The sequence below is a fragment of the Kitasatospora sp. NPDC051853 genome (genome assembly GCF_044452665.1).
Taxonomy (GTDB): domain Bacteria; phylum Actinomycetota; class Actinomycetes; order Streptomycetales; family Streptomycetaceae; genus Kitasatospora.
The window spans coordinates 1-227067 of record NZ_JBITBY010000005.1 but is presented as its reverse complement, the minus strand read 5'-3'; the positions used below and the strand labels follow the sequence as shown (position 1 = coordinate 227067).

General features: G+C 74.0%; 204 protein-coding genes (1 of these 204 only partly in view). 116 read left to right on the top strand and 88 right to left on the bottom strand.

Going from position 1 to position 227067, the window contains the following annotated elements; translation table 11 throughout:
- A protein-coding gene (locus ACIA8O_RS16350; RefSeq protein ID WP_396294486.1) for a hypothetical protein crosses the window boundary here: on the bottom strand, positions 1-759 show its 5' portion. It extends 171 nt beyond the left edge of the window; the window shows 759 of its 930 coding nt (coding positions 1-759); it begins with the start codon at positions 757-759; the stop codon falls past the left edge of the window.
- 188 nt (positions 760-947) lie between these two features.
- Between ACIA8O_RS16350 and ACIA8O_RS16345 the strand changes: the two genes are divergently transcribed.
- On the top strand, positions 948-8276 hold the full coding sequence (locus ACIA8O_RS16345; RefSeq protein WP_396294485.1) for a LamG-like jellyroll fold domain-containing protein: 7329 nt from the start codon (positions 948-950) through the stop codon (positions 8274-8276).
- A gap of 66 nt (positions 8277-8342) precedes the next feature.
- On the opposite strand, the gene ACIA8O_RS16340 is transcribed toward ACIA8O_RS16345, so the two are convergent.
- Positions 8343-8948, bottom strand: a complete 606-nt coding sequence (locus ACIA8O_RS16340) for a TetR/AcrR family transcriptional regulator (RefSeq protein WP_396294484.1) — start codon at positions 8946-8948, stop codon at positions 8343-8345.
- A 72-nt stretch (positions 8949-9020) separates the two neighbouring features.
- Between ACIA8O_RS16340 and ACIA8O_RS16335 the strand changes: the two genes are divergently transcribed.
- Positions 9021-9932, top strand: a complete 912-nt coding sequence (locus ACIA8O_RS16335; RefSeq protein ID WP_396294483.1) for an oxidoreductase — start codon at positions 9021-9023, stop codon at positions 9930-9932.
- A gap of 7 nt (positions 9933-9939) precedes the next feature.
- Here ACIA8O_RS16335 and ACIA8O_RS16330 read toward each other — a convergent pair whose 3' ends face one another.
- Complete coding sequence (locus tag ACIA8O_RS16330; RefSeq protein WP_396294481.1) at positions 9940-12534, bottom strand: alpha-N-acetylglucosaminidase TIM-barrel domain-containing protein; 2595 nt, start codon at positions 12532-12534, stop codon at positions 9940-9942.
- Between the two features lie 192 nt (positions 12535-12726).
- Between ACIA8O_RS16330 and ACIA8O_RS16325 the strand changes: the two genes are divergently transcribed.
- Positions 12727-13971 (top strand): ROK family protein, encoded by a 1245-nt coding sequence (locus tag ACIA8O_RS16325; RefSeq protein WP_396294480.1) that lies wholly within the window; start codon positions 12727-12729, stop codon positions 13969-13971.
- Positions 13972-14251: 280 nt separating this feature from the next.
- On the opposite strand, the gene ACIA8O_RS16320 is transcribed toward ACIA8O_RS16325, so the two are convergent.
- The gene (locus ACIA8O_RS16320; protein ID WP_396294479.1) at positions 14252-15349 is read right to left on the bottom strand and encodes a polyprenyl synthetase family protein; all 1098 of its coding nucleotides are present in this window, start codon (positions 15347-15349) and stop codon (positions 14252-14254) included.
- A gap of 395 nt (positions 15350-15744) precedes the next feature.
- Between ACIA8O_RS16320 and ACIA8O_RS16315 the strand changes: the two genes are divergently transcribed.
- Positions 15745-16455, top strand: a complete 711-nt coding sequence (locus ACIA8O_RS16315) for a hypothetical protein (protein WP_396294478.1) — start codon at positions 15745-15747, stop codon at positions 16453-16455.
- Positions 16456-17541: a ricin-type beta-trefoil lectin domain protein gene (locus tag ACIA8O_RS16310; RefSeq protein ID WP_396294477.1), complete on the top strand. Its 1086-nt coding sequence runs from the start codon at positions 16456-16458 to the stop codon at positions 17539-17541.
- Between the two features lie 107 nt (positions 17542-17648).
- Here ACIA8O_RS16310 and ACIA8O_RS16305 read toward each other — a convergent pair whose 3' ends face one another.
- Positions 17649-20123, bottom strand: a complete 2475-nt coding sequence (locus tag ACIA8O_RS16305) for an RICIN domain-containing protein (RefSeq protein WP_396294476.1) — start codon at positions 20121-20123, stop codon at positions 17649-17651.
- A 52-nt stretch (positions 20124-20175) separates the two neighbouring features.
- Complete coding sequence (locus ACIA8O_RS16300) at positions 20176-22095, bottom strand: DUF5107 domain-containing protein (RefSeq protein ID WP_396294475.1); 1920 nt, start codon at positions 22093-22095, stop codon at positions 20176-20178.
- Positions 22096-22311: 216 nt separating this feature from the next.
- On the opposite strand from ACIA8O_RS16300, the gene ACIA8O_RS16295 reads away from it, so the two are divergent.
- Positions 22312-23310: a LacI family DNA-binding transcriptional regulator gene (locus ACIA8O_RS16295; RefSeq protein WP_396294823.1), complete on the top strand. Its 999-nt coding sequence runs from the start codon at positions 22312-22314 to the stop codon at positions 23308-23310.
- 52 nt (positions 23311-23362) lie between these two features.
- Here ACIA8O_RS16295 and ACIA8O_RS16290 read toward each other — a convergent pair whose 3' ends face one another.
- Positions 23363-24334 (bottom strand): hypothetical protein, encoded by a 972-nt coding sequence (locus ACIA8O_RS16290; RefSeq protein WP_396294474.1) that lies wholly within the window; start codon positions 24332-24334, stop codon positions 23363-23365.
- A 95-nt stretch (positions 24335-24429) separates the two neighbouring features.
- Positions 24430-24849 (bottom strand): hypothetical protein, encoded by a 420-nt coding sequence (locus ACIA8O_RS16285; RefSeq protein ID WP_396294473.1) that lies wholly within the window; start codon positions 24847-24849, stop codon positions 24430-24432.
- A 279-nt stretch (positions 24850-25128) separates the two neighbouring features.
- On the opposite strand from ACIA8O_RS16285, the gene ACIA8O_RS16280 reads away from it, so the two are divergent.
- A complete protein-coding gene (locus ACIA8O_RS16280; RefSeq protein ID WP_396294472.1) occupies positions 25129-25659 on the top strand; it encodes a hypothetical protein in 531 nt (176 codons plus the stop codon).
- A gap of 63 nt (positions 25660-25722) precedes the next feature.
- On the opposite strand, the gene ACIA8O_RS16275 is transcribed toward ACIA8O_RS16280, so the two are convergent.
- Positions 25723-25971: a hypothetical protein gene (locus ACIA8O_RS16275; protein ID WP_396294471.1), complete on the bottom strand. Its 249-nt coding sequence runs from the start codon at positions 25969-25971 to the stop codon at positions 25723-25725.
- Positions 25972-26451: 480 nt separating this feature from the next.
- On the opposite strand from ACIA8O_RS16275, the gene ACIA8O_RS16270 reads away from it, so the two are divergent.
- Positions 26452-26937: a hypothetical protein gene (locus ACIA8O_RS16270; protein ID WP_396294470.1), complete on the top strand. Its 486-nt coding sequence runs from the start codon at positions 26452-26454 to the stop codon at positions 26935-26937.
- A 95-nt stretch (positions 26938-27032) separates the two neighbouring features.
- Here the strand turns inward: ACIA8O_RS16270 and ACIA8O_RS16265 are convergent, their stop codons facing one another.
- Positions 27033-27452, bottom strand: coding sequence for a hypothetical protein (locus ACIA8O_RS16265; RefSeq protein WP_396294469.1), 420 nt, complete (start codon positions 27450-27452; stop codon positions 27033-27035).
- 15 nt (positions 27453-27467) lie between these two features.
- The gene (locus tag ACIA8O_RS16260) at positions 27468-28196 is read right to left on the bottom strand and encodes a hypothetical protein (RefSeq protein ID WP_396294468.1); all 729 of its coding nucleotides are present in this window, start codon (positions 28194-28196) and stop codon (positions 27468-27470) included.
- Between the two features lie 227 nt (positions 28197-28423).
- Between ACIA8O_RS16260 and ACIA8O_RS16255 the strand changes: the two genes are divergently transcribed.
- From ACIA8O_RS16255 to ACIA8O_RS16245, 3 genes are all read left to right on the top strand, one after another.
- Positions 28424-29146: a Crp/Fnr family transcriptional regulator gene (locus tag ACIA8O_RS16255; protein ID WP_396294467.1), complete on the top strand. Its 723-nt coding sequence runs from the start codon at positions 28424-28426 to the stop codon at positions 29144-29146.
- A 273-nt stretch (positions 29147-29419) separates the two neighbouring features.
- Positions 29420-32542, top strand: coding sequence for a hypothetical protein (locus ACIA8O_RS16250; protein ID WP_396294466.1), 3123 nt, complete (start codon positions 29420-29422; stop codon positions 32540-32542).
- Between the two features lie 35 nt (positions 32543-32577).
- On the top strand, positions 32578-32805 hold the full coding sequence (locus ACIA8O_RS16245; protein ID WP_396294465.1) for a hypothetical protein: 228 nt from the start codon (positions 32578-32580) through the stop codon (positions 32803-32805).
- Between the two features lie 15 nt (positions 32806-32820).
- Here ACIA8O_RS16245 and ACIA8O_RS16240 read toward each other — a convergent pair whose 3' ends face one another.
- The 3 genes from ACIA8O_RS16240 to ACIA8O_RS16230 form a co-directional block, all read right to left on the bottom strand.
- The gene (locus ACIA8O_RS16240; protein WP_396294464.1) at positions 32821-33411 is read right to left on the bottom strand and encodes a hypothetical protein; all 591 of its coding nucleotides are present in this window, start codon (positions 33409-33411) and stop codon (positions 32821-32823) included.
- Positions 33412-33516: 105 nt separating this feature from the next.
- Positions 33517-35712, bottom strand: coding sequence for an RICIN domain-containing protein (locus ACIA8O_RS16235; RefSeq protein WP_396294463.1), 2196 nt, complete (start codon positions 35710-35712; stop codon positions 33517-33519).
- A gap of 188 nt (positions 35713-35900) precedes the next feature.
- Positions 35901-36224: a putative quinol monooxygenase gene (locus tag ACIA8O_RS16230; RefSeq protein WP_396294462.1), complete on the bottom strand. Its 324-nt coding sequence runs from the start codon at positions 36222-36224 to the stop codon at positions 35901-35903.
- A 251-nt stretch (positions 36225-36475) separates the two neighbouring features.
- Between ACIA8O_RS16230 and ACIA8O_RS16225 the strand changes: the two genes are divergently transcribed.
- Positions 36476-38218 (top strand): hypothetical protein, encoded by a 1743-nt coding sequence (locus ACIA8O_RS16225; protein ID WP_396294461.1) that lies wholly within the window; start codon positions 36476-36478, stop codon positions 38216-38218.
- A 72-nt stretch (positions 38219-38290) separates the two neighbouring features.
- Here ACIA8O_RS16225 and ACIA8O_RS16220 read toward each other — a convergent pair whose 3' ends face one another.
- Both ACIA8O_RS16220 and ACIA8O_RS16215 read right to left on the bottom strand, forming a co-directional pair.
- A complete protein-coding gene (locus tag ACIA8O_RS16220) occupies positions 38291-38764 on the bottom strand; it encodes a hypothetical protein (protein ID WP_396294460.1) in 474 nt (157 codons plus the stop codon).
- A 165-nt stretch (positions 38765-38929) separates the two neighbouring features.
- A complete protein-coding gene (locus ACIA8O_RS16215; protein ID WP_396294459.1) occupies positions 38930-39610 on the bottom strand; it encodes a hypothetical protein in 681 nt (226 codons plus the stop codon).
- Between the two features lie 138 nt (positions 39611-39748).
- On the opposite strand from ACIA8O_RS16215, the gene ACIA8O_RS16210 reads away from it, so the two are divergent.
- The 4 genes from ACIA8O_RS16210 to ACIA8O_RS16195 all read left to right on the top strand — a co-directional run bounded on the left by ACIA8O_RS16210 (position 39749) and on the right by ACIA8O_RS16195 (position 42188).
- Positions 39749-41005 (top strand): MFS transporter, encoded by a 1257-nt coding sequence (locus ACIA8O_RS16210; protein ID WP_396294458.1) that lies wholly within the window; start codon positions 39749-39751, stop codon positions 41003-41005.
- Between the two features lie 161 nt (positions 41006-41166).
- Positions 41167-41406 (top strand): hypothetical protein, encoded by a 240-nt coding sequence (locus tag ACIA8O_RS16205; protein WP_396294457.1) that lies wholly within the window; start codon positions 41167-41169, stop codon positions 41404-41406.
- Entirely contained in the window at positions 41403-41861 is a 459-nt protein-coding gene (locus tag ACIA8O_RS16200) for a type II toxin-antitoxin system VapC family toxin (RefSeq protein ID WP_396294456.1), read from the top strand. The genes ACIA8O_RS16205 and ACIA8O_RS16200 overlap by 4 nt, the downstream gene beginning before the upstream one ends.
- A gap of 96 nt (positions 41862-41957) precedes the next feature.
- Positions 41958-42188: a hypothetical protein gene (locus tag ACIA8O_RS16195; RefSeq protein ID WP_396294455.1), complete on the top strand. Its 231-nt coding sequence runs from the start codon at positions 41958-41960 to the stop codon at positions 42186-42188.
- 69 nt (positions 42189-42257) lie between these two features.
- On the opposite strand, the gene ACIA8O_RS16190 is transcribed toward ACIA8O_RS16195, so the two are convergent.
- Positions 42258-42521: a hypothetical protein gene (locus ACIA8O_RS16190; RefSeq protein WP_396294454.1), complete on the bottom strand. Its 264-nt coding sequence runs from the start codon at positions 42519-42521 to the stop codon at positions 42258-42260.
- Positions 42522-42681: 160 nt separating this feature from the next.
- On the opposite strand from ACIA8O_RS16190, the gene ACIA8O_RS16185 reads away from it, so the two are divergent.
- The 3 genes from ACIA8O_RS16185 to ACIA8O_RS16175 all read left to right on the top strand — a co-directional run bounded on the left by ACIA8O_RS16185 (position 42682) and on the right by ACIA8O_RS16175 (position 46127).
- Entirely contained in the window at positions 42682-43422 is a 741-nt protein-coding gene (locus ACIA8O_RS16185) for an ABC transporter ATP-binding protein (protein WP_396294453.1), read from the top strand.
- Between the two features lies 1 nt (position 43423).
- Positions 43424-44818: an FtsX-like permease family protein gene (locus tag ACIA8O_RS16180; RefSeq protein ID WP_396294452.1), complete on the top strand. Its 1395-nt coding sequence runs from the start codon at positions 43424-43426 to the stop codon at positions 44816-44818.
- A gap of 70 nt (positions 44819-44888) precedes the next feature.
- Positions 44889-46127 (top strand): sensor histidine kinase, encoded by a 1239-nt coding sequence (locus ACIA8O_RS16175; RefSeq protein ID WP_396294451.1) that lies wholly within the window; start codon positions 44889-44891, stop codon positions 46125-46127.
- 7 nt (positions 46128-46134) lie between these two features.
- Here ACIA8O_RS16175 and ACIA8O_RS16170 read toward each other — a convergent pair whose 3' ends face one another.
- The 3 genes from ACIA8O_RS16170 to ACIA8O_RS16160 form a co-directional block, all read right to left on the bottom strand.
- Positions 46135-46800 carry a LuxR C-terminal-related transcriptional regulator gene (locus ACIA8O_RS16170; RefSeq protein ID WP_396294450.1) on the bottom strand — a complete coding sequence of 222 codons (666 nt, stop codon included), beginning with the start codon at positions 46798-46800 and terminating at the stop codon, positions 46135-46137.
- Positions 46801-46871: 71 nt separating this feature from the next.
- Entirely contained in the window at positions 46872-47750 is an 879-nt protein-coding gene (locus ACIA8O_RS16165; RefSeq protein WP_396294449.1) for a hypothetical protein, read from the bottom strand.
- A 71-nt stretch (positions 47751-47821) separates the two neighbouring features.
- A complete protein-coding gene (locus ACIA8O_RS16160) occupies positions 47822-48508 on the bottom strand; it encodes a substrate-binding domain-containing protein (protein ID WP_396294448.1) in 687 nt (228 codons plus the stop codon).
- Between the two features lie 65 nt (positions 48509-48573).
- Between ACIA8O_RS16160 and ACIA8O_RS16155 the strand changes: the two genes are divergently transcribed.
- The 9 genes from ACIA8O_RS16155 (at position 48574) to ACIA8O_RS16115 (ending at position 57476) form a co-directional block, all read left to right on the top strand.
- Positions 48574-49341 carry an IclR family transcriptional regulator gene (locus tag ACIA8O_RS16155; protein ID WP_396294447.1) on the top strand — a complete coding sequence of 256 codons (768 nt, stop codon included), beginning with the start codon at positions 48574-48576 and terminating at the stop codon, positions 49339-49341.
- Positions 49342-49536: 195 nt separating this feature from the next.
- Positions 49537-50679 carry a 4-hydroxybenzoate 3-monooxygenase gene (locus ACIA8O_RS16150; RefSeq protein ID WP_396294446.1) on the top strand — a complete coding sequence of 381 codons (1143 nt, stop codon included), beginning with the start codon at positions 49537-49539 and terminating at the stop codon, positions 50677-50679.
- Between the two features lie 65 nt (positions 50680-50744).
- Positions 50745-51785, top strand: coding sequence for an amidohydrolase family protein (locus ACIA8O_RS16145; RefSeq protein WP_396294445.1), 1041 nt, complete (start codon positions 50745-50747; stop codon positions 51783-51785).
- A gap of 21 nt (positions 51786-51806) precedes the next feature.
- Positions 51807-52496 carry a 4-carboxy-4-hydroxy-2-oxoadipate aldolase/oxaloacetate decarboxylase gene (gene ligK / locus ACIA8O_RS16140; RefSeq protein ID WP_396294444.1) on the top strand — a complete coding sequence of 230 codons (690 nt, stop codon included), beginning with the start codon at positions 51807-51809 and terminating at the stop codon, positions 52494-52496.
- A 2-nt stretch (positions 52497-52498) separates the two neighbouring features.
- Positions 52499-53419 carry an amidohydrolase family protein gene (locus tag ACIA8O_RS16135; protein ID WP_396294443.1) on the top strand — a complete coding sequence of 307 codons (921 nt, stop codon included), beginning with the start codon at positions 52499-52501 and terminating at the stop codon, positions 53417-53419.
- Positions 53416-54732 (top strand): protocatechuate 4,5-dioxygenase subunit alpha, encoded by a 1317-nt coding sequence (gene ligA, locus ACIA8O_RS16130; protein ID WP_396294442.1) that lies wholly within the window; start codon positions 53416-53418, stop codon positions 54730-54732. The genes ACIA8O_RS16135 and ligA (ACIA8O_RS16130) overlap by 4 nt, the downstream gene beginning before the upstream one ends.
- A 1-nt stretch (position 54733) precedes the next feature.
- Positions 54734-55699 carry a Gfo/Idh/MocA family oxidoreductase gene (locus ACIA8O_RS16125; protein WP_396294441.1) on the top strand — a complete coding sequence of 322 codons (966 nt, stop codon included), beginning with the start codon at positions 54734-54736 and terminating at the stop codon, positions 55697-55699.
- A gap of 57 nt (positions 55700-55756) precedes the next feature.
- Positions 55757-56587, top strand: a complete 831-nt coding sequence (locus ACIA8O_RS16120; protein WP_396294440.1) for an SOS response-associated peptidase — start codon at positions 55757-55759, stop codon at positions 56585-56587.
- A gap of 190 nt (positions 56588-56777) precedes the next feature.
- Positions 56778-57476 (top strand): DUF1062 domain-containing protein, encoded by a 699-nt coding sequence (locus ACIA8O_RS16115; protein ID WP_396294439.1) that lies wholly within the window; start codon positions 56778-56780, stop codon positions 57474-57476.
- 260 nt (positions 57477-57736) lie between these two features.
- Here ACIA8O_RS16115 and ACIA8O_RS16110 read toward each other — a convergent pair whose 3' ends face one another.
- Positions 57737-70027 (bottom strand): amino acid adenylation domain-containing protein, encoded by a 12291-nt coding sequence (locus ACIA8O_RS16110; RefSeq protein ID WP_396294438.1) that lies wholly within the window; start codon positions 70025-70027, stop codon positions 57737-57739.
- A gap of 446 nt (positions 70028-70473) precedes the next feature.
- On the opposite strand from ACIA8O_RS16110, the gene ACIA8O_RS16105 reads away from it, so the two are divergent.
- The 7 genes from ACIA8O_RS16105 to ACIA8O_RS16075 all read left to right on the top strand — a co-directional run bounded on the left by ACIA8O_RS16105 (position 70474) and on the right by ACIA8O_RS16075 (position 77734).
- Positions 70474-70692 carry an MbtH family protein gene (locus tag ACIA8O_RS16105; RefSeq protein WP_396294821.1) on the top strand — a complete coding sequence of 73 codons (219 nt, stop codon included), beginning with the start codon at positions 70474-70476 and terminating at the stop codon, positions 70690-70692.
- A gap of 105 nt (positions 70693-70797) precedes the next feature.
- The gene (locus ACIA8O_RS16100; protein WP_396294437.1) at positions 70798-71835 is read left to right on the top strand and encodes a TauD/TfdA family dioxygenase; all 1038 of its coding nucleotides are present in this window, start codon (positions 70798-70800) and stop codon (positions 71833-71835) included.
- Position 71836: 1 nt separating this feature from the next.
- On the top strand, positions 71837-73567 hold the full coding sequence (locus ACIA8O_RS16095; RefSeq protein ID WP_396294436.1) for a non-ribosomal peptide synthetase: 1731 nt from the start codon (positions 71837-71839) through the stop codon (positions 73565-73567).
- A gap of 10 nt (positions 73568-73577) precedes the next feature.
- Positions 73578-74348: a thioesterase II family protein gene (locus ACIA8O_RS16090; RefSeq protein ID WP_396294435.1), complete on the top strand. Its 771-nt coding sequence runs from the start codon at positions 73578-73580 to the stop codon at positions 74346-74348.
- A gap of 35 nt (positions 74349-74383) precedes the next feature.
- Positions 74384-75619: an MFS transporter gene (locus tag ACIA8O_RS16085; protein ID WP_396294434.1), complete on the top strand. Its 1236-nt coding sequence runs from the start codon at positions 74384-74386 to the stop codon at positions 75617-75619.
- Positions 75620-75680: 61 nt separating this feature from the next.
- Positions 75681-76850: an alanine racemase gene (gene alr, locus ACIA8O_RS16080; RefSeq protein ID WP_396294433.1), complete on the top strand. Its 1170-nt coding sequence runs from the start codon at positions 75681-75683 to the stop codon at positions 76848-76850.
- A 287-nt stretch (positions 76851-77137) separates the two neighbouring features.
- On the top strand, positions 77138-77734 hold the full coding sequence (locus ACIA8O_RS16075; RefSeq protein WP_396294432.1) for a DUF309 domain-containing protein: 597 nt from the start codon (positions 77138-77140) through the stop codon (positions 77732-77734).
- 23 nt (positions 77735-77757) lie between these two features.
- Here the strand turns inward: ACIA8O_RS16075 and ACIA8O_RS16070 are convergent, their stop codons facing one another.
- From ACIA8O_RS16070 to ACIA8O_RS16050, 5 genes are all read right to left on the bottom strand, one after another.
- On the bottom strand, positions 77758-77979 hold the full coding sequence (locus ACIA8O_RS16070; protein WP_396294431.1) for a DUF6458 family protein: 222 nt from the start codon (positions 77977-77979) through the stop codon (positions 77758-77760).
- Positions 77980-78084: 105 nt separating this feature from the next.
- Positions 78085-78747, bottom strand: coding sequence for a class F sortase (locus ACIA8O_RS16065; protein ID WP_396294430.1), 663 nt, complete (start codon positions 78745-78747; stop codon positions 78085-78087).
- Positions 78734-79378 carry a hypothetical protein gene (locus tag ACIA8O_RS16060; RefSeq protein WP_396294428.1) on the bottom strand — a complete coding sequence of 215 codons (645 nt, stop codon included), beginning with the start codon at positions 79376-79378 and terminating at the stop codon, positions 78734-78736. The genes ACIA8O_RS16065 and ACIA8O_RS16060 overlap by 14 nt, the downstream gene beginning before the upstream one ends.
- Before the next feature lie 156 nt (positions 79379-79534).
- On the bottom strand, positions 79535-80827 hold the full coding sequence (locus ACIA8O_RS16055) for a pyroglutamyl peptidase (RefSeq protein ID WP_396294426.1): 1293 nt from the start codon (positions 80825-80827) through the stop codon (positions 79535-79537).
- Positions 80828-80890: 63 nt separating this feature from the next.
- On the bottom strand, positions 80891-81652 hold the full coding sequence (locus ACIA8O_RS16050; RefSeq protein ID WP_396294425.1) for a group II truncated hemoglobin: 762 nt from the start codon (positions 81650-81652) through the stop codon (positions 80891-80893).
- A gap of 193 nt (positions 81653-81845) precedes the next feature.
- Between ACIA8O_RS16050 and ACIA8O_RS16045 the strand changes: the two genes are divergently transcribed.
- Positions 81846-82823 carry a phosphatase PAP2 family protein gene (locus ACIA8O_RS16045; RefSeq protein WP_396294424.1) on the top strand — a complete coding sequence of 326 codons (978 nt, stop codon included), beginning with the start codon at positions 81846-81848 and terminating at the stop codon, positions 82821-82823.
- On the opposite strand, the gene ACIA8O_RS16040 is transcribed toward ACIA8O_RS16045, so the two are convergent.
- The 4 genes from ACIA8O_RS16040 to ACIA8O_RS16025 all read right to left on the bottom strand — a co-directional run bounded on the left by ACIA8O_RS16040 (position 82792) and on the right by ACIA8O_RS16025 (position 86835).
- Positions 82792-83994 carry an alpha/beta hydrolase family protein gene (locus ACIA8O_RS16040; protein WP_396294423.1) on the bottom strand — a complete coding sequence of 401 codons (1203 nt, stop codon included), beginning with the start codon at positions 83992-83994 and terminating at the stop codon, positions 82792-82794. The two genes, ACIA8O_RS16045 and ACIA8O_RS16040, sit on opposite strands and share 32 nt — an antisense overlap.
- 125 nt (positions 83995-84119) lie before the next feature.
- Positions 84120-84791: a response regulator gene (locus ACIA8O_RS16035; protein WP_396294422.1), complete on the bottom strand. Its 672-nt coding sequence runs from the start codon at positions 84789-84791 to the stop codon at positions 84120-84122.
- Complete coding sequence (locus ACIA8O_RS16030; protein WP_396294420.1) at positions 84788-86065, bottom strand: sensor histidine kinase; 1278 nt, start codon at positions 86063-86065, stop codon at positions 84788-84790. The genes ACIA8O_RS16035 and ACIA8O_RS16030 overlap by 4 nt, the downstream gene beginning before the upstream one ends.
- Before the next feature lie 17 nt (positions 86066-86082).
- Positions 86083-86835 (bottom strand): SDR family NAD(P)-dependent oxidoreductase, encoded by a 753-nt coding sequence (locus tag ACIA8O_RS16025; protein ID WP_396294419.1) that lies wholly within the window; start codon positions 86833-86835, stop codon positions 86083-86085.
- A gap of 180 nt (positions 86836-87015) precedes the next feature.
- Between ACIA8O_RS16025 and ACIA8O_RS16020 the strand changes: the two genes are divergently transcribed.
- Together ACIA8O_RS16020 and ACIA8O_RS16015 are read left to right on the top strand one after the other, a co-directional pair.
- Positions 87016-87261 (top strand): hypothetical protein, encoded by a 246-nt coding sequence (locus tag ACIA8O_RS16020; protein ID WP_396294417.1) that lies wholly within the window; start codon positions 87016-87018, stop codon positions 87259-87261.
- A 98-nt stretch (positions 87262-87359) separates the two neighbouring features.
- Entirely contained in the window at positions 87360-87902 is a 543-nt protein-coding gene (locus ACIA8O_RS16015) for a hypothetical protein (RefSeq protein ID WP_396294416.1), read from the top strand.
- Positions 87903-88056: 154 nt separating this feature from the next.
- On the opposite strand, the gene ACIA8O_RS16010 is transcribed toward ACIA8O_RS16015, so the two are convergent.
- Positions 88057-88905: an alpha/beta fold hydrolase gene (locus tag ACIA8O_RS16010; RefSeq protein WP_396294415.1), complete on the bottom strand. Its 849-nt coding sequence runs from the start codon at positions 88903-88905 to the stop codon at positions 88057-88059.
- A gap of 97 nt (positions 88906-89002) precedes the next feature.
- On the opposite strand from ACIA8O_RS16010, the gene ACIA8O_RS16005 reads away from it, so the two are divergent.
- Both ACIA8O_RS16005 and ACIA8O_RS16000 read left to right on the top strand, forming a co-directional pair.
- Positions 89003-90595, top strand: coding sequence for a phytoene desaturase family protein (locus ACIA8O_RS16005; protein WP_396294414.1), 1593 nt, complete (start codon positions 89003-89005; stop codon positions 90593-90595).
- 63 nt (positions 90596-90658) lie between these two features.
- Positions 90659-91168: a hypothetical protein gene (locus tag ACIA8O_RS16000; protein ID WP_396294413.1), complete on the top strand. Its 510-nt coding sequence runs from the start codon at positions 90659-90661 to the stop codon at positions 91166-91168.
- Here the strand turns inward: ACIA8O_RS16000 and ACIA8O_RS15995 are convergent.
- A complete protein-coding gene (locus tag ACIA8O_RS15995) occupies positions 91122-94907 on the bottom strand; it encodes a hypothetical protein (protein WP_396294412.1) in 3786 nt (1261 codons plus the stop codon). The two genes, ACIA8O_RS16000 and ACIA8O_RS15995, sit on opposite strands and share 47 nt — an antisense overlap.
- Positions 94904-95323, bottom strand: a complete 420-nt coding sequence (locus tag ACIA8O_RS15990) for a hypothetical protein (protein ID WP_396294411.1) — start codon at positions 95321-95323, stop codon at positions 94904-94906. Before ACIA8O_RS15990 ends, ACIA8O_RS15995 begins: the two co-directional genes overlap by 4 nt.
- Positions 95324-95472: 149 nt before the next feature.
- On the opposite strand from ACIA8O_RS15990, the gene ACIA8O_RS15985 reads away from it, so the two are divergent.
- The 9 genes from ACIA8O_RS15985 (at position 95473) to ACIA8O_RS15945 (ending at position 102015) form a co-directional block, all read left to right on the top strand.
- The gene (locus ACIA8O_RS15985; protein ID WP_396294410.1) at positions 95473-96285 is read left to right on the top strand and encodes a phospholipid scramblase-related protein; all 813 of its coding nucleotides are present in this window, start codon (positions 95473-95475) and stop codon (positions 96283-96285) included.
- Between the two features lie 173 nt (positions 96286-96458).
- Positions 96459-96893: a DUF6892 domain-containing protein gene (locus tag ACIA8O_RS15980; RefSeq protein WP_396294409.1), complete on the top strand. Its 435-nt coding sequence runs from the start codon at positions 96459-96461 to the stop codon at positions 96891-96893.
- A gap of 324 nt (positions 96894-97217) precedes the next feature.
- Positions 97218-97397 (top strand): hypothetical protein, encoded by a 180-nt coding sequence (locus ACIA8O_RS15975; protein WP_396294408.1) that lies wholly within the window; start codon positions 97218-97220, stop codon positions 97395-97397.
- A gap of 365 nt (positions 97398-97762) precedes the next feature.
- A complete protein-coding gene (locus ACIA8O_RS15970; protein ID WP_396294406.1) occupies positions 97763-98248 on the top strand; it encodes an SMI1/KNR4 family protein in 486 nt (161 codons plus the stop codon).
- A complete protein-coding gene (locus ACIA8O_RS15965; RefSeq protein WP_396294405.1) occupies positions 98233-98793 on the top strand; it encodes a hypothetical protein in 561 nt (186 codons plus the stop codon). The genes ACIA8O_RS15970 and ACIA8O_RS15965 overlap by 16 nt, the downstream gene beginning before the upstream one ends.
- A 286-nt stretch (positions 98794-99079) precedes the next feature.
- Positions 99080-99841, top strand: coding sequence for a hypothetical protein (locus ACIA8O_RS15960; protein WP_396294404.1), 762 nt, complete (start codon positions 99080-99082; stop codon positions 99839-99841).
- Between the two features lie 181 nt (positions 99842-100022).
- Entirely contained in the window at positions 100023-100514 is a 492-nt protein-coding gene (locus tag ACIA8O_RS15955) for a hypothetical protein (protein ID WP_396294403.1), read from the top strand.
- A 188-nt stretch (positions 100515-100702) separates the two neighbouring features.
- Positions 100703-101455 (top strand): glycosyltransferase family 2 protein, encoded by a 753-nt coding sequence (locus ACIA8O_RS15950; protein WP_396294820.1) that lies wholly within the window; start codon positions 100703-100705, stop codon positions 101453-101455.
- Between the two features lie 86 nt (positions 101456-101541).
- Positions 101542-102015 (top strand): hypothetical protein, encoded by a 474-nt coding sequence (locus tag ACIA8O_RS15945; protein ID WP_396294402.1) that lies wholly within the window; start codon positions 101542-101544, stop codon positions 102013-102015.
- A 24-nt stretch (positions 102016-102039) separates the two neighbouring features.
- Here ACIA8O_RS15945 and ACIA8O_RS15940 read toward each other — a convergent pair whose 3' ends face one another.
- The 3 genes from ACIA8O_RS15940 to ACIA8O_RS15930 all read right to left on the bottom strand — a co-directional run bounded on the left by ACIA8O_RS15940 (position 102040) and on the right by ACIA8O_RS15930 (position 105454).
- Entirely contained in the window at positions 102040-102645 is a 606-nt protein-coding gene (locus ACIA8O_RS15940; protein ID WP_396294401.1) for an SMI1/KNR4 family protein, read from the bottom strand.
- 4 nt (positions 102646-102649) lie between these two features.
- A complete protein-coding gene (gene ligA / locus ACIA8O_RS15935; RefSeq protein WP_396294400.1) occupies positions 102650-104698 on the bottom strand; it encodes an NAD-dependent DNA ligase LigA in 2049 nt (682 codons plus the stop codon).
- 114 nt (positions 104699-104812) lie between these two features.
- Positions 104813-105454 carry a TetR/AcrR family transcriptional regulator gene (locus ACIA8O_RS15930; RefSeq protein WP_396294399.1) on the bottom strand — a complete coding sequence of 214 codons (642 nt, stop codon included), beginning with the start codon at positions 105452-105454 and terminating at the stop codon, positions 104813-104815.
- A 131-nt stretch (positions 105455-105585) separates the two neighbouring features.
- Between ACIA8O_RS15930 and ACIA8O_RS15925 the strand changes: the two genes are divergently transcribed.
- Complete coding sequence (locus ACIA8O_RS15925) at positions 105586-106617, top strand: medium chain dehydrogenase/reductase family protein (protein WP_396294398.1); 1032 nt, start codon at positions 105586-105588, stop codon at positions 106615-106617.
- Positions 106618-106738: 121 nt separating this feature from the next.
- A complete protein-coding gene (locus ACIA8O_RS15920) occupies positions 106739-109045 on the top strand; it encodes a cellulose binding domain-containing protein (RefSeq protein WP_396294397.1) in 2307 nt (768 codons plus the stop codon).
- A 16-nt stretch (positions 109046-109061) separates the two neighbouring features.
- Here the strand turns inward: ACIA8O_RS15920 and ACIA8O_RS15915 are convergent, their stop codons facing one another.
- Positions 109062-109841, bottom strand: a complete 780-nt coding sequence (locus ACIA8O_RS15915) for an IclR family transcriptional regulator (protein ID WP_396294396.1) — start codon at positions 109839-109841, stop codon at positions 109062-109064.
- Positions 109842-109961: 120 nt separating this feature from the next.
- Here ACIA8O_RS15915 and ACIA8O_RS15910 point away from each other — a divergent pair, with 120 nt between their 5' ends.
- From ACIA8O_RS15910 to ACIA8O_RS15870, 9 genes are all read left to right on the top strand, one after another.
- Positions 109962-111302, top strand: a complete 1341-nt coding sequence (locus ACIA8O_RS15910; protein ID WP_396294395.1) for an extracellular solute-binding protein — start codon at positions 109962-109964, stop codon at positions 111300-111302.
- Positions 111302-112279 (top strand): carbohydrate ABC transporter permease, encoded by a 978-nt coding sequence (locus ACIA8O_RS15905; RefSeq protein WP_396294394.1) that lies wholly within the window; start codon positions 111302-111304, stop codon positions 112277-112279. The genes ACIA8O_RS15910 and ACIA8O_RS15905 overlap by 1 nt, the downstream gene beginning before the upstream one ends.
- Positions 112276-113151 carry a carbohydrate ABC transporter permease gene (locus ACIA8O_RS15900; RefSeq protein WP_396294393.1) on the top strand — a complete coding sequence of 292 codons (876 nt, stop codon included), beginning with the start codon at positions 112276-112278 and terminating at the stop codon, positions 113149-113151. Before ACIA8O_RS15905 ends, ACIA8O_RS15900 begins: the two co-directional genes overlap by 4 nt.
- 46 nt (positions 113152-113197) lie before the next feature.
- On the top strand, positions 113198-114121 hold the full coding sequence (locus ACIA8O_RS15895; protein WP_396294392.1) for a 5-dehydro-4-deoxyglucarate dehydratase: 924 nt from the start codon (positions 113198-113200) through the stop codon (positions 114119-114121).
- Positions 114121-115377 carry a glucarate dehydratase family protein gene (locus tag ACIA8O_RS15890; protein WP_396294391.1) on the top strand — a complete coding sequence of 419 codons (1257 nt, stop codon included), beginning with the start codon at positions 114121-114123 and terminating at the stop codon, positions 115375-115377. The genes ACIA8O_RS15895 and ACIA8O_RS15890 overlap by 1 nt, the downstream gene beginning before the upstream one ends.
- 5 nt (positions 115378-115382) lie before the next feature.
- Positions 115383-116549, top strand: a complete 1167-nt coding sequence (locus tag ACIA8O_RS15885; RefSeq protein ID WP_396294390.1) for a hypothetical protein — start codon at positions 115383-115385, stop codon at positions 116547-116549.
- Positions 116546-117367: an NAD-dependent epimerase/dehydratase family protein gene (locus ACIA8O_RS15880; RefSeq protein ID WP_396294388.1), complete on the top strand. Its 822-nt coding sequence runs from the start codon at positions 116546-116548 to the stop codon at positions 117365-117367. The genes ACIA8O_RS15885 and ACIA8O_RS15880 overlap by 4 nt, the downstream gene beginning before the upstream one ends.
- Before the next feature lie 40 nt (positions 117368-117407).
- Positions 117408-118937, top strand: a complete 1530-nt coding sequence (locus tag ACIA8O_RS15875; RefSeq protein WP_396294387.1) for an aldehyde dehydrogenase family protein — start codon at positions 117408-117410, stop codon at positions 118935-118937.
- A gap of 154 nt (positions 118938-119091) precedes the next feature.
- The gene (locus tag ACIA8O_RS15870; RefSeq protein WP_396294386.1) at positions 119092-120684 is read left to right on the top strand and encodes a M4 family metallopeptidase; all 1593 of its coding nucleotides are present in this window, start codon (positions 119092-119094) and stop codon (positions 120682-120684) included.
- A gap of 107 nt (positions 120685-120791) precedes the next feature.
- Here ACIA8O_RS15870 and ACIA8O_RS15865 read toward each other — a convergent pair whose 3' ends face one another.
- Complete coding sequence (locus tag ACIA8O_RS15865) at positions 120792-121427, bottom strand: AAA family ATPase (protein WP_396294385.1); 636 nt, start codon at positions 121425-121427, stop codon at positions 120792-120794.
- 166 nt (positions 121428-121593) lie between these two features.
- On the opposite strand from ACIA8O_RS15865, the gene ACIA8O_RS15860 reads away from it, so the two are divergent.
- A complete protein-coding gene (locus ACIA8O_RS15860) occupies positions 121594-122172 on the top strand; it encodes a TerD family protein (RefSeq protein WP_396294384.1) in 579 nt (192 codons plus the stop codon).
- 114 nt (positions 122173-122286) lie between these two features.
- Positions 122287-122529, top strand: a complete 243-nt coding sequence (locus tag ACIA8O_RS15855) for a hypothetical protein (RefSeq protein ID WP_396294383.1) — start codon at positions 122287-122289, stop codon at positions 122527-122529.
- A 49-nt stretch (positions 122530-122578) separates the two neighbouring features.
- Here the strand turns inward: ACIA8O_RS15855 and ACIA8O_RS15850 are convergent, their stop codons facing one another.
- Entirely contained in the window at positions 122579-123373 is a 795-nt protein-coding gene (locus tag ACIA8O_RS15850; protein WP_396294381.1) for a metal-dependent hydrolase, read from the bottom strand.
- A 305-nt stretch (positions 123374-123678) separates the two neighbouring features.
- Between ACIA8O_RS15850 and ACIA8O_RS15845 the strand changes: the two genes are divergently transcribed.
- Complete coding sequence (locus ACIA8O_RS15845; protein WP_396294380.1) at positions 123679-125514, top strand: potassium transporter TrkA; 1836 nt, start codon at positions 123679-123681, stop codon at positions 125512-125514.
- A gap of 18 nt (positions 125515-125532) precedes the next feature.
- Here the strand turns inward: ACIA8O_RS15845 and ACIA8O_RS15840 are convergent, their stop codons facing one another.
- The gene (locus tag ACIA8O_RS15840; protein WP_396294379.1) at positions 125533-126285 is read right to left on the bottom strand and encodes an SDR family NAD(P)-dependent oxidoreductase; all 753 of its coding nucleotides are present in this window, start codon (positions 126283-126285) and stop codon (positions 125533-125535) included.
- A 108-nt stretch (positions 126286-126393) separates the two neighbouring features.
- A complete protein-coding gene (locus ACIA8O_RS15835; RefSeq protein ID WP_396294378.1) occupies positions 126394-126903 on the bottom strand; it encodes an ArsR/SmtB family transcription factor in 510 nt (169 codons plus the stop codon).
- A 122-nt stretch (positions 126904-127025) separates the two neighbouring features.
- Here ACIA8O_RS15835 and ACIA8O_RS15830 point away from each other — a divergent pair, with 122 nt between their 5' ends.
- Positions 127026-128231, top strand: a complete 1206-nt coding sequence (locus tag ACIA8O_RS15830) for an MFS transporter (RefSeq protein WP_396294377.1) — start codon at positions 127026-127028, stop codon at positions 128229-128231.
- A 38-nt stretch (positions 128232-128269) separates the two neighbouring features.
- On the opposite strand, the gene ACIA8O_RS15825 is transcribed toward ACIA8O_RS15830, so the two are convergent.
- Positions 128270-129091, bottom strand: a complete 822-nt coding sequence (locus tag ACIA8O_RS15825) for a DUF1206 domain-containing protein (RefSeq protein WP_396294376.1) — start codon at positions 129089-129091, stop codon at positions 128270-128272.
- A gap of 238 nt (positions 129092-129329) precedes the next feature.
- On the opposite strand from ACIA8O_RS15825, the gene ACIA8O_RS15820 reads away from it, so the two are divergent.
- Complete coding sequence (locus tag ACIA8O_RS15820; RefSeq protein ID WP_396294375.1) at positions 129330-129782, top strand: hypothetical protein; 453 nt, start codon at positions 129330-129332, stop codon at positions 129780-129782.
- Between the two features lie 295 nt (positions 129783-130077).
- On the opposite strand, the gene ACIA8O_RS15815 is transcribed toward ACIA8O_RS15820, so the two are convergent.
- The 3 genes from ACIA8O_RS15815 to ACIA8O_RS15805 form a co-directional block, all read right to left on the bottom strand.
- A complete protein-coding gene (locus tag ACIA8O_RS15815) occupies positions 130078-130635 on the bottom strand; it encodes a hypothetical protein (RefSeq protein ID WP_396294374.1) in 558 nt (185 codons plus the stop codon).
- 269 nt (positions 130636-130904) lie between these two features.
- Positions 130905-131513, bottom strand: coding sequence for an NAD(P)H-dependent oxidoreductase (locus tag ACIA8O_RS15810; RefSeq protein WP_396294372.1), 609 nt, complete (start codon positions 131511-131513; stop codon positions 130905-130907).
- A 54-nt stretch (positions 131514-131567) separates the two neighbouring features.
- A complete protein-coding gene (locus ACIA8O_RS15805) occupies positions 131568-132668 on the bottom strand; it encodes a Gfo/Idh/MocA family protein (protein WP_396294371.1) in 1101 nt (366 codons plus the stop codon).
- A 92-nt stretch (positions 132669-132760) separates the two neighbouring features.
- On the opposite strand from ACIA8O_RS15805, the gene ACIA8O_RS15800 reads away from it, so the two are divergent.
- The 3 genes from ACIA8O_RS15800 to ACIA8O_RS15790 all read left to right on the top strand — a co-directional run bounded on the left by ACIA8O_RS15800 (position 132761) and on the right by ACIA8O_RS15790 (position 135991).
- The gene (locus ACIA8O_RS15800; protein ID WP_396294370.1) at positions 132761-133192 is read left to right on the top strand and encodes a winged helix-turn-helix transcriptional regulator; all 432 of its coding nucleotides are present in this window, start codon (positions 132761-132763) and stop codon (positions 133190-133192) included.
- Positions 133193-133558: 366 nt separating this feature from the next.
- Positions 133559-133999 (top strand): NUDIX domain-containing protein, encoded by a 441-nt coding sequence (locus ACIA8O_RS15795; protein WP_396294369.1) that lies wholly within the window; start codon positions 133559-133561, stop codon positions 133997-133999.
- 51 nt (positions 134000-134050) lie between these two features.
- Positions 134051-135991 carry an ATP-binding cassette domain-containing protein gene (locus tag ACIA8O_RS15790; RefSeq protein ID WP_396294368.1) on the top strand — a complete coding sequence of 647 codons (1941 nt, stop codon included), beginning with the start codon at positions 134051-134053 and terminating at the stop codon, positions 135989-135991.
- 20 nt (positions 135992-136011) lie between these two features.
- On the opposite strand, the gene ACIA8O_RS15785 is transcribed toward ACIA8O_RS15790, so the two are convergent.
- The 4 genes from ACIA8O_RS15785 to ACIA8O_RS15770 all read right to left on the bottom strand — a co-directional run bounded on the left by ACIA8O_RS15785 (position 136012) and on the right by ACIA8O_RS15770 (position 143469).
- Positions 136012-136536: a GNAT family N-acetyltransferase gene (locus ACIA8O_RS15785; RefSeq protein WP_396294367.1), complete on the bottom strand. Its 525-nt coding sequence runs from the start codon at positions 136534-136536 to the stop codon at positions 136012-136014.
- 18 nt (positions 136537-136554) lie between these two features.
- The gene (locus tag ACIA8O_RS15780; protein ID WP_396294366.1) at positions 136555-136887 is read right to left on the bottom strand and encodes a MazG-like family protein; all 333 of its coding nucleotides are present in this window, start codon (positions 136885-136887) and stop codon (positions 136555-136557) included.
- Positions 136888-136991: 104 nt separating this feature from the next.
- Positions 136992-142007, bottom strand: a complete 5016-nt coding sequence (locus ACIA8O_RS15775) for a DUF5979 domain-containing protein (RefSeq protein ID WP_396294365.1) — start codon at positions 142005-142007, stop codon at positions 136992-136994.
- 178 nt (positions 142008-142185) lie between these two features.
- Positions 142186-143469 carry an MFS transporter gene (locus ACIA8O_RS15770; RefSeq protein ID WP_396294364.1) on the bottom strand — a complete coding sequence of 428 codons (1284 nt, stop codon included), beginning with the start codon at positions 143467-143469 and terminating at the stop codon, positions 142186-142188.
- Positions 143470-143565: 96 nt separating this feature from the next.
- On the opposite strand from ACIA8O_RS15770, the gene ACIA8O_RS15765 reads away from it, so the two are divergent.
- The 5 genes from ACIA8O_RS15765 (at position 143566) to ACIA8O_RS15745 (ending at position 148122) form a co-directional block, all read left to right on the top strand.
- Complete coding sequence (locus ACIA8O_RS15765; RefSeq protein WP_396294362.1) at positions 143566-144567, top strand: DUF5937 family protein; 1002 nt, start codon at positions 143566-143568, stop codon at positions 144565-144567.
- Positions 144568-144724: 157 nt separating this feature from the next.
- A complete protein-coding gene (locus ACIA8O_RS15760) occupies positions 144725-144871 on the top strand; it encodes a hypothetical protein (RefSeq protein ID WP_396294361.1) in 147 nt (48 codons plus the stop codon).
- Between the two features lie 94 nt (positions 144872-144965).
- Positions 144966-146225, top strand: a complete 1260-nt coding sequence (locus ACIA8O_RS15755; protein WP_396294819.1) for a hypothetical protein — start codon at positions 144966-144968, stop codon at positions 146223-146225.
- Positions 146222-146776 carry a hypothetical protein gene (locus ACIA8O_RS15750; RefSeq protein ID WP_396294359.1) on the top strand — a complete coding sequence of 185 codons (555 nt, stop codon included), beginning with the start codon at positions 146222-146224 and terminating at the stop codon, positions 146774-146776. Before ACIA8O_RS15755 ends, ACIA8O_RS15750 begins: the two co-directional genes overlap by 4 nt.
- Positions 146773-148122 carry an MFS transporter gene (locus ACIA8O_RS15745; RefSeq protein ID WP_396294358.1) on the top strand — a complete coding sequence of 450 codons (1350 nt, stop codon included), beginning with the start codon at positions 146773-146775 and terminating at the stop codon, positions 148120-148122. Before ACIA8O_RS15750 ends, ACIA8O_RS15745 begins: the two co-directional genes overlap by 4 nt.
- On the opposite strand, the gene ACIA8O_RS15740 is transcribed toward ACIA8O_RS15745, so the two are convergent.
- The 6 genes from ACIA8O_RS15740 to rpmB all read right to left on the bottom strand — a co-directional run bounded on the left by ACIA8O_RS15740 (position 148109) and on the right by rpmB (position 150839).
- Entirely contained in the window at positions 148109-148540 is a 432-nt protein-coding gene (locus tag ACIA8O_RS15740) for an SRPBCC family protein (RefSeq protein ID WP_396294357.1), read from the bottom strand. The two genes, ACIA8O_RS15745 and ACIA8O_RS15740, sit on opposite strands and share 14 nt — an antisense overlap.
- 140 nt (positions 148541-148680) lie before the next feature.
- Positions 148681-148854 (bottom strand): 50S ribosomal protein L32, encoded by a 174-nt coding sequence (gene rpmF / locus ACIA8O_RS15735; protein ID WP_396294356.1) that lies wholly within the window; start codon positions 148852-148854, stop codon positions 148681-148683.
- Between the two features lie 9 nt (positions 148855-148863).
- Entirely contained in the window at positions 148864-149106 is a 243-nt protein-coding gene (gene rpsR / locus ACIA8O_RS15730) for a 30S ribosomal protein S18 (RefSeq protein WP_396294354.1), read from the bottom strand.
- 22 nt (positions 149107-149128) lie between these two features.
- Positions 149129-150292 (bottom strand): CobW family GTP-binding protein, encoded by a 1164-nt coding sequence (locus ACIA8O_RS15725; protein WP_396294352.1) that lies wholly within the window; start codon positions 150290-150292, stop codon positions 149129-149131.
- 5 nt (positions 150293-150297) lie between these two features.
- Positions 150298-150603, bottom strand: a complete 306-nt coding sequence (rpsN, locus tag ACIA8O_RS15720) for a 30S ribosomal protein S14 (protein WP_396294351.1) — start codon at positions 150601-150603, stop codon at positions 150298-150300.
- Entirely contained in the window at positions 150603-150839 is a 237-nt protein-coding gene (gene rpmB, locus ACIA8O_RS15715) for a 50S ribosomal protein L28 (protein WP_396294350.1), read from the bottom strand. The genes rpsN and rpmB overlap by 1 nt, the downstream gene beginning before the upstream one ends.
- Before the next feature lie 165 nt (positions 150840-151004).
- On the opposite strand from rpmB, the gene rpmG reads away from it, so the two are divergent.
- Positions 151005-151169: a 50S ribosomal protein L33 gene (gene rpmG / locus ACIA8O_RS15710; RefSeq protein ID WP_360501696.1), complete on the top strand. Its 165-nt coding sequence runs from the start codon at positions 151005-151007 to the stop codon at positions 151167-151169.
- Between the two features lie 44 nt (positions 151170-151213).
- Positions 151214-151465, top strand: a complete 252-nt coding sequence (locus tag ACIA8O_RS15705) for a type B 50S ribosomal protein L31 (RefSeq protein WP_396294348.1) — start codon at positions 151214-151216, stop codon at positions 151463-151465.
- A 72-nt stretch (positions 151466-151537) separates the two neighbouring features.
- Here ACIA8O_RS15705 and ACIA8O_RS15700 read toward each other — a convergent pair whose 3' ends face one another.
- The 13 genes from ACIA8O_RS15700 to ACIA8O_RS15640 all read right to left on the bottom strand — a co-directional run bounded on the left by ACIA8O_RS15700 (position 151538) and on the right by ACIA8O_RS15640 (position 164239).
- The gene (locus ACIA8O_RS15700) at positions 151538-152548 is read right to left on the bottom strand and encodes an MASE1 domain-containing protein (protein ID WP_396294347.1); all 1011 of its coding nucleotides are present in this window, start codon (positions 152546-152548) and stop codon (positions 151538-151540) included.
- A gap of 86 nt (positions 152549-152634) precedes the next feature.
- Positions 152635-153447, bottom strand: a complete 813-nt coding sequence (locus tag ACIA8O_RS15695; RefSeq protein WP_396294345.1) for a PP2C family protein-serine/threonine phosphatase — start codon at positions 153445-153447, stop codon at positions 152635-152637.
- A gap of 140 nt (positions 153448-153587) precedes the next feature.
- Entirely contained in the window at positions 153588-154550 is a 963-nt protein-coding gene (locus ACIA8O_RS15690; protein ID WP_396294344.1) for an alpha-ketoacid dehydrogenase subunit beta, read from the bottom strand.
- Positions 154547-155533 (bottom strand): thiamine pyrophosphate-dependent dehydrogenase E1 component subunit alpha, encoded by a 987-nt coding sequence (locus ACIA8O_RS15685; protein ID WP_396294343.1) that lies wholly within the window; start codon positions 155531-155533, stop codon positions 154547-154549. The genes ACIA8O_RS15690 and ACIA8O_RS15685 overlap by 4 nt, the downstream gene beginning before the upstream one ends.
- On the bottom strand, positions 155530-156444 hold the full coding sequence (locus ACIA8O_RS15680; RefSeq protein WP_396294341.1) for a phytanoyl-CoA dioxygenase family protein: 915 nt from the start codon (positions 156442-156444) through the stop codon (positions 155530-155532). Before ACIA8O_RS15680 ends, ACIA8O_RS15685 begins: the two co-directional genes overlap by 4 nt.
- 28 nt (positions 156445-156472) lie before the next feature.
- Positions 156473-157462, bottom strand: a complete 990-nt coding sequence (gene hppD, locus ACIA8O_RS15675) for a 4-hydroxyphenylpyruvate dioxygenase (protein ID WP_396294340.1) — start codon at positions 157460-157462, stop codon at positions 156473-156475.
- A gap of 41 nt (positions 157463-157503) precedes the next feature.
- Positions 157504-158769 (bottom strand): beta-ketoacyl-[acyl-carrier-protein] synthase family protein, encoded by a 1266-nt coding sequence (locus ACIA8O_RS15670; protein WP_396294338.1) that lies wholly within the window; start codon positions 158767-158769, stop codon positions 157504-157506.
- Complete coding sequence (locus ACIA8O_RS15665; protein WP_396294336.1) at positions 158766-160421, bottom strand: class I adenylate-forming enzyme family protein; 1656 nt, start codon at positions 160419-160421, stop codon at positions 158766-158768. Before ACIA8O_RS15665 ends, ACIA8O_RS15670 begins: the two co-directional genes overlap by 4 nt.
- Before the next feature lie 87 nt (positions 160422-160508).
- A complete protein-coding gene (locus ACIA8O_RS15660; RefSeq protein ID WP_396294335.1) occupies positions 160509-161063 on the bottom strand; it encodes a beta-ketoacyl synthase N-terminal-like domain-containing protein in 555 nt (184 codons plus the stop codon).
- A complete protein-coding gene (locus ACIA8O_RS15655) occupies positions 161060-162181 on the bottom strand; it encodes a beta-ketoacyl synthase N-terminal-like domain-containing protein (RefSeq protein WP_396294333.1) in 1122 nt (373 codons plus the stop codon). The genes ACIA8O_RS15660 and ACIA8O_RS15655 overlap by 4 nt, the downstream gene beginning before the upstream one ends.
- Complete coding sequence (locus ACIA8O_RS15650; RefSeq protein WP_396294332.1) at positions 162178-162438, bottom strand: acyl carrier protein; 261 nt, start codon at positions 162436-162438, stop codon at positions 162178-162180. Before ACIA8O_RS15650 ends, ACIA8O_RS15655 begins: the two co-directional genes overlap by 4 nt.
- The gene (locus ACIA8O_RS15645; protein WP_396294331.1) at positions 162435-162710 is read right to left on the bottom strand and encodes a phosphopantetheine-binding protein; all 276 of its coding nucleotides are present in this window, start codon (positions 162708-162710) and stop codon (positions 162435-162437) included. Before ACIA8O_RS15645 ends, ACIA8O_RS15650 begins: the two co-directional genes overlap by 4 nt.
- A 41-nt stretch (positions 162711-162751) precedes the next feature.
- Positions 162752-164239, bottom strand: a complete 1488-nt coding sequence (locus ACIA8O_RS15640; protein WP_396294330.1) for a class I adenylate-forming enzyme family protein — start codon at positions 164237-164239, stop codon at positions 162752-162754.
- A gap of 162 nt (positions 164240-164401) precedes the next feature.
- Between ACIA8O_RS15640 and ACIA8O_RS15635 the strand changes: the two genes are divergently transcribed.
- The 3 genes from ACIA8O_RS15635 to ACIA8O_RS15625 are packed head-to-tail and all read left to right on the top strand — an operon-like array spanning position 164402 to position 167759.
- Positions 164402-165490 carry an alpha-hydroxy acid oxidase gene (locus tag ACIA8O_RS15635; RefSeq protein WP_396294329.1) on the top strand — a complete coding sequence of 363 codons (1089 nt, stop codon included), beginning with the start codon at positions 164402-164404 and terminating at the stop codon, positions 165488-165490.
- A 56-nt stretch (positions 165491-165546) separates the two neighbouring features.
- Positions 165547-166479, top strand: coding sequence for an alpha/beta hydrolase (locus ACIA8O_RS15630; protein WP_396294328.1), 933 nt, complete (start codon positions 165547-165549; stop codon positions 166477-166479).
- On the top strand, positions 166476-167759 hold the full coding sequence (locus tag ACIA8O_RS15625) for a PLP-dependent aminotransferase family protein (RefSeq protein WP_396294327.1): 1284 nt from the start codon (positions 166476-166478) through the stop codon (positions 167757-167759). The genes ACIA8O_RS15630 and ACIA8O_RS15625 overlap by 4 nt, the downstream gene beginning before the upstream one ends.
- Positions 167760-167818: 59 nt before the next feature.
- On the opposite strand, the gene ACIA8O_RS15620 is transcribed toward ACIA8O_RS15625, so the two are convergent.
- The 5 genes from ACIA8O_RS15620 to ACIA8O_RS15600 all read right to left on the bottom strand — a co-directional run bounded on the left by ACIA8O_RS15620 (position 167819) and on the right by ACIA8O_RS15600 (position 171852).
- Positions 167819-168574, bottom strand: a complete 756-nt coding sequence (locus ACIA8O_RS15620) for an LGFP repeat-containing protein (RefSeq protein WP_396294326.1) — start codon at positions 168572-168574, stop codon at positions 167819-167821.
- Positions 168575-168635: 61 nt separating this feature from the next.
- A complete protein-coding gene (locus ACIA8O_RS15615) occupies positions 168636-169400 on the bottom strand; it encodes an ABC transporter permease (RefSeq protein WP_396294325.1) in 765 nt (254 codons plus the stop codon).
- A 19-nt stretch (positions 169401-169419) separates the two neighbouring features.
- The gene (locus ACIA8O_RS15610; RefSeq protein WP_396294324.1) at positions 169420-170364 is read right to left on the bottom strand and encodes an ATP-binding cassette domain-containing protein; all 945 of its coding nucleotides are present in this window, start codon (positions 170362-170364) and stop codon (positions 169420-169422) included.
- A gap of 28 nt (positions 170365-170392) precedes the next feature.
- Positions 170393-171574 (bottom strand): glycosyltransferase, encoded by a 1182-nt coding sequence (locus ACIA8O_RS15605; RefSeq protein ID WP_396294323.1) that lies wholly within the window; start codon positions 171572-171574, stop codon positions 170393-170395.
- Entirely contained in the window at positions 171571-171852 is a 282-nt protein-coding gene (locus ACIA8O_RS15600) for a hypothetical protein (RefSeq protein ID WP_396294322.1), read from the bottom strand. Before ACIA8O_RS15600 ends, ACIA8O_RS15605 begins: the two co-directional genes overlap by 4 nt.
- 98 nt (positions 171853-171950) lie before the next feature.
- On the opposite strand from ACIA8O_RS15600, the gene ACIA8O_RS15595 reads away from it, so the two are divergent.
- From ACIA8O_RS15595 to ACIA8O_RS15580, 4 genes are all read left to right on the top strand, one after another.
- Entirely contained in the window at positions 171951-172883 is a 933-nt protein-coding gene (locus ACIA8O_RS15595; protein WP_396294321.1) for a 3-oxoacyl-[acyl-carrier-protein] synthase III C-terminal domain-containing protein, read from the top strand.
- A 75-nt stretch (positions 172884-172958) separates the two neighbouring features.
- Complete coding sequence (locus ACIA8O_RS15590; RefSeq protein WP_396294320.1) at positions 172959-173258, top strand: acyl carrier protein; 300 nt, start codon at positions 172959-172961, stop codon at positions 173256-173258.
- A 4-nt stretch (positions 173259-173262) separates the two neighbouring features.
- On the top strand, positions 173263-174084 hold the full coding sequence (locus ACIA8O_RS15585) for a hypothetical protein (RefSeq protein WP_396294318.1): 822 nt from the start codon (positions 173263-173265) through the stop codon (positions 174082-174084).
- Entirely contained in the window at positions 174081-174788 is a 708-nt protein-coding gene (locus ACIA8O_RS15580; RefSeq protein ID WP_396294317.1) for a 4'-phosphopantetheinyl transferase family protein, read from the top strand. Before ACIA8O_RS15585 ends, ACIA8O_RS15580 begins: the two co-directional genes overlap by 4 nt.
- A gap of 67 nt (positions 174789-174855) precedes the next feature.
- Here the strand turns inward: ACIA8O_RS15580 and ACIA8O_RS15575 are convergent, their stop codons facing one another.
- The 3 genes from ACIA8O_RS15575 to ACIA8O_RS15565 form a co-directional block, all read right to left on the bottom strand.
- Positions 174856-175359, bottom strand: a complete 504-nt coding sequence (locus tag ACIA8O_RS15575; protein ID WP_396294316.1) for a GNAT family N-acetyltransferase — start codon at positions 175357-175359, stop codon at positions 174856-174858.
- On the bottom strand, positions 175356-176687 hold the full coding sequence (locus ACIA8O_RS15570) for a DUF6271 family protein (protein WP_396294314.1): 1332 nt from the start codon (positions 176685-176687) through the stop codon (positions 175356-175358). Before ACIA8O_RS15570 ends, ACIA8O_RS15575 begins: the two co-directional genes overlap by 4 nt.
- A 235-nt stretch (positions 176688-176922) precedes the next feature.
- Positions 176923-177888: a hypothetical protein gene (locus ACIA8O_RS15565; RefSeq protein WP_396294312.1), complete on the bottom strand. Its 966-nt coding sequence runs from the start codon at positions 177886-177888 to the stop codon at positions 176923-176925.
- Between the two features lie 100 nt (positions 177889-177988).
- Here ACIA8O_RS15565 and ACIA8O_RS15560 point away from each other — a divergent pair, with 100 nt between their 5' ends.
- Entirely contained in the window at positions 177989-178411 is a 423-nt protein-coding gene (locus ACIA8O_RS15560) for a hypothetical protein (protein ID WP_396294311.1), read from the top strand.
- A gap of 114 nt (positions 178412-178525) precedes the next feature.
- On the opposite strand, the gene ACIA8O_RS15555 is transcribed toward ACIA8O_RS15560, so the two are convergent.
- Positions 178526-179302, bottom strand: a complete 777-nt coding sequence (locus ACIA8O_RS15555; protein ID WP_396294310.1) for an SDR family NAD(P)-dependent oxidoreductase — start codon at positions 179300-179302, stop codon at positions 178526-178528.
- Between the two features lie 202 nt (positions 179303-179504).
- On the opposite strand from ACIA8O_RS15555, the gene lanL reads away from it, so the two are divergent.
- The 4 genes from lanL to ACIA8O_RS15535 all read left to right on the top strand — a co-directional run bounded on the left by lanL (position 179505) and on the right by ACIA8O_RS15535 (position 184629).
- A complete protein-coding gene (gene lanL, locus ACIA8O_RS15550) occupies positions 179505-182282 on the top strand; it encodes a class IV lanthionine synthetase LanL (protein WP_396294309.1) in 2778 nt (925 codons plus the stop codon).
- Complete coding sequence (locus ACIA8O_RS15545) at positions 182279-184201, top strand: alpha/beta fold hydrolase (protein WP_396294308.1); 1923 nt, start codon at positions 182279-182281, stop codon at positions 184199-184201. Before lanL ends, ACIA8O_RS15545 begins: the two co-directional genes overlap by 4 nt.
- 79 nt (positions 184202-184280) lie before the next feature.
- Positions 184281-184427: a hypothetical protein gene (locus ACIA8O_RS15540; protein ID WP_396294307.1), complete on the top strand. Its 147-nt coding sequence runs from the start codon at positions 184281-184283 to the stop codon at positions 184425-184427.
- Between the two features lie 55 nt (positions 184428-184482).
- Positions 184483-184629: a hypothetical protein gene (locus ACIA8O_RS15535; RefSeq protein WP_396294306.1), complete on the top strand. Its 147-nt coding sequence runs from the start codon at positions 184483-184485 to the stop codon at positions 184627-184629.
- 50 nt (positions 184630-184679) lie between these two features.
- Here ACIA8O_RS15535 and ACIA8O_RS15530 read toward each other — a convergent pair whose 3' ends face one another.
- The 3 genes from ACIA8O_RS15530 to ACIA8O_RS15520 all read right to left on the bottom strand — a co-directional run bounded on the left by ACIA8O_RS15530 (position 184680) and on the right by ACIA8O_RS15520 (position 187948).
- The gene (locus ACIA8O_RS15530) at positions 184680-185987 is read right to left on the bottom strand and encodes a hypothetical protein (protein WP_396294305.1); all 1308 of its coding nucleotides are present in this window, start codon (positions 185985-185987) and stop codon (positions 184680-184682) included.
- A gap of 118 nt (positions 185988-186105) precedes the next feature.
- The gene (locus ACIA8O_RS15525; RefSeq protein WP_396294304.1) at positions 186106-186918 is read right to left on the bottom strand and encodes a hypothetical protein; all 813 of its coding nucleotides are present in this window, start codon (positions 186916-186918) and stop codon (positions 186106-186108) included.
- 85 nt (positions 186919-187003) lie between these two features.
- Positions 187004-187948, bottom strand: coding sequence for a LysR family transcriptional regulator (locus tag ACIA8O_RS15520; protein WP_396294303.1), 945 nt, complete (start codon positions 187946-187948; stop codon positions 187004-187006).
- 148 nt (positions 187949-188096) lie between these two features.
- On the opposite strand from ACIA8O_RS15520, the gene ACIA8O_RS15515 reads away from it, so the two are divergent.
- The 6 genes from ACIA8O_RS15515 to ACIA8O_RS15490 all read left to right on the top strand — a co-directional run bounded on the left by ACIA8O_RS15515 (position 188097) and on the right by ACIA8O_RS15490 (position 193046).
- Positions 188097-188696: a dihydrofolate reductase family protein gene (locus ACIA8O_RS15515; RefSeq protein ID WP_396294302.1), complete on the top strand. Its 600-nt coding sequence runs from the start codon at positions 188097-188099 to the stop codon at positions 188694-188696.
- A gap of 17 nt (positions 188697-188713) precedes the next feature.
- A complete protein-coding gene (locus ACIA8O_RS15510; protein ID WP_396294301.1) occupies positions 188714-189559 on the top strand; it encodes an alpha/beta fold hydrolase in 846 nt (281 codons plus the stop codon).
- Complete coding sequence (locus ACIA8O_RS15505) at positions 189556-190341, top strand: alpha/beta fold hydrolase (RefSeq protein ID WP_396294300.1); 786 nt, start codon at positions 189556-189558, stop codon at positions 190339-190341. The genes ACIA8O_RS15510 and ACIA8O_RS15505 overlap by 4 nt, the downstream gene beginning before the upstream one ends.
- A gap of 85 nt (positions 190342-190426) precedes the next feature.
- On the top strand, positions 190427-191095 hold the full coding sequence (locus ACIA8O_RS15500) for a DUF998 domain-containing protein (protein WP_396294299.1): 669 nt from the start codon (positions 190427-190429) through the stop codon (positions 191093-191095).
- Positions 191096-191152: 57 nt separating this feature from the next.
- On the top strand, positions 191153-192067 hold the full coding sequence (locus ACIA8O_RS15495) for a LysR substrate-binding domain-containing protein (RefSeq protein ID WP_396294298.1): 915 nt from the start codon (positions 191153-191155) through the stop codon (positions 192065-192067).
- A gap of 88 nt (positions 192068-192155) precedes the next feature.
- Complete coding sequence (locus ACIA8O_RS15490; protein ID WP_396294297.1) at positions 192156-193046, top strand: aminoglycoside phosphotransferase family protein; 891 nt, start codon at positions 192156-192158, stop codon at positions 193044-193046.
- A 71-nt stretch (positions 193047-193117) separates the two neighbouring features.
- Here the strand turns inward: ACIA8O_RS15490 and ACIA8O_RS15485 are convergent, their stop codons facing one another.
- Together ACIA8O_RS15485 and ACIA8O_RS15480 are read right to left on the bottom strand one after the other, a co-directional pair.
- Positions 193118-194533 carry a serine/threonine-protein kinase gene (locus ACIA8O_RS15485; protein ID WP_396294296.1) on the bottom strand — a complete coding sequence of 472 codons (1416 nt, stop codon included), beginning with the start codon at positions 194531-194533 and terminating at the stop codon, positions 193118-193120.
- Positions 194530-195387, bottom strand: a complete 858-nt coding sequence (locus ACIA8O_RS15480; protein ID WP_396294295.1) for a serine/threonine protein kinase — start codon at positions 195385-195387, stop codon at positions 194530-194532. Before ACIA8O_RS15480 ends, ACIA8O_RS15485 begins: the two co-directional genes overlap by 4 nt.
- Positions 195388-196101: 714 nt before the next feature.
- On the opposite strand from ACIA8O_RS15480, the gene ACIA8O_RS15475 reads away from it, so the two are divergent.
- Together ACIA8O_RS15475 and ACIA8O_RS15470 are read left to right on the top strand one after the other, a co-directional pair.
- Complete coding sequence (locus ACIA8O_RS15475; protein ID WP_396294294.1) at positions 196102-196842, top strand: hypothetical protein; 741 nt, start codon at positions 196102-196104, stop codon at positions 196840-196842.
- A gap of 34 nt (positions 196843-196876) precedes the next feature.
- Positions 196877-197692, top strand: a complete 816-nt coding sequence (locus ACIA8O_RS15470) for a peptidoglycan-binding protein (protein WP_396294293.1) — start codon at positions 196877-196879, stop codon at positions 197690-197692.
- Between the two features lie 47 nt (positions 197693-197739).
- Here the strand turns inward: ACIA8O_RS15470 and ACIA8O_RS15465 are convergent, their stop codons facing one another.
- Positions 197740-198141, bottom strand: coding sequence for a hypothetical protein (locus ACIA8O_RS15465; protein ID WP_396294292.1), 402 nt, complete (start codon positions 198139-198141; stop codon positions 197740-197742).
- 335 nt (positions 198142-198476) lie between these two features.
- Here ACIA8O_RS15465 and ACIA8O_RS15460 point away from each other — a divergent pair, with 335 nt between their 5' ends.
- Complete coding sequence (locus tag ACIA8O_RS15460; protein WP_396294291.1) at positions 198477-199475, top strand: ArsR/SmtB family transcription factor; 999 nt, start codon at positions 198477-198479, stop codon at positions 199473-199475.
- 46 nt (positions 199476-199521) lie between these two features.
- Here the strand turns inward: ACIA8O_RS15460 and ACIA8O_RS15455 are convergent, their stop codons facing one another.
- Positions 199522-199872: a zinc ribbon domain-containing protein YjdM gene (locus ACIA8O_RS15455; RefSeq protein WP_396294290.1), complete on the bottom strand. Its 351-nt coding sequence runs from the start codon at positions 199870-199872 to the stop codon at positions 199522-199524.
- A 454-nt stretch (positions 199873-200326) separates the two neighbouring features.
- Here ACIA8O_RS15455 and ACIA8O_RS15450 point away from each other — a divergent pair, with 454 nt between their 5' ends.
- The 17 genes from ACIA8O_RS15450 (at position 200327) to ACIA8O_RS15370 (ending at position 221057) form a co-directional block, all read left to right on the top strand.
- Positions 200327-201154, top strand: a complete 828-nt coding sequence (locus ACIA8O_RS15450) for a hypothetical protein (RefSeq protein WP_396294289.1) — start codon at positions 200327-200329, stop codon at positions 201152-201154.
- 96 nt (positions 201155-201250) lie between these two features.
- The gene (locus ACIA8O_RS15445) at positions 201251-201421 is read left to right on the top strand and encodes a hypothetical protein (protein WP_396294288.1); all 171 of its coding nucleotides are present in this window, start codon (positions 201251-201253) and stop codon (positions 201419-201421) included.
- Positions 201422-201462: 41 nt separating this feature from the next.
- Complete coding sequence (locus ACIA8O_RS15440; RefSeq protein WP_396294287.1) at positions 201463-202623, top strand: hypothetical protein; 1161 nt, start codon at positions 201463-201465, stop codon at positions 202621-202623.
- Between the two features lie 8 nt (positions 202624-202631).
- Positions 202632-203024: a hypothetical protein gene (locus tag ACIA8O_RS15435; protein WP_396294286.1), complete on the top strand. Its 393-nt coding sequence runs from the start codon at positions 202632-202634 to the stop codon at positions 203022-203024.
- Positions 203021-203338 (top strand): hypothetical protein, encoded by a 318-nt coding sequence (locus ACIA8O_RS15430; RefSeq protein ID WP_396294285.1) that lies wholly within the window; start codon positions 203021-203023, stop codon positions 203336-203338. Before ACIA8O_RS15435 ends, ACIA8O_RS15430 begins: the two co-directional genes overlap by 4 nt.
- A gap of 7 nt (positions 203339-203345) precedes the next feature.
- A complete protein-coding gene (locus tag ACIA8O_RS15425; RefSeq protein ID WP_396294284.1) occupies positions 203346-206204 on the top strand; it encodes a pre-toxin TG domain-containing protein in 2859 nt (952 codons plus the stop codon).
- Positions 206201-209422, top strand: coding sequence for a hypothetical protein (locus ACIA8O_RS15420; RefSeq protein ID WP_396294283.1), 3222 nt, complete (start codon positions 206201-206203; stop codon positions 209420-209422). Before ACIA8O_RS15425 ends, ACIA8O_RS15420 begins: the two co-directional genes overlap by 4 nt.
- 57 nt (positions 209423-209479) lie before the next feature.
- A complete protein-coding gene (locus tag ACIA8O_RS15415) occupies positions 209480-209992 on the top strand; it encodes a hypothetical protein (RefSeq protein ID WP_396294282.1) in 513 nt (170 codons plus the stop codon).
- Positions 209993-209997: 5 nt separating this feature from the next.
- Positions 209998-210426, top strand: a complete 429-nt coding sequence (locus ACIA8O_RS15410) for a hypothetical protein (protein ID WP_396294281.1) — start codon at positions 209998-210000, stop codon at positions 210424-210426.
- Complete coding sequence (locus tag ACIA8O_RS15405; RefSeq protein ID WP_396294280.1) at positions 210414-212186, top strand: hypothetical protein; 1773 nt, start codon at positions 210414-210416, stop codon at positions 212184-212186. Before ACIA8O_RS15410 ends, ACIA8O_RS15405 begins: the two co-directional genes overlap by 13 nt.
- The gene (locus tag ACIA8O_RS15400; protein ID WP_396294279.1) at positions 212186-212521 is read left to right on the top strand and encodes a hypothetical protein; all 336 of its coding nucleotides are present in this window, start codon (positions 212186-212188) and stop codon (positions 212519-212521) included. The genes ACIA8O_RS15405 and ACIA8O_RS15400 overlap by 1 nt, the downstream gene beginning before the upstream one ends.
- Before the next feature lie 37 nt (positions 212522-212558).
- Positions 212559-212954, top strand: coding sequence for a hypothetical protein (locus ACIA8O_RS15395; protein ID WP_396294278.1), 396 nt, complete (start codon positions 212559-212561; stop codon positions 212952-212954).
- On the top strand, positions 212954-214261 hold the full coding sequence (locus ACIA8O_RS15390) for a baseplate J/gp47 family protein (protein ID WP_396294277.1): 1308 nt from the start codon (positions 212954-212956) through the stop codon (positions 214259-214261). The genes ACIA8O_RS15395 and ACIA8O_RS15390 overlap by 1 nt, the downstream gene beginning before the upstream one ends.
- Entirely contained in the window at positions 214258-218301 is a 4044-nt protein-coding gene (locus ACIA8O_RS15385; RefSeq protein ID WP_396294276.1) for a LamG-like jellyroll fold domain-containing protein, read from the top strand. Before ACIA8O_RS15390 ends, ACIA8O_RS15385 begins: the two co-directional genes overlap by 4 nt.
- A gap of 43 nt (positions 218302-218344) precedes the next feature.
- Positions 218345-218938, top strand: coding sequence for a hypothetical protein (locus ACIA8O_RS15380; RefSeq protein ID WP_396294275.1), 594 nt, complete (start codon positions 218345-218347; stop codon positions 218936-218938).
- A gap of 66 nt (positions 218939-219004) precedes the next feature.
- Positions 219005-220174 (top strand): hypothetical protein, encoded by a 1170-nt coding sequence (locus ACIA8O_RS15375; protein ID WP_396294274.1) that lies wholly within the window; start codon positions 219005-219007, stop codon positions 220172-220174.
- Between the two features lie 127 nt (positions 220175-220301).
- A complete protein-coding gene (locus ACIA8O_RS15370; protein WP_396294273.1) occupies positions 220302-221057 on the top strand; it encodes a BTAD domain-containing putative transcriptional regulator in 756 nt (251 codons plus the stop codon).
- Between the two features lie 64 nt (positions 221058-221121).
- Here the strand turns inward: ACIA8O_RS15370 and ACIA8O_RS15365 are convergent, their stop codons facing one another.
- The 3 genes from ACIA8O_RS15365 to ACIA8O_RS15355 form a co-directional block, all read right to left on the bottom strand.
- The gene (locus tag ACIA8O_RS15365) at positions 221122-221616 is read right to left on the bottom strand and encodes a MarR family winged helix-turn-helix transcriptional regulator (protein ID WP_396294272.1); all 495 of its coding nucleotides are present in this window, start codon (positions 221614-221616) and stop codon (positions 221122-221124) included.
- 95 nt (positions 221617-221711) lie between these two features.
- Positions 221712-222518 (bottom strand): hypothetical protein, encoded by an 807-nt coding sequence (locus ACIA8O_RS15360; RefSeq protein ID WP_396294271.1) that lies wholly within the window; start codon positions 222516-222518, stop codon positions 221712-221714.
- A 50-nt stretch (positions 222519-222568) separates the two neighbouring features.
- Positions 222569-223030, bottom strand: a complete 462-nt coding sequence (locus tag ACIA8O_RS15355) for a MarR family winged helix-turn-helix transcriptional regulator (RefSeq protein WP_396294270.1) — start codon at positions 223028-223030, stop codon at positions 222569-222571.
- A gap of 102 nt (positions 223031-223132) precedes the next feature.
- Here ACIA8O_RS15355 and ACIA8O_RS15350 point away from each other — a divergent pair, with 102 nt between their 5' ends.
- The 3 genes from ACIA8O_RS15350 (at position 223133) to ACIA8O_RS15340 (ending at position 225210) form a co-directional block, all read left to right on the top strand.
- Positions 223133-224083, top strand: a complete 951-nt coding sequence (locus ACIA8O_RS15350) for a zinc-binding alcohol dehydrogenase family protein (protein WP_396294269.1) — start codon at positions 223133-223135, stop codon at positions 224081-224083.
- A gap of 84 nt (positions 224084-224167) precedes the next feature.
- The gene (locus ACIA8O_RS15345) at positions 224168-224557 is read left to right on the top strand and encodes a hypothetical protein (protein ID WP_396294268.1); all 390 of its coding nucleotides are present in this window, start codon (positions 224168-224170) and stop codon (positions 224555-224557) included.
- 230 nt (positions 224558-224787) lie between these two features.
- Positions 224788-225210: a hypothetical protein gene (locus ACIA8O_RS15340; RefSeq protein WP_396294267.1), complete on the top strand. Its 423-nt coding sequence runs from the start codon at positions 224788-224790 to the stop codon at positions 225208-225210.
- 102 nt (positions 225211-225312) lie between these two features.
- Here the strand turns inward: ACIA8O_RS15340 and ACIA8O_RS15335 are convergent, their stop codons facing one another.
- Positions 225313-226554: an IS110 family transposase gene (locus ACIA8O_RS15335; RefSeq protein ID WP_396294266.1), complete on the bottom strand. Its 1242-nt coding sequence runs from the start codon at positions 226552-226554 to the stop codon at positions 225313-225315.
- Positions 226555-227067: the final 513 nt, after the last annotated feature.

The following is a 227067-nucleotide window of genomic DNA, read 5'->3' as shown; positions in this document are numbered from 1 at the left end:
CGCCGCGAGCCAGCCGAGTCCGGGGCGGGCGTGGTCGCCCAGGGCGAGGACGCCCACCGCACCGGGGCCGACGGTCTCCGACACCCCGGAGGCGGCGGTGGCCGCGGTCACCGAGCCGCGTTGCAGCGCCAGCGCGTAGGCGAGGTAGCCGCCGAGGCCGCCGAGGGCGAGGGCGTAGGCGGCCGGGTCGGTGAGGACGGAGAGCGGCCCGGAGACCTCCAGGACCCGGACGGCGAGGCTGGTCACGCCGAAGCCGACCCCCGCCAGCAGGCCGAGGCCCACCGCCACCCCGTCGCCCTCCCAGCGGGCCAGCACCGCGGTGAGCAGCAGCATCGCCAGGGTGGCCATCAGCAGGGCGAGGTGGAATCCCGGCCCGGCCCGGTCGCGGCCGGTGGCGCCGGAGGCGGCGGCGAGCAGGACCAGGCCGGCCACCACGGCGCCGATGGCCGCCAGGTCGCGCGGCCGCAGCCGGACGCCGAGGTAGCGGACGGCGGCCGCGGCCGTGACGGCGAGGCTGGCGTTGGTCAGGGCCTGGACCAGGAAGAGCGGCAGGGTGCGGAGCGCGACGATGCTGAGGGCGAAGCCCCCGACGTCCAGTGAGGTGCCGAGCAGGAAGGGCCCGTTGCGGGCCAGCCGGGCGGCGAGGCCGGCCCGCAGCGCGGACTCGCGGGGGACGGCCCGGGCGCCGCGCGCCTGGAGGACGGACGCGAAGCCGAAGCAGACGGTCGCGGCCAGTGCGGTGGTGAGCCCGAGGATCATCGCCACCAGTCTCCGTCCGCTCCCCGCCGGACGCAGGCGGAACGGCGAAGTCCGGCCGTCAAGAGTGGAGTTCACGTCGTGTGCGGACCGTGAAATCCGCCATGCAACCCGTCACCGGAAGCGCACGTGCCAGACTGCCGAGGCCCTGTCAGGGGGCTCCGCACGACCAGGTTCGTGGAAGGGGAACAGTGGCACCTCAGGAATCCCTGCTCAAGGTCTACGGGGACCGTTCGTACCGGCACGTGACCATGGCCCGGCACCAGGGCACGACGATCGCCTTCGCGATGGACGCCTCCCGCCGGATCGTCTACTCGGTGCTGGACCTGGCCGGGCCGCCGGTCAAGGGGGACGTGGACAAGGCGTACTGGAGCGACAACCCGGCCGAGCTGGTCTTCCCCCGGGAGCTGGCCGAGGTGGGGTACGCGGTGGTCGGCGCGACGGCGATGCCGACGGTGAAGCGGGGCGGGGCCGAGGCGGCGGCGGGGGAGCGGCCGAGAGCCGGGGAGATCGACCCGCACCTGTCGGGCACCGGGCGGCTGACGGCGGAGGCCCCGTTCCACGTGGTCTCGGACGGCACCTACGTGGTGGTGCTGCGTCAGTCGGTCGGCGAGGCCCATCCGGACGCGGTGTACAAGCTGACCGGCGGCGGCTGTTCCGGGGACGCGTCCCGTACGGACTACGTGCTCAGCGGGGCGAAGAGGGTGCCGCTGGTGCGCGACACCCTGCTGTGCGACCGGTTCCTGCTGGTGGACGGCAAGCTGAAGCCCGTGCCGGAGGTGCGCTACAAGCGCTCCCGGCACGCCACCCGCCCCGAGTCGGCCAAGGACAGCCTGGGCACCGAGGACATGGAGGGCAGGCCGTTCCACGAGCCGACCCAGGAGCTGTCCTTCGTCCGGAACCTGACGCAGGGCCGGTTCGCCGTGGTGCTGGTGCCGACGGCGGTCGCCAACGTGCAGCGCTGGCAGCTGTTCGCCCACAACGACGCCACCGGGCGGATCGACTGCTTCAACGTCGAGCAGGGTGCCCACGGGCTCTTCAACACCCAGGGCACCCGCTTCTACACCAGCCCCGACCCGTCCTACCGGGACGCGGTGTTCGAGCGCTCCCCCGGCAACTGCCCTTTCACCGGGCGGGAGTTGGTGCCGGTCACGGGCAGTGAGGGGCACGCGGAGACCGCGCTGCGCCTGGACGGCACCGGCGCCCACGTCGACCTCGGCGACCCGGCGGCGCTGCGCTTCGGCGGCAAGGCGTACTCGGTCGAGGTCTGGGTCAAGCCGGCCGCCCTGGACGGCCCGGTGATCGGCCGTGGCGGGGAGTACCAACTCGCCGTGGACGCCTCCGGCGCGGTGCGCCTCACCCACGAGGGCGCCCCGTCGCCGCTGGTCTCCACCGAGACCGTCGCGACGGACGTCTACAGCCACGTGGCCGTCACCTTCGACGGCACCACGGCGAAGCTGTACGTCAACGGGAGGCAGTCCGCGAGCGGACCGCTGCCGTTCACCCCGGGCGCCCGGGTGTCCACCCTGGCCGGCAAGCGGGACTCCGGCGGCACGGTGAGCCACTTCGAGGGCGACCTCGACGAGCTCCGGGTGTGGAACCGGGTACGCTCCGCGGCCGAGCTCACCCAGTCCATGAACCACCGTCTGATCGGCAACGAGCCGGGCCTGGTGGCCTACTACCGCTTCGACGAGGGCGCGGGCACCACCACCCACGACCAGACGGACCACGCCCTGCACGGCAAGGTCGAGGGCGGGGCGCAGTGGACCGGCTCGGACGCCCCGGTCGGCGACCACCCCGGGGTGCGGCGCGACAGCTTCGCCCTCAAGGGCCGCTCGGTGGTCTCCGGCATGTCGGCCGTGCTCTACCACCAGCAGGAGAACGTGGTGGCGGGCTACCGCACCGACCCCAAGCCGGCCAAGCGGCAGGCCCGGGTGATGCTGGCCTTCGCCGCCAGGTACGGGCAGGAGCCGTGCCTGGCCACCCTGGACTTCGCGGTGGGCCGCGACGGCCGGCTGGCCCAGGTGCCGGACGTGCTGGACCCGGAAGTGCTCAAGCGGCCGACGAAGGGCCAGGACTCGGAGCGGATCAGTGCCCTGCAGCAGCTGGTCAGGCAGCTGGAGCCGGAAGTCGCCGCACTGCCGCAGGAGATCACCCGGCTGGGCGGCACGGCCGCCCTGCTGGCGGAGCGTCAGGCCGAGCACGACCGGCTGAAGCCCGGCTTCGACGACCTGGAGCGGCGGTACCTCGCCGACAAGGACCTGCCGGGCGCCTACTACCACAGCCTGGAGCTCAAGACCCTCCGGGCGGTCGGCGACTACCGGATGCAGCGGGTCCACGCCATCAAGACCGCCTCCACGGACCGGGGTACGGTGGTCTTCGTCGCCGACAACGGCCCCCGGACGACCTGGCGGCTGGAGCCCGTCGGCGAGAACCACGAGGGCAGGCCGTGCTACTGGCTGGTCGCCGACGACACCGGCCGTGAACTGCGCGCGGTGGCCAACTCCGCGGCGGAGCAGGCCCAGTTCACCACCGCCCCGCGTGAACTGAGGAACCCCTACTCACAGTTCGTGCTGGTCCCCGAGGGCGAGTACGTCCGGGTGGTGAACCGGGGCAGCCGCCTGGCCCTCGGCACGCCCTCGACCAGCCAGCAGGCCCTGGTGCTCCAGTCGAAGGAGTGCCTGACGGCCGATTCGGGCCTGTTCCGGCTGACCCGCCTCGCCATGATGTCGGGGGCGGACGTCCGGTACTTCGCGGCCAAGGAGACGATGGACGCCGCGCGGGCCCTGCTCCAGGAGTCCCGCACCGCCGTCAAGCGGGTCGACGAGCTCCAGCTCGCCCTGGCCGCCAAGAAGGCCGAACTCGCCGACGCCCAGGACCAGTTGGCACGCCTGTCGAACGCCGTCCAAGGGGACGACGACCTCACCCTGCCGATGCCGCTGCTCGCGGTGGACGCCAGTGGCCTGAGCCTGACCGGCGGCCTGCTGGAGTTCGCCCGGGGCACCGACCGGCCCGCCCTGCTGGACAGCGGCACCGGCAACGTCGTGCTCTACTTCCGCGGCGCCAACGAGCAGTTCCTCGCCGTGTACTACGACACCGCCGTGGTCCGCGGTGCCCGGACGCTGGCCGCGGACGGCGGCGTGCTGAGCTTCGTCGCCCGCGACCCCGGCGTCAGCCTGGAGAGCGCCACCATCACGGTCGCCGACGGTGACGCGCCCGGCCGCTGCGACCTGACCGTCACCGTCGGGGCCGACACCGAGACCTGGCGCTCGCTGCCGCGCCGGGCCGACCAGATGACGGCGGCGCTGGCCGGGCACCCCGGCCGTCCGGTGACGGTCGGCGCGGTCGCCCGGGTGACGGGCACCGGTGTGGAGCTCACCGGCGCGACCACCGTCGCCGTCCCGGCCAAGGCCCACCTGCAGATCGGCGGCAGCGGCTACGCCGTGGCCGCCGACGCCCCGGTCGGCTCCAAGACCCTCACGCTCGTGACGGCCGGCACCTCGGTCAGGCCGGGCGACAAGGTCAGCCTGGTCGGCTACGACTGGGGCCGGGCGGAGTCCAGCCGGCCCGGTGTGCTGCTGTCCGCCGGGTCCCGGCTGATCGGGCTGGGCGCGGGCGGCGCCGAGTCGGTGCCCAACGGCACCGCCAAGCCGTCCGTCAGCGGGCGCGGCTGCCGCTGGCGGGCCGAAATGCCGGGCCGGGCCTTCCAGTTCGACGGCAAGGAGCAGTACCTCACGCTGCCCACCGGCAAGCACCAGGGGATCGCCCCGAGCGGCGACCTGACCCTGGAGGCCTGGGTCCACCCCGAGGCCGGGCAGGGCCGGATCGTCCACGCCGCGACGGGCGGGTCCGAGGGCTACTCGCTCTCGCTCGCCCCGGTCGGGCTCCCGGTGCGGCAGTTCACCGGGAGGGACCGGACCGAGCTGACCCCCTCGCTCGACCTCGCCGACCGCGACTTCACCATCGAGCTGTGGGCCAAGCGCAACCAGTCCCGCGCCCGCCGCGAGCCGCTGCTCACCCACGGTGCGCCGGAGGGCCGGCCGGACCGGACCCTGCACCTGCACTTCGAGCCCGACGAGACCTTCGGCTTCGCGCTGTTCGGCGACGACCTGACGACCGCTCAGTCCTACCCGGACCTGGAGTGGCACCACTGGGCCGCAGTCTACAAGCACGCCACCCGCGAGCAGTTGCTCTACCGGGACGGCACCGAAGTCGCCCGGCGCACCTCCCACGCGCCCTACCAGGGCAACGGGCCGCTGGTCCTCGGTCACCAGGCCTTCACCGGCGCCTACCTGGACGGCCAGATCGACGAGGTCCGGGTCTTCGGCCGGGCCCGCACCCAGCGGGAGATATCCGCCGAGCGCCACCACCGGCTCTCCGGCCGCGAGCCCGGCCTGCTGGGCCACTGGACCTCCGAGGGGACGGGCAGCCCGGCCTCGCCGATCAAGGGCTACCAGGTGGTGGCGCGGGTCGGCGACCGGGTGGTGCGCTCCGCGGAGCGCTTCCCCTGCCACGAGTGGGCGCACCTGGCCGCCACCTTCACCCAGTCCTGGGCGCTGCGCCTGGACGGCGCCGAGGGCCTCTCGGTGGCCCCGCAGTCCGCGCTGGACGTGCTGGAGGACCTCACCGTCGAGGCCTTCGTCCGGATCGACAAGCCGGGCACCGCGATGGGCCTGCTGGCCAAGGGCCGGGTGGTCGAGGGCGGCCGCGACGGCGTCCCGTACGAGTTCGGCGTACTGGCCGACGGCAGGCTGGAGTTCGCCTTCGCCGAGGCCGATGGGAAGGCCGTCCGGTTCACCTCCGACCGGGCCGTCACGCCCGGGGTCTTCCAGCGCGTCACGGTGGTCCGCGAGCGCCGCAAGCCCGAGGTGTCCGCGTCCGCCGCCCAGACGGACCCGGGGGCCCAGCCCGGGCAGTCGATCCGCTTCTACCTCGACGGCGGGGCGGCCGGCAGCCACGTGTACACCGGCCCCGGCGCGCAGTCCAACGGCAGCGAGCTGGAGATCGGCCGGGGCTTGCGCGGCGTCCTGGGCGAGGTGCGGCTGTGGAACTCCGCGCGGCCCGCCGTCCGGCTCGGACTGCCGGTCGCCCCGCGCGAGAAGGGGCTGCTGGCCCGCTGGCCGTTCAACGAGAACGCCGGCAACGTCACGCTCGACGTCTCCGGCTCCTTCCCGGCGAAGCTGCGCGGCGCCACCTGGACCCGCGACCCCGACCCCGGCGCCAGCCCCCTGCGGCTGTACCGCAACGGTGAGCTGCTCGCCGAGGGCAAGGCCACCGCGCAGGACGCCGGCGCCTGGGGCGATCCCCAACTCACCCTGGGCGCACGCCTGTCGGGAGGCAGGCCGGACGATTTGCTGGCCGGGACGCTGGAGGAGGTGCGGATCTGGCGCACCGTCAGGACCGGGGAGCAGATCCAGGACAACCTGTTCGCCCGCCTGCGCGGGGACAAGCAGGACCTGCTCGGCTACTGGCCGTTCGACCGGGACTCCACCGCGCCCGGCACCACCTCGGTCCGCGACGAGGGCCTGCGCGGCAACGACCTGGGCTTCTCCGCCAAGCGGCCCCGCATCCTGCTCTCCACCGCACCCGTCTCCACCGACACCGCCCAGGTGCGCTCGGCCCTGGCCGACGTCCGCACGCCCTTCCACGACACCGTCGCCGGCGCCCCCGGGGTCACCGAGTACGCCGACCTCCAGTACGACGCCAAGGGCGAGGCGCTCGGCGTGCTCAAGCGCTGCTACGGCTTCGTCCGGGGCGGCCGCTGGCACCTCGTCACCGGCTACAAGGTCGGCGACCTGACCACCGAGTGGGTCGGCCAGGCCCAGTTCGACCCGCAGCTCATGGGCTACATCGAGGGCGCCCCGCCGGTGCCCTCGGAGAACCTCACCGACAAGGCCGACGGCTACGCCGCCGCCTCCTCGGTGGAGTTCACCGAGGCCGAGCAGGTGGTGCGGAGCCTGTCCTCCAGCAAGACCCGCAGCGTCAACGCCGCCTTCGGCTTCGCGGCGGGCTTCGAGACCGACGCCAGCGTCCTGTCGATCACCGCTCCGCTCGGCGTGGGCATCGCGACCCCGCTCGCCGACGCCCAGTTGAAGGTCGGCCTGACGGGCAAGCTGGAGTTCTCCAACACCTGGAGCGAGGACACCAAGGTCAGCCAGGGCACCAACACCGCCCGCAAGGCCAAGCTGGCCCTGACCGGCCACACCGAGGACGCCGCCAAGGTGCTCAACCCCGCCGTCGGCCGCCGGTACGTGCCCGCCAACACCGGCACGGCGCTGGTGCAGTCCCAGACCGCCGACGTCTTCGCGCTGCGCCTGGCGCACACCGGTGCCCTGGTCGCCTACCGGATGCTGCCCAACCCGGACATCCCGCCGGACTGGAACCTCATCCACTTCCCGATCAACCCCCGCTACACCAAGCAGGGCACCCTGGACGGCACGGTCGGCTTCGACGACCGCGGCAAGGTCACCGACCCCGACTACCCCACCGCCACCGGCTACGGCGAGTACAGCTACTTCAAGCCGCGGGACGCCTACGCGCTCAAGCGCCGGATCACCCGCGACCAGCAACGGCTGCGCGCCTTCTACGATTCGGTCTCGACCGAGACCCACCGCGCGGACCCGACCCAGAAGCAGGCCGAGGCGGTCCTGCGCTCGATGGGCATGTCCGTCGAGCAGCAGGAGACCCGGCGCGGCACCGGCTCCAGCGCCGCCGCCACCGGCTTCTCGCACCGGGACCTGGTCAACACCTACGTCTGGACGGCCCAGGGCGGCTTCTTCGCCGAGACCACCGAGGCCACCGACGCCGTCAGCGAGACGACCTCCGGCTCGTACGAGTTCGGCGGCAGCCTCGGCGGCACCTACGGGGGCAACTTCGGCTTCAAGGGCGTGAACTTCTACGGCCAGCTGGAGGCCTCCGTGGGCGGCGGGTTCAGCGTCACCCGGGCCAAGGGCAAGGACGCCTCCCGCTCCTTCGGCCTCGACGTGCAGTGCGCGCCCTCGGGCGACCTGCAACGCCGGGACGCGGGCGGCAAGCTGGTCTACGACGCGGCGGGCCGGCCGGTGCTGGTGCCGGGCAAGGTGGACGCCTACCGCTTCCTCACCTTCTACCTCGGCGAGACCAGCGCCAACTTCGACGACTTCTACCACAAGGTCGTCGACCCGGCCTGGCTGCAGGGCAGCGACGCCCCCGACGCGGCCGCCCTGCGACAGGCCCGGCAGAGCTCCGCCAAGCCCCCGTGCTGGCGGATCCTGCACCGCGTCACCTACGTCAGCCGGGTGCTGGCGCCCGTCCCGCCGCCCGGCGCGCCGCCGCTGGAGAAGGCGATGCGGGCCGAGAACATCGACAGCAACTACGAGTTGATCCGCCGTCTGGAGCCGTACGTCCGTCCGGCGGCGACCAGCACCGGCGCGCTGGCCGTCGCCACCCGGCAGGTGCTCGCCGCCCAGCTGCCCGAACTCCTGCCGCACGCCGTCGAGATCATCGACTACCTCGGCCGGTACTTCGGCATCGAGAACTGACGCCCCGTCCGGCCCTCCAGCCGTCCGGCCCTCCGGTACCGCCGGAGGGCCGGACGGCCGTCGTGGTCAGGTACCGGTGGTGCGGTCCGGCGCGCAGCCGCGCAGGACGAAGGCGACCACGTCGTCCAGCCCGGCCGCCGCCTCCTCCGGCGGGAGCAGCCCGCCGGCCGCGAGACCGGCGAAGCCGTGCACGGCGGCCAGGGCCGGCAGGCAGAGCCGCTCGGCCGGGCCGGGGCGGACCTCGCCGGTGCGCTGACCCTCCGTCACCAGCTCGGCCGCCCGGAGCAGGCCCCGCTGGGCGGCGGCGGTCAGTGCCTCGGTGGCCTGCGGGTCGTGCTTCACGGCGTACATCAGGTCGAGCAGCTGCGGGTTCGCGGTGGCGAAGCCGACGTAGCCGCGGACCAGGGCGCCGAGCCGGTCGGCGAACGAGGACCCGGGGGCGGCGCCGGTGGTGAGGGCGGTGTCGAGGCGTTCGAAACCCGCCAGGGCGAGGGCGTCGAGCAGGGCCTGCTTGTCCTTGAAGTGGCGGCTCGGGGCGGCGTGGCTGACCTCGAGGTCGCGGGCCAGCTCGCGCAGCGAGAGGGCGGCCGGGCCCTTCTCCCGCAGGACCTGTTCGGCGCGCTCCAGCAGGGCGGCGCGCAGGTCTCCGTGGTGGTAGCGGCGGGGGTGCATGAGCGCACTCTACCCAGCGCCGCCTGCGATGTTGCCATTGACAGCATTGTTGTCGGTGCCTACATTCGAGCCATGGCGAACACAGCGAAGTGGAACACCGGCGACATCCCCGACCAGACCGGCCGCCGGGTGGTGGTGACCGGGGCCAACAGCGGCCTCGGCATCGCCACCGTCGACGCCCTCGCCCGGGCCGGGGCGCACGTCGTCCTCGCGGTGCGGGACGTCCGGCGCGGCGAGGCCGCTGCCGCGGGCGTCAGGGGTGCCCGCGGCGGCGTCGAGGTCCGGCGGCTGGACCTGGCCGACCTCGCCTCGGTGCGGGAGTTCGCCGAGGGCTGGGAGGGCGGGCTGGACGTCCTGGTCAACAACGCCGGGGTGATGAACGTCCCCGAGGGCGCCACCAGGGACGGCTTCGAGACCCAGTTCGGCACCAACCACCTCGGCCACTTCGCCCTGACCAACCTGCTGCTGCCGCACCTCACCGACCGCGTGGTCACGGTGGCCTCCGGGATGCACAAGTACCCCGGCAACCGCATCCGCTTCGAGAACCTGAACCTCAAGGGCGAGTACCACCCGATCCGGGCCTACGCCCAGTCCAAGCTGGCCAACCTGCTCTTCACGCTGGAGCTCCAGCGCCGCCTGACGGCCGCCGGCTCGCCGGTCCGCGCCCTCGCGGCCCACCCCGGGTACGCGGCCACCAACCTGCAGAGCCACGACGGCAGCGCGGTGCGCCGCGCCCTGATGGCGGTCGGCAACCGGTTCGTCGCCCAGGACAGCCGGGCCGGCGCCCTGCCCTCGCTGTTCGCCGCCACCATGGACCTGCCCGGCGCCGCGTACGTCGGCCCGGACGGCTTCGCCGAGAACCGCGGCCACCCCACCCTGGTCGGCCGCACCGCCGCCGCCAGCGACCCGGTGAGCGCGGCCCGGCTCTGGACGGAGTCCGAGAGGCTCACCGGGACGGCCTTCGCGGGGCCCGGGCGGTTGTGACGGTCCGTCAGGACGGCACGGTCCACCGCTGGTTGGCGCCGGCGGTGCAGGTCCAGACGATCAGTGCGGTGCCGTTGGCGGTGCCGCCGCCGGAGGCGTCCAGGCAGAGGCCGGACTTGAGGTTGCGCAGGGTGCGGTCGGTGCCGTGGTACGTCCAGGACTGGGCGGGGGTGCCGTTGCAGGTGTAGAGCTGGACGACGGTGCCGGGGGTCACGGCGCCGTTGCGGACGTCCATGCACTTGCCCTGGGCGCGCAGGGTGCCGTCGCCCGGGACGGACCAGGTCTGGGCGGCGGTGCCGTTGCAGCTGTAGAGCTGCAGGGCGGTGCCGTCCGCGGTGCTGCCGCCCGTGACGTCCGCGCACCTGCCGCTGCTGCCGGTGACCGGCCCGGCCGGGGTGACCGGGGGCAGGGCGGCGGCGATGGCCGAGGCGACGGCGTGGACGTCACCGGTGGCGGTGGTCGGGTAGGCGGTGGTGCCGCGCGCCCAGGCGTCGTCCATCGCGAAGAAGTCGACGGCGGCCGGGGCGGTGCCGGTGGCCAAGGCCGTGTCCAGGGACCGGAAGTAGGCGGCCCAGCGCTTGGCGTAGAGGTCCGTGATCAGCCCGGAGTACTCGCGGGCGGCGTAGTCGCGCAGGCCGTTGCCGTCGGCCTGGGAGCGGTTGCCCCAGGTGGTGACGAGCGAGCGGGCGTCGTACTGGAGCCGACCGTCCTCGGCGGCGGTGGCGCCCCAACCGTCGATGCCGGCCAGCCAGTTGCCGACGAGGAAGCGGCTGTCGGTGGCCATCAGCCCGTCGAGGCTCGCGAGGTCGGCGTTCCACTCGGCGACCAGGGCGCGGAAGGCGGTCAGGTCCTTGGCGGTGTAGGCGGTGGCGATCCGCGGGAGGAGCGCGCGGCCGCGGTTGTCCAGGGCCTGCCGGGCGGTGTGCAGCAGGTCGAAGCGGTAGGCGTCGCTGTCGCGCAGGGCCGGGGCGACCCGGAGCAGGCTGGTCAGCGCGCTCTGCACGGTCGCCGGGTCGTACCGCATGCCGCCGGGGGACCAGCTGGCCGAGCTGCTCGCGGTCAGCGAGGGCCGGGCGGTGAAGAGGCTGTCCTGCGGTTCGGCCCAGCTGCCGGACGGCATCGAGTACGGGCCGGTGCGCAGCTTCTCCCAGGCGGCGGCCGCCTCGGCGTCGGCGCCGCCGTAGCGGGCGGTGGCGTACGTCCGGAACCAGGCGGCCTGGTCGACCGGGCCGGCCGACCAGGCGAGGTCGGCGAACAGGGCGAAGGCGGCCGGGTCGGTGCCGGTGCCCTCCGGCATGTAGGCGATGCCCTTCACCGCGCTGCCGGGCTTGGTCAGCCACTGCCGGAAACGGTCGATCCAGACTGCGGAGTTGGCGCCGAAGGTGGTCTTGCCGCCCATGTTCGCGATGCTGCCGAAGGCGTACGGGGTGCCGTGCCAGGAGGCCTCCCGGTCGAGGTTCTGGTAGCGGTCGGAGAGGCCGTCGACGATCAGCATCCTCGACTTGTCGACACCGGCGAGCACCGCGTCGGAGGGGTTGTCCTGCCAGCCGAGGACGGCCCAGGTGGCGTCCGGGTGCGCGGCGAGCATGGCGCGCTGGATCGCCCCCGCCGCCGCGGTGACGTCGATGTCCCCGGCGCTGCCGCCCTCCTGGAGCGGGTCCATCTTGAACATGCCGGCCGCGCCGAAGGCGGCGCTCTGGTGGGCGTAGTAGGCGGCGGCGACGGCCGGGTAGCGCGGGTCGTTCGGATCGAGCCAGGACGGGCGGGTGAAGCCCACCCAGCCGCCGGGGGCGACCACGTGGGTGCCGGGGTTGCGGGCGGCGAAGTCGGCCGGGACGGTGCCGAAGTAGCCGGGCAGCACCGGGGTCATGCCCAGGGCGCGCAGCTGGTCGCAGATCTGCCGCCCGACGGCGGCCCGGGCCGCGATCAGCTGGGCGGAGACCGCGGAGGAGGCGGAGCCGGACATGTTCTGCATCAGCCACCAGGGCTGGTGTGCGGGGCCCGGCACCCAGGACTGCAACTCGGCCTCGGTGTAACCGAATTGCTGCAGGGTCCGGTAGTAGGGCTGCTCGGCCCCGGCGGTGACCAGCACCTCGTTGATGCCGTGCAGGGCGAGCACGTCGATCTCGCGCTGGTAGTCGGCGAAGGTCCGGTAGGCGCCGGTGTAGCCGTTGTCGACGTCGTTGAGCGCGTAACGGTGCGGCACCACCGAGGAGTCGGTGTGGGCGGACGGGACCCCGGGGAGGGTCGCGGGCAGCGCGGAGGTGCTGGTGCCGGGCAGGCCGATGTCCACGTGCGCGACGTTGCGCAGGTACCAGCCGACGCCGGTCAGCAGGGTGGCGGGGCTGGTTCCCGACACCTGGATCGCGCCCGGGTCGCCGGAGACGGAGAAGGAGTCGACGCCCGGGGCGGTCCGGTCGACGGCCCGCAGGACGAACTGCGAGGCCTGGGCCGGGAGCAGGCGCTGGAGGCTCGCGGCGGCGGGGGAGGTGTCGAAGGTGGCCGCCTGGGCGGCGGGTGCGGACACGGTCGAGAGCCCGGCGCTCGCCGCGGCCAGTGAGATCACGACGCCGAGCAGGCGTCGGTGGAGTCCCGGCTTCATGGGTCGTCTCCTGGGGAATGCGCTGTGGGGGACGGCATTATTAACGGAGCGTCCGTAAATATCTCGGCGCCGTGGTGGGGTGTCAAGCACCCGGGCGCGGAAACCCGTTCGGACGACCGGCCCGGACGCGCAGTACAGTGCGAGACCGGCCCGCATCCAGGCGGCCGACCAGGAGTGCAAGGAGGGAACCGGGTGCCCACCCGCCGAGCGGCCACCGGGCCGCACGTGCTGCGCGCGATGAACGCCGACGCCGTCCTGGCCGCGCTGCGCGCGGCCGAGACGCCCGCGGTGAGCGTCACCGCCCTCGCCACGGCCACCGGGCTCTCCCGCCCCGCCGTCACCCGGGCCCTGGCCGCGCTGGCCGAGGGCGGCCTGGTCGAGTCCGTCACGGCGGCTCCCGAGGCGGCCGCCGCCCCCGGGCGGCCGGCCCAGCACGTGCGCTTCCGGGCCGAGGCCGGCCACGTCGCGGGCATCGACATCGGGCCGCACAAGGTGCTGGTGGTGATCGCGGACCTGGCGGGCGGGCCCCGGGCCGAGCGGCGGGTGACGGTGGGTCAGGACATCGACGGCCCCGGGCTGTTCGAGACCGTCCGCACCGCCCTGACCGCCGCCGTCGCCGAGGCGGGGATCGCCCCGGCCGACCTGCGGGCGGTCAGCGTCGGCACCCCCGGCATCGTGGACCGCGAGCGCGGGGAGATCCTGCTCGCCCCGAGCATCCCGGGCTGGGCCGGCCTGCCCGTCGTCCCGCGGCTGCGGGAGTGGCTGCACTGCCCGGTCCTGATCGACAACGACGTGGACCTCGCCGTGCTCGGCGAGCGCTGGCGCGGCGGCTCCGGAGACGCGGACAGCCTGGTCTTCGTCCAGTGGGGCGAGCGGATCGGCGCGGGCATGCTGCTCGACGGCAGGCCCTTCCGCGGCGCCGGCGGGGCGGCGGGCGAGCTGGGCTTCATCGACGTGCGGTGCGGGGAGGCGCCGGGTGGGGAGGTGCCGGGCGGAGCCGTCGGTGACGACGTGTCAGCCGCCCCGCTGACCAGCACGCTCGGCCCCTTCGAGCGCCTCGCGGGCGCCGCCGCGATCCGGCGGCTGGCGCAGGAGGCGGGCGTCGCGCTCGGCCCGGAGGGCGAGATCGGCCCGCTCTTCACCGCCGCCGCCGCGGGCGATCCGGCCGCCGCTGCCGTGGTGGACCGGGCGGCCGCCCGCTTCGCCCGGGGCCTGGCCACCCTCGTCCTGCTCCTCGACCCCGGCCGCGTCGTGATCGGCGGCGGCCTGTCCCGGGCCGGCGAGACCCTGCTCGGCCCGGTCCGCCGCCACCTGCGCGACCGCACCCTCACCACCGCCGAGGTGACGGCCTCGGTCCTCGGCGAACGCGCCGTCGCCGTCGGCGCCCTGCGCCGCGCCCTGGACGCGGTCGAGCCCACCCTGACCGCCTCCGCCTGACCGGTGCCCCGGCCGGACCGCGGCGGGCGGCTCCGCCGAGTGGGTGGGCGTGGTCGGGGGCACCTCCGGCCCGTTGTCGCGGCGGTGGCCCGGTCCCGTCGAGGGGACGGCCCTCAAGAGGTGGTGGGACCGGGGGTTCAGCAGTTGCGGGTCACGGTCCGGGCCGGCCGGCATCGGAGCCGCTCCGCCGGGTGGGGGTGGGCGTGGTCGGAGGCCGTCTCCGGTGTCCCGGTGGCGGCCGCCCGGTCCCGTCGAGGCGGCGGACCTCGAGGGCGGGGGTTCAGTGGTCGCGGGTCACGGTCCAGGCCGGTAGGTGGTGGAAGAAGGCGACGGCGTCCGGCTGCCAGCGGTCGTACCAGGAGCCCGCGACGGCGGACGCCTCGGCGGCGTGCTGTTCGGCGTCGGCCTGGAGCGAGCGGTCGACACCGTGCTCGCGCGCGAGCGCGCGGACCCGGTCGAGGGTCTCCTCGTCGGCGTGCGGGTCGCCGAGGGCGGCCGTCAGCAGTGCGCGCCCGGCGGCGTCGAGGTCGGCGGTCAGCAGGGCCCGGACGGCGTAGCTGCGGCGGCCGGAGCGCAGGTCGGAGCCGACCGACTTGCCGACCGCGGCCGGGTCGCCGAACAGGTCGAGCCAGTCGTCCCGGAGCATGTTGGCGATCCCCAACGCGGTGGCGTAGCGGCGCAGTTCGTCGTCGTACGGGGCGGGGTCGGCCCCGGCGGCCAGCAGGCCGAGGCGGAGCGGGGCCAGGATGGAGTAGCGGGTGGTCTTGTACTCGGTGACCGCGTGCAGGAAGTCGAGGTCGGGGACGGGGCCGAAGTCCCGTTCCAGGTCCAGGAACTGGCCCAGCACGGTGGTGGCCCCGACCCCGGCCAGCTCGGCGGTCATCGCGGCGGCCCGCTCGGGCGGCAGCCCGGAGCCGGACAGGACGCGCAGGGAGAGGAAGGCGGCCAGGTCGCCCGCGAGCACGGCCAGGCCGGTGGCGGTGCCGGTCCGGTCCGGGTACTCGTCGCGGTAGCGCTGCGGCACCGACGGCGCACCGCGCCGGACGGCCGAGCCGTCGATGATGTCGTCGTGGACCAGACCGTGGGTCTGGAGCAGCTCGATGCCGATCGCGGCCTCGGTCAGGCCCGGCGAAGGCTGATCGGTGACCAGGGCGGCCGCCTCGTACAGCACCGCCACCCGGAGCCGTTTGCCACCGCGCAGCGACATGTCCCGCAGCAGCTCCAGGGCGCGGGCGGGGAAGGTGCCGTGCCCGAGGCCCTCCAGGGCGCCGCCGCCCGCGGGGTCGGTCAGCGAGTCGAAGTACGCCGCGAAGCGGGCGTCGAAGCGGTGCCGGTGCTCGGCCGCGCGCCGCAGGGCGGCGATGATCGTCTGGTCCACGGCTCCAGACTTCCATCCGCCCCGCGGCCCGCGCCAACTCCGGTCGTCCTCGGAGCGTCCGGACGCCCCCCGTCGGGTGGGGTCGATCACCACGGCCGGGATCTCGCGCCCGGTCCCGGCCCGGTGGTCGTCGTGGGTGGGCCGGTGACCGGCCGTCAGGGGCCGGCGGGCGGCGCGCTCCTCGGGGGTGGCGGTGCGGGCCGTGCCCCGGAGGACCTCGGGGCACGGCCCCTCCGACGTGCGCCGACGCCGTCGGGCGCGGCCGGGGTTCCTTCGATCCGGCGGTGCGCGGGTCTTGACGTGAACCGCGTTCACTCTCCAGTCTTTGCTCGAACATGCGCACTTCGCGCAAGTATCGCTCAACTTTGCTCACGATCTGCCACAGGAGAGCAATCATGGGATGGCACCACCGCGTGCTCGGTCTCTGCACCGCAGCCGTCGTCACGGCCGGCCTGGCCGTGTCCGTCGGCACCCCGGCCGCCGCCGACAGCACGGCGGCCAACACCTCCGCCCCGATCGGGGTGAAGCCGATGATGGGCTTCAACAACTGGGCCAGGTTCACCTGCGCCGCGCAGGCCCGCCTCGACGGCACCCGGGACGGCTACTCGTTCCAGCAGTTCATGCAGGACCAGGCCAAGGCCATGAAGGACACCGGCCTGGTCGCGGCCGGCTACACCAACCTCACGGTGGACGACTGCTGGATGCAGCGCACCAGCGCCGGCTGCCTGCACGGCGCCGCCAAGTGGGGCAGCAGTGAACAGCCCGGCTACGACTGGGAGTTGACGGACTACGCGAACTACGTGCACTCCCAGGGCATGGAGGCCGGCCTCTACAGCACCTCCGGGGTGAACACCTGCCAGGGCGTGCCCGGCGGGGTGAAGGGCCACGAGCAGGTCGACGCGAACTCGCTGGCCTACTGGGGCATCGACTCGATCAAGGTCGACAACTGCGGCACCGACATCACCAACCGCCGGCAGATCTTCACCACCTTCGCCAATGCGCTCAAGACCGCCACCGCGAACACCAGCCGCAAGATCCTCTTCAACGAGTCGGCCCCCGCCGGGTACGGCCCGACCAGCGCGGAGAAGTACAACGCCCAGGAGTGAGTGCGCGGCCTCGGCCAGATGTGGCGGGTCAGCCCCGACATCGCGGTGTGGCACACCAACACCACCTCCGCCTGGGACTGGCAGCACGGCGCCGACTACTACGAGGGCGGCGTCCTGCAGAACTTCGAGGACACCGTGGCCCTGGCCCGCTACAACGGCCCCGGCAACCACAACGACGCCGACATGCTGCTGATCGGCGACAACAACCAGCTCACCCCGGCCGAGCAGCGCAGCCAGTTCGCGCTCTGGTCCGCGATGGGCTCGCCGCTGATGATCTCCGCCGACGTCCGCAAGATGGCCGCCGACCCGGTCACCTACGCACCGCAGCTGGAGATCCTGAAGAACGCCGACATCATCGCCGTGGACCAGGACACCACGGCCGGCGGCTACCTCGCCGCCCGCGACGGCGCCTCCACCACCGCCGGCACCGAGACCGTGGTCAAGCCGCTCGCCGACGGCTCCCGCGCCGTCGTGGTGGTCAACAAGAACAACGCCGCCACCACGGTCACCATCGACCCGGCCCGGATCGGCTTCGGCAACACCGGGTGCGCCCGCACCGTCAAGGACCTCTGGAGCCACACCAGTTCGCAGGTCGCGGGAGCCTTCACCGCCACTGTCGGCGCCCACGACAACGTGATGTACACCATCGCGCCCGGCAGTTGCGGCGCCGCCCTGCCGACCGGCCAGATCCAGGCCGCCCAGCCCGGCTTCCAGGCCTACGCCTACTGCCTGGACGCCTACAACGGCGCCGTCAACGGCACCACCGTCGGCCTCTGGGACTGCCACTCGGGCGGCAACCAGCAGTGGCAGCGCCAGACCGACGGCCGGATCACCTCGCTCGCCTCGCCCGGGCTCTGTCTCTCCGGCGAGACCACCGGCCTCAAGCTGCGCACCTGCAACGGCGCCGACGCCCAGCAGACCTGGTCCTACGGTCTGGCCGGACAGCTCAGGGCGAACGGCCTGTGCGCCGACATCGCCGGCGGCTCGGTGAACGACAAGAGCAAGGCCGTCGCCACCTACACCTGCGGCACCCACCAGGCCAACCAGACCTGGAGCGCGCCCTTCGCCACCGCGCCCACCGCCTGACGGGCCCCGCACGGGAAGCGGGACAGGAAGCAGGACGTAAAGCAGGACGGTCAGGCCGGCACCCACATGCCGGCCTGACCGTCCGTCAGGGGTGGATCAGGGGTGGATCAGGAGATGGTCCACTGCTGGAGGGCGGAGTTGGTGTTCGGCTGTTGGGTGACCAGGGCGCCGTTGGAGGTGGAGGCGGTGGTCAGCAGCAGGCCGCTGTGGACCGAGGCGACGGTGTAGGTGCCGTTGGCCAGGCGGTTGACGTTCCAGCGCTGGTTGGCCGAGCCGGTGGTGCAGGGCCACTGGATGATCTTGCCGCCGGCGGTGGTCGAGGAGTCGCTGACGTCCAGGCACATGCCCGACTCGCCGTTGGTGAGGGTGTAGGAGCCGTCCGACTGGGCGGCGAAGGTCCACTTCTGGTTGAGGCCGGTGCCGAGCGTCCAGGTGATCATCTGGGTGCCGGCGGTGGTGCTGTGGTTGGGGTCGTCGAGCGCCTTGCCGCCGGTGGAGAGGGTGTGGACGCCGGCCAGGGCCGGGTTGACCGTCCAGCTGAAGGTGGTCTGCGAGCTCGCGGTGCCGGAGGAGGCGGTGACCGTGACGGTGGAGACCGCGGAGGTGGTCGGGGTGCCGGTGATCAGGCCGGAGGCGCTGATGGACAGTCCGGCCGGCAGGCCGGTGGCCGAGAAGGTGAGCGGCTTCTGCAGGCTGTCGGTGGCCGAGAGCTGGAGCGAGACCGCCGTGTTGACGGACGTGGTCTGGTTCCCGGGGGAGTTGAGCAGCACCGACTCCGGCGCGGTGCCGGCCGCGGTGAGGGTCAGGGTCTGCTCGGCGGCGGTGCGGCCGCTGCCCACGCCGCTGCCGCTGCTGTCGGTCCAGGTGCGGCCGGGGGTGGTCTCGGCCAGGCGGCCGGTGGTGGAGGAGAGGCCGACGGCCAGGCCGCTGTAGCGGTTGACGATCCGGAAGGTGCCGGGGGCGGAGGTGTTGGAGAGCACCCACCACTGCTGGCCGACGGCGGCGTTGCCGCCCGCGGCGGCGGTCACGGTCGGGGCGCTGCCCCAGGCGCGGCCGGAGTTGGCGGTGGCGTCCACGCCGAGCAGCTGGCCGGTGGCGGAGTTGGCGATCCGGTAGGAGCCGTCGCCGACCGCCTGGAAGGTCCAGGCCTCCAGCGCGGCGCCGGTGCCGGCAGCCACCGAGGTGGTGGCGGAGCTCCCGGAGACCTGGGCCAGCACGCGGCCGTTGCCGTTGGCGATCTTGTACGACTTGCTCAGGTCCACCGGCGCGGCGGCCGGGGCCGAGGAGCCGACGCTCAGGTTGACGTACTCGCCGGACTTCTTGTCCGAGCACCCGAAGGAGCAGTAGGTGCGGAAGTTCTTGCCGACGATCGCCGAGCTGGTGCGGTTGGCGCTGTCCAGGAACCAGCGGTACCAGGAGGCGGTGTGGTAGCTGCCGGTGTCACCGAGCTTGAACCACTTCTGGGTGGCCAGGTCGGCGGTGGCGTAGATCTCCTGCGGGGCGTTGCCGCTCTGGTCGACCGCCTGCGGCTGGCCGATGTAGAGGCCGAGGTAGGCATTCCAGGTGACGTCCATGACGAAGAGCGGGGAGGTGGCGGGCATCTTGCCGGCCGCGATCTGCTGGGCGGAGGTGCCGGTGTTCGCCGGGTCGTACTCGCCCGCGACCGGGGTGTACCCGGTGGTGCTGGAGGCACCGACGGGCACCATGTTGCTCTCCTTGCCGCCCTTGCCGGGCTGCGACCAGGAGCCGTCGTACCACTTCTGCCAGGAGCTCGGCGCCATCTTGGCGGAGATCGGGGCGCGCGCCACGTGCTCGTAGAACGCCTTCCAGCCGCCGGACTTGTCGACGATCCGGGAGCCGTAGAAGACGTAGAAGTAGCCGGAGACGGTGTCCACCAGCAGGCGCTGGTCGCCGTCGCCGTAGGAGTAGGTCTGGTTGGGGAAGCCGGTGGTGTCGCCGCGGGTGGTGCTGAACGGCGAGGTGATGACGTGGTCCTTGATCTTCCAGGTCCGGCCCTGGTCGGTGGAGACCGCGTAGTCGATGGCGTCGTAGTGCAGGCCGTCGCCGAAGGGCTGCGGGGTGAACTCGTTGTGCACCAGGCCGTACCAGTCACCGGTGTCCGGGTCGACCCAGACCCCGGCCAGGTCGCAGTAGTTGCGGTGCGCGTAACTGGCGCTGCCGGTGGCCGCGGTGGCCTCCAGGCCGGTGGGGCTGTTGTTGCAGCGCCAGGTGGTGTCGTTGTTCTTGTCGCTGGAGTTGGCCGGGTTGACGTAGTTGCTGACGGCCGCATTCCGGGTGGCGGTGTCCAGGTCCGTGCCGGTGAAGAAGTCCCAGTAGCGCGGGTCGTTGGCGCCGTAGAGCGCGGCGGACTGCTGGTACCAGAAGGAGCCGTCCTTGTCGATGTACGGCGCCGCGGGGGTGTCGGTGGGGTGGGTCCACGAGCCGGTGGCGCCGACGGTGACGCTGTAGGTGGGGGCGAGCTCCTCGGCCGAGGCGGGGCTCGGGCTCGCCAGCACGGGGGCGGCGATGGCCAGGACGGTGGCGAGCAGGGCGCCGCCGGTCCTTCTGGCGGGAGTAGGCATGGGGGTACTCCTCAATGGGGGGAGGGTGAAGTGAACTGCGGGGGAAGGAGGTTCAGTCTTCCGACATGCGGAAGTCGTAGTCCGGCGGGACGGGCCGGTCCGGGTGGACGGCGCGCCAGAGGGCGTCCAGGGACACCTCTCCCTCGCGCATGTTGTCCACCCGGATGCCCTCGGCCAGCAGCCGCCGGACCAGCTCGTGGTCGCCGAGGGTGAACGCGGCGGTGGCCTCGGCCAGCCGGATGCGGCCGTGGTCGCGGACGGGGTGGGGAAGCGCCCCGATCAGGGTCAGGGCGGCGGCCGGCCGGTCGGCACGGAGCAGGGCGTCCAGCGTCTCGATGCCCAACTCCATTAGGTCCGGCCGGAGTTCGTGGGCCTCGGCGAGGAGGTCGGCGGCGGTCTGCGGGTCCTCGGCCAGGTGGGCCAGGGCTCGCAGCACCCACGGGGTGCGGCGGTCGGCGAGGGAGCGCAGCCAGGCCTCGCGGGCCGGCCCCGGTTCGCCGTCGGCCAGCCGGACCAGGCCGAGGTGGTAGAGGGAGTGCCAGTCCGCGGCGCCCCGGCCGGTGCTCTCCTCCAGCAGTGCGCGCCACCGCTCGCCGGTGACCGGGGTGGCGGGCGGGTCGCTGACGGGCAGCGCGCCGGTGGCCAACAGCCCCTGCCAGGGCCGCTGTTCGGGCCCGGGGTGGCCGAAGGGCAGCAGGGCGGAGGCGGGCAGGCGGCCGGCCTCGATCTCCAGGGCGGCCCAGCCCTGACCCTCCGTCAGCATCTCCTCCGGCTCGCCGAAGGCGGTGGCGGCGGCCTGGGCGCGGTCCAGCTCGGCGGGCGGCAGGAGGAGGTCGAGCGCCTCGGCGGCGGCCTTCCGGGCCTGCTGCCAACTGCCGTGCACCGCTCGGGGATCGACCTGGAGCAGGCCGTAGGCCTCGGTCCAGGACCAGGTCGCACCGGCGGGCATCGGCAGGTGCTCCAGCTGGGTGCGGGCCAGGCCGGCCTGGATCTCCAGGTAGGGGCGGTCGGGGCCGGAGAGCCACTCCTGCCAGTGCCGCCCGCCGGGGGAGGTGCCCCAGCAGAACACCTTGCGGCCGCGCAGCCGGGCGGTGGACGTCTGGACCAGGCCCGCGCCGTCGGCGTCCAGCGCGGCGATCCAGCGGCGCTCGTCCGGCGGCAGGTCGAGGAAGTGGTCGGCGGCGTGGGCGGCCCGGCCCGGGTAGCTGTGGTCGGCGCCCTCGCGGTGCGGGAAGGCGAGGCGGCGCAGGTCGCTGCGGTAGTCGAAGTGGAAGGCGTGGTCGGCCGGGGCCACCACCCGGGTGTCCGGGGTCTGCGGTACGGCGGTGTTGGACCACCAGTAGACCGGCGCCTCCCGGCCGGAGGGGTTGTGGACCTCCACGTGGACGTACAGCGCGGGGGAGGAGGCGGGCAGCCAGGCGTCGATCCGCAGCACCAGGCGGCGCAGCCGCTCGAAGGCGAACATCCGCAGCACCGGTGTGCCGTCCGGCGCGGTGACCCGGGCGGCGTGCAGCGGCTCGCAGGTCAGCGGCCAGTGGCCGGTGGTGCCGAGGTTCCACTCCACGCCGCCGGCCAGCCAGGCGTCGCGCAGCGCCAGGTTGGCGGGCTGGAGCACCGGGTTGCGGTGCAGCAGTTCGCGGCCGGTGGGGCGGTGGACCAGGGACCAGAGGCGGCCGCCGTACCCGGGGAGGAAGGTGGCGGTCAGCAGCTCGTTCTCCAGGACCACGGAGGGCAGTTCGCGCGGGGAGCGGCGGCGGTCGTAGCGGTCCTGGCGGGTGTAGGGGAGCAGCGTGGCCGGCCTGCCGTAGCGCAGGCCCCGGCGCAGCTCCTCGTCCAGCCCGTCGCCGTGCGCGGTGACGGCGGCGGCGGTGACGGCGGCGGTGGGGACGCCGTGCAGGATCGGCAGGGAGGCGGTCGGATCGGCCGCCCCCTCGATCGGCAGGGGAGCGGTGCGCAGGGAGCTGGTGGGCACGGTGGGGGTCCGTCCTCTCGGGGCACGACGAGGAGATTGCGAGGACCGTAAGACCATTTTGACCGGTAAAACAAGAGCTCCTGCAGAAATTGCCGAAACCGGGCAGAGGGGGCAACTCCGGGGAGGGCGTGCGCGGTCTTGACCCGGGGTTGCGGTGGCCGTAACGTCGACGCCACACGCTTGACCGGTAAAATTCAGGGAGCCCACGTGGCGACGATGCAGGACGTGGCCGACCGCGCGGGCGTCACCAAGCAGACGGTGTCGAACGTCATCAGCGGACGCGTCCCGGTCCGCCCCGAGACCGCCGCCCGGGTACGCGCCGCGATCGACGCGCTCGGCTACACCCCCAATCTGGTGGCCCGGTCACTCGCCACCGGCAGCACCAGGACCGTCGGCCTGCTCGTCCCCACCGTGGCCGGCGCCTTCTACGCCGAGATGGTCGAGGCCGTGGAGGACGTGGTCGAGGAGCACGGCTACCACCTGCTGCTCGCCACCACCCGCCTGGACGGCGAGCGCGCCCGCCGCCACCTGGCCAGCCTCACCAGCCGCTCGGTGGACGCCCTGCTGATCGCCGGGGACCGCGACCTGATGGCCCATCTGCCGCTGCTCGCCGAGGCCCGCTTCCCGGTCGCGCTCTGCGCCTGGGAGACGGCGGTGCCCGACGACTTCCCGGTGGTCACCGTCGACTACGAGCACGCCGGCTACCTCGCCGGGCGCCACCTGCGCGAACTCGGCCACGAACGGGTCGCCGTCCTGGAGAGCCCCGACCACGGCTCCCGGCTGGCCGGCTTCCGCCGCGCCTTCGCCGCCGACGGCCTCACCGTCCCCGACCACCTCGTCCACCGGGCCGCCGAACCGACCGTGGCCGGCGGCGTCGAGGCGGCCCGCGCCGCCTTCGCGGCCGACCCCGGCCTGACCGCCGTCTTCGCCACCCACGACGTGCTCGCGCTCGGCGCCCTCGACGCGGCCAAGGCCTCCGGACGGCGGGTCCCCGAGGACCTCTCCGTGATCGGCCACGACGACAACCCCGAGGTGCGGCTCACCCGGCCGCCGCTCACCAGCGTGGCGCTGCCCATGCGGGAGATGGCCCGGCAGGCGGTCGACCTGCTGCTGCGCGCCGTCGCCAGGTCCGGGCCGGTGGTCAACTCGCTGCACCTGCTGCGGCCGGAGCTGATCGTGCGGGAGAGCACCTGCCCGCCACCGCAGCGGTCCTGACGGACCCTCAGCCCTTCCGGCCCTTCCGGCCCTTCCGGCCGTTCTGGTTCCTTCAGCCCTTGAGGGCCGCGGTCGCCGCGTCCACCTGGGCGTGCAGGGCGGTCCTGATCTGCGCCATGGCGGCCGCGTTCTCGGCGATCGCCCGCTCCTGGTAGGCGGAGTCGACGGAGTACCAGACGCCGACCAGGTTGGTCCGGTGCCGGCAGGCCGCATCGGCCGTCGCCACCCGGAGCTCGCGCGGCGAGGGCGTCGGGCCGTCCTGCCAGGCCTTGTCACCGAGCGCGGCCACCGGATCCGGGTAGTCGAAGCCGCTCTCCTTCATGCACTCCGACCACCGGGCGAACACCGCCGCTGTCCGGGCGTCCTTCTGGGAGTCCACCAGGGTACGGAACTTGAGGTCCTCGGCGAGCTGCGCGTCACCGATCCGGCCGTCCGCGGAGCCGGTCAGCGTCCGCACGGCCTCCCCGACGCAGCCGCGGTCCGGCACCGTCCGGCCGTTGACCGACTGCCCGCCCGGGCCGTACTTCTGCCTGGGGTCGGAGGCGCCCCGCAGCGCGGTCGTCATCTCCGGGCTCAGCTCCAGCCGGGGCGGCTGGGCACCCGCCCCGGGGTCGCCGCCCTCCGGGTGGTAGCCCCACTTCGCCATGGCGGCGGCGTTCTGCGGACCGTACCGGCCGTCCACCCGGGTGGTCGGGGCATCGGAGTCGCGCGGGGGCGGGCTCGGCTGCGGGGGAGCGAAGTCGAAGCCGAAGCGTGTCATGCAGGCCGTGGTGAGCCTGGCCTGCGCCTGCTGGACCGTCAACAGCTGTGCGGGGGCGAGCAGGTAGGCGTCCAGGGGCAGCGGCCGGTCGTTCGCCGAGTCGAGGACGGGAACGGCGGGCACCTGGGGCGGTACGGCCGTGCGGGTCGGTGCGGCGGCGTCGCGCGACGGGTCCGCGTCGGTGCCCGCGCAGCCGGCCGGCAGGAGCAGCAGGAGCGGCAGGGCGAGCAGGAGGGCGGCGGAGCGGCGCGGGCGGCTGGGCACAGGTTCGGTCTTCCGGGGTCGGGCGGTTCCGGGTGGGGCGGGGCGCGGTCCCCGGCCCGCCCGCGTGCCGGGTGGGCCGGGGACCGCGGGTGGGATCAGCCGAAGAAGCCGGCCGCGTTGTTGTTCTTCATCGTCGAGTTGAGGTCGCGGAAGCTGTAGTCCGGGATGGTCTGGCAGGCGTAGCTGCAGTTCCGGGTGCCGCTGTTGTAGTAGACGGTGAAGGCGCCGGGGTACCAGCTGTCCACCGAGGCGGCGTGGTTCTTCACCGAGATGCCGGCGCCGTTGGTGCCGTAGGCGCTCTCGCCGAAGCGGTAGTTCGCGTAGTCCGAGATGTTGCCGGTCTGGACGAAGACGGCGCCGTAGCCGTTGCCGCTCGAGTTGTAGTACAGGCAGACGTAGTGGCCCCCCTGGCAGTCGGCCAGGCTGGAGGCCGAGGCCGTGCCGGTGGTCGCCAGGCCGGAGGCCAGGACGGTGCCGGCCACGGTGGCGGCGGCGAGGAGCTTGCGGATGCGCATCGAGGGTCCCTTTCCGGACGCCGGTGAGTCCGGCGCCGGGGTGCCATGCTAGATCTTTTATGAAGAAATGATCAACATTCACCGAGTGGGGCCCGGGCCAACAGTGCTGGTGGGAGCCCTATGTGACGCACCGTGAGCTGCCGCTGATCAGCGGGGCCGTGACTGACCCGGCTCGTCGAAGGTCGACGACTTGGCGACGGAGCACGGGCACTTCGCTGCGGTGGTTGCGCCCCCGGATACCGGTGGCTACGTCGCTGCCCGGTGTGCAATCGTGGCCGGGTGACCGACCGCGACCCTCGCCCAGAGCCGAACGGCGCCGCTGTATCCGGGTTGTTGGGCGCTCTGGCGTCCTACCGGACAGCGCGGCAAGAGCTGCTGGAAATCATGGCGCTCGGCCGGTCGAACAGGGACCCGCTGGCCGAGGTCGCCGAGCATCTGGTCCTGGCCCTGTGGGGAGGGCGACTCGCCGAATCGCGTGTGCAGGCGAACTACGACCTGGTATCGGCCGACGGCGAGTTCGTCCAGGTCAAGTACCTCGCCAACCCTCTTGGCAGCTGGCCGAATGAGCACACCGTGCGGAGCATCCCCGGTGTCGACTGGTACGCACTCGTCGTCTACGAGGCCTTCGAGGTGACCGGCGTTCTGGCGTTCCCGCCCGACCTCGCGGAGATCTGCACAGCCCTGGGCAAGCGCCACCCCGGCCAGTCGACATCCCTGCAGTTCACCCACCGGAACTGGCGGACGATCCGGGAAGACGCCGAGACCCACCGGCAGTTGGGCATGCGCATTTGGCTGCCGCCCTTCCGGTAGGTCCGTTCGTCGTCGGTCACACACGTGGCAACCGGTCAGGACCGCCTGTCGGAGGACATCCGGTTACCGGTTCGGGGTGGCGTTGTCGATGGCGGCGATCAGGTGGGCGTGCACGGCTTCGGCGGCGTCGCGGGTGGCCGGGTCCGGGTCTTCCAGCTGCGGGGCGATGAGGGCGGCGGCCGCGGCGAGGACCGGCACCGGGACGGTCGCCGAACGCAGGTGGCGGAGCTGGGAGGCGGCCTGTTCGCCGGGGGTGGTCCGGGCGCGGACGGGGATGAGGGAGTGCAGGCCGCGCGGTTGGGTGTTGGTCACCTGCCTCATTCTTCCGCGTGCGGGCCGGGCTGGTCACACGGCCGGCCCTCCTGGTCGGCACGCTGCGCAGGCAGGGTTCCTGTACGACGCGGCGGCCTTCTGGCGGCAGGGCGTCGACCCCTGGGAGTGACGGTGGGCCGGGCAGAGCGGTCTGGCAATCGGTCGAGATCACTCGGCAGGGACGGTGATCCGTCCCATCGGAGGTTGATGTCGCAGGTCAGGTACGGTGCGGGGATGATCGAGGGTCTTCCTGCCGGTGGCGGTGTGCCGGGTGAGATGGTGCTGGCCGGCTACTTCGTCGCGGTGCCGACGTCGTTGAACGGCTCGGCTGTGCCCCGCAGGGCGGGGCTGACCACGGCGTCGGACTGTCTGGTCGACCGGTTTCCGGAGGATGGGTGCTGGTTCGCCGGCGCGTCGGAGACGTTGGCGGCCTGCCGCTCCCTCCCGGTGCCCGTGGGGGCTCGTCTCTACGCCGTGCTGGTGTCCTCCGAGCATGTGGACGGCTTCGCCGCCGACATCCTCGCGGCCGGAACGGACGAGCCGGTGCTGCTCGCGCTCCTCGACCGCCGGGCAGGCCTGCCGGTGGGCGAGGGCGCCAAGGGCGGGCGCGAGCTCGGCTGGGAGGTGCTCGGCTACGACGACGGTCTGCTGCACACGTGGTTGTGCAACGACCTGCGCGAGGACGGTGTGCGCGAGCTCGGGGTGGCCACCAGTGAGGACCGTGTCCTGCTGCCCACGCGGGAAGCCGCCGCACGGGTGGCCGCCTGGGCCAACGCCCGCAGCGACACCAAGCCCGTGACCTGGTTCCCCGCCGCGCTGATCGAATGGGACACCCCGATCGAGGGACGGACCGGCCCCGTTGTCCGCGGAGCCCCGGCTCGCCGGGCAGCACGGCCCTGGTGGCGCCGGATCTTCCGACGGACCAGGCCGGGCCGCGTGGTCGGGGCGTCGGTCGGACTTCGGTGAGACCGGTCGGCGACATCGGCGTCGGGGGGTGCCTCGGTCGGCCGAGACGGTGTGTCAGGCAGTGGCCGACCGGCTCACCCCGGTCAGTCGCGGGATCAACCGTCAGGGCCGAGGCCCCGGACCACGCGCTGGTCGCCGTGCTGGACGGCGTAGACGGTGCCGTGGTCGTGGGCGGTGTTGCGCTGGGTGTGGGCGAGGTGCTGCCGGCCGCCCTGGTGGTCGGCGATCAGGCGGGCGAGGTCCGGGGCGAGGGAGGGATCCTGGTTGAGCAGGGCCGCCAACTCCAGGGCCCAGAAGGCGAACAGGGCCTGGCGGGCGTCCTCGGGGTGCTCCGCGTCGCGGACCAGTTCGGCGTTGTGGTCGAGTTGCTCCGCGACGGTGCGACGGCGGTCGGGGCCCAGGCGGCGGAGGACCGCGAGCGTGCCGTCCTTGACGGACTGCCACAGGTCGGTGGCCATCGCGCCGACCACCACCGTGGCGCCGGACTCCGCGAGCGCGACGAGTTCTTGATCCATCGAGCGGGTTCTCCCTCAGGGGCTACGAGTGGTGGTGATGTGCTGGACGCCGTTCTGGACCGCGTAGATGACGCCGTGTCCGGTCGCCCGGTTGTTCATCCGCGTCGGCCCGGCCGGCGGCGTGACGGCCGGGGCCCCCGTGGTCCCGGTGGTGTCCGTGGCCGGGGCGCCGGCCGACCGGAGCCACGCCGAAGAGGTGAACTCCTTGTTGTGCACGGCCACGCGGCGGTAGTCCTCCGGAACGATCCCGGGCCGGCCGGCCTGCACCGTCTCCTCGTGGAAGTGCTCCGAGAGGGCCAGTACCGCGACGGTCCGCGGCGGGGCGTCGGCCAGTTCGGCGCGGACCGCGGGCGCGTCGAGCAGCCGGGCCAGGACCTCCAGCGGGCGGCCGGCCACCTCCCCGGCCGGGCCCAGCCTGACGTCGCCGGCGTGCAGGGCCATCCGGACCCGGATCGTGGTGAATGGCCCGGCCAGCTGGTTGTGTGCCCGCAGCCGGGCGGCGAGCTCGTCGAACAGGGGGTGGATCAGTGCCGCTTTCCGCACCCCGGGCGGGGCGGTGACCCGCAGGCCGTCGCCCAGGTCGTCGATCCGGCAGGCCGTCCAGTCGATCCGGCTCCGCTCGACGGACTCGCGCAGCATCGTGCGGAGCGCCGAACGGATCGTCAGCAACGCCGGGTCGCCGCGTCCGGCGGAGCGTTCGATGTCCACGGCGAGCACCGCCCGGTACGCCGACTCCCATTCCATGCTGATCCTCCTGACGGCTGGTCACACCTTGCCCGGGCGGTCGTTGCGCCTCACCCGTCCTGACCGCCCGGCCCCGCCCAGGTTCCCATGGTGGCGGCTCCTCGGGCTCAAAACCCCGTCGGAATACGGGTTTTCCGACTGGACCGGGACAGGGCGGGACGCATACTGGTCTCACCGGCGCGGCTCACGGGGAGGTCGCGCCCGGAGCAGCGCGGGCAGGGAGAGCAGTGGCATCGAGCGACCGCCACCGGGAGGAGGACGTCCCGTCCGGCCGTCCCCGGACGTGGCCGTCGGCCAGTCTGCTCGGCGGGCTGCCCCCGGCCGAGCGGGACCGGCTGCTGGCGCTCGGCACCGAGGTGCGGTACCCGGCCGACCGGGTGCTGCTGCGGGAGTCGGACCTGACGGACTTCCTGCTGGTGCTGCTGGCAGGCGTGGTCAAGGCGACCAGGCGCACCCACGACCACCGGGACGCACTGCTGGCCGTACGGATGGGCGGCGACCTGGTGGGCGAGTTCGCGGCCTTGGACGGCCGGCCGCGTTCGGCGACGGTCACCAGTTGCGGCCAGGTCACGGCCAGGGTGGTGAGCCGCGCGGAGTTCCTCGACTGCCTGCGGCGCGAACCGCGGATCGCGCAGGCCGTCAACGAGTCCATCGTCACCAAGCTGCGGGTCGCCAATGACCGCCGGGTCGACTTCACCGGCTGCGACACGGAGACCCGGCTGGCCCGGGTGATCCACCAGATCGCCGTCAGCTACGGAGAGCCGGTCGGTGCGGGCGCCGTCATCCACTGGCCGGTCACCCAGCCCGAGTTGGCGACGCTCTCCGGCGCGGCCGAGCCCACCGTGCACAAGGCGCTGCGCCGACTGCGCGAAGCCGGGGCCGTGAGCACCGGGTACCGCAGCATCAAGGTGGAGAGCATGGCGCTGCTCGACGCCATCGCCTTCCCCTGAGCGGCCGGTCACCCGACCTCCCGTCGGCAGGGCTTCCGCCTCGTCGGCTTCGCGGAGGCGCCGTGAACAGCCCTGGCGGAAACCGTCGTTCGACGGGGTCCCGCCGTACCGCCTGCACTAGCCTGGCCGACGACGGGGCGCCAGAGGGCAGTCCTGGAGCCTGTCGTGCGTCCACGCACGCCCGGTGGGCCGCCAACCTCCGCACCGGCCGGCCACCCCGCCGTGGTCCGCCCCAGAGAACGGCCGCATGCCACGGCCGGGAGAGACTTCGCGATGGAAGAACCGGTCGAGTCCGACGTGAGGACCGCGACGGACGCAACCAGCAGCGGCGCGGGCCCGACCGGGCCGGGCGGCGGCAACGACTACCGCCTCGGCATCGACGGCGATGCCCTCGGGCCGGTGGTGGTCGGCGACCACAACCTGGTGGTGGACGCCCAGCACGGCTCCTCGGTGACGCTCCTGGTGTCCGGCCGCCGCCCGACCCCGGTACGCCGGGAGCGGGTGGCGCTGCTCCCCCGCCGGCAGTCGGCGCCGATCGGACGCGCCACCGAACTCGCCGACCTGGAACGGGCGATCCGGGACGGCGGGCTGGTGCAGCTGTACGGCCCGTCCGGCACCGGCACCAGCATGCTGCTGCGCCACGCCGCGCACCGGCCGGCCGCCGACCCCGACGGGCGGGTGTACCTCAACGCGTTCGACCGCGAGGTCGCCGACCTGGCGCAGGAGATCTTCGAAGCCTGCTACGACGCCGTCGGATACGCCCCGTCCGAGCCCGAACTGCGGCGGCTGATGGCCGGGGTGCGGGTCACCGTGTACCTCGACAACGCGAACCTGACCCGCACTCAGGCCCTCGCCCTGGCGGACCTGGCACCGGATGCGACGTTCGTACTGGCCTCCCACCAGCGGTCGCTGCTCGGCGAGGACGGCGCGCTGGTCGAACTCGCCGGGCTGGACAGGGCGGCCGGGCTGGAGGTGCTCGTCCACGAACTGCGCCGCCCGCTCGCCCAGGACGAACTCGCCGCCGCGACCAGCCTGTGGCAGGCCGCCCAGGGGCGACCGCTGCACCTGCTGCAGGCCGGTGTCCTCGCCCGGTCCCGGGTCGGTACGGGCGGCGGGCTGCCCCTGGCCGGCGAGGTCGCGGAGCTCGTCCCGCTGCTGCTCGACGGACTCGACGCCCCGTCGGCGGAGGTGCTGCGCCTGCTGGCCACCCTGGACGGCGCGGAACTCGCACCGGCCCGGATCGGCGAGATCGTCGAGCTGCCCGACGCCGTGGGCGTGTGCGAGCGGCTGGCCGAGACCGGCCTGTTGCGGGCCGAACAGGACGGTTACCGCTGTCCGCCGGAAGCCGTCGCGGCGGCCCTCGGCCGGACCACCCCGTTCCCGTTCCAACGGATCTGCTCGCAGCTCACCGAATGGATGGCCCGACCGGACACCACTCCTGCCGAAGTGGCCGCCCACAGTCAGGCGTTGGACCGGGCCGCCGCGCTCGCCGAGGCGGCCGGCCGGTCCGAACTCGCGGTCGTCCTGGCCCGGGCCGCCTCGCCGGCGCTGGCCCGCGCGCTGCGCCCCGGGGCGTGGGGCCGGCTGCTCGGCCGTGGCTGGGGAGCCGCCGAGCGGGTCGGCGACCGGCAGGCGCAGACCTTCTTCGTCCACGAGGAGGGCATCCGCAGTCTGCTGACGGGCCGTCGGGTCATGGCGGGCGTCCTGCTCGGCGAGGCCGCGATGCTCTGGAAGGCGATCGGCGACCTGCACGGCGCGACGGCCGCCCTGCACGCCCAGAGCGTCGCACCCTCGCTGGCGGGCCCGCTGCCCGCCATCCCGACCGTCCCCACGCCGGGTGCCGGCCTGAGCGGGGCCGGGGCGCACGGCGGCGCGGCGCACGCCGCGGCCACACCCGGGGCCGCCGCGCACGGTGCGCAGGCCAACTCGGTCGCCTCGCACATGGCCAACCTCTCGCCCGCGCCGGCACAGCCCGCCGCGACCGTCCCGCACGCCACCGCGCCTGCGGCGCAGCACGGGGCCGCACAAGCGGGCCACGCGACGGCCGGCCACACCGGAACGGCCGCCTCCACTGCGCCGGTTGGCCATGCCGCTGCCGGTGCCCCGGCTGCTGTCGGCGCGGGCGCGGGCGCGGGGGTGGGTGCGGGGGTGACCGGGGTGCTCGGTGTGCTGAGCGCCAAGGCACTGCTGCTCTGCCTGGCTGTACTGCTCGCTGCGGCGATCGGGGTCACCTGGTCGGTCAGCCCCGGAGGCGACAGCGGTTCGGCCGCCGAGGAGAAGGTGCTGCGCGAGCCGTTCGACCAGGCGGTGCAGGCGCTGTCCACGGCGCCGGGAGTCCGCTACCAGGGCGACTGGAACGTCGAGCAGTACCTCAACGACGTCACGGTGACCGCGCACGGCGAGAAGTTCGGCACCAGCCACCTCGAGGGCAAGACCATGCAGTCCGACACGAACTCGCAGGATCTGCTGACCATCGGCGGCAAGGACTACTCGCGCTGGCACGCCTCCGACCTGATCCTGCGCCTGTGGACCTACAGCGGCCTCGGCGACCGGAGCACCCCCGACGGCAGCAGCCGCCTGACGCAGGAGATGTCGCTGTACGAGACGCCGGCCGACCTAGCCAAGCGGTTCTCGCAGGCGCTCGCCGACAAGCCCCGTCTGCCGGCCGCGACGAACCCGCAGACCACCGACGTCAACGGTGTCCCGGCCCTGCGCGCGGACACCACCGTCGGCTACCTCTACGTCTCCCGGGACGCGCCGTACCGCTTCCTGCGCTGGGAGCCGCCGAGCGCGATGAACTTCCACTTCCCCGAGGACGGTCAGTTGCCCCGCGCCATGGAAGCCCACTCCCCGTTGTGGGAGACATCGTCGGTCGACCTGATGACGGTCGCACCGACGGAGGTCGGCACGATGTACGACGGCCTGGAGAAGTACGCCAAGGACCTCACGACGGCGACCTACGGAACCCTCGACTTCACTGGTCACGGGGACGGCAGTTCGGTGAACTGCGATGCCTCCGGGTGCCACGTCAAGGAGGTCGTCAGCGCGGACATCCTCCAGGGCGACGCCGTCGTCCGCCGGCTCTCGCACGTCAACGTGCTGCTGACGGTCGGTTCGCTCACCATCGACGGCCGCGCGGCGGGCAGTTGCTCCAGCGGCCCGCAGCCGCTGCCGGTCGGTGGCAACACCATCACCGGTACCCTCACCTGCGACAACCCCTCCGCTGCCGCCGTGTACCAGCAGGTTGCCGCGGAGAGCCAGGCCCGGGCGAACGCCGTCGGCAGCAACTCCTACTGGGACCGGGCCGAGGACATCGAGATCAAGGCCCTGGTCCTCACCCAGGCCGAGGTCGACCAACTCCTCGCCACCATCCGGCAGGAACGGTCGGCAGCCTGATGACCACCCCCTCGGACTCCTCGGAAGGAGCGCCCATGGCCACCGGATCCGGTGACCGGTACGACGTCCGGATCGGCGGCGACGCGCACGGCCCCGTCGTCGTCGGCCGCGACAACCACGTCGAGACGACTTCCGCACCGGCCGCGGCCCCTGAGCCGGAGTCCACCGTCCAGAACAACACGGCCGACGGGCACGCCACTCTCTACACCGTCATGAAGGGCGACATCCACATCCACCAGGAACCGGGCGCCGACCGCCCCTGAACGGCACCGTGGGTGTCAGCGGGAGCGACGGCGGCGGACCAGCAGCACGGCGCCCACCGACACGGCGACGGCGAGGGCGACGGTGGTGACGAGGGTCCCGTGTCCGGTGGCGGGAGCCGGTTCGGCCGTCGTGGTGGTCGGTGAGGCCGACGGGCTCGGGGCCGGGCTCGGGCTGGACGGGGCGGAGGGGGTGGAGGGGACGGACGGCGTGGCGGTGGGGCTGGGGGCGGTGCCGGGGACGGCGGTGACGTCGAGTTCGGCCTCGCCGTGGCCGAGGGCGGGGAAGCCGGAGTCCACCGCCACCGTCCAGTAGCCGGGCGGGAGTTGGCGGGCGGTGGTGTAGACGCCGGGCGGGCCGGGGACGGCGACCAGTGGCCAGGGGCCGACGGCGCGGCCGTCGGTGCTGGTGGCGTTGACGGTGGCGGCGACCTTCTCGTCGACCGGGTCGTGGTCGTTCTGCCAGGTGGCCGTCACGGTGAGGTGGCCGTCCACCAGGGCGGTGACGGCGAAGGCGATGGTGTCGCCGTGGGCGGCGGCGGGGGTGGCCGTGCCGAGGGCGAGCGCGGTGGAGACGGCGAGGGAGGCGGCGAGGGTGCGCAGGCGCACGGGGACTCCTGGGTGAGGGAGGCGGAGAGCCGGTGGTGGCACGGGGCGGGACCCCGTGCCACCACCGGCCCGGGTGCCCTTACGGGCGGGGAACCGGACGGTGCGTCAGGCGGCGGCCTGGATGCTCCAGTTCTGGTAGGCCTGCCCGTTGGGCTGCTGGAGCTCCAGCAGCCAACCGCCGTAGTACCAGCGCTTGCTGGTGCCGAGGACCAGGGTGGAGCCCTTGGCGGTGAGGAGGTGGCTCTGGCCGGCCGCGCCGATCCGCCACTTCTGGGCGTCGGCGGCGGAGCACGGCTGCTGCGCCACGTACTGCCCGGCGACGGCGGTGCCGCCGAGCTGGAGGCACTTGTCGGACTTGGCGGAGCGGATCCGCAGGTAGCCGTCACCGGCGTCGTCGAAGAGCCACTGCTGGTTGCTGTAGCCGGTGCGCTGGTAGCCGATCAGCACGGCGCCGTCCCGGGTGGAGCCGCCCCACATGTCGGCCGCCTGGCCGGTGAGGTCGTTGGTCACCAGGTAGCGGGTGCCGGGCGTGGTCGGGGCGGGGCCGGCCGCCTTGAGGCTGCGGAACGCGGTGGCCTGGCCCGGGCGGCCGACCTTGCCGGAGGCGTCCTGGACGGCGACGGCGACCTTGTACTCGGTGTCCGGCCGCAGGCCGACCAGGCGGACCACGGTGGAGCCGACGATCGCCAGCGAGCGCCCGTCGACCTGGACGTCGTAGCCGCGTGCCCCGGCGACCGCCGGCCAGCTGAGCACGGCCGAGACGGCGGTGGTCTGGCCGACCGTCACCCGGGGGCCGGTGGTGGTGCCGGTCGGGGAGGGGGAGGCGGTCGGGGTCGGGCTCGCGGTGGTCGGGCTCGGGGTCGGGGTCGCGGAGGTGGTGGGGCTCGGGCTGGTGGTGCGGCTCGAACTCGGGCTGGGCGAGGCCGACTTGGTCGGGCTCGGAGTCGGGGTCGGGGTCGGACTCGCGGTGGTCGCGGTCGGGCTGGGCGTCGGGTTCGGCGTGGCGCCGCCGTCGCGCAGGAGGAAGCGGTTGTCGGCGACGTTCCAGTGCGTGGCCAGGTAACTGCCCGGCTGCGGCGCGGTGTTGTAGTAGTCGTCGTGGTTGCAGTCGAGGCGGTCGTCCGAGGCCCGGTTCGGGCAGACGGTCTGCATCTTGGGGTAGTACGGCGAGTCGGAGTAGCACATGATGTCCCACTCGTCGACGCAGTGCGCGCCCTTGCTGGTGTGCGGGGCGCTGTTGTTGACGGCGCCGAGGTTGTGGCCGAGCTCGTGCGCGGCGGTGGAGCCGCCCCAGCAGCCGTTGTCCGTACGGCCGTAGGAGGGGCCGAAGTTGGAGAGGTTGTCCTGGCCCGGGCGCTCGTCGCCGTTGAAGGTGCCTATGCCGCAGTACACGTTCGCGTCCGCGAAGATCATGTACTTGCGGTCCTTGCGGTTGAAGCCCTGTGCGGCGAGCGCCTTGTTGCTCGCGCCGAACTCCTGGAGCGCCGCGTCGGACAGTTCGACGTTCAGCACCGACGCCGAGCAGTCGGACTCGGTGACGTACCGGACGTGCCGGGTGCCGCCGGTCTCCTGGGCGCTCGCGTTGTAGATGACGTCGGTGTCGGCCGCCCACTTCTTGAAGGAGGGCAGGTACTGCCCGAAGCGGTCCTTGCCGGGCCCGTGGACGTAGAGCACCTGGACGCGGTTGCCGGTCGAGCCGTCGCCGTCGCAGACCACCTTGGAGCCCTCGGCCGCGGCGGCCACCGGAGTGCCCGAGGCATCGGCGGGCGCGGCCGCGGCGGCGGTCAGCTGACGGCCGCTCTGCAGGTCGATGACGGGCGGAGCGCCGGCCAACAGGTCGGCGGCGGAGGGGAGTTCACCGCCGGTGACGGTCAGGTCCGGGGCCTTCTGGGTGCCGGTGACGGCCGGCGGGGTGTCCTTCTGCACGTCCTTGCCGGGCGGCGGGGCGTCCGGGCCGTGGGTGCACTGGTGCTCGCCCTCGCCGGCCTTGTAGACGCCCGCGCAGCGGTCGCCGGCCACGGCCGGGACCAGACCGGTGTAGACGAGGCCCTTGGCCGGCTCGTTCTTGGGCACCGAGCTGACCGGGACGGGCTTCTCCTTCTGCAGCGGTGCGGCGGCGGCGGTCGGTTCGACCAACTCCTGGACCACCGGCGCGTCCGCCGAGACGTGCAGGTCGCGACCGTTCTCGCTACCGGTGGTGAGGGCGAAGGTGCCCGCGATCAGTCCCGCCGCGACGGCCGCGGCGGCGAACGTCAGTCCGCGACGGCTCCTACGGCGGTGTGACTGCCTCTTGCGTGACATGGGTCTCCTCGTCGGCAGACGGGGAAGTAATGCGTGCCGACACATGGGAGACCCGTGGCGGAGCGGGGATAACGGAAAATTCGCCCGTTTCTTCGAAGCGGGCCGGCGGCTCCGGGGGTGCCGGGCCGCCGGCCCGTACGGGGACCGGGTCGGACGTGTCCGTCCGACGGACGGAGTGTCAGGGAGTGTCAGTCGATCCGGAGCTCGCCCATCCGGCTCCAGCCGTTCGCGCCCTCGATGGTGGTGCTGACGATCTCGGGGGTGCGGGTCACCAGCGGGCGCATGGTCTCCAGCCCGGCGGCGAAGTGTGCGGAGGTCACGTGCGCCTCGGCCGCGCCGTCCGCGAAGGCCTCGACCAGGACGTAGGTGTCCGGCTCCTCGAGGCTGCGGGACCACTCGAACCAGAGGTTGCCCTCCTCGGCGCGGGTGGCGCGGGTGAACTCCGCGACCTTCTCCGGCCAGACGTCGACGTACTCGGGCTTGACGGGGAATTTCACCACAATGAAGATCATTCGCCGATTGTAGGCATCTCCGGCACGGGCCCCGGACGGGCGTGCGCGGAGCGGGGCCGACGGAGCGGGGCCGGCGGGGCGGGCGAACGCGGCAGGTCAGCGGCAGGTCAGAGGCGGTCACCGGATGGAGCCGTGCGGTTGTGGGGGGTGATCGGCATCACTAGCGTTCGATTCGTCCAGCCAGGTCCCGGCCCCGGCCGGTTGTCGTTCCTCGTGCCCGTCCCTCGTGCCCGTGCGCGATCGGAGATGCCGTGCTCAGTTCGTTCCCACGCGCCGTCAGGACCTGTGCGCTCCTTGCCGGTCTGCTCCTGCTGGCCGCCCCCGCCGCCGCGGCCGCTCCCTCGCCCCAGGTCACGCAGGACTCGCTGACCCCCGGCACGGCCCTGCCGGACACCCCGGTCACGGCCCGGCTGACGGTCAGGTCCTCCACCTGCTTCACGGTGGCGGTGCTGGGGGTGGGCATCCGGGACGCGGCGGGCAACAACCTGGACTTCCCCGGGGCCGTGACCAACCAGCGGATCTGCCCGCAGGCCGTGACGGTCGGGACCGGGGCCCGGTCGTTCCCGGCCGGCACCTACCGGATGTTCGGCTTCTACCAGGAGCAGGGCGGGGCCTGGAAGAACCTGCCGGAGCAGACCCTCACCGTGGCCCCGCCCCCACTGGCCGTGACGGTGGACAGGTTGAGCCCGAAGAGCGCGGAGCCGGACACCCCGGTGGCGGGACAGCTGACCCTGCACGCCACCAGGTGCTTCACCGCCGCGGTGGTGGGGATCGGAGTACGGGACGCGGCCGACCACAACCTGGACTTCCCCGGAGCCCTGACGAACCAGCAGATCTGCCCGCAGGGACTGACGGTGAAGACCGGCACGCGGTCCTTCCCGGCGGGCACGTACCGGATGTTCGGCTTCTACCAGGAGCAGGACGGCGGCTGGAAGAACCTGCCGGAGCAGACCTTCACGGTCGCGGAGGCCCCGCTGGTCGTGACGGCGGACCGGACGGCCCCGGACGGCGCGACCGCCGGCACCCCGGTGGCGGGCCTGTTGACCCTGCACGCCTCGAAGTGCTTCACGGCCGCGGTGGTGGGGATCGGGGTGCGGGACGCGGCCGACCACAACCTGGACTTCCCCGGAGCCCTGACGGACCGGCAGGTCTGCACCCAGGACGTCACGGTGCGGACCGGCACGCGGTCCTTCCCGGCGGGCACGTACCGGATGTTCGGCTACTACCAGGACCAGGCCGGCGCCTGGCACAACCTCCCCGAGCGGCCCTTCACCGTCACGGAGCCGTCGACCCCCACCCCGGAGCCGCCGGTCGCCGGCAAGGAGCTGGTCTGGCAGGACGAGTTCGACGCCCCGATCTCCGCCCTCAAGTGGAACCGGGCGACCAGCAGTGCCTACCGCTACGGCACCTACAACCCGGACGACGACAAGCTCGACCGGATCGACCCCGACAAGGTCACCGTGACGGACGGCGCGGCGGTCTTCTCCGCCCGCCCGAGCGGCTTCACCCTCCCCAACGGCCGCAAGGCCTGGGACACCGGGCTGATCACCACCGAACACACCGCCGAGCGGTTCATGGTGCGGACCGGCGACTACGCCGAGACCCGCATCCGGATGCCCGAGGAGATGGGTGCCTGGCCCGCGCTGTGGACCTGGCACCAGGGCGGCAACGAGATCGACTCCTTCGAGTACCACCCCGACAACCCTTCGCTGCTGGAGCTGACCAACCACGTCAACCCGGCGCAGAAGTTCTGGAACGGCCCCACCGCCGTGAAGCCCGGCGGGTGGACCACCATCGGCACCCACTACGGCGCCGACTCGGTCGACTGGTACGTCAACGACGTCAAGGTCTTCTCGGACAAGACCGGGGTCGGCGCCCGGTGGTCGGCCTACCTGATCCTCAACCTCTCCCTCTGCTCCGGCGACTACCACCCCTCCCCGAAGGGCACCGGCACGGTGAGCTTCGCCGCGGACTACGTCCGGGTGTACCGCTGAGCCGGGGACGGCCGAGGGGTGGTGACGCGGTGCTCCCGGTACCGCTGACACCGGGTCACCACCCCGTCCGCACTACTCGGTCAGCACCTCGTCGGAGACCGTGACGGCGAAGGAACCCGTGTCCAGCGCCCCGGGCGCGGTGTCCTCGCCGACCGTGACGGTGCCGCCCTCCAGGACGCCGGTGGCGTCGGCGGCCAGCCGGGCCGGGACGATGGCGGTGGCCGTGTTCCCGGCGGGGAGGCCCCGGCGGTAGTGGCAGGTGACCGTCTGCCGCTCGGCCGAGCAGTTCTCCGGGAAGAACGGCCCTTCCGGGGTGACACCCTCCGGGAGGGTGACCACCACGGTGAACGCCTCGCTGCGCGCCGACCCCTCGTTGACCACCAGCGCGCGGACGGTCGCGACCTCACCGGCCGGCGCCGGGTCCGGGTCCTGGGCGATCACCTTCAGGGGCCCGGCCCCCGCCGCCGCCGCACCGGGCACGGCCTGGACCACCACCCCCGTCAACGCGCAGCAGACGGCTGCCGCCGCCACCAACCTTCGAACCATCGGACCAGCTCCTCACCGGACGGGCCGTCACCGGAACGGTGCACGGACGTCCGTCCACGTAAGCAGCCGTCCGTGGGCGGCCCCCGCAGCGCGGAGGCCGCCACACGGGCCGCTCGCCCGATGGGCGCAGCCGCCGGACGCTCTTCCCGGCCCTCCGACGGGCCGTCAGGACGGCTCGCGGGGGACGGCGGCGAAGACCGGGGCACGGGGGGAACGGACCAGGCGGTACCAGGGGAGGTGGCGGTCGAAGCGGGCCCGGGCACCGGGCGCGGCGGAGCGGAGGTCGGCGAGCAGGGCGGAGTCCGGGACGCGGTGGGCCAGTTCGGCGAGCACCGGGTCGGCGGTGGGGACGCGCAGGGCCGGGGCGGGGAGCAGCGGGAGGTCGGGGCCCCCGGGGTGGAGGGCGTCCCAGAAGTCGTCGGCACAGGCCTGCGGGTCCTCGTCCGGGCCGTACTCGTCGGCGAGCTCCTCGGCGGTGGTGAGCAGCCGGTCCAGCCAGGCGGCGAGCGAGCCGGCCTGGAGGAAGAGGCCGCCCTCGCGGTACTGCATCAGCACCTGCCCCCAACCGCCGTCCGGCCCGAGGTCGACCCAGGTGAGGCCGCCGCCACCGTCGTCCGAGACCACCCAGTGCGGCTCGGGCAGGCCGTGGTCGGAGCCCTGGCGCGGGTGCCCGGTGAGGGTGAACTCCACCGGCGGAACGGTGAACCCGCCCACCCGGCCCACCAGTTCGGCCACGTCGGCGGGCGCGGGGACGGGCAGCCGGCCGCCCGGCAGGACGCGCGGGTCGTAGGGGACCCGGGCGGCGAGGGCGTGCAGGCGGGCGAGGACGGATTCTCCGGTGATCACCCCCGCGAGGCTACCGGCCGGAGGTCCGGGCACGTCCGGGCGGGAAACTCGGGAAGCTCGGGAAACTCGGGAGACAGGGAGGAGGTGCGCTCCCTAGCATCGGGCTGCTCGTGCCCGTTCCTGCCGATTGGTCCTGCCGTGAAACCCCTGCTGCCCCCGGTGCTCCGCGAGGAACCGCAGTTCGCCCGGCTGTTCGCCGGGCAGGCGCTCTCGGTCCTGGGGGACCGGATCACCATGGTGGCGCTGCCGTTCGCGGTGCTGGCCATCGGCGGGTCGATGGCCGACGTCGGGTTGGTGGCGGCGGCCGGGCTGGTGCCGATGCTGCTGTTCACCCTGGCCGGCGGGGTGTGGGCGGACCGCTTCCCACGGCACCGGATCATGCTGGTCTCGGACGTGGTGCGGTGCCTCACACAGGCGGCGGTGGCGCTGCTGCTGCTCACCGGTCAGGCCCAAGTCCCCTACCTGATCGGCCTGATGATGGTCTTCGGCACCGCCGACGCCTTCTTCATGCCGGCCGCCACCGGGCTGGTGCCGCTGGTGGTCTCGGCGGAGCGGCTGCGCGAGGCCAACGCACTGCGCGGGCTGGTGCAGTCGGCCGGTCTGGTGGTTGGCCCGGCGCTGGCGGGCGGGCTGGTGGCGCTGGCCGGGCCCGGGGGCGCGCTGGCCGTCGACGCGGCGAGCTTCGCCGTGAGCGCGGCGTTCCTCACCCGGCTGCGCCCACGGGCGGCAGCGGCCGCCGACGCCCCCGCCGGGGCGAGCTTCCTGGCGGAGCTGCGGGAGGGCTGGAGCCATGTGCGGTCCAGGAGTTGGGTCTGGTCCGGGATGGCGGCGATGGGTGTCTACCACGTGGTGGTGCTGCCCTCGATCTTCGTCCTCGGGCCGGTCCTCTCCGAACGCGAGTGGCACGGGGCCGAGGGCTGGTCGATCGTGACCGTCGCCTTCGGGGTGGGCGCGGTGGCCGGCGACCTGCTGGCCTACCGGCTGCGCCCGGCACGGCCGTTGGCCCTCGGCGCCGCCGCGCTGGCGGTGGCCTCCTGCCAGGCCGTCATCATCGGCGCAGGCCCGTCCGTGTGGGTGGTCGCCGCCCTGGAGGCCGTCACCGGGGTCGCGGTCTCGCTCTTCTTCGTCCTCTGGGAGACCAGCCTCCAGACCCACATCCCCGAGCACGCCCTCTCCCGGGTCAGCTCCTACGACTTCCTGCTCTCCTCCGGCCTGATGCCCCTCGGCCTGGTGGTGGCCGGCCCGGTCGCCGCCGCCGCCGGCCTGCGGCCCACCCTCTACGCCATGAGCGCCGTCGGCGTCGCCTCCGCCCTCCTCCTGCTCGCCGTCCCGACGGTCCGTCACCTCCCCGACCGCGCCGAACCGGCGGCCGACCCGGAGCCGCTCCCGGCGTGAGCCGTGTCCCGCCGGGCGCACCAGGACACACGACCGGGTGAAGCCGGACGGGGCGGGCTCCGGAAGCGCTTCGGACGCGCGACACTGCACCGAAGGGACCGACGGGCTGAGACGAGGGAGCCGGATTGGACGGGCAGGGGCAGCCGGCGGAGGAGCCGCAGGTGCGGCCGATCACCGCTCAGGTGACGGTCACCGGCCCGGAGGCGGCCGCGCTCCGGGAACTCGCCGCCGTTCTCGGACGGCCGGCGGAGGCGCTCGCGCTGGAGTACGTGGCCGGGGCCCTGAAGCTGCCGGCCACCAGCATCGGTGAGAGCGAGTTCGCGGACTGGGCCCTGTTCGACGGGCCTGAGGACTTGGCCGCCACAGCCGACCACCACCTGGCCGAGGGCTTCGGCCTGTGATCGCCACCCCACCGGCGGCGCCGGGGTTCGCAGTGGCTGACACGGGTGTGCTGCTGGCGGCCTTCAACGCACGCGACAGCCATCACCAGGCGGGGGTGGTCACGCTGAACCTGCCGAAGGCCTTGATCATTTCACCGTTGGTCCTTGCCGAGCTGGACCACCTTCTGCACGCCTGCTTGGGAGAGCAGGCCTCGGTCGACGCCATCACCCGCATCGGTGCACTCGCCGGCCAGGGGCGGGTCCAGATCGCCACGGTCGACCGCCCGGTACTGGCGGAGGCGGAGCAGCTGATGCGCCGTCATCTCGGCCAGGCCCTCGGCCTTGCCGACTGCGTCAACGCGGTACTGGCCTGGCGTCTCACCCGGCCCGCACTGCTGACCTTCGACAAGCACTACAGCGCTGTCCTCGCGCCGCGCCGTCCCGGTGAGAAGCCGATCGAGGTCCATCCTGGCTGAGCCGGGTGGCGCAGGCAACGCCGAGGCGGGAGGCCGCTGCACTGGGGCGGAAGAACGGCCGTGACCTGCGGCTTCGGATGTGGCAGGCTCGGCCGGATGAACAGTGCGGCGGATGGTGAACGGTCGGTGGTGGAGGAGACTGCCCGGTTCGCGGCCTGCGGGGTGAACGGCGTGCCCGGGGTCATGCACGCCCTCGGCGCGCGCGGCACGCTGTGCGGTACGGCGGCGCGGTACATCACCGTCTACCTGATGCTGTTCGAACCCGCCTACCTTGCGTCGTGCCGTCGGTGCCGACGTCTGGTCGAGGAGGCCGTGGGCGAGGGGTGACACCTCGTCGGCCGGGTGCTGTGCGGTGAGGGGTGCCGCCCCGGGGGCGGGGTACCTCTCGGGGTGGGGCTACTGGCTCCAGGTGCCGGTGGCCCAGAGGGCGCCGCCCTTGCCCGGGCCGCCCTTGTCGTTGATCAGGGAGAGCACCAGGTTGCCGTCGGGCTGCATGGCCAGGGTGGAGAGGTTGTCCTTGGCGACCAGGCGCCGGCCCGAACTCAGCTGCCCTCCCTGGCGGATGTCGACCGTCCCCGGCCACTGGTCGCGCGGCAGGTCGCACTTGGGCATCGGCGTCATCATGTCGGCCGCCGCGGCGCGGATCACACGTCGCCGCATGCTCTCCCCCTCGTGGTCGTTCCAGGTGTTGCGTCAACGAACAGAACCTGCGGGGCAGTGGGAGAACGCCATCCCCGGCCGGCGGGGTGTGGAAAACCGAACCCCGGGGACGGGGGCGGGCACGGTCGATCCGGGCGGGCGGGGTGCCGAGGATGGGGGCATGGAAAGCAACGAACCACTCGTCACCGCCTCCGTGCGGGACCTGCACCGCTCGTACGGGCGCGGCGGCCGGGCCGTCCACGCGCTGCGCGGGGTGAGCCTGACGCTGCGTCGGGGGACCTTCACCGCGATCATGGGGCCTTCGGGGTCGGGCAAGACCACGCTGCTGCACTGTCTGGCGGGGATGGACCGGCCGAGCAGGGGGGAGGTGTGGTGGGGCGGGACGGAGGTGTCGCGGCTGCCCGAGCGGCGGTTGGCGGAGCTGCGGCGCAGTCAGGTCGGGTTCGTGTTCCAGGCGTTCAACCTGATGCCGGCCATGACGGTTGCCCAGAACGTGGAGCTGCCGGGCCGGCTCGCCGGGCGGCGGGTGGAGCGGGCGGCCGTGCGGGAGGTGCTGGCCCGGGTCGGGCTGGCCGGGCGGGAGCGGCACCGGCCGGGGCAGCTGTCCGGCGGGCAGCAGCAGCGGGTGGCGATCGCCCGGGCGTTGCTGGCCCGTCCGTCGGTGCTGTTCGCCGACGAGCCGACCGGGGCGTTGGACCGGGCCACCGGCCACGAGGTGCTCGGGTTGCTGCGCGAGGGGGTCGACCGGGAGGGGCAGACGTGCGTGATGGTCACCCACGACCCCGTCGCGGCGGGGTACGCGGACCGGGTGGTGGTGCTGGCCGACGGCCTGCTCGTCGACGACCTCGACCGCCCCTCGGCCGGGGCGGTCGCCGACCGCCTGGCCCGGACGGGGGGCTGAGGTGGCCGACACCGTCGCCGTGCTGCGGCTGGCCCTCGGGCAGCTGCGCCTGCGCCCCGCCTCCTTCCTCGGTCTCGCGGCGGCCCTGCTGCTCGCGGAGGCGGCCGTCACCCTGTTCGGCTCCCTGATCGCGGCCCAGGCCTCGGCACCGTCCGGGGCGCGGGCGGCGGCCGGGCCGGGGCTGGTCCTGATCGCCGGCGCGTTCGGCGAGATCGCCGTGCTGGTCTCGCTCGTCACCGTGGTCAACGCGCTCGGGTTCACGGTCCGTCAGCAGTACCGGGAGCTGGCCCTGCTGCGCACCGTGGCCGCCACGCCCCGGCAGGCCAGGCGGCTGGTCCGGCGGCAGGTGGCGGCCGTGGTGCTCGCGGTCACCCCGGCGGGGTGGGTGCTCGGGCGGGTGGGGGCGCGCTGGTTCCTGGCGGAGTTGACGGTCCGCGGGATGGCTCCGGCGGGTCTGGCGGTGCCGGGGACTCCCCTGCCGCTGCTGGTGGCGCTCGCGGTGGCCCTGCTGGTCTCCCTGGCGGCCACGGAGGTCGCGGTACGGCGGATCTCCCGGATCGCCCCCGCCGCCGCCCTGGCGGAGAGCGGTGACGAGGGGCCCAGGACCGGCCCGCTGCGGATGGTGGCCGGACTGGCCGCACTGGCCGGCGGCGCGGCGCTGGTCCGGCTCGCGGCCACCGCGGCGCCGGACAAGTCGGGCCAGGCCGCGCTGCTGGCCGCGCTGGTGCTGCTGGTCGCGGTCGGGCTGCTGGGGCCCCTGGCGGCCGGGCCCGTGACGGCCCTCCCCGGGCTGCCGGTCCGGCTGCTGGCCCGCCGTGCGGGCTGGCTCGCCGAGGCCAACCTGCGCGGCTACGCGCACCGGCTGTCGGCGGCGGTGGTCCCGATCGCCCTGCTCACGGGCCTGGCGGGCACCATGGTCCTCATGACCACCACCGTGGAGCGGCTGACCGCCGCCGCCCTGCCACCGGGCAGCGGACTCGCGACCGTCACCTCGGAGACCGACAGCTGGCTCCGGCAGGCCGAGTTCACCATGCTGGCCGGCTTCGCGGCCGTGGCCACCGTCAACACCCTGGTGGCCCTCACCGCCGACCGCCGCCGCGAGTTCGCCCTGCTCGTCCTGGTCGGGGCGACCCGCCGTCAACTGGCCCGGATGCTCGGCGCCGAGGCGCTGCTGACGGCCGTGGCCGGAGTGCTGCTCGGCGCGGTGGTGGCCTTCACGGCGGCCGGTGCGTTCAGCCTCCCGCTCACCGGGTCGGTGGTGCCGGCGGTGCCCTGGGGGACCTTCGGGTGGATCGTGGCCGGGGCCGGTGTGCTGACTCTGCCGAGCGTCCTGGGGACCGGCCTGCTGGTGTCGGCCGGTCCGGCGGTGGCGGCGGTCGGCGGTCGGCGTGGCTGAGACATCGGCTGAGGCATCGGGAGTGGCATCGGGGGTGGCAGGAGTGTCCGGGGCGGAAGGAGCGTCGAGGGTGGAAGGAGCGTCGAGGGTGGTGGGGGCGCGGGCGGGCGGGTTCGTGTTCGCGGTCCTGGGGCTGCCGGTGGCGCTGCTCGGCGGGGTGTACGCGCTGGCGGTGCTGTACGCGGGCACCCTGCTCTCGCTCACCGTGCTCGGGCTGCCCCTGGTGGCGGCCGGGCTGTACGGTGCGCGTGCGCTCGGTGGGCCGCAACGGTGGCTGGTGGCACGGCTGTTGGGGGAGGTGGTGGAGCCGCCCGCGCCGCTGCCGGGTGGCGGGGGAGTGCTAGCCCGGGTACGGACCGGGCTCACCGATCCGGTCGGGTGGCGCGGTCTGCTCCATCTGGGCCTGCGGCTGCCGGTCGGGGTGCTGACCTTCGCCGTGGCGGTCCCGCTGCCGCTCGGCGGCGCGTGGCTGGTGGCCTTCCCGCTGGTGGCGCTCGCCCTGCCGGCGGGGGAGCGGCCGCAGTGGTGGCTCACCGGTGCCGGGCTGCTGCTGGGGCTCGGGGTACTGGCCGTGCTGCCCGCCGCGTTCCGGGTGACGCTCCGGCTGAACCGTTACCTGGCACGGCAGTTGCTCGGGCCGGCCGGGACGCAGCACCGGGTGCGGCAGCTGGAGCGGGCACGGTCGGCGCTGCTGGCCGGGGCCGCCGACGACCTCCGCCGCCTGGAGCGGGACCTGCACGACGGGACGCAGGCGGAGCTGGTCGCGATCGCCATCACCCTCTCCCTGGCGGAGGACGCCCTGGGCAGCGGCGCGGGAGCGGGGCGGGACGGAGTGGATCCGGAGCGGTTGCGGGCGCTGCTCGGACGGGCCAGGCGGCAGACCGACTCGGCCGTCACCGGCCTGCGCCGGCTGACCCGGGGCATCCACCCCGTCGCCCTGGACCAGGGCTTGGCGGCCGCACTGCCCGCACTGACCGCGGCCGCCCCCGTCCCGGTCACCACCACGGTGGAGCTGCCGGAGCGCCCGGACCCGGCGGTCGAACGGGCCGTCTACTTCTGCGCCGCCGAGCTCCTCACCAACCTCGCCAAGCACAGCGGGGCGGACCGGGCCGAGGTCCTGCTGCGGTCCCGGGCGGGGAAGGTGCGGCTGAGCGTCCGCGACAACGGCCGGGGCGGGGCGCAGGCCCTCGCGGGCGGCGGGCTGGCCGGTCTGGGCGAACGGCTGGCGGCGGTGGACGGCACCCTGCGCGTCGACAGCCCGCGGGGCGGGCCCACCACCGTCACCGCCGAGCTGCCGGCCACGCTCTGAGCCTCCGTCAGGGGAGCTCGGCGAGGTAGGTGAGGACGGCCTTGACCCGGCGGTTGTCCGAACCCGTGGCCGGCAGGCCGAACTTGGCGAAGACCGACGCGACGTGCTTCTCCACGGCCCGCTCGGAGACCACCAGCGCGTCGGCGATCGCCCGGTTGGACCGGCCCTGCGCCATCAGCTCCAGCACCTCCCGCTCGCGCGGGGTGAGGTCCGCCACCGGACTGCGCCGGCGCCCGTCACGCAGCACGGCGGTGAGGATCTCCGGGTCCAGCGCGGTGCCGCCCGCCGCCACCCGGTGCAGCGCGTCCACCAACTCCGCGGTGCGGGCCACCCGTTCCTTCAGCAGGTACCCGACACCGGCCGCCCCGCTCTCCAACAGCCGTGCGGCCCAGGCGGGTTCGAGGTGCTGCGAGAAGAGCAGCACCGGCCGCCCCGGCCTGGCCGCCCGCAGTTCCACGGCCGCCCGGATGCCCTCGTCGGTGTGGGTGGGCGGCATCCGGATGTCCAGCACGCAGACGTCCGGGTCGTGCGCGGCCACGGCGGCCGTCAACTCCGGTACCGTGCCGACCGCTTCGAGCACCTCGCACCCCCGGGCGCGGAGCAGCTCCACCATCCCCTCCCGCAGGATGACGGAGTCCTCGGCCAGTACCACCCGCAACGCACGTTCGTTCATGATCCCATTGAACGACGGAGGAGCGCCGCCCGTGGAACCGGGGCGGCGCTCCCTCGTCGGAGCGGGTGGGGTTACTGGCCCCAGGTGCCGGTGGCCCAGAGGGCGCCGCCCTTGTCGGGGCCGCCGTCGCTGCGGTAGACGACGAAGTTGCCGTCGTCCTGGAGCAGGGCGTAGGCGTTCTGGTTGCCGTAGGTGCCGGTGGACCAGAGCGGATTGACCCAGGTGCCCTGGCCCTTCTGCATCGGGTAGACGACCAGGTTGCCGTCGCCGTGCATGACCAGCATCGCGCCGGGGTTGCCGTAGGTGCCCGAGGCCCAGAGCAGCCTGTCGTCACGCTTGCTGTGGATCGTGACGTTGCCGTCCGGCTGGAGGAACAGCCAGACCGAGGCCGACTGCGTCCAGGCGCCGCCGTTCATCTTCCGGTCGGCGCACAGGGCCTGGGTGGCGTCGTAGGTGCCGGCGCTCCAGCCCGGGTCGCTGATGTTGCTGACCATGAAGCCGCCGCCGGGGGTGAGCCAGGCGGTGCTGCCGCGCTGGCCCCAGGTGCCGGTGGACCAGAGCGCCCCGCCGGTGTCCTCGCCGCCGTTGGCCTCGTAGACCACGAAGTTGCCGTCCCACTGCATCTTGGCGTAGGCGCCGGGGTGGCCCCAGGTGCCGCTGTGCCAGATCGGGTGGTTGGGGCCGCCCTTGTCGTTGATCAGGGAGAGCACCAGGTTGCCGTCGGGCTGCATGACCAGGGTGGAGAGGTTGTCCTTGGCGACCAGGCGCTGGCCCGAGGTGAGCCGCTGTCCCTGGTTGATGTCGACCGTGCCCGCCCACGGCTCCTTGCTGCGCTCGCACTTGGTCGTCGGGTACGGAAGTTCCTCGGCCTGTGCGGTCGGTATCAGGCCGATCGTCGCCGCGGCGGCCAGCAGGCCGGCTGCCGCGGTGCGGATCACGCGTCGCCGCATGATCTCCCCCTTTTGAATCGTTCTTGATCGTTCTCCGTCGAACAGTACACGCGCCCTCCGACAGCGATCGGTCAACGGGGCTGGTGGGAGCGCATGCCGTGGGTGAGATGTGACACGTCGTCAGCGGCGAGGAGGGCGAGCAGGCGGCGGGCGGCGGCGGGGTGGGGAGAGGTGGCGAGGACGGCGGCGGAGAAGGTGGAGGTGATGGCGGTGGGGCCGGGAAGGGGGCCGAGGAGGCGGATGCCGGGGTGGCCGGTGAGTTCGCTGCGCTGCTGGAAGGCGAGGTCTGCGGTGCCGTCGCGGAGCAGGGCGGCGACCGGGACGCCGGGCGGGGCCTGACGGAGGGTGAGGCGGCCGACGAGGCCGAGGCGGTGGAGCAGGGCGAGGAGGGCGGTGCCGCTGGGGCCGGTGGAGTGGGCGACGGCGGAGGCGGAGAGGAGGAGGGCGCGCAGGTCCCCGGGGGTGGCGAGCGGGCGTGCCGGGGCGGTGGCGGGGACGGCGGCGACGGTCTCGGAGTCCCAGAGGGGGAGGGGCGGGGTGACGAGGCGGCCCTCGTGGTGGAGGGCGGTGAGGGCGTCGGAGGCGAGGACGGCCACGTCGGCGCGGGCGGCCGCGCGGATGCGGCGGGCGGTCTCCACGCCGCCCGCGGCCTCGAAGCGGACCGCGAGGCCGTGGGCGGCGCCGAGGCGTTCGGAGAGCTCGGCGAGGAGGGGGCGGACGGCCATGGAGGAGAGGCCGAGGAGGGCGGGACCGTTCAAGGGAGGGCCTTCGCTGCTGGTCGGGGGAGGGGTGGAAGCGGGGGGAGGTCTGGAAGACTGGCGGGATGAGTACGTCCCGGGTCACGGCGGCCGGCAAGGTCCTCCAGGTGCTGGCGCTGTTCGACCGTGAGCACCCCGCGCTGACGCTGTCGGAGATCGCCCGCCGCACCGGCCTGCCGGTCAGCACGGCCCACCGGGTGGTGACGGAGCTGGCGGCCTGGGGAGCGCTGGAGCGGGCCGAGGACGGCTCCTGGCACGTGGGGCTGCGGCTGTGGGAGATCGCCTCGGGCTGTCCGAGGACGCAGATCCTGCGCGACGCTGCGCTGCCGTTCATGCAGGACCTGTACGAAGCCACGCACGAGAACGTCCAGTTGGCGGTCCGCGAGGGGACCGAGCTGGTCTTCGTGGAGCGGATCGCCGGGCACCGCTCGGTGGACCTGCTGACCATGGTGGGGACGCGCTTCCCGATCGGGTCGACCGGGATGGGGCGGGTGCTGCTGGCGTACGCGCCCGGGGAGCTGCAGGAGGAGGTGCTCGGGGCGCCGCTGCGGGCCTGGACGGAGCACACGGTGACGGACCCGAAGGCGCTGCGCGCGCAGTTGGACCTGATCCGGCGCGAGCAGGTCTTCGTGAGCGACCGTCAGCTCCAGGAGGCGACCGTGGGGGTGGCGGCCCCGGTGCGGACCGGCCGGACCGGGCCGGTCGGCGCGGTGCTGGGGATCGTGGTCGCGGCGCGGGGGACGGAGCGGGTGCGCGGGCTGCGCGAACCCTTGCTGCGGGCGGTGCACGGGATCTCCGAGGAGTTGGGGCGGCGGGCCCGGACGGCGCTCTGAGGGCGTCCTGAGGGCGCGTCCTGAGGGCGGCTGCCGAGGGTGCCGATCCTGCCCGGGAGGGGCGGGCCGCGGGCGGGGCTTTCCGTCTGACGGAAAGGGGGGCGACGCGGCGGGGCGCGGGGTGCCAACGTTCGGAACGTCCCCGGCGCCGCCCGCCCGGGGCATCCCCAGACCCCTACCCTCCCGGGAGCCGCCGTGCCCGAAACGACCGTCGACGGGACGATCGTCGACACCGTGACCGAGGTGCCCGTCGCCGTGGTCGGGGCCGGGCCGGCCGGGCTGATGCTGGCTCACCTGCTTGGCCGGGCGGGCGTGGAGAGCGCCGTGCTGGACCTGCGGACCCGCGCGGAGATCGAGACCACCCACCGGGCCGGGATCCTGGAGGCCGACGTGGCCAGGGACCTGGTGGAGACCGGGGTGGGCGACCGGATCCTGCGCGAGGGCCAGGAGCACACCGGCACCGAACTGCGGGTCGGCGGCCGCCCGTACCGGATCGACTTCCGGGAGCTGGTCGGCGCCTCGGTCTGGCTCTACCCGCAGACGGAGGTCTTCAAGGACCTGGCCGACGCCCGCGAACGCGACGGCGGGACGGCCCACTTCGGGGTGCGCGACACCGAGGTGCTGGACGTCGGCACGGACGCGCCCCGGGTGCGGTTCACCGCCGCCGACGGGACGCGGCACGAGCTGCGGGCCCGGTACCAGGTCGCCTGGTTCGGGGTGATGGCCCAAGCACCCTCCAGCGCGGAGGAGTTGGTCTACGCGCAGTCCGACCGCGGTTTCGCGCTGATCAGCCGGCGGACCGAGACCGTGCAGCGGATGTACTTCCAGTGCGCCCCGGACGAGCGGGTGGAGGACTGGCCGGAGGAACGGATCTGGGCCACCCTCCAGGAGCGGGTGGCGGGCGAGGACGGCTTCCGGCTGACCGAGGGCCCGGTGCTGGAGCGGACGGTGCTGCGCTTCCGCTCCTTCGTCCAGGAGCCGATGCGCTGGGGCTCGCTGCTGCTCGCCGGGGACGCCGCGCACACCGTGCCGCCGACCGGAGCGCGCGGGCTGAACCTGGCGCTGCACGACGTCAAGGTGCTGGCCGGCGTGCTGACGCGGGCCCTGGGGCGGGAGGGCGAACCGGCCCTGGACGCGTACCAGCCCGCCGCGCTGCGCCGGGTCTGGCGGGCCCAGCACTTCTCCTCCTGGATGACCCGGCTGCTGCACACCCCGCCCGGCGCCACCCCGTTCGAACTGCGCCGCCAACTCGGCGAGCTGGACTGCGTGGTGGGGACCCGGGCGGGCCGCGCCTACCTGGCCGAGCAGTACACCGGCTGGCCGTCCGCCGACCGCTGAGGCCGAGTGCCGAAGACGGCCGCCGAAGACGACCCGACACCCTCCAGGATCCAGGAGCACCACGCGTGATCATCGACAGCCACGGCCACTTCACCACCGCCCCGCCCCCGCTCGCCGCCTGGCGGGAGCGCCAGATCGCGGCGGCGGGCTCCCCGCAGGACGCCCCCGACCCGGACGAACCGGTCATCACCGACCAGGAGTTGCTCCGCGCGGTCGAGGAGAACCAGCTGCGCGTGATGGACGAGCGCGGCACCGACCTGATGGTCTTCTCCCCGCGCGCCAGCTTCATGGCCCACCACATCGGGGACTTCGCGGTCTCCTCCGCCTGGGCCCGGATCTGCAACGACCTGGTGCACCGGGTCGCCACCCTGCTGCCCGACCGCTTCGCCATGGGCGCGATGCTCCCGCAGTCGCCCGGCGTCGACCCGGCGAGCTGCCTGCCGGAGCTGCGGCGCGCCGTGGAGCAGCTCGGCGCGGTCTCGGTGAACCTCAACCCCGACCCCTCCGGCGGGAGGTGGACCGCGCCGCCGCTGACGGACCGGAGCTGGTACCCGCTGTACGAGGCGCTGGTGGAGTACGACGTCCCCGCCATGGTGCACGTCTCCACCTCCTGCAACCCGGCCTTCCACACCACCGGCGCGCACTACCTGAACGCCGACACCACCGCCTTCATGCAGCTGCTCCAGGGCGACCTGTTCGCCGACTTCCCGACCCTGCGGCTCGTCATCCCGCACGGCGGCGGCGCCGTCCCCTACCACTGGGGCCGCTTCCGCGGCCTGGCACAGGCGCTCGGACGGCCCGAACCGGAGGAACTCCTGGGCCGCAACGTGTACTTCGACACCTGCGTCTACCACCAGCCCGGCATCGACCTGCTCACCGAGGTCGTCCCCGCCGAGGCCCTGCTGTTCGCCAACGAGATGATCGGCGCCGTCCGCGGCACCGACCCGCGCACCGGCCACCCCTACGACGACACCCGGCGCTACCTCGACGCCACCCCGCACCTGACCGGGGCGCAGCGGGCCGCCGTCCTCGGCGGCAACGCCCTGCGCGTCCACCCCCGCCTGGCCGCCCGGCTGGCGGCCCGTCCCGCCCGCCCCGGCGGCTGACCACCCTTCAGGAGCACTCCCGTGGAACACACCGAACTCGGCCTGGTCCGGACCTCGGTCACCCGCGCCGACCCGGCCGCCGTGGCCGCGCTCTCCGCCTTCGGCGTCGCCACCGTCCACGAGGCGATGGGCCGCACCGGCCTGACCCGCCCCCACCTGCGCCCCGCCTACCCCGGCGCCCGCCTCTGCGGCACCGCCGTCACCGTCCTCCTGCAACCCGGCGACAACTGGATGCTGCACGTCGCGGCCGAGCAACTGCGGCCCGGCGACGTGGTGGTGGCCGCCTGCACCACCGAGAGCGAGGACGGCTTCTTCGGCGAACTGCTCGCCACCTCCTACCGCGCCCGGGGCTGCGCCGGACTGGTCATCGACGGCGGGGTGCGGGACGTGGCCGACCTGGCCGCGATGGACTTCCCGGTCTTCGCCCGCGCCGTCAACGCCCGCGGCACGGTCAAGGCCACCCTGGGCTCCGTCAACGTCCCGGTGGTGTGTGCCAACGCGCTGGTCCGGCCCGGTGACGTGGTGCTGGCGGACGCGGACGGCGTGGTGGTGGTGCCGCGCGAGCGGGCCGCCGAGGTGGCCGTGGCCGCGGCGGAGCGCGAGGCCGCCGAGGCCGGCCGGCGCGAGCGGCTGCGGGCGGGCGAGCTCGGCCTGGACCTGTACGGCATGCGCGGCCCGCTGGCCGCGCTCGGACTGCGCTACGAGGACTGACCATGGCCACCGAGAAGACCCCGGGCTGGCTGGACCGGCACCCGGCCCCGTCCCGGCCCGAACTCGCGCTGCCCGAAGGGGCGGTGGACGCGCACTGCCACGTCTTCGGGCCGGGCGACGCCTTCCCCTACGCCCCCGAGCGCAGGTACACCCCGTGCGACGCCTCCGCCGAGCAGCTCTTCGCCCTGCGCGACCACCTGGGCCTGGCCCGCAACGTGATCGTCCAGGCCACCTGCCACGGCGCCGACAACCGCGCCCTGCTGGACGCGCTGCGCCGCTCCGGCGGCCGGGCCCGGGGCGTGGCCACCGTCCGCCCCGGGGTCTCCGAGGCGGAGCTGCGGGAGCTGCACGAGGCGGGGGTGCGCGGCGTCCGGTTCAACTTCGTCCGGCGCCTGGTGGACGTCACCCCCGAGGCGGAGCTGCGGGAGGTGGTGGCGCGGATCGCGCCGCTGGGCTGGCACGTGGTGCTCTACTTCGAGGCCGCCGACCTGGCGGAGCTGGCCGGCTTCTTCCTCTCGATCCCGGTGCCGCTGGTGGTCGACCACCTCGGCCGCCCGGACGTCGCCGAGGGCGCGGACGGACCGGGGTTCGGCGCCTTCCTGGACTTCCTGCGGGCCCGGGAGGACATCTGGTGCAAGGTCAGCTGCCCCGAGCGGCTCTCGCTGACCGGCCCGCCGGCGCTGGACGGCGAGAGGAACGCCTACCGGGACGTGGTGCCGTTCGCCCGCCGGGTGGTCGAGGAGTTCCCCGACCGGGTGCTCTGGGGCACCGACTGGCCGCACCCCAACCTGACCGGCCACATGCCCGACGACGGGCTGCTGGTCGACCACCTGGCCCACGTCGCCCCCACCGGCGAGCTGCTGCGACGGCTGCTCGTCGACAACCCGATGCGCCTCTACTGGCCGTCCGACGAGAGGAGTTGAGCGACTTGGACCGCGCGTACCGGCAGGTGCCGGGGACCACGATCTTCGATGCCGAGCAGTCCGCCAAGGGCTACCACCTCAACCAGTTCTGCATGTCGCTGGCCACCGCCGAGAACCGGGCCGCCTACCTGGCCGACGAGCGCGCCTACCTGGACGCCTGGCCGCTGCGCGAGGGGCAGCGGCGGGCGCTGCTGGAGCGCGACCTCAACGCCGCGATCGCCGAGGGCGGGAACATCTACTTCCTCGCCAAGTGGGGTGCCACGCTGGGGCTCTCGTTCCAGCAGATGGCGGGCTCGATGACCGGCATGACCGAGGAGGAGTACCGCGCGATGATGGCCGGCGGCGGCCGCCCGGCGGGCCGGCGCCTCGACCACGCCGTGCTGGAGGCCGCCCACGCCGAGCCGGCCGGGCAGGCCCGGATCTCGGCCGCCGTCTTCACCTCGCACGTACCCGCCATCGGCGCCGCGATGGACCACGGGAAGACCCAGGAGCCTTACTGGGAACCGGTGTTCGCGGGGTACGAGCCCACCCGGCGGTGGGCGGAGGAGCACGTCCCCGACGTGGTGGTCCTGGTCTACAACGACCACGCCAACGCCTTCGACCTCTCCCTGGTCCCCACCTTCGTGCTCGGCACCGGCGCCGTCTTCCCCGTCGCCGACGAGGGCTACGGCCCCCGCCCGGTGCCGGAGGTCGAGGGGGACCCGGAGTTCGCCGCGCACCTGGCGCACTCCCTGATCCGGGAGGACTTCGACCTGACGCTGGCCCAGCAGATGCCGGTGGACCACGGGCTGACGGTGCCGCTCTCGCTGGTCTTCGGCGAGGTGGAGCGCTGGCCCTGCAAGGTGGTCCCGCTGCACGTCAACGTGGTCCAGTACCCCGTGCCCTCGGGCGCACGCTGCTTCGCCCTGGGGCGGGCGCTGCGCCGGGCCGTCGAGTCCTACCACCGGCCGCTGGACGTCCAGGTCTGGGGCACCGGCGGGATGAGCCACCAACTCCAGGGCCCGCGCGCCGGGTTGATCAACCGGGAGTGGGACAACGCCTTCCTGGACCGGCTGGTCGCCGACCCGGCGGGCCTGGCCGGGGTGCCGCACCTGGAGTACGTCGAGCAGGCCGGTTCGGAGGGCATCGAGCTGGTGATGTGGCTGATCGCGCGCGGCGCGCTGAGCGACGTCGACGGCGACGGCACCGTATCGGCCGAACACCGCTTCTACCACGTGCCGGCGTCCAACACGGCCGTCGGCCACCTCATCCTGACCGACCACAGCCCGACCGACCACCCGCAGCCGCACGCCGGTTCCGCGGAGGAGGAGTGACATGAACGAGCAGCAGCAGCCCCTGCGGATCGCCCTGGCGGGCGGCGGCGCCTTCGGCGCCAAGCACGCCGCCGCCCTGCGCCGGATCGAGGGCGTGGAGGTGGCCGCGGTGGTCAGCTCCGGCTCGGAGAGCGCGCGCAGGTTCGCCGCCGAGCACGGGATCGGGCGGGCCGCGGCCGGCCTGGACGAGGTGCTGGCGATGGACGACGTGGACGCCGTCGTCCTGGCCACCCCGACGCCGCTGCACGCCGCCCAGACCCTGGCCTGCCTGGAGGCCGGCAAGCACGTCCAGGTGGAGATCCCGGTCGCCGCCTCGCTGGCGGACGCCGAGGCCTGCGTCGCCGCGCAGGAGCGCACCGGCCTGGTCGCGATGGCCGGGCACACCCGGCGCTTCAACCCCAGCCACCAGTGGATCCACCGGCGGGTCGCGGCCGAGGAGTTCTCCCTCCAGCAGCTGGACGTGCAGACCTACTTCTTCCGCCGCAGCAACCTCAACGCCCTCGGGCAGGCACGGAGTTGGACCGACCACCTGCTCTGGCACCACGCGGCGCACACCGTCGACCTGTTCGCGTACCAGACCGGCTCGCCGATCGTCCGGGCCAACGCCCTCCAGGGCCCGGTCCATCCGGAGCTGGGCATCGCGATGGACATGTCGATCCAGCTCCAGGCCGCGAGCGGCGCGATCTGCACCCTCTCGCTCTCCTTCAACAACGACGGGCCGCTCGGCACCTCCTTCCGCTACATCGGCGACACCGGCACCTACCTGGCCCGCTACGACGACCTGCTGACCGGCCACGAGGAGGTGGTGGACGTCAGCGGGGTCGACGTCTCCCTGGACGGCATCGAGCTCCAGGACCGCGAGTTCGTCGCCGCCATCAGGGAGGGCCGGGAGCCGAACGCCTCGCTGGCGCAGGTGCTGCCCTGCTACCGCACCCTGGCGGAGCTGGAGCGACAGCTGACCGGATGACCCGGCCGTCGGCGGTTCTGCTGACGCACGGTGGGACGGGGGAGGAGGATGGGGACCATGTGCGGTCGCTTCGTCTCCACCTCCACCCCGTCCGACATCGCCCAGCTGCTGCGGGCGGTGGTCCAGCCCTCCGCCGAGACCCTGGCACCCTCCTGGAACGTCGCGCCGACCAACCTGGTGGCCACGGTGCTGGAGCGGGTGGACCGGGAGACGGGCGAACTGGTGCGGGGAGTGGAGGCGCTGCGGTGGGGGCTGGTGCCCTCCTGGTCCAAGGACCCCAAGGTCGGAGCCCGGATGATCAACGCCCGGGTGGAGACCGCGCACGAGAAGCCCTCCTTCCGCAAGGCCTTCACCACGCGGCGGTGCGTGGTGCCGGGCGACGGCTACTACGAGTGGAAGCCGGTCGAGGCGGCGGAGGGCCGCAAGGCCTACAAGCAGCCCTACTACCTCCACCGCCCGGACGGCGGGCCGCTGTTGATGGCCGGCCTCTACGAGTACTGGCGCGACCGCTCGGTGACCGCGGACGACGACCCGGCCGCCTGGCTGGTCACCTGCACCCTGCTCACCACCGAGGCGGTGGGGGGGGGGGGGGGCGGGCCCCCCCGGGGGCCCCGCCCCCCCCCCCCCCCCCCCCCGCGGGGGGCGCCCGCCCCCCCCCCCCCCCACGACCGGATGCCCGTCACCCTCCACCCCGACCGGCTGGACGCCTGGCTCGACCCGGAGCTCTCCGAGGTCGAGCAGGTGCGGGCCCTGCTCTCCGGCCCCGCCGCCGAGTTGGCGATCCGGCCGGTGGGCACCGCGGTCAACGGCGTCCGCTCGAACGGGCCGCAGCTGCTCGTCGAGGTGGCCGACCCGCTGGCGGGCGTCACCGGCGGGCACGACGCCTGAGCCCCGCCGGCGGCCGGCCGGAAAACCGTTTGCCGCGGCGGTCGGCGCCGAGGATGATCGCGCCCATGGACAAGTGACGGCTGCCACGTAGCAACCACCCCTCAGCGCGCGGGACCACCATGCCGCCCCCGGCGCACCGCCCAGGGGCGATGACGCGCGCTTCCGTCCTGTCCAGAGAGCGATCACCCACATGCACACCAACCGCAAGGCCCGCTGGGCCGTGCGCCGGTTCGGCCTGCCCACCGTCGTCCGCCCCTGCCCGGACTGCCCCTCCACCCGGCACCGCCCCTCCGGCAGGATCCGGGTCAACGCCAACGGCAAGCTGCTCGACGTCTGGCTGCTCCTCAGCTGCGCCGGCTGCGACCGCACCTCCAAGGTGCCGGTCCACGAGCGGGCCCACGTCTCCTCCCTCGACCCGGCCCGGCTGGTCGCCTACGAGAACAACGACCCGGCAGTGGTGGGGGAGTTGACGATGAACGCGTCACTCGCCGCGAAGCACGGCTACCGCCTGGACTGGGCCCGCACCTGGGAGCTGGACACCCGGATGCCGCTCTACGCCCTCGACGACCCCCACGCCTTCGAGATCCGGGTCCACTTCGACCTCCCGGCCCCGATCCGGGCGGAACGGCTCCTCTGCCTCGGGCTCGGCCTCAGCCGCGGCGAAGTCCGCCGCCTGGTGGACGGGGGCCGCATCCAGCTCCCCGTACCGCTGGAGGCCAAGGCCCACCGCGACTTCACCTTCACCCTCCACGGCCCGGGCGCGGTCGACGCGGCCCGGCACCCGGCGGTGGCCGCGGCCGAACCGCCGTTGCCACTGGCGCGCTCGGCCCGGTACCCCAGCGGTGCTTCTCCGTCTGTTGGCCGCGCCGCGCCGCGCCGCGTGCAGTGACGGTGCTCGGGGCAGTGCACCGATGTGAGTGACCACACCTCAGCAAGCCTGTGGGGGCGGGAACACGGGGTTCTCCGCTTGCGGATCGGAACCCGGTTCTCGCGAGTGGCCCCGATCGCCGGCCTTCGACCAGCACGAGTGGAGGAACACCACCGGAGTACCGGCTGTGACCGGCCGGAGCGCCGGAGCCCCCCGAACCGCCCGGGAACGCCGTCGGCCACCGTGATCGACGGTGGCCGACGGCGTTCCAAGGCCTGGGGTCAGGCCTGGTCGGTGAGCGTGGCATTCACCAGCGGACCGATGACCCCGAGGGCTTCGGACGTCATCAGGTGCAGGTGCTCGAAGTCGACCACCTGGTAGCGGGGTTGCCGGGCGAGGTACGGCGCCCAGTCCTCGGCGCCGACCGTGCCGACCGCCAGCGTGAGGCTGGACGCGACCAGGGTGGTGCGGCCGTGGAAGACCCCGACGCTGTGCCGGTCGGCCAGTGCCAGGTGGCCCGCCATGATCTCGGCGAGGTTGCCCACCTGCTCACGGGTCAGTTCGGCCAGCGGCGCGGCGTAGGAGCGCAGGGCGGCGATGAAGCCCTCGAACTCCAGCATCGAGTCGTCGATCTCGTCGCGGTCGAGGCCGAGCATGCCGAGGATGTCGAGGTACACGCTCTCCTCGCGGTGCCCGGCCGGGTTCGGGCTCGCGTCGATGATGGTCAGCGACGACACCTCCACGCCGAGCGACTCCAGCCGGACGGCCGTGGCATGGGCCAGTTTTCCGCCGAAGGACCAGCCGAGGAGGTGGACCGGGCCGCTGTGGGCGCGGACGATCCGCTCCGCGTAGACCTCGGCCATGTGCTCCAGGGTGGTGTACCTGGTCGGGGTGGTGGTGACCCCCTCCGCCTGGAGCGCGAACACCGGGGCCGCCCGGTCGAGGTGCGGCAGCAGACCGGCGTACGGCCAGCCGAGGCCGCCCAGCGGATGGACGCAGAACAGCGGGGCGGCATCCCCCTCCGAGCGCAGGGACAGCACCGGGGCGTAGGCGTCGTGGCCGGTGGCGCCGTCGAGGTGGGCGGTGATGCCCGCCACGGTGGGCGTCTCGAACAGCACCCGAACCGGCACGTCGATGCCGAGCGCCGACCGGATCCGGCCGGTCAGGCGGGTCGCCAGCAGCGAGTGGCCGCCGAGTTCGAAGAAGCTGTCGTCGACGGTCACCTCCTCGATCCCCAGCACCTCGGCGAACACCGCGCACAGTGCCCGCTCGCGCTCGTCGCCGGGCGCGCGGCCGCGGCCGGCCGGGCGGCCCGGAGCCGGCAGCGCGCGCCGGTCGAGCTTCCCGTTCCGGGTGACCGGGATCGCCGGGATCTCCACCAGCGCCGACGGCACCAGGTGGGCCGGCAGTCGCCGCTCCAGCGACCGCCGCAGCGCGACCGTGTCGATCGCCCCGCCCGGCGGCGGGACGACGTAGCCGACCAGTCGGCGGTTGCCCGGCTCGTCCTCGCGGACGGTCACCGCGGCCGCGGCCACCCCCGGCTCCTCGCGCAGCGCCGTCTCGACCTCGCCCGGCTCGATCCGGAACCCGCGGATCTTCACCTGGTCGTCCACCCGGCCCAGGAACTCCAGCTCGGTGGCGGCGTTCCACCGCACCAGGTCGCCGGTGCGGTACATCCGCGACCCGGGCGGCCCGTACGGATCGGCGACGAACCGCGACGCGCTCAGCCCGCGCTGCCCCAGGTAGCCGTTGGCCACCGTGTCGCCCGCCAGGTACAGCTCGCCGATCACGCCGTCGACCACCGGGCTCAGCCACTGGTCCAGCACGTACACGCGCACGTTCGCCATCGGCCGGCCGATCGGTACCTCGGGGGACGCGGGCGGCAGCTCCCGCCCGCGCCACGCGATGACGACGATGCCGGTCTCGGTCGGCCCGTACTCGTTGTGCACGGTCAGGGCACGGTTGCGGGCCAGCGCGCGGCGCAGCGACGCCGAGCACGCCATCGCCTCGCCGGCCTGGACGATGTGCGTCAGCGGGGCCAGATCGTCCTCGGTCCCGGGCAGTGCCTCGACCAGCGCCTGCAGCGCGATGTTCGGCAGGTGCAGCTCGGTGACGGACCGACGGCCGATCCAGGCGGCCAGCGCCTGCGGGTCGCGCCGCACGTCGTCGGGGCAGAGCACCACGGTCGCGCCGGATGCCAGCGCCGTGCACATCTCCTGGAGGGAGACGTCGAAACCGGCGGCGGCGAACTGGGCGACCCGCCGCTCACGCGGCATCATGGCGCGGTACTCCTGCGCGAGCTTGTGCAGGGCGCGGTGCGGCACCAGGACGCCCTTGGGGCGGCCGGTGGAGCCCGACGTGTAGATGACGTACGCGCTCTGCTCGGGGTGGCACGGCGCCGCGTCCAGGTCCTGGTCCGACTGTGAGGCCAGCGCCGCCTCCGTCCTGTCGTCCAGCACGATGCTCTGCACGTCGTCGAGCACCCGCGCGGGCCGGCCGGCGGTCAGGCAGAGCCGGGGCCGGGCGTCGTCGAGCAGGTACGCCAGCCGGTCGTCCGGGTACGCCGGGTCGAGCGGCAGGTAGGTGGCGCCGAGCTTCAGCAGCGCCGTCAGCGCCACGACCAGGTCCGGCGTGCGGGCCAGGTGGACGCCCACCCGGTCCTCCGGCCGGATCCCGCGCTCGGCCAGCAGGCGGGCCAACCGGTTCGCCCGGGCGTTGAGTTGACGGTACGTCAGGACGGTGGACTCGTCCTCGACCGCCGGGACGTCGGGCGTCGTCCGGGCGAACTCCTCGATCATCGAGGCGACGGTCTGCTCCGGGTACACCACCTCGGTGGCGTTGCGCTCGCCGAGCAGCTCGGCCCGCTCGTCCGGCGAGACGATGTCGATCTTCGACAGGGCGGCCTCGGGGTGCGCCAGGACGAAGTCGAGCACGGCCGTCCAGCGAGAGGTGATCCCCTCCACGGTTGCCGCGTCGAACAGCTCGGTGCGGTACTGGACCATCACGTCCAGGCCGCCCCGGTCCGGCCGCTCGGAGACGCTGAAGAACAGGTCGAACACCGAGTTCCCGGTGGGCGCCTCCTGCACCTCCAGTTCCATCCCGGGCAGCGTGAACCGCTCCACCGGGCTGTTCTGCAGGAAGAACGCCACCTGGAACAGCGGGTGCCCCGACGCCGAGCGCTCCGGGTTCAGGCGCTCCACCACTTGGTGGAACGGCAGGTCCTGGTGCTCGTACGCGGCGATGCCGGTCTCCCGCGCCTGCGCGACCAGGTCGACGAACCGCGGGTCGCCCGAGGTGTCGGTCCGCATCACCAGGGTGTTGACGAAGAACCCGACCAGCTCCTCCAGGGCCTCGTCCGTGCGGCCCGCGATGCCGGTGCCGATCGCGATGTCGGTGCCCGCGCCGTACCGGGTGAGCAGCGCCGCCATCGCCGCCTGCAGCACCATGAACGTCGTCGCGCCCTGACTGCGGGCCAGCTCCGCCAGCCCCCGGTGCACCCGGGCGGGCACCTCCAGCCAGGTGGTCGCGCCCAGCTGCGAGGTCGCCGCGTGCCGCGGCCGGTCGGTGGGGAAGCCCACCCCGTCCGGGAGCTCTGCGAGCTGCTCCGCCCAGTACTCCAGCTGCCGGGTGTACTCGCTGTGCGGGTCGGAAGGATCGCCCAGCAACTTCCGCTGCCACAGCGCGTAGTCGGCGTACTCGACCGGCAGCGTGTCCCAGGCCGGCGCGCCGCCGGAGCGCCGGGCCGTGTACGCCGTCACCAGGTCGCGGGCCAGCGGGCCCATCGACCAGCCGTCGGCGGCGATGTGGTGGATCAGGATCAGCAGGACGTGCTCGTCCGGACCGGTCCGGAAGAGCCACGTCCGGATCGGAATCTCGGCCGCCAGGTCGAAGGCGTGCCGGGCCGCCGCGGCGAGCCGGGCCGCGGACCGCGCGGCCGGCACCGTCTCCTCGGTGAACGGCGCCGCGGCCTCGGCGACCGGCAGCACACGCTGCTCGGGAACGCCGTCCAACACCGGGAAGACCGTGCGCAGCGGCTCGTGCCGCGCCACCAGGTCGTCCACCGCCGCGCGCAGCGCCGCCGTGTCCAGGTCGCCGGTCAGCCGGAACGCGAACGGCATGTTGTACGTCGGCGACGGGCCTTCCAGGCTGTGCTCGAACCAGATCCGCTGCTGCGCGTGCGACAGCGGCAGGGCCCCCTGCCGCACCGCCCGTTCCAGCGCCGGCCTGGCCCGCGTCCCGCCGGTCAGGCGCTGAGCCAGCTCGGCGACGCTCGGCGCCTCGAACAGCGTCCTGACCGGGAGCTCCACGCCCAGCGCGGTGCGGACCCGGCTGACCAGCCGGGTGGCGAGCAGCGAGTGGCCGCCCAGGTCGAAGAAGCTGTCGTCGATGGTGACCCGGTCGACGCCCAGCACCTCCGTGAACAGGTCGCACAGCAGCGCCTCGCGGTCGTCGCGCGGGCTGCGCCCCGAGCCGTCGCCGGTGTACGTGGGCGCGGGCAGTGCCTGGCGGTCGACCTTGCCGTTGGTGGTCATCGGGATGGTGTCGATCAGCATCAGCACCGAGGGCACCATGTACTCCGGCAGCCGCTCGGCGAGCCCGGCGCGCAGCACCTTGATCAGCCGGCCCGCCGCCATCGTCCGGGTCGGGGTGTTGACCAGCGTGCCCGGGTGGGACCCGCCCTGCCACAGCCCGTCGAGCGGGGTGGTGGCCAGTTCGGCCGGCAGCACCACCGCGTCGAACAGGTCGGCGCGGTCCCCGCAGTAGGTGGTGACCACCGCCCGGCCGTTGGCGTCGCCCCAGGCGTGCAGCGACTCGGGGTCGAGTGCGTGCCCGGTGTCGGCTGCCGGGAGGTCCGCCAGCCGGGCCCCGGGCGCGGCGTCCTCCAGCGCCCTCAGGACGTGCCACTCCGCCGCGGTCCGCTCGTTGAGCAGGCCGCGGATCCGGACGCCGCCGGCGTGTGCCGCGACGATCTCCTCGACGGCCGCCAGGCCACCGCCCGGCCACGCCACCTCGGGCAGCCGCGCCACCGCGTGCGCGGGTACGGGTGCCTTGTGCAGCGTCACGTCGTAGCGGTGCAGGGACATCTCGTTGCGGCCCAGGCCCCGCTTCAGCCGGACGTCGACCCCGCCGACGTCCGGGCGCCCGGTCAGTGCCGTGAAGAACCCGGGATCGACGACGAGTTCCCGCTCCAGCCGCGACGCCGCGTCGGCCGCCTCCAGCACCCGAGCCGCCTCGGCGTCCGCATCGAAGCGCCCGGCTTGGAGCGCGACGTGGAAAGCGCGCAGCGACATCCGGTTGCGCACGTCGCCGACGAAGATCCGCCCGCCGGGCCGCAGCAGCGCCAGCGCGCCCTCCAGCACCCGCGCCAGGTAGTCGCCGGACGGGAAGTACTGGATCACGGAGTTGATCACGACGGTGTCGAAGTGCCCGGTGGGCAGGCCCTCGAAGTCGTCCGCGCCGCGGGTGGACAGGTGGGTGCGCCCGGCCCACTCGGTGTCGCGCAGCTGACGGGTCAGCCGGTCGATCACCGAGGTGGAGAAGTCGGTGGCCCAGTAGGACTCCACGTGCGGCAGCAGCTCGCTGAGCAGCAGGCCGGTGCCGACGCCGATCTCCAGCACGTTGCCCGGCTCCAGCGCGAGGATCCGGCCGACCGTGGCGGCCTGCCATTCGCGCATTTCCCCGAGCGGGATCGGCCCGCCGGTGTAGGAGCTGTTCCAGCCGGAGAAGTCCGCGCCGAACCCGACCGCGTCCTCGTCCCCGTACAGGGTCTCGTAGGTCGCCTCCCAGTCGGCCACGAAGTCGCCCGGGTCGGTGTCCGCGTCCGGCATCGGCACCACGTAGCCGACCAGGCGGCGGTCGCCGGGGACGTCCTCGCGCACCACCACGGTGGCGGCCAGCACCGCCGGGTCCTCCCGGAGCACCGCCTCGACCTCGCCGGGCTCGATCCGGTGGCCGCGCAGCTTCACCTGGTCGTCGGCCCGGCCGACGAACTCCAGCTGCCCCCGAGCGGACCAGCGGACCACGTCCCCGGTCCGGTACATCCGCGACCCGGGCGGCCCGAACGGGTCCGCGACGAAGCGCTCGGCGGTCAGCGCGGCCCGCCCGAGGTAGCCGCGGGCCTGGCCCGCGCCCGCGACGTACAGTTCGCCCGCGACGCCGTCGGCCACCGGCTCCAGCGCCCCGTCCAGGACGTAGGCCCGGGTGTTGGCCAGCGGCCGGCCGACCGGGACGCCGGCGCCGAGGTCGGCGTCCGCGTCGACCGGGAAGTGCAGGACGAACGTGGTGGTCTCGGTCGGCCCGTAGCCGTCGACGATCCGGACCCCGGGCGCCGCCGCCCGGACCAGGGCCACCGCCGAGGCCGGCACCACGTCGCCGCCCGACCAGATCTCGGTCAGGGTGCGCAGCCGCTGCGGGTACTCCGCGGCGACCACCGTGAACAGCGCCGCCGTCATCCACGCCGCCGTCACGCCGTACTCCTCGATGCACCCCGTCAGCACGGCCGGGTCGGCCGCGCCCGGCGGAGCGAGCACCACCGTGCCGCCCGAGCACAGCGGCACCCACAGCTCGTACGTGGAGGCGTCGAACACGTGCGGGGAGTGCGCCAGCACCCGGCTGTGCGCGCTTCCCCACACCGGGTCCTGCACCAGCTCGGCGACGTTGCGGTGGGTCGTCGCGATGCCCTTGGGACGGCCGGTGGAACCGGAGGTGTACATCAGGTAGGCCAGCTGGTCCGGCCGCACGACGGGCAGCGCGGCGCCGTCGGCGGGACCGTCCAGCACCGAGTCCAGGTCGGCGACCTGCGCGCCGGGCGCCAGCGCGGCGAGCCGCTCGACCGCGTCGGCGGTGGTGACGACGCACACCGGGCGCGCGTCGGCCATCACGTAGTCGATGCGGGCGTCCGGATAGCCGAGGTCGACCGGGAGGTACGCGGCCCCCGCCTTGAGGACGCCGATGAGGACGGCGAGCAGCTCCGGGGAGCGGGGCAGGGCGACGGCAACCGGATCCTCCGGCCGGGTGCCCCGGGCGAGCAGCCAGTTCGCCACCCGGTCGGCCCGCTCGTCCAGCTGACGGTACGTCCACTCCCCGCCCCGGGAGACCAGCGCGACCGCGTCCGGGGCCCTGCGGACCTGGGCGGCGAACAGCTCGGTCAGCGGGGCGTCGAGCACCGGGTGGGCGGTGTCGTTGCGCCCGACCAGCAGCTCGGCGCGCTCGGCGGCGGCGAGCAGCGGCAGGCGGCTGAGCCGGGTCTCCGGCGCGGTCGCCGCCCCGGCCAGCATCCGCTGCCAGCGCTCGAACAGCCGGACCACGCTCGCCGCGTCGTACAGGTCGGTGGCGTAGTCGATGTTGCAGGTCACGCCGGCCGGCCGGCCGTCCTCGTCGAACCGCTCGAACAGGTCGACGTGCAGGTCGAACTGGGTGCGGCCGGTCGGCGGCGCGTCGTAGGCGACGTCCAGGTCCGCCAGGGCGAAGTCGGGGGCCTTGTTGTTCTGCACCGCCAGGATGATCTGGAACAGCGGGTGGTGGGCGGCCGAGCGGCGCGGGTTGACCCGCTCCACCAGGTGGTCGAACGGCACGTCCTGGTGCTCGTACGCCACCAGGCAGGTCTCCCTGACCCGCCGCAGCAGCTCCGCGAAGGTCGGGTCGCCGCCGGTGTCGGTCCTGATCACCAGGGTGTTGACGAAGAACCCGACCAGGTCGTCCAGGCCATTGTCGAGCCGGCCCGCGATCGGCGCGCCGACCGCGGTGTCCGTGCCCGCGCCCATCCTGGTCAGCAACGCTGCCATCGCGGCCTGCACCACCATGAACAGCGTCGCGCCCGAAGCCTGCGCCAGCGCGACCAGCTCCCGGTGCAGCTCGGCGGGCAGCTCGAAGGTCTCCATCGAGCCCCGGTACGAGGCCACCGCGGGCCGCGGCCGGTCGGTCGGGTACGACACCACTTCCGGCAGCCCCGCGAGGTGCTCCGTCCAGTAGTTGACCTGACGGGACACCATGCTCGCCGGGTCGTCACCGGCCCCCAGCGTCTCCAACTGCCACAGCGTGTAGTCCGCGTACTGCACGGGCAGCGGGGCCCAGTCCGGTGCGCCGCCCGAGTGCCGCGCCGCGTACGCCGTCATCAGGTCCTCGGCCAGCGGCACCAGCGACCAGCCGTCGCCGGCGATGTGGTGGACGATCACCAGCAGCACGTGCCGCTCGGGCGCCACCTCGAACAGCCAGGCGCGCAACGGGAGATCGCGGGCCAGGTCGAAGGTGTGGGTGGAGGCCGACAGCAGCTCGGCCTCCAGGTCCGCGGCGTCCACACGGCGGCGGTCGAGCTCGACGAACGCCTCCGCGGCCGGGACGATGCGCTGCTCCGGAGTGCCCTCGACGTCCGGGTAGACGGTCCGCAGCGACTCGTGACGGCGCACCAGGTCACCGAGCGCGCCCTCCAGCGCGGCGCTGTCGAGCCGCCCGTCCAGACGCAGCGCGAGCGGCATGTTGTACGTCGCCGACGGGCCCTGCAGGCGGTCCTGGAACCACAGGCGGCGCTGCGCGTACGACAGCGGGATGCGCTCCGGGCGGACCTGCGGGGTCAGCGGCTCGCGCGGCGGGGCGCTGTCGCGCAGCCGCTGGGCGAGTTCGGCGACGGTCGGCGCCTCGAACAGCTGGCGCACCCGCAGCCCGGCGCCGGTGGCGGCACGGATCCGGCTCAGCAGCCGGGTGGCGAGCAGCGAATGGCCGCCCAACGCGAAGAAGTTGTCGTCGATCGACACCCGGTCGACGCCCAGCACCTCACCGAACAGCCGGCACAGCAGCGCCTCCTGGCCGTCGCGCGGGGCCCGGCCGTCGGCCGAGGGGACGTCCTGCGGCTCCGGCACGAGAGCGCCGTCACCCGCGCCGGTGCGCGCCGGCAGCGCCGCCGGCTCCCGCACGCCGGGCGCGGGGAACTCGCCGACCCGGGTCGCCGGGTCGGCGGCGGCCCGGGCCAGGACCGCGACCCAGCCCTCCAGTAGGGAGCGGACCGACTCCGCCTCGAACAGGTCCAGGGCGTAGTGCGCCACCAGGCTGATCCCGCCCGGCCGGCCGTCGTCGGTCCACGACTCGGTGACGTCGAAGTGCACGTCGGTCAGCAGCTTCCCGGTGGACAGGATCTCCGCGGAGACCTCCGCGCCCGCCACCTCGATCCGCGCATCCGGCGTGTTCTGGAGCGTCAGACTGACCTGGTACAGCGGGTGGTGGGCGGTCGAGCGCACCGGGTTGAGCGCCTCCACCAGCCGGTCGAACGGCAGGTCCTGGTGCTCGTCGGCGCCGATGCAGGTCTCCCGCACCCGCGCCAGCAGGTCGGCGAAGCGCGGGTCGTCCGCGGTGCTGGTGCGGACGATCAGGGTGTTGACGAAGAAGCCGACCAGGTCGTCGAGTTCGTCCTCGGTGCGGCCGGCCGCCATCGTGCCCACCGCCAGGTCGGCGCCCGCGCCGGCGCGGGTGAGCAGCACCGCCAGGCTCGCGTGCAGCACCATGAACAGGGTGGTGCCGGTGCGGCGGCCCAGCTCCGTCAGCCGCTCGTGCAGCTCGGCGGGGACGGTCAGCGGCAGCGTCGCGCTGTTCTGCGAGGCGACGGCCGGACGCGGCCGGTCGGCGGGGAAGCCGATCCGCTCCGGGAGGCCGGCCAACTGCTCCTGCCAGTACTGCGCCTGGCGGTGCAGCGGGGTGTCCGGCACGTCCACCGCGCCGAGCCGGTCGCGCTGCCACAGCGTGTAGTCGGCGTACTGGACCGGCAGCGGCGCCCACTCGGGCGCCCGGCCCGCGCACCTGGCGGCGTAGGCGGCCGTCAGGTCATCGGCGAGCGGCCGCATCGACCAGCCGTCGCCCGCGATGTGGTGGACCACCACCAGCAGCCGGCGCAGCTCCGGCCCCGCCTCGAACAGCCAGGCCCGGAACGGGATCTGGGTGGCCAGGTCGAACTCCTGCCGGGCCGCGTACCGGACGGCCGCGTCCAACTCGGCGGCCGGCAGGCGCATCTGACGGACCAGGTCCTCGGCGGCCGGAGTGGCCACGATCCGCTGCTCCGGCACCCCGCTGTCGGCCACGAACACGGTGCGCAGGGCCTCGTGCCGCTCCACCACGTCGCGCAGCGCCTCGGTCAGCGCCCCGGTGTCGACCGGGCCGGTGATCCGGAAGCTGAAGGGGATGTTGTACAGCGCCGACGGCCCGTTGAGCTGCTCGACGAACCACAGCCGCTGCTGCGCCGGGGAGAGCGGCAGCGGGTCGGGGCGCTTCACCGGCGTCAGCGGCGCGCGCCGGCGCCCTGCCCGCCCGCCGACCCGGGCGGCCAGCTCCGCGACGGTGGGCGCGTCGAACAGGGTCCTGATCGACAGGTCCGCGTCGTACCGGGCCCGCAGCCGCCGCACCAGCCGGATGCCGTGCAGCGAGTTGCCGCCGAGGTCGAAGAAGCTGTCGTCGATGCTCACCCCCTCGACGCCGAGCAGCTCGGCGAAGAGCGCGCACAGCTCCCGCTCGTCGGCGTCCCTCGGTTCCCGGCCGCCCGCGGCCGTGTACGTGGGCGCCGGCAGCGCCTTGCGGTCGATCTTCCCGTTCGGGCTGATCGGCAGCTCGTCCAGGACCACGATCGCGGACGGCACCATCTGCTCGGGCAGCCAGGTGCGGATCCGCCGCCGCAGCGCCGCCGGGTCGATCTCGACGCCGGCCCGCGCGACCACGTAGCCCACCAGCCGCTGGTCGCCGGTGGCGTCCTTGCGGGCGAGGGCCACCGCGCCGGCCACCGACGGGTCCTCGCGCAGCACGGACTCGATCTCGCCGAGCTCGACCCGCACGCCGCGGATCTTGACCTGGTGGTCGATCCGTCCGACCAGCTCCACCAGCCCGTCGGGGTGGAACCTGGCCAGGTCGCCGGTGGCGTACAGACGCTCCGAGCGCACCGGTCCGTGCGACCACTCGAAGAACTTCGTCGCCGTCAGTTCCGGGTTGCCGTAGTACCCCTCGGCGACGCCGAGGCCCGCCATGTGGATCTCGCCCACCACACCGACCGGGACCGGCTGCTTCGCCGCGTCCAGCACGTACAGCCGCTGGCCGGCCATCGGCCGCCCGAACGGGATGCTCGACCACCCCGGCAGCGGCTCGCCCGCCAGGAACCAGGTGGAGGAGATGGACACCTCGGCGAACCCGCCGAAGACGTGCACCCGGATGCCGGGGGAGAGGGCCTCCAGGCGCTCGGGGAGGCTCGGCAGACTCCAGTCGCCGCCCAGGATCACGGTGCGGATGCCGGTCCGGTCGCCGAGCGCGCGCACGTGCTCGACGTAGAGCTCCAGCAGCGCGGGCGCGGAGTTCCACACCGTGACGCCGTGTTCCCGCACCAGGTCGTGCCAGTGCGCCGGGTCCTTGCTGCGGCCCGGGTCGGGGAAGACCACCGAGCCGCCGGCCACGGCGAGGCCCAGCAACTCGTAGACCGACATGTCGAAGCTGGGCGAGGACAGCGCGATCACCCGGTCCGCGGGGCCGACCCCGGCGGTGGCGCTGATGTCGGGCAGGTTGTTGACGACGCCCCGGTGCCGGATGGCGATGCCCTTGGGCCGGCCGGTGGAGCCGGAGGTGAAGATGATGTAGCAGAGGTCGTCCGGGCCGGCGACGTCCTCGGGGGAGTGGTCCGGCAGCAGCTCCAGCTCCGCGGCGTCCCGGTCCATCAGCACCACCGGGACGTCGGTGCGCGGCAGCCGCGGCACCAGCGGCTCCTCGGTGACCAGGGCGTGGCAGTCGGCGGCGCCCATCATGTACGCCAGGCGTTCGACGGGGTAGTCGGCGTCCATCGGGACGTACGCGGCGCCCGCCTTGAGGATGCCCAGGATCGCCACCATCAGGTCCGGTCCCCGGTCCAGGCACAGCGCGACCCGGCCGCCCCGGCCGACACCGAGCGCCCGCAGTCGGTGGGCGAGCCGGTTGGCGGCCCGGTCGACCCGGTCGGCGCTCCAGGCCGTGCCGCGGTGGATCAGCAGCACCCCGTCGGGATCGGCCGCGACCCGTTCGGCGACGCACGCGTGCAGGGTGCGGTCGTGGTCGAACCCGGTCGGGGTGTCGTTCCAGTCGACCAGCATCCGCTGCTGCTCCGCGGCCGTGAGCAGCGGGGCCTCGGTGCGCGGGCGCAGGCCCGGGTCGGCGACGCAGGCGGCGAGCAGGGTCGTCAGGTGTCCTAGCAGGCGCTCGACGGTCGCGTGGTCGAACGCGTCGGCGTCGAAGGCCACGTCGAGGTGGACCTGTTCGGCGGACTCCCGTACCTCGACCACCAGTTGGTGCTTCGACGGCTCGGCGCCGGCCGGCCGGAACACCGCGTCGGCGGCCAGGTAGCGCTCCTCGTCGACCTGTCGGCGCCCGGTCAGGCGGACGGTGTGGAGGAGGTCGGCGAAGGTGTCCTCGAGGCCGGGCGTGATCGCCAGCAGCTCGCCGGGTGCGCCACCGAGCTCGATCAGCTCGGGGCCGTCGTACCGGGCCAGCACCGCCGTGAAGGCGGCCGTCAGCACGGAGAACAGGTCGGTGTCGTGGTCGGCCGCCGACGAGCGGGCGGCGGCGAGCAGTTCGGGGGCCAACGCGCAGGTGACGGCTCCCTCCCCGGAGGGCGGGTTCGATCCGCCGGCCCCCCTGGTGTCCTGCGATGCGTGCGGAAGCCTCGGCAACCTGGGCATAGCCTCTTACGTCCTTCCCCCGAAGTAGCGGCACAGGCACGGCGCGCCGACTCGGGGCACGCGTGGCCGGTGTCACCGGGGCGTGGGGTCGGCGGCTGTCGGCCGTCAGAAGTGAGTGGTCCGGCCCCGAGCACCGGTGGGCACGCCACAGGTGGGCTCCGGGCGCCATGACCACTTCAACTTAGGTGCTAGCCTCAAGATCGTCAACACCTGATTCGCGCCCGACCGAATGCGTCCGGCCGACCTCGGGGTGGAGCTGTCGCCACCCCCCGGGTGGTGGTTGCCAGGCGCTCGAAGCTGTGGTTAGGGTGATGCTCGAAAAGCAGCATGCCGCTATGGGGGTGGGTAAGTTGACGAATCCTTTCGACAATGCAGAAGGCCGATACCTCGTGCTGACCAATGCCGAGGGGCAGCATTCGCTGTGGCCCGCATTCGTTGACGTTCCCGCTGGCTGGGCCCTTGTACACGGGCCGGAAGCGCGGGAGGAGTGCCTCGGGTACATCGAGCAGAACTGGACCGATCTGCGTCCGAAGTCACTGATCGAGGCAATGCGCGGCGACGGCCGTTAATTCGCGGCCATTTGAATCGATGATCGCCGCGCGCAACGCGTCCGGCGGCGATTTCATGCTCCCGTTTACGCGACTTTCACAATTCCGGAAGAGGTTCGGCGTCAGATGACGAATGCCACCGATCAAGGAGTCGCGAGCCAGTTCGACAGCAGGCTCGACATCCAGCTCGAAGCCGGGGCCCCGCCGCTGGTGGTCACCCCGGAGCTGTCCACACTCGCCGACGCGCTGGACTGGCTGGGTTCGGTCGACGACGACCTCCGCGCAGCCACCCGCACCCACGGGTCGCTGTACCTGCGCGGCCTGCCGGTGCGCGACGTGCAGGACTTCGGTGCCGTCCGCGACCTCCTCGTCCCGCAGCGCACCCCGTACCGGGAGAAGGCCACACCGCGGCACAGCTACGGCGACGACGTGTTCTCCTCCACCGACCTGCCGCCGGCCCAGCCCATCCGCATGCACAACGAGAACAGCTACACCCTGGACTTCCCGGGAACGCTGGTCTTCTGCTGCCTCACCGCCCCGGCGGAGGGCGGCGCGACCCCGGTCGCCGACTGCCGGGCGGTCCTGCGCGAGCTGCCCGACCACCTGGTGCGCCGGATGCGTGCCACCGGGTGGGCGCTGCGGCGCAACTACTCCGACCTGGTCTCGCTGGACTGGCGCACCGCCTTCGCCGCCGACCGCGCCGAACAGGTGGAGGCCTACTGCGCCGAGAACCTGATCGCCGCCCGCTGGAGCGGTGACGACCTGAGCACCAGTCAGATCCGGGCCGGCGTCATCACGCACCCGCACACCGGTGACGAAGTCTGGTTCAACCACATGGCGTTCTGGAACTCGTGGTCCCTGGACGAGGAGATCCGCGAATCGCTGGTCGACGAGTTCGGCCCCGCCGGACTGCCCTTCGAGACGTCCTTCGGCGACGGCGAACCGCTCACCAAGGACGACCTCGCCACCCTCAACGCGGCCTACGCCGCCGCCACGGTCCGGCGCTCCTGGCAGCCCGGCGACGTGATGGTGGTCGACAACATCCTCACCGCACACGGCCGGGAGCCGTTCCGCGGCGAGCGCCGGATCGTCGTCGCCATGGGCGACCCGGTCTCCGTCCGGGACTGCCTGCCCACCGTCGACGCCGAGGCGAGGTTCGTCTGAGATGACCGACCGTCAGCATGCCACCGGCCACGACCCGCTGGCCCGGTTCCTGCGGGCCGCGGCCGCCACGCCGGACCGCCCCGCCGTCCGCTCCCGCGGCGCCGGCCTCACCTTCGCCCAGCTCGCCGACCGCGTCGCCGCCCTGGCCGGCGCCCTGCGCGAGCGCGGCGTACGCCGCGGCGACCACGTCGGCGTCTGCCTGGAGCGCGGCGTCGACCTCGTCACCGCACTGCTCGCCGCATGGAGCGCGGGCGCGGCCTACGTGCCGCTCGACCCGCGCTACCCCGACGAGCGGATCGCCTTCACGATCCGCGACTGCGGCCCGCGGCTGGTCGTCGCGGCCGACGACCGCCCGACCCGGCTCGCCGGCGTCGAGGTGATCGCCCCCGACGCCGCCGGCCCCGCCACCGCGCCGGTCGCCGTGACCCCCGCCGACGCCGCCTACGTCATCTACACCTCCGGCTCCACCGGCGTGCCCAAGGGCGTCGTCGCGACCCGGGGTGGCGTGGCCTCCCTGCTGCACCGGCTCGAAGCCGTCGGCGCCTACCCCGACGAGCACCGCGTGGTCGGCTGGAACGCCAGCGCGTCCTTCGACGCCTCCGTCCAGCAGTGGGCACGGATCTGCCGCGGCGACACCGTCGTCGTCCTCGACGAGGAGGAGCGGCGGGACCCCGCCCGCTTCGGCGCCGCACTGGCCGAGTACGGGATCACCGACGTCGACGCCACCCCGTCCCACTGGGAGGCCATGGAGCCCGGGATCACCAGCCCGTCGCTGCGCCTGTTCCTCGGCGGCGAGCCGGTCTCCCCCGCGCTGTGGCGGCGACTGGCCGAGGCCGGGCGGCAGGGCCGCGTCGAGGCGTACAACCTGTACGGGCCGACCGAGTGCACCGTCGACTCCACCACCGCCCCGATCGAGGGCGACGAGCCGCACATCGGCCCGCCGCTGCCCGACGTCGAGGCCCACGTGCTCGACGACCGCCTGGCGAAGGTCCCGGTGGGCGTCACCGGCGAGCTCTACCTGGCCGGCCCCGCCGTCACCCGCGGCTACGTCAACCGCCCCGGCCTGACCGCCGAACGCTTCGTCGCCGACCCGTTCGCCGGCGACGGAGGCCGGATGTACCGCACCGGTGACGAAGTCCGGTGGCGGGCCGACGGCGTACTGGAGTACGTCGGCCGGGCCGACCGCCAGGTCAAGGTACGCGGCTTCCGGATCGAACCCGGCGAGATCGAGGCCGCCGCCGCCGCCTACCGCGAAGGCTGCGCCGCCGTCGTGGTCGCCCGCGCCGACGACCTGGTCGCGTACTGCGTCGGCGACGTCGACCTCGACGCGCTGCGCGCGCACCTGGCCGCACGGCTGCCGGCCCACCTGGTCCCCGCGCGCCTCGTCCCGATCACCGCGTTCCCGCTGACCGTCAACGGCAAGATCGACGTCGCCGGGCTCCCCGACCCCGACGCCGACCGGGCCGACGGGCGGCAGCCGGAGGGCAAGTACGAGGAGCTGGTCGCCGACGTGTGGGCGGACGTCCTCGGCCGGGACCGGGTGTTCGCCGACGACGACTTCTTCGCCCTCGGCGCCCACTCGCTGCTGGCGATCCGGGTCGTGGCCCGGGTCAAGAAGGAGCTCGGCACGGCCCTGTCCATCCGCGACGTCTACCGGCGGCCGCAGCTGCGGGACTTCGCGGAGTTCATCCGGGCCACCCACGCCGGCGCGGCCGCGACGGCCGAGCACTAGAGGAGAAGACATGACCGACCGCCTGGGGGCGGCCCGGCAGAACACCGCCGTGATCCGCCCGAAACAGCTCGACGACGCCACCACCACGCTGGTCTGCCTGGGCTTCTGCGGCGGCGGCACCGGGCCCTACCACCCGTGGGCCGAGGTCGTCGCACCGGACGTGGACCTCGCGCTGGTCTGCTACCCCGGCCGCGACGGCCGCTTCATGGAGGACTTCGCCACCACCTGGGACGAGCTCGCCGAGGACGCCACCCGCACCGTCGTCTCCGCCGTCGGCGACCGCCCCTACGTCCTGTTCGGCCACAGCATGGGCGGTTGGATGGCCTTCGACGTCGCCACCCGGCTGGAGGCCCGGGGCAGCTCCGTCCCCGACGCCCTGGTGGTGTCCTCGTGCAACGCCCCGGCCCGCGGCCTCACCCCGCGCGACATGTTCCCGGCCAGCCAGGACACCGACGAGGACCTGATGGCCTGGATGCGCACCCACGGGCTGGTCGCCGAACACGTCCTCGGTGACCCGGACCTGCTGGAGATGGCGATGGAGATCATGCGTGCCGACATCGCCGTGCGCGACACCTTCCACCACAACGGCGCCCTGGGCGTCACCATGCCGGTGCAGTTCCTCGCCGGCGTCGACGACGTGGTGATCGAGGCCGACGCGCCCGCCCAGTGGAAGGAGCTGGCCCTCGGCTCCTACCGGCACGACCAGCTGCCCGGCGGGCACTTCTACACCCCCGAGGTGTGGCGGACCCTGCCCACCCGGATCAGCGCCATCAACCCGTAGGAACACCCCAGGAAGGCTCCGGGAGCACCCAGCCCATGACCGATCAGTTCGCCGTGAAGGCCACCTACGGCCAGGTCTTCGCGGTCGCCCAGTTCCGTGCCGTCTTCGCCGGCCGGCTGCTCGGCGTCATGTCCGACACCCTGCGGGCCGTGGCACTCGCGGTGCTGGTGTACGACCGGACCGGCTCGCCGCTGCTCACCGCGGTGACGATGACCATCAACTTCCTGCCGCAGGCGGCCGGCGGACTGTTCCTCGCCGCAATGGCGGACCGGTTCACCCCGCGCACCCTCATCAGCACCGGCTACGCCCTCCAGTGCGCGGTCGGGCTGCTGCTCGCGTTCGGGCACCTCCCGGTCGCGGCCAGCCTGGTCCTGGTCGCCGGCGTGGCCTGCCTGACCCCGGTCACCACCGGGGCCACGGCCAGGGTCCTCGCGGAAGTCCTCACCGGCGACACCTACGTCCTCGGGCGCTCGCTGTCCTACATCGTCGCGGTCTCCGCGCAGATGGTGGGCATGGCCGCCGGCGGGACGCTGGTGGTCTGGCTGGGGGTGGAGCGCACGATGCTGGTCACCGCCGGGGCGCACCTGGTCGCCGCGGCGATCAGCCGGCTGTTCCTGTCGCCCGCCCGGGCGCCCCGCGCGAGCGCGCCGGCGACGGGCGGCGGGTCGATCGTGCGCCGGACCCTGCGGGGCAACGCGACGCTGGTCGCCAGCCCCGGCGTGCTCAAGCTGATCATGGTGCAGTGCCTGCCCGCCGCCTACCTGGCCGCGGCGGGCAGCCTGCTCATCCCGTACAGCGCGCACCGCGGGTTCAGCCCCCAGCAGACCGGCGTCCTGCTGGCCACCACCTCGGTCGGCATGCTGATCGGCGACGTCGTCATCGGCCGGGCGTTCGCGCCCGCCACCCGGGAACGGCTGGTCCTGCCGCTGCTGCTGGTGATGGGCACCCCCTCGCTCACGCTCGCCTTGGACCTGCCCTATCCGGCGGTCGCCGCCGCCTACGTCGTCACCGGCACCGGCTCCGCCTACCTGCTCGGCCTGCAGCGGCGCTTCCTGGAAGCCGTTCCCGCCGAACTCCAGGGCCAGGGCTTCGCGTTGCTGAACACCACCACCATGAGCATCCAGGGCGTCGGCCCCCTGGTGTTCGGCGTGTTCGCCGAGTTCGTGCCGGTCGGCGTCGCGATCGCGCTGACCGGAGTGTGCAGCGTGGCCACCACCCTCCTGCTGCGCGAAGCGGCCCGACCGGGGCCGGTTCCGGCCGAGGCCGCCTGAGCACCCGCGAGGCGGCGAAGGGAGAACAGCAGTCCGCCGACCGTCACGAATGGATTTGACTATGGAGGCTCGGTCGATCGTTCCGCGTCGCTACCTCAACGTGCTGGTGGACCTGTCGGCCGTCGCGCACAACACGCGGGTCGTCCGACAGGCCGTCAGCCGGCCCGCGACCGCCGTGATGGCCGTCGTCAAGGCCGACGCCTACGGGCACGGCGCGATCGACGTCGCCCGCGCGGCGCTGGACGCCGGGGCGACCTGGCTCGGCGTGTGCACCACGGCCGAAGCACTCGAACTGCGCCGGGCCGGCCTCGACGCCCCGATCCTCGCCTGGCTGCACAACTCGGCGGAGAGCATGCTCCTGGCCACGGCGGCCGGCGTGGACGTCTCGGTGCAGTCCGCCCGCACCCTGGCCTTCGCGGTCGACGCCGGACGAGGCACCGGACGCCCGGCCAGGGTCCACCTGGAGGTCGACACCGGGCTCGCCCGTGGCGGGGCGGCGCTCCAGCACTCGGCAGCCCTGCTGGACGCGGCCAAGGCCGCCCAGGGCCAGGGCCTGATCGAGGTGGTCTCGGTCTGGTCGCACCTCTCCCACGGCGAAGTCCCGGGCCACCACACGCTGGACGACCAGGCGAGGCTGCTCGACGACGCCTGGCGGCAGGCGGTCGACACCGGCCTCGACGTCCGACGCCACCTCGCCGGATCACTGTCGGCGCTCACCAGGCCCGACCTCCACCTCGACATGATCCGGACCGGCTCGGCCCTCTACGGCCTGCTGCCGCACACCGAGCGCCACAGCTTCGACCTCCGGCCCGCCATGCGGGTCACCAGCCACGTCGCGCTGACCAAGCGGGTGGAAGCCGGACAGGGCGTCTCCTACGAACACGACTGGGTCGCGCCGAGCGCGCTCAACCTGGCCCTGATCCCGGTCGGCTACGCCGACGGAATCCCGCGCTCCCTCAGCGGACGCCTCGCGGTCTCCATACGCGGCCGGCGCCACCCCGTCGTCGGACGCATCTGCATGGACCAGATGATCGTCAACTGCGGCGACGAGAAAGTGGAGGAGGGGGAGGAGGTGGTCCTCATCGGCAGCGAGTCGGACGGCGACCCCACCATCCACGAATGGGCGCTCGCCATGAGCACCACCCCCTGCGAGGTCGCCACCTACTTCGATCGCCCGCACGTCAACCGGCAGACCGTGCCGACGGCCGGTGCCCGGCCCTGGACGGGCTGAACCCGCCCGGGCACTCCCGACACCCGGGAGTACGACCCCGAAGGCAACCTGCCACGGCACACCGAACCCGACAGTGCCCGCTGCACCTTCACCCCGATCGCCGAGACGGACGGGAACCTCCGGGTCCTCGCCCCCGGCTGACCCGGCGTCAGGGCGGTGGGACGCCCGGGCCGTCGCACCGCCGATCCGGGGACGCGGTGGCCCGCCCGGTGCGGTCGGTGCAGGAGGAGCACGTCGTTCCGGGGGTGCTCCGGCGGCCTGGGCCGGCCGCGCGGGAGAATGGCTCCATGAGCGAGGTGGAGCCCGAGGGCGGCGAGACGGCGTGCTGGGTGGGGGAGGTCTGCCCGGAGTGCGGGCGCCTGCGGGCGGAGTGCGGGCACGTGGAGGAGGTGCGGGCGCGGGCCGGGGGACGGCCCGGGCGGGACCGGGACGCGGCGGGGCGGGCGCGGAACGGGCGGCCGCGGGACGGGCTGGGGCGGCCGCTGGCGTACGGGAGCCAGGGGGCGCCGCGGCAGCCGGAGGGGGTGCTGCGGTCGGCGGGGCGGGCGTTGGAGGAGGCGCAGCAACTGCTGGACGCCGGACGGCCGTTCCACGCCCACGAGGTGCTGGAGGACCGCTGGAAGACGGCTCCGGAGGAGGAGCGGGCGCTGTGGCGGGCGCTGGCGCAGTACGCGGTCGGACTGACGCACGCGGCGCGGGGCAACCGGAAGGGGGCGGCCACGCTGTTGGCGCGGGCGGCGGAGGGGCTGGCGCCGTTCGAGGCGGAGCCGCCGTTCGGGATCGACGTGGCGGGCATCCGGCGGTGGGCCGTCCGCCCGGAGGCCCCGGCGGTCACCGTGCCCTCGGCGGACGTCCCGGCCCTCCGGGCGGGACCGGAGGGCTGACGGGGCGTCGGCGCGCGGAGCGGTCAGATCTCGTCGCGGTAGTGCTCCCGGACCACCGGGGTCTCGACCGTCCCGAGCATGCGGCGACGCCGGTAGACCCGGGCGTAGACCATCAGGCCGAGCAGCCCGGCGATCATCATGATGATGCCGACCACGTCGAGGTTGACGTCCGAGAGCTCCCAGTCCACACCGAACGTCAGGATGGCTCCTGCGGCGAACAGGAGAATGCAGCCACCGATACCCACCGTCGTTCTCCCTCCGGACGGCGCCGCGCCCGGCCGGCCCGGCGCACCGGTGCGCGTGTACCCCCTTCGCGGCGGATCACCCCTGCTGGATCCGGGAGTTGAGGGTCAGCGGGTCGCGGTGAGGCGGGCGGAGACGACCACGTTGGAGTCGTAGCCGCCGTTCTTGCGGTCGAAGTGGCCGCCGCAGGTGAGGACCCGGAGCTCGGGGTTGCCGGTGGAGGCGTAGACGGTCTGGGTGGGGAAGGCGGACTTGGGGTGGGTGCGGACGTCGGTGACGGTGAAGACCGCCGTGCGGCGGTCCTTGCGGGTGATCTCGACGGTGTCGCCGCGCCGGAGCAGGCCGAGCTGGTGGAAGACGGTGGGGCCGGTGCGGTTGTCGACGTGGCCGAGGAGCACGGCGGTGCCGGCCGCTCCGGGGGCGGCGGCGTCGCGGTACCAGCCGGCCAGGTTGCGTTCGGCCATCGGAGGGGACGTCAGGTGCCCGGCGGCGTCCAGCCCGACGCCGGTGACGGGGGCGTTCACCTTGATGGCGGGGATGCGGATCCGGCTCGGCGGGGAGGGCGGCAGCGCGGGCGCGTAGGCCGGGAGGGAGGCGGAGGGGGAGGGCGAGGGGGCGGCGACGTCGGCGGCGGGTGGCTGCGGCGGTGGCGCGGCGGTGGTGGAGCCGTCGTGCACCAGCCAGCCGCCGACCAGGACCGCCACCGCCACGGCCCCGGCGGTCAGGACGCCGGGGCCGTGGCGGACGGGGGTGCGGTCAGTACTCCGCATGACGGGCGGCGCGGCGCCGCAGGTACCGCACGCTGACGGCGGCGGCACCGATCAGCAGGGCCGAACCCCCGGCGATCTCGGCCGCGTTGGGCCCGCCGGAGCTGCCGCCGCCGCCCGCGTCCACGCCGCCCACGGGGAGGCCGTCGGAGCCGGTGCCCGGGCCGTTCCCGGTGGAGCCGCTCGGGCTGCTGCTGGGCTTGCCGCCCGGCACGCCGCTGATCGGCAGGTCGGGGTCGAGGGGTGAGCAGTCGACCTTGAAGACCTTCTGCTTGGCCTTGCCGTTCTCGCCGGCGAAGGTCCACTCGAGCTTGTACTGGCCCTCGGGCAGGGTGTAGTCCTGCGAGCGCCCGTCGCCCCCGGCCAGGACCACGCCGCCGGCCGCCACCTGGGCGTTACCGGTGGGCGGCTGCTGGGAGATGGTGTAGGTCACCAGTTGGATGGCGTCGAAGTTGAGCGCGGCGATGTAGAACTTGCAGACCTTGGGCTCGTCGCTGGGGTCGTTGGTCGGCGTGGTGTTCTTGTGGATCTTCACGGTGCCGTTGTCGCCGGGGGCGGCGTGGGCGGCCGGCGCGGCGGCGAGGCCGAGGGCCGTGGTGAGCAGGATGGCGGGGAGGGCGAGGCGTCGTCTCATGGGCGGGCTCCAGACCTGGGGACACGGCACAGGGGCCGCAGGACGCCTCAGGTTGACCCGCCCCTCGGCCCGGACCGGGGCGCCTCGCCCTTCCCGTAGTACTTTTTCACCTCACCGGCCGATATCCGCCCATCCGGCGGCGGGGCTGAGGGGCCGTCAGCCGGCCTGCCGCCAGCCCGCGCGGAGCAGGGTCAGGACCTCGGCGGTGATGGCGGCCTCGTTCTGTTCGAAGACGGGGCCGGTGAGCTGGGTACCGTCGGCGGGCAGGCCGGTGAGCACGGGGGTGTGCAGGTGGCCGCCGGGCAGGGCGGGGCGCAGCTCCTGCCGCAGGCGGTTGCTGCGGTAGGCGACCTCGTTGGAGAGGTAGCCGCCGCCCCCGCCGGCCACCGCGCGCGAGCCCGGGGTGGGGCCGTCGGTGCGGTCCACCGGCTGGGCCTGGCCGGCCGGGATCTCGGTGACGTTCGGGTTGACCAGCACCGGGTACGGGGTCTGGGCGGCCTGCTCCAGGGCGGCGCCGGGGAGGGTGGTGCGGATGAACTGCGGCCCCGGGCCCATGCCCGGTGCCACCACCGGGTTCTGCCGGGTGCCGCCGGAGAGCGCGCCGGTGTTGTCCGGGTACGGGTCGGCGGAGCGCGAGCGGCCGGCCCACTCCTCCACCGTGAACTTGCCCGGGTAGCCCTGGCTGATCGAGGTGATCCGGTCGGCCGAGCGCGGGCCCGCCGCCAGCCGCGGGCCGTAGGCCCGCTCCACCATGCCCCGGTCGAAGTCGCCGTAGCGGACCGGCAGCATCACGGCGCGGATCTCGGCGGTGGAGCCGTCGTCCAGGGTGACGCGGCGTCCGTTGAGGCTGAGCGCGGCCGAGCCCGAGGGGTTGGCGGTGCGCAGGTCGCGGTCCAGGCCGAAGGGGTCGAAGCCGCTGACGAAGATCCGCTTCAGGCCCCGTCCGGGGCTGAACTCGTTGGCCTTCAGCCCGCGCGAGGCGTCCTCGAAGCGGGCCCGGAGGGCGGCGGTGTCCACGGCGAACCCCGGCTGCCAGCCGGACAGTTGGTCCACCATGGTGACCCGGGCCCAGTACAGCGGCCGGTCGTCCCCGGGCGCCAGGTCGCCACCCGGGCGCCGGCCCTGGGCGCGGTCGACGGCCGCCCGCCAGAGCGCGACGCCCCAGGCCTCGACCAGCTGGCCGGCCGCCCGCTCGTCGCGGGCGGCGCACAGGGCGGCGGGGAAACGGGTGGTGAAGGCGGTCAGGCCGCCGCGCAGCACCAGTTCGGCGCTGCGCGGGTCGGCCAACCGCCGTTCCTCCGCGCCCCGTTGGGTGTTCGGCCCGACCGTGCAGCCGGCCCCGGGACCGGCCTCGGCGGTGGGTGGTGCGGAGGCCTGGGCGGGGGTGACGGAGAGGGTGGACAGGAGCGCGCTCGCCACCAGGGCGGCGGCGCCTAGGGATCGCATCATGACATGGACAGTACAGACTGACGGCCCCTCGGGAGGGGGGAACCGCTGACCGGGCCGACGGGCTCAGGGCCGGTACGGCGGGGTGAGGCCCCAGTCCCAGCGCGGCATCGGGGTCTCGGGCAGCGGCGGCGGGTTGGGGCCGGAGTAGATCACGGCCATCCGGGTGCCCCACTCCAGGTAGTAGGCGAGCACCCCGCGGAACTCCGGGTCGGCGGGCAGCCCCACCTCGTCGGCGGTCTCCAGCAGCAGGGCCACCCAGCGGCGGCGCTGCTGCTCGGTGACGCCCCGGCCCAGGTGGCGGGAGGCCATGTGCCGGTGCCCGCCGTGCCCGGTGCTGTACCGGGCCGGGCCGCCGAACACCTCGCCCAGCCAGGCGGCGACGTGCTCGGCGTGGTGCGGGTCCATCCCGGCGAACACCGGGGCGAGCACCTCGTCCTTGCCGACGTGCTCGTAGAACCGGGTGAACAGCCGCTCGAAGGCGTCCGCCCCGCCCGCCCACGCGTACAGCGTCGGGGCCGAACCGCCCCGGCCGGCCACTTCGGTGACCTCGTAGTGCCGCATCTCCTCGATGTCCTCGACGTACGGCCGGACCTCGGCCAGGAAGGCGGCGAACTGCGGGCCGGTGCGGAAGCCCCGGAGGTGGTCCTCGGTGGAGGTCCAGCGGATCCGCAGGACGTAGGCGCCGGGGTCCTCGACGCAGCGGGAGAGCTCGTAGTCGACGCACTGCTCCGCCGCCCGGAGCGGGCCGGCCGCGCGCCCGTACGCCTCCTCGAAGGCGGTGTGGCGGCCGTCGGCGATCCGGTACCGGATGTATTCGACAATCATGCCCCGAGCCAACCGCACCGGAGGGCCGGGATCAAGCGTATTCCCTTGGCGTGACGGTCAATTGACGGACCATCAGGAGAGCGGGCGGATGGTTCCTGTACGTTCCCGAGGAGTGCGGAGGGCCTCGTCCAGGTACCACTCATGATCGCGTGCCAGGCTCGGTGGCCCCGTACCTACACGAAGGGACACAAACGTGGCCCAACAGCAGCTCACCACGCCCTCGACCGGCTGGTGGCCGGTCCTCCGCCGGGCCGCCTGGCCGGTCTACCTGGTCCTGCTCGCGCGCTGGACCTGGGTGAACGGCCTGCCCTACACCGAGGACCTGGTCTTCCTCTGGCTGATCGGTGCGCTGCTGGCCGCCGCCGTGCACAGCGGCCACGGCTGGCGCCGGGCGCTGCTGGTGCTGCGGGACTGGGTGCCGGTGATGGCCGCCGTGCTGACCTACTCGCTGCTGCGCGGCTACGGGGCGCACACCCCCTGGGCACCCCACCTGCGGCCCCAACTGGTCTTCGACACCGCCCTCGGCGCCGGCCAGACCCTGACGGTCCGCCTGCAGCACGCCCTGTACACCCCCGGCACCGCCCACGTGTACGACTACGCCGCGGTCACCGTCTACATGTCGCACTTCTTCGTGGTCTTCGTCCTGCTGGCCGTGCTCTGGCGGCGCGACCACGCCCGCTTCCGGCGGCTGCTCGCCTGCTACCTCGGGCTGACCTACGCGGCCTTCCTCACCTACGTCCTCTACCCGGCCGTGCCGCCGTGGATGGCCGGGCAGCAGGGCGCCCTGCCCGAGGTGACCAGGATCGTCGCCGACGTGCTGAGCCAGAGCGGACTGCCGCGCGCCGCCTCGGTGTTCGAGGGCGGCAGCCGGTTCGCCAACGACGTGGCCGCGATGCCCTCGCTGCACTCGGCCTACCCGATGATGATCGCCCTGTTCTTCTGGCCGGTGGCGAGCCGGCGGGTGCGGGTGCTGCTCGCCGCGTACCCGGTGGCGATGGCCTTCACCCTGGTGTACGGCGGCGAGCACTTCGTGATCGACATCCTGTTCGGGTGGACGTACGCGGCCGTGGTGGTCCTCGGCGTCAACCGGTTGCTCGACCGGCGGGCCGCCCGTCGTGCCCTGCGGTCGGCCGGGGAGGTCAGGCGGGAAGCAGCTGCTGGAACCAGCTGAGGATCTGCGGCAGGGCCGCCTTCTTCGAGGGCGAGTGGCCGATCGGCCCCAGGTCCAGCAGCGGGACGTCCGTGCCGTGCGCGGCCAACCGGGCCGCGCAGTGGCGGGCGTTGAGGATTGTCACGTCCCGGTCGCCGCTCGCCGCGTAGAGGCGGACCGGGGCGGCGGGCGTCCAGTCGCAGGTGGAGTCCTGGGCGCGCAGCGCGTCCAGCAGGGCGCCGGTGGGGCGGGCCGCGCGGGCGGTGAACTCCGGCGTGAGCAGCTCGGCCGGGGTGGCGGGCAGGGCCCCCGCCACCTCGGCACTGCCGTGGGTGCCGTCGAACAGGCCCTCCACGGTGGCCGCGTAGGGCTGCCGGAAGACCTCGGCCGGGTCGCGGTAGACCGGGTGGAGGCGGTTCATCGCCACCAGCCAGTAGGCGAAGTAGTAGGTGGCGCTCCTGGGGTCGAGGGTGCCGTCGAACCCGGCCGGCATCTCGGCGCCCTCGGCGTCGTAGGGCCCGCTGACGGGGGCGAGGGCGCCGAGCGCGAAGTGCCGGTCGGCACCGTCCTGGAGGGCGCGGCCGAGGGCCATCGCGGCCGGGCCGCCCTGCGAGAACCCGGTCACCAGGACCCGGCGGTCGAGGGGACGGCCCCGTCGGGCGGTGAAGGCGCGGGCGGCGCGCAGCAGGTCGACCGAGGCGGTGGTCTCCGAGGCCACGTCCGCGTAGGGGTGCGGGCCGGGGCCGGTGCCCAGGCCCAGGTAGTCCGGGGCGGCGGCCGCGTAGCCGCTGCCCGCGAAGAGCAGGCTCTCGCCGCGGGCGTCCGGACCGGTCGAGGGCGCGTCGGCGCGGGCGGTCATGGTGCCGTGCTCGAAGACCACCGGGCGCAGGCGCCCGTGCCCCTCCCGGGGGAGCGCGAGCAGGCCGGAGGCGGTGGTGGGGCGGCCGTCCGGGGTGACGGTGCGGTAGACGAGGCGGTAGGTCTCGGTGCCGGTGGCCGGCGCGGCGGTCGGGTAGCCGTGGCGGAGGAGGTAGTCGGCGGTGGCCTCCCGGGAGAGGGCGGTGAGCGCCTCGGCGGAGACCAGGGTGCCGCGGCCGTGCTGAGGGGCGGCGGCCTGTGCGGGCGTGAGCGTCAGGGGCAGGGCGGCGGCGACTGCGGCGGCAACTGCGGTGGTGAGTACGGCGGTTCGCACGGAGGTCTCCAGGGGCTTCGGGCGGCCGGAGCGGCCGCCTGCACCGCCATGCTCCGCCCCGGAGGTACCCGGCCGAATCGCGCTGAGGAGTGGTCCCGGACGTCACTCCCGAGGATGACGGGGCCTCAGGCATCCGCTCCGGGGACCACCAGGCCGCTCTCGTAGGCGAGGATCGCGGCCTGGGCGCGGTCGCGCAGGCCGAGCTTGGTGAGGATGCGGCTGACGTGCGTTTTGACGGTGTGTTCGGTGACCACCAGCAGGGCGGCGATCTCCGCGTTGGAGAGGCCCCGGGCCAGGCAGCGAAGGGTCTCGCGCTCGCGGGTGGTCAGGGTGCCGAGCCGCTCGCCGCCCTCGGGCGGGGGAGTGCGGGGGAGCCGGCGGGTGTAGTCGGAGATCAGGCGGCGGGTGACCGAGGGGGAGAGCAGGGCCTCGCCGGCCGCGACCACCCGGACCGCGTGCACGAAGTCGTCCCGCCGTACGGTCTTCAGCAGGAAGCCGCCGGCCCCCGCGTAGAGCGCGTCGTAGACGTACTCGTCCACGTCGAAGGTGGTGAGCACCAGCACCCGGCAGTCAGAGCCCTCGGCGGCCAACGCCTTCGCCACCTCGATGCCGTCCGTGCCGGGCATCCGGATGTCCAGCACCAGCACGTCCGGCCGCAGTGCCCGCACCAGCGCGAGGGCCTCGTCGCCGTCCGCCGCCTCGCCCACCACTTCCAGGTCGGGCTGCACGTCCAGCATCATCACGAAGCCGCTGCGGACCAGTTCCTGGTCGTCCGCGACCACCACCCGGATCGTCACCGCGGGTCTCCGGTGGAGGACGGGGCGGCGGACGGCGGGGCGGCGGAGGGCAGGGGGAGGGGCAGGGGAAGGGGCAGGCGCAGGCCGAGCTCGAAGCCGGGTGCGCCGTCGGGGCGGGGGCCGGCCGCGGCGGTGCCGCCGCAGCTGACGGCGCGTTGGCGCAGCCCGGCCAGGCCCCGTCCGCCGCCGGGGCGTCCGGAGGCGGGCGGCGAGGGGGACGGGCCGGGGCCGTCGTCGGTCACCGTGACGGTCAACTCGTGCTCCTGCCAGTGGAGTCGGACGGTGGCGGAGGCGGCCCGGGCGTGCCGGACGGCGTTGGTCAGGCCCTCCTGGACGGTGCGGTAGACCGCGATCTGGACGTCGGGGGGCGGCTGCCGGGGAGTGCCGGTCACCTCGTAGGAGACGGCCAGGCCGGTCCGGCGCACACCGTCGACCAGGGCGGGCAGCTCCGCCAGGGTCGGCTGCGGGGCGCGCGGGGCCGGGGCGTCCTCCTCCGTGCCGAGCGCGGCGAGGATGCGCTGGAGCTGGACGGTGGCGTCGCGGCCGGCATCGGCGATCGCCTCGAAGGCGGCGACCGCCCGGGGCGGCGCGTGCTCGACCATCAACGGGCCGGCCTCCGCCTGAACGGTCATCAGGACGACGGCGTGGGCCAGCACGTCGTGCATCTCACGGGCGATCCGGGCCCGCTCCTCGGCGGCGGCCCGCTGCGCTTCGGCGGTGGCGCGCCGTGCCTCCGCCTCCGCCCGTTCCGACTCGGCGCGGGCCCGGGCCGCCTCCAGGTCGCGCTCGGCCTCCACCCGGCGCAGGCGCTCCCGCCGCACCCGGGCGGCGGTGCCGGCCGCGGCGGCGGCGACGAAGGACATCAGGTAGAAGGTGGCGTCCTGGACCTCGTGCCGCTTCAGGGCCTCCACCAGCAGCACCACCGGGACGGCCGCCACCGCGATCCCGGTCAGCACCAGCCGGCGGTGCCGCTCGCCGTGCGCGAAGGCGCTGTACATCGCGACGAACGCCGCGTACGGGAACGGCTGCCCCGGCCGCTTGTAGAGCACCGCCGCCGTGCCGACCACACCGACGAACAGCAGCACGGCGAACGGCCACCGGCGCCGCCAGACCAGCGCCCAGACGGCGCTGCTGGTGAGCAGCAGGCCGAGCAGGCTGAGGTCCGCCCGGCCCGGTGTCAGGAACGGGATGGCGACCAGTGCCTGGACCAGCAGCGCCGTGCCGAGGTCCGGCAGGTGGGGGCTGCGGGCGGCCCGGGTCCACAGGCTTCGCACGGTCGGGTACCCGCCCGTCAGCGGCCGAGCACCGCACCGCCGTTGACGCCGATGATCTGGCCGGTGAGGTAGCCGGCCGCGGGGGAGGCGATGTAGCCGACGGCGGCCGCGATGTCGGCCGGGGTGCCGGCCCGGCCGACCAGGGTGTCGGCGATCTTGGCGGCGTGGAACTCGGGGGTCCACGACTCGCCGAAGATCTCGGTGTCGGCGACGTAGCCGGGCGCCAGGACGTTCACCGTGATGCCCTCGGGCCCGAGCTGGCGGGCCAGGCCGAGCGCCCAGCCGTGCACGGCCGCCTTGGCGGCGGCGTAGGAACCGGCCGAGTGCGGGCCGGCGCCACCGCGCTGGCCGGCCGCCGAACTGATCATCACCAGCCGGGCACCGGGCCGACGGAGCCGGCCGGTCAGGGCGGTGGTGAGCAGCACGGTGGTCATCAGGTTGACCTCGATGTCCTGCCGCCAGGAGTCGGCGAGCGCGGCCAGGGAGTCGTCCGTGGGCTGGGTGATCCTGGCGCCGGCGTTGTTCACCAGCACGTCCACCGGGCCGAGTTCGGCGATCCGCTCGGCCACCCTGCTCACCTGGGCCGGGTCGGTGAGGTCGGCCGCGACCGGGATCGTGCGGTCGGCGCCGATCTCCTCGGCGGCGGCCTCCAGCACCTCGGCCCGGCGGCCGATCACCACCACCCGGTGCCCGGCCTCCGCGAGCTCCCGGGCGATCGCCTTCCCGATGCCCGTCCCGCCACCCGACACCACCGCAAGCCGGTCCGTCATGCCGTCCCCCTTGATCAACAGTCCGTCAGGGGGAGCCTAGACCATGGTGTTCGGACGGATCCCGGTCACGCCGGAACTCGTCGCCGCCGGACGGACGACACGGTGCGCGTGGCGTCCGGGCGGGTGGCGGCGGCGGGGTTTGACTGGACGTCAGGTGTCGGACGGAGTCGGGCGGAGGCGGTGGGCGGCATGGTGCGGAGTGCGGTGCGGGGCTCGGTGATCGGTCTCGTGGTGGCGGTGCTGCTGACGGTCGCACCGGTGGGCGCACACGGCCACGGGCACGGGCCCGAGGGTCGGGCGAGGCCGTCCGTGGGTACACCCGTGGGCACGCCGATCGCGCTGATCTTCGTTGCCGCCGCCCTGATCTTCCTGCCGGCGGTCTTCGGAACGGCGGCCGTCCCGCCGGATGACCGGTGGGACGGCTGACCGGACCGGACCGGGCCCGGTGCTCCCGGTTCCGGCGAATCGGCTGCGGTGGCGGTGCCGCCCGGGTCACTCTGGGAGCCGAGGGAAGGGAGTGCCGGATGGGAGAGCGAGAGGCGGACCACGCCGAGCAGTTGAGCGAGGCCCTCACCGTGCTGGGGGTCGGCTGGCAGCCGGACCGGGTCGCCGACGAGGTGACGCGCTCGGTGATGCTGGCCACCGCGCTGCTCGGCGCGGCGGAGGCGCACCTGGTCGGCTCCGAGCTGGACGCCAGGCGCTCGGGTGCCGACACCGCGGCGCTGCGCAGCGCGTACGGACCGGTGCGGGGCGAGGTGGTGGCCGACGCGCTGCCGGGGGCGCCGGACGCGGAGCGGCTGCTGCTGGTGCTGCGGCTCGGACTGCTGGTGGCGGACCTCAGCCGGGCCGCCGGACCGGACGAACGGGCCCCGGACATCGAGGCGTTGGCCGCCGCGCGCGACCTGGTCAGCGCGGCGGCCGCGACCGTCACCCACCACTACGCCGCCTCCTTCGCCGAGGGCTCGGGCGTGCCCTCGGCGAAGGAGGCGCTGGAGCTGGCGCGCACGATGGCCTCCCAGGCGGCGGCCCGGCTCACCCGGTTGCCGGGGGCCTCGGACGCCCGCTGACCGTGCCGTGCGTCTCCCGGACCGTTCGCCCCGGGAAGGCGGCTTGCCCGGGGCGCCCCGACGGTTCCCGCCGGGGCGCCCCGACGGTTCCCGCCGGGGCGCCCCGACGGTTCCCGCCGGGGCGCCCCGGCCGCACGCGGCGGAGCCGCCCGTGTCACGGCCGAGGCGAACGGTCGGATGCGCTCCGGTCCAGGAAGGCCGCCAGTTCGGTGTTGAAGCGTGCCGGGTCCTCCAGGTTGGGGTAGTGGGCGGCGTTCGGGATGTCGACGGTGCGTCCGCCGGGGACGGCGGCCGCCAGGCGGGTGGCCATGGCGTGGTTGTCGGGGCCGTCGACGGCGCCGTTGAGGGCGAGGAGGGGCAGGGTGAGGCGGGCGGCGCGCCGCCAGGTGTCGGTGACGGGGACGCGGTGGTCGGGCTCGTCGGGGGTGTGCTTGGCGATGGTGTCGAGGGTCATGGTCCGCACCAGGGCGATCGTTGCGGGGTCGACCTCGGACGGCTCGCGCTCGGGGCCGGTGGCGAAGCGCAGCAGTACCTCGGCGATGCCGTCCGCGTCCGCGGCCGCCATCGCCTTCTGCAGGTCGGCGAACACGCCCAGGGACCACGGGTGTTCGAACGCCGGCTCGCTGGTGCCGACGCCGCTGACCACGAGCGCGCGGACCAGCTCCGGGTACTCCAAGGCGCAGTCGACCGCCGTCCCCCCGCCCATCGAGAGCCCGACCAGCACGGCCGGGGCGGCGTCCAGCGCGCGCAGCACCGCGGCCAGGTCGTCCACCAGGCGGTAGGGCCGGGTGGCGTTCGAGGAGGTGCCGTGGCCGCGGGCGTCGAAGGCGATCACCCGGTGGGTGGGCGCGAAGTGCCGGAACTGCTCCTCCCACAGACGGTGGTCGAGGTACCCGCCGTGCAGGAACACCAACGGCGGGCCGGAACCGGCCTCACGGTAGGTCAGATGACCGTCCTCGGTGGGGAGTTGGCGGATCGGTACGGCTGCGAAGTATCCTGACATGGCGCCCAGGGTGTCACCTTCCGGCACCGGCGGCCACCGGGTTCCCGGTCGGCGCGGCCTGGTTCCCCGCAGTGCCGCCGTGCCGTAGCGTGGCGGCGTGAACACGGAATCGTCCTCCCGGCACGACGTCGTGATCGTCGGTGGCGGGCACAACGGGTTGGTGGCGGCGGCCTACCTGGCGCGGGCCGGTCGGCGGGTGCTGCTGCTCGAACGCCTGCCGCACGTGGGCGGGGCCGCCGTCTCGGCCCGGGCCTTCGAAGGGGTGGACGCCCGGCTGTCCCGGTACTCCTACCTGGTGAGCCTGCTGCCGCACCGGGTGGTGCGCGAGCTCGGGCTCCGGCTGGACCTGCGGCGGCGCCGGATCTCCTCGTACACGCCCGTGGTCCGGGACGGCAAGCCCACCGGGCTGCTGGTGGACGCCGCCGACCCCGAGCGCACCCGGGAGTCCTTCCGGTCGCTGACCGGCGACGAGCGGGAGTGGCGGGCCTGGCAGGAGTTCTACGGCACCACCGGGCGGTTGGCCCGGCGGGTGTTCCCGACCCTCACCGAGCCGCTGCCGTCGAAGTCCGCCCTGCGCGGGCTGGTCGGCGACGACGCGGCCTGGGAGGCCTTCTTCGAGCGGCCGTTGGGCGAGGTGGTCGAACGGACCTTCGCCGACGACCTGGTGCGCGGGGTGGTCCTGACCGACGCGCTGATCGGCACCTTCACCCACGCCCACGACCCCTCCCTGCTGCAGAACCGCTGCTTCCTCTACCACGTGATCGGCAACGGCACCGGCGACTGGGACGTCCCGGCCGGCGGCATGGGCGCGGTGACGACCGCGCTGGCCGAGGCGGCGCGGGCGGCCGGCGCGGAGATCCGGACCGACTGCGAGGTCACCGCCGTGGCCACGGACGCGGACGGCACCGGCGAGGCCGAGGTGACGTACCGTCACCGGGACGGCGAGGGCCTGGCGGTGGGGCGGCGGGTGCTGGTGAACGCCGCACCGGCCGTGCTGGATCGGCTGCTCGGCGAGGCACCCTCCCCCTCCCCCTCGCCCGAGGGCGCTCAGCTGAAGGTCAACATGGTGCTGCGCCGGCTGCCGCGGCTCCGGGACACGGCCGTGGACCCGCGCGACGCCTTCGCCGGCACCTTCCACATCGCCGAGGGCTACCGGCAGTTGGCCACCGCCTACACCGAGGCGGCGCAGGGCCGGATCCCTTCGGCGCCGCCCTCGGAGATCTACTGCCACACCCTCACCGACCCGTCGATCCTCGGGCCGGAGGCGGCGGCCCAGGGCCTGCAGACCCTCACCCTGTTCGGACTGCACATGCCCGCCCGGCTGTTCGCCGACCCGGCGGCCAAGGAGCGCGCGCTGGCGGCGAGCCTGGCGCAGCTCGACGCGGTGCTGGCCGAACCGATCGCCGACTGCCTGGCCCTGGACGCGCACGGGCGGCCGTGCGTGGAGGCGAAGACCCCGCTCGACCTGGAACGGGAGATCGGCCTCCCGGGCGGCCACATCTTCCACCGCGACCTCGCCTTCCCCTTCGCGGACGACCCGGACCCGCGTACCGCCGCCGCCCGTTGGGGCGTGGCGACCTCCCGGGCGAACGTGCTGCTCTGCGGGGCGGGCGCGGTCCGCGGCGGTGGCGTCAGCGGCATCCCGGGGCACAACGCGGCCAAGGCCGTACTGGAGGAGTCGTCGGGCTGAGGCTCCGGACGGGTGTTCCGTGCCGCCCCGGGGGTGCGGGACCGAGCTGAATCGGAGGGCGCAATGGGAAGGCTCCGACTCGTACGGGCGGCGGCCGTCGGCGCGGCGCTGCTGGCGGTGGTGGTGGCGGGGTGCGCCGGCCCCGGAACGGCTCCGCCGACACCGGCGGCCACCAGCAGCCCGGCCGCCAACACCCCTTCCCCTCAGGTGACTTCGAGCCCGCCTGCGGAGACGGTGGCGGCGGCCGTGGTGTACGGCTGCGACGGTGCCCCGGTCTCCGCACCGGAGTACTACCTGCTGGCCTGCGGGAACGCCGGCTGGTGGCTCAAGGGGCTCAGCTGGTCCGGCTGGGGGAGCGAGAAGGCCACCGCCACCGGGCAGTTCTGGCAGCGGACGTGCCGGCCGAGCTGCGTGGAGGGCGGCGCCCTCCCGTACCAGGCGACCGTCACGGCGGGCGGCCTGACCGGTGGTGCCTACACCACGCTGCACATCGTGGTCCCCCAGCACCCGGACGGCGCGCTGGACTTCATCCTGGACGAGAAGGGGGCACGGGAGAAGCGGACGGTGGGCTGACGCAGAGCCGGGGGAGCGGCGCGTTCCGCACCAGCTCCGCCCACCGCTGTTCGGTGAGGACGCCGTCGCTCGTCGCGCAGATCCGGGCGACGGCACTCGCGACGTCGAGGTCCCAGAGACGGACGGCGGCGTCCACGCTCGACACCGCGAGGGTGTGCCCGTCCGGGGCGAAGGCGAGCGAGTCGACGGCGCCGGACGGGCCGGTCAGCGGGCGGGCGAGGTGGACCGGGCCGCTGCTGCTGCCGGGACTGCCGGGGTCGCCGAGCGTCCAGAGGTGGACGGTGCCGTCGCCGCCACCGGCGGCCAGGGTGCGGCCGTCCGGGCTGATCGCGACCGCGTTCACGAAACCCGAAGGGCCGGTCAGGGGTGCTCCGAGCGGCACCGGGGCGCGCGGGTCACGGAGGTCCCAGAGCCGCACGGTGCCGTCGCGGTGGCCGGAGGCCAGGACGCGGCCGCCCTGGCCGTAGGCGAGGCTCGTGACGGCACCCAGCACCCCGCCGGAGCCCGTCATCGGCGGGCCGAGCGGGACCGCGCGCCCGGGTGTTCCCAAGTCCCAGAGCTGGACGGCCCGTTCGCGGCCGGTGGCGAGGACGCGGCCGTCGGGGGCGAAGGCCACGGCCGCCACGGCGTTCGGCGGATCGGCGAGCGGTGATCCGAGCAGGGCGGGCGCCGCCGGGTCGTCGACCTTCCAGAGGTGGAGGGAGCCCGCCGCGTCGCCGACCGCCAGGGTGCTCCGGTCGGTGCCGAAGGCCAGCGCGACGGCCGGGGCGGCGCCGGGGAGCGGCGGGCCGAGCGGTGCCGGACGGCGAGGGTCGGAGACGTCGGTCAGCCACACGGAGCCGCCGGTGCCGCCGACCGCCCCGGACCCGATCGCGAGGGTCCGCCCGTCCCGGCTGAACGCCAGGGCCTCGGTCGCCCCCGGCGCGCCGACCGAGGGGCTGCCGAGCCGGACCGGCCGTCCGGGCCGTGCCACGTCCCAGAGTTGGGCGTCCGCCGTGCCGTCGGAGGTGGCCAGGGTACGGCCGTCCGGGCTGAAGGCCACGGGACCGCGGGTGGGCAGCAGGGTCGGCGGCAGGCTCCAGAGGGTGGTGGCGCGGGACTCGTCGATGACGGCCAGGGTGCTGCCGTCGGGGGCGAAGGCGACCGGGCCGGCGGCGAGCGAGGAACCGGTCGGCAACTCCCCGAGCAGGGACGGGCCGTAGGGGTTGGCCGTGTTCCACAGACTGGTGACGCCGTTGCCGTGGGCCACGGCCAGCAGGGTGCCGTCGCGGCCGAACGCCGCCGACCGGACGGCACCGGCCCGCCCGGACAGTGGCCGGCCGCCCTGCACCTCGTACGGGGACCGGGGGTTGCGGACGTCCCAGAACGCGAGCTCGTCGTGGTTGCCGCCGGTCACCAGCACCCCGCTGTCCGGCCGGATCGCCAACGCCCGCCCCGCTGTGGAGAGTTCCGACAGCAGCCGCGCCTCACCCGCCGGGTCGCCGAGGTCCCACAGCCGGACCGCCCCGTCCGAGGAACCGGTCACCAGGACCTGGTCGTCCACGCCGAGCACGGCGGAGGTGAAGTCACCGGGGGACACGAGCGAGGAGGTGCGCCGGCGGACGGGCCGGTCCTGGCCGGGCCCGTCCTGGGCGGACAGGTCCCAGCGGGTGGTCTGCCCCCGGGCGCTGAGGGTGGTGAGGGTGCGGGCGTCGCGGGAGAACAGGACCTCGGCGACCCCCTCGGGCGTCCGGAGCGCCGGTTGGACCGGTGCGGGCCGCTCCGGGGTGGCGAGGCGCCACAGTCCGACGCCGTCGGGGGTGGCGGCGGCCAGCCAGGTCCCGTCGGGGCTGAACCGCAGGGCGGCCACCCGGCCCGGGCTGGTGGGCAGCAGTTGGTGCAGGAGACGGGCGCGACGCGGCTCCCGGACGTCCCAGAGCTGGACCGGTCCGTCGGCCAGGGCGGTGGCGAGCAGCCCGCCGCGCGGGTCGAAGGCGGCCTGGGTGACCGCCGTGCCGGGCTGGGTGAGTGCGGTGGGGACGGGGGTGTTCTCGAAGTTCACCAGCCGCGCCGCGTTGTCCGCACTCGGAGCCCTGCGGTAGGCGGCCAGCGCGAGCTGGGCGGCGAGGGCCGGATCGGTCGGCGCCAACTCGGCCGACAGCGCGGCGATCTGACTGGTGATCGCCTGCTCGGCCGCTGCCCGGGCCTGACGGCTCTGCCGGAAGCCGAGCACGGTGGTGACCGAGGCGAACAGGGCGAGCGCGGTGATCGTGGCCAGCACGGCGCGGCGGACCCGGCGGCTCCTGCGCTGCTGCCGGTGGGCGGCGGCGAGGAAGGCCCGGGCGGTCGGGGAGGGGTCGGCCGGGTGGTCGGCGGCCCACTGGGCGGCCGCCTCCAGGCGGGCTCCCGTGAACGGTTCGGCGGCGCCGCGGTCCCAGGCGGCGGCGGTCTGCTCCAGGTCCTGCCGGACCAGGTGGCCGGCCCGGTCACGCTCGATCCACCCGCGCAGGCGCGGCCAGTTCCGGATCAGGGCCTCGTGGGCGATGGTCACGGTGTCCTGATCGGTGGTCAGGAGGCGGTGGCGGGTGAAGGCGGCGACCACGGTGGCGGCGGGCTCCGTGGTGGGCCCTGGCTCCGGCCCTGGTGCTGTCCCTGGTGCTGGCGCGGTGTGCGGGAGGTCGAGCAGGTCGCGGTGGCTGACGTGCCGTCGGGTGTCCTCGGTCTCCCGGCCGATGGCGACCAGGCGCAGGAAGACCACGCGGGCGGCCCGGCGCTCCGCGGGCGTGAGCGCGGCGTACACCGACTCGGCGGTGCGGGCGACGGCCCCGTGGACGCCGCCGGCCAGCCGGTAGCCGGCGACGGTCAGTGCGCCGTCCTCGCGCTGCTGCCAGGTGGCCCGGAGGGCGTGCGCGAGCAGCGGCAGCGTGCCGGGGCCGCCGAGCTCGGCCAGCAGCAGTTCGACCAGGCCGTCCTGAACGGTCAGCCCGACGGCCGCCGCCGGACGGCGGACCGCCTCCTCCAGCTCGGCGGCGGTCATCGGGTCGAGCAGCACCGGGTCGTCGCGCAGGGCGGCGCGGAGCCGTCCGTCGGCCGTGCACCGGGCGTAGAAGTCGGCCCGGACGCCGAGCACGACCAGGACGTTCGCCTGCGGGGGCCGGGAGACCCGGTCCAACACCTCGACGAACCACCGCCGTTCGGCCTCGTCGGCCCCGAGCGTGAAGACCTCCTCGAACTGGTCGACCACCAGGAGCAGCCCGCTGCCGTCCACCGTGCCGAGGATCTCCTCGGCGCACCGCCCGGGGTCCGCCCGCCAGTCGGCGGCGGTGGCACCGAACGCGTCCGCCAGCGCGGAGGCGGGAGACGCGGTGGGCGTCAGCATCAGCTGCCGCCACCGTGCCGAACCGCCTGCGGGCAGCGCCCCGTCCGAGACGGCGGGAAGCACCCCGGCCGCGAGCAGCGAGGACTTGCCCGCGCCGGACGGTCCGAGCACCACCAGGGGCCCACCGCGGGCGAGTTGGGCGTCGAGCCGCCGGCAGAGCTCGGCGACGGCCCGGTCCCGGCCGTGGAACCAGGCGGCGGAGTCGGCGTCGAACGGCTCCAGGCCCGGGTACGGGCACTCCTCGCCGCCGCGCGGACGCCGTACGACGTGCGAGGAGGTGACGACGTGGAGGTCGCGGCCCGCCACGTACGCGTCGCCGCCGCCGGAGACGGTGACCTCCAGGTGCCGGGACGGCTCCGGTCCCTCTTCCTCGGACGTCACCCGGTGGTGGGCCGGTGGACGGTGAGGTCACGACCCGCCTGGTAGGCGTCGCCGCCGTCGGTGACGTGCGCGGTCATCGTGACGGAACCGGCGGGCTGCGCACCCGTCCGCTCCTGGGCGGCGGCCAGCAGGGAGGCGACCAAGGCCCTGAGCTCGTCGACGAGTTCGGGGTGGGTGGCGAGCAGGCGGGCGAGCCGTGCCTGCCACTCGTTCACCAGCAGGCCCTGCAGTTCGTCCGCCCGGCCCGTCTCCCGTGCCGCGAGCAGTTCCTCCCGGGCCTCCTCCAGCTCGGCCTCCACCCGTTCGGGGTGCGTGCGCCGCCACAGCGCCAGGACCGCCGCCTTCACCGCGGGCCAGGTGTCCGTCGCGATGGCACCCACCACCTGGGTGGCACCGCTGGCCGCCAAGGTCGTCAACTCCGCCCCGATGTCTATGAGTTCACGATAGCCAAGGTGTCCGCAGCGAAGAACGGTCCGAGCACGACTGACTTTCGGAGGGCCGTCGGGGTTCGTGGCCGTCCGGGCGCGTGAGGTGACGGACGAGGATGCCTGACCTGCGGGAAAACATGCGGCGGCATATGACCTGCGTCACATATCCTCCGTCTGTCGCACCGTCACCTTCCGTTCGCGGAGCGGCGGGCCCTAGCCTGCCCGCCATGTCGCAGAACACGAACACCCCGGGCATCCCCGGCCAGCCGGCCGCCGCGGCCGGTGACTCCGCCAAGATCCAGCGCCAGGTGCAGCAGCAGGCCGGCGTCGGCCCGATCGCCGGTGGCTCCGGCACCCTCTTCTCCGAGCCGGTCCTGGTGGTGAACCAGAAGGCCAAGCTGATCGAACTGACCAACGAGTACGCGGTCTTCGACCAGCAGGGCGGCACGCTCGGCTCCGTGGTCCAGGTCGGCCAGAGCGGCCTGCGGAAGGTCATCCGCCTGCTCTTCTCCATCGACCAGTACCTGACCCACAAGCTGGAGATCCGGGACGCGCAGGGCGCTCCCGTGCTCCTGCTCACCCGTCCGGCGAAGTTCATCAAGTCCCGTGTCATCGTTCAGCGTCCGGACGGCCAGGAGGTCGGCCAGATAGTCCAGCAGAACGCGATCGGGAAGATCAATTTCGCGTTCGAGGTGAACGGCCGGAAGATCGGCGCCGTCAAGGCCGAGAACTGGCGCGCCTGGAACTTCTCGATCGTCGACGAGGCGGACACCGAGATCGCCCGGATCACCAAGACCTGGGAGGGCCTGGCCAAGACCATGTTCACCACGGCCGACAACTACGTCCTCCAGATCCACCGCCCCCTCCCCGACCCGCTGATCAGCCTGGTCGTGGCGACCGCCCTCACCGTGGACACCGCCCTCAAGCAGGACGCCCGCGGCCTCGGCTGACGGCCGCCGCAGCGTGTTCCGGACCCCGCCCCTCAAGGGGGCGGGGTTTCCCTTTTCTGACCCATCGCCAGATCGACAGGGGTGTGCTGTGTGCCCGGTGGCCGGCCCTGTCGGCGCGCGGTGGTGCCCACCGTGATGTAGGCGGTGTCGGGGCTGCGTGGTAGATCTGCCGCATGGCCAGGTTCAAGGACTTCAACTTCAAGCTCGTCGTGATCGATGTGCTCATGTACCGGCAGGAGCTGCTCGCTCCTGCCTTTGATCTCGACGCGCGTATGCGGGAGCGAGGCATCGACATACCCGCGGTGTACGTGTTGGAGAACGACATCGACGACGAGGTCCTCGACGAGTCGCGCGCCTTCTTCGAGGAGTTGGAGATCGGTGACGAGCTCCTGGCCGAGGTGGAGACGCTCTGCTTCGACGCGGGCCAGCAGATCTACCGGCACTGCGCCCCGGCCTGGGACGGCGAGGACGACCTCTTCGACATCCGTTCCCTCGACGACCTCGCACTGCTGCCGAATCTGAAGCGCGTCACCGCCGTGGACGACGGCACGCTGGTCGCGCCGGGCAAGTGGGAGAGCTTCGCGGCCCGTGGTATCGAGGCGAGTTGAGGGGTGGGCGCGGGAGCGGCGGAGGGGCGAGGAGGAGTCATGCGGTGTGCGCACTGCGGGCGTGAGGTCGTGTGCCGGCCGCCGGCGTTCGGCGGTCCGCCCTGCCTGGGGCAGGTTCACGTGCACAGCGGGGAGGAGGCCTGCTTTCCCGAGCAGGGGACGGCGAGCTCACGCGCCTGGCCGCCCGGCGGGTGCGGCTGCAAGGCCCGGGACCTGAGGGCATTCGCGACCGATGTGCCTCCTCCGCCCCCGCCGGTGAGGGGTGGCACGGAACAACTGGCCGAGGTCGGCAGGGCGTTCCTGGGGTTGGCCCCAGGTGCGGGGGTGAACGTCGTGGAGCTGGCGGGCGGTGCGGGAGTGTGTGTCGTCCAGGCCGGGCGTGGGGGCGGCAAGGTGTACGTCGCGCCGGACCGGACCGTTCTGTTCGTCTCATCGGGCATGGACTTCGACACCGGGCTCGCGGCCTTCCTCGGTGGTGCACGCACTCCCCGTCAGGGGGCTTGAGGGCAGGCCACGGTGGGCTGTTCGACAGGGGGCATCGTCACGCAGCGGGTCACGCGTGCGACAGGAAGAGGTTGGCGGAGTTGGCCCCCTTGATCGAGTCGAGTCCGGGGTGTCATGGGGCCCTCGGGTGTCTCTGTGCCACCGGTGGCCTGGGATACATCGGATGCCGACCCCGAGCGTTGGCCGGTGGTGACGTGGTGGAACGGTGACGAGGAACTCGAAAGGTACGACGGTGGCTTGGCGGACTTCCTGGTGGCGCTGCTGACGGGCCGGCACCCCGAGGGGGACGGAGTCATCCACAAGTCTCCGGGGAGTCCTCTGTGGCGCAATCGCGGGTGCTGATCCGCGGCGGAAAGGTGATGGCAATGGAGTGGATCGGACGGCTGGTGAGGCACCGGGAGCGCCAGGCGGTCGAGGACGGCGACTACCTTCCGGGAGAGTGGCCGGGACTCCGTTCGCCGTGCACGGTGGGAGGCCTGGCGGAGCTGGAGGCCAGGTTGGGCATCCCGCTGGAGTCCGAGTACAGGGATTTTCTGTTGATCTCGGACGGGATGGAGGACTTCTCCTGGGACGGCATGTCCGTTCTCGGTGCCGTTGACTGGCCGGACTCGCCGAAGGTCGCCAGGGCGATCGACTTTCGGGACATGATCGTGGGTGGCCGGATCGACCGGGACCTTGGAATTCCCGAAGGGGTGCGGATGGCTCCGATCGGGATCAACAGGGACGGGGACGCGGCGATTCTTCTCCTGGGTGGAGCGTCGAACTGGTCGCCTCGTTACCTGTGGACAGGGAGCGGGGATTCCGTGTTCTTCGATCGGCTGTCCGAGGTTTTTGAATGGGCCTGCGAGTGAAGCGGCGCGGATCGTTCCCGGAGGAGAACAAGCCGATTGATTTTCGGGAGCTCGTTGGTACCGATCCTTGGTCGCGGGAGCCTCGGCAGGCCTCGTGGGACGCGGTCGAGGAGGTAACGGGGGAGCTGCCAGGGGACTTCAAGGAGTTCGTCCGTCTCTACGGGGACGGCCTGGTGACGGGTCACCTGTGCATCCCTCACCCGGAGGGGATCGACCCACTGATCGACTTCATCGGGAGGGGGCGGCGCAAGCTCGAGATCCTGCTCTCCGACTACGCCGACCGGTTGGAGTCACTCTCCTGCGATCCGGCTGTGCTGATCCCCTTCGGCTACTCCGACTGGGACGGCGACGACTGTTTTCTGGTCCCGCGGGAGGGGCGGGAGTTCGATGTCCTGCTGGTGTTTCGCCAGTGGGCCACGGCGGAGTTGTACGAGGGTGGGTTCACCCGGTTCATCGGTGGGGTCCTCACCGGACGGGCGGTGCCGCCTGGGTGGCCGGTGCTCGAGCCTCGGTGGGCTCCGCTCGAGGGGACTCCGCTGCGCTGACCAGCGCGTCTGTCGGGCTGTGGCGTGGGGGTGCCGGCCCGGGTGGAGGGTGGGGAATCGGTGGCTGCTCGTCAGATGGCCGTTCGGGCATGGGTTTTCTGCCCGGGAGGACCGGGGGCATTTCCCTCGGGGGCAGATATCGCCGGTCGCGCGTACCTGAAGGGCTGAGGTGTGGCCTTTTTCGGGGGCTGACCCGTCTTTTCGGCCGAGCGGTGCCACTAAGGTTCCGCCGTGCTGCCGAGTCGGTCGAAGCGGCGCGATGTACCCAGTTGATGAGGAGTTCGTGGTGAACGTTCGTAAGCCGGCTGCTGTGGCTGTTCTGATGTGTGCCGTTCTCGGGCTGTCGGCGTGCGGATCCGAGGCCAAGCCCGCTGCGGCTCCGGCGGCGTCCTCGCCGGCGGCCGGTGGCCAGGGCACTGCTCCGGCGGCGTCGCCGACTGCGGGTGGTGGCGCGCAGACCTCCGCTCCGGCGGCTGCTCCGACGGCGTCGGCGGGGGCGGGGGCTTCGAAGAGCGCGCCCGCCAACGGCGGGAAGCCGGCTGCCGATCTCCAGCCCTGCTACAGCGTGGAGAAGCAGAGCGACGCCAAGGCGCAGGTGATCGCCCTGGACACGAGCGCGAGCCCGCGGGTGACGGCGGTGCTGAAGATCACCAGCACGGCCGCGCAGGACTGCGTGATGTACGGCGGTCCGGACGTCCGGATCGAGAACGGTGCCCCCGTGTTCTCGAAGCTGAACACCGGTCAGCTCGGGACCGGCAGCTTTGGCAGCGACAAGAGCCACGGTGTGGTGCTGCGCAAGGGTGCGTCGCTGTTCCAGCCGCTGGCTTGGTGGGCCTCGCCGCCGGCTGCCGACACCCCGAACGCCGCGTGCACCACCGGCACGATGCTGGCGGTGTCCACGTCGGAGGAGGCCATGGTGCTGGACGCGCCGGTGAAGGACCTGCGGGTCTGCCCGGAGAAGCAGGAGGGGTCGGTGCAGGTCCGGATCGGCGTGCCGCAGGCGAGTGAGGCGGACGCGAAGGCGCAGCTGAAGAACGCCCCGAAGTAGCAAGCGCCGCACGTTCCTCCGGTGGACCTGCCTCGTCGTGGCAACGGGGCAGGTCCGGCTGCGGATGAGGGAACGGATCTTTCTGGGCGTCAGGTTCCTTGGAGGAGGGGTCCGGTAACCGGCTGGTGCCGGTACCGGTGGGTGAGGCAGGCTTCCGCCGGGAGAGGCGGGAGGGGGAGCGATGTCCGGGGTCGAGGAAGCGGTGGCCGGTCTGCGGTGGTCGGCGATCGAGCGGGCCGCCGGCCGTCACGTCGGCGCCGACCGGTTGATCGAGGCCGGGCTGGAGGCGCTGCTCGGTGGTGCGGACTGCCCGTCGCTGCGGTTGTTGGCGGGGCTGGGGCGGGCGGAGGAGGCGGAGGCCGCTGACCTCTTCGAGCGGGTTCTCGAGGAGCTCGGGCTGGTGTCGGGTCTGCCGGGTGACGAGGATCAGGCGCTGTGGGCGATGGCCCGCTGGTGGGCCGCGATGATCGTCGACGGGCGGCTCGATCCCCTGGAGGGAGCGGATCTGATCCTGTGGGGCGTCTTCGTGCCGCTGGGAGGGCCGGAGGAGCTCCGCGCGATCACGGACGGGGCCGTCGACCGTGAGCCGGGCCGGGTCGTTCCGGCCGAACGGAAGAGGGCGGACACCGTACGAGCTGCGCGGCTGTTGCTGGGGGGTGCGGAGGCGAGCTGATCACGGGGGTTCACGTGTGCGTCGGTGGTGGTCAGGGGCTTGGTACGGTTCTGGTGCACGTCGTGGCCGACGGCGCGGTGGCTGTCCTCGGTGGCGGGGGTGGGCAGCGGCAGCCCGGGTGGCCCTTGGCGGCGACGACCATGACGATTTCGATCTGAGCGAGGACTGCGGTGCTGGTTTCTGTGGTGATGCCGGTTCACAACTCGGCGGCCACGCTCGGGGCGTCGGTGCGCTCCGTGCTGGCGCAGACCCACGGGGACGTGGAGCTGCTGGTCACCGACGACGCGTCCACGGACGAGTCGATGGAGATGTTGCGGGAGCTGGCGCGCCAGGACGAGCGGGTGAAGCCGGAGGCCGCGCCAGGGCAGGGCGGGGCGGCGAAGGCGCGCAACCTGGCGTTGGCGCGGGCGCAGGGCGACTACGTGGCGTTCCTGGACAGCGATGACATGTGGCTGCCGGAGAAGCTGGAGAAGCAGCTGGCGTTCGCGGCCGAGGGGGATGCTCCGCTGACCTTCACCTCGTACTACAAGGTGGACGGGGACTACGTCGGCGAGGCGTGCGACTTCGTGCCGAACGGGCGGGTGGTCGAGGCGCGGGAGCGCGTGACGTACCGGGAGATGCTGCAGCAGGACCACATCGGGGCGCTGACCGCGATGTACGACCGGGCGGCGCTGGGGACGCGGCTGATGCCGGACATGCCGAAGCGGCAGGACTACGCGCTCTGGTTGGCGATCATGCGGGACGGGCGGCCCGCCCGGGGGCTGAAGGAGCCGTTGGCGGTCTACCGGGCCGGGCGGGCGGGGTCGCTGTCCTCGAACAAGCTGAACCTGGTGGGGCACAACTGGCGGCTGTACCGGGAGTTCGAGCACCTGTCGCTGATGCGGTCGACGCGGGCGCTGGCCGGGGCGGCGTGGCACTCGGTGCGGAAGTCCCGTATCTGACCTCGCGGTTCCGTGGCGGCCTGTCGGTTCTTCCGGCAGGCCGCCACGGCTGTTCGGGGCGGTGCCGCCGTGCCACGATGTCCGGCATGGGGCAACTGACGGTGCGTGGGCTGGCTCTGCCGGTGCTGTTGGGGGCCCTGCTGACCCAGGGCCGGTGGCGGCATCCGGGCCCGGCCGTGATGGCCGAGGTCATCCCGTGGTTCGAGGATCCGCTCTGCTTCCTGGGAAGTGCGGCGGAGATGGAGCGGGAGTCCCGGTCGATGGACATGTTCGCCGATGACCCGTCCTACGCCTTCTTCCGGGAGGCGCGGGGCAGTGCCCTCGACGGGCCGGTGGAGCTGCCCTGGTTGGACGTCGAGCAGGCGGTCCTCATCGCCGTGAACAGCAGGCCGGGCGACGACGTCGCCCTGGCGCTGGACTACCGGACCGACCCGTCGGACCCCCGCGTCGTGGGCAGTGACTTCTGGACGGACCCATGGCTGTGCAGCTGGCGCGTGGTGGCACCGGCCTTCTCCGTCTTCGCCGCCGACCTGGGGATCGGGCGCTCGACGGAGTGCTGAGACCGGCCCCGGGGTCTTGGCCGGCTACGGCTCCCGGCTGTCGGGGGACCTGGGCGCGTCGCCGTTCCAGTCGCCGGTGAAGTGCCAGAGGCGGCCGCGGTCCATCAGGATCTCGTCGGCCATGTGGTACTCGCCGGTGAGGAGCGAGACGAGGAAGGCGGCCAGGCCGCCGTCGAAGACGTCCCAGACCTCGATCTCCTGGAACCAGACGACCACCGGCCAGTTGTCGGGGTCCTGATCCTCCGTCAGCCAGAAGAAGTAGTTGCCGAAGGTGTCGCCGCCCCAGGAGAGCAGTCCGCCCGGGGCCGGGAACATCGGGTACGGGGGCGTCGGGGACGTCCGCTTCCGGAACTTGGGCTGTTCGTGGACGTACTCGACCTGGTCGCCGACGTCGGCGGTCGCCGCGATGACGGCCGCGAAGCCCTCCCCGTAGAAGTTCTTCCGGGACGGGCCGTGGATGCCGAGGTCCTCGCGGATGCGGATGGATCCGTAGGTGTCGATCAGCCGGCGGTAGTCGGAGGGGAAGCGCAGGTCAGGGTGGGCCTCCGGGGCCAGCTCCCACGGGACCGGTGCCGGGTGGTGGGTGGGCGGGCCGAGGAGTTCGGCGAGGCGGTGGGCGGCCGCGTTCATCGGCTCAGGCCTCGGGGAGGTGGTCGGCGACGAGCTCGGCGAAGCCCTCGGGGGCGAGGATGCGGATGCCGAGCTCTTCGGCCTTGGTGCGCTTGGAGCCGGCCTTCTCGCCCGCGACCAGGAGGGTGGTGCGCTTGGAGACGGAGGAGGAGGCCTTGCCGCCGGCGCGTTCGATGAGTTCGTTCATCTCGTTGCGGGAGAGGGCGGCGAGGGGGCCGGTCATGGAGCCGGTGACGACGACGGCCTCGCCGGAGAGGGGGCCGGTGTCTTCCACGGGGGAGGCGGGGGAGGCGGGGAGGACGGGCTCGGTGATCTGGGTGCCGACGTTCTGGGCCGTCAACTTGTCGAGGAGCGGGGCGAGTTCGAGGAGTTCGGCGGCGACGACGCGGGCCTTCTCGGTGCCGATGCCGGGGACCTGGGCGAGGGTGTCGGCGTCGGCGGCGCGGATGGCGGCGAGGGAGCCGAAGTGGGTGGCGAGGCGGCGGGACATGGTGCGGCCGGTGCCTCGGACGCCGAGGGCGCAGAAGACGCGGTTGAGGGCGGCGCCGCGGGCGGTCTCGATGGCGGCGAGGAGGTTGTCGGTGGAGGTCTCGCCCATGCGGTCGAGGGCGAGGAGTTGGTCGCGGGTCAGGGTGAAGAGGTCGGCGATGTCGGTGACCAGGCCCGATTCGACGAGCTGGACGGCGCGGGTGTGGCCGAGGCCCTCGATGTCGAGCTGGTCGCGGCCGGCGGCGTAGATGACGGAGGCGACGGCCTGGCAGTTGCGGCCGCGGACGCAGCGCCAGCGCTGCTCGGAGGTGTCGATCTCGTCGCCGCAGCGGGGGCAGGCGGTGGGGAAGACGATCGGGGTCTCGGTGCCGGTGCGCTGGTCGGCGAGGGGCGCCTCGACGCGGGGGATGACGTCGCCGGCGCGGTAGACGAAGACCTGGTCGCCGAGCATCAGATCGCGGCGGGTGATGTCGGCGGGGTTGTGGAGGGTGGCGTAGGTGACGGTGACGCCGTCGATGACGACGGGCTCCAGGACGGCGCGCGGGGCGATGATGCCGGTGCGGCCGACGTTCCACTCCACCTCCAGCAGGCGGGTGACCTTGTGCTCGGCGGCGAGCTTGCGGGCGACGGCCCAGCGCGGGGCGCGGGAGCCGGAGCCGGCCTGGTGGCGGTCGGCGGCGGTGTCGGCCTTGACCACCACGCCGTCGATGCCGAAGGGGAGGGCGCTGCGCAGGGCGGCGATCTCGTCGATGCGCTGCTGGACGGCGTCCAGGGTCTCGCAGCGGAGCGGGGCGGCGGCGGTGGTCGCGGCGGTGTTGGCGCCGAGCACGGCGAGCGAGGCGAGCAGGTCGCTGTGCGAGAGGTCGAGGTCGAGGCCGATGGCGTCGTAGGCGAAGAAGGTGAGCTCGATCCGGTAGGGGCGGTCCTTGGCGCGGAGCGTCCCGGCGGCGCCGCTGCGCGGGTGGGCGAAGGCGGGGGCCTCGTGGGCGAGGCGGATCCGGTTCGCCTCCTCGAACTGGGCGGTGGTGAGCAGGACTTCACCGCGCAGCTCGACGTCGATCGGCTCGCTGAGGACGGCGGGCAGGCCGAGGATCGTGTCGGCGGCGTGGGTGATGTCCTCACCGGCCAGGCCGTCTCCCCGGGTGAGCATCTGCACCAGCTTGCCGCCCTGGTAGCGGGCGGCCATCGCGAGGCCGTCGAGCTTGGGCTCCACGCACCAGGCGGCCACCGGGCGGCCGAGGCGGCGCTCCAGGCCGGCGGCCCAGTCGCTGAGCTCCTCTGCGTCGAAGACGTTGTCGAGCGAGAGCATCGGGACCGAGTGCGGCACGTCCCCCTGAACGGCGCCGCCGGCCACCTTGCCGGTGGGGGAGTCGGGCAGGACCTCGGCGGGGTGCTCGTCCTCGTAGGCGGTGATGGCGCGCAGCAGGGCGTCGTACTCGTCGTCGCCGAGCGGCGTGGTGCCGTCGGTGTAGTACGCGGCCGAGGCGGTGACCGCGGTGGCGACCGCGTCGGCGTAGTCGGCGGGGGAGAGCAGCGGCGAGGTGGTGTCCGTCATGGGAACCATCATCCTGACCAGCACTGACAATCGAGCGGAGCGCGCACCGGCGGCGGGGCGGCGCTGGAGTTGCGGGCGTGGGACGTGTTCTGACGAGGCTTCATCCGGCGGCCTCCGCAGCGGTCAACCGGCCGCGAGGGCCTCGGCCTCGGCGGTGTAGAGCTCAGCGGGGTCGAAGCCCATGCCGGTGAAGTGGCCCGCGAGTTCGAGGGAGAGCACGCCGTGCAGGCGGGTCCAGAAGGTGAGGGCGCGGCGGAGGGCCGAGGGCGGGGCCGGGTGCTCTCCGGCCCAGGTCCGGTGTTCGGCCAGGTGCCGGTCGAGCGGGGTGGGCGGCGTGGCGGGGGGTTGCGCGGCGGTGTGGGCGTCGAGGAGGACCGTCATGATCTCGGCGGCGATCTGCGTGGTGGCCTCGGGGGCGTGGTAGCCGGGCACGGGGGTTCCGTAGATCAGGAAGTAGCGCTGGGGGTCGGCCAGGGCCCAGTGGCGCAGGGCGTGGGCGAGGCCGACGAGGTCGGCGCCGGCCTCGGCGGCCTCCTGGACGGCGTCCGCCATGCTGCGGTAGGCGTCCTTGACGAGTTCGCTGATCAGCTCGTCGCGGTTGGCGAAGTACCGGTAGAGGGCCGGTCCGCTCATGCCCATCTGCTTGGCGATGGCGTTGAGGGAGAGGGCGGAGGCCCCGGCGGCGGCGATCTGCGTCCAGGCGTGCTGCTTGATCTCTTCCTGCACCTGCGCGCGGTAGCGCTCCCGCGGCGTCTTGGTGTCCACGTCGTTGCTCCCGGGGTTGCGGATCGTCAGTTCAGTTAGAGGTTATCACTGGAGCTCTTGACTCTCACTCGGCCCGTGCGTTAGAACTTGTAACGAACGCGAAAGCATCTACCGAGAAGGTCGTGAGGATCATGGGAAACGCACAGCTCGTCGAGGTCGTCCTGCCCGGCGTCGTTGCTCCGGAGGGCCTGCAGATCCGTCAGGGAGTCGTCCCGGCGGCCGGTCCGGGGCAGGTCGTGATCGCGATGGAGGCGACCGGCGTGTCGTTCGCCGAGCAGCAGATGCGCCGTGGGCGGTACTACGACCAGCCGCCGTTCCCGTTCGTGCCGGGATACGACCTGGTGGGCCGGGTCCTGACGACCGGTCAGGGCGTGGATCCGGGCCTGGCGGGTCGGCGGGTGGCCGCGCTGGTGAAGGTGGGCGGGTGGGCCAGCCACGTGGTGGTCGATGCCAGGGACGCGGTCGAGGTCCCGGACGGCCTCACGGCGGAGGAGGCCGAGACCGCGGTGCTCAACGGGATCACCGCCTGGCAGATGCTGCACCGCAAGGCCCGGGTGCGCGCCGGGCAGACCGTGCTGGTGCACGGCGCGAGCGGCGGCGTGGGCTCCGTCCTGGTCCAACTCGCCCGCGCGGCAGGCGTGAAGGTGATCGGTACCGCCTCCGTCCGGCACCACGACAGCCTGCGCGAGCGGGGGGTCGTCCCGGTCGACTACCGCGCGGACGACGTGCCCGCCCGGGTCCGGGAGCTGGCGCCCGGCGGCGTGGACGCCGTCTTCGACCACCTCGGCGGCCGGAGCGTCATCGACTCCTGGCGCCTGCTCGCCCCCGGCGGGACCCTGGTCGCCTACGGAAGCGCCTCCACCCGTGACGACACCGGCTCCAAGCAGTGGCCCGTCCTGAAGATCCTCGGCCGCACCTGGCTGTGGAACGCCCTGCCCAACCGGCGCCGTGCCCACTTCTACAACATCTGGGCCGGCCGCGCCCTGAGCGCGGCCCGCTTCCGTGCCCGGCTGCGGGCCGACCTCACCGAGGTCTTCGCCGCCGTGCTCCGGGGCGAGGTCGCCGCCCCCGTCGCCGCGACCCTGCCGCTCGCCCAGGCCGCCGAGGCGCTGCGCCTCGCCGAGTCGAGCACCGTCACCGGCAAGATCGTCCTCACTCCCTGAGGCGTCCGCGCTGTCCACATATATGGACAGTGAATTTATTTCCGCCTCCTGTCTTGACCTGTGGAGGACTGCTCTACACCATGAGGGCCATCCCTTTCCCCCACATCAGGGAGGAACTACCTTGCCCAGCAAGCCCCTTGGGGCCCTCATGTCCGCGGCGGCCCTCGCCGGCACGGCCGCCCTGCTGCTCTCCTTCGGGCCGGCCGCCCAGGCCGGCGCCACTGCCGCTCCCGGCGGCCTGGACCTGTCCGCGGCCAACCGCCGTGCCCCGATCCCCGGGCTCTACGACTGGTCGAAGGCCGGGTACCGGGGCGGCGCCGACCTGCCCGGGCCGGCCCAGACCACCCCGGACGCCGCCTGCCAGATCACCGCCGCCGAGCTGGCCGCCCAGTTCGGCGTGAAGTCGGACGACGGGGCCGACGACACCGCCGGTCTGCAGCGGGCGATCGACCAGATCCGCACCGGATGCTCCCCGGCCGCCGGGTACGACCGGCTGTCACTGATCACGCTGCCCGCCGGGGTGCTCAACGTGTCCCACCAGATCGGCGTGGACGCCGACTTCCTGACGATCCGTGGAGCGGGCAGCGGCGCGGGCGGTACCCGGATCGTCTTCCGGCCGGACGCCGACACGCGCTACGACACCCTGACCGAGGACGGTTCGGACTGGGACGAGGACGGCATGACCTCGGGTTCGGCCAAGGGCGGCTGGATGTGGCCGGGCCGCGGGGTCTTCCGGGTCCAGTCCCGGGCGGTGCACTCGGGTTACGCCTCCGAGTACGCGGCCGCCGCCGCCAACCGCAAGGACCTGTTCGAGGGGACGGTCAACGTCCACTGGAAGGCGGGCCTGAAGCTCCGTGAGAAGGCGGGCGGGGCGGGCTTCGCGGCCCGGACCGGGGACACCGTGGTCCCGCTGGCGACCGGCAGTCCGCTCACCGGGCTCCAGGTCGGCGGGTTGGTGAACATCCGGGCCGCCAACTCGCTGAAGTTCTACGCCGAACAGGACATCCGGCCGGGCGACGGCACGCTCCAGAACATCCACATGCGGCAGCAGATCTTCACCGTGACCGCGATCGACTCCACCAACCGGACCGTCACGCTGAACAAGCCGCTGGAGTACGACGTCCCGGTCGACTCCGTCTCGGACGGCTCCGCGCCGATCGACGGCGCGGCGTACGCCTCGAAGGCCTCCCCGATCGTCGACCCGGTGCTCGGCGTGGGCCTGGAGGACTTCGCGCTGACCCAGGACGAGCCCGGGCTGAGCGCCGCCGACGCCGTGCACAACTACGGCAACATGTCGCCCACCGAGGCCATCCACGGCATCGTCCTCAAGTGGGCGGCCGACTCCTGGGTGCGCGGGGTGCGGACCGAGATGACCGGCTCGCACCCGATCGTCACGGAGGAGGCCTACCACGTCCAGATCGTGAACAACCAGCTCGACGGGTCGTGGAACAAGGGCAAGGGCGGCAACGGCTACTTCCGCGGCTCCCGGGTCTGGGACTCCCTCTACGCCGGCAACACCTCCCGGAACCTGCGGCACTTCACCTTCCAGTGGTCCGCCTCGGGCAACGTCGCGATCGGCAACGACTTCGACTCCGACCTGAACCTGCACGGGGGGTGGGAGCGCAACAACCTCTTCGAGCTGAACACGGTGGCGGTGCCGTACGACCACCGCTCCGCCAACTGCCGTGCCAACTGCGGGGAGGAGGGCGGGGGAGGCACCGACGCCTCCACCTGGTACCCGGTCTGGTGGGCCGCCGGGAAGAAGGCCGTGAAGTGGTCGGGCTCCAGCGGGCCGCGCAACGTCTTCTTCGGCAACACCATGACCAAGCAGACCACGGCCGGTGCGGCGTACACGCCGTACTACGCGGACAAGCAGCGGATCTACCAGTTCGGCTGGAGCGGGACCGCCTGGAAGCACCTGGACACGGGTGGGACGGCGATCCCGGACTGGGCGGGCCGTGAGCAGCTCGACTACACCGGCGGACACGGCGTCGACGCGAGCCGGACCGACGGTGGGCCCTCGCTGTTCCTGAAGACCATCGGCAGCTCGACCCCGACCCCGACCCCGACCCCGACCCCGAGCCCCACACCGAGTCCGAGCCCGAGTCCGAGCCCGTCGCCGTCCACTCCGCCCACCGGCTGCCTGACGGCCCGGACGGTGAAGTCCTCGACCTGGAGCTCGGGTTACGGCATGGACGTGTTCGTGAAGAACAACTGCGCTGCCGCCCGCCAGGGTTGGACGGTGGAGTTCGACCTCCCGGCGGGCACCACCGTGTCGTCGAGCTGGTCCGCCGTCAGGACGCAGAGCGGACAGCACCACACCTTCACCAACGTGGGCTGGAACGCCACCATCGCCCCCGGAGCCGAGCAGGGCTTCGGGTTCAACGCCGCCGGGACGGGTCTGCCCACCGCGCTGACCGCGCGGTGACCCGGGCCCTGCGCCGTCAGCGGATGCCGTGACGGCGCAGGGTGGTGGCCAGGGCGGTGGCGTGCGACGTCACCGCCCTGGCCACCCGCGCGACCTCCTTGTCGGTCGCCGCGGCCGCCGGCATGGAGCAGCTCAGTGCGTCGGTGGCCGGGATGCGGTAGGGCACGGCGGCCGAGACGCAGGTGACGCCGACGGTGCCCTGTTCGCGCTCCAAGGCCCAGCCCCGGTCCCGGACTTCGGCCAGTGTCGCGTCGAGTGCGGCCCGGTCGGTGATGGTCTGCGGGGTGTAGGCGGGCAGCTCGCCGGGGAGCAGGGCGTCCACCTCCTGCTCGGTGAGGTCGGCGAGCAGTGCCTGGCCGAGGGCGGTGAGGTGGACGGGCAGCCGGCGGCCGACCCGTGAGACGGCGCGGACGTTCTCGCGCGAGTCGCGGGTGGCGAGGTAGAGGACGTAGGCGTCGTCGCGGCGGGCGAAGTGCACGGTGTAGCCGATCTCGTCGCGTAGTGCCTCCAGTGCCTCCTGGGCGTACGGCAGGGCCGGGTCGCGGTCGAGGTAGGCGGTGCCGGAGAGCAGTGCGTGCGGGCCGACGCCGAAGGCGGAGCCGGTGTCGTCGGCCTCCACCCACTTGAGCTCCCGCAGGGTCCTGACCAGTGCGTGCAGGCTGCTGCGCGGGTAACCGAGGCGCTCCTGCAGGTCGTTGACGGTGAGTCGGGTGGGCGAGGCGGCGAGGGTCTCCAGGATGCGCACGGTGCGTTCCGCGGACTTCACCGTCGCGGCCTCGGGCTGGCCAGTGGCCATCGGTTCTCCATCCACATCCGTGTACCGGGACTGTTGACTCGCATCGTACAGCTGCCCTACTTTCACCTGGCAAGGTTCCACAGACACAGATCTCGTCCACATATGTAGACAGGAACGCCGATGCTCAGCAGAGCCGCACGAGCCTTCGCCGTCTCCCTCGCCGTCACCTTCGCGCTGAGCTCCGTGGCCGCCTGCGGCAGTGACGGAGCAGGGGACACCGCGTCCGGCGACGACAGGGCCCCGCTGGAGATCTGGGTGCGCAAGCCCCCGGGCTCCAACACCGAGAAGACCCACCAGAAGCTGGCCGCCGACTTCACCGCCGCCACCGGTGTCCCGGCCCGCGTCACCGCGCTGTTCGACGACTTCGAGACCAAGCTGCAGCAGGCCGCCGCGCAGAAGAAGCTGCCGGACCTGATCGTCAACGACACCGCGCAGCTGGGCACCCTGGTCAAGCAGGGCCTGGTCCGCCAGGTCGACAAGGGCGGGCTGGCCGGCGGGGACCAGCTGATCCCGCAGGCCTGGGACGCCGCCCGGGCCGCCGACGGCAAGTACTACGGCGTGCCGTTCTCCGCGCAGACCTTCGCCCTGCTGGTCCGCAGGGACTGGCGGGAGAAGCTCGGCCTCGCGCAGCCCACCAGCTGGGACCAACTCGACGCCCTGGCGAGCGCGTTCACCACCGGCGACCCGGACGGCAACGGCAAGGCCGACACCTACGGCTACGTCGTCCCCGGCAGCACCAAGCGCGGCTACCTGGACTGGTACGCCTCCAGCTTCCTGTGGTCCGCGGGCGGTGACTACTTCACCGGTGAACCCGGCAGCCTCAAGCCGGCGATCGCGGGCGAGCGGTCGGTGGCGGCCGTCGAGCGGCTGAAGAAGCAGTTCTGCACCGACAGGAGCGTGGTCCCCGGCGCGGTCACCGCCGAGACCACCCAGGCGCACCCGCTGTTCGAGACCGGCAAGGGCGGGATCTACCTGACCGGGCCGTACAACATGGCCCGGTTCGACAAGAGCCTCGGCAAGGACAAGTACGAGGTGGTGCCGCTGCCCGCCGGGCCCGGCGGCAGGAGCGCGGTGCTCGCGGAGGGCGAGAACGTCTACCTGATGGCGGGCTCGAAGAACCCCAAGGGCCAGCAGAGGTACGCCGAGTACCTGGCCGGTCCGGCCGGCCAGCGGACCGGCATGGCGGGCGACACCGACGGCACCGTGGTCCGCCTCCCGGTGAACCGGACCGTCGACCTGGCGGCCGAGCGCACCGACGCCCGCTGGCAGGTGTTCGACAAGGTGTACCGGGAGGCCGGACGCTACGCCCCGGCGGTGCCCGAGTGGACCCCGTTCCGGCAGGCCTCGGCGGAGACGCTGAACGCCGTGGTCGCCGACTGCGGCTCCGACCCCAAGGCCGCGCTCGACAAGCTCGCCTCGACCTTCGCGGCGGAGCTCAAGAAGCAGGGGGCCGGCTCCTGATGGCGGCCACCGGCGTGGACCGCGCACCGAGGCCCGCCCCCGCCGGCCGGAGCCCCCGCCCGGCGGGGGCGCTGCCCGGGCGGCCGGCCCGCCGGTGGTACCGGCGGGCGAGCCTCACCCTGGTCCCCTGGCTGTTCCTGGCCCCCGCGCTCCTCCTCTTCGCGCTGTTCAAGTTCCTCCCCGCCGGCCGGGCGGTCGCGATGAGCTTCCACGAGGTGCGTCCCTACCTGGGCGACCGCTGGGTGGGGGCGGAGAACTACCGTCAGGTGCTCACCGACGACGCCTTCCTGACGGCGGTCTGGCACACCGTGCTGCTGGCGGTGGGTCAGACCGGCGGCTCGGTGCTGGTCGGCCTGGCGCTGGCGCTGCTGCTGGAGGGCCAGGCCCGGCACCTCTGGTTCGTCCGCACGGCCGTCTTCCTGCCGGCCGTCGCCGCCATGGCGGTGGTCGCCGAGGTCTGGCGGATCCTCTACTACCCGGCGGCCGACGGGGCGGTGAACACCCTGCTGGGCTGGCTCGGTTCGGGGCCCTCGCAGTTCCTCAACAGCGAGGACAGCGCCCTCGGTTCGGTGATGGCGGTCGGGATCTGGCGCGGCGCCCCCTACGACATGATGATCTTCCTGGCGGCGCTGGCCGGGGTCGACCGGACCCTCTACGAGGCGGCCGCGGTGGACGGCGCGGGCGTCCGGCGCCGGGTGTGGCACGTGACGCTGCCCGCGCTGCGCCCCGCCTTCGCGATCCTGGTCACCCTCGCGGCGATCCGGGGGCTGCGGGTCTTCACCGAGATCTTCCTGCTCACCAACGGCGGGCCCGACGGCTCGACCGACGTGGTGATGACACTGATCTACCGGCTCGGCCTGGAGCGCAACGAACTCGGCGTCGCGGCCGCCGGATCCGTGGTGCTGCTGGGCGCGACCGTGGTCCTCACACTGGCCGTCCGCGCCCGCCGGGGCGGGAACGGAAGGGAGTCGCAGTGAACGCCGAACGGACCGGCCGCAGGGCCCGGGTCACGGACACCGCGCTGGGGCTGGACTCCCTGAGGGGGCCGGTGAGTTGGGCGGCGCGGGGCGTCCTGTACCTGGCCCTGGTGCTGGTCTTCGCCGGGCCGCTGCTGGCCCTGGTCTCCAGCGCCTTCTCCGAGGTCACCGACCCGACCTCGCTCACCCTGCTCCCCACCCACCCGACCCTGGCCAACGTCCGGGCCGCCGTCGACCGCGACGTCCTGCTCTACCTCACCAACTCCTTCCTGGTGGTGGGCGGCGGACTGCTGCTGCAGATCGCGGTCAGCGTCAGCGCGGCCTACGCCCTGGCCCGCAAGCGGTTCCGCGGCATGCACCTGGTGCTGCTGCTGGTGCTCAGCACGATGATGCTGCCGGAGGAGGTGCTGGCCATCCCGCTCTCCCTGGTGCTCTCCGACCTGAACCTGGTGGGCAGCCTGTTCGGGATGATCCTCCCGGTCGGGGCCTGGGCCTTCTCCATCCTGGTCACCGCCGAGTTCATGAAGGAGATCCCGGTCGAACTCGAGGAGGCGGCCCGCCTGGACGGCGCCGGCGACCTGCGGATCTTCTGGTCCGTCATCCTCCCGCTCTGCCGCCCCGCCCTGGGCGTGATCGGCATCTTCGGCTTCACCATGATCTGGGACCAGTACCTGCTCCCGCTGCTGGTGGCCACCGACGCCCGGCAGTTCACCCTGCCCATCGCGCTGCGCACGCTGCGCGCCGACGAGGAGGTCGGGATCGGCGTGCTGCTCGCCTCCTCGCTGCTCGCCCTGCTGCCCAGCGTGCTGGTGTTCCTCGCCATGCAGCGGCAGTTCATGCGCGGCCTCACCTCCGGCGCCGTCAAGGGCTGACGCACCCTCACCCCACCAACCGGCACCACCGACCCAAGGAGACCCCATGTACTCGAACGGGCTGCTGTCCTTCCCGCTGACCCCGTTCACCGCGGACGACACCGTCGACCTCCCGGCCTTCGCCGAGCACGTCGAGCGGCAGGTCGCGGCCGGACCCGACGCGCTCTTCGTCGCCTGCGGCACCGGCGAGTTCACCGCCCTCTCGCACGCCGAGTACCGGGACGTGGTGAGCACCGCGGTCAAGGTGGCCGGCGGCCGCCTGCCGGTGCTGGCCGGCTGCGGTGGCGGACCGCGCGCCGCCCACGAGTTCGCCCGCACCGCCGCCGAGGCCGGTGCCGACGGCCTGCTGCTGCTGCCGCCCTACCTGGTCTCCGCGCCGCCCAGCGGCCTGGTCGACCACGTCCGCTACGTCGCCGGTGCCACCGACCTGCCGGTCACCGTCTACCAGCGCGCCACCGCCGTGCTCGACGAGGCGGCGGCCGTCGCCCTGCTGGACATCCCCACCGTGGCCGGCATCAAGGACGGCCGCGGCGACGTCGACCACATGCTGCGCCTGGTCACCGCCGTCCGGTCCAGCGGCCACCCCCGGGCCGCCGCGTTCGGCTTCCTCAACGGCCTGCCCACCGCCGAACTCTCCGTCCAGGCCTACGAGGCGATCGGCGTGGGCAGCTACTCCTCCGCCGTCCTGTGCTTCGCCCCGGAGATCGCCACCGCCTTCAACCGGGCCGTGCGCGGCGGCGACCAGGCCACCGTGCAGCGGCTGCTCAGCGAGTTCTACCTGCCGTTCGTCGCCCTGCGCGACAAGGTCCCGGGCTACGCGGTCGCGCTGGTGAAGGCCGGGGCCCGGCTCTCCGGCCTCGACCTCGGCACCGTCCGCCCCCCGCTGGTGGACCCCACGCCCGAGCACCTGGAGCAGCTGGCCGGCATCCTGGCCCGCGGCCGCGCCGCCCTCACCGCCGCGGCCGCCTGATGCGCGTCCGCGCGGTGACCGTCACCCCGGTCGCCTTCCCCGACCCGGCGCTGCTCAACTCGGCCGGTGTGCACCAGCCCTGGGCGCTGCGCGCGATCGTCCAGGTGGACTGCGGCGACGGCCTCACCGGCCTCGGCGAGACCTACGGCGACGCCTCCCACCTGGAGCTGCTGCGCACCGTCGCACCCGCCCTGGTCGGCCTCGACCCGTTCCACACCAACGACCTGCTGCGCCGGACCACCCGGGCGCTCGGCGGCACCGACGCGCCCGACCGCCACGGCCTGACCGGCGGCTCCAGCCCGCAGAAGACCGCGCTCAAGGTGGTGAGCCCGTTCGAGGTCGCCTGCCTGGACCTCCAGGGCCGGATCACCGGCCGACCGGTGGCCGACCTGCTGGGCGGCCCGGTCCGCGACGAAGTCCCGTACTCCGGCTACCTGTTCTACAAGTGGGCGGGCCACCCGGGCGCGCCGGAGGACGAATGGGGCCCGGCGCTCGACCCGGACGGGATCGTCGCCCAGGCCCGCCTGATGGTCGACCGGTACGGCTTCGGCTCGCTCAAGCTCAAGGGCGGCGTCCTCCCGCCGGAGCAGGAGATCGAGGCGATCCGGGCGCTGCGCGAGGCCTTCCCCGCCCACCCGCTCCGACTGGACCCCAACGCGGCCTGGACGGTGGAGACTTCGCGCAAGGTCGCGGCCGACACGGCCGGCCTGCTGGAGTACCTGGAGGACCCGACCCCGGGCATCCCCGGGATGGCCGAGGTCGCCCGGGAGGCACCGATGCCGCTGGCCACCAACATGTGCGTGGTCACCCCCGAGGACCTCGCCCCGGGCTTCGCCGCGGGGGCGGTCGGGGTGGTGCTCGCCGACCACCACTACTGGGGCGGGCTGCGCCGCTCGGCCGAACTCGCCGCGATCTGCCGCACCTGGGGCGTCGGCGTCTCCATGCACTCCAACAGCCACCTGGGCATCAGCCTGGCCGCCATGACCCACCTCGGCGCGGCGCTGCCCGAACTCGGCTACGCCGCCGACACCCACACCCCCTGGCAGCTCGGCACCGACGTGGTCGCCGACCCGCTGCCCATCGTCGACGGCGCGGTGCGCGTCCCCGACGGGCCCGGGCTGGGCGTCGAGCTCGACCCCGACGCGCTGGCCCGCCTGCACGAGAACTACCGGCGCTGCGGGATCCGCGAGCGCGACGACACCGCCTACCGGCAGCAGTTCGAGCCCGACTTCCGCAAGAGGCGGCCCCGTTGGTGAACCAGGTGAACCACCCGACCGTCTCCGTCCACGCCTACCCGTGGGACGTCCTCGGCGACCCCGGCCTCGCCGACCGCTTCCGCGCCACCGGCGCCGATGCCGTCACCCTCGCCCTCAGCTACCACTCCACCCGGGCGGCCACCCCGCTCCACCCGGAGCGCTCCTTCGTCGACGCCCGGTACGCCGCGCTCTACCGGCCGCTGCGGCCCGGGGCCTGGGCCGGCCACCGGCTCACCCCGCTCACCGCGGACTGGATGGCGCAGCCCGACCCGGCCGGCGCGGCGGTCGAGGTCCTCGCGGCGGAGGGGATCCCGGTCAACGCCTGGATCGTCCTCGCCCACAACTCCCGCCTCGGCTACCTGAACCCGGCCGTGTCGGTGGTCAACTGCCACGGCGAGCGCTACCCGTACGCGCTCTGCCCGTCCCACGAACCGGTCCGGCAGTACTGCGCGACCCTGGCCGCGGAGGCCCTGCACGGCCTGCCGGGCGAGGCGGTCCGGACGGTGTCGCTGGAGTCGGCGGGCCAGCTCGGCGCCGTCCACCTGGGATGCCACGAGAAGAGCGACGGCGCCTACCCGCCGGAGGCCCTGCGGGCGCTCTCCGTCTGCTGCTGCGGGGCCTGCCGGTACGGCTGGCGCCGGCACGGCCTGGACGAGGAGAAGACGGTGGAGCTGCTGCGCCGCAGCGCCCGGGGCGGCGGTCCGCTGCCGGAGGAGACCGCGGCCGCGCTGCTGGCGGTCCGTCAGGCGGCCACCGACGGACTGCTCGGACGGGTGACGGCCGCGGTCCGGGCCGCGGTACCCGGGGCGTCGATCACCCTGCACGCCCACCCGGACCCGTGGGCCACCGGCCCCTCACCGGGCCTGACCGCGAGCGCGGCCGGCCAGGTCGACACCCTGCTGGTGCCGTGCTGGCCGACCGGGGAGGCCAGTGCCGAGCTGGTCCGCGCGGCGGCCGCCACGGGCACCGCCGTCGACGCCTACGTCACCGCGCTCCCGCCCGCCGACCCCGACGCCTTGGCCGGCCACGTCCGGCGCCTGCGCGAAGCCGGCGCGACCCGGCTCAGCCTCTACCACCTCGGCCTGCTGCCGGGGCACCGTCAGCACCTCCTGGCCGCGCTGGCCCAGGAGTTCCGATCGACTCCCGCCCGACCGGAGGGCCCACCGCGATGACCGAGCCCCGCACCGTCCTGCTCACCGGCGCCGCCGGTGGTGTCGCCGCCCACCTGCGGGCCCGGCTGCCCGCGCTGGGCCACCGGCTGCGCCTGGCGGACGTCCGGCCCCTGACCGACGCACCCGAGTCCCTCGCCTTCGACCTGCGCGACCCGGACGCCGTCCGCGAGGCCGTGCACGGAGTGGACGCCGTGGTCCACCTCGGGGGGATCTCCCTGGAGGACACCTTCGAGAACGTCCTCGGCGCCAACGTCCAGGGCACGTACCACCTCTACGAGGCCGTCCGGGCGGAGGGCGTCCGCCGGGTGGTGGTGGCCGGCAGCAACCACGCGGTCGGGTTCACGCCGCTGCCCGCCCCGGGGAGCGGCGAACTGATCGGCGCGGACGCGCCGCCGCGGCCCGACACCAACTACGGCCTCTCCAAGGCCTTCGCCGAGAACCTCGCCTCGTTCTACGCGGACCGGTACGGCATCGAGACGGTGACCATCCGGATCGGGTCCTGCTTCGAGCGGCCCCGCTCGGTCCGGATGCTCTCCACCTGGCTGAGCCCGGGCGACTGCGCCCGCCTGGTGCACGCCGCGCTCACCGCCCCCCTCGCGCCCCCGCTCGCCCGACACACCGTCGTCAACGGCATCAGCGCCAACACCCGCGCCTGGTGGGACCTGAGCACGGCCCGCGCGCTCGGCTACCGGCCGCAGGACGACGCCGAGGAGTACGCGGAGAAGCTGCTGGCCGAGTACGGCCCGCTCGACCCCGGCCATGTCGACGCCCGTTTCGTCGGCGGCCACTTCACCGAGATGGCTCCCCCGCTCAGCTGACGGATTCCCGGTGCGAGCACCGGCGAGGAGAGGAAACACGATGGAAGGCACAGCAGTTCGGCGCGAGCCGGTCCGTACCCACGACCCGAGGAGCGGGGCGTCCGGGGCCGTGGTGGCGCTGGAGGCGGGGCCGGCCGAGGTCGACCGGGCCGTCCGGGCCGCCGCCGCGGCCCTCCCCGCGCTGGCCGACCGCGCGGTGCGGGCCGCGCTGCTGCGCGCAGCCGCCGGGCGCCTGGACGCGGCGGCCGAGCAGGTGGTCGCCGCCGCCGAGGCCGAGACCGCGCTCGGCCCGGCCCGGCTGGCCGGTGAACTCGCCCGTACCACCTACCAGTTGCGGGCCTTCGCGGAGCAGGTGGAGCGGGGTGCCTTCCTGGACGTGGCGATCGACCACGCCGACCCCGCCCTGAACCGCCCCGACCTGCGCCGGATGAAGGTCCCGCTCGGCGTGGTCGCGGTCTTCTCGGCCGGCAACTTCCCGCTCGCCTTCAGCGTGCCCGGCGGCGACACCGCCAGTGCCCTGGCGGCCGGCTGCCCGGTGGTGGTCAAGGCCCACCCGGACCACCCGGCCACCAGTGAGCTCTGTGCGGGTCTGCTGCGCGAGGCGGCGGCCCGACTCGGCCTGCCGGAGGGGGTGGTGGGCCTGGTGCACGGCTTCGCCGCCGGTCCCGAACTGGTCCGCCACCCGCTGGTGGCGGCGGTCGGCTTCACCGGTTCGGTGCGCGGCGGGCGGGCGCTGCACGACATCGCCGCCGCCCGGCCGGTACCGATCCCCTTCCACGGCGAGCTCGGCTCGCTCAACCCGGTGGTGGTCACCGAACGGGCCGCCGCCACCCGGGCGGAGGAGATCGGCGCCGGGCTCGCCGCCTCCTTCACGCTCGGCAGCGGGCAGTTCTGCGTCAAGCCCGGCCTGGTCCTGGTCCCGGCCGGGGCGGACCGACTGGAGGAGGCGGTGGTCGCGGCGGCCGCCGCGACCGGGGCGGGGCCGCTGCTGGACCGCCGGATGCGGGAGGCGTTCCTGACGGGTGTCGGGCGCCGGGCCGCGGTGCCGGGCGTCAGGGTGCTGCTGGCCGCCGGCCCGGCACCGGTCGAGGGGGTCGGTCTCGCGGTCCGCGCCGGGGTGCTGGCGGTGGACGCGGCGGAGCTGACCGAGGAGCTCCGGGAGGAGTGCTTCGGCCCGGTGACCGTCCTGGTCCGCTACCGGGACCGGGCCGAACTGGAGTCGGTGTTGGGGAGCTTGGCCGGCAATCTGACGGCGACCGTGCAGTTGGCCGCCGACGAACGCGGCCCCGAGGCGGCCGCCCTGCTGGAGCGCCTGCGCCCGCTGGCCGGCCGGCTGGTGGTGGACCAGTGGCCGACCGGCGTCGCGGTCGCCCCCGCCATGCACCACGGCGGCCCGTACCCGGCCACCACCTCCGGGGCCACCTCCGTCGGTGCCACCGCGGTCGAGCGCTGGCTGCGCCCGGTGGTCTACCAGAACACCCCGCCCGAACTGCTCCCGCCGGAGCTGCTGGACGGCAACCCGCTCGGTGTCCCGCAGCGCGTCACCGGCGCCATACCGCCTGGTCGGTGAGGGGGTCAAGTGCTACGGGTGGTCGGGTAATTGAACGGTTTCGGTCGTTATTGGACACGGATTGATCAAGATCCTGAGGTAAGCATGGCCTTTTTTGGCGGCCCACCGTCAAGCTCTGTCGCAGCTCTTCACAGCTACCCCGACTGGAGTCAGAGTGAGCCCCACCTCCTCGCAGCGCCGCCACCTCGCGGCCGGAGCCATCGCGGTCACCGCCGCCCTCGTCGCCGTCACCTTCCAGACCGGAGCGGCGACCGCCGCCACCGGCCGTGACGCCGCGATAGCCAACGCCAAGGGCAACGTCGCCCACAACCCCGGAGTCTTCGGCTTCGGCGCGGGTCAGGACCTGGTCGTCAAGGACGTCATCGTCGACGCCGACGGCACCCAGCACGTCCGCTTCGACCGCACCTACCAGGGCCTGCCGGTCGTCGGCGGCGACCTGGTGGTGCATCAGAACGCGCACGGCAAGCTGCTCGACAGCTCGCGCGGCAAGGCCCACGACCCCAAGGTCAAGTCGACCAAGCCGTCGGTGCCCGCGCAGGTCAGCGCCGCCGGTGCGCTCGGCCAGGCCGAGGGCATCAAGGCCGCCACCTCCACCCCCGAGCTGATCGTCTGGGCCGCCGACGGCACCCCGCGCCTGGCCTGGCGGACCACCGTCGCCGGCGTGGGCGAGCACGGCCAGCCGAAGGGCAAGGTCGTCGTCACCGACGCCGCCAGCGGCGAGCAGATCGAGGCCTACGACGCCGAGCACCAGGCCGTCGGCACCGGGCACTCCGAGTACACCGGCGACGTCGCCATCGACACCACCGCGCAGACCGGCGGCGGCTACGCGCTGATCGACCCGACCCGCGGTCACATCACCAAGGACGCCAAGAACGTCTCGTCCTCCTCGCTCAACGCGAGCTCGGGCACGCTGTTCACCGACGCGGACAACGTCTGGGGCGACGGGAAGAAGTTCTCCACCGACCGCTCCACCGCCGCCGTCGACGCGCACGCCAACACGGCCTGGACGTACGACTACTACAAGAACACCTTCAACCGCAGCGGCATCAAGAACGACGGCAAGGGCGCGACGGTCTTCGTCCACGTCGGCGTCAAGTGGGACAACGCCCAGTGGTCCGACAGCTGCTTCTGCATGATGACCGGTGACGGCGACGGCACCGTCGACCCCGAGCAGGTCGACCTCGACACCATGGGCCACGAGATGACCCACGGCGTCACCAGCGCCACCGCCAACCTGCGCTACAGCGGCGAGTCCGGCGGCCTCAACGAGGCCACCAGCGACATCTTCGGCACCATGGTCGAGTGGTACGCCAACAACGGCATCGACAAGCCGGACTACCTGTTCAGCGACCAGTCCACCCCGCCGTGGCTGCGCCGGATGGACAAGCCCTCCCTCGACGGCCGTTCGGCCGACTGCTGGACCCGCAAGGTTGGCCAGCTCGACGTGCACAACTCCTCGGGCGTGGGCAACCACTGGTTCTACCTGGCCAGCGAGGGCAGCGGCACCAAGACCATCAACGGCGTCACCTACACCAGCCCGACCTGCAACGGCTCGACCGTGACCGGCATCGGCAACACGAAGGCCGCCGCGATCTGGTACCGCGCGCTGACCGTCTACATGACCTCCACCACCGACTACAAGGGCGCGCGCACCGCGACCCTGAACGCCGCCCGGGACCTGCACGGCACCGGCAGCGCCGAGTACAACGCGGTGGCCGCGGCCTGGAGCGCGGTCAGCGTCGGCTGACCCACCGACAGGTTCGAACGGGCCTGAGAAGGCCTGAACCGGCTTGGAGTCCCTGCGAGTTGAGCTCCTGAGCTCGCAGGGACTTCGTCATGCCGCGTTATCCAGCGTCATGCCGCGTCGAAGGTGACCCGGGGGAGGCGGTCGCGGGCGGAGCGGTCGAGCAGGGTGACGGAGGCGGTCTCCGGGGCGGCGGCCGCGCCGTGCGCGCGGAGGGCGCGGACCAGTCGGCCGAGGCCGCGGTGGTGCTGGGCGAAGGTGCGGCGCGGGGCCGAGCGGCCCCGGGAGCGCTGGCCGGCCAGGGCCTCGGCGCTGCCCACGTCGAGGATGACCAGGTGGAGTTCGCGGCCCTGCGGCGCGAGCAGACGGGCCAGGTGGCGGCGGAGCCAGGAGCGGCTCCCGCAGTCGTGGACCAGGAGTTCGGCGCCGTCGCGCGCGCTGGTGTGGAGGCGGCGGAAGTGCCGCAGGCGGGCCCAGGGGCGGTAGACGGAGTACGGCAGCCAGGCGGGCATCAGGGCCTCGCAGGCGAGGTGGGTGGTGCGCGGGTCCACCACCGGCGCGGCGGCCGCCCAGCGGTGGAGCGCGGTGCTCTTGCCGCTGCCCGGCAGGCCGGAGACGACCACCACCGCGCCGGGCGGGTAGCTGAGGGTGCGGGGGACGGCGCCGTCGCCGCGCAGGTCGACGAGGCCGCGTGGGCGCAGACCGGTCGGTGCGGTCCGGGAGTCCGGTTCGAGGTCGTGCGGCACGGGATCTGTCCTGGTGGGCGGGCGTATCGGGCATCTACAGCGACGTAAATTAGCACGCGGCGGAGACGGTGCTGTCGTACCGGAGTGATCTACAGTGCTGTAGATTCGCTGGTACGTACGGTGCCCGTGGTGCGACCCGCGGGCGGGACACACCTGGAGGGGCGACGTGGGAGTCACGCTGGCCAAGGGCGGCAACGTCTCACTGACGAAGGAGGCGCCCGGCCTGACCTCGGTCATCGTCGGGCTGGGCTGGGACGTGCGCACCACGACGGGTGCCGACCACGACCTGGACGCCAGTGCGATCCTCTGCGACGCGGCGGGCCGGGTGCTCACCGACCAGCACTTCGTCTTCTTCAACAACCTGCGCAGCCCGGAGGGTTCGGTCGAGCACAGCGGCGACAACCTCACCGGCGGTGGGGACGGCGACGACGAGCAGGTCAGGGTCGACCTGGAGGCCGTGCCGGCGGCGGTGGCGAAGGTGGTCTTCCCGGTCTCCATCTACGACGCCGACAACCGGAACCAGAGCTTCGGCCAGGTCCGCAACGCCTTCATCCGGGTGGTGAACCAGGCCGACGGCCGGGAGATCGCCCGCTACGACCTGACCGAGGATGCCTCCACCGAGACCGCCATGATCTTCGGCGAGCTCTACCGCAACGGCGCCGAGTGGAAGTTCCGCGCCATCGGCCAGGGCTACGCCTCCGGTCTGCGCGGCATCGCCCTGGACTACGGGGTCAACGTCGGCTGACGGGCCGGAGAGCGGGCCGGGACGTCACGGTGTCCGGCCCGCCGCTTGTCAGGTCCGTCCGTGGGCATCTACAGCTGTGTAGCGTTTCCGGGACCGGGCCGAGGAGGGCGAACCATGACGGACAGTCAGCAGGGCGGTGCCTGGCAGCCTCCGGAGGAGGAGGTCGAGCCCGCCTACCAGCCGGTCGAGGTCGGCTTCGCGGACGGCGACTGGGCGGTGGGCCGGATCAACGCCTGGTGGCGCCCGGCCGGGGGCCAGTCCTGGTGCCGCGTACGGGTGTTGGGGCGCGGGCAGGAACCGCGCTGGATGCCGTTCGACCCCGACCGCCTCGTCCTGCTCCCCGGTTCGGGGATCTGACGGGGCGGCCGGGGCCGTGGGTGGCGGGTCGGCGGGGGCGGTCGGCCGGTCAGCCGATCAGCTGGAGGGCGGCCAGCGCGCCGATGCCGCCGAGGCCGGCGAACACCGGCATCAGGACCTTGAGTTCGACCCAGCTGCCGGCCCGGAAGCGCATCGCCTTGGGCGGGCCGATCGGGTACCAGCGCTTGCGGCCGATCGGGATCGGCCACAGCACCGGGCAGCCCGAGACGGTCAGCGCGTCACCGATGCAGTGCACCAACGCGCCCAGGGCGACCGGCAGTCCGATCCACATGTACTGCTGTCCGTCGCCCTCGAACAGCCAGCCGGAGCCGTTGCCCGGACGGTCCAGCACCTCGGCCAGCATCCAGGCGCCGGCCGCGCCGAGCAGCCAGACCAGGACGTCGCTGGAGGCCCGGGCGTGACGCCACAGCAGGCCCTCGATGGCGAGCACCATGTGGACGAAGAGGACCGCGAGCACGCCCCAACGGCCGCCGTAGACACAGGCGGCGGCCGCGCCGGCCCCGCAGAGCAGGGCCCACGGCCAGGTGTGGGTGAGGGTGCGGTGGCCGCCGGAGCGGCGCGGGTCGGCCTTGGTCCGGGTCGCCTTGTAGGTGGCGTAGGAGAGCCTGTCGATGATCTCGCACAGGGTGCGGGAGACCGGCCCGAAGGCCCGGGATATGGTCGCCGCCTTGTGGTCGAGGTCCGGGGCGAGGGCCGCCCCGGCGCAGATCAGCGCTCCGGCGAGCAGGACCGGCCAGGGCATCGGCCGGTCCATGAGGGCCGCCGCGGCGCCCACTCCGAGCCAGGCCGCGGCGCCCGACAGCGAGTGCGCTGGTCCCATCATGCTGGTGTCCCCCTCGGCCCGTCCGTGCGGGCTGGTGCGTGTGGTCGTCGGTCTGTTCGGTGTCTCCGCAGCATACGGCAGACGATCTTCACACTGGTGTCGACGTGCGCGGCGCGGGTCGACCCCCGTGGGGCTCCGCCACTCGGGCGGGTGACGGTCCGTCGGTCCTCGGGGGACGAACGGCCGGTCGCCGGGGGAAGGTTGACCGCCCCGGGGTACCGTGCTCGGGCCGACGGCGGCGTGAGGGGGGTTCGGTGGTGTTCAGGCGGCTTCGCGGTCGGGTCCGGTACTGGTTCGACGGCACGATGGACCGGGGTACCCCGGCGCTGATCGGGTGGCTCGGGCTCGCCTCGCTGCTGCTGATCACCCTGGTGTCGGCCTCGGTGGTGCTGCTCACCGACACCGACGCGGAGAGCAACGGCGGTTGGTCCGGCGTGGCCTGGATGAGCCTGCTGCGCACCCTGGACCCGGGCACCATGGGCGGGGACACCGGAGGGCCGGTCTTCCTCTTCCTGATGCTGGCGGTGACCATCGGCGGGATCTTCATCGTCAGCGCGCTGATCGGCGTGCTGACCACCGGACTCGACCAGCGCATCCGGCAGTTGCGCAGGGGCCGCTCCCCGCTGATCGAGAACGGGCACACCATCGTGCTGGGCTGGTCGGACCAGGTCTTCACGGTGATCGCGGAACTGGTCGAGGCCAACCAGAGCGAGCGGCGCTCCTGCGTGGTGGTGCTGGCCGACCAGGACAAGGTGGCGATGGAGGAGGCGATCCGCGCCCGGATCGCCGACACCGGGCGCACCCGGGTCATCTGCCGCTCCGGAAACCCGCTGGTGCGCGGGGAGTTGGAGCTGGTCAGCCCCGACACCGCCCGGTCGATCCTGGTGCTGCCGCCGGTCGGCGAGGACGGCGACATCGACGTGGTGAAGATCCTGCTGCTGCTCAGCAGCCGCTCCTGGGGTCCGGACCGGCCCGGGCTGGTGGCCGCGGTGCAGGACTCCGAGAACCTGCCGGCGGCCCGACTGGCCGCGGGGGAGGGCGCGTTGGTGATCGACGGGGACGACATCGCGGTGCGGCTGATCGCCCAGGCGCACCGCCAGCGCGGTCTGTCGAGCGTGCTGAACGAGCTGTTGAGCTTCGTCGGCAACGAGTTCTACCTCCGGGCCGAGCCTTCGCTGGCCGGGTGGACGTACGGCGAGGCGCTGCACGCCTACGAGGTGGGCACGCTGGCCGGGCTGTGCCGGGGCGGTGGCGGCGTCGACGGGGGCGGGGTGCTGCTCAATCCGCCGATGGGCACGGTGCTCACGGCCGAGGACGAACTGATCGTGGTGGCCGAGGACGACCTGATGATCCGCCTCGGCCACGGGAAGCCGCCCGTGGCCGAGGCCGCGATCACCTCCGCGCCGCGCCAACCCCAGCTCCCCGAGCGGACCTTGCTGATCGGCCACAACTCCCGCTCGGGGAAGCTGATCAGACTGCTGGACAGCTTCGTCCGGCCCGGCTCGGTGTTGGACGTGGCCGCGCCCTGGGAGCCCCGGGAGACGGTCCGCGACCTCGTCAACCTGACGGTGGGGTACCGGCGTTGCGAGCCCACCCGGCGGTCCTCGCTGGAGGCGCTCGGGGTCGGCGACTACCAGCACGTGGTGGTGCTGACCGACGAGACGGTGGCCCCCGACGCGGCGGACGACCGGACCCTGGTGACCCTGCTGCACCTGCGCGACATCGAGGACAGCATCGGCGACCCGTACTCGATCGTCACCGAGATGAACGACGACGCCAACCGGGAGGTGGCCCAGGTCACCAAGGCCGACGACTTCATCGTCTCCACCAAGGTGATCACCCTGCTGCTGACCCAGCTGGCCGAGAACCCCGGGCTGCACGCGGTCTTCACCGACCTGTTCGACCCCGAGAGCTCCGAGATCCACCTCAAGCCGGCCGCCGACTACCTCCGCCCCGGGCACCCGGCCGACTTCACCACCCTGGTGGAGGCGGCGCGCCGGCGGGACGAGACCGCCATCGGCTACTGGCGGTCGGACCGCGGCCACGAGCCGCCCTCGTACGGGGTCTTCCTCAACCCGGTGCGGGGCGCTCCGCTGGTGCTGGGGGCGGAGGACGCGGTGGTGGTGCTGGCGGAGCGCTGAACGCCGAGTTCCGGGCGCTCAGGCCGCGAAGCCGCCGTCGACGTCGAGTTCGGCGCCGGTGACGTAGCGGGCGCCCTCGCCGGCCAGGTACGCGACGGCGTCCGCGACCTCGGCGGTGGTGCCGAAGCGGCCGAGGGCGGTGAAGCCGTGCTGGAACGCGGCGGACTCGCCGTCGGCCGGGTTCATGTCGGTGTCGACCGGGCCCGGGTGGACCAGGTTGACGGTGATCCCGCGCGGGCCGAGCTCCCGGGCCAGGGCCTTGGTGAGGCCGGAGAGCGCGGCCTTGCTGGTGGCGTACAGCGAGCCGCCGGGGAAGGCGGCGCGCCGGGCCATGCAGCTGCCGATGCCGACGATCCGCCCGCCCTCGGCCAGGTGCTCGGCGGCGGCCTGGGCGTAGAGGTACGGCGCCCGGACGTTCACCGCCAGCACCCGGTCGACCTGATCCGCCGTCATCTCGCCGATCGGGCCCACCGCGCCGACGCCGGCGTTGTTGACCAGGACGTCCAGCCGGCCGAACCGCCCGGCGACCGCCGCCACGGCGGCGCGCACCGCCTCCGGGTCGGCACTGTCGGCGCGGACGGCCAGCCCGGTGCGGCCCATCGCCGTGATCTTGGCGGCCACCTCCTCGGCCGCCCGGTCCGAGCCCTGGTAGGTGAGCGCCACGTGGGCGCCCTCCCCGGCCAGCCGCAGGGCGACCGCCGCCCCGATCCCCCGGCTCCCGCCGGTCACCAGCGCCACCTTGCCGTCGAGCGCCGTCGCGACGTCGTTCATGGTCATCTCCTTCGAACTCCCCGGTCCGGTCCCGGACACGACTCGATCCTGGAGCAGGGCGTCCGGTGGAGCTGGCGGTATCCCGACGTTGCGTTGAACGTTCAACGACTAGGGTTCGTCGGTACGGAGGGGGAAGGCCATCAGGCTGACGCCGACCGGTTCGGTGCCCGGGGTGCGGGCGGGGCGGGCGGCGGCGTGGAGTTCGAGGGCCAGGGCGGCCAGCCGTGACCTGACGTCCTGCCAGGTCTCGGGATCGACCCAGAGTTCGGCGTCGACGGTCACGCCCTCGGACTCCGGGGCGCGGCGGGCGGCCCGCTCGCGGAGGGTGAGCCCCATGGTCTCGGCCAGCAGGGGATCGGCCTCCCGGCGGTCGGAGAGCGGGGTGCCGCGGACGGTGCGGTAGCGCCGCTCCCGGCCGCCGCGCCGGGTGCGCTCCTCGGCCAGCTCGACCAGCCCGGCCCCGTCCAGGCGGCGCAGGTGCTGGCTGGCCAGGGCGTGCGAGACCTCCAGCTCGCGGGCGAGCTCGGCGGCCGACATCGGCCCCGGCCACATCAGGCTCAGCATCCGCAGCCGCAGTGGATGGGCGAGGGCGCGCAGGACGGGATCGGTCTCGGTCATGCAGGTCAGTAAACCGTGCGGGCGGACGGGGCCGTGATCCGTGCTACCCCCAAGCATTTGATTGGGGGTAGGGTGTGCGCGATCGCGGCACCACGTGATCACCGGACCACGAGGGGGAACTGATGGGCCGACACCTGACGGCCGTGCTGCGCGACCGCAACGCGGCGCTCTACCTGGGCGGGGTCGTCGTCTCCGGCTTCGGCGACACGGCGATGGCGCTGGCGGCCGGGATCTGGGTCAAGGCGCTGACCGGATCGGACGCGCTGGCCGCGTTCGTCGGCTTCGGCCTCTGGCTGCCCACCCTCTTCGGCCCGTTGATCGGCCCGCTGGCGGACCGGGTCCGGCGCCGCCCGCTGCTGGTCGCCGTCCACCTGGCCCTCGCGGTGGTGGCGACCGCGCCGCTGGCCGTGCGCACGGCGGACGACGTCTGGCTGCTGTTCGCGGTCCTGGCGATGGTCGGCGGTGGTGTGGTGCTGGCCGACGCGGCCGAGAGCGCGCTGCTCGCCGAGGTGGTGCCCGAGGAACTCCGGGGTGACTTCAACGGCCTGGTGTACACCGCGATGGAGGGCATGAAGCTGATCGCGCCGCCGGCCGGGGCCGCCCTGTTCACCGCCTTCGGCGGACCGGCGGTGGCCGTCGTGGACGCCCTCACCTTCCTGCTGGCCGCGGCCGCCTACCGCTGCCTGCGGGTGAGCGAGGCCCGGCCCGCCGCGCGCGAACGGCGCAGCTGGCGGGCCGAGACCGCGGAGGGCGCGCGCTTCCTGTGGCGCCACCCCGTGCTGCGGCCGCTGGTCCTCACCGGCGGGACCGCCATGCTGCTGTCGGGGCTGAGCAGTTCGGCCACCTTCGCGATGATCGACGACGGCCTGGGACGGGGGCCCGCCTTCGCCGGCGTGCTGATGCCGGCCCAGGGCCTCGGCTCGGTGGTGGCCGGGCTGGCCGCCGGAGCGCTGATGCGCCGGATGCCGGAACGGGCCTTCGCCGCCGCCGGGCTGGCGCTGTTCGCCCTCGGGGTGCTGGCCCGGGCGACCCCGTGGCTGCCGGTGGTGCTCGGCGGCAGCCTGGCCATCGGGCTCGGGCTGCCCTGCGCACTGGTCGCCGCCATGACGGCGGTCCAGCGCGAGACCCCCGGCGAGCTGCTGGGCCGGGTGGCGGCCACCGCCAACACCCTGCTGTTCGCCCCCACCGGTCTCGCGCTGCTGCTGGGCGGCGCGATGGTGGCGGGCCTGGACTACCGGGTCCAGACCGTCCTGGCCGGGACCGCCGGGCTGGTGGTCGCGGGCGCGCTGGCGAGGACCGGGCGGCGGGCGGTGGCGGTGCCCTGCTGACCGGCGGCCTGCCGACCGGCTGCCTCGCTGACCCGTCGTCAGAGGCGGCGCCAGCGGGCGTTGGTGAAGGAGAAGACGCCGAAGAGCAGCAGACCGACGGCGACCAGGGCCAGCAGCCAGGGGCCGGCCGGGGTCGCGGCGAAGGTGCGGAGGGTGTCGTCGACGCCCTTGGCGCTGCCCGGGTCGAAGCGGACGGCGGCGAGCAGGACGAAGAGCCCGACCGCCGTGAAGACCACGCCGCGGGACGTGGTGCCGGCGACCCCCACGGCCGTGACGGCGGTGCGGGTGCGGGCGGACATCGCGGCGGTGTCCAGCTTCTTCAGGAACTTCCGGAGGATGCCGCGGACGGCCGCGCCGACCCCGACGCCGATCACCACCAGCCCGGCCGCACCCACCAGGTAGCGGCCGCCCGGCTCGCCGAGCAGGGTGGCGGTCCAGTCGCGGGACTTGGTGTCGCTGCTCTCCGAGGCCCCGGCGCCGGCCGCGAACACGGCGGTGGCCCAGCAGACGACGGCGTAGAAGACGGCCCGGCCGCCGTTGAGGAAGCGGCTGCCGATCCGGTGCGCCCCCCGGCCGCGGCCGAACAGGGCCTCCGAGGCGCGCCAGAGCGCCATGCAGGCGAAACCGGCCACCAGCAGCCAGAGCGCCACCCGGCCGAAGGGCTGCTCCGCCACGTGGTGGAGCGCCCCTTGGCGGTCGGCCTCCTCGGAGCCGTCGTCGCCGAAGGCGATCCTCAGCGCCAGGTGGCCGACCAGCAGGTACACCACGCCGCGCGCGGCGAAACCGGCCCGCCCGGCGGCGCGCACCCACCGGTCGGCCCGCCCGCCCGGCCGCCCACTGCGTCGCGATCCGTCACCCACCGTGGATCTCCCTCCGTGCGCCGGACTCCACCGCACCGTGCGGTGTCCGCGCGTATGCCCGGGATGCGGCCCGCCATGCACCGCGGGCCGGTCGGTGTCGCGCGCGGGGGGCGCGGACGGCGGCGTCGTCGTACCCGGGTATGACGTGCTGGACAGTCCTCCGGTGTGACGACCGGTCAGGAGGTCACCCGGCAGGGTGTGGAACGTCAGACACCCGACGACCAGCCAGGGACCCGAGATGCTCTCCGCCTTCCTCCGCCACCTCCGCCCGCTCGCGGCCGACGCCCTCCGGGCCGGGGCCGCGCTGCCCGTCGGTCTGCTCGCCGTGTTCCGGGCGAAGCCGGGCGCGGGGCGGGCGGTGGTGCGGATCGTGGTCGGCCTGCCGCTGGACCTGGCGGCCTTCGTGCTGTGCGCGTACGCGGCCTTCAACACCGTGCGCAACGTGGGCTACCCGCTCTGGTACCTGGACACCGACTACCACCAGGCCTGGGGCGGACCGACCATGGCCGGGGTCTGGGCGGTGCACGCCCTGGGCTGGGCCGCCTGCCTGTACGTGCTGGCGCGCTGGCCGATGCGCTGGATCAGGCGCGGCCAGCTCCGGCTGGACCGGGCGCCGTTCGGACGGGCGGTGGTGACGGTGGATCAGGCGGGGGAGGCCGGTCGTCCGGGGGCTGGGGTGGGGCGTTCGTGAGATGGCGTTGGCGCAGGAGGTACGGCGGTGTGGTCGCCGCCGGCGAGCGGTCGGTGTCGATCGACACCCGGGGGGCTCCGTTCACCGGGGTGGTCAGTACCGGGGACAACGCCACGATCCTGCAGGTCCCGCCGGAGGAGTTGACCCTGCCGTCCGATCCCGCCGTCCGACGCCGTCGACGGCCGTGGCACGGCGCGCCCGGCGGGCGGCGCCTTCCCCCGGGCGTCACGCTCCGGGGGAAGGGCCGGATTCCGGTTGACGGAGGGTCAGGCCGTGCGCTGGATGTGGCAGGGGGTCACTTCCAGGTGGCGAAGGCCTTGTCGTCCTTGCGGCGCAGCAGGCCGCCCTTGACCCACTCGACCTTCGACGGGGCCGCGGTGGAGCCCGTCGCGGAGAGGTAGACGGCGCAGGCCTGGTAGCTCTCGCCGGCCGCGGCCGCCTTGAACTTGGTGGAGTCGTGCGGGTCGAGGCACTTGTCGAACTTGGGCGTCTCCTTGTAGCTGAGCTTGCCGTCCGCCCCGACGACGGGCTCGGGGAAGGCGGCCATGATGCTCAGCCGGGTCAGCAGGTCGCCGTCGGCCGTGACGTCGAAGGACGGGCCGGTCACGTCGCCGCCGTCGGTCTTGGTGACGCGGTAGTGCAGGTAGTAGGGCGTGCGGCCCTCGTACTTGGACGCGTCCTTGAGCACCGAGAGGTCGGCGGTGCTCCCGGCGACCACCTTCTCGACGACGACCTCGATGTTGTCCTTCTTGGCGGTGCTGCCGTAGGCCAGCTCCTTGGTGTCGGAGCAGCCGGAGAGCAGGAGCGCGGCGGTGGCGGTGCCGAGGACGGCAACTGTGGTGCGGTTGTTCATGGTTCCCCCATGTGGCTGTGGTCGAGCGGAACGTTTCTACCGCACGGCGACGGCCGGGCGCCCCTACGGGGTACGGGCGGAGATGAGGATCACATGCCGGGGCGCGGGCGCGGCCGTCTGCTGTGCGGATCGTCCGACCGTCGGATCCGACGTGTCGTCGACCGGTGCTCCGTGGGCGCGGATCGAGCCGTGGTTGCCGGACCGGACGCCGCGGCGGACCGACCACGAAGGTCCGCCGCGCCGCCGGCGGCGACCGCACGCGGCCCACGTCACCCGTCGAGCAGCGCCGCGGCCTCCTGCCGCGCCTGGCGCAGCCACTGCGCGCGGGTGGCGTCCGCCGAGTCGGTGACCGTGCGGAAGACGAGCCGCCGGACGTCCGTCACGCCCACGTACGGCAGGACGCAGGCGGCCCAGATCCGCTGCAGCGGATCGCCGAACTCGTCGTGCTCGCGGTCCTCCGGGGTGTCGGAGGTGTTCAGCACCAGAGCCCGGCCGGCCCGCAGCAGGCCGGCCGGCTCGCCGTCGGCGGTGCCCAGCTTGTACGCCACGCCGGGCACCAGCACCCGCTGCACCCATCCGGCCAGTACGGCCGGCGGCATCCCCCACCAGTTCGGGTGGATCAGCACCAGCGCGTCGAGCGTGGCCACCTCGGCCCGGTGCAGTGCCAGTTGCGGATCGAGGGACTCGCCGGCCGCGGCCACCGTCTCCGTCTCCTCGGCGGTCAGCACCGGTGCGAACCCCTCCGCGCACAGGTCGTGCGCGGCCACCTCGCACCCGCGCCCGCGCAGCTCGTCCACCACCGCCTCGTACAGCGCGTGGTTGAAGCTTCCCGCCCGCGGATGCGCCAGGTAGACCCCGACCCGCCGTACGCCGCCCATGTCCCGTCTCCCCCTTGGTCGTTGCCGCATTCGAGATCCTACGCCCGCGCGGAATCAGCCCAGGCGCCGGCGCTCGCCCGTGGCGGCGGAGTCCTTGATCGCGTCCAGCAGGCGGTGGGTGCGGACCGCGGTGGCGAAGGAGGGGTCGAAGGGCTCGCCGGTGCGTACGGCGCGGGCGAGGTCGGCGTAGACGCGGTGGACGTTGCGCACCGGGGCGGGGGCGGTGGCGAGGGCCGGGAGGTAGCGCGACGGGAGCACGAGCGTCTCGGCGGGGGCGCCGTTCGCCTTGGCGAGGGTGAGGACGAACTCCGGGCCCACCAGCGAGTCGTCGGTGGAGTGCAGCACGAGCCGGCCGGCCCGGCCGTGCACCTCGATGCGGAAGCCGTCGCCGCGCGGGCCGCCCGTCATGAAGTGGACGGACGAGGCGGCGCCGGACTCCAGCAGGCCCGACACCACGATCTGGTCCGGCGAGGTGACCGTGAGCGGCTCGCCGGTCTCCTGGAGGGTGATGGTGCCGATCCGGGTGGTCAGGGTCGCGGAGAGCTCGGCGAAGCCGCCCACGATCGAGCCGTACATGTCGAGCGAGTGGCCGCCGACGACCGCGACGTGGTTGACGCCCTTGGTGGCGTCGAACAGCGCCGCGTACCGCTGCGACCAGACCTCGGGCGAGGCGATCGAGTAGCTGAGCGAGCTGGAGAGGACCTCGCCGACCGCGCCCTCGGCGACCAGGTCGCGCAGGTAGCGGACCATCGGGTGGTGCCGGGACTGCAGGCCGACCGCGCCCTGGACCCCGGCCGCCTCCGCACCGGCCCGGAACCGCTCGGCGGTCCCCGCGTCCAGGGCCAGCGGCCACTCGCTGTACACGTGCTTGCCGGCCGCGATCGCCGCGTCCACCAGGCCGTCCCGCTGGGGCAGTTGGACGGCGACGGTGACCAGGTCGACCTCGGGGTGCTCGATCAGCCTCCGGGCGTCGGCGAAGGCGTGCCGGGCACCCCAGACGCCGGCTGCCGCGTCGGCCGACCGCTGGTTCGTACCGGCGACCGCGACGATCTCGTAGTCGTCCTGCGAGGCCGCGAGGGCGGGCAGGTGGATCGCACGTCCCCAGCCGCGTTCGGCGTGCGCCCCGACAACCCCGACCCGAATCCTGTCCGCCATGGTGGAACCCCTTGCTCTGCGCTCGTACGACCCGTCTTGTTGCCGGGATCATGGTCTGCGATCATGCACCGACGGTGGAAGGAGGCACTTTCATGTCCCAGAGGAACACCGGTGTGACCATCGAGGTCAGCGCCCCGCAGGAGTGCGAAACTCCTTCCGCCCGGGCCGCCTGCTCGGTGCTCGACGTCCTCGGCAGGGTCAGCGGGAAGTGGAGCATCGCCATCCTGCTGGTGACCACCCAGGGCCCGGCCCGCTTCACCGAGTTGGAGCGCCAGGTCAAGGGCATCAGCCGCCGGATGCTGACGCTCACCCTGCGCAACCTGGAGCGCGACGGCCTGCTGACCCGGACCGTCTACCCGACGGTGCCGCCGAAGGTCGAGTACACGGCGACGCCGATGGCGCGCGAGCTGTACGACTCCCTGGTCGAACTGGCCGGTTGGGCCGAGCGGCACGTCGAGGCGATCGACCGGGCCCGCCTCGACTACGACCTCGCACTCGCCGCCGCCGGAAGGGACGCCGAGTAAGGCCTCCTTCGCACCGCGGCGACCGCCCGGTGACGGGCATCGACCTCGGACATGTTCCCCACCCGTGAACGGCCCGACGGGCTGACCCGGCAACCGTCACGGTGGGCACCGTTGCCGTACCAGGGGGGCGGGGCCGACGGCGGGGCCGGTGGGCCGGGGCGCTGTCACAGCCGTCTGGAACAATGCGGGAGCTTCGTCAACTCTCTTCCAGGGTAGGCGATTTGATGCCTTCACCGGATCGGGTGGCAGTCGCGCCGACACGCCGACACGGCCCCCGGGGACCCCCTACGGTGGGACCCCCAGCGAGAAGACCACCGCTCCCGGCCGCGCCCGGGAGTGCTTCGCCGTTCCCCGAAGGAGACGCCCGTGTCGCACACGCAGGTGATCGGAGTCCACCTCGCCCTGATCGAGGAGGGCCGGGTGCTGCTCGGGCAGCGCGCCGGCACCGGTTTCGCCGACGGTCAGTGGCACGCCCCGGCCGGCCACCTGGAGGCGGACGAGTCCGTCCTGCGCGGCATGGCCCGCGAGGCGGAGGAGGAGCTGGGCATCACGATCAGGGAGGAGGACCTCGAACTCGTGCACGTCCTGCACGACCTCGACGCCGACGACGGGACGGGGCGGCTGCAACTGTTCTTCACCGCGCGTGCCTACGGCGGCCGGATCACCAACCGCGAGCCCGGCAAGTGCGCCCGGCTCGACTGGTGGCCGCTCGACCGGCTCCCGCACCCCACCGTCGGGTACGCCGCCCAGGCGTTCGCCCGGATCGCCGAGGGGAGGCAGGTGTCCGTGTTCCGCCGGTCCGGGTGACCGGCCGCACCGTCAACTCCCGTACGCCCGCCCAGCAGTGAGGAGCACCGCTTGTCCGGCACGCAGACGTCGAAGGGTCACGGCAGCACCGAGGGGACGGAGGAGGGGGACGAGGAGATCCGTTCGCGCTTCCCCGGGGACACCCGGCGGGAGATCGCCGAGGCGATGACCACCGGCGGGATGGTCCGTCGGCTGCCCCAACTGGTGCGCCGGGCCATGGCCCTGGCGTGGGTGGCCGACCGGACCGCCACCGTCTGGCTGCTGGTCTGCCAGGTGCTGTCGGGGATCTTCGAGGCGCTCGCCCTGTACGCGACCACCGGGACGCTGGCCGCGCTGCTGGCCCCCGGTCCGGTCGGCGGGCACCTGCGGGCCGCCGCCCCGTCCCTGGGCCTGCTGGTCGCGTCGGCCGGGCTGCGGGCGGTGCTCGGGATCGCGGTGGTGGGGCTGTCCGGGCGGGTCTCGCCGAGGATCAACCGGGAGGCCGACCTCGCGCTGCTCGCGGCGGGCTGCTCCGCCGAGTTGAGCGCCTACGACGAGCCCGCCTACACCGACCGGTGGGAGGCCGCCGACCGGGGCGCCGCCACCACCCCCGACCTGCTCTCCAGCGCGCAGGACGTGATCGCCTCCACCGTCTCGCTGGTCGCGGCCGCCGGGGTGCTGATCACCCTCGACTGGCGGATCGTCCCGTTCCTGCTGCTGGGCTCCGTGCCGACCGGCATCGCCGCCGTCCGCACCGCCCGCATCCACTACCTCGCCTCCCGCTCCACCAACGAGGAGCGCCAGGCGCTGCGGATCTACCGCTGGTTCCTGATCGACAAGGGCCGTGCGGACCAGGTCCGTTCGGACCAGGTCACCCCCTTCATGATGGGCAAGTACCGGCACGTCGAGGCCCGGATCGCCGCCGCGACCGACCGCGCCACCCGGGACGCCGCCCGGGTCTCGCTCTGGGCGGCCCTGGGCACCGGCGCCGGCAGCGCCCTGATCTGGGGCACCCTGCTCTACCTGGTCGCCTCGGGCCGGATCGACCTCGCGGCGGCGGGCGGCGCGGTCTTCGCGATCCGCACCGCGACGGGGGGCGTGCAGGGCATGGTCGGCAACGGCACCCGCCTCTACCGGATGGGGCTCTACCTGGACGACTACTTCACCTTCCTGGACGAGGCGGGCGGCTACCGGATCCGGCGCGGCACGGTGGCCCCCGGCGCGCCCGGGACGATCGAGGTCCGGGGCCTGACGCACCGTTACCCCGGCGACCAGCAGGAGCCCGCGCTGCAGGCCGTCGACCTCACCCTGCGCAGCGGCGAGATCGTCGCCGTGATCGGCCAGAACGGCAGCGGCAAGACCACCCTGCTGAAGCTCCTGTCCGGGCTGCTGCTGCCGCAGAGCGGCACCATCACCTGGGACGGCGTGCCGATCGGGGAACTGGACGCGGACGCCCTCTGGGCGCGGGTCGCCCGGGTCCCGCAGGAGTTCGCCCGTTGGCCGCTGTCCGCCGCCGAGAACGTCCACCTCGGGCACGGCGCCGACCTCGACCGGCCGGACGGCGTCCGGGACGCCGCCGCCCACACCGGCCTCGACGAGACGGTGGGCCGGCTGCGCTCCGGCTGGCGCACGCTGCTCGCCCAGGGCTGGCTCGGCGGCGCCGAGTTGTCCGGCGGCGGCTGGCAGCGGGTGGCCGTCGCCCGCGCCCTCTACCGCACCGCCCTCAACCCCGGCCTGCTGGTCCTCGACGAACCGACCAGCGACCTCGACCCGCGGGCCGAGCACCGGATCCTGCACGCCCTCCGCGCCTTCGCCCCCGACCGCATCACCCTCCTGGTCACCCACAACGTCACCAACGCCGCCCTCGCCGACCGGGTGGTCGTCATGGACCGCGGCCGCATCGTCCAGAGCGGCACGTGGGCCGAACTCGCGGCGCGGGAGGGGTTGTTCCGCGAACTCCTCGACCTCCAGCGCGACCGCACCGTCCCGGCCCCGCGAGCGGCCGGGGCGTGACGCCGACGGGCCTTCCCGGTCTACCCGGACGCGTCCCGCACGGACTTCTCGAGGAGGGTGAACGACTTGGGCGCACCGCCCGGCTGCGGCTTGCCCTCCTTGTGCCCCACCACCCGGTAGCCGGCGCCGAGGTAGTACGCGCTCAGGTGGGTGTTGGTGGCCAGGTGGTCCAGCCGGACCAGGGGCCGGCCCGCCTCGGCCACCCGGCGCTCCGCGGCCCGCAGGAGTTCCCGCCCCGTCCCGGGCGGGACCCTCCTGCGGTCCACCATCAGACGGTGCACGTAGCCGGCCGTCGGCGGCTGCGGACCCCAGGCGTCCTCGTCCTCCCACCACAGCTCCCAGGCCCCGACCACGCGGTCGGCGGCCTCGGCGAGCCACACCTCCCCGCGCTCCGCGACCCGGCGGAAGTGGTCCTCGTCCAGCTCGCCGGGCTGCCACTGGCCGGTGACGCCCCGGGCGAGCATCCAGCGGGCCGCGTCGTCGCGCAGACGCACCACGGCGGGGAGATCGGTGTCGTCGGCGAGGCGGAGGCGCAGGTCGTCCATGCCGTGATCCTCGCACGGTCAGCCGGACGCCCCGGGGGCGGTGGGGAGGGTGCGGGAGGCCAGCTTGCGGAGGTGCTGCTCGAAGGCGGCCCGGGCGTCGCCGCCGGTGCGTTCGATCAGGACGAAGGCGGTGACGGCGGCGTCGCAGGCTTCGGCGTGGACGTCGGCGAGGGTGTGGGAGACGCCCTTGCGGGGGTTGAGGCCGTACATGCCGATGACGGCTTCGGCGAGTTCGCCGGACTCCTCGCCCAGCTTGAGGGCCTGGGCCAGGGCGGCCTCGCGCGGGGTGAGCTCCGAGAGCGAACTCAGGTGTGCGGAAAGGGATTTGACGGTCGTCCAGGCATCGTCCATGACGAGGGATCATGCCGGTGTCCGGGTGGGTCGTTCAAGCCGGGCGGTTCCGGTCGAAGGGTGTGGATTTCGATTCGGTGGTGCCCGCCCGGCCTGACGGGGGGTCAGCAGGGGCGGCGCCGGCGGGCGAGGAGCAGGGCGGCGGTCCCGGCCGCCAGGGTGGCGGCGGCCGCGGCCGAGAGGATGCGGGTGGCCGTGCCGGTGGTGGGCAGGACGTCGTCGGGGAGCGGGGCGGGGAAGGTGTTGGTGACGTCGAGGCCGGCCGCGCCGGTGACGGTGGTGGTGCCGTCGGGGGCGGAGTAGGTGACGGTGTCACCGGCGGGCAGGTCGTGTTCGGTGACGGTGCAGCGCGCCCCGTCGGGGACGGTGACCGGCCGGCTCCCGCCGTCGGCGAGGGCGAAGGAGCGGTCCTCGGCGGCGAGCGGGACCTCACCGGTGGCCGTGGTGCAGCTGAGGGTGAAGGAGTAGGGGCCGGCGGGGCCGTTCACCACGTGCTTGGTGACGGTGAGCCGGGCGGCGGGGAAGGTGTTGGTGACGGTGATGACGGCCGGGGCGGCGTCGTCGGCGGTGATGACCACCGGGTCGTCGGCGGTGCCGTGGTCGACCACGGCCCGGGCGGCGCCGCCGGTGTCGACCTCCTCGACCCAGCAGGTGCTGTGCAGGGGCAGGGGCTTGATCACCAGGGGCTGACCGGCCGTCAGCGGGAACCGCTTGGTGAGGACCAGGGCGGTCGGTGCCCCGGCGGCGTCGGGGAGGGCGCAGGAGACGGCGACGGTGAAGACGGTGTCGGCGGCGTACTGCGCGGCGTCGCCGTCGAGGGCCTTGAGGACGGTGAGCGCGCCGAAGGCGAAGGTGTTGGTGATGGTGGCGGTCTGCACCGATTCGGTGCCGAGGCCGGGCGTGATGGTGACGGTGACGGGCTGTCCGGCGGGGTGGTCGCTGGTGCCGCCGCGGGCGGCGGTCTCCCAGACCTGGCAGGTGGCGCCGGCGGGGATTCCGCCGATGGTCACGGGCCGGTCGGCCGAGACCGGGTAGTCGCGGTCGAGGACGGTGCGCTGCGGGTTGCCCTGGGGCTGGATCGTGCAGGTGACGTGGTAGGGGAAGGGGACCTTGGCGAGGCCGTCGGCGAGCAGGTCGGGGCGCTGGTCGAAGGCCTTGACGAGTTGCAGGCTGCCGTAGGCGAGGGCGATGCCGACCTGGGTGGGCTCGTTGGGCTGGAGGACGCGGGGGGTTCCGGCGCGGTCGGTGGTCTCGTTGTGGGCGTAGGAGTTCCAGGCGATGGTGGGGTCGCCGTCGTGGGCCACGTCCAGGGGGGTGTCCATGGCGTAGGTGATGTCGACGGCGCCGCCGGGGGCCAGTGCGGGGGCGAAGGTGAGGTCGAGCCGGAGGCCGGCGACGGCCGGGCCGAAGGGGTCGTCCCAGGTGGTGGCCGGGCACCGGGCGGCGGTGGAGCCGGCGCCGCCCATCTTCAGGTCGTCGGTGCAGAGCGGCTCGGTGTTCTCGTACGACGTGGTCATGGTGCCGGGGCCGGTGAGCTGCGGTGCGGTGGCGAGGGTGGGGCGGTTGTTCCAGGCGGTGCCGCGGGCCTGCGGGAGCAGGACGCCCTGGTCGCCCTGGACGGGGAGGCGGTCGACGACGCGCATGGCGGTGCCGGCCTCGGTGCCGGCGTTCTGCAGGCGCATCAGGTACTGGTAGCGGTCGCCCGGGTTGACCAGGGCGATGCAGGGGTTGGCGGTGTAGCGGCGGCCGGTGGCGTCGGTGGTGGTGAGGCAGGCCGGGTCGCCGACCGGCACGGTGGCGCCGGTCTGGGTGTTGTACCAGCCGAGCGCGTCGTTGCCGGAGACCCACTTGCGGGCGCTGAAGGAGGCACCGGACTTGGCGGTCAGGGTGGCGGAGGCGGTGCAGTACAGGCCGGGCCCGAAGGTGCCGCCGCTCTCGCCGGGGCCGTCGCAGGACAGGTCCGGGTCGGAGGAAGTGGCGCCCATGGTGTTGGTGACGGTCTGTCCGGCGTTGATGCCGGCCTCCAGGGTGACGTGGAACTCGATGGTGAAGGAGGCGCCGGGGGCGAGGACCCAGGGGGTGCCGTCGCCGTTCTTGGAGAAGTCCCAGGTGAGGCCGGAGATGCGGCTGCCGCTGGTGGTCTCGGTGAAGACCGGGGTGGGCACCGCCGGCGTGCCGGCCGGGACCTGCTGGTCCGTCACCTTGAAGGGCTGCCCGTTGTCGCCCTGGAAGGAGTCCAGGAAGGCGATGCCGGGCGGGAGGGCGTCCTTGACCACCAGGGCGGGGACGTCGGCGGTGCCGGTGTTGGCGACCTTGAGGTAGAAGGGGGCGTCCTCACCGGGGGCGAGCACGGTGTTCGGGGTCTTGCTGACGGCCAGCACCGGGCTGCCCTTGACCAGGTCGAGGGTGGCCGTGACCGGGGCGATGAGGGCGGGCACGCCGTTGGTCTCCAGCTTGGTGAGGAAGCGTCCGGAGACGGTGTCCTCCAGGTGGTCCGGCACCGGGCCGCCGGTGGAGCGCAGCGCGGGGCGCGGGCTGACGTCCAGGTGCAGGACGCCCGCGCAGGGGTTTCCGGTGCAAGGGGTGAGGGTGTAGCCGTCGTTGGCGGTGCTGGTGGAGGTGTAGGTGGCGCGGACGCCGGTGACGGCGGCGGGGTCGACCCCGGCGGGCAGCGCGGCCCCGGCGGCCGGGGTGCCGTTCACCCAGGCGCCGTCGACGTAGGCGTCGATCCGGACCCGGTCGGCCCCGGCGGGCATCTGGTTGGAGGTGACGGCGACCAGGTCGACGGCGTCGAAGAAGTCGGCGTCCTGGTCGGTGATCTCCAGGGACTTCGCCGACATGTTGCCGGTGTTGATGACGGTCAGGGCCACGTCGGCGTGCTGGCGCGGCAGGCCCGGGACGTACTGCGGGAGTTGGCCGGGGCTGATCGACTTGTTCAGCGAGGCCGAGTCGGAGGCCGGGCCGGTGTTCATCGAGGCGGAGCAGGCCGGGCTGCCGGAGGTCCAGCCGGAGTCGGCGGTGACGGTGAAGCAGTTCTGGAAGCTCACCCCGTCCGGGGTGCCCGGGCGGCGCTCGGCGACCACGTTCACGGTGAAGGTGCCGGTCGGCGGCAGCTCGCCGTCGTAGGCGACCCGGACCGCGGTGGCGCGGCCCAGCAGCGCGGTGTCGGCGGCGTCGTACGCGACCCAGGCGCCACTGCCGCCTCCGGCGGTCGGGTCCCAGACCTGGACGGTGACGGGGGCGCCGGCCGGGGTGACGGTGATCGAGTCGATCTGCAGATAGCCGAACGGGCTGCCCTGGGTGAAGTCGGGGGTGCCGTCCGGCTTGGCCGGCGGGTCGGTGATCACCGGGTTGACCATCGGGATGTTGCCGTTGTTGGTCACCGTCAGGTGCATCGGGATCGGCTGGCCGACGGGGACGTCGGTCTGGTCGGTGTTCTTGCTGCCGCCGGAGCCGTTCTGCGGGTCCTCCACGGTCAGGGCCTGGCAGGCCCGGCCGGCGGCGGTGCCGCTGCCGTCGGTGCGGCCCGCGTCGGCGCTGAAGGCGGCGCAGTTGGTGAGCTGACCGGCCGTCACCCCGGGGGCCAGGGTGGCGTGCAGGTCGAGCCCGGCGTCGGCGCCCGGCTCGATGGTCGGGTTCCCGTCCGCGTCGGTGCCGGTGTAGGTGACCTCGACCTTGGTGACGGTGGTGCCCGGTTTGGCGACGTCCACCGTGGTGTCGGCGGTGTAGCTGTCGGTGGTGCTGGTCCCGTCGGCGTAGGTCACGGTCAGGGTGGCGGAGGTGGCCCCGGCCGGGAAGCGCAGTCGGACCTGCTGGACGTCCAGCTGGGCGAAGTCGGCCGGCTGCAGGAGCGCGGGCTCGGTGACGGTCATCGTCTTCACCGGGAACGGCGACTGGTTGGTGACGTCCACGAGGGCGGTGACCGGTGAGTTCTGGCCGGCGACGGCGTGCTCGCCGCTCTGCTGCGACCAGTCGCCGTTCGTGTCGGGGAAGAACTGCTTGGTGGCGTTGACCACCAGGGTGTCCGGCAGGATGTCGTACGGGGCGCAGGCGGCCGTGCCGTCGACCGCTCCCGCGACCGGGTCCTGGGCCTGCGGGGTGGCGCAGTTGTCCACCGTCACCTTGTCGGTGGGACGCAGCGGTCGGCCGTTCGAGCGGGTGGTGTCGCGCAGCTTCAGCCGCACGGTGACGGTGCCGCCGGTCGGGTCGTAGGGGAGCGGGTCGCCGTTGCTGTTGGTGAAGGTGACCGAGAAGCCGGTCACGTCCCCGGGCGCGACCCCGGCGGGCAGCGGCAGCGGCCCCGGGGCGGAGATCGGCGGGCCGGTCAGGGTGGCGCCGGAGGCGGTGGTCACGGTGAGGGCGGCCCGGTCGGCCCCGGCCGGGAAGGCGGTGACCGTGGCGGACTCGAAGTCGAAGTACTCGAAGGTCTGTTGGCCGGTGTCGGACACCGTCAGCTCGCTCACCTCGGCGGAGCTGGAGGAGTTGTTGCGCACGCCGAGGGTCAGGGTGCTCTCCTCGCCGCTGCCCGCCACCGCCGATCCGTCGCTCCAGCTCTTGGTGGCCACCGGCTTGACCACCCGCGGGATCGTGACGGTGATGTCGTCGCGGTCGGTGGCCGGGTCGGCGTTGTCGGCGGTGACCGTGGCCGAGTTGGGGACGACCGTGCCGTCCTCGACCTGGGTGTCGGCGGGCAGCCGCATGCCGACCTCGACCGAACCGGCCTGGCCCGCGCGCAGCCCGGTCTGGCCGGCCGGGTTCTGCAGCGTCTGCTTGTAGACGATGGTCAGCTGCCGGGTCGCGGCGTCGTAGGTGACGTCCCGGGTGGTGGTGGACTGCGGAAGGCTGGTGACCTCGAACTCGGCGGGCAGGGTGTCGGTGACGGTGAAGTGCACGCAGTCGACCGTCAGTCCGGAGCAGTGTCCTTCCAGGGTGTAGACGAAGTCGTCACCGGGCTGGAGCGGCTTGCCGCCGAGGTCGTCGCTCTTGGTGATCCCGACCGAGCTGCGCGCGTCGTCGGCGGCCGCGGTGGGCAGCAGTGCTCCCGGTGCGCCGAGCAGCATGGCCAGGGCGGTGGCGAGGCCCAGCGGCAGGCGCAGACGGTGGCGTGCGGGTCGCGGCATCCGGAGGGTCCTCACCTGGGAACGGACATTCGGAACGTAACGGACTCTATGCGTACGTCCGTACGGAACGGCCGGGCCACACCGGTCACCTGATCATCGGTCAGGTCTTCCCCCGTCCGGCGGAGCCGTGCCCCTGCCCGCGCCGGGAGGTCACGGTCAGAGCCCCGGGACGTCACGGTCAGAGCCCCGGGACGCTGCGCAGGCGGCGCAGGGGCGACAGCCACACCGGTACCCAGGCGAGGGCGAGGCCGGCCGCGCCGACCGACAGGGCGGCCCGGGTGGAGAGCAGTTCGCCGAGCAGGCCGGCGAGGGCGGCGCCGGTGGCGAGGGCGCCGGTGAGGACCAGGCGCATGGTGGCGTTCATCCGGCCCCGCAGCCGTTCGGGGGTGACGGCCTGTCGGTGGCTGACCTTGATGACGTTGTCGACGCCGACCTTGAAGGTGGTGACCAGCCACCCGCCGCCGGCCAGCCAGAGCCCCGGGCCGCGGTCGGCCAGGGCCACCAGGGCGGAGAACGGCGCGACCGCCAGGCCGGCCGCGCACAGGGTCCGCCCGGCGCCGATCCGGCGCGCGAGCGGACGGGCGGACAGCGAGCCGAGCAGTGCGCCGACGCCGCCGAGGGCGAAGAAGAGCCCGATCGCGCCGCCGGACAGCCCGAGGTCCCGGACGAACAGCACGGGCAGCAGGGTCTGGCAGAGCTGGACGGAGAGGTTGCCGCAGGCGCCGCTGAGGGCGATCGCGCGCAGCGAGGGGTGGCCGAGGACGAAGCCCAGGCCCTCGCGGACCTCGGCCCCGAGCCGTCCCCGCGCCGCACCGGTGGCGGAGGGCTCCGGTCGGCGGATGCGCAGCAGGCAGACGGCCGAGACGAGGTGGCTCACGGCGTCGAGCAGGACCGCCAACGGGGCGGACAGCAGGGCGACCAGGAAGCCGCCGGCGCTCCGGCCGCCGATCTGCGCCACCGCGTCGAGGGTGGCCAGCCGGGTGGTGGCCGCCCCGATCCGGTCGCGGCCGACCAGGTCCGGCAGGTGGCTCTGGGCGGCGACGTCGAAGAAGACCGTGGCCGCCCCGGTGAGCAGGGCGACCAGGTAGAGCTGAGGGAGGGTCAGGACGTGCAGCGCCCAGGCGGCCGGGACCGAGCCGAGCAGCGCGGCCCGGACCAGGTCCGCGGCGATCATCACGGGCCGCCGGCGCAGCCGGTCGACCCAGGCGCCGACGGGCAGCCCGATCAGGACGAACGCCAGGGTGCCGGCCGCCGCGAGCAGGCCCACCTGGCCGGGCGAGGCGTCCAGGGCCAGGACGGCCACCAGCGGCAGTGCCAGGGCGCCGACCGAGGTGCCGAGCCGACCGGCCGCCGCCGCGCCGAACAGCAGGCGGAAGCCGGGGTCCTGACGGAGCGTCGGGCGCCCGGGGTGGGGGTCGGGGGAGGGGGTGGGTGTGGGTGTGGGGGTGGTGGTGATCGTCATGGTGGGAGCCTGTCGCCCCCGTGCGGGCCGGGCCAGGAATTCAGCCCAGGCTAAATTGGCCGCGGACGAGGAGGGGACGAGGAGGGGGAACGGCAGGTGCTCACGCTGGAGTTCACGGCCCAGGACCTGGCGCGGACCAGGTTCGCGCTGTCGCCGCTGTGGGAGGTGGTGGCCGCCGCCCGGCTGCTGCTGCACCCGGAGCCCGGGCAGCAGGTGCACCGGCCCTGGCTGGAGCGGGTCCGGCCGCTGCTGGCCGGCGCCGGGCCGGACTGGACGCTGCTCGCCGACCTGGTCCCCGCGCCGCCCCGGACGATCCCCGTCTTCGTCGCACCGCCGCCGACCACCCTGGTGCCCGACCTCACCGTCGAGCTCGCGGTCCTCCGCGCCACCGCGCCGGACCGGCTCCGCGCCGGCCTCACCGGCCCGCGGGCCCCGCGGTCGGCGGCGATCGACGCCCTGCTCGCCGACCCGGCCCGGGGCCTGGCGGAGCTGGCCGAACAGGTGACCGGGTTCTGGGAGACCGCCGTCGCGCCGTACTGGCCGCGGATGCGTTCGCTGCTGGAGGGCGATGTCCTGTACCGGGCCCGGCTGTTGGCGGAGGGTGGGGCCGACCGACTGCTCAACGACCTCGACCCCAGCGTGGGATGGGACACCGACACGCTCTCCGTCGGCCACCGCCACCACCGTGGGGCGCCCTCCCTCGGCGGTCGCGGCCTGCTGCTGGTGCCGTCGGTCTTCGCCTGGCCACGGGTCTTCTCCGTCACTGCCGCCGGCTGGCAGCCCACCCTGCGCTATCCGCCCCGCGGGGTGGCCGCCCTGTGGGAGCGGCCGCGGGAGGTGCCGCGGGCCCTGGCCGCCCTGATCGGCGGTTCGCGGGCCCGGCTGCTGGCCGAGCTCGACGCACCCGCCTCCACCACCGACCTGGCCCGGCGCACCGGCCTCACCGCGGGAGGGGTGTCCCAGCACCTCGGCATCCTCCGGGACGCCGGCCTGGTGGACGCCCACCGGACGGGCCGTTACGTCCTCTACCTCCGGACGGCGGCCGCCGAGAGCCTCCTCGGGGCGCACACGAACTCCCTTGGCGGATCGGGCAGCTGACCTCACGTCGGGTTTTCGCGCTCCGGGCCGTGCCAAACGTGGAGCGGGCCCGATGTTCGTCACATTGCCCGTCGTTGACACGTTCTTGACCGGAACTTTAGGTTGGCATGGCGATCTCAAGAGGGTCGCGAGCCCACTCCTCACACCGGAGGTGCCCGTGGAACAGCTCATCGCGAAGATGACCCAGGACGACAAGTGGAAGGGCTGGGTCGCCGTCAACTCGGCGTCCGCGGCCAAGGACGGCTGCATCAGCGTGGCCAAGGACGGCTGTATCAGCATCGTGAAGTCCGGCTGCATCTCCTGACGCACCGCCGGCACGCGGGCGGCCGGGCCGGTGCCCCCGGCCCGGCCGCCCGTGCCCGGACCACCCAGCCGCCCGCACCCACCCGGGGGTGACAGTGAACGGCCAGCCGACCGCCGACGTGGTCGACCGGATCAAGGACATCCCGATCTACCGCGGTTCGATCGAACGGGGCCACTTCCCGGTCCTGGAGAAACCCGAGATCGCCCGCGGATTCCCCGACAACTGGATGACGCCCGCGCTCGCCGCCGCCCTCGCCGCGGGCGAGGCGGAGTACGTGCTCTCCACCGGCACCAACCACGCGCGGATGCAGATCATCCGCCCGCCGTACTTCCTGCTGCACTCCTACTACCGGCTGTGGAGCGAGCACCCCGAACTCGCCGACACCTGGCGCGAGGGCTGCCGCCGGGTCTCGCTGACCACCGTCCTCGCCACCGAGCACGTCGCCCGGGTCAACGCGCGCAAGCGCGGCGAAACCGCGTCCGCCGTACCGGAGTTGCGTGACCGCTGGCTCGACGACCGCACCGTGTACCTCAACCTCAGCCTCGACCCAGGGAGTTGGACCCGCAGCGAGGTCGAGCGGATGCTGGGCGAGATCCGCGAGGCCGCCGCGAGCCACCCCCGCGGACGGTACCTGTTGGACTGCTCCTCCTCCCACCTCGCCCACCTGGTACGGAAGTTGGACCGGTGGGACCTCTGGGAACGGTTCCCGGCGCCCGCCGCCGTCGTGCACGCGTACGAGTACACCCCGCGCAACGTCTCCCGGTACCTCCGCGAGCGCTTCGACTGCCCGGTCGTCGACCTCTTCGGCAGCACCGAGCTCGGCTACCTCTACTACGGCGACAGCGGCGGCGACTACCGCCCGTACCTGCACGGCATGAGCGTCGAACTCCTCCCCGTCGCCCCGGGCAGCCACATCCACAGCCTGATCGTCACCAGCGTGCGCAACCCCTGGATGCCGCTGGTGCGTTACCGCTCCGGCGACTGCGTGCGCACCGCGGACGGCTCCGCCGACCCTGGGCGGATCACCCGCTTCTGCGGGCGGGAGAAGGAACTGCTCGCCACCCCGCACGGCCCCGTCGCCCAGGGCGACCTCGACGACCTGGTCAGCTCCATCGCCCCGCAGGTCTTCCTCCAGCACCTGGCCGTCACCGACCCCGGCGGCGCCGAGCTGCACTGCACCACCTTCGACGGCGTCCCGCCCGGACCCGCCGAGACCGAGGCCCTCGGCCACGCCGTCCGGCGGCTCACCGGACGGCCCGGCCGCGTCACCCACCACAAGCACCTGCCGATCGGCGCGTCCGGCAAGTACGCCTGGCTCGCGGCGGACGGCCGACCCGCGGACGGAGCCCGATGACCAGCCAGCCCACCGGCGCCTTTGACACCCCCGGCGCCTCCGACATCCCCGACGCCTTCGTCACCGCTGCCGACCTCCGGGCCCTGCTCGGTGAGGAGCTGCACGCCGAGGCCGCCGCCCAGGCCGCCGCGATCACCGGCGCCCTCCCGCAGGACGCCGAGCGCCAGGTCCTCGAGTGCCTGCGCTACCTCTACCTGATCTCCCGTCACCCGGACGCCCTCGCCGGACTGTTCCTCCCGGTGGAGCAGCACATCGACGAGGTCTGGCACTTCCTGATCCTGCAGACCCGCGAGTACGCCGCCTTCTGCGAGCGCCTGCCCGGCGGCTTCTTCGTCCACCACCGCAGCATCGGGTACGAGGCCTATGAGCAGGAGCCCGGCAGGGAGCGCGCGGCGGAGGAGGCACTGCGCTGGATCCCGCTCTACTGCCGGGAGTTCGGCCCCTTCGACGAGGACGCGATGGCGCACTGGACCATCGTGCGCTACCTCCACCAGCAGCTCGACATGTCGCTGGCGGAGATCTCGGAGCTCCAGCCGCTCGCCGCCAGGTGAGCGCCTCTTCCTCCGCCTCCGCCTCCTCTGCCGCGACCGGAGCCGGGGCCGGGGCCGCCGGACGGGAGGCCGACCCGCCCGAACAGCGGCGCACCCTGGCCGTCCTGATCGCGGCCCAGACCCTCAGCGGCGCCGGACTCGCCGCGGGCATCACGGTCGGCGCCCTGCTGGCCGGCGACCTGCTCGGCTCGACCGGCCTGGCCGGCATCCCGAGCGCCCTGTTCACCGGCGGAGCCGTCCTCGGGGCCCTCGCCATCGGCCGGATCTGCCAGCGCCACGGCCGCCGTCCGGGCCTCGCGGCCGGCTACGCGGCCGGTGCCCTGGGCAGCCTCGGCGTGGTCGCCGCGGTGGCCGCCCACCACGTCCCGCTGCTGCTGTTCTCGCTGTTCGTCTACGGCGCCGGCACCGCCACCAACCTCCAGGCCCGCTACGCCGGGGCCGACCTCGCCCCGCCGCACCGGCGCGGGCGGGCGGTCAGCGCCGTCCTGCTCGCCACCACCTTCGGGGCGGTGGTCGGGCCCAACCTGGTCACTGTCTCCGGCACCCTTGCCGAGGGCTGGGGCATCCCGGCGCTGGCCGGACCGTTCCTGCTCGCGGCCGCCGCCTACGGGGCGGCGGCGGTCCTGCTCGGGGCGCTGCTGAGACCGGACCCGCTGCTGCTCGCCCGTCGGCTGGCGGCGGCCGGACCGGCCGAGGCTCCGTCAGCGGGCAGCGTGGATACGGATACGGTCGCAGCAGCGGGCGCGGAGACCACGGCCACCCGCGGGCCCGGACTGGCGACCGGGCTGTGGGTCATGCTGCTCGGCCAGTTGGTGATGATCGCCGTGATGACGATGACGCCGGTCCACCTGGACGACCACGGCCACGGCACCGGCGCCACCGGACTGGTCATCGCCCTGCACGTGGGCGCGATGTTCCTGCCCTCCCCGCTCAGCGGCCGACTGGTCGACCGCTGCGGCCCGGTGCCCGTCGCCGTCGCCGGCGGTCTCACCCTCGCCGCGGCGGGCGTGCTCGCGGCGGCGGCACCGCCGCACTCCGTCGGAGCGGTGGCGACCGCCCTGGTACTGCTCGGCCTCGGCTGGAACCTCGGCCTGGTCAGCGGGACGGCCATCGTCACGGCCGCCGTCCCGCTGGAACGACGGGCGAGCACCCAGGGACTGGTGGACGTCGGCCTCGCGATCGCCGGCAGCACCGGCGGCCTCGCCTCCGGCGCGGTCGTCGCCCTCGGCGGCTACCCGGTGCTCGCCGTCGGCGGAGCGGCGGTCGCCCTGCTCGTGGTCCCCGTCGCCCTGGCCACCGCCAGGCGGCCGGGCGGGGCCCCGCCCCGGCGGGTCAGCGGTCCGTGAGGACCCGGGGCAGGCGGTCGGCCACCGCGTCGGCCAGACGCTCGAACTCGCCGCGCAGGAACGGGCCGGCCAGTGCGGCCAACCCGTGGAAGCGCAGCGAGGCGCGGTAGTGCACCACGGTGCCGCCGTCGACGGCCCGGACGGCGATGTCGTCGGTGGCGGTGACCGTGCGGTTGTGCCCGACGAAGACCAACCGGTCGGGGGCGCGGCGCTCCAGACGGTAGGTCAGTTCGGTCCGCCGCCCCCGGAACCGGGAGGTGTTCCGCCAGCTCGCGCCCTCCGCGACCGGGCCGTCGTCCAGCCGGACGCAGGCCTCGGTCCCCGGGTCCCACTCAGGGGCGTTCCCGAAGTCCGCCAGGTAGCGCAGCACCTCCTCGGCCGGCCGCTCGACGCGCATGGTGCGCTCCACCCTGATCATCGGTCCTCCCACTGGTGTCCGTCGGTCCGTCGTGCGCTGCCCTCTACGGTTGTTCGGCACCGACCCGCCGGTGGATTGCGGACACTCGGGGGCCGTCTCCGGACCCGGGGCCGCAGCGCGTGCGCTGCGGCCCCTCGCGTTCACGGCGTGAACGGCGTGAGCAGCCCGCGTTCGTAGGCGCGGACCAGGTTGCGCGGCACCAGGTGCTCGCGCCCGTCGACGGTGACCGGCACCAGCTGGGGTGCGCTCGCCTTCCACTGCGAGCGGCGGTGACGGGTGTTGCTGCGGGAGGTCTTCCGCTTGGGGACGGCCATCGGGGGCTCCTATCGGGTGGTCGAGGCGTAGGGCAGCAGCGCCATCTCGCGGGCGTTCTTGACCGCCCGCGTCACCGCCCGCTGCTGCTGAACGGTCAGCCGGGTGACCCGGCGGCTGCGGATCTTGCCGCGGTCGGAGACGAACTTCCGCAGCAGATCGGTGTCCTTGTAGTCGACGGAGGTGATGCCCGCCTCGAACAGCGGGTTCGGGCGGGGGCGGGGCGGCTTGCCGCCACCGGGGCGCTTGGCCATGTCGGTTCCTTCGTACGGTCCTTCAGGAGACGGGTTCGAGCAGGTCCTCGAAGGCGTCGGGCAGGGCCTTCCAACCGGCCTCACCCGCCATCAGTTCGCTGTCGGTGAGCAGGCAGGAGTCGAGCAGCTCGGTGATCCCGTCGACGTCCAACCCCTCGGCGGTGAACACGAGTTGCTGGACACGGTCGCCGTGCTCGGCGTGCCAGTCGAGGGCGGCGGCGGCCCGGCGGGCGGGCGGGTACAGCTCCCAGGCGGCGTCCGGCAGCGAGGCGAGCCAGGGCCCGCACTCCTCGACGGCGAGGTTCGCCCCGGCGGCGTCCCACGCGAGCATCTGCTCGGGCCGGTTGGCCAGCCAGAACCGGCCCCGGCTGCGCTGCGCGGCCGGCACCAGCAGATCCAGCGCCTCGTACAGCCGGCCCGGGTGCAGCGGACGCCGCCGCTCCCACACCAGCGTGGCCACCCCGGCCTCGTCGGCCTGCTGCGGCAGCAGTGCGAGGGCCGGGTTCACCCGGTCGCGGGCGGCGGCCACGTCGAAGCCGCCGAGCCCGGCCCGCAGCAGCTCACCGGTACCGAGCAGGACGCGCCGGGCGGTCGGGTGCAGTTGGCGCAGCATGGCCAGCCCGGTCTCGCCGCCGCGGGCGACGGCGATGGTGGTGGCGTACTCGATCTGGTGGGCGAGTGCCTCGGCACGCGTGCGGGTGTCCTCCGCGGACGTGTGCTCCCCGTGCTCCTCCAGGTCGTCCGGGACGGAGAGTTCGCCCAGCAGCCGGTCGGGGTCGACCGCGACCACCACCCCCGCCAGTTCGATGAACTCCTCCATCGGACGGCCGTCCACCTCACCGCCCGCGATCACCTCGACCGCCGGGTGCGCATCGCTGCCTCCCCACAGTTCGACGACGGCCAGGCCGTGCTGCCCGTCCTCGGCGATCCCCACCAGCTCCGGCAGCAGGTGCTCCCGCAGCGCACAGCAGGCGCAGTCGTTGGTCAATGGGAACCCAGCGGTGTCGTACACGCCGTTGCCGTCCCGCAGTTCGCGGTGGACGGTGCCGCGCGAGGCGTCCCGCAGGTCGTGGTGGAGGACGACGGCGTTGACGCTGCCCTCCACCAACTCCTGGACGGCGCGGCGGCGTTCGGCGCGGTGGAGCCCTGCCACCACGATGACGGGGAGCTTTGCCTGTCCGGGCACCGCGCTCACCAGCTCGACTTCCGCACGCCGGGCAGCTGTCCGGCGTGGGCCATGGTGCGCAGGTTGATCCGGGAGAGGCCGAAGGCGCGTTGGTAGCCACGCGGGCGGCCGTCGACACCGTCGCGGTTGCGGATCCGGGTGGCACTGGCGTCCCGCGGCTGACGGGCCAACTCGCGCTGGGCCGCCGCCCGTTCCTCGGGCGTGCTCGACGGGCGGGCGATGACGCGCTTCAGCTCGGCCCGGCGCTCGGCGTACCGGGCGACGACGGCGTGGCGCTGCTCGTTCTTGGCGATCTTGCTCTGCTTGGCCATCAGACCTTCTCCCCCCGGGCGCGGATGCGGGCGACGGCGGCTTCGATGCCGATCGTGTCGACGGTCTTCAGGCCCTTGGCGCTGAGCGTGAGGCGGACGTACCGGCCCTCGCCGGGCAGCCAGTAGCGCTTGCGCTGGATGTTGGGGTCGAAGCGGCGGCTGGTGCGGCGGTGCGAGTGGGAGATGGTGTTGCCGAAGGACGGTTTGCGGCCGGTCAGTTGGCAGTGAGCGGACATGGCGGACGACTCCGTTGCGGATACGTGCGGGCAGGCGGACGGTCACGCTCCCGGGGCGGCGTGACGCCCCGGGGAAGCGAGGCTCACACTAGCCTAGATGAAAATGGATTTCATTTCGCTGTAGGGTGGCGTCACCGACACCGCCCCGCCCCTGAAGGGACACCCATGGCCCGCAACGAACTGCGCCCGATCATCAAGCTCCGCTCCACCGCCGGCACCGGCTACACGTACGTCACCCGCAAGAACCGCAGGAACGACCCCGACCGCCTGGTCCTGCGCAAGTACGACCCCGTCGCCAAGCGGCACGTCGACTTCCGCGAAGAGCGCTGACCACCACCCCACCCACCAACCGACCCACCCGGAGGACCGACCCCATGAAGCCCGGAATCCACCCCGACTACCGCCCCGTCGTCTTCCGCGACAAGGCCGGCGGCCTCGCCTTCCTCACCCGCTCCACCATCACCAGCACCCAGACCGTCGAGTGGGAGGACGGCAACACCTACCCGGTCATCGACGTCGAGGTCTCGTCCGCCAGCCACCCCTTCTACACCGGCAGGACCCGCGTCCTGGACACCCAGGGCCGCGTCGAACGCTTCCGGCGCCGCTACGGCACCACCCAGCCCTGACCGGGCCGGCCATGACGGGAGACGGGGCTGCGGCCCGGGAGCCGAAGCCCCGTCACGACACGCACCGTTGCCCTACTGGAAACCGTCGCCCGGCGGCAGCCAGTCGCCGGGGCGGTCGGGGGCCAGGCGGCGGACCACCTCGGCCAGTTCGACGCAGGCCTGTTCGAGGCGGCGGTGGGTGTTGCGCTGCTCGGCGACGATGGCGGAGAGCAGCAGGCCGGTGAGTGCGGCGCAGGCGTTGAGGGCCTGGAGCACCACCATGTCGGCGACCAGTCCGTGCTCGGCGAAGGGGCCGGCGTGGCGGGTGGCCGCCGCGATGGTGAGCACCGAGACCACCGCCACGCAGGGGGCGGCGCCGGGCAGTTGGAACCGGAGCGCGGCCCAGATCAGGAACGGGAAGACCAGGAACAGCACGCTCAGCTTGGTGTGGGTGGCGATCACCGTGACGGTGGCCGTCCCGGCCAGCAGGAGGGCCGGCTCCGCGAAGTCGAACGGCCCCGGGTCGTCGGGGAGCCGGACGGTGCGCAGCGCCAGCAGCAGCGGGGTGACCACCAGGACCCCCATCGCGTCCCCGGCCCACCAGGCCGACCAGGTGGGCCAGAACCCGCCGTCCGGCAGGCTGCCGCTCAGCCCCAGCACTGCGGCGCCGACGGTGGCGCTGATCAGCATGGCGGCGAACGCCCCCAGGAAGACCAGCGCCGTCCCGTCCCGCAGGCGGTCCAGCTCGGTCCGGAAGCCGACCCGACGGAGCATCAGGTACGCGGCGACCGGGGCCAGGGTGTTGCCGGCGACGATGCCGATCGAGCCCCAGCGCGGGGTGCCGCCCGAGGCGATCACCAGGAAGGCGCCGAGGGCGATGCCGGGCCAGACCCGGAGGCCGAACAGCAGCAGGCAGGCGAGCGCGATCCCGGTGGGCGGCCAGAGCGGGGTGACCCTCGCCCCGCCGATCACCACCTGCTGCATCAGGCCGAGCCGTCCGGCCAGGAGGTAGATGCCGGTGACGGCCAGCAGGAGCCCGCCGGTGGCCGCCAGGCGGCGCAGGTCGCGGGTGGGGGGAGCGGTGGGCAGCGGCACAGGAGCCATCACACTACGGCCGGGCGGCGGACCGGCCGGTGACACGCGCGGAGAAGGGGTACGTGCGCGGGGGTGGAGCACGGGGAACCGGCCGGTCAGCCGTGACGGAGCACCAGCACGGCGGCGTCGTCGGTGTGCCCGGTCAGCTCGGCCACCGCCAGCAGCTCGGCCGCGAGGGCCTCCGGGTCGGCCGGGCCGCGGGCGCGCAGCACGGCCGCGACCCGCTCCAGACCGGCCTCGATCGGGAACTGCGGCCCCTCGACCACCCCGTCCGTGACCAGGGCGACCACCTCGGACCCGGTCAGCCGGTGGCGGTTGACCGGGTAGCGCTGGCCGGGCAGCACACCCAGCGGAGGGCCGCCCTCGTCGGAGTGGCGGACGGCGGCGCCGTCGGCGTCCGCCCAGACCGGCGGGACGTGTCCGGCCCGGGCGTGCCAGAGCTCGCCGGTGGCCGGGTCGTAGCGCAGGAAGACGCAGGTCGCGAAGCGCCGGACGGCCATGGATATCAGCAGGTCGTTGGCGCGCTCCAGCACCTCGCCGGGGTCGGTGGCGGTGGTCGCCAGGGCCCGCAGGCTGACCCGGACCTGGCCCATCACGGCGGCCGCCTCCACGTCGTGCCCCTGGACGTCGCCGAGGGTGAAGGCCACGGAGCCGTCCGGGAGCAGGAAGCCGTCGTACCAGTCGCCGCCGATGCTCAGGCCGTGCCGGGCCGGGGCGTACCGGGCCGCGGCCCCGAGGCCGGGCACCTGGGGGAGCGCGGCCGGCAGCAGCTCGCGCTGCAGGGCCTCGGCCAGTTCCACCCGGGCCTTCTGGAGCTCGGCCTGCTCCAGGGCGGACGCCGTGAGCCGGCCGAGCTCGGTCAGCAGGTCGTCCGCGCTGCGGCGGGCGGTGGGGCGGCGTCCCGTCATCGGCCCTCCGGCGGCGAGCGGTGCGTGGTGGCGAGAGCCAGCCTATGTCGACCGAACGGGCGACGGCTGCCCGGCCGCCACGGCCGTCGCCCGTGGTGCGCGCACGGTCACCATGGGTTCACCGCCGCCGGGGTGACCTCTTACTTCATGACGGCGCGGACGGCCTCGCGGAGTTGGTCGCGGTGGGGTTGGAGGGCGCGGTCGAGGGCGGGGGCGAAGGGGAGGACGGTGCCGTCGGGGCGGGTGATGCGGCGGGGCGGGGCGGTGAGGTGCATGGACTCGGCGGCGGTGGCGAGGATCTCGGCGCCGATGCCGCAGCTGCGGTTGGAGTCGTCGATCACCACCAGGCGGCCGGTGCGCTCCAGGGAGGCGGCCAGGGCGTCCCAGTCGAAGGGGTGGAGGGTGCGGGGGTCGAGGACCTCGACGGAGATGCCCTCTCCGGCCAGTTCCTCGGCGACGGCGAGGGCGTCGTGGACCAGGTGGCCGACGGCGACCACGGTGACGTCGGTGCCCTCGCGGTGGATGCGGGCCGAGCCGAGCGGGATCGGGGCGAGCTCCCAGGTGACGGTCTCGCGGATCGGGAGGGCGGCGGCGGGGGCGAAGACCACCACCGGGTCCGGGTCGGCGATGGCGGAGCGGAGCAGGCCGTAGGCGTCGGTGGGGGTGGCCGGGACGACGGTCTTCAGGCCGGCGTGGGCGAACAGGCTGTAGGGGTGGTCGGAGTGCTGGCCGGCCCAGCCGTCGCGGGAGCCGGAGCCGGGGACCAGGCAGGTCAGCGGGACGCTCGCCTGACCACCCGTCATCAGCGAGAACTTGTGCGCCTGGTTGACGAGTTGCTCGAAGACCAGGAAGAGCAGTGAGGGGATCTGGAACTCGATCACCGGCCGCCGGCCGGTCAGTGCGGCGCCGATCGCCATCGAGGTGAAGGCCTGCTCGGAGAGCGGGGTGTCGACGATCCGGCCGGGGCCGAACTGCTTGAGCAGGTTGAGGGTCGGGCCGGCCATGCCCGCGCCGATGTCCTCGCCGAACACGCAGACGGCGGGGTCCTCGGTGAGGGCGTCGGTGAGCGCCCGGTTGAGTGCCTTGGTGTAGGAGAGCCTCATGCCGCCGACCCCGCCCTGGGGCGCAGCCCGTCGGCGTAGAGGTGGTCCGACGCGCCTTCGGGGGAGGGGAGTTCGGAGGCGAGGGCGAACTCCGAGGCGGCGGTGAGCTGTTCGGCGACCGAGGCGTCCAGCTGTGCGGCCAGGCCGGACGGCAGGAGCGCGGCGGCGCGCGGCAGCGGGTCGAGGCCGCGCCAGCCGTCGACCTCCTCGGGGGTGCGGTAGTGCAGTTTCATCAGCCGTTCCATGGTGTGGTGGCCCTCGAAGCGGTAGGTGCGGCACTCGAGGAAGCCGGGGCCGCCCCCGGCGGCGGCCCGCTCGACCGCCTCGGCGGCGGCCGCGCGGACGGCCTCGGTGTCCATCCCGTCCACCTCGGCGGACGGGATGCCGAAGGCGGCGGCCCGGCCGGTGGCGCTGCCGGCCACGGCGGTGCTGGCGGGCAGGGTGGTGGCGTAGCCGTTGTTCTCGCAGACGAAGAGCACCGGCAGTTTCCACATCGCGGCCAGGTTGAAGGACTCCAGCAGGACGCCCTGGTTGAGCGCGCCGTCGCCGAAGAAGGCGACGGCCACCCGGTCCTCGCCGGCCTGGACGGCCGACCAGGCGGCGCCGACGGCGATGGCGCCGCCCGCGCCGACCATGCCGTTGGCGCCCAGGATGCCGAGGGAGAAGTCGGCGGCGTGCATCGAGCCGCCCCGGCCGCGGTTCAACCCGCCGGTGCGGCCGAGGAGTTCGGCCAGCAGCCGGTCCGGGGCCGCGCCCTTGGCGAGCACGTGGCCGTGGCCCCGGTGGGTGGAGGTGATCCGGTCCTGCGGGCGGAGCGCGGCGCAGACGCCGACCGCCACCGCCTCCTGCCCGATGTAGGGGTGGATGCCACCGGTGATCGCCCCGGACTTCACCAGGCCGAGCGCGAGCTCCTCGAAGCCGCGGATCAGCCGCAGCATCCGGTAGCGCCCGGCGAGGGTCCCGAGGTCGGCGGGGTCCGTCACGGGGTGCCCTTCCAGACGACGGGGCAGATCTCGGGGTCGGCGTAGTCGGGGCGGCCGTCGGGGGTGCGGCGGACCACCACGTCGTGGTTGTAGGAGGCGGGGGTGCCGTCCGGGCGGGTGGCGTGGCGGTACTGGTTGGCGCCGTCCTGGAGGTGCAGGGAGACGGCGCGGCGCGGGGAGGGGGCGAGGTTGGGGCCGCTGCCGTGGTAGGTGCGGCAGTGGTGGAAGGAGACGTGGCCGCGCGGGATCTCGACCGGGACCTTGACCACCTCGGCGCCGTTGAACGCGGCGTTGGCGGCCAGGATGCCGTCCAGCTCGGAGCGGTCGCGCTCGGCGAAGTGCCGGGTGGCGTCCTCCTCGGAGGGCAGCTCCTGCCAGCGGTGGCTGCCGTCGACCATGGTGATGGTGCCGTTCTCCACCCCGCAGTCGTGGAAGGGGATGAAGGCGGTCAGCATGTCGTCGGAGGTCGAGGTGTGCCAGTAGTGCTTGTCGAAGTGCCACGGCACGTGGTTGGAGGGCTCCCCGGCGATCGGCGGCTTGTAGATCAGGGTGGACTGGAAGACCCGGATCTCCTCCGCCCCGGCGAGCAGCGCGGCGACGGCGCCGACCAGCGGCTTGCGCAGGATCGCGGCGATCGCGTCGTTCTCGTAGTGCACGTAGTCGTTGTGCCGCTGGACCGGGCCGTCGGAGGCCTGCCAGGCGGCCAGGCGCGGCGGGCGGACGGCCAGGGTGCGGTCGCGGTGGCCCTCGTAGTAGTCCTCGGTGGCGGCCTGGAGGGTGTCGAGCTCCTCGTCGGTGAAGAGCTTGCCGGAGAGGTACCAGCCGCGCTCCTGGTAGCCGGCCACCTCCTCGGGCGTGGGCAGCAGGGCGCGCTCGGCCTCGGTGAGGACGAACTCGGGGGCGATGGTCACGGGGGTTCCTCTCGGGGGTGGGGCGGCGTCAGACGGAGGCGGTGGCGCGCTGGCGCTCGACGGCCTCGTAGAGGGCCTTGATGTTGGCGGTGCCGAAGGTGCCCGCGCCCTGACGCTCGATCAGCTCCAGGAAGAAGGTCCGCCGGGGGTGGGTGGAGCGGGCGAAGATCTGGAACAGCTGGCCGCCGTGGTCCTGGTCGACCAGGACGTCCAGTTCGCGCAGCGTCTCCACCGGGATGGCGGTGCCGCCGAGCCGCTCGGCCAGGGCGTCGTAGTAGGTGCCGGGGGTGGAGAGGAACTCGACGCCGTGCGCGCGGGCGGTGCGGACGGCGGTGGCGATGTCCTCGGTGCGGAAGGCCAGGTGCTGCACGCCCGCGCCGTCGTGGTCGGCCAGGAAGCGGTCGATCTGCCCGGCCCGGCGGCTGGTGTCCGGCTCGATCAGGGTGAAGGTGACCTCGCCGGAGGCGCTCTGCACCACGCTGGAGTCCATCGCCTGCTCGCCGACCTCGATGTACTCGCCGAAGATCCGGTGGAGGCCGAGCGCGGCCTCGCAGAACCGTACGGCGTCGGCGAGTTGGCCGGCCGGGACGCAGATGGCGGCGTGGTCGAGGGCGTCGATGAGGCCGCCGCCGGCCGGGGCGGGAGCCTCCTCCAGCGGGACGAGGCGCAGCGCGGTGTCGCCGAACCCGGCGATCAGGCGGGCCTCCCGGTCGAGCACCACGGCGCCGTGCCGCTCGGCCCGCTCCAGCGCGGCCTGCGGGTCGGTGCAGCCGAGGGCCAGCGCGGCCACGCCCTCGCCGTGCCGCTCGACGTACCGGGCCACCGGGTGGTCGGTGTTGTCGCTGGAGTGCAGGCGGATGCGGGCGCTGCCCTGGTGGAGGTGGACGGTGCGCACCGCCGGCTGCCAGGCGGGCTGTTCGGCGTCGCGCCGGAAGCCGTAGGCGGTCTGGAGCTCGACGGCGGTCTGCGCGGCGTCCGCGCAGTGGTACTCGACGTGGGTGATCGTCTGGATGGACAACGGGGCTCCTGTCGGGAGGAGTTGAGTGCAGGTGGGCCGGTCTACCTGGTGGTGCCGGTGGGCGTCGGCCCGAAGACCAGGCTGGTGTTGTGGCCGCCGAAGGCGAAGGCGTTGCTGAGCGCGTACCGCAGCTCGGCCGGGCGGGCCGCGCCGCGGACGTGGTCCAGGGCGCAGGCCGGGTCGGGGTCGGCCAGGTTGAGGGTGGGCGGGAGCAGACCGCGGGCCACCGCGAGCACCGAGACGATCGCCTCCAGCGCCCCGGCCGCGCCGAGCAGGTGGCCGGTGGCGCCCTTGGTGGAGCTGACGGCGGGGCCGTCCGGGCCGAACACCGCGTTCAGGGCCGCCGATTCGGCGACGTCGCCGATCTTGGTGCCGGTGCCGTGCGCGTTGACGTAGCCGATGTCGGAGGCGTCCAGCCCGGCGTTGGCCAGGGCGGTGCGCATGGCGTCGGCCGCGCCCTCGCCGTCGGGGCGGGGCATGGTCGGGTGGTGGGCGTCGGTGGAGGAGCCCCAGCCGATCAGTTCGGCGTAGCCGGCCGCGCCGCGGGCGGCCGCGTGCTCGGCGCTCTCCAGCACCAGCACCCCGCTGCCCTCGCCCAGCACGAAGCCGTTGCGGCGGCGGTCGAACGGCCGGCTCGCCTGCGCCGGGTCCTCCCAACCCTGGGCAAGCGCACGGGCGTTGGTGAAGGCGGCGGCGATCGTCGGGTGCAGCGAGGACTCCGTCCCGCCGCAGACCACCACGTCCGCGTCGCCCGCCCGGATCAGCCGCAGGCCCTCGGCCACCGCCTGGGCACCGGCCGCGCAGGCCGTGACGATCGCGGTGCTGAAGCCGCGGATGCCGTGCTTGATGGCGACCCGGGCGGTCGCCATGTTGGAGAGCATGCCGGGCAGCAGGTACGGGCTGACGCCGGGCCGGCCGCGCTCCAGGCGGCGGTGCGACTGCTGCTCGAAGGTCTCCAGCCCGCCGCCGCCGGTGGCCAGCACCACGGCGGTGCGGCGCGGGTCGACGTCGCGGCCGACCACCAGCCCGGCGTCGGCCAGGGCGTCGTCGGCGGCCGCCATGGCGAGCAGCACGAAGCGGTCCACGCAGCGGGTCTCGGTGGGCGGCAGCACCTCGGTGCCGTCGACGTGCGGGGCGATGCCGGCGAACGGCAGCCAGCCGTGGGCCGGGTGGCCCTCGGGCACGGCGGTGATGCCGCTGCGGCCGGCGGTCAGCGCCTCGAAGACCTCGGCGGGCTTGCGGCCCAGCGGGGTGACCAGGCCCATCCCGGTGACGACGGCTCCGGGGCGCTTGGCGGGGGCGCTCATCGGGCGGCCGCCGAGCTGGTCACGGCGGCGGCGGGCGAGCCGGCCACCGAGGCGAGGTAGCGCTCGCGCAGCAGGACCTTGCGGACCTTGCCGGTCGGGCCGAGCGGGATGTCCGCGCCGCCGACCACCAGGACCGAGCGGACGGTGGCGGCGGTGTGCTCGTCGAGCGCGGCCACCACCTCCTCGGTGCGGTCGGCGGCCGGGTCGGCGCCGTCCTCCAGAGTGAGCAGCACGTCGGTGACCACCTGCCCGCCGTCCTTCACCGCGACCACGGTGCAGTCCAGCACGCCGGGGACGGTGGCCAGCACCCGCTCCTCGGACATCGCGGTGTAGAGCCGGTGGCCGTTGCCGAGGTCGACCGAGTCCACCAGGCGGTCGACGTGGTAGTAGAAGCCCTCCTCGTCCCGGTACATCAGGTCGCCGGTGAGGAAGCGGCCGCGCAGCCGGGTGCGGTAGGTGGTGACCGAGTCGTTCCAGTAGCCGGGCGCCAGGGTCGGTGAGGCGGTGGCGAGTTCGCCGACCTCGCCGGGGCCGAGCGGCTCGCCGTCCGGGCCGACCACCTCGCAGTCCACGAAGGTGTGCGGGCGGCCGACGCAGCGGCCGTACTTCTCGGTGCCGGGGGCGTGGGTGATGAAGAAGTGCGAGTGGCCCATCTCGGTGGAGCCCAGGCCGTCGACGAAGACCGAGCCCGGCTCGCGGCCGCGCCCCTGGCGGGTGACGGTCTCCCGGGAGCCGGCCGCGATCAGGCGGCGGATGTGCGCCTCGTGCGCGCAGTCCCCGGTGTTCCACCAGAGCGCGACGGTGTCCAACTGCCGTGCGGCGAGGTCGTGGTGGGCCAGGTCGGCCCAGGTGGCGGCGAAGCCGATCACGCCGCGCGGCTGCCAGCTCTCGATGGCGTCCAGCACGCCGTCGCCCGACTGGTGGGAGAGCAGGGCGAGTTCACCGTGGGTGCTGAGCGAGAAGTTGACCGCGATGACGGTGGCCGCGTGCGGGGCGGGCAGTGCGGAGAGCATCCGGTCGCCGCCCTGCGGGCGGGGCAGGGTGGCGCGGTGGCGGATCGCCGCGTAGAGGCTGGCGTGCGAGTGCACCACCGCCTTGGGCATCCCGGTGGTGCCGGAGGAGTGGGTGATCGCCACCGGGTCCTGGGCCGAGTGCCGGTACGGCGCGGGCGCCGCGTCCGGGTCGCCGGAGCCGAGCCCGGCGGCGTCGGCCAGCACCGGGGCGCCCGGGTCGTACCCGGCGAGTTCGGCGCGGTGCTCGGGGTCGGTGAGGATGCCGACGGCGCCCAGGCGGGCGATGTAGCGGGCGGCGCGCTCGCCCTCCACCTTGGGGTTGAGCAGGGCCGGGATCGCGCCGAGGCGGGTCAGGGCGAGGAAGGACAGGACGTGGTCGGCGGCCGCGGTCGCGTACACCACCACCGGGTCGCGCCGGCCGATCCCGAGGGCGTGCAGCGCGGCGGCCCGGGCCCGGACGGCGCGGTCGAGCTCGCGCAGGGTGAAGGGCTGCCAGGCGGCGTGCCCGTCCACCGCGGTGTCGAAGGTCAGCAGCGGGTCGTCGAGACCGACGCCCAGGGCGATCCGGCTGGTCAGCACGTTCCCTGCGCCGACCTCCGGGTCGTTCGCCAGGACGTTGCGGATGGTGCGGATGCTCATGGTGATGGATCCCTCCCATGGCGCTGGCCATGCGGGTGCGGTGTACGGCGTCGGGGACGCGGTCGGTCGGGGTGGGGTGGTGCTTCGTCAGGCGGAGGTGACCAGGACGGCGGTGCCGTGGTCGCCCTCCCCGTCCCGGACGGCCTGCTCGGCGGCGATGACCAGGACCTGGTCGGCGTCGCCGTCGGCGAGCATCAGGGCGGCCAACTCCAGTGCGTCCGGTGGGACTTCGCCGGGTGCGGCAGCCTCGCGCGGGCTGATCGCGACCACCGGGCCGGTCAGCTCCCAGCGGGCGGCGACGTGCCCGAGGACGGCGTTGGGGTTGGACTGGAAGAACAGCAGCGGCGGCATCCGGCGCCCGGAGGCGGCGGCGGTGTCGATGGCCAGGGCCGTGGCGCGGTCGCCCCCGGCGCTGGCCAGCAGCAGTCCGGTGCGGCCGGCCGGGGTGCTGTCCGGGCCGCCCACGGCAGTGCCCAGGGTCGCGTCGCGGTGCCGGGTGAGGCAGAGCTCGGCGACGGCCGCGACCAGCGGGTTGAAGGTCGAGGCGGTGAAGCCGGGCAGTGGGGGCAGGTCGCGCTCCCCGTCCGGCGGCGGCCAGTTCGCGCCGGCGAGGGTGCGCAGCGCACGCGTCGGTCGGTTCATGCGGCGGCGACCAGGAGTGCGGTGTTGGCGCCGCCGAAGGCCGAGTTGAGGCTCAGCGCGTGGGCGGGGCGTTCCCGGCGCGGCCCGGAGAGCACGAGGTTCAGCCCGATCTCCGGGTCGGCGCCCAGCCAGCCGGCGTTGACCGGAAGCCGTTCGCTCTCCAACGCGCCGATGGTGACGGCGAGTTCGAGCAGGGCCGAGGCCTCCAGGGCGTGGCCGTGGACGGACTTGCTGGAGCTGACGGGGAGCCGGTGCAGCGCGCCGCCGAACACCTCGCGCAGCGCCCGCGCCTCGGCCAGGTCGGAGAGCTGCGATCCGGTCCCGTTGGCGTTGACGTAGCCCACCTCGGCCAGCGCGACCCCGGCCCGGGTCAGCGCGGCCCGGACGGCCCGGACCACGCCCTCCCCGTCGGGCCGCGGACGGCAGACGTGGTGGGCGTCCCCGGAGCGGCCCCAGCCGGCCAGCCGGGCCAGCGGGCGGGCGCCGCGCCGTTCGGCGGAGCCCTCCGCCTCGACCACCACCGCCACGGCGGCGTCGCCGAGCACGGTGCCGGTCCGCCCGGCGCTGAACGGCCGCAGCTCCCCGTCCCGGGCCAGGGCCCGGCCCGCGTCGAAGGCGGCGAAGACGCCCGGCTCCACCAGGTGCCCGGCCGCGACCAGCACCCGGGGGTGCCGCCCGGAGGCGACCAGCACGGCGGCGTCGGCCACCGCCGTGGCGGCCGCCGTGCAGGCGCCGGTGTAGACCCGGGTGACCTCGGGCAGGCCGAGCGCCGCGGCTCCCTTGCCCACGGCCTCCGCCACCTCGCCGGTGCGCAGGTCGCTGTGCAGGGCGAGCAGCAGCGGTGTGTCACCGGGCCCGGCGGGCAGGCCGGGCAGTCCGGCCTGCTGCCACGCGTCGGCGACCACGTCGACCACCGCCCGGGCGAGCGGCGGCGCCCCGGGCAGCAGGGCCGCCCGGGTGGTGCCGCGCCGGGACACGTCGAAGCGGGTCACCTCGGTGAAGCCGCTCCGGCCGTGCACGGCCGCGTCCGTCAGCGGCGCGAGCCCGGAGCCGAAGGCGCTGAGCACCCCGAGGCCGGTGAACACCGGGCGGGCGGCCGGCGGTGCGCTGGTGCTCATGAGCCGGCGGCCCCGGCGGCTCCGGCGGCCAGAACGGCCGCGCGGAGCACCTCGACGGCGTCGTCCACCGTGCGGACGGCCTCGAACTGCTCGTCCGAGAGGTCCAGCTCGACCCCGTAGCGCTGCTCGAACTCGGCGGTCAGCCAGGTGAGTTCGAGCGAGCCGAGGGCCTCGGGGACGGTGTCGGCGGGACGCTGCCCGAAGGCCGCCAGCATCTCCACCACCTCGGCCCGGTCCGGCTGCACGGGCGTGCTCACGCGGCGCTGCCGGCGGCGGCCGGGGCCTCGGCGACCCGGCGGGCCACGTCGGCGGTGAACTGGTCGAGCGTCATCAGCGCGGTGGTCTCCATCTCGTCGAGGTCGAACTTGACCCCGAACTCGTCCTCGACCTGCACCGAGAGGTCGGCGAGCGCCAGCGACTCCAGGTCCAGCCCGGCCGGGCCGAGGTCGGTCTCGCCGGTCACCTCGGAGACGTCGTAGTTCATCTCGGCGAGTGCCGCGAGGACGAACTCGTGGATGCGCTCCTGCATGGTGGTACTCCTCGTGCTGTGTCGGGTGGTGGTGCGGTGGGTCAGAGCGAACCGGCGGCGGCTTCGTGCAGGGCGGTGATGTCGCGCACGAGCTTGCCGGTGGCGGTGCGGGGCAGCGCCGGGAGGAACGAGAGCCGCCGGGGCCGCTTGTAGGCGGCCAGTTCGCGGGCCAGGGCCTCGCGGACGGCGGCCTGGTCGGCGGCTTGCCCGGCAGCCTGGTCGGTGTCCGGGTCGGCGTCCGGGGCGGACGTCCGATCGGTGGTCAGGTAGGCCTCGATGGCGCCGTCCGCGAAGACCACCACGGCCTCGCGGACCCGCGGCAGCGCCGCCAGGGTCTGCTCGACCTCGGTGAGGTCGACCTTGAGGCCGCCGATGGAGACCTGCGAGTCGCGCCGGCCGAGCACGGTGACCAGGCCGGTCGCGGGGTCCACCCGGCCGGCGTCCCTGGTGTGCAGCCAGCCGTCGGACCAGCGGGTCGGGTCGGTGAGGCCGGGGTAGGGCGAGCCGGCCATGGCGATGTGCAGCTCGCCGCCGTCCTCGCGCAGCACCGTACCGTGCACCGGGGCGGCCTGCGGATGCAGGCTGCCGTCCAAGTCGGTGGCGATGACGCCGAGTTCGGTCATCCCGTACATGGTGCCCAGCGGCACACCGTAGCGCGCCGTGAAGGCGGCGGGCACACCGGGGCGGACCAGCTCGCCGGCCACGATCATCCGGCGCAGCTGCGGCAGCGGCGGGGGAGCGGTGGCGGCGGCCAGCAGTTCGGCGTGGAACGGGACGCCGATCACCGTGGTGGGGCGGTCGTCCTGCCCGACGGCGGCCAGGATGCCGGCCGCCGTCATCCGCTCCGGGACGGTCAGCGGCACGTGGGCGTGCAGGCTGTTGAGCAGCCCGCCGACCAGGCCGAGGACGTGCACGACCGAGGAGAGCAGGACCACCCGCTCGCCCGCCTTCGGGAAGGCCTCCAGGCGCCGGTAGCAGTCGAGTTCGCGCAGCAGGTCGGCGGCGGTGCGGGCGATCACCTTGGCGGGGCCGGTGGAGCCCGAGCTGAGCTGGAGCAGCGCGTGGCCGGTCGCCGCCGGGCGGCCGCCGGGGAGGGCGCGCGGTTCGGGGTCGGTCTCGGCGAAGCCGCGCAGGGCCGTCCCCGAGGAACGGTGCGCCGACTCCACCAGCACCTGGGGTGCCAGCCGTTGGACGGCGAGCGCGACCTCGTGGTCGGTCAGCCGGTGGTCCAACAGGACGGCTTGTGCGCCCAGTTGCCAGCAGGCGAGCAGCGCGGCGGTGTAGCCGAGCGAGGGTGCGAGACGCAGCGCGGCGGTGCCGCCGGCCGACAGGCCCGCGGCGGTCAGCCGCGCGGCCTGCTCGGCGACGAGCGCGCGCAGGGTCCTGCGGTCGACGGGAGTGCCGAAGTGAAGACACTCCTCGTCATCGGGGCCGGCCAGGAGGAACTGGTCCACCCAGTCGTGCGGGGCCTTGGTGTTCGAGGCCCCGGCCGGCAGGGGAGGTCGGGAAGAAGAGCCGGTCAACGCCACTCCACGAGGGGCCGGTTGCATGGACACCGGCCTCGATCGACGGGGCCGGTTCGGTTTCTGACGATTGCACAGACGATCGAGCCAAGGCAAGGTCTATACCAATCGGCGCTACGCTGCCGAATCGGGACGGGCCCGCGTGCGGCCTGCCCGGAAGGGAAGCCCGTGCAGCCACTCGAACTCGCCGACGTAGAACGCGCGGCCCGTGCCCGACTCCCCGAGGAGCTCTGGGACTTCGTCCAGGGCGGGAGCGGCGCCGAACGGACCCTGGCCGCCAACCGGGACGCGTTCGAACGGGCCCGTCTGCGTCCGCGCACCCTGGTCGACGTCTCCGCCACCGACCGGGGGCTGACCCTGCTCGGGAGCCCGCTGCGGACCCCGGTCGGCATCGCCCCCATGGCCTACCACCAGCTGTTCCACCCCGAGGGCGAGGTCGCCACCGCCCGTGCGGCGGGCCGCTCCGGGGCGCTGATGACCGCCGGGATCTTCGCCAGCCGGACGCTGGAATCCATCGCCGAGGCCGCCACCGGCCCGCTCTGGCTCCAGCTGTACTGGCTGCGCCGCCGCGACGCCCTGGCCGCGCTGATCGAGCGCGCCGAGGCGGCCGGGTACCGCGCCCTGGTGCTCACCGTGGACGCGCCCCGGATCGGCCGCCGCCTGCGCGACGCCCGCAACGGCTTCGCCGTCCCCGGGCACGTCCGGGCGGTCAACCTGGACCGGTCGCTGATGGCCGCCAGCCACCGTGCGGAGCACGGGAGTTCGGGCATCGCCGACCACGCCAAGGAGCAGTTCGACCCCACCCTGACCTGGGCGGACCTGGCCTGGCTGCGCGAGCGCAGCAGCCTGCCGGTCGTCCTCAAGGGCATCCTCACCGCCGAGGACGCGAGGCTGGCCGCGGAGCACGGCGTGGACGCGATCGTGGTCTCCAACCACGGCGGACGGCAGCTCGACGGTGCCCTGCCGACCCTGGCAGCTCTGCCCGAAGTGGCCGCCGCCGTACCGGAGAACCTGCCCGTCCTGCTCGACGGAGGTGTCCGTACGGGCACGGATGTCGCGCTCGCCCTGGCCCTCGGGGCCACGGCCGTCCTGATCGGCCGCCCGGTCCTGTGGGGCCTGGCCGCCGACGGGGAGGACGGCGTCGCCGGAGTCCTCGACCTGCTGACGGCCGAACTCGACGACACCATGGCCCTGCTGGGCCGTCCCCGGCTGGCCGACCTCGACCCCACCGTCCTGGCGCACCCCGCCCAGCACTGAACCACCAGCACTGAACCACCGGCACCGAACCACCAGCACCTCCCTGGAGCACACCCTTGCCACTGCACCCCCAGGCCGAAGCCCTGCGCCGCCGGCGCGCCGAGGCCGGCACGCCCCCTCTGTACACGCTCGACCTGGCCGCCGCCCGGGCCGCCGACCTGGCCGCGATCCAGGCCGCGTCCGGGAACCCCGAGCCGGTCCACTCCGTCGAGGAGTTCACCGTCCCCGGCCCCGGCGGCCCGCTCACCCTGCGGGTCCACCGCCCGAGCGAGGCCCCCGAACTGCCCGCCCTGCTCTACCTCTTCGGCGGCGGCTGGACGCTGGGCTCGCTGGACACCGGCGACGCGATCTGCCGCCGCCTCACCAACTCCGTCGGCTGCGTCACCGTCGCGGTCGGCTACCGGCTCGCTCCCGAACACCCCTTCCCGGCCGCCGTCCACGACGTGGCCGCGGCCGCCCGCTGGACCGCCGGGCACGCCGCCGAGCTGGGCATCGACCCCGCCCGGCTGGCCGTGGCCGGCGACAGCGCGGGCGGCAACCTGGCCGCCGCGCTCACCCTGCTGGCCCGCGCGGAGGGCGGCCCGGCCCTGTGCCACCAGCTGCTCGTCTACCCCAACACCGAGTACGGCGCCGACACCCCGTCGGTCCGCGAGCACGACGACCCGCTGCTCTTCAACCGCCGCTCGGTGGCCTGGTACTGGGGCCACTACCTGAAGGCCGAGGCCGACGGCGCCGACCCGCTGGCCTCCCCGCTGCGGGCCGACGACCTGTCAGGACTGCCGCCCGCCACGGTGATCACCGCCGAGTACGACCCGCTGCGCGACGAGGGCGAGGCCTACGCCGAGGCGCTGCGCGCCGCCGGGGTCCCGGCCGAGACCCGCCGTTACGACGGCATGCCGCACGGCTTCTTCGCCATGGCCGGCGCCCTGGACGACGGCCGCGCCGCCCAGGAGTACGCCGCCGGCCGGCTGCGGGAGGCCTTCGCATGAGCACCCACCTGTCCCTGGCCGACCTGCACGGATCGCTCTCGGACCCGCTGCTGGACGCGATGACCTTCCTCAACGAGGTCACCGAGCGCTACCCGGACGCGCTCTCCTTCGCCCCCGGCCGTCCGCACGAGGGCTTCTTCGAGACCGGTCAGGTGGCGAAGTACCTCGACGTCTACCTGGACCACCTGCGCGGCCGCGGCCTGACGGAGGACCAGGTCCGCACCACCCTGTTCCAGTACGGGCCGACCAAGGGCATCGTGGCCGACCTGATCGCCCGCACCCTCGCCAACGACGAGGGCCTGGAGGCCGATCCGGCCTCGGTGGTGGTCACCGTCGGCGCCCAGGAGGGCATGCTGCTGGTGCTGCGCGCGCTCTGCGCCGGACCGGACGACGTGCTGCTGGTCAGCTCGCCCTGCTACGTCGGCGTGACCGGCGCGGCCCGGCTGCTGGACATCACCACCGTCCCCGTCCCCGAGGGCGACCCGGCCGCCCTGGCGGCCACCGCCCGGCGCCTGCGCGCCGAGGGGAAGCGCCCGCGCGCGTTCTACGTCGTCCCCGACTTCGCCAACCCCTCGGGCACCAGCATGCCCGTCGAGGCCCGGGCCGGGCTGCTCGACACGGCGGCGGAGGAGGACCTGCTCGTCATCGAGGACAACCCCTACGGCTTCTTCGCCCGCGCGTACGGCGAGCGGCCCACCCTCAAGGCCCTCGACCGCCACCGGCGGGTGGTCTACCTCGGCTCCTTCGCCAAGACCTGCTTCCCCGGCGCCCGCCTCGGCTACGTCGTCGCCGACCAGCCGGTCACCGCACCGGACGGCTCCACCACCCTGCTCGCCGACCAGCTGGCCAAGCTCAAGAGCATGACCACGGTGAACACCCCGGCGCTCAGCCAGGCGGTCATCGGCGGCATGCTGCTCACCCACGACTGCCGGCTGCGCACCGCCAACGCGCCCGCCACCGCCCACTACGCGGCCAACCTCACCGTGCTGCTGGGCGAGTTGGAGCGCCACTTCCCGGCCGCCGAACGCACCCGCCTGGGCGTCTCCTGGAACGAGCCGGAGGGCGGCTTCTTCGCCGTGCTCGACGTGCCCTTCACCGCCGACGAGGCGGCCATGGAGCGCTGCGCGCGCGACCACGGGGTGCTCTGGACCCCGATGGCCCCGTTCTACCCGGCGGGCGGCGGCGAACGCCGCCTGCGGCTCTCCGTCAGCGCCCTGAACGAGCGTCAGATCGCCGAGGGCGTGGCCCGCCTGGCCGCCTTCGTCCGGGCGTCGGCGTAGCGGGAACGACGACGTCCCCCCCACCCGGTCGGGTGGGGGGACGTCGGTCGGTCGGGGGGTCACCCTCCCCAGTTGCACTTGGTCTGGAGTGCTTTGCCCGCGTCGTAGGGGACCATGTCGTAGCGCCAGGCTTCCAGGTCCCAGGTCGCACCGCCCCAGTGGCCACCGTCGCCGTTGGAGTAGGAGTAGGACGCGTGGCAGTACAGCTGTTCGTAGGTCGAGTGCATCTCGCCCTGCGTGGCGTGCGGGAACATGAGGGTGTTGGACCAGACCTGCTTCCAGTTGTCGGCCGAGTCGCTGGAAGCGGTGTCCGAGTGCGTGGTGCTCGCGAACGCGGCGTCGGTCGGGGTGACGTGGGTGGAGCGCTTGTTCTGGTCCGCCAGGTTCATGTAGACCTCGGTCTTCTTCACCCACTTCGTGTTGGTGATGCCGCCGTAGCCGACACAGGCGGTGTGGCAGCTCTCGAAGGCGTTCGACTGGCCGCCGCTGTAGAGGATGTAACGGCCGTTCTGGAAGTTCTGCCGTACGCCCGTGTTGTTGCTCTCGTTCCCCCCGACGAACTCCTCCCGGTACTCCTCGGAGGTCGGGTAGCCGTAGTGGCCGCGCTCGTAGCCGTCGGGATTCGTGATCTCGTCGCTCAGGGGGTACCCCAGGTAGCCGCGCTCCCACCCCAGGTCGGCCCAGCGCTGGCGGATCGCTCCCCACACGGCGTGTGCACCGGTGTCCGGGGTCCAGTAGATCGAGCCGTTGTCGAAGACCTGGAAGCGGCCGACGCCGTCGGGGGTGCCGAGTTCGTCGCTGGTGGGGCAGCCCAACGACCGCTGGACGCCGGGGGTCTGGGTGTACGAACCTCCTGTCGGCCGAATGAGTGCCGGGCTACCGTACCCGGGCCGAGAACAGCCGGGCCGACCAGTACACCGCCGCGGCCGTCAGCACCGAGACCACCAGCAGGCCCTGCCAGACCACCGGGTCCCCGAGGTGGCCGGAGAACAGCGAGCGCATGCCCTCCACCGCCCAGTAGAAGGGGTTCCACTTGGCGGCGGTCTGCAGCCACACGGGCGCCAGGGCCAGCGGCAGCAGGGTCCCGGAGAGCAGGGCGATCGGCTGGGCGACGGTGTTCACCACCGGTGCCATCGCGGCGTCGTTGGGCAGTACCAGGGCGATGGCGTAGGAGACGGCCGAGGTCATCAGCGCCAGCATGCCCATCAGCAGGTAGGCCAGCACCAGGTTCACCGGCCCGACCCGCAGGCCGAAGGGCAGGGCGAGCAGGGTGATCACCACCGCCTGCGCGAGCAGCGCCGCGACCTCGCGCAGTGCCCGGCCGAGCAGCAGGGCGAGCCGGCTGACCGGGGTGACCCGGGAGCGTTCGATGATGCCGGCCTTCAGCTCGCCGAGCAGGCTGAAGCCGGTGTAGAGCCCGCCGAAGATGCAGAGCACCGCCAACAGGCCCGGCACGTAGATCTGGTAGGCCTCGGCGTAGGTGGTGGCGCCCATCGGTTCGAGTGCCCGCTTCAGCAGCGGGGCGAAGAGCAGCAGGTAGAAGACCGGCTGGACCAGCCCGACGACCAGCCAGATCGGGGTGCGCCCCATCAGCAGCAGTTGGCGCTGGAAGACCAGCCAGGTGTCACGGGCGAGCTTCACGGTGGGACCTCATGGATCGTCAGGACTGTTCGATGGAGCGGCCGGTGCGGGCCAGGAAGACGTCGTCCAGGCTGGGGCGCTGGAGCTGGACGGTGGCCGGGGTCAGGCCGGCCGCGGCCAGGGTGGGGAGGAGTTGGGGGATGGCGGTGGCGCCGTCGCGGACGTAGAGGCGCAGGCCGCCCTCGGCGGGGGTCTCGGTGCGGTGCAGGTACGGGGTGTCGGCCAGGGCCTTGGCGGCGTCCTCGGCGTCCAGGCCGCTGAGCACCACCACGTCCCCGGAGACCTCCCGCTTGAGCTCCTCGGGGGTGCCCTCGGCGACGACCCGGCCGTGGTCGACGATCACGATCCGGTCGCAGAGCGCGTCGGCCTCGTCCAGGTAGTGGGTGGTCACCACCACCGTCATGCCCTCGTCCCGCAGCCGCCGGATCTCCTCCCAGACCCCGGCTCGGCTGGCCGGGTCCAGGCCCACGGTGGGCTCGTCCAGGAAGAGCACCTGGGGGGAGTGGATGACGCCGAGGGCGATGTCCACCCGGCGGCGCTGGCCGCCCGAGTAGGTGCTGCACGGGCGGTCGGCGAAGTCGGTGAGCTCGAAGGCCTTGAGCGCGTCCTCGGCCAGCTTCAGGGCGTCGGCCTTGGACGAGCCGTACATCCGGGCCTGCATCACCAGCTCCTCGCGGCCGGTGACGGTGTCGGCGGTGCCGCCGCCCTGGGCCACGTAGCCGATCCGGCGGCGGACCCCGGCCGGGTCGGCCAGCAGGTCGGCCCCGGCGATCCGGGCCTCGCCGCCGTCGGGGCGGATCAGGGTGGCCAGCATCCGCAGGGTGGTGGTCTTCCCGGCGCCGTTGGGGCCGAGGAGTCCGAAGATCTCACCTCCCCGGACGTCCAGGTCGATGCCGCGGACGGCATCGACGGCGGCGGCCTTGCGGGACTGGTAGGACTTGCGCAGTCCCTTGGTCTGGATCAACCAGAACTCCTGTGAACAGTGGATCGGATCAGTGCGAAGGGGACGGGGCCGCGCCCGGGGCCAGGGCCTCCAGGCGGTCGGCGGCCGTCACCGCGCCGCCGCCGGCCAGCAGTTCACGCCGGATCAGCTGCGCGGCCGCGCGGTGGGAGGGGTCGTCGAGCACCCGTCGGAGCCGCTCGGCGATGGTCTCGGGGGTGGCCCGGGTGAACGGCACCCGTAGACCGGCCCCGGCCTCGGCCACCCGCTGCGCCACGAAGGGCTGGTCGTTGCGGATCGGCGCCAGGAGCAGGGGGACGCCGTGGGCCAGTGCTTCGCCCACGGTGTTCATCCCACCATGGCAAAGTACCGCGTCCAGCGCGCCCTTCGACAGCAGCTCCAGGATCGGTGCCCGTTCGACCTGCACCACGGTGTCCGGAAGGGCGGCGGGCAGTGCACCGGCGGACGCGGCCACCACCGCCTGGAGGCCCTCGCCGTACCGGGCCAGCGCCCGCACCGTGCGGTCCAGGAAGTCCGCGCCGACCGCGTCCGACAGGGTGCCCATGGTGACCAGCACGGTGCGCCGGGCCGGGTCCAGCCGCTCCCAGGGGAAGGCCGGGTCGGCCGGACGCTCAGTCAGCACCGGTCCCACCAGCGCATGCTGGGGGAGCTCGGGCAGGCCGGGGCCGAGCAGCGCGCGGCCGCTGGTGGCCACCACCAGGTGCAGGGAGAACCTCGGGTCGGTGTACTCGTCCTCCGGCAGCCGGGCCCGCTGCCACAGCCCCCGCAGCAGGCCCGTCATCCAGGCCTCCACCTTCGGCAGTGCCCGGTAGGGGCGGCCCAGCTCCATCGCCCCCGGCGCGAAGCTCGCCCAGGGCAGCCCGTGACGGTGCGCCAGCAGGGCGCCGGCCGGGGTGTACTGGTCGACCAGCAGCACGTCGGGCCGGTACTCCCGGACCACGGCGTCCAGCGGCTTCATGGTGAACTTCGCGTACGGGACGACGAAGCCCTCCCAGAGCGAGCGCACCGAGGCCAGGCCGTGGCCGCCCAGCGCCCGGAACGCCCGGGTGCCGGTGCCGAAGACCCGGGCCCGCGGGCCGAGCAGCGGCTCCAGCACGGTCTCGGTACCGGTCCAGGCCACCTCGTGGCCGCGTGCGGCGAGCTCCGCCGCGATCCCGGCGGCCGGGTTGACGTGCCCGGCGAGCGGGGGCATCACCAGCAGGAAGCGGCTCATCGGCGCACCAGCTCCACCAGGTCCGCGACGGTCAGCGCGGCCAGCCCGTCGAGGTCCAGGCCGGCCCGCAGGGCGGCCAGGTCGGCGCCGAAGCGCTCCCGCAGCAGGGCGTCCAGGACGGCGAACTCGCTCTCGTCCAGCGCCAGATCGGCGTCGAGACGAGCCTCGGGGACCACCGACTCTGCCCATTCGGGCAGGGCGTCGGCGGCTTCGAGCAGGGCGGACACCAGCTCCGGATCGAGATCGGGGTGTACGAAGGAAGGCTGAACATCAGGCATGAAGGGGCTCCACCTGCTCGACGGCACGGGGGCGGAAGGGGAGGGCGCCGGGTCGTTGATCACTTGTGCGACCTGCCGGGCGTGGGAATACTAGCCCGGTGACCGCACTGGAGGCAGTGGCCGTCCACCTCCCCCCACGGATCGAGTCGATCGAGGACGTGGGCGCCCGGATCGGCCTGACCCCACGTCAACTTCGACTCTTCCGCCGCTTCCACGGCCTGGACCAGGTGCGCCTGGACCCGGACGGGACGCTGCCCGACCTGCTGGACGCCGCCGTCCGGGCCCTGCCCGAACTGCGCGGCAACGAACACCGGGTCCGGTACCTGCTGCACGCACGCGGCATGCCGGTCGTGGCGCCCTACCCGCTCAACCCCGTGCAGGAGCTGGCGGAACGCTTCGGCCTCACCCGCGCCGAGGTGTTCACCGTCACCCAACAGGCCTGCGCGACCTCGCTGTTGGCCGTCGACCTGGCCGGCCGGCTGCTGGCGGAGGACGGCGACCCCTCGGCGCTGGCCCTGGTGGTGGCGGGGGAGAAGACCTTCACCCGGGACGCCCAGCTCGTCCCGGACACCTCGATCTGCGCGGAGGCCTCGGCCGCCTGTCTGGTCAGCGCCGACGGCGCCCGGGACCGGGTGGTCTCCTACGTGGTGCGCCAGCGGCCCGAGTTCGACGGCCGGCTGGCCGAGGACCCGGAGCTGCTGACCCGCTACCAGCGGGAGTACCAGCCCACCATGATCGAGACCCTGAGGGCCGCGGTCGACCAGGCTGGTCTAAACCTCTCGGACATCGCGTTGCTGCTTCCGCACAACGTCAACCAGGCTTCCTGGCGCATGATTTGCCGCGAGACGGGCTTCCCGGTCGAACGGGTGCTGCTGGACAACGTGCCCGCGGTGGGGCACAGTTTGGCTGCAGACGCCTTCGTCAACCTCCGCACCGCCACCACGGGCGGAGCGCTCCGGCCGGGCGATCACTACCTGATCGCCGCCGCGGGCATCGGCGCCACCTTCTCGGCCATGGTCCTGCGGCACTGACCTGCCGCGGCGGGCGGCTGTTGCGGCGCCCGGCACCCGCCTCCTCCTTCGCCCACCACGGACGGTCCACCACCCATGTCAGACTCCGCCCTCTCCACCACCGAACCGGTCGACGCAGAGCTGCGCCTGCGCATCCGCCGCGGCATCGAGGAGGCGCTGCCGCGCGTCCTCAACCAGGAGCTCCCCGAGAACCTGGACAACGTCTGCTTCTTCGACGACCTCGGCCTCACCTCGGTCGGCACCATCGAACTGGTCCTGGAGATCGAGGAGACGCTCGACATCCAGGTCAACGTCGAGCGGCTCGGCCTGGACGACCTGCGCTCGATCGACAAGCTCGCCGACTACGTCGTCGGGCACATCGTCGAGGAGGACTGACCCGGTGCGCCCCGCCGCCCTCGACCGGCGCGGACCACGCGTCACCAGGGCGCTCGCCGCCGGGTTCGACGGCCGCTCCGAGGCCTCGCTCCACCCCGATCTGCGCACCTTCCTCGGCGACCTGGTCCGCCCGTACGGCCTGCCGCTGCGCGAGGACCTGCTCGCCGAGGGCGCCGGCCACGACTACGGGGAGATGGCCGCGGGCCTGCTCGGGAAGGTCCTCGCCGAGGACGAGCCCGCCGACCTGCTGATCCTCGCCTTCTCCTCCCACGACGTACGGCCCGCCGCCCCCTCCGCGCTCCACCTCAGCCGCCACTGCCCCGGGCAGCCGACGGCCTTCGCGGTCTGCGACCAGGGCAGCGCCGCCGCCTTCACCGCCCTGCGGCTCGCCGCCGCCCACCAGCGCACGGGCGGCAGCCGCCGGGCCGTGGTCGTCCTGGCGGAGCAGAGCGTCCTGCACTACGAGACACCCGGGCCGGCCGTCCTGCCGGAGCGGCACCAGGCCGTGGTGCTGGTCTGCGAGGAGGGCGCGGGGGAGGGGCTGAGGGTGCGTCAGGAGGCGCAGCCGGACGGCCCGGCCGCCCTGTCGTCCGTGCTCGCCGCGCACCGCGAACTCGGCCCGGGCGCACGGTTGTTGCTCGCCTCCGGCCTCGGCGCCGACGGGGTGCCGGACGACGCCGTGGCGGCACCGCCCGGGCAGCCGTTCACCGGGGTCTGGAGCCTGCTGGCCGACCACCTCGCGCGGCACCCCGAGGGCGGCGGCCCGCTGCTGGTGGCGGACCACGACCGGCAGCTGGGCCGGCTCAGCACCCTGACGCTCCCGTGAACGCCTCCGCCGCGGGGGAGCCGGTCGACGTCTGGGTGATCCCGACGGACCAGCCCCCGGCCGTCGTACGCCGCCTGCGCGGCCTGCTGGACCCCGGGGAGCGCGCCCGCGCCGACGCGGCGCACGACCCCGTCCAGGGCGCGCGCTTCACCGTCGCACGGGGCGCCGTCCGCCTGCTCGTCGCCGGGCGGCTCGGCATCGATGCGGCCCGACTCGCCTGGCAGTACGGCCCGCACGGCAAACCCTCCCCCGTCACCCCCGCACCGCTCCAGGTCAACTGGTCCGGGTCGGGGGCGCTGGCCGTCCTGGCCGTCGCGGAGGGGCGCCGGGTCGGTGTGGACGTCGAGGAGCTCCGCCCGCCCGGTGTCGGCGCGCGGATCGCCCGTCGTCACTTCCCGCCCACGGACGCCGCGTTGGTCCTCGACGCCCCCACGCCGGCCGAGGGCGCCGAGCACTTCACCCGGCTCTGGTGCCGCCGGGAGGCCTGCGTCAAGGTGTACGGGGGCAGGCTGGCCCAGGGGCTCGGCCTCGCGCTGGCCGGCCCCTCGCCGCTGCACCTGCCGGAGGCGGGCACGCTGGGCCCCGGGCCGCTCCGGCTGGCCGACGTCCCGGTGCCGGGCCCGTACCGCGCGGCGGTCGCAGCCGATCGGGACACGCCCCTGATGGTCCGTCAGTACTCCTGGTGCGCACCCGAGTTGCCGTGACGGCGGAACGCGCCGGGCCGGGGCATCCGCGAGGGGTGCCCCGGCCCGGCGCGTTCCGCCGGTGTCGTCAGATCGCCGTCACCGGCATCGACATGTAGACCGCCCGCCGTCCGTAGGACTCGGGGACGGCCACCTCCTTGTGCGCGCGGTAGCCCATCAGCCGCAGCAGGATGTCCGTGCCGCGCACCGCGACCATCGAGATCTCCTCGAAGCCCGACGCGGCCGCCCGCGCCTGGAAGTGGCGCATGAACGCCTCCGCGACGTCCCGTCCGCGCAGGTCCTCGGCGATCACCATGTCGTGCACGTGGACGTTGGTGGACTCGAAGACCGTGGACTCCGCCAGGGCCAGGTCCGGGCAGCGCAGCGGCGGGTAGGGCAGGCTCAGCAGGTAGCCGCGGACCTCGCCGTGCTGCTCCAGCACGAAGCAGGTCCCCGGCGAGGCCAGCGCGCGGGACTGCAGCGCCTCCCGCCCCTCGGACAGTCCGTCGGCCGCGTAGGCGTCGTGCTCCAGCGTGACCACGGCGTCCCAGTCCGCGTCGGCCAGCTGCCGGATCAGGTACTCCTGGCTCACCCGGCCGTCACCTCGGCGGAGTTGGCGCCGAACCCCTTCGCGCGGGTGGCCTCGACCATCCCCGCCCAGGCCTCGATCAGCGTCGCCCAGCGCTCGGCGTCCTGCTGGGCCTCGTCCAGCAGCTGCTGCCGCCGCTCGGCCACCACGTCCGCGAGCTCGGCGTACTTGCCGCCCAGCTTGCGGTAGCAGGCCTCGGCCACGTCCAGGGTGTGCTCGTTGCCGGCCCGGTCCCAGTCGAAGGTGCCGCGCACCAGCTCCAGGACCGGCGCCACCTCCAGCTCGTTCCGCTCGTTCAGCAGACCGCGGCCGAGGTCGATCATCCCGCCGTAGACCGGGTACAGGTACAGCATCGAGAGCAGCAGCTTCACGAACCGCAGCTGGTAGTTGACGAAGCCCGCGCCGACGCGGCGCTCCGGCGTGTAGTAGTTGACGATGTGGCGGTTGTGGACCACGCCGGGCGTGCGGGAGTGGACCAGGGCGTGCAGCAGCGCGTAGTCGCAGCCGAGGGTGTCGACCGAGGGCAGCAGCGGCAGCACCTCGTAGGCCCGGTGGTCCAGCGCGACGTTGCACATGTAGACGTTCCAGATGTCCGGCACGCCGAGCACCGAACGGTCGGTGTCGAAGGGCTCGGCCCCCACGCCCTTGAAGGACAGGTCCACCATCGCGTCCCGGTCCTCCTCCGGCCACACCGGCGGGGTCCACAGGCGCACCAGCTCGCGGTAGACCTGCGGGTCCAGTTCGAGGATCTCGCCGATGTCCACGTTGAGTTCGCCGATGAAGGAGCCGCTGACCACCATCACCGGCATCGCCGCGTCCGCCGGGTCCAGCTCGGAGACGGTCACCCCGGCGACCGCCTCGCCGGCCGGCTTGCCGATCGAGAGCAGCTCGTGGTGGATCGGGTAGAGCTTCCGCCCGTCCTCGACCTGGTACTCGAAGTCGTCGTTGCGCAGGTGCACCGAGGTGCAGTCCAGCGCCGCCGCGCCCAGGAACAGCCGGTTGACGCAGGAGCCGTACGCGACGGCCGGCGGCAGCATCAGCTCCAGCAGCAGCTCGGGGTCGGCGCCCGACCCGGAACGCTCGGCCACCCCGCGCAGCCACTCCCGCTGCCGCTCCTCGCCCAGGTGGTGGACGAACACGCCGGGGGCGGGCGCCAGGGCGGCCACCGCCTCCGCGTTCTTCGCGAACGCCTCGGCGGCGGTGGTGTCCAGGACCAGCAGGTGCACCTCCACCCCGAAGGCCTCGACGGCGTAGGCCGCCTCCTCGGCGAGGTCCACGATGGTCTCGGGGCACGGGCGCATGGTGGGCAGGGCGAGGCAGACTCGTTGCATGCTGCGGGACTCTCCGTCTGATCATGGCAAAGCCGCACGGCTCTCAAGGCCGCAGTGAAGTAATCGAGTTGAGGGTGACAGTGATCTCTCACCAAAATGGACTAGACCAACTGCACTGTCAACGCCGTACCGTCGGAGATCGCCGCCCGTGCCGCGACACTGCCCGAACGGGCACTCCCCACTGCCCTCCCACCGCTGCGGTCCGGGCCTCCCACCGCCGCGGTCCGATCCTCCGTCAGGCCGGGCAGGAGGCGGAGTTCCCGAGGCGCACGAGGGCCGCCGCGTCGACCGTCCGGACCGTGCCGTCCGCCCGCCTCACGCGCAACTCGCGGTCGGCCCTGGAGTCGAGGAGCTCGCCGCACACCCGGGAGTCGTCGGCGAGGGTCATCTCGACGAGCGACCCGGACGGGGCGGAACGGGGCCAGAACCAGAGGCACGCGACCGCCGCCACCAGCGCGGCCAGCGACATCAGCGACAGCGCGACGCCCATCCGGAGGTTGCCGACGGACTTCCTCAGATGCCGGCGCCGCCCCGCGAACCACAGCGCCAGGCGCTGGTCGTTGCCGATGTCGACCTCGACGGGGAACGGGTACGCCGCCTTGTAGGAGCAGACGACCGCCGCGGCCGCGAGGCCGAGGGCCAGGAGGGTGGCGCCGCCGGCGACCCAGCGCGCCGCCGCGTCCAGGCCGGTGAACGCGTCCTTGCCCACCACCACCCCGGTCAGGCCGAACAGGCCGAGGAGCGCGCTCACCCCCGCGATCCACTTCTCGGCCGACGAGCGGATCCGGGCCGCCTCCGTTCGGCCGATCTCCTGCGCCTCGCGCAGGGCCGGCAGCAGGTTGGGGTCCTGGGCGACGCGGACCGAGGCCTTGAGGCCCTCGGCCCGCACGATCGTGACGACCCACCAACTCCCGCAGCCCGTCCGCTCGGTCGCTTCCTTCGCGCCGGGATGATCCTGCCCGCAGGCGCACCCGCACAGCCTGGTCATGCGGTCCGCGGGCGCGACGGGCGCGGCCGCCGCGCCCGCGCCGCCGGTGAAGATCCGCTCCTCGACCCGCTGCTCGGTCGGGTGGCCGCACCTCGGGCACGGCCCCTCGATCGCCACGATCTCCCGGCCCGACCGGCGCACCGTCCACCGGGCCAGGGCCTCGTCGGTCACCGGGTACTGCTCGGGCTCGTACCCCAACTCCGTATCTGTCATGGCACGAGAGTGGCCCCACGGGGGCCTCCGGCCGACGGGGCGCGCCGATCGGTGCCGGTGCCTCCCCGACTGTCGGCCTGGCCGGGCAGAATGCGGCCCCGTGAGCCTCCACTTCGAAGTCGTCTTCACCTGCTTCCTCCGGGACGAAACCCCCAGCGCGGTCCTGGCGGCCCTGAGGTGGCACCTCGGCCTGACGGCGGAACGCTCGCCCGGGCTCGACGCGGACGAGCACCCGTACCCGCTCCTCGAACCGGACCCCGACAGCCGCCTGCCGGGAGGGGACTTCGCGTCGCTGCGACGTCAGGCCCGCGGCTTCGTGGCCGGCCGTGAGCTCCACGCCTGGGGCCTGTCCAGCCGCACCTGCTGGCTCGACGACGAGTTGGGCGGGCTCGTCACCGTCCTCGACCTGCTCGCGCCGCACGTCGAAGAGGCGGGCTACGGAGGCCACTTCCGCGAGCAGTACGAGGCCGAGCCGACCGTCTTCGTCTTCCGGGACGGTACCCACGGGCCGCTGAAGGCGTAGCGCGACCCGCCACGGCGCCGAAGGCGGCCGGCGTGCCCGGCGCGGCTCCCCGCCGGGCCGTCACTGCGCCAGGTAGCTGCCGGGTCGTCACTGCGCCAGGCAGCCGCAGGGTCGTCACTGCGCCAGGTAGCCGCCGTCGACGGGCAGGACGACACCGGTGATGAACGACGCCGCGTCGGAGGCCAGGAAGGCGATCGCCCGGGCCACCTCCTCGGGCCGGCCGATCCGGCCCATCGGGTGCAGCCGGGTGATCCCGTCGAGGTACTCCCGGCCGCCCGGCTCGTCCGGGAGGGCGCGGACCCGCTCGGTGGCGATCGTGCCTGGGGCCACCGCGTTGACCCGGATGCCCCGGCCCGCCCACTCGACGGCCAGGTGCATCGTCAGGCCGGTGGCCACGAACTTGGCCGGGCCGTAAGCGGCCTGACGGGCCTGCCCGGCCAGGCCCGAGATCGAGGAGACGCAGACCACCGAGCCGCCGCCCTCCTGCCCGCTCATCGCCTCGATGGCGTACTTGCAGGTGAGGAACATCCCCTTGCCGTCCACGGCCATCACGTGGTCCCAGTCCTCCGGCGTGGTGCCGGTGACGTCGCTCAGCGGCAGCACGCCCGCGTTCGCCACCGCGACGTCGATCCGCCCGAACGCCTCCACGGCGGCCCCGACCATCCGCCGCACGTCCTCGGGCCGGCTCACGTCGCCCACCACCCGCACCAGGTCCGCCCCCGCGCCGTCCGTCCCCGCGCCGCCCGGCAGCGTGCGCAGGGAGGCCTCGTCGATGTCGGAGGCCACCACCCGGGCGCCCTGGTCGAGCAGCAGCAGGGCCGTCGCCCGGCCGATCCCGCTCCCGGCGCCCGTCACCAGACAGCCGCGCCCTCGAAGCCCGAAGTCCGTCATCGTGTTCCTCCGTCGTGCCGGGTGGTCCGATGGCGGTCAGTATGCCGTCGATGCCCGGGCCGGACGGTGTGCCGACCGGTCCCGGCGGGTCGGTCGAAGGATTTCCACATCCGGTCCGCAGGGTGTTCGAAGACCCGTTCGTAGGTTCGTCCCCGTGGCCCCGGAGCGGGGTGCACGGCGGACGGTGCCGGGGAGGTCGGGGATGGGCGGTCAGGTGGATCCGAGGGGACGCGGAGAGGGTGCCCCGGGCTACGAGGCCCACCTGCTGGAGGACTTGGCCAGGGCGGCGGCCGGCCGGGCCGGGGCGGAGGACTGGCTGCTGCGGGGCGACGACGGGTTCTGGTTCCGGGCGGAGCCGGCCGGGCACGTGGGACGGCGGCAGGGGTGGAAGCTGCACGTGTCGGCCACGCCGCTGTCGGCCGCCGTGGTGCTGGCGCGGAGCCTGCCGGTGTTGTTCGGGCAGGGGTGCGCCTTCAAGTTCGCCCGCACCCTGGAGCACGTGTCGTCCCTGGTGTCGACCCGGTGCGCCCGGGGCAGCGGCGGCAAGTTCCTCACCGCCTACCCGGACGACGACGAGCAGTTCCGCACGGTGGCCGGCCTGCTGCACGCGGCCACCCTCGGACTGCCGGGCCCGGCGGTGCTGTCCGACCGGCCCTACCTGCCGGGCAGTCAGGTGTACTACCGCTACGGCGCGTTCCGCGGTCTGCGCCGGATGACCAACGACGGCACCTTCGACACGCTGCTGGAGGGGCCGGACGGCGAGCCGGTGCGGGACAGCCGACGGGCCTGGTTCTCACCGCCGGCCTGGGCCCCCTCGCCGTTCCCGGCGAGCGAGGCGGCGCCGGCCGCGGCGACCCGGCCGGAGGTACTGCTGCTGCAGGGGCGGTACGCGGTGCGCCGCGCGCTCCAGCACGCCAACCGGGGCGGGGTCTACCTGGCGGACGACCGGGTCGGCGGCGGCCAGGTGGTGATCAAGCAGGCCCGCCCGCACGTCGGCTCCTCGCTGGCCGGCACCGACGCGCAGGACGCCCTGCGGAACGAGGCTCGGATGCTCGACCTGCTGGCCGAGGGCGGGGTGACGCCGCGGAAGGTGGAGGTCTTCGAGCGCAGCGGCAGCCTGTTCCTGGTGGAGGAGTACATCGAGGGCCGCGACCTCGACCGCTGGGCGCGCGAGCGGCTGCTCCCGGAGGCCGACGCCGGCCCGGAGCCGGAGCAGGCCCGGGAGTTGGCGCTGCGACTGGTGGACCTGGTCGACGCGGTGCACCGGCGCGGACTGGTGCTGCGCGACCTCAAGCCGGGCAACCTGATGATGACCTCCGGGGGCGAGCTCCGCCTGATCGACCTGGAGCACGTCCGGAAGGCCGGCGAGGTGGCGCCGAACGCCTACACCCTGGGCTTCGCCCCGCCCGAGCAGATCGCCGCCGCCCGGTACGGCCCGGTGCTCGGGCCGACGGCCGACCTGTACGCGCTCGGCGCGACGCTGTTCCACCTGCTCACCGGCGTGGCACCGCTCCTGCCGGAGGACGACGCCCCGGCCCGCCCGGGCGATCTGAGGGTGCGTCGGCTGGCCGAGGCCGCCGCCGGGCGGAACCCCGCGCTGCGCGCGCTGGCCGCGCCGGTGCTCGGGCTGCTCGCCGAGGACCCGGAGCGGCGCTGGGACCTCGATCGGGTGCGGGCCGGGCTGACGGTGCCCCTAAGCGGGCTGACGGTGCCTCAGGGTGGGGTGACGGTGCCCCCGGGCGGGGAGCCGGTGCCCGGCGCCGCCCCCGCCCCCGTGCCGCTGCCGGGCCCGGAGCCCGACCGTGCGCTGCGGGACGGGCTGGACCACCTGGTGGCCACCGCCGACTTCGACGACCGGGAGGCGATCTGGCGCTCCGGAGCCTTCGGCGCCACCACCGACCGGTGCAACGTGCAGCACGGCGCGGCGGGCGTGCTCGCCGTGCTCACCCTGGCGGCCGAACAGGGCCACGACCCGGAGCCGGTGCGGCGCACCGCCGACTGGCTGCGCGCACGGATCAGGACCGTACCGAGGCGGCTGCCCGGCCTCTACTTCGGCGTCTCGGGGACGGCACTGGCCCTCCACCGGGCCGGCCGGCTGCTCGACGACGCCGCGTTGCAACGCGAGGCGCTGGACCTGGCCGACGAGGTGCCCACCGACTGGCCCAACCCGGACGTCTGCCACGGCCTGGCCGGGGCGGGCCTGGCCGCCCTGCAGCTCTGGCGGGCCGCCGGTGACGAGAGGTCCGCGGACCGGGTCCGCCGGTGTGCCGAGGCGCTGGCCGCCACGGTCGAACGGTCGGCCGGCGGGGTGATGTGGACCATCCCGAAGGGCTTCGACTCGGAGCTGGCCGGGCTCGCCCAGTACGGCTTCGGGCACGGCCTGGCCGGCATCGGCACCTTCCTGCTGGCGGCCGGCACCGAGACCGGCGAGGAGTCCTGGCTGGAGCTGGCCCGGGCGGCGGGGGAGACCCTGGCGGCGGTGGCGGCCCCGGACGGACGGACCGTCAGCTGGCCCGCCGAGCCCGGCCGGCGGCCCGACCTCGGGCAGCCGATGGCGCTGCACTGGTGCAGCGGGGTCTCCGGGGTGGGGACCTTCCTGGTCCGGCTCTGGAGCGCCACCGGGGACGAGCGGTTCGCCGACCTGGCCCGCCGGGCCGGTCACACGGTGCGGCACAACCGCTGGCAGTCGTCGTCCGCCGCCTGCCACGGCCTGGCCGGCAGCGGCGAGTTGCTGCTGGACCTGGCCGAGGCCTTCCCGGACGAGGACCACCGGGCCGGGGCGCGCGAGGTGGTCGAGGCGATGCTGGTGCGCGACACCCTGCGCGACGGCCGCCTGGTGACCACCGACGAGAGCATGATGGACGTGGTCGCCGACTACGGCACCGGCCTGTCCGGCGCGCTCGCCCTGCTGCTGCGCCTGCGCGACGGCGGCCCGCGGCTCTGGCTGCCCGCCAACCAGCCTGCCGGGGTGGCGCGTTGAGCACGACGGTGTCCGATACCGGCTCGGTGCCGCCCGGGTACGCGTGCGAGGACGGGGCCGGGGACGGGCCCGGGGTCGGGGTCGGAGTCGTCTCCGCGGCCGTCGACCCGGGGGACGGCGCGGCGCGGCCGGGTGCGGTCACCCGCCGGGCGAGCCTGTGCTTCACGCCCGACGGCCGCCGCGCGGCCGGGCTGGCGGGGGACGCGACGGGCCGGATGTGGGCCGAACTCTGGTCCTTCGACGGGGAGTCGGCCCGCCTGCGGGCGCTGCCGACGGCCACGGGCGAGACGCTCCGGACCCAGCTCGTCCCGACCCCCGACGGCCGGGTGCTCGTCCTCCGGAACGGCCTGGCCGAACACCGGCTGGCCCTGCTGGGGGCGGACGGCGCCGAGGTGCTGGAGCACCCGCTCGCCACCGTCCGGGCCCGGGGGGCACGGCTGTTGGTGAGCCCCGATCCGGAGGTGCCGGGTTTCCTGGCCACCGTCGACGCCGCCGGGAGCCTCCCGGTGCGGAGGCTGTGGCGGATCGGGACGGGCCCCGGCGGCGGGCTGAGCCAAGTCCACTGCACGGAGACGGAGTTCACGGGCGGGGTCTGGCTCGACGGCACCGGCCGGCGGCTCGCGGTGAGCCTGCGCCGGGACGGCCGGGTGGTCCCCGGCGTCCTGGACCTGACGACCGGCACGCTCGCCGAGGACGAGCAGCTCGCCCGGCCCGCCGACGGTGGCCCCTGGCACCTGCTGCTGGCCGCCGGGGCCGGCGGGTGGCGGGTGCTCACCGCCGGGCCGGCCGGTGCTCCCCGCTACGCCCTCAGCCGGGCCGGCGGCGGCGCCCACCTGCCCGAGCGCTGGTCCGAACTTCCGGGCACGGTAAGGCCGTTGGCCTTCGATCCGGCAGGCCGCCGGATCGCCCTGAACGTCGAGGCCGGGGCCCGTTCCCGGGTGTGGTCGCACGACCTCGACCACGACAGCCTCACCGAAATCCCCGTCCCGGCCGGTGTGGTGCGGGGGCCCGCCCACTGGGGCCCCGCCGGGCTCCGGTTCCCCTACTCCGCACCGGACCTGCCCACCGGCCTGGCCCTGCTCGGCACCGGCGGCGGCTGGACCCTCACGGGCTCGCGGCCGCACGGCGCCACGGCGCACACCGAGCGGGTGCCCGGCGCGGAGGGCCCGATCGAGGCGGTGGTGTACGGCGGGCCCGACTGGTGGCGCAGCCCCCGGCTGGTGATCGCCGTCCACGGCGGGCCGCAGGAGCACTGGGACCTCGGTCACCAGCCCTTCCTGCAGGGCCTGGTGGCCGAGGGGGCGGCCGTCCTGGCACCCAACCAGCGCGGTTCCACCGGCTACGGTGCGGCGCACCGGGACGTGCTCGACGGAGCCTGGGGCGTACCGGACCTGGCCGACCTGCTGCACCTGGGCGAGACCCTGGCCGCCCGGCGGGAGCCGCTCGGTCTGGAGACGCCCGCGCTGTTCGGCACCAGCTACGGCGCCTACCTGACGCTGCTCGCCACCGGGCTGCGGCCCGGACTGTGGAGCCGGTGCGCGGCCGTGTCCCCGTTCCTGTCCGCGGCCCGGCTCCGGGGGGTGGCGGCCCGGCCGACCAGGGCGCTGCTGGACCGGTTGCACGCCACCCGGGAGGCCGAGGACGCCACCGGACCGCGCGACCTGGCCCGGGTATTCGCCGGCCCGGCCCGACCGGACGCGCCCCCGCTGCTGCTGGTGCACGGGCGGCAGGACCCGGTGATCCCGGTCGGCCAGTCCCGCGAGCTGCGCCGGCTGCTGCTGGACGCCGGCCGCACCGAGGGCCGGGACCTGCACTACCGCGAACTGCCGCTCGGCGGGCACGGCCCGCTGGACGACGGCGACCCCGAGGCCGCCGCCACCGCCGTGGCCGTGGCCCGGTTCCTCACCGGCACCGCCTGACCGGTGCCCCGATGCTCCCGCGGCCGTCCGGCCGCGGAGGACCGCACCACCCACCTCACCGAGGAGAAGGAGAACCGTCATGGAGAACGTGGACCACACCGTCGAGGCCCTGGAGATGCTGCCCGGAGAGGAGGCCGGTGGTCTGGGTGACCCCTGCACCTACACCTGCCTGTTCTCCTGCTACTCCACCAGGCAGCCGTGCCAGTACACCAGCATCGTCGACTGACCGCCGACCGCGCAGGACCGCACCACCCACCTCAGCGAGGAGAAGGAGAACCGTCATGGAGAACGTGGACCACACCGTCGAGGCCCTGGAGATGCTGCCCGGAGAGGAAGCCGGTGGTCTGGGTGACCCCTGCACCTACACCTGCCTGTTCTCCTGCTACTCCACCAACCAGCCCTGCCAGTACACCAGCATCGTCGACTGACCGACGGCCGGGGCGCCGCACCCCTGTGCGGCGCCCCGGCGTTTCCGGGGTCAGAGGTGGTGGACCGCGCCGTTCCCCTCGGTCCAGAGCCAGTTGACGGGGGCGTGGCGCTTCTTCGCCGCGTTGCGGGCGCGGGCGAGGCCCGCGAGGGTGTCGGCGACCGCGGCGCCGAGGGTGGTGAGGTCGTCGGGCACGGTCACCCGCAGGAGGAGGTGCTGCTTGCGGTGGGAGAGCAGGAGCTCGCCGGTGGGGGTGGCGGTGAGGAGCTCGAAGTTGGTGAGCGCCTTGAACGGGGCCTCGGCGGTGGGGAGTCGGGCCTGGAGGGTGCCGTCGGCGGTCCAGGCGTAGAGGCCGTAGCGGTTGAGGTGGAAGGCGCGGCCGCGGTAAGGGTCGGCGGTCAGGCGGTAGTTGGCGCCGTTGTAGGGGCTGTCGGCGTGCAGGTCCAGGCCGCCGAGCTCGCCGCGGAGGGTGCCCTGGTCGTCCAGCAGGGCGAAGGAGAAGGCCTGGCCGCGGCTGCCGGAGCGGTAGGTGCCGCCGAACACCGGGACGGCGTACAGGTCTTCGGCGAGCGGGACGGGGCGGAAGAGGAAGGCGCCGTCCTTCCGGAAGCCCCAGCCGAACCGTGCGGACATGGTCTCGGTGAGGGAGGGTGAGGGCCGGTTGTCCTGGAGGACCGGGGCGTCGCCGAAGCGGACGTGGGGGACGGCGTCGGGCTCCTTCTGCCGCTTGACGTCGGTCTTCAGGGTGGCGACGGCCCGCAGGACGGGCTTGTGGCCCGGGGCGAGGCGGGCACCGGGCTCGGAGACGGCGATCAGATTGCCGCGCGCGTAGCCCCAGTTCTCCACGCGGTGCTCGGAGGCCAGGCAGACCAGCCGCCCGCCCGGGGTGACGGCGACGGTGGCGGCGAACGGGTCGTCGGTCTGCGGCTCGTCGCTCCAGCCGGGCCGCTCGTCCATGGACCAGGTGGCCGGCAGCCGGTCCAGGCCCGGGGTGAACAGGTAGGTGTTGCCGGGCTTGGAGCTCAGCACGAGCGTCCCGTCGGGGAGCACGGAGAGGTTGCCGTTCCCGCCCCGGCGGATCGCCGAGGTGGCGCCGCCACCTGGTACCTCGTGCGCGATCACGGCGGTGGCCAGGGTCTCGCCGTCCGGGGCGTGACGGGTGATCAACTGGTGGATGCAGCCCCGCCCGTCGTCCCCGGACCCGCGCGGCGCCTCCCGCCACAGACCGCTGAGCACGTACGTCTCGCCGTCGGTGGTGCCGACGGCGTGCCGCACCGCCTGCCCCCAGTCGTCGGCCGCCGGATCGAGGGCGAGCGAACTGACCAGGGAGGCGGGCACGGTGACCGGGAAGATCGTCATGGGGACATCCTGCCCGCCGCCTGCGACAGGCCGGCGCTCCGGGGCCCTCGGACGGTGCGCCGGCCTCCGGGAGCGGTTCAGGACAGGCGGGCGATACCGTCCCGCGTCCGACCGACAGTCAGGCGCCGGGCGTCGCCAGGTCGAGGGTCTTCTGCACCTCGGCCACGGGGACGATCCGGTCCGTGTCGGGCCTGGTGACCCGGACGGGCTCGTCGTACCCGGTGAAGGTGAGCCGGGACGACGTCCCCCTGCTCCGGTCCTCGACCTGGACCGGGAGCAGCCCCTTGACGGAGACGTGGACGGTGGTGGTGACGGTGGTGCCGCTGTCGTCGGTGCTGGTGTAGCGGTAGCTGACGGTCTCCTGGCCGTTCACGGTGCCGGCGGGGCCCGCCGTCAGCTCCTCGCCGGGGAGGAAGCCCTCCTCCAGGAGGTTCTTCACACCGGCCCGGTCGCAGTAGGCGGAGAGCTCCTTGACGAGGGGGTGCGTCTTGGGGAGTTCGAGGTAGCGGGTGCCGCCGAGGCGGCTGGTGAAGCGGGCGGCCTCGGCGGTGGGGAGGTTGGCGACCAGGGCGGCCGCGTACTGGAGGTCGGGCTTGAACCAGAGGGTCTCCCCGCTGCCGATCAGCTCCACCGAGCCGGCGCCGCCCACCGAGATCTCGCCGGTGCAGCGGCCCTCGCCGCCGACCGTCAGGTCGACGCCTATCTCGGTGCCGTTCTCGTACAGGGAGCCCTCCAGCCGTAGCGACTCCACGGTCCGGAACGTCGCCTGGACGGTGTCGACCAGCTGCTGCGGGGTCTTCTCCTTCAGTGACTTGGAGGAGGCGGAAGCGGTGGGTCCGTCCGTCTTCCCGCCGCCACCACTGCACGCGGCGGTCGCGAGGAGGACGAGCCCGACGAGCACGGCGGAGCGGGGGGTGGTGCGCAGACGCATGGGGATCCTTCGGTGAATGGGGGGCCGTACCCGTCGCGGGCGAGCGGTCCGTGTTCCCCCCAGTGCGAGGGATCATGATGCGGTATCAGGGAGCGGGCCTGCGAACCGGTTTCCGTCCAGCGGTGGCCTCCGCCGCCCGGTCGGCCGCGACGGTCTCCTCCAGGAGGGCGGTGAAGGCGTGGACGGCGGTGGTCGCCCGGTCGGTGGCCCAGAGGATGCCGTAGTCGATGGGGGGTGCGTCCTCGAAGGGGACGAAGACGATGCCGGGGCGGGCGTGGAAGTGCTCGGCGCGGGCGGCCACGGGGGCGACGCCCTGGCCGGCGGCGACCCGGGTGAGGACCTCGGGCCAGTAGCGGACGACCGGGCCGCGCGGGACGGGCAGTCCGCCGGGGGTGCGGGTGGGCAGGTGGTGCTCCTGCCAGAAGGCGGGGAAGTCGGCGGCGAAGGTGATCAGCGGGGCGAGCGCGAGGTCCTCCAGGGAGACGCCGGTGCGGCGGGCCAGCGGGTGCCCGGCGGGGACCAGCAGCGCCCGCGGCTCCGAGAACAGCACCGGACCCGCCGTCAGGTCCGGCTCGGCGACCGGGAACTCGCCGATCTGCAGGTCGACCTCGCCCGAGCGCAGCGGCCCGTACGGGTCGGCGAACTGGATCTCCCGGACCTCGACGGCGCACTCCGGGTGCCGCCCGGAGAAGACCGTGCCCGCCCGCAGCGCCGCGTCCGCCGCCCAGGGCGTGGAGTAGCCGACCCGGAGCGTGCCGGTGATGCCGCGGCCGGCCGCGACGGCGCGCCGGTAGGCCCGCTGGACCTGTTCGTGGGCGGGCCGCAGGTCGGCGTGGAACTGCTCCCCGAGCGGGGTGAGCGTCACGCGGCGGCTGGTGCGGGCGAACAGCGGCGAGCCGACGCGCCGTTCGAGGCCCTTGACCAGCTGGCTGACCCGGCCGGGCGTGCAGCGCAGCCGTTCGGCGGTGCGGCCGAAGTGCAGTTCCTGAGCGAGTGTCAGGAAGACCTCGATCTCCTGCCGTTCCAGCACGCACGCCCTCGTCGTTGAGTTTCCCTAAACACTGATGACCGGATCGTACGTTGATCGGCTTCTCGTCGCCACGAGATCGTTTTCCCCGGCGGCCCGGCCCCCGGGACGGGGCCGGAGAGCCGCCGTACCCACGACCCAGGAGAGGTCCATGGACACGAGCACCGGGACGATCACGTACTTCGTCCACCAGTCGTTGGACGGTTTCATCGAAGGGCCCGGCGGCGAGTTCGACTGGCCGGTGATGGGGCCGGAGCTGTCCGCCCACTCGCGCGAGCTCACCGGGGCCGCCGACGTCTTCCTCTACGGCCGCGTGGTCTGGGAGCTGATGGCCGGTTACTGGCCGGAGGCCGAGGAGCACTCCACCGACGAGCACGACCTGGCCTTCGCCCCGGTGTGGCGCGAGGCGCGCAAGGTGGTCGTCTCGACGACGCTCGGGGAGGCCGGCTGGAACGCGCGGGTGATCGGCGCCGACGTCGTCGAGGAGCTGACCGCGCTCAAGGCGGGCGGCGCGCACCTGCTGCTGTTCGGCGGGTCCACGCTGGCCGCCCACCTCACCGAGCACGGGCTGATCGACGACTACCAGATCCTCGTCCACCCCGTCGTCCTCGGCGGCGGCCGGCCGGTCTTCCCCGGCCCGCTGAAGCGGTTCGGCCTGGAGCTCGTCGAGTCCCGCGTCCTGGACGGCCGGGTGGTCCTGCTGCGCCACCGGCCCGTCCGCGACGAGTCCCTTGCGGCGGACGGCAGTTGACGGGCCGGGTCGCGGACGTGCCCGCGGACCCGACCGGGGGCCGGGCCGCTCCGTGGACGCCCCGCACCGTCCTGCGCGGCGGAGTGCGGCTGTACTGCCGGGACCGGCCCGGGCCGCCCGGCCGGGACGTCCTGCTGCTGCACGGCCTGGCCGGCCACGCGGGGGAGTGGGACCGGGTGGCCGCCGCCCTGGGCCGCGAGCGCCGGGTGGTCGCCTTCGACCAGCGCGGCCACGGCCGCTCCAGCCGCCGCCCCGCCGAGGTCTCGCGTGCCGCGTACGTCGCCGACGTGGTGGCGGTCGTCGACCAACTCGGCCTGCGGCGGCCGCTGTTGGTCGGTCAGTCGCTCGGCGGCCACACCGCGATGCTCGCCGCCGCCGCGCACCCCGGGCTGTTCGGCGGCCTGGTCCTCGTCGAGGCCGGGCCCGCGGCCGCCCCCGACGTGCAGCACGAGATCGCCGCGGTGCTCGACTCCTGGCCGCTGCCCTTCGCCTCGTACGAGGCGGCGGCCCGCTTCTTCGGCGGTGGGGCGGTCGGCGCCGTGTGGGCGGACGGGCTGGAGCCGCGGGACGGCGGCTGGTGGCCGCGCTTCGACCGGGACGTGATGGTCGCCTCGCTCGCCGAGAGCGCCCGCCGCCCGTTCTGGGACGAGTGGGCCGCGGTCGACTGCCCCACCCTGCTGGTCGTCGGCCAGCACGGCATCCTCCCGCCGGCCGAGGTCGCGGGCATGCTCCGGCGCCGCCCCGCCACCACGGCCGTGAGCATCCCCGGTGCCGGCCACGACCTCCACCTGGAACACCCCGACGTCCTCCACCACCTGTTGACCGGCCTCAGCACCGATCACCCGAGGAGATCCCTTTCATGACCACCACCGTCACCTCCGCCGACGGCACCCTCGTCGCCTGCTCCGCCACCGGCACCGGCCCGGCGGTCGTGCTCGTCGACGGTGCGCTGTGCCACCGTGCCTTCGGGCCGGGCGCCGCCGTCGCGGAGCAGCTCGCCGGCCACCACACCGTTCACACCTACGACCGCCGCGGCCGGGGCGGGAGCGGCGACACCGCGCCGTTCGCCGTCGAGCGCGAGATCGAGGACCTCGCCGCGGTGATCGCCGCCGCCGGGGGCTCCGCACACGTCGTCGCCTTCTCCTCCGGCGCGGCACTGGCGCTCCGGGCCGCCGCCCACGACATCGGCATCACCCGACTCGCCGTCCACGAGCCGCCGTTCAGCACCGACGACGCGCAGAGCGAGCGGTTCGACCGGTACGCGAGCGACCTGGGCACCGCCCTGGCCGAAGGACGCCGGGGGGACGCCGTCGTGCGGTTCATGACCTTCGCCGGGATGCCGCCGGAGATGGCCGACGGGATGCGCCAGGCCCCGGTGTGGCCGCTGTTCGAGGCCGTCGCACCGACCCTGGCCCACGACGCCGAGGCCCTGGGCGCGGGGGCGGTGGTGCCGGCCGACCTCCTCGCCGGGATCACCACGCCGGTCCTGGTCGTCGACGGCGGCGCCAGCCCCGAGCTGCTGCGCGCACCGGCCCGCGCCGTCGCGGCCGCCCTCCCCGACGCTCGGCGCACCACCCTGGAGGGCCAGACCCACGAGGTGGCCGCCGACGTCCTGGCCCCGGCACTGCTCGCCTTCTTCGCCTGACCCTCCGCCGCGGCCCGGGCCTATCGGTCCGACCCGCCATCACCTCACCCGACCTGACCCACCGACAGAAAACAGGAACCCCACCGTGACCCAGACCCTCACCACTCCGCCCGCCACCGCCCCCACCAGACCCGGTCGCGCTCCGGCGCCGCTCCTGCTCACCGGCACGATCGCCGCCGGACCGGTCTTCCTCGGCGCCGGCCTCGTCCAGGGCCTCACCCGCGACGGCTTCGACTTCACCCGCAACGCCCTCAGCCAGCTCAGCCTCGGCCCCCTCGGCTGGATCCAGGTGGGCTTCTTCCTGCTCGCCGGGCTGCTCACCCTCGCGGGCGCCGCCGGGTTGCGGCACACCCTGCGCGGTGGGCCCGGCGGCACCTGGGGACCCCGGCTGATCGGCGTGTTCGGCCTCTCCTTCCTGATCGCCGGCCTGTTCACCGCCGACCCCGGCGCCGGCTTCCCGCCCGGCACCCCGCTCACCGGCCCCGTCACGCTCAGCGGGCACGGCGCCGTCCACATGGCCGCCGGCATGATCGGCTACCTCGCGCTCTGCGCCGCGTTCCCGGTGCTGGCCCGCTCGTTCGCGGCCAGGGGCGAGCGCGGCTGGGCGACGGCCACCCGCCTCGTCCCGGTGCCGGTCCTCGTCGGGTTCGCGGCCTCCGCCGCCACCGTCGCGGCCTTCACCGCGGCGGCCGCGCTGGGCCTGCTCTGGCTCACCGCCGTCAGCTGCCGCCTGCGGGCCGCCGGCCAGGGATGATACTGGTCCCTCCGACAGCAGCCGACGACGCGTCACGAGCAGGGTGGACCAGCAGACATGATCGAGCGCCTGGAACTGGAGGCGTTCCTCACCCTCGCCGAGGAACTCCACTTCGGCCGTACCGCGGCACGCCTCAACGTGACGACCGGCCGGATCAGTCAGACCGTCAAGGCCCTGGAACGGCGGATCGGCGCCCCGCTGTTCGAACGGACCAACCGGGTGGTGCGCCTGACCGAGCTCGGGCACACCCTGCACGAGGACCTGCGGCCCGGCTACGAGCAGATCCAGGCCGGTCTCGACCGGGCGACGGCCGCCGTCCGGCAGGCGGGGGAACAGCTGACGATCGGTTACGTCGGCGCGGCGGCCGGGCAGGTGGCGCACCGGGCCGCCGAGCTGTTCCCCCGGCAGCGGCCCGCCTGCCGGGTCCGGGTCCGTGAGGCGCAGATCACCGAGGCGCTCGGCCGGCTGCGCGGCGGGGACGTGGACGTCCTGCTGCTCAGCCTTCCGCTCACCGAACCGGACCTGGTCACCGGCCCGGTGCTGATATCCGAACCCCGCATGCTCGCCGTGCCCGCCGGGCACCCGCTCGCCCGGCAGGACCGGGTGACCATGGAGGACCTGGCCCGGATCCCGCTGCTGCGGATCGCCGGGGCCGTGCCCGGCGCCTGGCCGGCCGACCGCCGCCCCGGGCGCACCCCCGGTGGCCTGCCCATTCCCGAGGGCCCCCGGTTCGAGACCTTCCAGGAGGCCCTGCAGCTCATCGGTGCCGGGGCGGGAGCCTGCATCGTCGGGGAACAGGTCACCCGGTTCTACACCCGGCCCGACGTCGCCTGCGTGCCCTTCGCGGACGCCCCGCCGATCGAGTGGGTACCGGCCTGGCTCACCTCCCACAACACCCCGCTGCTGCGCTCCTTCGCCCGCACCGCCCAGGAGGCGGCCCGGCTCCTCCGGCCGACGGCGGCTGATCATTAATCGGTGGCTCCGAGCCCCGGTGATCTGCTCTGCTTCTGCCCGTACCGTCCCGGGACCGGGGTGGTGGACGAGTGTGCGAGAGGTGACCATGCACGAAGATCAAGTGGACGTGACCGCCGAGACGGTCGCCATCTTGATCCGGGATCAGTTCCCCCACTGGAGCGGCAAGGAGGTCAGACTGCTGCGGACGACGGGGACGGACAACGCCATCTTCCGCATCGGGGACGACCTCGCGGCGCGCTTCCCGCTGCGCCGGGCCGAGGCCGCCGAGGCGCTGGTGGTCCTGCAACGGGAAGCCGGGGCGGGCGCCGAACTGGCGCGGGTGTCCCCGTTCCCCGTGCCGGAACCCGTGGCCCTGGGGGAGCCGGGGGCCGGCTATCCGATGCCCTGGTCGGTCCAGACCTGGCTGACCGGAACGGTCGGATGGGACGCCGACCCCGGTGGGTCGGACGGCTTCGCCGAGGACCTGGCGACCTTCCTCGCGGCCCTCCGGCGGGCGGACACCCGGGGGCGGACGTTCAACGGTGCGGGCCGTGGCGGGGCGTTGACCCGCCACGAGGACTGGATGGACCTGTGCTTCGCGGAGAGCGAGGGACTGCTCGACGTGCCCCGGCTGCGCCGGGTGTGGAGCGGTCTGCGGGAGCTGCCGCGCGAGGGTGCCGACGTGATGAGCCACGGTGACCTGATCCCCGGCAACGTCCTGGTCGAGGGCGGCCGCCTCGCCGGTGTGCTCGACACCGGCGGCTTCGCCCCGGCCGACCCCTCGCTGGACCTGGTCAGCGCCTGGCACCTGCTGCGGCAGGGGCCGAGGAAGGTGCTCCGGGACAGGCTGGGCTGCGACGACCTCGAGTGGGAGCGCGGCAAGGCCTGGGCGTTCCAGCAGGCCATGGGCCTCGTCTGGTACTACGTCGAGAGCAACCCGACGATGAGCGGGCTGGGGCGCCGGACGCTCGACCGCATCCTGGGGTCGGAGGACTGACGCCGGCCCTGCCCCCTCGTCCGGGGGCAGGGCCGCGCGTGCGGCTGAGCGGCTGACCGGCCGTCAGCTCGTCAGGGCACCAGGTGGGACGGGCACTCGGCGAGCTTCGGGTCGTCGTGGGTGCGGACGGCGGGCAGCCAGGCGTGGCCGCTCGGGATCTGCGGCAGGAGGACCCGGAACCAGCGGTCGTTGCCGACACCGGTCTCGTCCGCGACCCGGTCGCCGTGGTAGACCACGCAGTCGGCGGTCAGGATGTCCTGGTGCCAGACCCGGTGCTCCAGCACCACGTTGGCGGCGTCGTACTTGCGGAGCGGGTCGCGGGCCAGCCCCAGGCTGCAGGACCGGAGCCGCTCGCTCTGCTGCTGGCAGGCCGTCTCGATGTTGAAGACCGTGACGGGCGCGCTGGCGACCGTGGCGGGCTTCTCCGGCTGCTCCCACGGCGCGATCAGCACCACCGCCAACGCGGCCGCCGCGGCGGCGGCCAGCCCGATCACCGGCAGCCTCCGCCGCCATCGTCCGGCCCCGCCTCGTCCGGAGCGGGCGGCGGCCCGGACCCGGGGGAGCAGGGCTTCGGCACTGTGCCAGCTGCGCTGGGCCGGGTCCGCGACCAGGCAGTCGGCGAGCACGCCGAGCCAGCGTTCCGGGACCCGCCGGTCGAGCCGGAGCGGGGCCTGCCCGGCCGCGTACTCGTGCAGCGCGGTCTGCCGGGCGGCCGGCGTGGCGCCGGGGAAGGGCAGCGCACCGCCGGTGAGCAGCTGATGGGCCGTCACCCCGAAGGCCCAGACGTCCAGACTGGTCCGGACCGTGACCCCGCGTTCGCCGAGCGGCTCCGTCCACCGCTCCGGCGGCAGGTAGTCGGGCGAGCCGACCGGCGGGGCGTAGCCGTGGGTGCCCTCGATCCGGGCGGCCAGGCCGAAGTCGGCGAGGCGGACCGAACCGTCCCGCGCCAGCAGGATGTTGGCGGGTTTGAGGTCACCGTGCACCCAGCCGGACCGGTGCAGGTGCGCCAGCGCCTCGCAGATCTCGGTCAGGATCCGGCCGGCCTCGGGGAGCGCCGTGGCCTCCTCCGGGCCGTCGTCCCCGGAGCGGGCGGCCTGCGCGGCGTGCGCGGTCAGCTCCTCCAGCAGGCTGGTCCTGGCCCGCTCCATCACCAGGACCACGGCCCCGTCCAGCACCGGGTGGTCCGGGTCGGAGACCACGACGGTGTCGATCAGCCGGACCAGCCCCGGGTGGGCCGCCTCCCGGCCGAACTCCACCTCCCGGACGGCCGTCTCCGACAGCTGCCGGGCCTGACGGGGCGCCAGCCCCTGGATGGAGAAGACCTTCACCGCGGCCTCGGCCGGCATCCCGGCGTCCGCCGCACCGCACCAGCGGGCGGCGTGCACGGTCGCCCAACTCCCGGCCCCGATCTGCTCGGTGACCTCCCAGTCGCCGATCCGGTACCCGGCCGGGACGGTCTCCTCGGTCCGCCGTCCGCGCGCGCTCATGCCGTGCTCCGGTCCGTGCCGGCCGGGCCGGGTCCGGTGGGGCCCGTGACGGCCGGGCCCGTGACGGCCGGGCCCGTGACGGCCGGGCTCGTGACGGTCGGGTCCGTGCAGGCCTGGCCCGGTCCCGCCGTCAGCAGCGGGAGGTGTGCCTCGTGGACCAGGCCGAACCGCAGCGCCGCGTTCACCAGGCCCTCGCGGCGCCAGTCCAGCCGCCGTCCGGAGTCGCCCGGCTGCTTGATCCGCAGCTTGTGCCGGGCGAGGTAGTCGAGGTGGAAGCTGACGGCCTGTTCGCTGAGCTGCCCGGCCGACGGATGGCCGTGCAGTCGCTCCGCGACCTGCCGGGCGGTCGGGATCGCGGCCGTCGACTCGTCCCGCAGCCGGGCCTCGCAGAGCGCGACCAGGACCAGGAAGTACACCGCCGACTCGTCCAGGGAGAAGGGCGTCAGGGTCGCCGCCCCGTCCAGCACGGCGTCCGCTCCGCCCTCCAGGTAGGCGTGGGCCGGTGCGAAGACCTGGAACGCCAACGGCCCGGTGCGGGTGGGCAGGACCACCCGGGCGAACTCGAACGGCACCGGCGCCCGCAGCCGCCGCGGTGCCACCCGGAAGTACTCACCGGCACCCTCGGGGTTCTCCACGAGGTAGCTCCGGCCGGTGCTCAGGTTGCTCAACTGCCAGTAGTCCTCGGTGGCCCGCAGCTCCCCGGCGAGCCGGGGCACCGCCGGGTCGTCCAGCTCGATGTCCACCGGGCAGCCCGGTGCGCCGCGGCCGAACCGGGCCGTCTGGCCCGGCGTCAGTTCCACCGTCAAGGGCGACCGCCCCCGCTGCTCCGGCACGTGTACGAGCACGCTCGCCACAGCCCCTCCCCAATTCCGCCGATTGCTCCCGAAAGGCCAGGTCAGAGCACCTGGACGCCGGCTGCTCCCGGCTCGGGACGCGCGACGGTACCACTGGCGGTCCACCGTCAGAAAGGCGACTTCGGGCCGACGGATGGTTCGGATGCGGCCGACTCCCGCCGCTCCTGGCGGCCTGGCCGGCCGGGCCCTCCATGTGCCGCCGTTCAGCGGGGGTGGGGCCCGCCGAACGGCGGGGGCCCGTGTCGGGCCCGCAGGGCCCGCCCCCGGGGAGTGGGAGCTCCCCGGCGGCGGGCGGGCCGACCGCGCGGCTGGGGGACCGGCGGCCGGGGATCGCGCCGTCGCAACGGCAACGGCAACGGCAACGGCAACGGCAGGGGCAACGGCAGGGGCAGGGGCAGGGGTGGGGACGGCGCCGGACGCCGGGGCCGCCTCCGTTGAGCCCGCCCCGCGGGCCCCGGCCCCGGCGTCCGGCCAAGCAAACCGGACCGCCCGCCCGTGCGGTACCTATCAGGTCATAGGGCGGCCGGTGCCGCCCGGGTGCCACCGTCGGAAACATGCGCGGCCTCCGGCATTTTTGTGGCGTCGACCCGAGTGGATTTCCCTGCATCGGGTGCGGTCAATTCTTGCGTTTCCGCTCCTGTGCGGTCGGCTGATGTGTCGGGAAAGTCAATTGGTTCTAGCGTGGAAAAGGGGTTTTTCCCGGAAGGTGATGACATGACACAGGTGAATCTCTCCCACGTGGTCAGAGCGGCAATGGCCGATCCACCTGCCCCGCAGGGCGTCGGGCTGTTTCCGGACGACGTGCGGCCGGTCGAGGAGGCCCTGGTCGCCAGGGGTCTGCTCGACCGGGACTACATGGACGGCTCGTTCGGCACCCTGACCCTCAACGCCTACAGCCGCCTGCAGCGCTCCTTCGGTTTCGACGGAGCCGATGCCGACGGCGTCCCCGGTTCCGCCTCCCTCACCCGGCTCGGCCAGGAGAGCGGGCTGTTCTCGGTGGTCGAGGGCGAGGCCGGCCCGCCGGCCAAGGGCATCCGGATGGCGGACGTGGTCTTCGACCAGGTGACGGACGGCAGTACCGGCCTCGCGATCCAGCAGGTCTGCCAGCTCATGGGCCTCCCCGTCACCTGGTGGCTGCCGGGGTACATGACGCTCGCGGTCCGCGAGTCCAGCTACTACTTCAACGCGGTCAACGGCAAGGACGTGAACGCGCACGGCCCCATCCAGTCGGACGGCTACCCGCTGTACTGCTCGCGCGGTGTGGCGCAGTGCATTCCGCCGACCTTCGCCCGCCACCACGAGCGGGGCACCTCGAACCACATCTACGACGGGGTGGCGAACATCGCCGCCTCGATGAACTACGTCATGGACACCTACGGCGTCTCCCGCGACGGGCGGAACCTCGCCGCCAAGGTCCAGCAGGCGGATCCCGACCGCCCGCCCCATCCGTACTGACACACCGACGTCCTGACACGAGTGAGGTCCTGTCATGAGCCAGGTGGAGCAGGTCACCCGGAGGTTCCAGTCGTTCGTCGGTGCCCACGAGGGATTCTCGGACGGCCAGTGGAACAACGACATCCGGGACATATACGGAGTGAACTTCGCCGAGGTCTTCGGCGAAACGAAGCGCGTCGCGTGGTGCGACATCGGCTGCTGGGTGTGCTTCAAGCTGGAAGGCCTGGACGCACTGATCCCGAAGTCGGAGTCCTGCTACGAATCGTTGAGCATTTTCCGGGAATGGCACCGGTCGTCCGATTACCCGGCCGTCGGTGCGCAGTTCTTCGTCTCCTCCCCCAAGTATCCGAGAGGGGGATCGCACACCGGTTTCGTGGTCGGCTACGACGCCGGTTCGATCAGCACCGTCGAATTCAACACCAACGACAACGGTTCCTCCGAGGGTGACGGCTGCTACGCCAAGACCCGGTCCCGGTTCGGGAACGAGGTGGAGGGCGTCTACGCCTACGGCTACCCGAAGTACGCCGAGGGCATCGTCTCGGCCGACCCGGCCTGGCAGGGAGCGGGCCACCAGGCCGGCCCGCCGACCGGCCCCGGGGGCGCCCTGGAGCCCTTCCCCGGCGCGGACTTCTTCCACATCGGTCAGCGCTCCGACATCATCACGCGGATGGGCCGGCGCCTCGTCGACGTGGGCTGCTCGCGCTACCAGGTGGGCCCCGGCCCCGAGTGGGGCCCGGCGGACCGGGAGTCCTACGCCGCCTTCCAGCGCTCGCTGGGGTACGTGAACGACGACGCGAACGGCATTCCGGGGAAGATCAGTTGGGTACGCCTCGGCGTGCCGGCGGGCTGAGCGGAAGGAGAGCGGCCACGGGATGCCACTGACGTCCGGCGGTGCGGTCAGGCGAGCCGGTACTCGACTAACCCGCGCGGTGCCGGGGCGGCGGCCACCGTCTGCAGGGCGGAGAACGCCAGGAGCGCCGCCGCGTACTGGGGCCGGCCCTCCAGCAGCAGGGTGGTGCCGTAGGCGGCGTGGAGTACGGCCAGTGCCGACAGGCTCCAGGACCGCCGCCTGGTCCGGTGGTTGAGCGTGCGGACCACGTGCGTCAGGCCGAGGAGCACGAGCACCAGGACCGCCAGGATCACCGCGACCACGGGCACTCCGGTGGTGAGGCCCCAGGGCTCCCCGACGTCGGTGAGGCCCACGGCGTACATGACCATGGAGAGGAGGGCCGTGAAGGTCACGGCCATCGCCTCCAGGCCGAGCAGCGCGCAGGTCGCGGCGGTCAGGTACTCGCGCACGGGACGCCCTCCTGATCTCGTCGACGCCGCGGGCAGCCTATTTGAACAGGTTCAATCTGTCCATCGGGTGCGCCGCGCCCGCCCGGGCCCCGACGACTGCCGGGCGGCACCGGGCGATGTCGGGCGATACCGGGCGTCCGGTTCGACGGACGCCCGGTCGAGGATGCTGCTCCGTCCCCCACTCCCCTCGTGGTGGGGGACGGAGCGGGCCTCGGTCGCGCCGACGGGAGAGAGCCTGCCAACGCGGACGGACCGACGGCCATGCATTAGCCTCTGGGCCTAATAGTTGACAACGCGGCAGCTCAGGGCGGCTGTGGGGGCGAGGGGGAGATTTCGTGATCGCGCTGAGGTTCGGGGTCGCGGACCTCGCCAGGACCAGGTTCGTCATATCCCCGCTCGACCACCTGCTGGCCGGATCGGCCAGGGTGGGAGTGCACCAGGAGACCGGGTCGCGCAGCGACCGTTGGTGGCGGGACGCCCGCCGCCACGTGCCGCACCGGGCGGCGCGCTACCTGGAGGTGGTCAACGCGAGCCCGATCGGCGTCCCCGACTTCATGGTGGCGGACCTCGACGCCGTCCGCCGGCAGCTGACCGACGAGCTCGACGCGATGCTCTCCGTCTCGCAGCAGGCGGTGGAGGAGGGCGTCGCGATGTTCGGGGAGGGCCGCGAAGTCCCGCCCGCCCTGGCCCGGTTGCGCGATGACGGCAGCCGGGGCCTGCGCGAGGTCAGCGACGGCGCCTGGGCGCTGTTCCGGTCCTGCCTCGCCCCGGACTGGCCCGACATCCGCCGCGCCCTGGAGGCCGACATCGCCGCCCGGGCCCGTACCGCCGCCCGCTCCGGGGTCGGCGAAATGCTCAACTCGCTCCACCCGAAGGCCGTCTGGCGCGACGAAGGGGTGCTGGAGTGCACCCTCGGCGACCTGGAGGGCTCCTTCGAGCTCGGCGGCCGGGGGCTGGAGCTGCGGCCCAACTACTTCATCCAGTACGCCATCAGCCTGCTGCCCGGGCCGGACCGGCAGAGCCTGCTGCTGCACCCGATCGCGGCCCCGACGGCGGAACCCGCGGCCCGGAAGCCGGCCGACGACGGCCTCGTGGCGGTGCTCGGCGCCGCCCGGGCCCGGGTCCTGCGCGCCGTGGCCGGCAGCGACTGCTCCACCACCGAACTCGCCCAGCGGCTCGGCGTCACCCCGCCCTCCGCCTCCGCCCACGTCGCCGCCCTGCGCACGGCCGGTCTGATCGCCACCCACCGCGAGGGCAAGCAGGTGCGCCACACCCTCACCGAGGTCGGCCACGACCTCCTCCGCGACAATCCGCCGCCCCTGCCGCCGTCCTGAGCGTCCGTCAGCGGCGGGGCGGCGGGGCTCCCGCGCGGCCGGCGGGTCAGACCTTCTTCACCACGCTGGACTTGAGCTGCATCGCGCCGAAGCCGTCGACCTTGCAGTCGATGTCGTGGCCGTCCACGCCGTCGACCAGGCGGATGTTGCGGACCTTGGTGCCCGCCTTGATGCCGGAGGGGCTGCCCTTGACCTTGAGGGCCTTGACCACCGTGACGGTGTCGCCGTCGTTGAGCACGTTGCCGACCGCGTCCTTGACGACCCGTGCGCCGCCCTCCTCCGCACCGCCCTCGGCGACGGCCCACTCGTGGCCGCACTCGGGGCAGACCATCAGGGCGTCCATCTCGTAGGTGTACTCGCCGGAGCACTTCGGGCAGGCGGGCAGGTTCTCACTCATGCGGGATCAGCGTCTTTCGTCGTGGGGCGGCTCGGTCGGGTGTCCCGGGGGAGCCCCTGGCAGTTGCCAATCTTAGCAACTGGTAAAATCATGTCCGCGCAACCCCTTCGCCGCCCCCTCCGTCGTACGGGCCGGGCGAGCAGACCGGGGAGCGGGGAGCGCCGCGGCCGCCGTGCGTTGCCGGGTCGACTCCAAGTACGCGCTCGGCCTCCGCCCCGACGGCTGGATGCGCGCGCCGCGGGCAGGCCACCCGCTGGACAGGATTCCTCCGGCGGGTGACAACGCCCCCGGCTCGGGTGGGCGGCATCGGCCGGGGCGGTGATGCGGTGGTGACGCCGCGGTGACGGTGTGCGGCGTAGCGTCCACGAACGGTCGGCGTACGGTGCGTCGGCGGCTTCGCCGTGGCGCGGGGCGGGCGGAGGGCGCACTGCATGGTGGACCGGGGCGGTGGGTGGTGAGCGGCTTCACCGACGGGCTGATGCTGCGGCTGGGCGCTCCCGGTGCGCTGCCGGGTCTCCTGCTGCCCGCCGACGCCACGGGTCTGGCCCGGGTGCGCCAACTGGTGGGCACGCTCTACGGGTTGCCGGCCGCCACCGTGCACGAGGTGGCGCGGCTGGAGGTCGCGGCGGCGGAGTTGCAGCGTCCGCTGTTCCGCGTGCGGCAGCTGTCCGGCAGCTGGATCCGTACCGCGCCCGCGCACGAGCGAACCGAGGTGCTGTACGAGGGCCGGGACGCCGCCGCGCCGCCCGAGTGGGCGGACCTGATGCTGCGGCTGACCGCCACCCTGGTGCTCGAACTCGACCCCGGCGCGGTCGAGTCGGTGACGCTGAACGACATCGGCGAGTACCAGACCCTGGCCGAGTTCCAGGCGAAGTTCCGCTACTTCGACCTGGACGGCTACCTGGCCCGGCACCGGATCGGGACCGTGGACGAGCTGCGGCGCGCCTACCGCCACCTGCTCGGCGAGATCCGGCTCGCCGCGCCACCGCCCTTCGATCCGGCGGCCCCGGCCAACCGGCGCCGGGTGCCGCTCGAACTGGCCGTGCTGGTACGGGAGTCGGTGGACCTCACCGCCTCGCTGCGCGCCGCGCAGCTGGTGCGCGACCTGGCCGAGCGGGGGCTGCCGGCCCGCCCCGATCCGGCCGGCCTGGAGTCCCGTGGCCGGCTGGCGCCGGTCCTGGTCTTCCCGGCCGCGGCGTTGGCCGTGAGCGGCATCACCGAGACCGAGCTGTCGGCCTTCTTCGCCGCACAGGACGTTCTCGCGATCGTCCTTCCGCCGTAGCCGTAGCCGTAGCCGTAGCCGTAGCGGGCCGCCGTGCCGGCCCGTCGCCCGCAAGCCCGAACCGCCGTTGTCCCCGCGTCAGTCGAGGAGACCACCGTGCACCCGTCCGAGCCCGAGCCCGAACCCGCCGACGTGGCCGAGCACGAGGCCACCACCCCGAGTGCCCCCGTGCCGGCTCCCGTCCCGGCCCCCGCGCCGGACGCTCCGGTGATGACGCCCGCCGAGCAGGAAGCGCTGCGCCGCAAGCTCCAGGACAAGTTCCACTGACCGCACCCCCCGGCGAACGGGTGACAGGCGAAGGGAAGACGATGGCCGTCCGGTACATCAACGTCAGATCGAACGTGGAGATGTTCTCCCCGGTGGTGCGCGCCACCGGGAACGTCGCCGTCATCGGGACGGCCGCCACCGGCACCGACAACAAGGTGGTGCCGGTGACCAGTCCGGCCGCGGCCGCCGTGCTGTTCGGCCCGGCGACGGTGCCGGACCCGGCGGACGCCACCAGGCAGGTGCCCAACTCCTCGCTGACCGCCGCGCTGGTCGCGCTGTTCGGGCAGAGCCCGGGGCCGGCCCAGGTGTTCGCGGTGAAGGCGAACGGTGGCGCGACGGGGGCGGTCTCCGACCCGAGCGCGGCGCTGACCGCGATCGAGGCGCTGGACGTCCAGTTCGTGGTGCTGGCCAAGACCCCGCTGACCACCGCCTCCGGCGCCGCCACCGGGGCGGTCGGCCGGCTCGCCGCCCACGTCACCGACGTCTCCGAGCGCGGCGGCGAGGGCCGGGAGCGGATGGGCGTGGCGATGCTGGCCAAGGACTCCGCCGATCCGGCGGTGGTGACGGGCGCGCTGGCCAGCGACCGGATGATCTACATCGCCCACCGCAGCGACGAGGACGCCGCGGCGGCGGTCACCGGCACCGTGGCCGGCCATCCGCCGCACGTCTCGATGCTGCTCAAGCAGGTCGCCATCACCAGCGCGCCGTTCGCGGTCGCCGACATCGACAAGCTCAACCAGTCCGAGCAGTTCGGCAACCCGCCCAAGGGCAACGGGGTCAACTGGCTGGACCACCCGGCGCTGATCCCGGGCGGCGGGGTGTACCTCGGCGAGGGGTACACCGGGAACCCGGCCAAGATGAAGTTCATCGACGTCCAGCGCACCGTGGACGACGTCACCTTCAAGCTCAAGGCCCGGCTGATCAGGGCGATCGGCAGTCTGCGGATCAGCCGCTCCGGCCTGCGCGCGCTGGTGGTGCAACTGGAGGCGGTCCTCGATCCGCTGGTGCGCGGCGAGGTGATCGAGGGCTACGCGATCGACGTCCCGGTGCTCGACCTGCTCGACGCCGACCCGGCGGCGCTCACCCCGGCGCAGCTGAAGGTCATTCAGGACGCCCAGAACGACCGGGTGGCCGAGGTCCTGGTGTCGGTCGACTACGCCGGTGCGGTCCACCGCATCGCGCTGACCCTCAACTTCACCTAGGAGCGGGCATGCCCGACTGGAACACCCGGCTGGAGATCCGCCTCGGCAACTCGGTGGTCGCGCCGATCTCGCAGTTCACGCCGACCTTCAACGTGCCGCACACGGTGATCCACTCGATCGAGGCGGACAACCTGGGCTATGTGCGCCAGCCGCAGACCTTCACCTTCACGATGACCGTGCAGGCGATCGGCACCGCCGTCGCCGATCTGACCGAACTCGCGGTGAAGGGCAAGGAGTTCGAGATCACGGTGGCGGAGAAGAAGGGCACCGACTGGGCTTTCAAGGCACTCAAGTTCAGCCGCTGCGTGATCACTTCCGCCAACCCGAGCAATGTGGTGATCGACGGCGCGCCGAGCGCCAGCTTCACCTGTATGTCCCTCTCGCCCGGCGTCGAGTCGTGAGTGTGCCCGACGAGGGCGGCGGCGGACCCGGGGACGGCGAGGGCCTGCTGGTGCTGCCGGCCTTCGAGGCGGGCGGCCGGGTCGAGCGGACCGGGATCGCCCTGGTGCACGAGGGCGAGTACATCGTGCCGGCGCCCGGCAGCGAGGCGGTGCTGTCGCCCGGGGCCGGCCCGGGCCCGGACCGGCGGGTGGTGTGGAACTTCCCGGTGGAGGTCGAGGTGGTCGGCGAGCTGACGGGCGCTCAGCTCGACGCGGTGGCGCAGTACGTGTTCGACGAGCTGGACGTGGCGCTGCGGCGGCAGGGGGGAGGGTGAGGGAGCGATGACGGAGGTCGAGGTGCGGGTGCCGATCCGGCTGCGGCTGGTCGGCACCCCGACGGCGGCCGACCTGGAGCGGCTGGAGGCGGCCGTCGCCCGGTTGGTGGCCCGCCGGGTCGCGCAGGCCGAGCGGGCGCTGGCCGAGCGGGGGCCGGCCGAGCGGGCGCTCGACCGACACGACCCGGCCGGGCACCCCGGCACCTCCGGCACCCCGGCGGAGCGCTACGAGCCCGCCCTCGATCTCCCCTCCGACGGCTACCGCCTGATGTCCTACCAGGGCCCGCCGCGTCAGGTCCGGGTACCCGTCGGCCGCCCCGCCGCCGTTCCGGTCGCCACCGGGCCGCAGGCGCAGCAGGCCGCACTGCGCCGGATCGACGACCTGCTCTCCCGCGGGCCGCTCGACTGGGCGATCACCGATGCGGAGGCCCGTGAGGCGGTGCGCATCCTGCGCCGGCTCGCGCCGGAGGACCTGGTCGTGGTGGTGCAGGCCCTGCGGTACAGCGGAAGACTCGCGGTCCTCGGCGAGCAGCGGCCGTCCGACACCGACGACGACGTGATCGACCTGCAGCAGAAGCTCGATCCGTCCTCCGGCTACCTGATGCCGGGGGACATCGTGCGGGTGGAGGTCCGGCTGGGCGGCAAGCGGCAGGAGGACGTGTCCCGGGACTACCTGCTCGGCACCACCGGGCTGGTGCTGCCGATGCTCCGGCACCCGCTGCCGACCACCGGTCTGCTGCCGTCCGAGCTGCCCGACCGGATCGCCCGCGCCTACCTGGACGCGCTGGTCTACGTCGACCCTTCGGTCCGGGTGGCCGTGGTCGCCCGCGGCCCGCGCTGGGCGCCGCGGCACGGCCCCACCCGCGGGGAGTTCTGGTACGACTCGCACCCGGCGCGGCGCGGCGCGGCGGAGCAGGCGCAGTTCGACAAGCGGCGCGAACTGGTCGGCTACCTCACGGGCGCCGGGCTGGACGATCCGCTCGGCCGGGCCGCGTTCGTCCGCTACCACACCTGGATCGAACGGCACTACGGCACACCGGAGTTCCTCCGGCAGAACGGCCCGGACCTGTGGTCGGCGGTGTTGAAGGAGACCGCCGCGCCGGCCGCACCCTCGGCCCGGGCCAGGTTCCTGGAGCTGGCCACCGTGATGCAGCGCACCGCCCGTTCGCTCCCGGCGACCGAGCAGGCCGCGGTGGCCGCCGCGCTCGGCGACTACCTGTCCTGGCTCGACCGGCAGGGCGACGCCGACCTGGGCCGTTACGACCCGGGCGCGACCTGGGCCCGGCTGTACGTGCGGCGGCTCGGCACGAAGCTCCGCGAGGAGGTGGCCGCCGAGCTGCGCAAGGAGCGGGAGGCCGCCCTCGACCGGGCGGCGGCGTGGGACACGGAGGGCGCCGGGCGCAAGCTGGACCAGGTGATCGCCTTCCTGGAGAAGCGGGTGTGGAAGGTCCCCGAGCCGTACACCGTGGAGGACCGGAAGAACCGGACCGGCTGGCTGGTGTGGACGTCGGAGCGGGAGAAGGCGGTCCGCGACCTGATCGCCCGTGAGTTCCTGCACGAGCAGCTCGCCCGGATGCACGAGAAGTCCTTCACGGCGACCACCGCCGAGCAGGACTTCAGGGCCTTCCTCGCCTCCCATCCGGAGGAGTTCGAGGCCTACCTGCTCGCCCAGGCGCACCCGGAGACCGAGCGCTACGACATCCCGCCCGAGGACATCCCGCTCTGGCAGACGGCGGTCGAGACCGGGATCAGCTTCATCCCGGTGGTCGGTTCGATCGTCGCGGGGGCGGAGGCGCTGGCCGGCTACGACCTGTTCGGCCACGAGCTGAGCACCACGGACCGGGCGATCCTCGGCGCCTCGCTGCTGCTGCCCGCCGCCGCGAAGGTGTTCAAGGTGGGCCGGGCGGCCGTCACGGTGGAGGTGCTGGCCCGCGACTACCGGCTCTCGGCCCGCGAGGCCGACGCGGCCTTCCGGGCGCTGTCGGGGATCGAGCCCGGGTCCAGGGGAGCGCGGCTGCTGGACGACGCGGCCCGGGAGATCAAGGCGGGGCGGCCGGTGCGCGACGCCGGGAAGCTCGGCGAGATCAAGGACGTGCTCACGTCCATGGGCATGACCGACCGGGCCACCGCCCAGGAGCTGCGGGCCGGTGCCGCCGAGACGGTGCTGTCCGGCGGCGCCGGCCGGCCGGGCCAGGAGGCCGCCGACAGGTTCTTCATCGCGGAGGAGGTGGACCAGCTGATCGCCTCCATCGAGGAGCGGGCCACCCGGCCGAACGCCACCGGCGGCGCCCGGCCGACCGTCGACGGGGTGCGGGTGCCGGTCAGGAAGCGCACCAGGCTGGACCTGGAGAACCTGGTCCGCCGGGCGGGCGAGACCCGGCGGCAGGCCCTGGAGCGGGCCCGCCGGGTGCTCGGGCAGCGGCTCGACCGGAGCCCGCTCGGCCCGGTCTGGGAGCGGGCCCGGGCCAAGGTGGTCGGCAACCGCTCGCTGGACAACGCGACCCGGCAGGAGATGTTCGACCTGTACGGGAAGGTCCGCGACGAGTTCTGGACCCAGTGCAAGGCCGACCCCGGGGCGGTGGGGTACCTGCGGGACGCCGGGTTCTCCTTCCCGGAGAAGGGCCGGGCGCCGCTGATCGACGTGACGGACCCGCCGCCCGGTCTCGGCCTGCCGCGGGCCGCCGACCTCGGGGTGCAGGAGCGCCGGATCAGCCTGGACCACAACCTGGAGAAGGCGATCGGGGAGAACTACCGCAAGGCCCTCGACGCCGACAACCTCACCTTCGAGCTGCACAACCCGAACAGCAACCGGGAGACGGTGCAGGTCAAGTTCAACCTGCGGGCCACCCCGGGGGTGACCGAGTGAGTGCCCCGCCCGTGCCCGTCACGGTCCGCTGGAACGGCAGCTGCCCCGAGCCGGCCCGGCGGGCCGTCGAGGCCGCCGTCACCGCGGGGGTCCGGCGCGCGCTGGCCGGGCGGGGTGGCGCGAAGTCGTCAACGGCCGCTGCGGGCAAGGAGGTTGACGCTCCGTGGGGCCCCGACGCCGACGGCCGCTGGTGGACGGTGCCCGGCTACGCGGACGGCAGCGGTGCCCCGGTGGCCGTCCCGGTCCGGCCGGCCGCCGGGCCCACCGCCCGCGCCGCCGCCGCGCCGGGCGAGTCGCTGCCGTTCGGCGACGTGCTGAACCGCGGTGCGTTCCCGGCCCTGCCGCTGATCAAGCTGGCCGTCGACGCCTGGGTGCGCACCGGCGCCGACCCGTACCTCACCTCGGCCTCGCTCGCCCGGGCCGTGCAGTGGGGCGGCTACCTGTACGGCGCCCACGGGTTCGCCGTGCTGGAGCACGGTGGTGAGCAGGCCGCGGACCGCTTCGTCATGGTGCCGTTGGAGGAGCGGCTGACCTCGCGGGACCTCGGCCGCACCGCGCCGTTCACCGGGGACTCCCTGCCCGGTGTGGTGGTCGCCGAGCGCGGCCGGGTACTGGTGCTCGCCCACTACCGGGTGGTGGTCGCCGTCACCGCCGACGGCAGCTGGATCTTCGACCTGGACCGTGGTGTGCACTGGACACCGGTCGCGGTCCGGCGCGAATTGGCCCGCACCCCGGCCGCCCAGCGGGTCGACCCGGCGCTCGCGGTCCGGATCGCCACCGGCCTGCTGACCGCCGGGGGCGGCGGAGCCGACCCGTCCGGTGCGGCGGACCAGGACGCGCTGCTCGACCACATCGTCACCATGGACCGGCACGTCTTCGCCTGGATGCCGTGGGAGCAACGCGTCGCCTACCTGGTCACGCTGTCCGGGCTGCTCTGGCCGGACGAGCGGCAGAAGAAGGCCATGGTCGAGCTGCTGGTCTCCGCCCGCACCCAGTCCGAGCTGGAGGCGATGGCCGCGCTGCTGCGCGAACACGGCGCGTACGAGCGGCTGTTCACCGCTCTGGACGGCTCGGTGGTGGACTTCCTGCTGATCCTCGGCCGGGCCCGTCCGCACCGCCCGGTCAGTGCCGGGTACCTGCTCGCGCTGCTGGACGAGCTGTCCGTGCTGCCCTCGGAGGGGACGGACCAGGACCCGGCGCGCGGGGTGGTCAACGCGGTCAACGGGCTGAGCCTGTGGCTGCGTTCGACCGTCGACGGGCTGAAGGCCCTGTTCACCCACTCTCCCGCCCAGCTGATCGAGGGCATCGCGCACCTGGCCGAGTTCGCGCTGCTGGTCCACCGGGCGACCGTCGAGCCGGTCGACCCGAAGGCCGACGCCCTGCTGCAGGCCCTGTGCGAGCAGGCCGGGCGGGCGATCCTGACCGCGCTGGCCGGGCTGGAGTACGCCGAGGAGCTCGGCACGCCGTTCGGCGCCCGGGCCGGTGCGGGCGGTGGCGGTGCGGGCGGTGGCGGTGCGAGCCCCGGCGGTCCGGTCCGGGTCGGTACGCGGATCGGCGGCGACCTCGGCCAGACCCTGCAGACCGCGCTGCTGGTGGAGGTCCTCAGCTGGTTCGTCGGCCTCGGCGAGCTGAAGGAGGCGCTCGGCGGAGCCGAGCTGACCGAGCGGCTGGCGGCCCTGCTGAAGGTGCTCGGCTCGGTGCGCAGGCTCGGCAGCGCCTCCGAGGTGGCCGGCGAACTCAGCCGCCTGGACCGGATGGTGGCCGCCCTGGCCCGGCTCGCCGGGCTGAAGGACATGGACGCGGCGGCGCGGGCGCTGCGCCTGCTGCCGCAGCAGCACCTTGCCGAACTGACCAGGCTGGCCGAGCTGTTGGACGTCCCCGCCGGTACCGCGCCGAAGGTGCTGCGCGGGCTCGCGGCCCGGCGCGGCACGCTGCCCGAGGTGCAGCGGCTGGCCGACGCGCTGTCGCTGGCCCGGCGGTTCGAGCGGCAGGCGGAGACCGTCGGCGGGGTCACCCAGGAGATGGCCGCGGCCCTCGCCCGGCTGCTGGAGACCGGCTTCGACCGCCCCGCCCTGCGCAGGCTGGTGGACGGCGTGCCGCCCGGGGCGCTCCAGGCGTGGTCGCGCGCGGTGGGGCGGCTCGGCGCCGACCGGCTGCGACGGCTCGGCGCCGAAGCCCTCTCCGCGCTCGCCGGGCGCCCGCGGGCGCTGGCGCTGATCGCCGAGTCGGGCGGTGACGTCTACTTCGCGCTGCTGAACCGCGGCCACGGGGCCGAGCCGGTCGACGCCCTGCTGCGGGCGCTGGAGCTGCGGCGCTCCGAACTGCCCGACCCCGCCGCCTACCAGCGCCTGCTCGACCGGCTCGCCACCGGGGAGGCCGCCGCCTTCGAGGAGCTGGCGGGCCGGCTGGGGCAGGCCACCGAGGCCACGGTGGCCCGGCTGCGGGCCGGTGGCCGGCGGCAGCTGGTGGCCGAACTCGCCGCGCTGGAGGAGGAGGCCGCCGACGCGCGGCGGACCGGGGAGCACACCCTGGCGGCGAGGCTGACCGCCGACCGTGACCAACTCGCCGTCCGGCTGGACGACCTGACGGAACGCCGGCTCGCCGGCGCGGACGAGATCGCCCGGCGCGCCCGGGAGGCCTACGACTGGCGCGACGTCTGGCAGTTCCCCGCCGCCGACCGGGACGACCTGCTGGACGTGGTCGGCGAGCTGACCGAGCGGCTGGGGAGCCGGAACGTCAGGGGCCTGCAGGACCCGTTGGAGGCCCTCCTCGCCGCCCAGGGCACCAGGAACGTCTTCCAGGGCACCATGGGCGAGCTGTACGCGGCGCGGACCCTGGTGGAGGAGTTCGGCGCGACCGCGCTGGAGTTCCAGCGGGCCCGGCCCGGCCGCCGGGTGGACATCATCGCCGAGCTGCCCGGCCGGGGCCGGGTCAGCGTCGAGGTGAAGACCAACCTGACCGGGCCGGCCACCTTCCTGCGCGAGCAGCTGCTCAACGACCTCGTGACGCACGCCCCGACCGGCTACGCCGACCTGCTCTACCTCTACCACCCCGACTCCGCCGGGGAGTTGACCGGACTCGGCGAGCGGATGATCCGGCTGTTCGACGACCCCGAACTGCTCCGGGCACTGGCCGCCGCCGGACACGACCCGGCGGCGGCCCGAGCCGCCTTCCGGGCCTGGCTGAACGCCGGGAACCCACGCGCCTACCGGCTCTGACCGCCCGCCGTCCACCGATCACGTCGACCACGTCCACACACACGCCAGGGAGGGAAGATGGCCGACCGGAACACCCCGGTGCTGATCGGCACCGTGCCGCTGCTGTACGTGCAGAGCCTCAGCATCAGCGAGGGCTACCAGATCGAGCGGATCTCCGGCAGCCGCTTCTCGCAGGCCATCGCGCCGACCACCAGGACCATCGCGGTCGAGGCCCTGCTGCCCGGCCCCGACCGGCTGCTGGTGAAGAAGGAGCTGGAGGCGCTGGCCCTGGTCTCCCGGGTGCTGGTGGCCGCCACCGCGCCGCTGCTGGCGAGCACCGGCATCCCGGTGGTCTGCGGGCTGACCGTCAGCCTGGACATGCAGATCACCGACCTGCGCTTCAGCCAGACGGCGGGCCGCCGCGAGGCGCTGGACGTCAGTCTGACGCTGCGTCACGTCCCGCGCTCCAGCGTGACCGCGGCGCTCGGCGAGGCCGCCGACCTCGCCCTGGCCGCGGGCACCGCGCTCGCCGGCGCCACCCCGCCCGCCGCACCGGTGCCGCGCACCGCGACCGTCCCGCTGGCCGGGTGAGCGCCGTGACCGCACCCGTAACCGCACCCGCGAGCACACCCGTGACCGCGCCGTCCGCGGTGGACCCCTCGCGCTACCTGCTGCTGCCGGCCGACGCCGACGAGGGCTTCCCGCAGGCCTTCCGGCTGGCCCTCGGCGCGGGTCTCTACACCGTCGCGCTCACCGTCACCGTGGTCGACGAGGAGCGGCTGGCCGGTGGCCGGCCGCTGGCCCTGCCGGAGCCCGGCGCGTTCATGGTGGCCACCGTGACCCGGGAGACGCCCGGGCCGGCCGTGGTGGTGCTGCGCCGCAAGCTGGTGCCCGGAGTGCCACTGGAAGGCGGTGAACTCGCCCTGCTCCCGGTGGTGTTGACGGTCGACCCGCGCAACCTCGGCGCGGCCGGGTCGTACGGGTCCGAGGTGAGGGTGGGGGTGGCGTCGCGATGGGCTTCGTGATCTGGTTCCAGCTGCGGGTGGAGAAGGCGGGCCCCGGCGGGCTGCTGCCGCTGCGGGTGTCCAACGACGTGTTCTCCGGCGAGTACGTGCTCGACGCCGACCTGAGGGTCGACCTGCTGTCCGGGGCCGCCGCCTCCACCTTCTCCGCCAAGCTCACCAACCTGCCGGCCGATGTGGTGGAGACCCTGAAGACCCGGCACGCCGAGGCGCTGGCCGGGCGCGACCCGGTCGAAGTCACCCTCGCCCTCGGCTACTTCGACGATCCCGGGGGCCGCACCGCCCCGGTGCTGCGCGGCGTCCTGACCGGCATCCGCACCAGCGTCACCGACGCCGGTGACCTGCTGACCGAGCTGCGCGGGACGGAGACCGCCGGGTACCGGCTGCTGCGCACGGCCGTCCGGGCGGGGCGCCCCGGCGGGCAGTCGCTGACCGAGGCCGTGCGGGCGGTCGCCGCCGCGGCGAGCAAGGGCCCGGTCACCGTCACCGCCTCCGCCGACGGGCTGCGGTCCGCCGAGGACCTGACCCTGCGGGCCGGTGACGGCCTGTCGGCCCTCGGCCAGATCGCCAAGGCGGCCGGGGCCCCGCTGGTGATCGGCGACGGCGGCATCCGGATGGGCCGGGCGGTGGACGAGGGCGCGCCGCTGCGGTTCACGGCGGACGAGCACATCGTCTCCCTGGAACACGTCCAGGAGGACCCGGAGGACCTGGTCCCGGCCGTGCCCGCCGACGCGGACGGCGGCCCGGGCGGCGGGCTCCCGTCGGCCGCGGACGTGGCGGCCGCCGCCGGGCTGCCGGGCGGCGGACAGGTGGGCGGCGCGCGGACCAGCGCCCGGCTGACCGTGCTCGGCGACCCGGCGGTGCGGCCCGGGCGGCGCGCCGTCCTGGAGACCGCCGCCGCGCGCGACGGCCTGCCGGGGCCGCTGCGGATCGACCGGGTCCGGCACCAGTTCGACAGCCGTCGCGGCTACACCTGCGAGGTGCTGCTGGTGGTCGCCGCGCCCGGCGAGCGGGCGGTGTGCACCACCGGCGCGGACGGCGTCCGGCAGCGCTTCCGCGACCTGGTCGAGCAGGTCGGCGCCGACCACCCGGCGATCGACGTCGGCGAGGTGGCCAGGTACGCGGCCGGCCGGAACAGCCGTCACCTGGCCGACCTGCACTACGGCCAGTCGCCCGCCGCGGAGGTGGTCGCGCCCAGCGTGGAGAGCGCCGTCGACCGCCAACCCCTGCTGCACGAGCGGCCGATCGCCTCGCCGTTCGCCTTCCACCGCTGCGGGCTGATGGTCCCGGTGCTGCCCGGCATGCGGGCCGTGCTGGCGCACAACCGGGGCCTGGTCAACGACGCGGTGGTCACCGGCTTCCTCTGGCCCGAGCAGCCCGCGTACCAGCCGCCGGCCAACCACCCCGGCGACTGGTGGCTCTGCCTGCCCACCGGGCTCGACGGCAAGGGCCTGCCGACCGGGAAGGGCGTCAACGACCTGACCGACGCGGCCGGACGGCGGGTGCTCCAGGCCAAGGGGCTGCGGATCACGGTCGGCGCCGGGCTGCTCCCCGAGGTCGGCGAGCGCCCCCGGGTGCCCGAGGACCTGGCCGGGAAGCTGCTGGTCGAGCACGAGAGCGGGACCACCGTCACCGTCGCCGCCAACGGCGCGGTGACGGTGGACACCGGCGGGAAGACGATCACACTGAAGTCCGGCGGGGCCTCGATCACCCTCGCCGACGGGAAGATCACCCTCAACGGCTCCTCCGTGGAGGTGGGGTGATGCCCGCCGTCCTGAACGCCGACGCCTCGATCGGCTGCGGCCACGGCGGGACCGTGCAGATCGTGCCGGGCCGGCGGTCCTTCACCGCCGGCGGCTCCCCGGTGCTGGCGGCCGGAGACCTGGAGGGCAAGCCGATCACCGGCTGCACCCAGCTCACGGCCGGCAGCACGGTGCAGTGCACCGCCGTCGTCTCGGTGACCGGCGGCGCGGCCGCGACGCTCACGGTCGGCGGCCGGCCCGCCCTGCTGGCGACCCTGAGCGGCGTCACCAACGGCGTCCCGCCCGGCGCCCTGGTCGTCCTGACACCCGGTCAGACCACCCTGCGGGCCCGCTGAAACCGCCCGACCCACCCGAGCTGGAGGAGCAGAGCACATGGCGAGCACGACGAGCCTCGGCCGCGGCCTGGAGCTGCGCGACGGCGACCTGGTGGTCGAGCGCGGCCGGCTGGCCGAGCTGTCCGGGCTGCCCAACCTGGTGCAGGCGCTGGTCCTGCGCGTCCTGACCCCGCTCGGCAGCGACCGGTTCGCGACCGGCTACGGCCTCGACGTCACCGAGGTGTTCACCCGAGCCGTCACCGCCCGGCAGGCCCAGGACCTGCTGAGGCTCGGCCTGGTCCGCACCCTGGGCGGCGACGCCCGGGTGCGCGAGATCCGCGACATCCAGGTGCTCGAACCACCGGGCGGGGCACGCCGGTTGTGGCAGGTCGAGGTGGTCCTGGTCGCGGTGGACGGTGCCGAGCACACCGTGCCGGTGGAGGTGGCGTTCTGATGGCCGGCTACGGGATCACCGAACGGGGCTTCGTCCGCAAGGAGTTCCACACCCTGCTCGACGAGGCGAGGGGCCGGGCGAGGGCCGCCTTCGGCCCGGACGTCGACCTGACCGACACCAGCGCGCTGATGAAGGTGCTCCAGGTCACCGCCGCCGAGGACGCCCGGCTGTGGCGCCGGCTGGAGGACCTCTACTACGCCGGCTTCCTGTCCACCGCGGTCGGCGACGACCTCGACCTGCTCGGCGAGGACCTCGGGGTGCCGCGCCCGCACCTCTTCGCCACCGGCCGGGTCACCCTCACCGTCCGCGACCCGCTCCCGGATCGGGTGTACGTGCTGCCCGAGGGCACGGTGCTGGTCACCGCCGCCCCGGTGACCGCCTTCCACACCACCGCGACCGTCCGCCTCAGCGCCGCCGCCGACACCGTGACGGTCGGCGCCCGGGCCTTCGTGGCGGGCCCCGACGGCGACGTGACGGCCCATCGGATCACCGCGGTCGACCCTGACTACCAGGCGCACCACCTCAACGTCTCCCCGCCGACCTCCTTCGCGGTCGACCACCAGCAGGCCTTCACCGGCGGCGCCGGGCGGGAGGACGACGAGACCTACCGCGGCCGGCTGCTCGGCCGCTCCCGCACCATGTGGACACCGGCCGCGGTCCGCGAGGCGGTGCTGTCCGTGCCCGGCGTGGTGGACGTGCTGCTCTCCGACCCGCTCGGCGGGGTGGACGTCTCGCAGAGCTACTTCGGCGTCTTCCCCTTCGAGCAGCGGCTGTTCGGCGACGAGCGGCGGATCGGCGAGCCGTACTTCTTCAGCGTGGTGGTCGCCCACGAGTTCGCCCGGCCCTGGCGCACCGAAGGGCCGGTGGCCGGTCTCTTCGAGCAGGTCACCGCCGCGATCGACCGGGTCCGGCCGGTCGGCATCCACCCGCAGGTGGTCGAGGCCGACCACATCGAGGTCGGCCTGCGGGCCCGTCTGATCACCCAACCCGGCTACGACGCCCAGGTGCTGGTCGGCGCGCTGACCGAACGGCTGGCCGCCGACATCGGTGCCCTCGCGCTCGGCGGCGACGTCCGCTACAGCCAGGTCATGCGCGCCCTGGTCGAACAGCCCGGCGTCAGCGACGTCCAGGACCTCCGGCTGCGCCGCCACCCCCCGACCTTCGGCCGGATCACCCTCGGCGGCGTCCCCTTCGCCACCGGCCCGGTGGAGGCCGCCCCCGGCGAGAACCTCGCCATGGGCCCCACCGAGATCGCCGTCTTCACCATCGACTCGGCCCTGCTCGACCTCGAGGTGATGCCCCGATGACCGCCGCCCTCCCTCCGGCGGCCTCCGCCCTCCACCGGATGACCGCCGCGCTCACCGCCCCCTTCGCCCGCGGCGCGGACACCCTGGACCTGCCGCTCAAGCCCGCCGCCGGGGGAGCGGCGGAGGTGGTGGCGTACGACTTCGCCGAGCACCGGGCCCGCTTCGACGCCGACCCCGCGCCGCTGTACGTGCTCACCGCGGTGGTGGACGCACCCGGGGCGAGCACCCTCACGGTCAGCTACCTGGTGGCGGGCGCGCCGCACGCCGTCCCGGTGGCCGTGCCGCCCGGCACCGTCGCCGGGGCCTCCTTCGCCGTGGCGCTGCCCGACGCCGACGCCGCCCGCGCGGTGCTGCGCACGATCACCGCCGACCCCGCCCCGGACGCCCTCCCGGTCTCGGAGTCCTGGCGGCTCACCGCGCTGCTCGGCAACCTCGCCCGCCTGCTCTGGGTCGCCGGGGTGGAGCGCGACGTGCTCGGCCGGTTCGCGGCGGACGTCCGCCGCACCGTCCGCTCCAGCGACCGGGCCTCCGGCACGACCCTCGACCGGATCGGCTTCGACCTCGGGGTGCCGCGCTTCCCGCCCCGCCCGTACGGGCAGGAGGACGACACCCTGACGCTCCATCACCTGGACGACGCGCCGGGTGCGCCGGTGCTGGACAGCCGGCCGCTCCACCTGGGCGGCGGCGCGGGCCACCCGGGCACCGCCACCGCCACCGTGCTGGCCGGCGCGCCCGGGCGGTTCGGCACCGGGATGCGGTTCGCGGCGCCCACGGCGGAGATCGCGGTCCCGCACGACCCGGCGCTGGACACCGGCGCCGCCGCGAGCCTGACCGCCGAGTGCTTCGTCAGGCCGGACTCCGCCACCGGCGAGGGGGCCGTGCTCTCCAAGCACGCCGACCCGGCCGATCCGGCCCTGCCCGGCTGGGCGTTGAGCGTCGGTGACTTCGGCCGCGGCATCGCCCGCAACGTCCGGCTGCGGATCGGCGACGGCACCGCCTTCCGAGACCTGTTCGCGGACCGCGGCCTGCCGCTCTCCCGGTTCAGCCACCTGGCCGCCGTGGTCGACCGGGCCGCCGCGCAGGTCCGGCTGCTGCTCGACGGCGAGCTGGTCGCGCTCGCCCCGCTGACCGCCGTCGACGCCACCGCCACCACCCCCGCGGTGCCCGCGCTCACCGGGCCGCTGGCCAACACCGCACCGCTGCGGATCGGCCGGGCCGGCCCGGGCCCGGCCGCCGCCTTCGCCGGGACGGTCGACGAGGTCCGGCTGTCCGCGGCCGCTCGCACCGCCTTCCACCCGGTGCTCGGCGAGTCCGACGCCTCCTACCGGCGGCGGCTGCGCGCCTTCCGCCGGTGGGTGCTGCCCACCCGGCTGGGCATCCAGCAGACCCTGAACGAGGTGGTCGGGCCGGTCCAGGTGGCCGGCCGCCCGGACCGGGTGGCCGACCCGTTCCGGGTCACCGACGCGGACGCGGCCCTCCAGCAGTCCACCCGCCTGCTCACCGTGCTGCCCGTCGAGGTCCCGGCCGGCGACACCCTGGACGACACCGGGCGGCGCGGGCTCCCGGAGGCGGAGGTCCTCGGCCCGCCCGACCGGGAGGCCTTCGCACCGGCCCTGCTGGTCGACTCCGCCGACCCGCGCGCCGACTTCGACCCGCCGCCCGCCCCGCCGCTGCCGCCGGCCCCCGGCCCCCGGGCGGACCCGCGCCTGCTGCGGGCCCCCGCCCGGGCGGCCCTGCACGCCCTGCTGGACGCCCTGGCCGCGACGGGCCCCGCGGGCCGCCTGCGGGTCAGGGCCGGCTACGACCCGGCCGCCGCCGACCTGCGGTCGGTCGGCCGGGCGGTCCTGCTGACCCACCCGACGCTGCCGCCCGGGCGGCTGGCCGCGCAGGCGGTCCGGGCCGGCTTCGGCTTCGCCGCCCACCTGCCGGGCCCCGGCCTCGACCCCGGCACGGTGTACGCCGCCGTCCGCTCCACCGGGTCACTGGAAGTGCTGAACGGCCCCGGCTCCACCGCCACCCCCGAGAACGGCTTCGACGTGCTCACCGGCCAGGGCCTGGCCCTGCGCCTCGAACCGGCGCCACCACCCGGCTCGGCCGTCCGCTGGTCGCTCGTCCCGACCGGCGACGGCCGGGCCGCGGTCACCGGCCCGGCCGACCGGCGCGACGTCCTGCTCCACGCCGACCTCCCCGGGCAGCTCGTCGTCGAGGTCCAACTCCGGTACCGGGGGCAGGCGTTCTCCGCCACCCGGACGCTGCGGATCGGCCTCGCCGAGCTGCCCGCCGGAGCCTCGATCGCCGCCTCCGGCCGGATCGGCGTGCCCGCCCCGGGCCCGCTGCGCGCCGACGAGCGCCTGCACCCCGTCCACCTGGTCGACGCCCCCGCCCGGTACGGCCGCCCCGCCGGCGCCGGCCCGCAGACCCGCCGGGTGCACCCCGCGCTGGCGGCCAGGCTGACCGCACTCGCCGCCCTGCTGCCGCCCGGCGACCCCGAGCTGCGCTCCGCCTGGGACCAGGCCGCGGCCGGCCCGGCGGCGGCCGGACGCTCTGTCACCCTCGGCCGGGGCGGTTCCACCGCCACGCTCGGTCGGCTCGGCGCGCTGGCCCACGCCGCCGGGTTCAGCCGGGTCGCCCACGACGGTGCCGTGCTGACGCTGCACCAGGACGACGGCCCGGCCGCCCCGATCGCCGGCCCGGCCACCGTGACGGAGGGGAGCACCGCGACCTTCGAGATCGCCCGCGCCGCCCCGGCCGCGCTGGCCCTCGCCGCCGGCCGCCTGTGGACCGTCAACTCCGGTACCGGAAGCGTCAGTTCCCTCGACCCGGCGACCGGCTCGGTGACCGCCTGCGTCAAGGTCGGCCTCGCCCCCGGCGCGCTGGCCGCCGCCCCCGACGGCACCCGGCTGCTGGTCGCCGACACCGGCGACACCACCCTCACCGTCCTCACCACCGCCGACGCCCGGGTCACCGGACAGGTCACGCTCCCCGCCGCCCCGGCCGACGTCGCCCACCACCCGGCCCAGCCACGCGCCTACGCCGGGCTGCGCTCGGGCGTCCTCGCCGAGGTCGACCCGGTGGCCCGGACCGTGACCCGCACCCTCGACCTCGGCTCGCCGGTGGTCGCGGTGCGCTGCGAACCCGGCGGGGCCCGGCTCTGGGCCGCCACCGCGAACGGCGCGCTGCGCGCCGTCGCGCTGCCCGGCCTCACCGCCGCGCAGACCGTCCCGCTGGCCGGACCGCCCCGCGGCCTGGCGGTCGGCGCGGGCCGGGCCTACGTCACCGTGCCCGGTGCGCTCCAGGTGGTCGACCTGGCCACCGCGACCGTCCGGGCCACCTTCACCGACCTCGGGCCGACGCCCGCCGCGCTCGCCCTCGACCCGGCCGGCACCGTGCTCTACGTGCTCGACCCGGCCGGCGGCCGGGTCGGACTGCGCCAGGCCGACGGCACCCCGCACACCCTGCCCGGCCTGCCCGGCTCGGTCGCGCTGCCCGGCGCGACCGCCGTCGCCGCCGACGCCACCCGCGGCTACCTCGGCTGCGGCGGGGAGGTGGCCGACACGGTCGGCGTGCTCGACGCCGCCGACGGCGACCTGCTGGCCTCCTGGCCGCTCGGCACCGGACTCGGCGAACGCCTGGTGTGGTCGCTGCGGGTCACCGGCGGCGCGCAGGCCCGGCTGACCGGGACCACCCGGCAGCGCACCGGCGTCCTCGGCCTGCGGGCCGGCCCGGTCCGGGTCCGCGCGGTGCTGCGGCTGCCCGACGCCACCCCGCCGTACACCTTCCGGGTCGAGCCGTCCCCGGAGCTCCTGGCCGTCGAGCAGGGCGGGGGCCGGTTCGTGGTCAGCAAGGACCAGTACGACCTGGCGATGAACGTGCTGAACCACCTCTGCCCGATCGGGGTGGAGGTCGACACCGGCCCCGTCCGGGCCCACGTCCCCGAACTCCTGGCGGCGGCGCTCGATCCCTTCCCGCCCTACACCTACCCCGACTTCCGCGCCCGCGGCCCCCGCCCACCGGGCTGGACGTACGGGCTCGACCCGTGACCGCCGACCACGCCCGTATCCACGGCTTGAGGAGGAACGCCCGATGAGCGTCAGCTACACCCCCGGCTTCAAACACACCGACTGGGTCGACAACGTCGACCGCGTCCGGGCCGCCGGCGACAACGGCTTCAACATCCGCTTCCACGCCCTGGAGGCCGAGTTCGCCCGCCTCGCCGAAGTGATCGCCCAGGTCGCCGACGCCCTCCAGCAGCCCGCGCCCAGGCCCGTGAAGATCACCCTGACGCCGACCCTCACCTCGCTCGGCGACCCGTGGACGCACGTCTACGGCGGCGCGGCCAAACCCGCCGGCGCCATCGCCGCCGGCGGCATGATGGCGCTCCAACTGCCGCAGGGGAGCACCATCAAGGAGCTCCGGGTGTGCGGCCGCAAGGACGCCGGGAACCTCTCGGTCGGCGTCCGCCGCCAGAGCCTGGCGGCCGGCTCCACCACCGAACTGATCGTCAGCCTGACCCTCGGCACGGGCAACTTCGACACCACCACCGCCGCTCCGTCCACCCCGCCCGCCCGGGTGGACAACGAGCAGTTCCGCTACTACCTGACCGCGGACCTCGACACCTCGACCGGCGCCTCGGTCGTCCAGCTGACCTGCTTCCAGATCACCTGCCTCACCGCCTGACGGACCCTCACCGACCGGCGGACCCTGGCCGCCTGACGGGCCCTCACCACAGCAAGGAGCGCCACCATGCCCCCCACCGAGCCGGACCTCTACATCAAGTACGCCGACGGCGACGACGGCACCCGGCCGATCCCGAACGGCAAGCCGTTCTGGGCCTCCCCGTCGATCTGGGTGACCAACGAGGCGGGCGCCCGCCTCACCACCGCCGACGGGCAGCCCCTGGCCTTCGCCAGTGCCGTGAACCTGGTGCACGTCAGGGTGCACGGCACCACCGCCTCCCCGACCTACAGCGGCTCCAAGGTCCAGGTCTGGGTCTGCGACTGCACCACCACCCCGCTCGGCCCGGACTCGTCCCGGCCGAGTGCCAACGGCCAGCAGGGGCGGACCGGCACCATCTCCAGCGCCGTGTCGTCGAGCGCCTCCGGCGAGACGTACGTGGCCTGGAACCCGGACCCGGCCGCTGACCTGATCCACGGTGCCAACCCCGGCGAGGGCCACCTCTGCATCGGGGCCAACGTCTACTACGAGGGCCTGCCGTCCCCCCTCGGAGGGCCGCTGACCGCCGGGGCGCTCGACGTGATCGGCAACCGGCGCCACGGACAGTGCAACGTCACCGTGAAGAAGGTGTCCGCCAACCCGTCGCCGATGGTGCTGCGGCTGTCCACCCTCGGCGCGGAGGTCCAGGACTTCGAGGTGCGGGGCGAGGAGCTCGACCGCGAGGGCGGGATCGGCGCGCTGGAGCAGGAACTCCTGCTGGCGCACTGCTTCGTCGACCTGGTCGGCGGCAAGCCGAAGCCGCGCATGGTGCCCGGCCCCTGCCAGACGGAACCCTTCGAGCGCACCTGGCTGCGCGGCGGAGGGCGGCTGGTGCTCACCGGCATGCCGGAGCCCGCCGAGATCCGGGTGGCGGGGCACGACGCCCGCTTCAGCGTCATCACCGAACAGTCCTGCCGGGGCGGCGGGGGCGAGGGCGACGGCGGCGTGCACCTGCGCGGCCGGGGCGGCGACGGTAAGGGTGGTGACGGTGAGCGCGGTGACGGCGGCCACTGCTGCGGTACCGAGGCCGAGTTGACGATCCGGCCCGGCGAGCGGGTCCCCGTGCTCGTCAGCATCGAGTGCGAGGGCGACCCGGGCGAGGTGCACACCCTGGACATCGTGCAGCAGACCGACGACGGGACCGTGGTCGGCGGCGCCCGGGTGGTCGCGCTGCACGTCCCGGACTGGTTCGGCTGCTGATCGGCCGTCGGACCGCGGTGCCCGGACCCTGCTCACCCAGGGTCCGGGCACGCCTGCGGAGCGTGCCGGAAATGAGGTGAACTCGAGTATATTGTGCAGGAGTTCCGGGCGAGAGAACGGGCCCCCGATGGTGTACGACACGTCGCTGCCGGCGCCCGCACTGCGGCTGCTCGGCACCTTCCGGCTGGAGGGCGCCGACGGCTCCGCCGTCCCCGTCCAGACCCCGGGCCGGCGGCTGCTCGCCTTCCTCGCCCTGAACGGCCCGACCGCCCGCGGCGTCCTCGCCGGCACGCTCTGGCCCGAGGTCGCCGAGGAGCAGGCCTACGGCAGCCTGCGCACCACCCTGTGGCGCCTGCACCGGGCCGGGCCGCCGGTCCTCGACTGCCGCGGCGAACTCCTCGCCCTGCGCGAGGAGTTGCACGTCGACACCCATGTCCTCACCCGGACCGCGCGGCGCCTCATCGACTCCGACGCACCGCCGGGCGAGGACCTGGAGGTCGACGTGCTGTCCGCCGGCGAGCTGCTCCCCGACTGGGACGAGGAGTGGGTGGTCTTCGAACGCGAACGCCTGCGCCAACTGCGCCTGCACGCCCTCGAATCACTCAGCGGACGCCTCGCCCGGCACGGCCAGTACGCGCTCGCCCTGGACGCCGCCCTCACCGGCGTCCGGATCGAGCCGCTGCGCGAGAGCGCTCACCGCGCGGTGGTGGCCGTCCACCTGGCCGAGCACAACCTGGTGGAGGCGGTCCGCCACTACCACGCCTACCGCCGCCTGGCCCGGATCGAACTGGGCCTGGAGCCCTCGCCGATATTCACCACCATGCTGCCCCGGAGCAGGCTCGACCCGTGCCCCGGCGGCGACCGCCCGGACTCCGCCGGATGAGCCCTTCGGGGCGAGAGCGGGGCGGCCCCGCGGGAGTCCGTGACGACCTGTCAGGCACCTCCGGTCACGCGGTCCCGGCGCGCTCGACGTTGGCCACCATCGTGCGCAGCACCTTGAGCGCGGCCACGTACTCCTCGTCGCTGATGCCTTCGTGGACCACGGCGCGGACCTCGGTGACGAGTTGCCGGAGGCGGAGCCGGGCGCCCTCGCCGGCCTCGGTGAGGTGCAGGCGCTGCCGCCCGTCGGTGCGCAGCCATCCGCGGTGGAGCAACTGGTCGACGACACGGGCGATTTCGTGGGGTCCGTCGGCGAGGTGGGTGAGCTGGGCGGCGACCTCCTCGCGGTCGGGCGCCGCCGGGCCGCCGTTGACGCGGTTCAGCACCCAGTACTGGGGTTGGGTGGCGTCGATCCTGGCCATGGCGTCCCGCAGGTGCCGGGTGACGCTCTCCTGGGCCAGGCCGCACCAGTAGCCGACCGGCTGGGTGGCGAGCACGTCGTCGGTGGCGGCCGGGTCCGCGGGCGCCTGGTCGGTGGGGGTGGTCCTGGTCGCTGGTTCCATGATCGCGATGCTACCCACCGCCGTTCCCGCCCTGCCGGATCGCCCGCGCCCGCGCCCGCACCTGCGTCCGCGCCCGCGCCCGCGCCTCCGTCGGGTCACCGGTCCGAGGTGGCCGCCGCCCAGGCCGCGACCGCCTCGGTCAGCTGCTCCCGCTCCTGGTCGAACTGCCGCTGCCGGTGGCCGTTCGCCCCGGAGGGGTGCGGGAAGCCGAGCAGGCAGCGCTCCGCCGGGAGCCGGCCGGAGTCCACCGCGAGCTGCACCGCCTCGGTGGCCGCCTTGCCGAACGGGATCACCAAGGCCTGTGGCATCGCGGCGAGTTCGGCCCCGAGCACCTGCTCGGCGAAGGTCCGCAGCACCGGAATCCCGGTCAGCCGCGCGCCGTTCCAGTTCTTCCCGTCGACGAACACGGCGTGGCCGACCGCCGAGGTGAACGCCGCCACCCGCTCCTGCGGGTCCCAGAGCCGGGCCGTGGTCGCCAGCCCGAGCGCGTCGGCGAGGCCGATCCGGTCGAGCATGGTGACGGCGTGGGTGCGGATCGTGCCGCCGAACGCCCCGGTCTGCTTGGCCAGCCGGACGGCCTCGTCCGGTGCCACCCCGGCCAGCAGCGCCGCCCGGGCCGCCTGCACCGCGAGGTGCAGTTGCCGGCGGCCGGGGGTGATGCCGACCAGTGCCACCCGGGCGGCGGGATCGATCCGGTCGAACGGCACGTAGTAGATCTCCCAGTTCCGGCCGCCGATGGTCTCCTGATGCAGCAACAGCTCCGGCCGGCTCACCGACCGCTCGTCCAGACCCTCGGGCAGGGCCCGCAGCACCGGTGCGAAGTGCTCGACGCACCAGCGTGCCGAGAGCGGCCCGCCCGCCGGCACCTGCTGGTACGCGCACACGTGCGGGGTGTCGGTCATCGCTGGCCTCCGCTTTCCTGGTCACTCGTCCGTCGGCGGGCCGGGTCAGCCTAGTGGCCGGCGCCGGAAGTCCGCTGGCGGGTCTGCTGGACCAGAACGGTGGTGGCCCGTTCCAGGAGTTCGCAGAGGGCGGCGTGTTCGGAGGGCGTGAACGCTTCGGTGAGCGCGCGTTCGAGGACGACCACCTCCTGGTAGGCGCGGTCCAGCAGTGTCCGGCCCTCGTCGGTGAGGGTGGCGATCTGCACCTTGGCGTGCACCGGGGACGTCTCGCGCCGGATGAGTTCCTTGGTCTCCATGGTGGTCAGCACACTGCTCATGCTCTGCTGCGTCACCCCGCAGGAGCGGGCCAACTGGGCGCCGGACATGCCGCCTTCGCGGGAGAGGAACAGCAGGACGGTGTACTGCGTCATGGTCAGCCCGTAGGTGCGCAGCACCGCCTCGTGATGCGCCATCAAGGCCTGCTCCGACCGCCTGATCCGGAGGCAGAGGTCGTTCTCGATCGGGGCTTCCACGGCACGCTCCCTGGTTTCACAGATTCATGGGTTGACTCAGGAACCTTATATACGTAGGTTCTCGACTATCAGGATACTGAGTCAACGCAAAGGACTGTCACCATGAAGGCTGTCGTTCTGGATGCCGATGACCACTACCGGGTCACCGAACTCGACGAGCCCACCCCCGGCCCCGGCCAGGTGGCGATCCGGGTCGCCTACGCCGGGATCCAGTGGGGCGACACCATGGTCCGGGACGGCCACTTCCCCGTGCCGCGCCCCTTCGTCCCCGGCTTCGAGGCGTCCGGACACATCACCGCGGTCGGCGAGGGCGTCGACGCCAGCCGTGTCGGCGAGCCGGTCACCGCACTCACCACGGCAGGCGCCTACGCCGAGGTGGTCCTGGCGCCCGCCGTACTCGCGCTGGACATCGGCGACCTGCCGCTGCGCACGGCCGCAGGTCTCGGATGGGGCGCACCGACCGCCTACGACCTGATCAACACCGCCGCACACGTGCGGCCCGGCGAGCGCGTGCTGATCCACGCCGCCGCCGGCTCGGTCGGCACGCTCGCCGCCCAGTTCGCCCGCCTGGCCGGGGCCGGCCGGATCGTCGGCGTGGTCGGCACCGCCGAAAGGGCCGACCACGCCGCCCGCTTCGGCTACGACCGGCTCGTACTGCGCGAGGACTTCCCGGCCGGGCTCGGCGGCGAGGAGTTCGACGTGATCCTCGACCCCGTCGGCGGTGCGACCCGCCACACCGGCCTCGTCGAGCAGCTCGCACCGCACGGCCGACTGGTGGCGTACGGCAACCTCGCCACCTACGAACCCGTCCTGGCCGACGCCAACGACCTGCTCGCGCACGGCAGATCGCTCCTCACCTACAACAGCAACCTGCTCAGCCGGACCCACCCCGAGCGGCTCGCCGACAGCGCCCGCCGCGCACTCGGCCTCGTCGCCGACGGCCTGGTCCGCACGGACATCACCGCCGAGTACGACCTCGGGGACCTGGCCACGGCCGTACAGCGCCTCGCCGAGGGCACGACCCACGGCAAGAGCATCCTCCGCATCGCCTGACCGCATCAGCGCCGGGCCGGACGGTGGCTGCGGGCCCACCGGATTTCCCGGCGGCCGGGCCGTCATGCTCACTAGGATCGGCCCATGACCAGTCGACGTCAGCTGATACTTCGTCTGTCACTGCCCCTGCCACTGCTGTTGGCGTCCGCGCTCTCCCTGACGGCCTGCAGCTCGAGGCCCTCCAAGGCCACGGTGGCGGCGCGCGAGTCCGCCAAGTCCGCCTGCGCCTCCCTGCAGCAGCTGACCGACCAACTCGCCCGCCCCCGGCCGTCAAACCTGGCCGACTCCTACTACCAGACCGCCGAGGAGTACCTGAACACGGCGACCAACCACGCCGCCGACGCAGCTCAACAGGACCACGGCTACCAGGAGTTCGCCGAAACCCTGCGCCGGGCGGGCCAGATCTGGCAGGTCACCTTCATGCCGGACGAGGCCGAGCCGCTGATCCAGCAGGCGCGGAAGGAGAAGTGCTGACGCTGCCGCGGCGCCGGCGGTGCGCCTGCCGGTCCCGTGGTCCGGCGGTGGTGTGCTCGATGTGCCCTCTGCGCAGACATCGCACGGGGTTAGTACGTCAAGCTGACGGGGCGAGGCTGCTGCTTACTGTGCGACCCAGAGAGCCTGGCTCCGCCTCCGAATGTCCTTGCCGCCTTCCGCACTCTCTGATGGGGTGGCACCTGCCAACCGGGCTGATCACAGGGGGAACCGTGCCGCCGAAGCTGACTCGAACTCTCGAAGATCTGGGATTGCGGAGTGCCCCGGACGAGTTCGATCGTCTGGCGGCACGTCTAGGCGGGCTGGTTGCTGTCCGCGAGCTCCTTGTTCACCCAGAATCTGTCCTGGAGACCTCGGACATGGCGCCTGGGGGGATCCGGCAGTGGTTGCGGGCGTTGCCGATCGCTGCGGACGAGCAGGTTCGAGTGGGCTGGCCCGGTGACCGTGCAGCGGCCTGCATGCCGTTCACCGTGTTCGTGGAGCGCTACGACGACTTCTGGTACCCGGCGATGGACGACGTCGTCGTGATGATCGAGGAACCCAGGACTATTGCGGTGATTGTGCTCGACCATGAGGAGCATTTCGCGTTTGGTCGCCTGACTACTCCTGTCTCCACCGACAAGGCCACGCGGTAGGCGGCCCACACCTCAAATCTGCAGGGCCCTGCTTACTCGGCCAGCTCTGCACCTCACCTCGCAGATTCGCCACGAGTGCGCCGACAGACGGTGTAACCGGGGTCATGCGGCAACAACCCCTGCTGGCATGAGGACGGTGGGGAAGGCGGTGTTCTCGTCGAACCGTTCGTGGTGCTGGATGCAGTGGTGAAGCTGTCCGAGAAGGCGGTTGAAGAGGTGGCGTTGGGCGGCGGCGTGCCAGTCGCCGTGTTCGCGGCGTGCTCGGTAGTGGGCGCCGGCGCCGGGGGAGGCGGTGAGCGCGGAGAACGCCCAGAGGTAGCCGACGTGGTTGAGGCGGTCGTTCTTGACCTTGCGCCGGCCGATGTGGCTCTTCTTGCCGGAAGCGCGGGTGACGGGTGCGGCTCCGGCGTAGGCCTTGAGGCCGCGGGCGTCGGCGAAGCGCGTGTGGTCGTCGCCGACCTCGGCCAAGACCCGGGCCGCGAGCTGGACGCCCAGGCCAGGGAAGCTGAGCAGGATCTCGGCGTCGGGGTGCTGGGGGAAGAGTTCCTCGACGGCGTGGGCGAGTTCGTCGGCGGCCTGGCAGGTGGCGTCGAGCTGGTGCAGGAGGGCGAGCATCTGCTTGCCGAGGGCGTCCTCAACCGGCTGCGGCTGGTGGGCATACTCTGCACGGAAGACGTCGCGCAGGCGGTCGGTCTCGGTGTCGAGTTTGCGGCTGCGTCCGGCGCGCTTGAGGGCGGCGGCGATCTGGGCGCGGGTCAGGCGGGCCGCGCGGGCCGGAGTGGGTGCCAGGCGCAGGAGTGCGCGGGCCTCGGGTCGGCAGAGGCCGTTCTGCCAGGCTGCGAAGGCGTCCAGGGCGGCGGGGTAGTACTCGCGTAGCAGGGAACGGAGCTGGTTAGAGATCTGCTGGCGGTTCCACGTGGCATCCTGCTGGGCGCGGGCCAGCACCGAGATCGCGCGGGCGAGGTCGGTGTCAGCGGGCATCGGCCGGTGCATCGGCATGTCGGTACGCAGGATGTTGGCCAGGACCAGGGCGTCGCCTGGGTCGGACTTCTTGCGGCTGACGCCGTGGCGGTCGCGGTAGCGGGCGGCGGCCATCGGGTTGATCGCGAACACCTTGCGCCGCTCGCTGGCACGCAGGACGGCGACCAGCAGGCCGCGGCCGGTCTCGATGGCGACCGGGATCGGGGCCTCGGCGGTGTCGCCGTGTTCGGCCAGGAGGTCGAGCAGGAGCTGGTAGCCGGTCGCGTTGTCGGTGATGCGGCGCTTGGCCAGCAGTTGGCCGCTGTCGTCGACGAGGGCGACGTCGTGGGTCTGTTCGGCCCAGTCGATCCCGCAGTAGATCATCGTTGTTCTCCCTGTTCAGGGCATGCTCGGGTACTGATCCGCGAGCACGTGTGGGGCCACTCAGCTCCCTAATTCCAGGCCTCGTTCCGGGCCGACATCGCACCAGTTGTTGCGTGGCACCAGCTCGCCCCACGGGCCTCGGTCTATGCCAGGGCTCAAGGCTCAGGCTTTTCGAGAGGTCACCGTGGAACGGGCTCGCACCGCCAACATCACCAACGAACGATCACCACCGCCTGCCGACGGCCCAGACGCTGAACGCCGCAGATCTGCGACTGGGTTTCGAGGGCCAGGTAGGTGCCATGCGTCCGCTCAGTAGCCCAAGGCCGCCGACTGGGTGCCGGGGCCGTCCGCCGCTCTACCGATAGGCTTCCACGGCCCGGGCGAACAGCAGGCGTCACGGCCCCAGTATCTGCACGGTCGGGGCTTCCCCCTGAAGTGAGGACACGTCTTATGCGGCTTGCGTGAGTGTAGTTGAAGTGGTCGCGAGGGTGGCTTCGTAGGTGAGTGGGCTGA

Bases quoted from the DNA above. Each gene is read 5' to 3' on its own strand.
- ACIA8O_RS15555 (WP_396294310.1), bottom strand. From the start codon at position 179,302: ATGACGGACTTCGGGCTTCGAGGGCGCGGCTGTCTGGTGACGGGCGCC.
- ACIA8O_RS15505 (WP_396294300.1), top strand. From the start codon at position 189,556: ATGACCACCACCGTCACCTCCGCCGACGGCACCCTCGTCGCCTGCTCC.
- ACIA8O_RS16315 (WP_396294478.1), top strand. From the start codon at position 15,745: ATGGGATGGCACCACCGCGTGCTCGGTCTCTGCACCGCAGCCGTCGTC.
- ACIA8O_RS16170 (WP_396294450.1), bottom strand. From the start codon at position 46,800: ATGAACGAACGTGCGTTGCGGGTGGTACTGGCCGAGGACTCCGTCATC.
- ACIA8O_RS16305 (WP_396294476.1), bottom strand. From the start codon at position 20,123: ATGCCTACTCCCGCCAGAAGGACCGGCGGCGCCCTGCTCGCCACCGTC.
- ACIA8O_RS15370 (WP_396294273.1), top strand. From the start codon at position 220,302: ATGGTGTACGACACGTCGCTGCCGGCGCCCGCACTGCGGCTGCTCGGC.
- ACIA8O_RS16335 (WP_396294483.1), top strand. From the start codon at position 9,021: ATGGCGAACACAGCGAAGTGGAACACCGGCGACATCCCCGACCAGACC.
- ACIA8O_RS16220 (WP_396294460.1), bottom strand. From the start codon at position 38,764: ATGGTTCGAAGGTTGGTGGCGGCGGCAGCCGTCTGCTGCGCGTTGACG.
- ACIA8O_RS16100 (WP_396294437.1), top strand. From the start codon at position 70,798: ATGACGAATGCCACCGATCAAGGAGTCGCGAGCCAGTTCGACAGCAGG.
- ACIA8O_RS15785 (WP_396294367.1), bottom strand. From the start codon at position 136,536: ATGGACGACCTGCGCCTCCGCCTCGCCGACGACACCGATCTCCCCGCC.
- ACIA8O_RS16010 (WP_396294415.1), bottom strand. From the start codon at position 88,905: ATGTCAGGATACTTCGCAGCCGTACCGATCCGCCAACTCCCCACCGAG.
- ACIA8O_RS16060 (WP_396294428.1), bottom strand. From the start codon at position 79,378: ATGAGACGACGCCTCGCCCTCCCCGCCATCCTGCTCACCACGGCCCTC.
- ACIA8O_RS16050 (WP_396294425.1), bottom strand. From the start codon at position 81,652: ATGATTGTCGAATACATCCGGTACCGGATCGCCGACGGCCGCCACACC.
- ACIA8O_RS15965 (WP_396294405.1), top strand. From the start codon at position 98,233: ATGGGCCTGCGAGTGAAGCGGCGCGGATCGTTCCCGGAGGAGAACAAG.
- ACIA8O_RS15780 (WP_396294366.1), bottom strand. From the start codon at position 136,887: ATGGACGATGCCTGGACGACCGTCAAATCCCTTTCCGCACACCTGAGT.
- ACIA8O_RS15910 (WP_396294395.1), top strand. From the start codon at position 109,962: ATGCTCAGCAGAGCCGCACGAGCCTTCGCCGTCTCCCTCGCCGTCACC.
- ACIA8O_RS16095 (WP_396294436.1), top strand. From the start codon at position 71,837: ATGACCGACCGTCAGCATGCCACCGGCCACGACCCGCTGGCCCGGTTC.
- ACIA8O_RS15515 (WP_396294302.1), top strand. From the start codon at position 188,097: ATGGACACGAGCACCGGGACGATCACGTACTTCGTCCACCAGTCGTTG.
- ACIA8O_RS15405 (WP_396294280.1), top strand. From the start codon at position 210,414: ATGGGCTTCGTGATCTGGTTCCAGCTGCGGGTGGAGAAGGCGGGCCCC.
- ACIA8O_RS15770 (WP_396294364.1), bottom strand. From the start codon at position 143,469: ATGACGATCACCACCACCCCCACACCCACACCCACCCCCTCCCCCGAC.
- ACIA8O_RS15890 (WP_396294391.1), top strand. From the start codon at position 114,121: ATGCGCGTCCGCGCGGTGACCGTCACCCCGGTCGCCTTCCCCGACCCG.
- ACIA8O_RS15400 (WP_396294279.1), top strand. From the start codon at position 212,186: ATGCCCGCCGTCCTGAACGCCGACGCCTCGATCGGCTGCGGCCACGGC.
- ACIA8O_RS15565 (WP_396294312.1), bottom strand. From the start codon at position 177,888: ATGACAGATACGGAGTTGGGGTACGAGCCCGAGCAGTACCCGGTGACC.
- ACIA8O_RS15360 (WP_396294271.1), bottom strand. From the start codon at position 222,518: ATGACCGACACCCCGCACGTGTGCGCGTACCAGCAGGTGCCGGCGGGC.
- ACIA8O_RS15835 (WP_396294378.1), bottom strand. From the start codon at position 126,903: ATGACCGAGACCGATCCCGTCCTGCGCGCCCTCGCCCATCCACTGCGG.
- ACIA8O_RS15815 (WP_396294374.1), bottom strand. From the start codon at position 130,635: ATGAACAACCGCACCACAGTTGCCGTCCTCGGCACCGCCACCGCCGCG.
- ACIA8O_RS15750 (WP_396294359.1), top strand. From the start codon at position 146,222: ATGACCAGCCAGCCCACCGGCGCCTTTGACACCCCCGGCGCCTCCGAC.
- ACIA8O_RS15415 (WP_396294282.1), top strand. From the start codon at position 209,480: ATGGCCGACCGGAACACCCCGGTGCTGATCGGCACCGTGCCGCTGCTG.
- ACIA8O_RS15375 (WP_396294274.1), top strand. From the start codon at position 219,005: ATGCCCCCCACCGAGCCGGACCTCTACATCAAGTACGCCGACGGCGAC.
- ACIA8O_RS15490 (WP_396294297.1), top strand. From the start codon at position 192,156: ATGCACGAAGATCAAGTGGACGTGACCGCCGAGACGGTCGCCATCTTG.
- ACIA8O_RS15945 (WP_396294402.1), top strand. From the start codon at position 101,542: ATGGGGCAACTGACGGTGCGTGGGCTGGCTCTGCCGGTGCTGTTGGGG.
- ACIA8O_RS15535 (WP_396294306.1), top strand. From the start codon at position 184,483: ATGGAGAACGTGGACCACACCGTCGAGGCCCTGGAGATGCTGCCCGGA.
- ACIA8O_RS15335 (WP_396294266.1), bottom strand. From the start codon at position 226,554: ATGATCTACTGCGGGATCGACTGGGCCGAACAGACCCACGACGTCGCC.
- ACIA8O_RS15665 (WP_396294336.1), bottom strand. From the start codon at position 160,421: ATGAGCATCCGCACCATCCGCAACGTCCTGGCGAACGACCCGGAGGTC.
- lanL (WP_396294309.1), top strand. From the start codon at position 179,505: ATGGGCGGTCAGGTGGATCCGAGGGGACGCGGAGAGGGTGCCCCGGGC.
- rpmB (WP_396294350.1), bottom strand. From the start codon at position 150,839: ATGTCCGCTCACTGCCAACTGACCGGCCGCAAACCGTCCTTCGGCAAC.
- ACIA8O_RS15805 (WP_396294371.1), bottom strand. From the start codon at position 132,668: ATGGCGGACAGGATTCGGGTCGGGGTTGTCGGGGCGCACGCCGAACGC.
- ACIA8O_RS15540 (WP_396294307.1), top strand. From the start codon at position 184,281: ATGGAGAACGTGGACCACACCGTCGAGGCCCTGGAGATGCTGCCCGGA.
- ACIA8O_RS16250 (WP_396294466.1), top strand. From the start codon at position 29,420: ATGGAAGAACCGGTCGAGTCCGACGTGAGGACCGCGACGGACGCAACC.
- ACIA8O_RS15850 (WP_396294381.1), bottom strand. From the start codon at position 123,373: ATGATGGGACCAGCGCACTCGCTGTCGGGCGCCGCGGCCTGGCTCGGA.
- rpsR (WP_396294354.1), bottom strand. From the start codon at position 149,106: ATGGCCAAGCGCCCCGGTGGCGGCAAGCCGCCCCGCCCCCGCCCGAAC.
- ACIA8O_RS16075 (WP_396294432.1), top strand. From the start codon at position 77,138: ATGAGCGAGGTGGAGCCCGAGGGCGGCGAGACGGCGTGCTGGGTGGGG.
- ACIA8O_RS15980 (WP_396294409.1), top strand. From the start codon at position 96,459: ATGGCCAGGTTCAAGGACTTCAACTTCAAGCTCGTCGTGATCGATGTG.
- ACIA8O_RS15425 (WP_396294284.1), top strand. From the start codon at position 203,346: ATGACGGAGGTCGAGGTGCGGGTGCCGATCCGGCTGCGGCTGGTCGGC.
- ACIA8O_RS15840 (WP_396294379.1), bottom strand. From the start codon at position 126,285: ATGAACGACGTCGCGACGGCGCTCGACGGCAAGGTGGCGCTGGTGACC.
- ACIA8O_RS15525 (WP_396294304.1), bottom strand. From the start codon at position 186,918: ATGCGTCTGCGCACCACCCCCCGCTCCGCCGTGCTCGTCGGGCTCGTC.
- ACIA8O_RS15820 (WP_396294375.1), top strand. From the start codon at position 129,330: ATGCTCTCCGCCTTCCTCCGCCACCTCCGCCCGCTCGCGGCCGACGCC.
- ACIA8O_RS15385 (WP_396294276.1), top strand. From the start codon at position 214,258: ATGACCGCCGCCCTCCCTCCGGCGGCCTCCGCCCTCCACCGGATGACC.
- ACIA8O_RS15855 (WP_396294383.1), top strand. From the start codon at position 122,287: ATGACGGACAGTCAGCAGGGCGGTGCCTGGCAGCCTCCGGAGGAGGAG.
- ACIA8O_RS15645 (WP_396294331.1), bottom strand. From the start codon at position 162,710: ATGCAGGAGCGCATCCACGAGTTCGTCCTCGCGGCACTCGCCGAGATG.
- ACIA8O_RS15395 (WP_396294278.1), top strand. From the start codon at position 212,559: ATGGCGAGCACGACGAGCCTCGGCCGCGGCCTGGAGCTGCGCGACGGC.
- ACIA8O_RS15700 (WP_396294347.1), bottom strand. From the start codon at position 152,548: ATGGCTCCTGTGCCGCTGCCCACCGCTCCCCCCACCCGCGACCTGCGC.
- ACIA8O_RS16190 (WP_396294454.1), bottom strand. From the start codon at position 42,521: ATGCGGCGACGTGTGATCCGCGCCGCGGCGGCCGACATGATGACGCCG.
- ACIA8O_RS15470 (WP_396294293.1), top strand. From the start codon at position 196,877: ATGAGCCAGGTGGAGCAGGTCACCCGGAGGTTCCAGTCGTTCGTCGGT.
- ACIA8O_RS15695 (WP_396294345.1), bottom strand. From the start codon at position 153,447: ATGACGGGACGCCGCCCCACCGCCCGCCGCAGCGCGGACGACCTGCTG.
- ACIA8O_RS16120 (WP_396294440.1), top strand. From the start codon at position 55,757: ATGTGCGGTCGCTTCGTCTCCACCTCCACCCCGTCCGACATCGCCCAG.
- ACIA8O_RS15345 (WP_396294268.1), top strand. From the start codon at position 224,168: ATGACCAGTCGACGTCAGCTGATACTTCGTCTGTCACTGCCCCTGCCA.
- rpmG (WP_360501696.1), top strand. From the start codon at position 151,005: ATGGCCCGCAACGAACTGCGCCCGATCATCAAGCTCCGCTCCACCGCC.
- ACIA8O_RS15880 (WP_396294388.1), top strand. From the start codon at position 116,546: ATGACCGAGCCCCGCACCGTCCTGCTCACCGGCGCCGCCGGTGGTGTC.
- ACIA8O_RS15660 (WP_396294335.1), bottom strand. From the start codon at position 161,063: ATGAACCGACCGACGCGTGCGCTGCGCACCCTCGCCGGCGCGAACTGG.
- ACIA8O_RS15605 (WP_396294323.1), bottom strand. From the start codon at position 171,574: ATGAGCCGCTTCCTGCTGGTGATGCCCCCGCTCGCCGGGCACGTCAAC.
- ACIA8O_RS15440 (WP_396294287.1), top strand. From the start codon at position 201,463: ATGGCCGTCCGGTACATCAACGTCAGATCGAACGTGGAGATGTTCTCC.
- ACIA8O_RS15940 (WP_396294401.1), bottom strand. From the start codon at position 102,645: ATGAACGCGGCCGCCCACCGCCTCGCCGAACTCCTCGGCCCGCCCACC.
- ACIA8O_RS16235 (WP_396294463.1), bottom strand. From the start codon at position 35,712: ATGTCACGCAAGAGGCAGTCACACCGCCGTAGGAGCCGTCGCGGACTG.
- ACIA8O_RS15670 (WP_396294338.1), bottom strand. From the start codon at position 158,769: ATGAGCGCCCCCGCCAAGCGCCCCGGAGCCGTCGTCACCGGGATGGGC.
- ACIA8O_RS15380 (WP_396294275.1), top strand. From the start codon at position 218,345: ATGAGCGTCAGCTACACCCCCGGCTTCAAACACACCGACTGGGTCGAC.
- ACIA8O_RS16245 (WP_396294465.1), top strand. From the start codon at position 32,578: ATGGCCACCGGATCCGGTGACCGGTACGACGTCCGGATCGGCGGCGAC.
- ACIA8O_RS15435 (WP_396294286.1), top strand. From the start codon at position 202,632: ATGCCCGACTGGAACACCCGGCTGGAGATCCGCCTCGGCAACTCGGTG.
- ACIA8O_RS15625 (WP_396294327.1), top strand. From the start codon at position 166,476: ATGAGCACCCACCTGTCCCTGGCCGACCTGCACGGATCGCTCTCGGAC.
- ACIA8O_RS15740 (WP_396294357.1), bottom strand. From the start codon at position 148,540: ATGATCAGGGTGGAGCGCACCATGCGCGTCGAGCGGCCGGCCGAGGAG.
- ACIA8O_RS16330 (WP_396294481.1), bottom strand. From the start codon at position 12,534: ATGAAGCCGGGACTCCACCGACGCCTGCTCGGCGTCGTGATCTCACTG.
- ACIA8O_RS15475 (WP_396294294.1), top strand. From the start codon at position 196,102: ATGACACAGGTGAATCTCTCCCACGTGGTCAGAGCGGCAATGGCCGAT.
- ACIA8O_RS16295 (WP_396294823.1), top strand. From the start codon at position 22,312: ATGCAGGACGTGGCCGACCGCGCGGGCGTCACCAAGCAGACGGTGTCG.
- ACIA8O_RS16125 (WP_396294441.1), top strand. From the start codon at position 54,734: ATGAACGAGCAGCAGCAGCCCCTGCGGATCGCCCTGGCGGGCGGCGGC.
- ACIA8O_RS16340 (WP_396294484.1), bottom strand. From the start codon at position 8,948: ATGCACCCCCGCCGCTACCACCACGGAGACCTGCGCGCCGCCCTGCTG.
- ACIA8O_RS15905 (WP_396294394.1), top strand. From the start codon at position 111,302: ATGGCGGCCACCGGCGTGGACCGCGCACCGAGGCCCGCCCCCGCCGGC.
- ACIA8O_RS16230 (WP_396294462.1), bottom strand. From the start codon at position 36,224: ATGATCTTCATTGTGGTGAAATTCCCCGTCAAGCCCGAGTACGTCGAC.
- ACIA8O_RS16260 (WP_396294468.1), bottom strand. From the start codon at position 28,196: ATGGAATGGGAGTCGGCGTACCGGGCGGTGCTCGCCGTGGACATCGAA.
- ACIA8O_RS16015 (WP_396294416.1), top strand. From the start codon at position 87,360: ATGGGAGAGCGAGAGGCGGACCACGCCGAGCAGTTGAGCGAGGCCCTC.
- ACIA8O_RS16185 (WP_396294453.1), top strand. From the start codon at position 42,682: ATGGAAAGCAACGAACCACTCGTCACCGCCTCCGTGCGGGACCTGCAC.
- ACIA8O_RS15390 (WP_396294277.1), top strand. From the start codon at position 212,954: ATGGCCGGCTACGGGATCACCGAACGGGGCTTCGTCCGCAAGGAGTTC.
- ACIA8O_RS15590 (WP_396294320.1), top strand. From the start codon at position 172,959: ATGTCAGACTCCGCCCTCTCCACCACCGAACCGGTCGACGCAGAGCTG.
- ACIA8O_RS16115 (WP_396294439.1), top strand. From the start codon at position 56,778: ATGCACACCAACCGCAAGGCCCGCTGGGCCGTGCGCCGGTTCGGCCTG.
- ACIA8O_RS16165 (WP_396294449.1), bottom strand. From the start codon at position 47,750: ATGCGGCGACGCGTGATCCGCACCGCGGCAGCCGGCCTGCTGGCCGCC.
- ACIA8O_RS15655 (WP_396294333.1), bottom strand. From the start codon at position 162,181: ATGAGCACCAGCGCACCGCCGGCCGCCCGCCCGGTGTTCACCGGCCTC.
- ACIA8O_RS16265 (WP_396294469.1), bottom strand. From the start codon at position 27,452: ATGGATCAAGAACTCGTCGCGCTCGCGGAGTCCGGCGCCACGGTGGTG.
- ACIA8O_RS15365 (WP_396294272.1), bottom strand. From the start codon at position 221,616: ATGGAACCAGCGACCAGGACCACCCCCACCGACCAGGCGCCCGCGGAC.
- ACIA8O_RS16090 (WP_396294435.1), top strand. From the start codon at position 73,578: ATGACCGACCGCCTGGGGGCGGCCCGGCAGAACACCGCCGTGATCCGC.
- ACIA8O_RS15800 (WP_396294370.1), top strand. From the start codon at position 132,761: ATGTCCCAGAGGAACACCGGTGTGACCATCGAGGTCAGCGCCCCGCAG.
- ACIA8O_RS16065 (WP_396294430.1), bottom strand. From the start codon at position 78,747: ATGCGGAGTACTGACCGCACCCCCGTCCGCCACGGCCCCGGCGTCCTG.
- ACIA8O_RS15690 (WP_396294344.1), bottom strand. From the start codon at position 154,550: ATGAGGCTCTCCTACACCAAGGCACTCAACCGGGCGCTCACCGACGCC.
- ligA (WP_396294400.1), bottom strand. From the start codon at position 104,698: ATGGTTCCCATGACGGACACCACCTCGCCGCTGCTCTCCCCCGCCGAC.
- ACIA8O_RS15895 (WP_396294392.1), top strand. From the start codon at position 113,198: ATGTACTCGAACGGGCTGCTGTCCTTCCCGCTGACCCCGTTCACCGCG.
- ACIA8O_RS15970 (WP_396294406.1), top strand. From the start codon at position 97,763: ATGGAGTGGATCGGACGGCTGGTGAGGCACCGGGAGCGCCAGGCGGTC.
- alr (WP_396294433.1), top strand. From the start codon at position 75,681: ATGGAGGCTCGGTCGATCGTTCCGCGTCGCTACCTCAACGTGCTGGTG.
- ACIA8O_RS15350 (WP_396294269.1), top strand. From the start codon at position 223,133: ATGAAGGCTGTCGTTCTGGATGCCGATGACCACTACCGGGTCACCGAA.
- ACIA8O_RS15810 (WP_396294372.1), bottom strand. From the start codon at position 131,513: ATGGGCGGCGTACGGCGGGTCGGGGTCTACCTGGCGCATCCGCGGGCG.
- ACIA8O_RS15875 (WP_396294387.1), top strand. From the start codon at position 117,408: ATGGAAGGCACAGCAGTTCGGCGCGAGCCGGTCCGTACCCACGACCCG.
- ACIA8O_RS16025 (WP_396294419.1), bottom strand. From the start codon at position 86,835: ATGACGGACCGGCTTGCGGTGGTGTCGGGTGGCGGGACGGGCATCGGG.
- ACIA8O_RS15955 (WP_396294403.1), top strand. From the start codon at position 100,023: ATGTCCGGGGTCGAGGAAGCGGTGGCCGGTCTGCGGTGGTCGGCGATC.
- ACIA8O_RS15915 (WP_396294396.1), bottom strand. From the start codon at position 109,841: ATGGCCACTGGCCAGCCCGAGGCCGCGACGGTGAAGTCCGCGGAACGC.
- ACIA8O_RS15495 (WP_396294298.1), top strand. From the start codon at position 191,153: ATGATCGAGCGCCTGGAACTGGAGGCGTTCCTCACCCTCGCCGAGGAA.
- ACIA8O_RS15705 (WP_396294348.1), top strand. From the start codon at position 151,214: ATGAAGCCCGGAATCCACCCCGACTACCGCCCCGTCGTCTTCCGCGAC.
- ACIA8O_RS16195 (WP_396294455.1), top strand. From the start codon at position 41,958: ATGAACAGTGCGGCGGATGGTGAACGGTCGGTGGTGGAGGAGACTGCC.
- rpsN (WP_396294351.1), bottom strand. From the start codon at position 150,603: ATGGCCAAGCAGAGCAAGATCGCCAAGAACGAGCAGCGCCACGCCGTC.
- ACIA8O_RS16285 (WP_396294473.1), bottom strand. From the start codon at position 24,849: ATGCGCATCCGCAAGCTCCTCGCCGCCGCCACCGTGGCCGGCACCGTC.
- rpmF (WP_396294356.1), bottom strand. From the start codon at position 148,854: ATGGCCGTCCCCAAGCGGAAGACCTCCCGCAGCAACACCCGTCACCGC.
- ACIA8O_RS15925 (WP_396294398.1), top strand. From the start codon at position 105,586: ATGGGAAACGCACAGCTCGTCGAGGTCGTCCTGCCCGGCGTCGTTGCT.
- ACIA8O_RS16055 (WP_396294426.1), bottom strand. From the start codon at position 80,827: ATGATGCGATCCCTAGGCGCCGCCGCCCTGGTGGCGAGCGCGCTCCTG.
- ACIA8O_RS16155 (WP_396294447.1), top strand. From the start codon at position 48,574: ATGAGTACGTCCCGGGTCACGGCGGCCGGCAAGGTCCTCCAGGTGCTG.
- ACIA8O_RS15845 (WP_396294380.1), top strand. From the start codon at position 123,679: ATGGACCGGGGTACCCCGGCGCTGATCGGGTGGCTCGGGCTCGCCTCG.
- ACIA8O_RS15530 (WP_396294305.1), bottom strand. From the start codon at position 185,987: ATGACGATCTTCCCGGTCACCGTGCCCGCCTCCCTGGTCAGTTCGCTC.
- ACIA8O_RS15950 (WP_396294820.1), top strand. From the start codon at position 100,703: ATGCCGGTTCACAACTCGGCGGCCACGCTCGGGGCGTCGGTGCGCTCC.
- ACIA8O_RS15775 (WP_396294365.1), bottom strand. From the start codon at position 142,007: ATGCCGCGACCCGCACGCCACCGTCTGCGCCTGCCGCTGGGCCTCGCC.
- ACIA8O_RS15600 (WP_396294322.1), bottom strand. From the start codon at position 171,852: ATGCCTGATGTTCAGCCTTCCTTCGTACACCCCGATCTCGATCCGGAG.
- ACIA8O_RS15985 (WP_396294410.1), top strand. From the start codon at position 95,473: ATGCGGCGGCATATGACCTGCGTCACATATCCTCCGTCTGTCGCACCG.
- ACIA8O_RS15455 (WP_396294290.1), bottom strand. From the start codon at position 199,872: ATGAGTGAGAACCTGCCCGCCTGCCCGAAGTGCTCCGGCGAGTACACC.
- ACIA8O_RS15570 (WP_396294314.1), bottom strand. From the start codon at position 176,687: ATGCAACGAGTCTGCCTCGCCCTGCCCACCATGCGCCCGTGCCCCGAG.
- ACIA8O_RS16085 (WP_396294434.1), top strand. From the start codon at position 74,384: ATGACCGATCAGTTCGCCGTGAAGGCCACCTACGGCCAGGTCTTCGCG.
- ACIA8O_RS15830 (WP_396294377.1), top strand. From the start codon at position 127,026: ATGGGCCGACACCTGACGGCCGTGCTGCGCGACCGCAACGCGGCGCTC.
- ACIA8O_RS16000 (WP_396294413.1), top strand. From the start codon at position 90,659: ATGGGAAGGCTCCGACTCGTACGGGCGGCGGCCGTCGGCGCGGCGCTG.
- ACIA8O_RS16135 (WP_396294443.1), top strand. From the start codon at position 52,499: ATGGCCACCGAGAAGACCCCGGGCTGGCTGGACCGGCACCCGGCCCCG.
- ACIA8O_RS15485 (WP_396294296.1), bottom strand. From the start codon at position 194,533: ATGAGCGCGCGCGGACGGCGGACCGAGGAGACCGTCCCGGCCGGGTAC.